A 224,975-nucleotide genomic window follows, 5' to 3' on the forward strand; every position below is an offset into this window, starting at 1 on the left:
GTAAAAATTCCTGCACCAATAAACGCTGACTGCTGAAGGCCCAATAATTACGAGGGATGACGATATGCGGGGTGCCGGCGAAATTCTGCGCGATGCTGTCGCCGTTTTGCCCTTCCTGAGTGAAGTCCAGTTCCTCAAGCATCGCCCGGGCCAATTGCCTGACCATCTGGCGCGGCTGATACACCGCCAGCGCGGCATTCTGCTCAACCAGTTGGGCCAGGCTTTCGAGCAACTGCAAATCGGCGGTCATTTTGTGGCGCAAGCCGGGCCGCTGCACTTTCACCACCACTGCTTCACCACTGAGCAAGCGCGCCCGGTACACCTGGGCCATGGAGGCAGCGGCAAGGGGTTGAGTGTCGAACTCGGCAAACACTTGGTCGAGCCCGCACCCCAAATCCTCCAGCACCTGGTCCTCCAGCCCGGCCCACGGCAAGGTTGACGCCTGACTGTGCAGGGCTTGCAGCTCATCGACCCACTCGGGTGGCAGGATGTCGCTGCGGCTGGCCAGTATCTGCCCGCACTTGATGAAGGTGGGCCCCAGCGCTTCCAGGGCCATGCGCACCCGCTGCGGGGTGCTGGCCGGCAGCGCCTCGCCGGGTTCGGCATTGACGTCAACCAGCAAACGGCCCAGGCCCAGTCGCAACAGCACGTCCTGGGCGCCGAAACGCACCAGGGTGGCGACAATCTGATGAAGCCTGCGGTGGTTTTTCAAAGCCGTCCACGTGGGTTCAAGCATGGTTACGCGTCCCTTTTCATGTAATGCCGATACCCGGCCTGACCTGGACTCGGACCGTCATGGTCGATGAACATTCGAATAATTAAAGCCGCGCTACGCTGGCAGGCAAGCAAACGCTGTGCGTGATGGCTCAAGACCAGTAGAATCGCGCTCTTTTTTCCAGGGCACTCGCCATGACCTCTCCGAACACACCGCATGAAGCCGAGTCCCAGACCAGCGAACTGGTCTTTGGTCTCGAAGCCCGTCCCAAGCCGTGGATCGCTTTTCTGGCAGCGCTGCAGCATCTGCTGGCAATTATTGTCCCGATCGTTACTCCCGGCCTGCTGATTTGCCAGGCGCTGGGCGTCTCGACCCGCGACACCAACATGATTGTGTCCATGTCGCTGGTGATCTCCGGGATCGCGACCTTTGTCCAGTGCAAGCGCTTCGGGCCGTTCGGCGCCGGACTGCTGATCGTCCAGGGCACCAGCTTCAACTTTGTCGGCCCGCTGATTGCGGGCGGCGCATTGATGGTCAAACAAGGCACCCCGGTTGAAGGGGTCATGGCGGCCATTTTTGGCGTGGTGATTGCCGGCTCGTTTGTCGAAATGGGCATTTCACGGGTACTGCCGTTTGTTAAACGCATGATCACCCCGCTGGTGACCGGCATCGTCGTGCTGATGATCGGCCTGACCCTGATTAAAGTCGGCCTGATCAGCATGGGTGGCGGCTTCACCGCGATGGGCAACGGTACCTTCGCCAATGGCGAAAACCTGATGCTGTCGGGCGTGGTGCTGGCAATTATCGTGATCCTCAACCGGATCCCGCTGGTGTGGATGCGCAGCTGTGCCATCGTCATCGCTTTGGCCGTGGGCTACGCGCTGGCGGGCTATCTCGGGCGACTGGATTTCACCGGCATGCACCAGGCCGAAATGTTCCAGGTGCCGGTACCGCTGCACTTTGGCCTGGGCTTCTCGTGGGCCTTGTTCATTCCGATGCTGGTGATTTATCTGGTGACCTCGCTGGAAGCCATTGGCGATGTGACCGCCACCAGCAAAGTGTCGCGCGAGCCGGTTGAAGGCCCGGTGTGGATGCAGCGCATCAAGGGCGGCGTGCTGGTCAACGGTGCCAACTCGCTGCTGGCGGGTATTTTCAATACATTCCCCAGCTCGATCTTTGCCCAGAACAACGGGGTGATTCAGCTGACCGGTATCGCCAGTCGCCATATTGGCGTGTGGATTGCCGGCATGCTGGTGCTGCTGGGGCTGTTCCCCAGCGTTGCCGGTGCCATTCAGGCGGTGCCGGAGCCAGTACTCGGCGGCGCTGCCATGGTGATGTTCGGCGCGGTTGCAGCCTCCGGCATCAATATCCTGGCCAGCACCACACTGGACCGTCGCGCACTGTTGATTATTGCGGTGTCGCTGGCGCTGGGTCTTGGTGTGTCGCAAGTCCCCGAGTTCCTGGCCCACATGCCCGCCGCCCTGCGCAACGTGCTGGAGTCCGGTGTAGCCACGGGGGGTATTTGCGCCCTGCTGCTGAACTGGTTCCTGCCCGAAACACCCAAGCAGTAACCCTCTTTACAGGCATCAACGGCAGGCGTGCCTTGCGCGCGCCTGCCTGGCCTTGAGCCGGACCTGTATCCAGTACTGACGACCCTTACCTGAAGAGGACGCAGACATGACTGAACCCGGAATCAACCATCAAAAGGCCCTTGATCGCTTTATCGGCGAACACCCCGAACTGGCGGCTCAGCTTGAGACGCTAAATCCATTGGCCGCCCGTGCGGTGGGCCAATCGATGAAGGAATATCGCCAGGAGCGTTTAAACGAAGCCTTCGAGGCCGAGGCTGAACGCCTGGGCTTTTTTGCCTGGGAACTGACGCTGCAATTGACCAGCGCCAGCGCCGAGGAGTTTGAGGCCCAACGTCTGGAGGTACACCGCGAGGTGGCACAAATGGCAGGTATGGACTGGGACGAGTATTGCGAGCTGCATGGCCTGTAGGAGCGAGCTTGCCTCGCGATGACAGCACACCGCTGGCGCGGATCAGCCGTCCCGCTGTGGCATCCAGATACTGGAACAGACCTTCTCCAGCAGCGCCTTGTTATGGCTGAACACAATCAGCCCCAACTCTCGGCGCTTGACCTCCTCCAGCAACACCTGCCAGACCTGCGCCTGAATATGGGGGTCAAGTTGCGCCGTCACCTCATCGGCAATCAGATAGCGCGTGCGCGGGTCCAGTGCTCTTAGCAAGGCGATACGCGCCAGCTCGCCTCCCGATAATTCATCCGGGCGGCGTTTGAGCCAGGCCGGACTTACCGCCAGACGTTCAAACCAGGCAGCATCCGGAGACCAGGCATCACGCAGGCTCTCGCCCGTGGTGCGATAGGGGTTGAAGGTCAGCTCGGGGTGTTGTGGCACCAGCTGGACCGGGCAGTAGCCCTTCTTCGAAAGCGATTTCCCGCCCACGGTGACACTGCCCGAAGTTGGCGTTTGCCATTGCGCCAGCACCCGGCCCAACGTGGTTTTACCATAGCCGCTGGGGGCGGAGATGCCTTGACGCTCACCCGCAGCGACCTGAAAAGACACCGAATCCCAGAGTCGACGACCCTCTTGCACAATGGTCAGCTGGCGTACTTCAAGCATAAGACTGACTCCCGATTTCAGGCACCCGTCGCGCAAGGAACTGCTGCTCGGGCAAAGCCGCCCAGAGCGACTGCAGCCAGGGGCTGCCACCGTTCTCTCGCAACTCCCGGGCGCTCAGGGTTTCGTGCAACTGGCCTTGGTGCAGCACCGCGATGGTGTCGGCAAAACGCGCGGCCAGGGCCAGGTCATGGGTCACCCACAACAGCCCGCGGCCCTGTCGGCAAAAGCTCTTGAGGTGGGTCAGCAACTGACACGCGTGCTCATCATCCAGCCACGAGGTGATCTCGTCCGCCAGAATGTAGCGTGCATGGGTCAGCGCCGCGCAACTGGCCAGAACCCGTTTGGCCATCCCGCCAGACAACTTGCGCGGAAACTCGTCCACCAGCCCCGGTTGCAGGTTGTATTGCTGCAGTTGGCGCGCCACATCACCCGGTTGCAGGATGACCCCGCTCAACTGCGCCGCCCTGCTCAACTGCGGGCCGACTTTAATCAGCGGATTCAGGGCACTCACGCCCTGGGGTACGTAGCACAGGGTTTTGCCGCGCTGATCGACCTTGCCCGCATCGCTCAGCACCTGGCCATCGAGCACGATATCGCCATGACAGCGCATATTGTCAGGCAGCAAACCCAGCGTGCTTTGCAGCAACAGGCTTTTGCCTTCGCCGCTGGAGCCCACGAGTGCCACCAGTTCACCGGGGTGAATCTCCAGGGATATATTGCTCAGCAGCGGATGCCAGGTTTTATGGCCCAGCCAGTGATAGTGGGCAATATCGATCGCAAACCGGTCGAATTTCAGCATCAGGTAATCCTTATCCAGAGCTGTTGCAGCGCTCGTGCAAATTGGTCGAATACCAGTACCAGACCCACCAGAATCAAACCCGGGAAGAACGCCATCCACCAGGCACCCGTGCTCAAGTACCGTAGCGCATCCGCCAGCAACAAGCCCAGTGACGGATCATGGGGCGCCAGACCAAAGCCCAGAAAGCTCAGCGCCGCCGAATGCAACACTGCGTGGGGAAACATCAGCAAGGTGCCGATGATCCACTGCGGCAGCAGTAACGGCAGCAAGTGATGGCGCCAGCGATAGAAGCTGCTGTTGCCCAGGCGATGGGAGAGCATGACAAAATCGGTCTCGCGTATTCGCAGGATTTCGGCACGCAGGATCAGGGCCAGTCGCGGCCAATGGGTCAAGGCCACTGCCAGGATCACCCCCTGTTTTCCGCCGCCCAGGGTGAAGCAAATCAACACCAGCAACAGCAGATGCGGCAATGCCAGCATGCTGTCGATCAGCCCGCGAATCAGGTAGTCCAGGGTTTTGTTCAGTGCACACAGGCTGGCGGCAAACATGGCCAGAAAACCGCTGCTAAAGGCAGCGGTCAAACCGATTTGCAGGCTGGTGGTCATGCCCTGGAAACACCGCAGCCACAAGTCCCGTCCCAGGCTGTCGGTGCCAAACCAGTACTCGGATGAGGGTGGCAGGCGCCGCGCCAGCAAATCCATCGGAACATCAACGCTGACTATCGACAGGCCATACGCAATCAAAAGCAGCAGCATCAACAGCGAGAGGCAGAGCCTGAACAAGGCACGATTAGGGTCGTAAGTCATGACTGGCGCGCCGCTCCGCGGTTGAGGCGCAGTAACAGCGCGTTGGCAATGCTGTTGCCGGTAAACACCAGCACCGCACAAAACATCACAATCCCCATCAGTAACGGAATATCACCGCGCAAGCCGGCATCGATAGTGGCCTGACCGAGGCCCGGATAAGCGAAGACCTTTTCAGCCAGTAACGAACCGCCAATCAATTCCCCCACCGAAGCAAATTGCAGACACAACGCGGGGGTGACGGCGTGGCGCAGAATATGAAAGTTGATCAGCGGCCAGCCTTGGTCGCCCTGGGCTTTGGCATAACGAATGAATTCACTGTTCATCACCTCTGCCACCCGGGAGCGGGTGTGCAGCGCAATATTGCCGACACCCAGAACCCCGAGGGCCAGCATGGGCAAAATCAAATGCCTGAGCTTGTCGCCCCAGGTAGCGGTTTCGGCGCTGCTGCCGGGGGTCCAGGCACAGCAGATCGGTGCCCAGTTGAGGGTGACGGCAAACAGTGACAGCAACAACAGGCCAATCCAGAAGGTCGGCAGAGACGCGAGCACATAGGACAGGGTCGAGATCAACCGGTCGGGCCAGCGATTCAAATAACGGCCGGCCGTCAGCCCCAAGGCCAGACCGACAATCCCGGAAAACAGCCACGCCGACAATAGCAGCGCGAATGAGGTGGCAAAGCGCTCGCCAATCACTTGCGACACCGGCGCGTTATAAAGCATCGAGTAGCCGAAGTCGCCTTGCAGGACCTGGCTGAACCAATGCAGGAAACGCTCCCACAAGGGCAGATCCAGCCCCCAGCGCGCCGCAATCAGCGGGTATTGCTCGGGCGGCACGTGCAACAGGTCGTTGCCGATATAGGCTCGGATCGGGTCAACCGGAGAAAAGCTGAGCAAGGTGAACGTACCTGCGGCCGTCACCAGCAGCAGGCACATCAAGCGCACAATATAGAGCGAGAATCCGCGGATCACTTGCAGGTCCACTTCCAGCCATCAAGGCTATTGAGCAGCGACCAGGAACCATGGATTTCCGGAGCGCCTTTGCCCAGGTCGATACATTCATCAGCCAAATACGTGTGCTGTACGTTCAGCAACCACGCCCAGGCTGCATCGCCTTTGACCCCGGCGCCGGTTTTGCCGTCCCACTCCACTTGCTGCCAGTACGGTACTGCCTGCTGCCAGGTCGGAGCATCCAGCGCCTGCTGCAAATGCTGATCGACTACAGGGTTCTTGTAATAGCCGGGGTTGTAGTACTCAACACCTGCGGCCTTGCTGCTGTAGTGATGGTAAAGCTCCATTGGGTCGAGGCTGCCCCAGCCAAACAGGGTCGGGTTGGCGTGCATGTTGCGCTCAACGGTTTCCCAGCTGCCGGACTTCAAGTCCACCTCGATACCGACGGGCTTGAGCATGGAGCGCACGGCCTGGGCCAGATCACGCCGGGTCGCATCGCCACTGGCGTACCACAGGGTGACTTTGGCCGGCAGGCCGTCCTTGGCACGAATGCCACTGGCGGTTTCAACCCATCCGGCTTCATCCAGGATCTGTTTGGCCTTGGCGATATCGCCATCCTTGAAGGCCGCCTCGGGGTTGTCCCAGGGTAAACCCTGGACCCCGGTGTAGGCAGGAATCCCATGCCCTTCCAGAATCTGGTCCGCCAGCAATTGCCGGTTGATTGCGTAGTTGATGGCCTTGCGGATTGCCACATCGGCCGTCACATCGTTACCGATGGGGTAGCCATGGGCATCTTTTTCGCCTGACCGGGTGGTAGGCAGCACAATGCCGCGGTTTTCAACACTGGGGCGCACCCACAGCTTCATGCCGGGCGTCGGGCTTACTGCCAGCGACGGCGCGATTCGCACGATACCCAGTTGCTTGCTTTGGGCGGCGGCAAACGAGCTGTCCTCATCGAGGAATACAAATACCAGCTTGTCGAAATCGTTTTTCTGCCCCGCGTAATACGGATTGGCCTCAACAATCAGTTGCTGCCCCGGCTGATAGCTGACCAACCGGTATGGCCCGGCACCTATCGGTTTTTGGGCGTAGGTTTTGGCGTCGTATTTGTCGGCCGAGACGATGCCCAGCGAGCCGAGCACATTGACGAAGGTACTTTGCGGCGCCTTCAACTCAATGCGCACCGTGAGCGGATCAACCGCCTGGGCCTTGAGGAAGTTGCCCATATCGACCTTGCCGCCGCTGGCCGCTGCATTGTTGTAGGTGTACGCCACATCCTTGGCCGTCAGGGGCGAGCCATCGGAGAATTTCAAATCGGGCTTGAGTTTCAGGGTCCAGGTTTTGCCATCGTCACTGGTCTGATAATCACTGAGCAAAAAACTGCTCCAGGACAAGTCCTCGTTTTGCTTGAGCAATGGGCTGTGCAACAGCAGATAACTGCCGTGACTCCAGCCCAGCATCGGGTCAAAGCCTTCAGTGGGTTCATCACCGATGGCCAGTTGCAGGGTACGGGCCTGCGCGGAGTAAACCGGCGCGGCCAGTACACTCAGCAAAGCGGTGACCACCAGGGTATTGCGCATCCATGCAGGCTTTGACATCTATCCTCCTGAAATTAAATAGCTTCGTCGGGGAATCCCAAAAAAACCATGCGCCAATTCTCGCGCCCAACAGTAATAGCACTCCGGTTTCAAATATCCAGCGGGGATATGACTTTTGAGGAGATTCTTCATACCGCTGCATTATCTTGTAACAACATAACAACCCCCCGCGACCAGGGCCTCAACATCCAGGCAACCTGCCGCAAGCTCAAGGGCGCGGCTGTGCTATACCAACTGGGTACGATTGTTCAGACATGGCATGCAGATTCCATTTACAGAGGTTCACATGTTTAAAGGATTAGCCGGTTCCCTCAAAGACAAAAACCTACACTCGATCAACGCCCTGCCGTCGAACAACATCGAACTGTTCGACTGCTACACCGGATTGATCCTGGGCCACCTGTATCACAACTTCCCACTGCCCCTGACCCTCACCGCCGAACGCTTTCTCGATTACAAAAACCTCGGCCCCAGCAACCGCGACGCCCTGGAAAAAGAAGAAACGCTGTTCCTGGCTACCGTCAAATGGCTGGCCGACGTCGGCTATATCCACTTCGACGGGATGTCGGGGGTTTCGTTTTTCGAAGTAGTGCTGACCAACAGCGGGTTGCTGATTTTGCGCGCGTTCCCTGAAGGCAAAGACACCGCCCCTACCATCGGTGAGAAGTTGTCGCACTGCACCAAGGACGAAAATACTGACGAACTGCGGGGCCTGGTGACAGAAGCACTGGGCCTGGGAAGCCGGATGATCAGCCCGATGACCCGCTCGGGGATTTGAACCAGTCGCATTGATCCGCATGCCACTGCAACGCTTCAACACTGGCCTTCGCTGAAGGCGAAGTTGGCGTAGCGAGTGGCAAGCCTTGGTATTGCATGTAGTAAGAATTGTGTAGTTGAGGGGCCAGTCGGATTAGCAGCGAATCAGGCTCGATTGCAATCAGATACAAATCGAACAGAGTATGAAGGTCAGCACGTAGCAACAAGCCGTTTGACACCACGTGAGTGTGTTCACCCTTATAAGGATGAATATGCGCAGCTTCTAACACCTCAGCCTGATCGCAGCCAGTGATCGCACATCTTGTGGCGTATGCCTCCAACAACTTCTTACGAAAAGCAGACTGTCCTCGACGGCGAACAATGCTGGCAACTACTCGCTGTCTAGCGTCATCAACATTTCGAGGATCGAACACACGTTGTTGCTCGGCTTCCACTTCGGCTTTTTCGAGTTCATGAGCCACCGGACCGGGCGCGGGAGGAAGCTCATCTATCATTTTAATAAGTCTGGACTTAATGGCTGTACCGATGTTTTTCTGCGGCTTTAGACCAACCACCCATTCAAGCTCTCGCTCTTCATAAATCGCAGAGATGTTTTGCATTCTGCGTTCAAAGGCACCCTCTTCGCGGCCAAAACGATTAGCAAGTTCACGATACACATGAGCTTTAACGAACTTTGTTGTCGCTACCTGTTGACGCAACATTTCGCCATAAGCTTGAACTGATGCCTTCAGTTCCTCATTGCTCCATCCGTCCGACATTGCTCCTATCCTTTTTGGTCCGCACCGAAGCACGCAAGGTAAGAGAATTTACCCGACCATGTAGGAAATAAATAATTTCTGTAGGAGAAATCCCAAACTAGAGCTGCCATCGAACCATTCAACAAAGTGCTCGACGGCCTCCCATAAAGAAAGTGCAAGCCCGCGCTCAGGCACTAGGCACAGGCCTCAACCACCCACTTCACTTTCGCCAGTGCCCCGCGCAATGCCCCCATCTCCACCGACGCCAGGGCCAGTCTGATTGCGTGGGGTACATGGGTTGAAATGGCAAAAGGCTGGGCGGTAGAGACCGATATCTGTTCGCGCAGCAATGCCGTGACGACCTGCTCTGCCCGGGCATCCTCGGCCAGGGGCAGCCACACAAAGTAGGAAAAGGGATGGCGCACACTGTGCAGTCCGGCCAATTGTTCGTCAGCAATGATCTGCCGGGCCTGTGCGTCCTGGCGCTTTTGTACTTCCAGGCGGCTTACCGTGCCGTCGTCGAGCCATGCACTGGCGATCGAGGTCATCACCCCCGGGGTGTTCCAGGCTGTGACCCTGATCATGCGCTCCAGTGCTGCAATGGTTTGCGCGGGCGCTGCGATGAAACCTACGCGTAAACCCGCAGCAACATTTTTCGACAGTCCGGATACGTACACCGTCCTTTCCGGTGCCAGCTCGGCCAAGGGGGACGGCGGGTTTTCTACAAGAAAGGCGTAAGCCGCATCTTCAATAATGTGCAGGTCATGCGCGCGCGCGATGGCTATCAGTTGCTGACGCTGCTCGAGGCTCATCACCCAGCCCAGCGGATTGTGCAGCGTCGGCATGCTGTAGATCGCACGCACCGACCGGCTGCGACAAAGCCTTTGCAGAGCATCAAGGTCCGGTCCGCTTTCTGTTACGGGAATCGCTAACACCTCAAGGTGTAGCGCCAGGGCCAAAGCCTTGAAGCCCGGGTAGGTCAACGCATCGACCGCAATCACATCGCCAGGTTGTAACAGCGACATCAAGGCCACGGTCAAGCCGTGCTGTGCGCCATTGACGATCAGTACCCGCTCGGCAGGTACGTTCAGGCCGCGCGTCAGCAAGTGGCGGGCGAATGAGGCCCGCTCGTGCAAGCGTCCGCCATGGGGCTGGTAGCGCAGCAGTGATTCCAGGTCGCCGGACAACGCCAACTGGCGCAAGGCGGTGCGTAACAGCTCGGCCTGGCCCGGTACAGAGGGGTAGTTGTAATTAAGGTCCAGCATTCCCGCCGTCACGTCGGGCTGGTCGATGCCGTGGCCGGGCGGCAACGATGTTTCTCTGACGAAAGTCCCGCGTCCGGTTTCTCCGCTGACCAGGCCCATGGCCTCAAGCTCTGCGTAAACCCGGCTGGCCGTGACCAGCGCCAGCCCTTCTGAGGCGGCCAGTTGCCGGTGGGTGGGCAAGCGAGTACCGGGGGCCAGGCGCGCACTGCGGATATCGGCGGCAAAGGTATCCACCAGTGACTTGTATCGAGAACGGGGCATCGGGACTTGTATCCATGACAATATTTTGATTGTCATCAATATTCGACCCTAGGATGCACTTTACGCAATCCCGCGATCAGCCTTGAGAATAAAACTCGATGGAACGTGCCTCCAACCTGCAACACCTGACAACGTCGAACAACCTGAGTGGCTGGCTCAACGGGTTTATCGGCGTGGTTATTTTCAGTGGATCGCTGCCTGCCACGCGGGTCGCGGTGCTGGAGTTTGATCCGGTGTTCCTGACCCTGGCCCGCGCTTCGATCGCCGGGGTGATTGCGTTGTGCGTGCTGCTGCTGTTGCAGGCAAAGCGTCCTGATCGAAGTCAGATTTTTCCATTACTGATCGTGGCCATGGGCGTTGTGGTGGGCTTTCCTTTGCTGACTGCGCTGGCGTTGCAGCATGTGACCTCTGCACATTCGATTGTGTTTCTCGGCATGTTGCCACTCTCCACGGCAGCGTTCGCGGTGTTGCGCGGGGGCGAACGTCCACGCCCGGCATTCTGGCTATTTTCAATCCTGGGCAGCGCGCTGGTGGTGGCATTTGCCGTGTCTCAGGGTCTGACAGCATCTCCCAGAGGCGACGTTCTGATGTTCCTGGCGGTCATCATTTGCGGCCTGGGGTATGCAGAAGGCGCAAAGCTGTCCAGGACACTGGGCGGCTGGCAGGTCATATCCTGGGCGCTGGTGCTATCGCTGCCGGTGATGGCAACCCTGGCGGTTTATTTTGCGCCCTCTTCGTTCGCCAACATCAGCACGCCAGCCTGGCTGGGACTGGCTTACGTCTCGCTGTTCAGCATGCTGATCGGTTTCGTTTTTTGGTACCGCGGACTTGCCCAGGGAGGCATTGCGGCCGTGGGCCAGCTTCAGCTGTTACAGCCCTTTTTTGGCTTGGCCCTGGCCGCCACCTTACTGCATGAGACCGTCAGCATCGGCATGTTCGCCGTAACCGGCGCAGTGATCCTGTGTGTGATAGCGGCGAAAAAATTCGCCAAATAACGATGCAAGGCACACACCTGAAGCCGCGCGGGCCCCACGCTCATGGGGCGTGGGGCCCGGTGGTTCAGGCGGTTTTCAGGGCGAACCGCGAAGCCGGGCGATTCAAGCCGTAGTGATCGCGCAAGGTGCTACCCGCGTATTCGGAGCGGAACAGGCCGCGCTGGCGCAGGATCGGCAGCACTTCATCAAGGAACACCTCAAAACCGTCAGGGAACGCCGGGGGCATCACGTTGAAGCCGTCGGCGGCGCCACTGCGAAACCACTGCTCGATCAGATCAGCAATCTGCACCGGCGTGCCTACCGGTACCCAGTGCCCTCGCGCACCGGCCAGGCGGTTGATCAACTGGCGCAGCGTCACGTGCTCGCGGTCAACAATATCGATGATCAGTTTGAAGCGACTGGACTGGCTTTCACGACTGTCGAAATTGATCAGGTGCCGCGGAAACGGAGCATCCAGATCTTGCCCCGACAGATCGACCCCCAGCATGCGGCGCAACTGGCCCAGCGAGATATGCGGCAGTACCAGTTCATTGAGCTCATCAAATTTGCGCTGGGCTTCAGCTTCGCTGCTGGCGATGTACGGGCTGATGCCCGGCAGGATTTTCAGCTGCCGCGGGTCGCGGCCCACCGCCCTGGCCCGGGCACGGATGTCGTTGGCGAACTCGGTCGCACTGTGCAACGTCTGGTGCGCGGTAAAAATCGCTTCGGCGTGGCGAGAAGCAAAATCACGTCCGTCCTCGGAAGAGCCCGCCTGCACCTGCACCGGCCGGCCCTGTGGCGAGCGCGGCGAGTTAAAGGGGCCTTTGACCTTGTAGTGGGCGCCCACATGGTTGATCGCATGCACCTTGCTGGTATCGGCAAACACCCCGGCCGTCTTGTCCAGCACCAGCGCATCGTCTTCCCAGCTGTCCCACAAATCGGCAGTTACTTGCACGAATTCTTCGGCCTGGGCGTAGCGATCCTGGGCCGAAGGATGCTGGTCGAGACCGAAATTGGCGGCCGCATCGGCCATGGAAGTGGTCACGATGTTCCAGCCGGCGCGGCCGTTGCTGATGTGGTCCAGCGCGCTGAACGCACGGGCCAGATTGTAGGGTTCACTATAGGTGGTGCTGGCCGTGGCGATCAGGCCGATGCGCTGGGTGACTGCGGCAATCGCCGCCAGCCAGGTGATGGGCTCGAACCGGATACGCAGGCCCTCACGGCCGCTTTCAGACAGTGACGGTGAGTCGGCAAAGAAAATGGCGTCGAGCTTTTCACGTTCAGCGCGTAACGCCAGTTGCTGGTAATAGCCGATATCCATCGAGTGTTGGGGCACCGATTGCGGGTGGCGCCAGGCGGCTTCGTGATGGCCGTTGGGGTAGATAAACAAATTGAGGCTGAGCTGGCGTTCGGACATTTTCCGTTCCCTGAAAAGAATAAACCTGACAAGACATGGGCCCGCGCGCGGCGTCAGGCAGCAACCCGCGGCGCAGTAAAAAGATCAGTGCAGTTCAGCGAAATCACTCAGCACATCGTCGCGCAGGGAGATAAAACGGCTGTCGCTGCGGTTGCGCGGGCGTGGCAGGTCGACGTCGAGAATGCGGCGGATGCGGCCCGGATTCGGTTGCATCACCACGACGCGATCGCCCAGGAAAACCGCCTCATCCACATCGTGGGTCACCAGGATCATGGTGATTTTTTCCTTGGCCCAAATGTTTTGCAGCTCGCCCTGCAGGCGCGCTCGGGTCAGGGCATCCAGGGCTCCCAGCGGTTCATCAAGCAGCAATACGCTGGGGCGATTGACCAGCCCGCGGGCAATTGCCACCCGTTGTGCCATGCCACCGGAGATCTGATGCGGGTAAGCGTCGATAAAATCCTGCAGGCCTACCAGTTCGATGTGCTCACGCACGGTGTCGCGTTTTTCAGCGCTGCTCAGCGGCGAGTTCTTCAGACCTACCGCGACGTTCTGCTCCACGTTGAGCCAAGGGAACAAGCGGTGGTCCTGGAACACGATGCCGCGCTCCAGACCCGTGCCTGCGATGGGCTTGCCATTGATCAGGATGCGGCCGTCATATTCCTCATCGAGCCCCAGAATCAGGCGCAGCAGCGTGGACTTGCCGCAGCCGCTGGCACCGACAATGCTGATGAACTCGCCGGGGGCGATGTCGAGCTGAATGTTGTCCAGCACTTGCAGCTGGGTCGTGCTGCCCGGGCGGGAGGCAAAACGCTTGCTGATGTTTTCCAGGGTCAGGCCGTTGTTGAGCATGCTGCAGTCCTTCTCAAAGTGTTAATCAACGGGGGGCAATGCCATACAGGCGCTGCATCCGCCGCTCGCATACCCGCGCCAGTGCATTGAGGCTCCAGCCCACCAGGCCAATCACCACCATGGCGAACAGCACCAGATCCATCATGAAATGCTCGCTGCCATCAATCAGCGTGTTGCCAATCCCCTCCCCCGACACCAGCAGGTATTCGGCGCCAATGGTCGCCAGCCAGGAATACACCAGCGCCAGGTACAGCCCGGTAAAGATCGACGGCAATGCGGCGGGCAACATGACCCCGATGATGGTTTGCCAGCGGGTAAAGCCGTATACCCGCGCCACTTCCAGCAAGTTAGGCGGCACGTTGCGCAAGCCATCGCAGGTATTGACCACCACCGGCACCAGCGCTGCCAGTGACAGAAACGCCACCTTGGCCACATCGCCCAGGCCGAACCACACCGAGATCAGCGGGATCCAGGCGAACAGCGAAATCTGTTTGAACGTGTTGAAACTGGGCCCGACCAAACGTTCGAAATGCCGCGACAGACCCAGCAGGCATCCCAGCACCAGGCCCAGGGTGGTGCCGATAAAAAAACCGCTGAGATTGCGTGCCAGGCTGGCGGAAATCGCGCGCCAGAACTTGTCCGAGGTGATCTGCTCCCAAGCCGTGACGGCGACTTTTTCCGGTGACACCAACAGCCCCGATTGGCTCCAGCCCTGATGGGATGCCAGCCACCAGATTGCGATGGCGGCAATCGGTAACACCCAGCCACGATAGCGACGGCTCCCCGGGCTCGCTGCAATGACCGCGCTCATGACTGCGCCCCCGCTGCCCCGGGGCGACCGCGATTAAGACGACGCTCCACATAATCAAACCCGCGATCGATGAACAGGCCGACCGCCCCCACGACCACCACGGCCGCCATTACCAGATCCAGTTGAAACAACTGACGGCCATACACGATCAGGTAGCCCAAGCCCTCACTGGAGGCAACCAGTTCCACTACCACCAGCGACAACCAAGCCTTGGTGAAACCCAGACGCAACCCGGTGAACAGCGTCGGGACCGCCGCCGGCAAGACAATCCCGACCACGCTTTGCCAGCGACTGAAACCATAGGCCCTGCCGACTTCCAGCAGCCCCTTGGGCGCCTGATGAAATGCCTGCAAGGTGCACAGGGTGATCGGCACTGTGGCCGCCTTGGCAATCAGCACGTATTTAAGGGGTTCGCCGATACCGAACACCAACAAGGCGAACGGCAGCCAGGCCAACACCGGGATCTGCACCAGCGCGTTAAAGGTAGGCAGCAGGTAATCCTCGACGGTGCGTGAAAGCCCCATGGCCGCTCCCAGCACCACACCGATCGAGGCGCCCAATGCAAACCCCAGGACCACTCGCTGCATGCTGGCCAGGGCATTGATCCACAGATCACCGGAAGCGATCAGGTCCGACAGGGTTTGATACACGTAGGCCGGGGGCGGCAGCACCTGCTCCGATAGCCAGCCGCGCTCAACGCCCAAATACCACAGGCCCAGCAACACCAGCGGCAATAGCCAGGGCTCGGAGTAACGACGTAGCCTGGCGAAGCCGTCAGAAGTACGCGCTACCTCGACCTTGCGCACGGGGCGAATCAGCGCCGGTGGCAGACGCTTGACGTTGTCCCTGGGGATGGCCGGAGCCGAGTACGGCTCCGGTCTGGCGGTCTGTGCCCTGGCCATGTGCCTAGCTCCCTTGCTGGCTGGTCGCGACTGCTACAGCATCACCGGCGGGCTGTTTGCCATCCGGGCCGTAGGGCGTCCAGTAGTGTTCAAGGCCCTTGTTCTTGAGGGCGGTCTGCAAATAACCGGGGGCGAACCACCCCTCGACACTCACTGGGCGGCGGATCAGTTTTTCCGCCTTGGCTTGATCAGCCACAGCCTGATAGCGACCAATCAGGAAGTTATCCACCAGAGGCGAGACTTTGTCCCGCAGGCTGCCAGCAGAAAAGTCGGCGCGCAGTGACTCCACCGGATCATTGCTTTTGGCCCACTCGGCGAACACCTGTTCGGCATGCCCCTCGTCTGAACTCCATTTCGCCGCGTCCACCAGGGTATCGACGACTTTTTGCACGTTCTGCGGGTGTTCCTTTTCATAGTCGCTACGCACCACCAGCGCCGTCTGGCGGGTGTAGCGCACATCCTGCGAAGGGTTGTCGTAGATGATGTCGATCAGGCCTTTATCCCGCAGTTTGAACAACTCGCGGCCACCAAAAGCCGCGTCCACGCCTTTGGACACCAGGGCCGCCTGGGTGCTGCCGGTATCGAGGTTGATCACCTTGATATCGCGCTCGGTCAGGCCACGCTCGGCCAGCAGGTTGATCGACACCAAGTGGCCGTTGGTGCCGCGGAACACCGCTACTTTTTTACCTTTGAGGTCATCGATGCTTTTGATGTCAGAGCCCTTGGGCACCGCCAGGTAAATGTTGGAGCGCACGCCCAGTGCTGCCAACAACCTGGTGTCCAGCCCGTTGGAGCGGCCGACGACTGCAGGCAGATCGCCCTGGTAGGCGAAATCCAGCTGCTGGTTGGACAAGGCTTCATTGACCGCAGGCCCTGCCCCTTTGAAGAAGAACCATTGCACCTCGGTGCCGCTGCCAGCGAAGGCTTTTTCCAGAAGTTGCTGGTTGCGCACAATGCCCAGGGACGAGCCACTGAACGTGACCGGGTCTCCACCACCGGCGGCGGCGACGCCAATGCGCAGCACATCGGCCTGGACCAGTGGCGCAACCAGCAGCACCGCCAGCGCGGCCGCAATACGCCCTTTGCGAAACACTTTTAATGTAGCCATGTGCAGGTCTTCCTTGGATCGATGAGGATTGGTCTGTCAGGCGGCGAGGTGTTTTTTGTCGGCTTCGGTTTTCGGCGAGCGGGTCTCGGGGGTGGGTTTGAGCGCCTGGCTCAAGCGGCCGTCAACACCGACCGGCACATCACCGTCAATGGTGGTACGGCGCACAATGCGCTGTGCATCCCCGTAATCGTTGATCGCAATGTGCTGAGTGGCGCGGTTATCCCAGATCACCACATCCCCTTCCTGCCAGCGCCAGCGCACGGTGTTGTCGACGTGGGTTATGCGGTCGTGAAACAGACGGACTAACTGTTTTGAATCATTGCTGCTGACGCCTTGAATCTGTTTAACAAAGTGCCCCAATAACAAACTTCTCTCGCCCGACTCCGGGTGCACGCGAACTAAAGGATGTTCAGTTTCGTAAACTTCGGCCGTGAACTGTTCGCGATAACGCTTGAGCCCCGACTCATCGGTATTACGTGCAGCGGCATAGTCATAAAGATTGGTGTGCAAGGCGCGCAAACCATCGGCCAGTTGTTTTAAAGAGTCAGGCAAGTCGGCATAGGCCGTTGCCGTATTGGCCCATACGGTGTCACCGCCATAAGGAGGAATTACTACACCGCGCAGGATGGAAATTTTCGGGTAATTGGCCACAAACGTCACATCGGTGTGCCAGGAGTTGGCCCGTGTTTCCTTGGCATCCAGGTGCAGGATGGCAGTACTTTGCTCGGCCGAACGCACAGTCGGGTGCGGTACCTGATTACCGAAACGTCTGGAAAATGCTTCATGCCCGGCGTCATCGAGATGCTGATCGCGAAAGAAAAGTACTTTGTATTTCAACAGTGCTTCATTAATAAACTCGAATGCTTGCGCACTGATATCGCCGCCCAGTTTTATGCCGTCCAATTGCGCACCAATTCGACCTGCGACGGGTTTTATTTGAATTGTCATAGCACCACTCCTGCCTTATGAACCGTTGTTGGCCAGATCATAAAGGCATAAAAGCAACACTGACTAATCACTATTTAATATAAAGATATGCGAATGACCCGCTAGAACCAAGCGACTATTAACAACACCAAATTGTTATATATGTCTGGTTTTAAGCTCATAACTTTTTATGAGGACGCTGGATGAAACGGGGGCAAGCCCGGACACGATCATCCAATGAGGCAAATGAACAAATAGTGGCGGGCAACATAGAAATGGCCCGATCTGATAGGCACACAATCCTGCGGGACTGCTGTGCCAATCTCATTGGGCCAAGGGCTTTTCCCTGAGGTGCAGCCCGATGACAGAAAAAGTCCAGCGACTGAGTGCCAAGGACAGAAGTACGCCCTATATCAATACGTCATAAGAACCTGTCGTTCGGTAAGAAATTACAATACAGCGCCGTTTACAACGACTGATCCCAGTTGGTCATCAGAAAGCTGAACACCGCAAACCCGACCAGAATAAGTGCAAATATGTGTTTTTTATTAATTTTGCTGACCTTGTCTTTCATGACGGCTCCTTGAGTGACGTTTTTTTTCATGCCACCCCAGCTTAATCCAAAAAAAAACAAATACAAAAACCTAGGAAACAGCTGCCTGAGCAGGCGGTTGTCGCCATTAACGGAAGGTTCAGGGCATTAGGGAATGAGCTTCGGGCGGTGAGTGCGTTACCCACTGACCAAAGGTGACCCGCCGCATGCGGCCTCGCCCACAATTAATCACGGTAAGCATGCAAACGAGCGCCTGACGGCGCGTCTGTTTGCGACCTTATGTGCCCGCAAAGCGCTACAGGGATCGGGCCGGTGTTTTAAGCTGGTATCATTCGAGAATTTACAAGCCAAGCAGAAAAACATGAATCGTCGGAAGAAAATCACCCAGCTATTAAAGGCTCATGCCAAAAAGGCCAGTGCCAAACTGGCACCGCAAAAAAAGGCTAAATACATCAGCAAGGCTGACCGCTTGAAGCTGGCTGCGCAAGACAGCCCTGACGCTGCTACTGACCTCCCTGCGCAAGCACCCGATGCTTGTTGAGGCTATCCAGGCATTAGAGACGAGGCTTTCAGTGAACCCTTTACGTTAGATTTTGTTCGTATCCGGGGTGACATCCGTCTCGACATGAAAGATAAAACCCCGAATCCCCAGCGGACCTGGAGGCGGAGCGCACCGACGGTGCAATCCCTCCCGCCCGCCAAGTTGTTATCTTGCATACCGCTGATCCGCAAAAATGAAACCTAACTGAGCTCCACATATAATTAGATTGTTAGACAATACAACATTCATATATCCACCCGTCAGATTAAACACTTGGAAAAAATTAAAAACTTGCCCTAAATTTTATATGTGCTTCTCTAGAGACGCTAACCCGAACCATCGTCTTCAAAGGATGAAGTGATGAATGCCTTACATAAAACCTCTCCCAGTCTTCTCTCAAAAACAGAGCAAGATTCAATCAATGATGTCACTCAGAAAATCACACAGCACAGTAACGAACTGCGTAAAAAATATCGCCTTCTAAGTTATCAAAACGTTATAGGCGCCAGCGTGATGACACTGTCCGTTACCGGCATGATCATCATGGGCACGTTGTACATCAAAGGTATCATACCCGCGTGGCTTTGTATTGTGACCAATGCATTATTGACGTCGCTCATACATGAACTTGAACACGATTTGATTCATCGCTTGTATTTCAGGAAACAACTTTTTGCGCACAACCTGATGATGCTGTTGTGCTGGATAACCCGCCCGGGGATGCCAAGCCCTTGGTTAAGGCGAGAGCTGCATTTTCACCACCATAAAGAGTCGGGCACGGATACCGATGTTGAAGCCTGGATCACAACCAGCGGCAGCAAGTGGGGCGCTAAAAGGTTCTTGAAACTCATCGATGGATTTGTATTCGGCATTGTGAATGCGTTGTTTGCGCCTACCTGGCGAGAAAAGGTCAGGCTGACCGTCAAGGTGCTGCGCTTGAACGCGCCCATGGGCCTGCTGTACTGGGGTTGCTGGTATGTGTTTTTGGGGTATCACCTCTACACATGGACCAGCTCCCTGATGGGCTTCAACTATCAGCCATCGCCAACAACATCAATGTTGATGACCGTGATAAATAGCGCAGTGGTCATTATTGTCGCGCCAAATATAATACGGCAGTTTTGCCTATTCTTTATTAGTTCGAACATACATTATTACGGTGATGTAATGCCACGTAATGCCTTGCAGCAAACTCAAGTCATGAACCATTGGTGGCTATGGCCATTCCAGTTATTTTGCTTCAATTTTGGCAGCACCCACTGCATTCATCACTTTGTGGTTAAAGACCCGTTTTATCTCCGTCAAATGACAGCGCCGTACGCCCATAAGGTATTAGCGGAAGCCGGCATCCGCTTTAATGACTTCGGCACTTATAAACGCTCAAACCGTTATACAATGACACAACCGAACACTTAAACAAACTGCGTTACCCATGTCTATTCCAGCCAGTGATAGAACAGGCCTGCCACACTAGTGAGCCGGGACACACCACTCGTTAAATCCTGCCCTTTTTACTCACGGTTTAAACGACGATACAACTCTAAATGGATGGAGTCTCAAGCATGGAAGCTACAGGGATATGTGCGAATAAATTCGACAGCATAAAGAATGCTTTTGAAGATATTTTTAAAGACCCACAGGAGCGAGGTGGGGCACTCTGCGTGAAGATTGGCGATGAGACTGTTGTGGATTTATGGGCAGGCTCATCGGATCTTGAGGGCAAAAAACCCTGGAATAAAGACACGTTGGTGAATACATTTTGCACCATCAAACCCTTCGCCGCAGTTGCTGCATTAATGCTGGTCGAGGAAGGGAAATTAGAGTTAGACATTCCGGTGGCTCATTACTGGCCTGAGTTTGCACAGGGCGGTAAAGATAAAATCACCTTGCGTCATGTGATGAGCCATACCTCCGGAATTCCAGCGTTTAGGCTCCCGGACCGCAACCCTGCGATGTATGACTGGGAGCAGATGATTAATGATCTGGCTGCTGAGCCTTTATGGTGGCAACCAGGAACTGATCTGGGTTATGGAACCACAACCTATGGCTGGATAATCGGGGAGCTGATTCGGCGAACTGACGGCCGCAACCCCTGCACCTTTATCCATGAAGAAATAACACAGCCCCATGGGCTAGAAGTTCATCTGGGCGTGGACCAACAAGATTATTACCGCATCGCCCATTTTGACGCGGCCAAGGGACGAACAGGCGACCCTTACTCCAAGCACCTGCGAGCAGTGGTCGCTGGTGATTCGCAAGACATTTCGACTCTGGCATTCACCAATCCGGGAATGTCGCCCAAGCGTTCATCTGACCCAAGATGGTGGGCCTTCAAGCACCCCGGGGCGTGCTCACATAGTACGGCAAGTGGTTTAGCCGGCTTTTACAGCGCACTACTGGCCGGGCGCTTCATCAGTACACAGATGCTGAATGAATTTACCAAAGAGCAAAGCAGCGGCATAGATCGCATCTGGAAGCGGCCAATGCGCTATGGCCTGGGTTGCATGATGGAACAGAAAGCCGATCCGAACGCATCACACTGCATGGGGCCAAACACTTTTGGCCATATCGGGCTTGGCGGTCCAATAGCCTTTGCAGACCCTGAGCGCGAGATCAGCTTCAGCTTTGTGACAACCACTTCAGGGGGACACACGATGATTGATCCACGCGCACAGCACCTTGCAGCCCTGGCCTACGCGGCAATCTGAACCATCGCAGGTCAACTTGGTGCAAAGCGATGCCAGCCCCGCAAGCAACCGGACAGTACCGCGACATGCGAAACCGACTCGATAGCAAACACCTCTGACGGGTGAATCCCTGCCCTGCAACCCGGTGTAGTGTGTTGTATTACCCATCACTACACCGGTCCTTCCACGCCTGCCTTCTCCCAGCGTCTGCCTGACGAAACGGCTGACAACCTCGCCCAAGCCACTGCCCCGTAGTAAATCCTTATGAGTCATCGAAGCCCTTCGCGACTACTCACAGCACATTAATAAGGAAAGGTAATGCGAAGAACCTGAAACGATTCGGGAAAGACGAGAGTCTGGGCAGAGATTTTCCCAAAACCCAGAAACGACAAAGCCCGCCAAAAGGCGGGCTCTGCGGTGTAGCAATATGGCGGAGGCGATGTCCGCCATATCAAGATCCACCAGAAACCTAAAACATCCACCACACCCTTATAATACGGCCTCATAAATCCTACTATCGTCTCAAGACATCCGCCAAGATTCACTACCCTCAAGCTCTCAATGGGGGGACAGATGGGGGAACAAAACACAGGAAGAACACATCATGGGCAAGCTGACCGTAAAGCAAATTGAAAACCTGACAACCTCAGGCACCTACGAGGATGGAGACGGCCTTCGTCTCCTGATCAAACCCAACGGAAAGAAGTATTGGGTGCTGCGCTTCCAGCTTTCAGGAAAACGTAGAGAAATGGGACTAGGCACCTATCCAGGAATCAGTCTCAAGGTAGCTCGACAAAAAACCAGCGATAAGCGACGGCTGTTGCAGGATGGCATTGATCCCTTGCAGGCTCGTGATGATGAACGCGCTGCACAGCAGGCTGCTGAGCACCAACGCATAAGGAAATCCCTAACGTTTCAGGACGTATCAAACGATTACATAGAAGCGCATCGTACTGGCTGGAAAAACGTAAAACATGCTCAGCAATGGACGAACACACTGGCAACTTACGCCGCTCCCGTCATCGGTAATCTCGCTACAAATCAGATCACCACCGAGCATATTCTAGAAATCCTTAAGCCCATCTGGGCCAGCAAAGCCGAAACAGCCAGTCGAGTACGTAACAGGATCGAACTGGTCCTCGATGCAGCCAAAGCGCGTGGGCTGCGGGACGGTGAAAACCCCGCACGCTGGCGTGGACACCTGGACAAACTGTTACCGCCAAGCGCCAAGGCTAAACGCACCCTGAACCACCCAGCATTGCCCTACTCGGAGTTGTCTCGCTTCATACCGGCGTTTAATAAGGTCGAAGGGCAATCCGCTAGCGCACTCAAAATGACCATCCTCACTGCCTGCCGAACCAGTGAAGTTCTTGCGGCCGACTGGAGTGAAATTGACTTGAAAGCCAAGCTATGGACGATTCCAGCAGCACGAATGAAAGCGTGCAAAATCCACACGGTGCCGTTATCAGATGCGCTGATTGCATTACTGGAAGGACTCCCACGAGTGAAAGGCAGTTCGTTACTGTTTCCAGGGGCACGTAAAGGTCGACCGATTAGCAACATGGCCATGTTGATGCTGCTACGCCGCATGGACCAAAAGGGCCTGGAAGATGGAGGCACGGGCTGGCGCGATAGCAATGACAAAGTCATTACTGCTCACGGATTTCGCAGCACCTTCAGGGATTGGGCTGCTGAATGTACGCACCATGCACGAGAGGTCTGCGAGATGGCTTTAGCTCACGTTGTCGCCAACGGTGCCGAGGCCGCCTACTGGCGCAGTGACTTACTGGAAAAGCGCCGTGCGCTAATGACTGAATGGGCCGACTTTGTAACCCTCAACGAGAATGGGTCAGCCATTCCTGAATAACCTCTGGCTCTAGGAGGCCGACATCGGTGCTGCCACTCGAAGCGATTCAATTGCAAAATAACTCAGTCCTACATCACTGCTATGACACCCCCACCATGGAGCTTCATACCATGTCATTGCAGTGCCCTCGCTGTAACTCACCCAAAATCGCTTCCTTACACCAAGCCATGAAAATTGCAGCGGCCATCGGTACGGTCGGCGGTGCAGCACGCGGCGTCAGTGCAGCACTTGCTGGCGGTCAGGCGGGTGCTACCGTCGGAGCTATTGCAGGCCCCTTCGGAGTTACCCTCGGAGCCGTTTCTGGCGCCATCCTCGGCGGGCTTGTTGGCGGCGCTGGCGGCTGTGCATTAGGCGCTCAAATCGGCGACAAACTTGATCGTCATATCCTGGCTCACAATCTGTGCCTGATCTGCGGGCATCGATTTAATTTACCCACCTAAACCGCACTCCCCTTCATCTCTCTTACTACCTCCGGAAGTGCCACGCATCGTGTGGCATCTATGCCGGCATGCACCCAAAGGAATCGCAATCATGGCTCATCAAATCGAACAAATGGCTTACGTCGGTGCGACCCCGTGGCACGGCCTCGGCCGTCATCTGACGAAAAAAAAGCCTATCGAAATATGGCAGCGTGAGGCTGGAATGGACTGGAAGATTCAGGAAAGCTCGGTTCACTTCAAGGCCGATAGTGTCGGCAACCTCGGCACCATTCATTCGTTTGCAGAACAGAAGGTGCTATTTCGCTCTGACACCAAAGCCCCACTGTCGGTGGTCTCACAACGCTATCAAGTGGTCCAACCCCGCGAAGTCTTGGAGTTTTACCGAGATCTGACCGAACGCTCGGGTTATGAGCTAGAAACTGCTGGAGTGCTAAAAGGTGGCCGCAAACTCTGGGCACTAGCGCGCACCGGTGAGTCAACCACGCTCAAAGGCAATGACGAGGTCAATGGTTACCTGCTGCTGGCCACCTCATGCGACGGCACGCTCGCCACCACCGCGACTCCGACCACCATTCGCGTGGTCTGCAATAACACGCTAACGATTGCTATCAACGGCTCTAGTCAAGCGATCAAGGTGCCACACAGCACGCGCTTCGATCCTCGCGCTGTCAAACAGCAACTGGGAATCACCGTCTCGCAATGGGACGACTTCATGTACAGCATGCGAACGCTCGCAGCCCGCCCTGTAAAAGACCATGAGGCCAAGACGTATTTACGCAGTGTGTTGTGTGAGGTGCAGACAGGTAAGCCTGAGCATGCGGGCCTCTCGAATGAACGCGCCTTAAGCAAAGTACTGAGCATGTATGAAGGGCATGGTCGAGGGGCACAGCTGGAAGCGGCGAAAGGTACGGCATGGGGTTTGCTCAACTCAGTCACCGAGTATGTCGATCACGAGCGCCGGGCACGCAGCAATGAATACCGCATAGACACGGCTTGGTTTGGCCGAGGTGCTGTCATCAAACAACGCGCACTCGACTCTGCTCTTCGATTGATAGCCTAACGCTGTTCTCCACCACTGCCGCTTGAGCACTCTCCGCTCAAGCAGCTTAATGCCTGAAGGAAATCGCGATGAACGTAATACGCTTTATCGGTTTACTTTTTCTGTTTTTCGGCATATTGGCCTGCTGTGTCTTGGCCGTTTTGCTCGCGTTCATCCTGGCGCGCTTTTGGCCACTGCTGATTGCTGTGCTGCTCGCATGCCTGGTATTTGAAATTATTGCACGCCAGGCCGGAATCGAGGTGCCCGTAGAATCAGCCTGAGCGCTCTGCAACGAGCGCTAACGGCAGCTACTTTGCGTAAAGCAGCTCATCCAGCCGATTCATAAGCTCGACGCGTTTTAGCGCATCAAGCTTATGGAATTTTATCAGTAACTCTGCCTCATCATCCTCAACGGCATAAAAAAACGCTGCGGGTACGTTGAGTACCTTACTCAAACGCTCGACAAAATCAGGAGCAGGAACCCGCTTTCCAAGCTCATAGCGATTCATGCGCGTACTCGCAGACATCTCATCCAAGCCAGCATCCAACCCCAACCGCTCCTGCGATAAGCCCATCTGCACGCGCGCCTGCTTTATGCGCTTTCCCAAGACTGACATTCACACGATCCACTTGGCAAAAAGGCATCGTGATTGTTTGTCCCTTGCCTGATACTACCGTTTTGGTAGTATTGAGATCCGCTACGTATCAGCGAGGCCTTTGAGATGAATCGGTTCGGTCAGAAATACCTCAAACCTTGGCTAATTTTTTTCCCCTGATAAGAAGGCTCCATAATGAAGCACCCGCTATTTACCTTAATTCCTCTTCTGATGATTCTCGGTAATGCCGCGCAGGCTCAAGACGATGTCACAGGCTGTTCTCTATTTCGGATAGATCAGTACTACGGCCTCAAGGAATGGGACTGCCGTGTTCCCAACAGTCCCGTCCGGATCAGCAACGTCTACACAGACCCGCAAGGCCAACAACGTGTTGAGAGCGTAAGCAGCCAACAAAATGCAATGTGTGATGATCAAGGCGTTTGCTCGAATAGCGGCAGCTTCGCAGGCAACGCACCTGCGGGCAGTTATCACTACACATTCGGGTGGTATTTGGGAGCCGACACGAAAGGCAACCCTGTTTCTTACAAAAGCGGAACAGGGCCTGGATTTGGTGGCAAACATACTGGGGCTCTTACTAACTCGCCACCTGACAAATCATCTCAGGCCTTACCTGACGTTGTCTGTATGCCGACGGCAAGTTTTAACTGTTCAATTGATGGCAAAGAAATAGAAAATGAAGACTTGCCTAAATATCTGCCCATTGTAAAAGAGCAAGATGTTAAAAAAGCAGGCGGTAATTGCCAAAGCACTCCCCTGTGCTACGACAAGAAGATGATCCTTCAGGGATTAAATAAAAAATACTTTAAAGCACTAAGCATACGACCACAAAAAATGTGGCCTATCCGGCCATTTATCTCATCGAAAACGGTTCACACTGATCAACCGCAATTGCTGACTTAACTGAAAACACCCATTTGATAATACATAGAGGCAACACTGATGACATTAACGACTGTAACAGGCACAGACGAAGCACAGATGGATGACTTATTGAGACGCAGGTCATCGTTTGAAGTTATCGGGCTGAGAGGTAATTTCAATGCAAGTATAAAACACTTGGAAATGCGCATCGAACACCTCGGACTAAAGTGTCGAGTGAAGGTCGATCTAAAAGGAGCCATCGCACAGGGTGGACTCTTGGGAACTCTGATCGGAGCAGCCTCACTACCTGTCGGGGTTGCCTTAGCCGCCGCAGCTACCGTTGCTAGTGCGGGCCATACGCTCGCCACCTACGACCCCGATTACGAAGTAATAAAAGACTACGTTAACAAAAAAATCAAAGTTGTATATAAAAAATAGCCGGCGCAGATCTTCGCCCTCCTGCATATTCCAGAGCTTAACAAATCAAGCATCAAGCTAGCTCACTGCAGTGGCTTTATAAAATACAGGTAATGGACATTCGAAATGCCTAACATCACCCTATCGAAAGCGATACTAATCGCAGGTCTTATTGGCGCGATATTTTGTGCTTACGAAGCTCTTACGAAAAACACCGTAGAAAACTTAGGCTCGAATAAAAAACTATCCAGTTCAGGGCTCCTTGAAAATTGGAGAAATGGGAATGTCATTTTATTGATAAGACACGAAGAGCGCTGCGACCGCTCAAACAACCCGTGCCTAGGTCCAGACAATGGAATCACAGTCCTTGGAAGCGAGAGAGCAAAAGAAGAAGGCACCCGCTTAAAATCCTATTTTGAACTAGACAACACAGATGTATTTACTAGCCCAACCACTAGAACAGTTCAAACATCCGACATTATGCTAGGCAAAGCAAGCCTACTATCCGAGAGAGAGGCCATATGCGGAAACGACATCATTGACAAGTTGCTAAAACACAAGATCATCAGCAGAAATCTTATAGTTGTGACTCACAACACCTGCATGAAAGATTTAATAAGATCCAGCGGACAACAGCATTCATGGAGACCCGAATACGGGAGCCTCCTATTTGCGATAACAAAAAACAAAAATGAAATACAGATTGTCGGCACGTTAAATGCTATCGACATCCCAAAATACCCATCGTCGATTTAAAAAAAAAAGCCACTCACAAAGAACCTTACAAAAATCCAATAGCTTCCTTCCGCCCACCCTGAGTTTAAGACAGTGAATATAAAATTAGTTGTACTCAAAGCAGCAGGCTGCTTGACGCTTGCACTTTCATTGAACGCCCAAGCCGAAGTTTACTACGGAAACCTATATACACCCATGCTACCAAATGAACAAGGCATAAACGATTTACCTTATGCCATTGCGTACGGAGGCCAAGAATCAGTACGGGTCAAAATTCCACCGCTGCACCTAGTATAGCATTCCAAGAAATATTACTCAGTGGAACGCACAACAGCAACGCAACGTCACCTTCAGCAACAACATCAGCGACAAATGCGTGCGAGGCACTTGCCGTGCACCCAATGGCTCAGGTATCTATGGCATGTACTGCAAAGTACCTTAGCTTTAGTCTCTACACTTACTACTACATCTATGACAGTGAGGATGGTTATCCGATTGCCTATCGCATGGATGGCGGACCAAATAAAAGGGGGACAAAGGTAATTTACGTTCAATCCCGCAAAAGACCTCAGGACTTCTTGCTTCATCACGACATCAGCAAAACGAGCGCAAAAGACACTATTGCCGCCTACTAACGGGATGTGAATGCAACGAGTGACTCGTCTGTCGATAGCGCGCCACGGATCGAAAATACGCCCATGACAAAACCTGCAAAAAAAAAACGATGTAAAGGAAGCCTGGTGCAACACGCGCGCAGACCATGAATGTACCATCAATGGCAAAAAGTTGCCCAATGCGGATCTCAAGCAGTGCCTGCAAGCCGTCTATGAATTAGAAGTACTCAATGCCGGCGGGCACTGCGAATATCCGTTTTATTATAATAGAAAGGTTAAGCCGGTCGGAATCAACCAATATAAAGGTACGGAGCTTACTGTGCCTTTATTTTTTATCTAACTCATAAATACAGCAAACATCTACGACCTATACAACCTATCATGCGGCTTAACTAGCTCCATTCGGCTCCGATGATGTGCAGCAATATGCATCAGAAAATTGAACCTGGCAACACACACAGCAAGAATGCATGTACGTTAACAGCAGGGCATTACCTAAAACCTACTTTGATCTGCTTAATCCCATTCGGGTACGTAGTCTCAAGTGCTTTCTTGCCTCTTGCAATGTGCGTAACTACCGTTGAGTCCTGTTTGCTAATCTGGCTTTCAGCTACATGCGCATTACCTTCAGTCATGTTCGCGGATTCCACTATTATTCAAAAATAGCTTGATGCCTTGCGGATCAAGGCCGTGATGACGTTGGGTGTAGCCGTTGGTAGAACGCTCAACTCGATTCAATATGCTGGTCCATCTGCCCCGCAAGCAAGGTAATAGGATAGTTCCCCGGACGTAGAACGTCTCGGCACTGGCTGGATACGGAGCTGTTAGTATGGCCACTGCACTTAAGAAAACAGTGAATGGTCTTCCCATCGAGCTGAGGAGATCTTTGTCCCGGATCGCGGGAAGGAGCTGTCGGAGAACGCTCAATTTACTATCGAGTCCGTAGTGAATGTCTTCTTAGCTAACCCTCACAGCGCGGTACAAAGAGGAATACGAACGGCCTTCTACGGCAATACTTCACAAAAGGGACAGATCTGTCTCGTTGGAGTGCGCATGAGATCCAAGTCGTGGCTAATGTGCTGAACATACAGCCCCGAAAAACACTAAACTGGAAGACACCTGCCGAAGCTCGGAGTGAGTATCTAGAATCAGTCAACAATCCAGTGTTGCGACGACTGGTTGAATTCGCCCAGTATGCGAGCCTTTTATTGCGACAGCGCCTCTGGCGTTATCGAATGCACCAAAGCATGAGTCGCCGAAAAAATTGCTGGGATAATGCGCCGATTGATCGTGTGTTTCGGAGACTGAAAACTGAACGGACAGCAATCACGGGCTACCGAACGGTCTAAGGGCCCAATGCGACATCAGTCTTTTTTTGATGCATCGGTACAACTGGATTCGGCCCGAGGGGCCGCAGTCAAAGACAATGACTTGACCGGACTAAAGGCAGTTTGCTGTACCACGTTTTTCTGCATATGCACCCGAAGCCATTTATGGACAAGGTTTGCATTGAGGTTGTGGGTTAAGGCGACATTGGCAATCGAGGGGCCAGCCTGCACACACTCGGCGATGACTTGGGCTTTAAAGGACTTGGAACAGGGACGGCATTCTTGTGGCATGGGCGTCGCTTAAAAAAGGCTAGATATGGTGTCCACTTGAATTGATCTGACCCCGAAATGTTGTACACCATCGCCTTAAGCGATGGCATTAGGAAGGTGTGATGCCCCGAGGGTCACAGCTTTTACAAATGGCAGATGCTTTCAGCTAATTTGAATTAAGGTCTATGGCTTGGGCACCACAAACTATGGATAACCTAACGTCATGTCCGGGGTCAGTTGACCACTACACTTCGAATCGAATCGTGGAATTGCACACCAGATGAATTGAAGCTTCTCAGTCGCTCAATGTCAGCGCCTTCTGAAATAATTATCAAGAATGTAATCGGTTCTGCGAGGCCTGCCGAAGCGAATAAATACGAGCGGCGTGAAACTGGCTGCCCAACATGTACAACAAGGAGCCACAAGGCTCTTTTTTGTTTACTGAATTCGCAGCCAGTTAATTTACCGATATTCGGATTTGCCATAGAGTTATTATGATCTCAACAAGCATTAAAATGTAAAAATAAACAGTAAAAACCACGCAATAAAAACCCACCAAATCTTCAAATTATTGCCGACTTATAAAACACGGAGATACAAAGCAGAGAAATAAAAACAAACCCATTTGAAATAGCAATACACAGGCTCTACCATATCTAATTTATTGTGAGCCAATTATAATAATTGCGCAATCGACTTTATTAGACAAGCCCCACTACTGCAAACTTTCCCTACAAATACCTCCTCCGACTCATCGCGAGTCAAAACTATGTAGCGAATAGCCGGAAGAAATCCGATTATTTACTATGTCGCTTTTTTTCTGGCTCCGCCTCCACTAATTTCTTAGCTTTCGGCTTTGCTGCAGATTTTGATTTTTCAGTGGGAATCTGCGATTTTTTGCTACCAAGGCTTCTCTTGAGCAGCTCTGCAAGGTCAATAACATCGGCCGTTTTTCGCTGTTCCTCATCCCGGGTATTAGTTTCTACGTTTTCAATCTTACCTTCACTGGCTTTAGTCTCGACCAATGCCATAATTTGCTCTTGAAAGGTATCTCGATACTTGTCTGGTTCCCAATCTGCTGCCATGTCCTCGACCAAACGTTTAGCCATTTTTAGTTCGCTTTTATTCAGTTTAGCTTCAGTTACATCCTTGTTAAGTTCAAGCGAATCAAGACTGCGCACTTCAGCTGGCCATCGTAGTAATACTAAAACGATTGCTGCATCCATAGGGATGACAGCTGCTAAATGCTGGCTTGTGCGAATAACTACTTTAGCCAAGGCTACCTTGCTCGTATCAACCAGCGCTTGACGTAACAACGCATAAACTTTTTCTCCTCGCTTATCAGGAGCCAGAAAATACGGCGTATCAATGTGTTGCAAGGGGATTTTTTTACTCTCAACAAAAGCAAAAATATCGATGGTTTGCGTCGAGCGCGGGTGAGCTTGCTTAATTTCGTCTTCGCTGATGACTACATATCGTCCTTTTTCAAACTGAACACCTTTGACGATGTTCTCCTTAGTAATCTCTTTTCCAGTGACCTTGTTGACCCGTTTGTAGCCAACAGGGTCCATACTGCGCTTGTCCAGCCAATCGAAATCGATACCTTGTTGAGAGGTGGCAGACACCAAAGCCACAGGAATGTGTACGAGTCCGAAACTGATTGCTCCCTTCCAAATTGCCCGAGGCATAGCGGTCATCCTTCATAGTGTGTCTGCGGATGACAACGGTTCAAAATCAAAGTTTCCCCTAAAAGATAGAAAGGCTTTGATTCAGATATCAGCCAGTAGGGAGGCGGCTGTGTCATTCATCCGAGCACGCACTTGTTTTCAACGGATTTTTGCACTCGCTTTTTCAGTCACTCCCACTGTGAGCGAAGCTTCACGAACTCGCAAATCCTGCTTCAAATGTCTTACGAATTCAGATATAGATCGGCCACGGTCAAGGCAGCCAATTGGAATACATCTTTACTGTCAGCAAGTCAGACATTCTGAGCATCCATCTAGACAAATTCTGATCAAAATCAATACAAATTCAGAGAAAAGTAAAACGTATACTATTGATTTTATGAGGTATTCCCCTTTTTTTTATATTGTCTATCTCTTTCGAAACCGGATACCACTCAAAATCCTCTGCAAGTTGTCCACAATCACGTGCGTTTTTTTAGCCCGGTCCTTTGTCATATATCAGGTGAGAGCCGCTCCGAAGCGAATTCTGGGTATAGCACAACTGGGCGCCGATCGTGCACATCAATCATCCCTCCGGTAGCATCAACCGTTATTATCACAATCCCCGGTGGCTCATCTGCTGTTACAACCGGTTCTACCAGTGCTAACCCGCAAAGAACAAGATATGCGGCTTTTCAAGTTTATGAAGAACGGCTGCTATTTTCTCATCTCCAGGTTCTTTGATCCACTCGTACCAACCATCCGCTGGAATCCAGCTCCGATGCTCAGGGAAAAGAACCTTGTAAAAACGCCCGCGAGCAGTGGTTTCTATGCGTGCGTTGAGAGGCTGCACAATCTTTAGCTTAAACCAGGAGATCTCACGCTTCCATCCCTATTGAACTGAGTGGATCTCAGGAGCGTCAGGTTCAGCGTGAATGACAGGAACGTCAGTGCTTGGAGCGATGTTGTAGCGCCTGAGGGAGTCTTATCGACTTTGGCGAAGAAATCTCCTTGCGGGTCGAGTTCTCGAACGTATTCATCCATCGCCCTGAACATCAAAACCCTGCCACACATACCCTTCTCCTTCCGTTAAAGTTTCGAAATTGCGCCGGTAGCTTCTGCAATCGTGGCTAGGGTTTCTTCCATTGCGGCGATCTGGTCTTGAAGCTTCATGAACGACATATGTAATACCCCATGCACGTCTACGGTTTGCCCACCACGTAGGGTGTTAACCTCAGATTCATCTACTGCTTGTAGGAGCATTACCGTTTCTTGTAGGACTCGAAGCTGGTTGAAAATCGTTGTTACAAGGGATTTGCTATCTTTGCTCATCGTTCAGTCCCACCACACTTCATGATTAAAACGCCTATGTGGCATATTGTAGTGGTCAAATGATTCCGGGCACCCATTTAGGTGAAAAATGCTCGCCAAATCGAGGTGTTATATGACTTAACAACGGCGTGTTTTTTCCGCTGAACTCAAACGCGAGGCTGCTGACTTCCTACTCCAGCAAACTTACAGTTTCATCGAAGCTACACGCTCGCTCGGAGTAGGCGAATCGGCTCTGCGCCGTTGGGTTGGACAGCTTCAGCTGGAACGCACAGGCGTCACCCTGTAGAGCAAGGCGTTGAACCCGTAGCAGTAAAAAATCCAAGAACTGGACGTTCGAATCGCTCGTCTTGAACGAGAGAACTCGATATTCAAAAAGGCTACAACGCTCTTGATGTCGGAAGACCTCGAGCATACGCGCTGATCCATCAGCTAAGTGCCCACGAACCCGTTGAAAGCTTGTGCGAGGTGTTCGAAGTCACCCGTTCGACTTACCACGCGCCCATCGCCTCAGGCGGCGATTTGCGGGCGTCGAGAGAGTTCGGTTACGTAGTCGGGTCAACGAGCTGTTTACCCAGGGACGATGCGCTGCTGGAAGCCTCCGTATTGTGTCGATGATGCAGGAAGATGGCGAACACATCGTGCATTTCAAGGTGCGTGGCTTGATGCGGGAGTTGGGGTTGGTCAGCAAGCAGCCCGGCTCACATCCCTACAAAAAAGCAACGGACGAGCGGGCTGAAACTCCAAATTTACTGAATCAATAGTCCTATTTCCCGAGTCAAACAAGATTTGGTGCGGTGATATCACCTATATCTGGGCGCAAGGAAAATGGCAGTGCCTGGCCGTGATTATGGATCACTATGCGCGTCGGATAGTGGGCTAAGCGTCATCAGGAAACCCGGATGATGACTTGGGTTTTCAAGGCTCTGGATATGGCCTAGGAGCAACGCGGGAAGCCTCAAGGGCTGCTGTTTCATTCGAATTAGGGTTCACAAAAGGAAGTCGTCACTTCCTCCAGCGTCTCTGGCGGTACCGCATCAAGCAGAGCATGAGTCGCCGGGGCAATTGCTACGACAACTCGCTGAGGGACCGTAAATTTCGCAGCTTCAAAACCGAGTGGATACCTTCAGTAGGTTATATGTCGGTTCAGCAGGCGCAACAGGACATCAGTCATTATTTGATGGCGGGCTTGCGCCCGCTTAGGCAGGAAAAAAACTTAGTGCAGTATCCGGGATAAGTTGTCCACTACATTCTGGAGTTGTCAAAATCTGGCCCTGATTCATCAAGGCCAAACCAGCTCATCTGCCATGCGGTAGCGTTCACCTTCGGGACAGTCCCTATCCTCCAAGGGGCCACGGCACCGAATACGTGCTGCAATACCCACGCAAATCAGACAACTCATCGAGATTCCCGTCCTTTCAATTTTACCCCGCTTACCTTAGCCAGTATGAACCCACTACTTGCTTTCCTGCGTGTGCCTGTCCTGCATTTGAACCGAAGACTTCGTCCCTTCGGTATTGTCCCTGGTGGTATTGTCGGAACTATCGAAACAGCCATGCAGAAGCAGCAGGCTGCACAAACCGAGGCAGGTATAGAGTTTTTTCATCATGAATCTCCTTGAAAATGGGGCTCATGCTGGGGCAGCCATTACACTGCCCCCGGAAGCCGGCGGACCTTTCATAGGTGGGTTTGCGTACTCGCGGTTGTTGAACGTGGTTTCCAGAATGGCGCGCAATGCATTGGCCTGTTCTTCGCTGTTCTCTGCATCATCGTCCGGGATATATTCGAAGCAGGGCGCGCAAGGCAATGGTTTAAGCTTTTTATCGCTTACCGGTAGGTCGTTCATCCCGTTCTCCTCGTACAGGTTTCCCTGTTATGCGCTGGGTTTGAGCACCACTTTGGTCCAACCCTCTTCACGTGCATCGAAGTGCTGGTACGCCTCAGGCCCTTCAGCCAGTTTCAGGCGGTGGGAAATGATTTGCGACGGATGCGCACGATCATGGTGGATCAGCTCGGCCAGGCGGCGGTTATAAACTTTGACATTGGCCTGCCCGGTGCGAATCTGCTGGCCCTTAAACCAAAAGGCACCGAAGTCAAAGGCCATCTTGCCCTCCTTCGCCAGCTCATTTTTTGCACCTGGATCCTGCGGAACGAATACGCCCACAACGCCGATCCCGCCAGTGGCTTTGGTTGAAGCGACGAGGTTATTCATGGTCAGGTGGTTAGCTTCATGACCGTGGCGATCGCAGCATTGGTAACCCACACACTCACAGCCGCGATCCGTGCCTTTGCCATGAGTAAGATTTAATATTTGATCGACTGCTTCCTTTTCGAGCGAGTTGATGGGCGTGGCGCCAATCTGGGCGGCCAGCTTCAAACGGTCTGGATGGTTATCGACCACAAACACTTGTGAGGCGCCCTTGATCATGGCCGACTGGGCTGCCATCAATCCCACCGGTCCGGCGCCGTAAATGGCGATGCTTTCTCCAGGAAGCAGGCCGGCCAACTCGGTCGCATGCCAACCCGTCGGGAAAATGTCAGAGAGCATGACGTAGTCCTCTTCACGCTCTTGCGCATCCTCGGGCAACACCAGGCAGTTGAAGTCGGCGTATGGCACCCGAAGCAGCTCAGCCTGCCCGCCTTGATAGGGTCCCATGTCGGCAAAACCATAGGCCGCACCGGCACTCCCTGGGTTAGCCGTCAGGCAAAAACCGGTCAGGCCTTTCTCACAATTTTCGCAAAAACCGCAGCCGATGTTGAACGGCAAGCAAACTCGGTCGCCTATCTTGACCCGATCAACCCCTACACCAACCTCAATTACCTCGCCCAGATTCTCATGGCCAAAAACTCTACCAGCTTCAAACGAAGTTCGGCCTTCGTACATGTGCAGGTCAGATCCGCAGATATTGGTGGTTGTTACGCGCACTAAAACATCGGTAGGCTTTTCGATTTTCGCGTCCGGTACATTTTGCACACTGACGTCACGAGGGCCGTTGTAAACGATGGCTTTCATTGCGTTCTCCCAAAGGCAAGACGAAAGGGAATTTTCGTCAGCACATGTTTTATTTGTCCGAAAGAGGAAGTCGTATGTTCAAGAAATCCAGTTCCAGTCTGACGGGCGGTAATTCTCAGACCAATTAAAAAAAGTTTGAATTTTTCTCCCGTACGTACCTCTTTCATCTAAACCATCAGAAGATTGATCGGAGGAGATGTGTTGAGTTATATGGACTGCGTTCAGTGGCCTGCCATGGTAGTGACAGTGATAGCGGCGTGGCTTATTGGCTCTCAACGCCCGGCGAGAAGAATGGCGGGGTTCTTCTGCTTCATATTGAGCAATATGCTTTGGGTTATATGGGGTGCTTACGCTGAGGCCTATGCATTGATCGTGCTGCAAATCTGCCTCTGCTCGATGAACCTGCGCGGGTTTAAGAAGAATTTTCAGAATCAGTAATAGCGATTCAACCGGAGGCCCGGTTACCGTGTTGATTTTTCCTGAATCCGCGAGCGTTCATGCCCAGCAAAATGCACTCGAGCACAATCAGACCGAAAGCATTTGTGTGCCACCCCCAAATGATCCATAGCGTATTGCTGAGGATAAAGCCCCAAAAGGCAATCATGCGTCGGCGCGGTCGTTGAGATCCGATGAACCAAGCCGAGATGACCGTCACGACCATGGCTGGCCACTGCACCCAGTCAATCAGGTCCACACATCACCCATTCCAATGGCTGGGTCCTGACCTCATGAAGGTTCAATTCCTTGGGGGCATTGGTAGGCATAGAGAAGCCAGGTATGTTATGTGCAGAAATCTCACCCCTTATCATTGATATTCCCTCAACCTTGCTAAGCGTCTACAGCAATCGACACTGCGCAATGGCGAAAGGTTTAAGTCAGCTCGATGTTCGGACTTAACCCAATCTCGACAAGGGGCGCCCGCACTTCAGTGCCACCACAATGCCAGTATTTACGTAAATATATTCTGAGCTAGCCTTTGGGTGTCCAAATCTTCAAGCACGTAGATCACATGGACACACTAACCAAGTGGTAATTGAGATAGCCTTTTCGACACGCCTGCCTAATTGCGGGGGTGAAGTGCAAAATCAATCCGGATGGCACCTTGTCTATCCCCGTGTTGGCGCATGGCGCTGACCAATTCACCATCGCCAACATCGATCGCGCCCAGTATCACGGAGAACAGGGAGTCACCCAGCTCATCCGTGAATATTGGAACAATTGGTGATGTACAGACAGTCTTCCCGGCTGTCGTCCACAGGGTAGAAATGCGAGGTCTTTTTATGCCTGATTTTATTGAAGCCACCGCGCGGGCCATCAAGATCGACTACCTTCAAGACACACTGTTCGGTGTAAATGCGCTTACCTGTGAATGCATGACGCAGGTGGCGCGTATCGCTTGCGGGTGGGAGTTGCGTCTGACTCCTCCATGGCCCTCTCAAATAAAGGATGCCCATACCATTGCGTTCGAATGGGAAGGTGTTGCCTGCCACGGCCTCATCAAGGACGTGCAACCATTGCCCGCAGGTGAACTGCTATTGGCAATTGAAATCCAGCCGTAACAACGAAAATGTCCTGCAGCACGCATGGACGATATGCCTCACACCGATGGATCGCACAGTGTTCGCATCATGGCTTGATGGATTTAGGTAAATGTCAATCGTCGAAGCGTTTGTGATTGTTCAAACTTTACGCCCTCTCCCACCCCCCACTGTGTCTGGGAAGGCCTATTCGCCAAGGCTTACCAGCTCAACCGCGAGGCTCCAGCAAGCCAGATAGCCGATCTTAAGTGCGAGGAGATTCCGGTCATGCCTGGGCTATGCTCCCCAACAATGCCCGGGTGGTGACTACCACTCTGCCGCTCAGGGTCTAAAGTCGATTGTGAAAAAGAGGGCGGGCATTTGATATAGCAGTCAGCCCAATAGCCGTCACACGCTCAATCGGAGTTTTTAGATGACTGTTTCCCAGACTGATTCACCGTCGCCAACGTCCCTGATGTTCGAGCCCAATCACCCCGTGCCGAATAACCCTGACCTCCCTGTACTCGTGTATACCCAGGTACTATCACCACAGTTCGTTGACTTGGCCACGCGCTTTGAGGAAATGTTCACCACTCAGGGCTGGCCGCCCAAGTGGCGCAGTCGGATTTATGACTATCACCACTACCATACCGAAGGGCATGAGGTGCTTGGTGTCGCTACAGGCCATGCACAACTGATGCTCGGTGGCTCCCACGGACATATTCTGGAGGTGGGCGCTGGCGATGTCCTGCTGCTACCCGTCGGGACCGGGCACCGCAATATCAGCGCCAGCGAAGACTTCCTGGTGGTAGGCGCTTACCCGCCTGGCCAGCATGCGGACATTTGTCGCGAAGCGCCCAGCCAGGCGCAGTTGGCTAGGATCAAACAACTACCGTTTCCTGATCAAAGTCCCGTAAAGGGTGATGACGGGACGTATCGCGGCCTTTGGATAGATCGCCGTACCGGCTAACCCTGCTCACCCGCCCCTGGCACGCTCACGCAAAAGCGGCAGCCATCGTAATGCAAAGCAGCAAGCCCAAAATACGGCATTGCGCATGGAAAAACTTGGTTCAAAGACATGAGGAAGCTGCGCAAGCAGTACAGCGATTTTGTCAAGCCGGACAACTTGGCGGCATTGCGCCTCAACATCTCAGCATGGCTTCGCAAATTGATAGGATTCGCACCACCCAGTGCCGTTGCGCGCAAGGTGCCATCGGTTTTCACCCGCTTGACGACCATGACGATCTCACCCATGTGCGCCATGATTTTTACCGCACGTCCAGGGTCGGCTTTCGCGGTTAGCCCTTGATCACCCCAACAACATTACCCGCCGGGTCCACCCAGGCTTCGTCGCACAAAGAGCTCCGTTGTACAAAGCAAATGGCGCGCACCTCGTCTTCCTGGCCTCCCGGCCCGCGGGCGAGCAGTCACTGCGTGAGTAATGCTAACAGCGGCATTGGGGTATTGTTCATAGGCTCAATAGCCTCAGGTCGAAGAAGATTGCGTAATCGGCGACTCCTTAAACATGACCCACCTGCCCCCATGGTGTTCCAGTAAAACAGGTAAAAATTTGAACGCGCGCAACGCTGGTCTTTCCAATCTGAACACGGTTAGGGCTGGCTTTAACCTTTCAATTTGAAAACACACAGCAGGATGGAACCTATGATGAATGACACTGCAAAGCCCCGGGCTGGCGCCTCACTTTCCCTGACCGCGCTCCTTGGCCTGCTCAGCGCGTGTGCCGGCAACACTTCACCCTCAAACGTCGAAGCACCCGGTAAGCCTGAAAACCCAAGCACCCAAACACTGGAAGCGGGCGCTGCCCTGTTGCAGTCGCGTCCACCAATAGACGCACTGAACGCCTACCTGGATGGTTTCCACTTCTACAACGGGCACCACGATGTGCAAATGGAAGCCCATCACTACTGCGCAATCCTCAACGAAGAGGTGATCCAGTGCGTGATCTATGACGGCAACCGCAAGGACGCCAAGCTGATGGGCGTGGAGTACATCATCAGCGAGCAACTGTTCAACAGCCTGCCCACGCCGGAGAAAGCGTTGTGGCACAGCCATGTGCATGAAGTGAAATCGGGTCAACTGGTTGCACCAGGGATTCCTGCGGTAGCCGAGTATGCCCTGATGGAAAAGCTGGTGCATACCTATGGCAAAACCTGGCACACCTGGCATACCGACCTCGACAAACGCCTGCCGTTGGGCGTGCCTCAGTTGATGATGGGGTTCACCGCCGACGGGCAGGCGGATGCGCACATGGTCGCTGAGCGGGACCAGCGGATGGGTATCGACAGCAGCCAGAAAAAGCAGGCGCGCGCAGACATCGCTGCGCCACCGATTGCACCAGGCGCCGATGCGTGGCGTCAGGGTGAAATCATTCAAATCGTCGACCCGACCGCAACGCCGCACGCCCATTGACAGTGCCTTACAGTCATTTCGATTGAACGATCATTTGCGCCGCCTTCTCTACCAAACACACGTGAATGGAGGATGTCATCATGATCGATTCAGGCACCGGAATGATGCGCGGCGAACGCTATGTCGTGCACAACCTGGAGCGAACCCACAACTTCGGCGGGTTCTTCCTTGATGGAAAGTACTACCTGGGCCCGGAATTGATGACGGCCGTCGGGTGGCTGGAGGGCCAGCAATTCTTGTACGACGAGCTGGATGCCATGGGCGAACCGGTTTTCCCCGACCGGGTGGCGGGCATCATCGAAAACCTGACCCTGGTATTGAATGATGGCGCCCGCCTCGAGCTGGAAGCCGTGCAAGTGCATGTGCCAAACGCACAGCCCGAGCACGCCTCCGTCGCCCGCCCCGTCAGCGGCCAACTGCACGGCAAAACGGTGGTAATCACCGGTGCGTCCAGCGGAATCGGGCGCGCGGCCGCGCATGCCTTCGCCAAGCAAGGAGCACGCTTGGTACTTGCAGCCCGGGACGCTACCGCGCTGGCCGAAGTCATCGAGGAATGTGCCCTGCGCGGCGCCGAGGCGATTGCCGTCCAGACCGACGTCACCCAATCCGACCCGATGAGGTCCTTGGCAGCGGAAGCCGCAGCGTTCGGCCACGGCCGTATCGACATATGGATCAACAATGCCGGCGTGGGTGCCGTGGGGAGCTTCGAAGACACGCCCTTGGAAGCCCACGAACAGGTGTTGCAGACAGACTTGCTCGGTTACCTGCGTGGCGCCTATGTGGCGTGGCCTTATTTCAAGGCGCAGAAGGCCGGCATCCTGATCAACACCCTGTCACTCGGGAGTTGGGTTGCCCAGCCGTATGCCGTCGCGTATTCGGCGAGCAAATACGGCCTGCGCGGCCTGAGTGAAGCATTGCGCGCCGAGCTGACCGGCCTGCCGGACATTCACGTGTGTGACATTTACCCGGCCGTGATGGACACGCCAGGCTTTCGAGATGGCGGTAACTTCACCGGCCACGCGCTGAAGCCCCCATCACCGGTTTATGACCCGCACCTGGTGGCCGACGCCATGGTTGCCTGCGCCCTTCAGCCGCGCAACAGCATCACCGTGGCCGCCGCCGCCACCGCTGCGAGGGTGGCTCACTTCCTGGTCCCAGGCTTTGCCCACATGTCGGGCTGGCTGACGCGCTTCGCGCTCGGTCGCAGCCCGCAGGCCGACACGTCCTCAGGCAACCTCTTTACGCCGTCAACGGGGCAGCGCCGAGTCGAGGGCGTCTGGCGGCAAAACAGCAAACCTGCACTGTATCTGCTCGTTGCCGTCGGCGCCGCGCTATTGCTGGGAGGTGTTGCCGTTGCGCGCCGCTATCAATCGAACCCTAAACGTCGCCCCTGACCGCGCCCACCCGAAGAGGTAACCAACATGTCTTACGACTACCAAGGTAACGCCAGCGTCATCACCGCCTCACGTCATCTGGGAATACAATCGGATGAACGCCTGAATGCGTCAGTCTTGATCCAATTGACCAGCAGCGGCAAATCCACGCTTGGGTATTTGAGCTTCGAGACCCCGCTCGACTGGCCCGGCAACCCCAACTTTGTCACGGTCAACTTGCCCGACGGCTCTTGCGTGAGCGGTGTAATTGCCGACATTGAACGGCCGAATGATGGCCCGGGTTGGGTAACGTTCACGGTAGATGACTGAGGTTTTTCGCCAACCGTGTGGCTCATCGAATTGTCGGACAATCTATTTGAATTTTTTTTGATGTCAAATATCTGAAGTTCATGAGCATAGGGAGACCTCATGAAAACCAACGAATTATTTACGATCAGCTACCAACTGTACGGTGAGCGCAAGTCGTTCATCCTGCGGGCACCACGCATGGATAACGTTGAGGCGTGGCATTGGGCCAGCTGCGACGCCGGCGTCGCGGTCATACCCAAATTTGCCCAGCAAAAAGTTAAACGTGTCTCTAAACCGATGGCAGAAAAATACGGCATCACTGACGTGCGCTGGAGTGGTGCGGCAGAGATCCAGTGGGCGGAGGATTTCACCCAATGACCAGTCAACTACTCAACCACACCGCCAGACAGACATGGGATGACGAGATGGCGAAAAACAAGGAGATGTTCTTCGAAGCCGATCGTCTGGACGCGCAGGCCTATAAAATCATCGACGCCGAAAGCGGCGATGCAGCCACATGGGCGCGCTTTACCGAAGCCAAGAAGGTCGCTGACGCGCAACGTACCACCGCGTATCGAGAGTGGATGCGCCTTAACCGCGCGAAGCGCTAATGAACGGCCAGCCATGCCGAAAACAAGGCTCGCGCCTCATCGTATTGTCACGCCCCTGACTCTGGGTCTTTCGAAGGCCCCCCAGGGGCAACGCCGCCCTGCTCGGTCTCGACTTCCCAGGGCGGTCGACATTCGGGTTTTCCGATTTGTCGTTTCGTTTGGCCGTTTCAGGACGTATTTTTTGCCCTGCATGGGTGCCAGGGCTTGGTTTTGAATGCTCGCTCATACCGCCTCCTCACTGATGTGCAACACAACCTTGCCGTGCACGTGTCCGTTGGCAAGGTAGTCCAGCGCGTATACGGCCTCTTCCAGTTCAAAGGTCTTGGCCACATACACTTGCACATTGCCCGCCGCGATCAGCCCGGAGATTTCGGTCAGTTCTCACCGCGCGGTTCGGCAGTGAACCGCGTGCCGGTCTTGCCTGCTGCCTGGGGATGGTGCGCATCGGGCATGGTCAGGGTCGAGACCAATCGCCCGCCCTCGCCAAGCACCTGCCCTGAACGCGCTTGGGTGTTGCCGCCGATCAAATCGATGACCAGGTCAAAGTCCTTGCAGATGTCCTCGAACCGTTCAGTCTTGTAATCAATGGCGCGGTCGACGCCCAGCTCGCGCAGGAACGGCAAGCTGTCAGTGGATGCGGTGGCATAGACTTCGGCGCCTTTGACCTTGGCAAATTGCACCGCGAAATGGCCGACGCCACCGGTGCCCCCATGGATCAGTACCTTCTGCCCCTGCTCGACCTGGCCATGCTCGACCAAGGCTTGCCAGGCGGTATGCCCGGCCAGCGGCACGCCGGCAGCGGACGGCCAATCGAGGCCTTCAGGGATCAGCGCCAGATGCTCGGCAGGCACCCGCGAGTACTCGGCAAAGCCCCACTGCACCGGCTGGTTATTGCCCCACATGCCCACGCCCTTGGCCAACAACACCGCGACCGAGCCCAGGTAGACCAGTAACAGCACGACGCCGACGCCGACGCCAAACAACCAGCGCCAGGCCACACGCCGTGGGAACTGTTGCAGCGGCCCGAACACCTGGCGCGACACCTGCTGGTCACTCAGGTCTTTGGGCAAGAAATGCGCGGTGTCGTGCAGCAACGGCTCAGTGCTCATCGGCCGCGCCCTCCTCTTCGATCTGCGCCAGGTAGCTGGTGCGCGGTCGCGTGCCGAGGGCTTCGAGCAGGCGGTAATGGCGTGGGTCCCGGCGCGCCTGGCTGACGGCGCTCGCCGGGTCGGCAATGTCGCCAAAACGGATGGCCTGGCTGGGGCACGTCTGTTGGCAGGCGGTGACCACGCCTGAGGTGTCGAAGTCGCCACCTTGCTGCTTGTCGTCAATCCGCGCACTGCTGATGCGCTGGATGCAGTAGGTACATTTTTCCATGACACCCCGGGCGCGCACCGTCACCTCGGGGTTGCGCTGGGCCTGGAGCGACGGCGCCGCATCGGCGCTGTAGTCCAGCCAATTGAAGCGGCGGACTTTGTACGGGCAATAGGAGGCACACGTGCGCGTGCCGATGCAACGGTTGTAGACCATCTCGTTCAGACCATCGCGACTGTGCACCGTGGCATTCACCGGGCAACCGGTTTCGCAGGGCGCCTGCTCGCAATGCATGCAAGGCAACGGCTGGAAGCGTGAGCGCGGGGTCTCCAGCGGGCCCTGGTAGTAATGGTCGATGCGAAGCCAGTGCAGGATGCGGCCTTGGGCGACCTGGTCGGCGCCGACCACCGCGATGTTGTTCTCGGCCTGGCAGGCGACGACACAGGCGTTGCAGCCAGTGCACAGGTCCAGGTCGATGACCATGCCCCATTGCGGGCCACTGTCGGCGGCCGGGCTGTAGAGCGACACCGGAATCGATTCGGTGGGCAGTCGCGGCGCATCGCGCGCGACCACGCGGATGAGCGGCTCGTCATTGCCTGGGAGTTGGTGATGGGTCTGCGTTGCGGCCAACCGATAATGCTCGCCCGTGGCACGCAGGGTCGCGCCGACGGACAGCTGTTCGAGCGGCCTGACGGCGTAGCCGAGGTGATTGCCGACACGCCCGACGTGGGTTCGGCCATAACCGGCGTACAAAGCGATGACCTCGTCGGCCTGCCCCGGCTCGATCCACACGGGCCCGCGCACAGTCTGGTCGGCCAGGGTTACTTCAACGCCGTCACCATTGCCAAGGCCCAACTGCTCCGCCTGGCGCGGCGAAAGCCCGATCACGTTGCTCCAGGTGAGGGTACTGATCGGCTTGGGCAATTCCTGCAGCCACCCGCAATTGGCGAAACGCCCGTCCCACACCGTCGGGTCCGGGCGGATGACCGCCTGCAGGCCGGCAATATCGGTCAACGCGGGCGTTGCCGCTGGCGCGGCGGTGACTTCTATGGGCGGCGCAGCCGGTTCGATCCAGCCGTCTGCCAAAGCCTGGCGCCATTGAGTCTCGGGGATAGGCGCCCACGTGGCGCGGACTAATTGGTGGGCATCAACCTCGGCGGCGTTGAGCAGCATGTCGACCACCTGATGCAGCGTACGGGTCGCGTACATCGGTTCGATCAGCGGCTGCACAATGCAGGCGCTGCCGTCTGCCGCGCGGGCGTCACTCCAGCCCTCCAGCGCATGGTTGAGTGGCAGGTGCCAGTGGCATTGCGCGGCGCTTTCGTCGTAATAGAGTCCGGCGTGCAGGCGGAACGGCACCTGCTCCAGGTCGGGCACAAGCTGTGAAGTCTGCAGCGGGTTGCAATCAAGCATGACCAAGTGGGTCACGCGCCCCGCTGCCAGTTCGCGATTCAGCTGGCCCAGCGGATCCCAGCGGCGTTCCTGCGCATAGCCCAGCAGGCTCGGCACCTGCCAGTCCGGATGGCCGAGACGCTGGTTCAGGTGCATGACCTGCGCCTGCAGCGCCTCGGGCGCTTGAGGGCTGACGCCGACGAACCCTCGGCCGGGATGCGCCTTGAGCGCGGCCGCGGCCGCGTCAACCCAATGCTGCTGCACCGCCGTCAAGCGCGGCGTGGCCGAAAGCGTTTCGCCCAAGGCTTGGCTCAAGGCCAACAACAGGTCAGGCAGGCGCGATGGCGCAATCGGCAGGCGCGCCGGTGAGGGTTGGAATGCTTTCAGCCACGAAGGCCAATGCGGCGCCCTCACCAGCGGCTGCCCGCCGCCGCCCCTCGGCCCAGCCGCGCTGCAACGACGTCTGACAGGGGCCGCTGCCCAATGGGTCATATTCCAGGCACACCAGCACCTCGGCCTGTTCCAAATGCACGCGTGCACTCAACGGCCGGACGAAGGCGCGTTCACTGCTGTGCAAGGCGGCGGTCTCGTTGAACGCTCCAGCGTGGTACAGCTGCAGTTGGGGCCAGCGTTCTTGCAGTTGATCAAGCTGTCGCCCGAGGGTCGGCGAACTGCTGGCGCCGCAGGCGATGTGCAGGCCTTTGCCGTGGACCCCATCCAGCGCCTGTTGCATGCCCGACAGCACCGCAAGCACATGCGACCAGCTGGTTTCGCGGCCTTTGAAGCGCGGCGCCTGGGAGCGGTCAGGGTCATAGAGTTGCAGGATCGCCGCCTGGGTGAACGCGTCACAGGTGCCGCCGGACATCGGGTGTTCGGGGTTACCTTCCAGCTTGATCGGGCGTCCGGCGACAGTCTTGCCCAGCACCGGCTGAGCGACGCCGCAGAAGGGTATGGCGGTGGCTACCAGGCGGCGACACCCGGTGTCAGTGAAACCGGTTGGTTAACCGCCGTAACGGCCTGTTCCGGGGTTTTGCCGCACGCGGCCAGCCCGGCCATGGCGAGGCTGGCCGCCATCAGTTGCAGGAAGCTTCGGCGGTCCATCAACGGTGCCGCTCCCGAAAACTCCGCTTCCATCAGCGCTTGGGTCTCGGGGGACGCCGCTAGGGCCTCAAGCCCGCGCCAATAGGCCTGGCCCTTGAGCCCGGCCAGTTGCCCGCGCAAGGCGGTGAAATCCAGTGGCGCGCTCAGCGGTGGCACGTCCCGCAGTCGGTCAGACCTCGGATTTCAATAGGGTGCGCTTTCATCAGCCGCTCACCCAGCGCGCGGCGATCCTCATCGGTACGCCATTGCATATTGGTCACCTGATCCACCGGCCGCAGGTGCGGTGCCGGGTCGCGGTGACAGGCCAGGCACTGGCCCATGTTCAGAGGTTGGGCTTTGAACATCAGTTGCATACGGTCGACCTGGCCGTGGCATTCGCTACAGCCAACACCAGCGTTTACATGCACGCCGTGATGGAAGTATACGTAGTCCGGCAGCTCGACCACGCGCTGCCAGTGCATCGGCTCATGCTCGCGCAGGCTCATGCGCAACGGCGCCAGCACGTCGGCGTTTTTCCAGACCTGGGAATGACAGCTCATACAGGTTTCGGTGGGCGGCAGGCTGGCGATAGCCGAGGACTGGACCGCGCTGTGGCAGTAGCGACAGTCAATCTTCAGCTCGCCCGCGTGGTGGGCATGACTGAAGGGCAAGGGCTGTTCAACCACCCAATTACGCCCGGTGCGGTAGTCGGTGCCCTCCAGGGTCAATGCCACAAGCAAGCCTCCCGAGAGGCCGACGATCAGCAGCAGCAGTCCCACGCGCAACCAAGTGTCGGCTGAGCGCCTGAAAATCTGCGTCATCGCCGGATTCTCATGTCCATGTCCTTACAGCTGTGGCTGCGTGGGTGCGCAGGAGTTCGTTATTTTTGTTATCGGCGCGGCCTGTCTAAGGCTTCGCGCGCCCCGGCAAGACACTCGCCAGCACTTGCTTGGCAGTTTGCACAATCACCCCGGCCTCATCCGGATCGCCCTGGAGCAGCGTGGAAGCAAATTTCTTCGCTTGTTCCAGCTTGATATGCGGTGGCAGCGGCGGCACGTTGGGGTCGGTCTTGAACTCGATCAACACCGGCACATCCGAGGCGAGCGCTTCCTCCCAGGCCGACGCGACGTCTTCTTCGCGCTCGACGAAAATGCCCTTGAGCCCCAGCGAGATCGCAAACAGGTGGTAAGGCACGTCGGGAATGTTCTGCGAGGCCTCGAACTTGGGGTCGCCTTCCATCACCCGTTGCTCCCAGGTGACCTGATTCAAGTCCTCGTTGTTGAAGACTGCGCAGATCCATTTCGGGCTCTGCCACTGCCCCCAGTATTTGGCGACGGTGATCAACTCGGCCATGTTGTTCATTTGCATCGCGCCATCGCCTACCAGCGCGATCACCGTTTGCTGCGGATGGGCGAATTTGGCCGCAATCGCATAGGGCACGGCGGCGCCCATCGACGCCAGGCCGCCGGACAGCGAACACTGCATGCCTCGGCGGATCTTCAGATCACGCGCATACCAGTTGGCGCAGGAGCCGGAGTCGCTGGTGATAATCGCGTGGTCGGGCAAGCGCGGCGAAAGTTCGTATACCACGCGCTGTGGGTTGATCGGCTTGGCCTTGGCCAGGGCGCGTTTCTCCAGAGTTTTCTCCCAGCTTGCGCGCCAGCCTTCGACCTTTTTGCGCCAGGTACGCGTGGTCTTGTGTTCCAGCAGCGGCAGCAGTGCGGATAGGGTTTCGGCCGCATCGCCGAGCAAGTTCACCTCCATCGGGTAGCGCAGGCTCAGCATGTCGGGTTGCAGGTCAATCTGCACGCCGCGCGCCTGGCCTTCCTTGGGCAGGAACTCGGCATAGGGAAAACCCGAGCCGATCATCAACAACGTGTCGCATTCGGTCATCAACTTGTAGCTGGGTTCGGTGCCGAGCAGGCCGATGCTGCCGGTCACCCACGGCAAGTCATCGGGCAACACCGCCTTGCCGAGCAAGGCCTTGGCGGCGCCTGCGCCCAATGCTTCGGCCACGGCGATCACCTGATCAGTCGCCGCTAGTGCCCCGGCGCCGACCAAAATTGCAACTTTTTTGCCGGCATTGAGTACGTCCGCCGCGCGCTGCAGGTCGGCGTCATAGGGCACGACCTTGGGTTTGCTGTAGCCCACTCCGGAATGCACCGTGCCATGGGCCCTGGCGGGCGGCTCGTAGGCAGCTTCCTGCAAGTCGTTGGGCAAAATGATCGCAGTGACCCGACGCTCGCCGACGGCGGTGCGTACCGCACGGTCAATCAGGTGGCGCACCTGCGACGGCACCGAGGCCTGTTGCACAAAGGCGCCGGCCACGTCCTTGAACATCGAGACCAGGTCCAGCTCTTGCTGGTAATGGCCGCCCAGCGCTGCCCGGGCCTGTTGCCCGACAATGGCCAGCACCGGCATGTGGTCCATACGCGCGTCATACAGTCCAGTGATCAAATGCGACGCACCCGGCCCAGAGGTGGCAATGCATACCCCAAGCTCGCCAGTAAATTTAGCGTGGGCCGAAGCCATGAACGCGGCCATTTCTTCGTGACGGGCCTGGATGAACTCGATCTTGCCGTTAGCGCGACTCAAGGCACCAAACACGCCGTTGATGCCGTCACCCGGATAACCAAAAATCCGCGTGACGCCCCACTGGGCAAGCCGTTCAACCAGAAAGTCACCTACTGTCGTTGTCATTGGAACCCTCGCTTAAAGCAGGTCGAATGAAAACCAGCGCAACACGTTGCGCCGGCCATGCGTCAGAGAATCGGCTTACCGCCCGTCACGCCGTAGCGTTCGCCGGAGATGTAACTGCCCTCGTCGGATGCCAGCAGCACATAAATCGGCGCCACTTCGACCGGTTGGCCTGGGCGACCCAGGGGCGTATTGCCACCGAAATTCTTCACTGACTCTTCAGGCATCGTCGACACGATCAGAGGTGTCCAGATAGGCCCCGGCGCGACGCTGTTGACGCGGATCCCGCGCTTGCCGAGCAACTGCGCCAGGCCTGCCGTGAAATTGGCGATGGCGCCCTTGGTGGTTGCGTAACACAACAGGGTCGGGTTGGGCGCATCGGAGTTGACCGAGCTGGTGTTAATGATCGAACTGCCCTCGGCCATATGGGGCAGCGCAGCCTTGCAGATCCGAAACATGGCGGTGACGTTGACGTCGAAAGTCTTCACCCATTCCTCGTCAGAAATTTCCTCCAGGGTTTCGTGGGTCATCTGAAAGGCTGCGTTGTTGACCAGAATGTCTATGCGGCCGAAGGCTTCTACCGTGTCATTCACGATGGCCGCGCAGTGCGGCTGGCGGCTCAAATCACCCGGCAAAAGCACGCACTGGCGGCCGGCCGCTTCGACCCAGCGCGCGGTTTCCTTAGCGTCCTCGTGCTCGTCCAGGTAGGAGATTGCTACGTCCGCACCTTCACGTGCGAAGGCAATGGCGACGGCTCGGCCGATGCCGCTGTCGGCGCCGGTGATCAAGGCTATTTTGTTCGCCAGACGGCCTGAACCCTTATAGGTTTTTTCACCACAATCGGGTTGCGGGTCCATCCGGTATTGCGCGCCGGGCACCGCTTGCTGTTGGGGTTTGAACGGTGGTTTTGGGTAGTTGCTCATCGGAGGTCCTCCTTCGTTTGCCTATTCTTGCGAGGACTGACAGCAGGTAATAGTTCAGACTAAATTGCAGAATCCGGATTAGCGTTGCGGTGGTGAGGTGCCACCCGTCGATCCGAGTAAACCTTCGACAGGATTTGCAACTCAACCGAACGGCGCGGATTGACCGAGTGACGTTAAAACGTTCTAGGCCAGGCCGTTAATAAGCTATATTCCGCCCTCTCTCCCATCCTCACCTCGTCTGAATCCAGACCGTGTGATCACGTTTTTTTAGCGCGCTATTAATCTAGGTTTACCCCATGAAATCTGCCCCACCGCGGTCCCTGAACGTTCCGCAACGCAAGGATCTGATGCCCAGCCACCTGGACTTTCCGGTCGTGGGTATCGGTGCGTCGGCGGGCGGGCTGCAAGCGGTGAAGGCATTTTTCGAACAAATGCCCAAAGACTGCGGCATGGCCTTCGTGGTGATTCTGCATCTGTCGCCCGACCATCAAAGCATGGCCGATAAAATCATCCAGGAATCGACGCGGATGCCGGTGTTGCAAGTCACCGCCACCACACCCATCGAAAAAAACCACGTCTACGTCATCTCCCCCGCACAACATTTGGCGATGAATGATGGCTATCTGGCGGTTTCGCCTTCGGTACGCGAAGGCGGCTCGCACATTGCAATCGACCTGTTTTTTCGCGACCTGGCGGACACCCACAAGGAGCGCGCATTTTGCGTGATCCTTTCCGGTACCGGCTCCGATGGCGCAGTGGGGTTATCGCGCATCAAGGAGCAAGGCGGCGTTACGCTGGTGCAAGCGCCGGAAGACGCCGAGTTCGACGGCATGCCCCTCGCGGCCATCGAAACGCAGATGGTCGACCTGGTGCTTCCCGTAGTGGAAATGCCGCAAAAACTTCTGGACCTGTGGCGCAATGCGCAGGCGATCATCCTGCCCACCGCGAATGACCCAGAGATACGTACCACGCCCCCGACCAGTGAACGCGACGCTGCGGTCGCCGAACAGTTGCTGTTGGACATTCTGATTCAATTACGGGCCAGTACCGGCCACGATTTCAAACATTACAAGCGTGCCACGGTGTTGCGTCGTATCGAGCGCCGGTTGCAGGTTAACGCCCAGCCTGACCTGGCGGCCTACTACAACTTTCTTCAAAGCCACCCCAACGAAACCAAGGCGTTGCTGGGCGATATGCTTATCGGCGTGACCAACTTCTTCCGCGATCGCGAGGCCTTTGAAGCGCTTGAGCGTGATGTGATTCCCAACCTGGTGAAATCTCTGGAGGACGCCGTGCCCCATCGGGAAGAGGTACGTATCTGGTCGGCCGGTTGCTCCACCGGTGAAGAAGCCTACAGCCTGGCAATGCTGATGGCCGAACAACTGGCGCTGGACGCCAGCGATGCGAAAATGCAGGTGTTTGCCACCGACATTGATGAGCGGGCGATCACCCACGGGCGCAACGGCGTGTACCCCGAAGCGATCATCACCGACGTACCGCCGACGCGCTTGCGCCAGTATTTTTCCAAAGAAAAAAACCAGCACTATCGGGTGCGCAAAGAGATTCGCGAAAAGGTACTGTTTGCAAAACACAGTCTGATGGCCGACCCGCCCTTCTCGCAGATCGACCTGATTGTGTGCCGTAACCTGCTGATCTACCTCGACCGTGAGGTACAGCGCGACATCCTGCAGATGTTCCATTTCGCCCTTCGCTCCGGCGGTTACCTGTTTTTGGGCTCTTCAGAGTCGGTTGAAGGCTGCCTGGACCTGTTTGTGCCGGTGGACAAGCGCAATCGCATCTTCCGTGTGCGCGCCGGTTCGACCGTGCTGCGCCGTACACCGACGATGCCACGCGGTGGCTACCTGCGCTCCAGCTCCGTGCCGGTTGTGACTGAAACCAAGAGCCCGTCCAAGGTCTCGTTTGCGCAGATTCACCTGCGCGCCCTGGAAAGAGCCGCGCCGCCGAGCGTCATTGTCGATATCAATGCCGAAATCCTGCACATCAGCGAAGGTGCCGGGCGCTTCTTGCGTTATGTCGCCGGGGAACTGACCCGCAACCTGCTGGCGCTGGTGCATCCGGACTTGCGCCTGGATATCCGCACAACCCTGTTTCAGGTGCAGCAGTCAGGCCTGCCCGTGACGTCGCGCAAAGTGCAGGTTGAGCATGGCGACGGCCAGTATCTGGTCGACATCACTGCCCTGCCCTACAGGGACGACGCCACCGAAAGCGACTATGTGCTGGTGATCTTCAAAGAGACCGAAGTTGACCCGCAACAAGCCGGCGAGATCAATGTCAACCACGCCGAAAACCAGATAATGACCAACCTGGAGCGCGAACTGCAGCGGACCAAGCTGCACCTGCAGGACACCATCGAGCAGTCGGAAGTCTCCAGCGAGGAACTTAAGGCCTCCAATGAAGAAATGCAGGCGGTCAACGAAGAGCTGCGCTCGGCCACCGAGGAGCTAGAAACCAGCAAGGAAGAGCTGCAGTCGATCAACGAAGAGTTGCTGACCGTCAACTACGAGCTCAAAACCAAAGTGGAAGAGACCGACAAGGTCAATGACTACCTGACCAACCTGATTGCCTCCACGGACATCGCCACAGTGTTTGTCGACCGCAATATGCGTATCCGCTGGTTTACACCCCGGGCAACCGACATCTTCAGCATGCTGCCGGTCGACACCGGTCGCTCGTTGATGGACATTACCCACCGTCTCAACTACCCGGAGATGGCTGCGGACGCGGCGAATGTTTTTGAATCGCTGAGCATGATCGAGCGCGAGATCAGCAGTAAAAACGACCGTTGGTACATCGCGCGCTCACTGCCTTATCGCTCAAGCGAAGACCATATCGATGGCACCGTACTGACCTTCATCGACATCACCAAGCGTCGACTCGCAGAGGAAGAACTCCGGCTGGGCGAGGAGCGCATGCGCCTGGTGGCCGAAAGCACCCATGACTTTGCAATCATCATTCTTGATGACGATGGCGCTATTATCGATTGGAACACCGGCGCGGAACTGATATTTGGCTACACCAAGGACGAAGTGCTGGGCGCTTATTACGACTTGATCTTTTCACCCGAGGACCGCACAGCTGGCGTCCCCGAGAACGAATTGCGCGCGGCACGTGAACATGGGCGTGGAGAGGACGAGCGCTGGCACGTGCGCCGGGACGGCAGTCGCTTTTATTGCAGCGGTGAAGTCACCCAACTCAAGAGCGACAGCCTGAAAGGCTACGTCAAGATTGCCCGCGATCTCACCGGCCATAAACGCATTCATGATGAGCAACATAAGCGGCTCATGGAAACCCAGACGAACAGCCATCTCAAGGACGAGTTTTTCGCTGTGATGTCCCACGAGCTGAAACACCCGTTGAACCTGATTCAACTGAATGCCGAGTTGCTGCGCCGCCTGCCTGCCACCAAAGCCACAGGGCCGGCGATGAAAGCGGTCAATACCATCTGCGAAGCGGTCTCCAGCCAGGCGCGCATTATTGACGACCTGCTGGATGTGGCAAGGGTGCGCACCGGCAAGCTAAAGCTGAAGATACAGCCTGTTGACCTGGCCAAGACACTTCAGGACATCCACAGCGTGGTGCTTAACGATGGCCACCGTTGTCAGATCACGCTGGATATCTCCTTGATACCGCAGAAAACGCTGGTCGTTGATGCCGATGCTACGCGGCTTGAGCAAGTGATTTGGAACTTGGTCAACAACGCACTGAAATTCACCCCGGACGATGGACGCGTTCAGTTAGTACTGCGCCGCGTAGATGGGCATGCGCAGCTGGACGTCATCGACAGTGGCATCGGCCTGACCGAAGAAAGCCTGGATAAGATTTTCGACCTGTTCAGCCAGGCGGAAAACCAGCACCAGACGCATCAGCGTGAAGGCCTCGGGATCGGACTGTCACTGGTACGCCAATTGGTTGAGGCTCAAGGTGGTCAGGTGAGCGTGCACTCCAAGGGGCTGGGCTTCGGCTGCGCATTCTCGGTGCTGTTGCCCCTGAGCGCGCAGCATGATGATTTGCGGCTCATCCCGCAGGCCTCAGATGAGGATAACCGTCTCGCTGGATTGAAAGTTCTCCTGGTCGATGACTCCCAAGACGTGCTGTTTGTGCTGCAGATGTTGCTTGAAATGGAAGGTGCCGACGTGAAGGCCTTCGGCGATTCACAGCTGGCGCTTGAAGCCGCTCTCACCGACCAGTACGACCTGATTATTTCGGACATAGGGATGCCGGGCATGAACGGACATGAATTGATGAGGAACCTTCGCAAGCTGGATCACCTGCAGGCGACGCCGTCCATTGCACTGACAGGTTATGGCGCCGCGAGCGATCAGGAAAAAGCTGTTGCCTCAGGCTTTAACCATCACGTCTGCAAGCCGGTGGCTCATGAGTCGTTAATCGAACTGATCAACAGTTTGCGCAGCGCGCAACAATGACGGGCAGGCACTCCAGGCCTGTTAGTTCCAACCTGTCGAAATAACAACAAAAATGCCCGCACATCATACGGGCAAACAGGCGTGTTGCCAGACCTGCAGGAGGAACAGGCGTACTGTTAAGAGCATAGGCACTTAACGCCAGTTTAAAATTTAGCTTAATCACCAGACGAGCGGGATTCTCTACATTGGGCGGTTTGCCAATGCCCTGTTTGGCATCATGACGATGATCATCACCGTGCCGACCGGAGTAAATGCCTGCACTCCACCGTTCTGACGGTGCACACGGCGGCGATATACCGTTGCACTGGATGGCCGCGGCTTCGGGCTGTTGTGTGCCGGCAGTAACGTCCTGACCTGCCTGCTGGCGCTGGTCATTTATGTCTGGATATGCAACTGCTGGTTGGGCTCGGTTTTGGAGGGGTCGTGTTTGATGGCGAAAATCTCCAGTTAGCAAGATATGGATCTGTTTGGAATCACCTGGGAGGTTCAAGTGCAAAGCAAAGGACTAGTTGCACCTGATCAACTCGCGGGAACAACGCCTGCCTTTTACGCTTCACTGCGCATAGGTGCTCGATGACCGAGCGCAAGACCGGCTGAAGACAAAAAGAGGATGACCCCTAATGTCTGATAACGAACGCTACGTCGTCAGTTTCATCGTCGATAACCAGCTAGGGAGGCGCACCCTGGGCTGCGACCGCGACAACCTTTCGCCCTGCGACGCGCAAGCAACTCTCAAGCAGACATTTCCCGAGCTGCGCGACGCCAGTCTGACCGACGTGCAGGTGCAAAAGCGCACGAAGCCCGATGAAGGCGACAACATACCAGGGCACTACCAGCAACCGTAAGATCATTCATCAAACTAAGCGAAGCGCTTAATAGTTGCTATCAATTTAATATCGCAGGCGCAGACGACTAAGAAAAACTTATACGAAGCGGTGATTAAATCGCACACGCGTATAAGTTTTTACCGACAACATGCCGTTCGTCGCCATAAAATAAAATTCACTAAACGTTTTTCATTCGGGCGATATCAGAATAGGTGTCCATTGTGGAAATGGGCAACTAACGAAGCGCTCACTTAGTATGGGAGAACGACCATGACTACCAGCAATAAAAACCCAGGCAACTTTGCCAATGATCGTGAGAAAGCATCCGAAGCTGGAAAAAAGGGTGGCCAATCGTCAGGCGGAAACTTCGCCAACGATCGGGAAAAAGCGTCTGAGGCTGGACGCAAAGGCGGCGAAAAGAGCCACGGTGGCGGGCGTAAATAATTGATACGTCCGAACAGGGGGGTTATGCCCCCCTGTTGCTGCATGGCTGGAAATGCGCCTGTTGGGTGGATGATTCCTCACCAACATCGCACGCTGCCTAACTACAAGCCTGCGCGCGATTCACTACTTAAGCCTTTAAGATGAAAGATTCGAGTACGTCGTGTACTTCATATTGAATAAAGTATAAAGAATTTTCAATATTCGCTCTCTCTGATTGTTTGTTGCTCGATCAGACCGAAGGGTCGATAATGTCACGCAGTACCGGCTGACCCAATTTTTTAAAGCGCTACTATCTAAGCATGAGCCCGGATATATGCATATGCGTGCACTGCGCAGAACAGCGTAGGCGCAAAGACTGAGAAGCTTTAGAACGCCAGCGCGTGCCCCTTCGGGATTACACAACGAGGCCAACGCAATCCCCCGACTTAAGACGCGGAGCGTTGGTTAACTTCGGCGGGTGTGCGCTTTGAAAAATGCACCACGTAGCCCATGCCGCTACCGTCCTCCTCTATTGCCTTCACCCACAGTTCGACCTCGTCGGCCGCTAGACCTAACGCATTGCCGACCTGACGATTACGTTTGCCGCTGTCGTTGTCGTCCATTGGGTAGCTTTCAATCGACCCACCTCCTCGTTGTATGCGTGATGGCACTTCGCAGTATGTGCGTTGTTTGAAAATGGATGCCGACAGGGCGCAAAGAGTTCGGTTTCTTTGCCTTCTCGCTTTTTGCAACAGGCCCGGATCACTGCGCCTGTTCCGACGCCGATGCACGTTGCGCTGCGCGTAATCGGCAGGCATCGCCGAATGCCTCGAAAATGGCCAAGTAGTCAGGGTTGGACGTGACCTGCCATTCCGGATGCCACTGGACCCCCTTGTGCAAAAGCTACGCTGTCCTCAACGGAAAGCCCTTCCACCAATCCATCTTCCGCGACCGCCTCGATGCGCAGGCCACCTCCCACACTGGCAATGCCTTGGCTGTGAACGGAATTGACGTCAATCACACCGGCCAATCCCAACCGGGCGAGTAAGCCACCCGGCTGCACAGTAATGGAATGCGCTCGATCATATTGCAGTTCAATCGGTTCATTGCTTGGCGGCTCGTGCTCGGCGCCGGCGGATCGAGCCGCTGATGCAGTGTGCCGCCATAGGCAACATTCATTTCCCGCAGACCGAGGCAAATTCCCAATACTGGCAAGCCAGCCTTAACTGCCGCGCGCCAGAGCGGCAGCGTCAGTTGATCGCGGGCGGGGTCGCACGGCATTCCCGGTGGACTGGGCGGCCCGCCGTAAAGATGCGGTTCGATATCTGACGGTGCGTTGGTAAACAGCAATCCATCCAGATGGTGAATGATCTCGGCGGGGTCAAGCATGTCCGCGAGGACTGGCAAAATCACGGGCAGCCCCTTGGCTGCGGCGCAGACCGCCTGCGAATACTTCGTGTCGTTAATCTGGACCGCGTGCTGACCGATTTGCCATGAGCAGGCGGTGACGCCGATGATAGGCAGGTGCGACATATCAACCTCGTGTTATCGCTAGAGTTGAGCCGAACGGATCGGCATTCATTTGCGGCCTGTAGTGCTGTGTGCAACCGCCGTGGGCAACTCGTGAGGCTGTCTAGGCCCCGCAACTTTCTTTGAGCAAAAGGTCAACAACGGCGTGTTCGCCGCGCAGCATCGACGATTGATCATTGAAGGCCCGCAGTTGGCGCTCGGCGCTGGTGCCGTCTCGCAGCAGCTGCCGTGCCTGGGCGAAAACACCTTGTTCGCCCAGCGCGTGGGCGGCGCCTCCAAACTGCTGTTCCGCGATCGTCAGCCAGCGCTCGAGGGATATCGCTTCAGTATCCGGCGCCAGCACAAAGCGCCCATGGGCGCCCCAGCGCCGAGCCTGGATGCGGTTTTCTTTGAGTAACCAGTGACGTTCGAGGCTAAATAGGCTACCGGGTGCCGGTAACAGGCAGGCATGTTTGACCATCACCCTGAACAGCCCGACCAAGACCAGTGCGTCGCTCAACCGTGGGCACGCGTCGGTCATGCGTAACTCCAGCGTCGGGTAATTTAAAGAGGGTCGGCAACCCCACCAGACATTCGCATCGCTTGCTACCGCGCCGATACGCTTCAATAACCCCAGGTAGTGCTCAAAACTTTGCTCATCCGGCAAGTATTCAGGGATACCCATGCGCGGCCACTCGTCACACACCACTTGCCGGTAACTGCAATAGCCACTGGGTTGACCCTGCCACAAGGGCGATGAAACGCTCAGGGCCAGCAGCATCGGCAACCAGGGCAATACCTCGTTCATCACCGCGATGCGGTCTACGCCCGCCGGGATCTCTGCGTGAACGTGCAGACCGCTGAGCACGCTACGCTGCGCAACGATCTGAAACTCATCGAACAACCGTTGAAAGTATGCCTGCGGGGTCGCCCGTTGCGCCTGCCAATCGGCCATTGGGTGCGCGCCGCTGCTGATAAAGCCCAGCCCGTGCTCGGCCAATGCCTGGTTCAGTTCCCGGCGCACGCGGCCAAGGTAGGTGGCAGCGTGTGCGGCATCGTCAAACACCGGCGATGCCACTTCGACCTGGCCTTGGAACATCTCATAGGAAAATCCCTCGCCAATGGCCTCGCGACACGCCGCCAACACCCGCGCCGACGGCTCGGCGAGCAGGCGTCGGCTGCGCAAATCAATGATGAAATACTCTTCTTCAATGCCAAAGCGCTGTATGTCCATGGCAGGTCAGCTCAGGCGCGTAACGGTCAGCGCCACTGCAGCGATGCGCTCGACGCGCTCGTAGCCGGGTTTTTCCAGTTCTTCGCCGAACACGTCGGGGTCCAGTTCGCGGTAGGTCCAGCCAAAGGCGTCGCTGGTCAACATGGCACGGGCGGCCTCAAGGAACGCATCGCGACCGTCGACCATCGCCACGCCGGTGTAGAGCAACAAGGTGCCGTCGCGCGCCAGGCGCGGCAGCGCTTCACGCAGGATGCGCAACGACAGCGCTTCACCCAGTTCGCCGCCGCCGTGGCGGTAGGCGCGCTGTTGACCGTCCTTCATATAGGGCGGGTTGGCGAGGATCAGGTCAAAGCAACCGTCGACGCTGTCGAGCACGTCGCTGTGGTACACGCTGACGTTCGGCGTCTCGGCCAATTCGGCGTTGACCGCGCTCAGGCGTAGCGCCCTGGGGTTGATGTCCACCGCCAGCACCTCAGCGTCATGGCGCGCACGCGCCACCAGCAAGGCACCGGCGCCCGAGCCGCAGCCGATGTCCACGGCGCGGTGGATCGGCGCAAAGCGCTCGCGCAGGCAGTCGTCAATGACTCCGGCAAAACGGTAGGTGTCGGGGCCGAAAAACACCGAGTCCGCGTCCTCGGTTGGAAACGCCGAATGCGCCAGCAGCAACGGGCCCAAGCTAGACCAGCGTACCGTGCTGCACCAACGCCCATGCGCCTTGACGACAATGCCGGTCTCTTGCAACTCACGCCATTCGGCGGTCTCGAACACCTGCGCATCAAAGGGGCGCGACCAGCCGAAAATCCCGCGCATGTCGCTTGCCGGCGCATTATCAAAACGGGCGATGACCCGTTGGTGAGTCAGCGGCGTGGGCGTAATAAAGCGATAGTCATCCGCCTGCAAGCGGCGGCCCAAGTGCAGCAGCGCCCGGTCGGCACGGGATTGGACCGATGAAATGGGCGGCGTAGAATATAGCAGCGGATCGGCCATGGGCGCATTCCTTGTCAATCAGCGCAGGCGTGCGCGCAGTTCAATAAAACGCCGAGTGGCGAACAAGCCAGCGGGGCGATGATGACGGTCAGGGCGCAGCCACGGTAACAACAGGGCTAACGGCTGCTCGCCGTTGTGTGACGCTAGTGCCACTTGGAGCGCATGAATTTCGGGGTCGTCGGGCGTGGTTGCATTCGCTTCTGGCGACACGGGCAGCGCCGGGCGTGGGCGCGGAATACGTTTTGCATCGCACCATTCCCCGGCGATCCAGTCGCGCAGCAATTGTTTTTCATAACCACTGAACACGCCGAACATGGCGGCCCCTGCGCCGTCGATCAGTTGCCAGAAACGGCTATCTTCAGGGGCTTGGTGCCGCTTGATCCAGCCCTTGTCCTGCAGGGCTTGCAGGAAACCGCGAACCTGCCCCGGTTGCGACAGCCATTGATTGACAGTCTTGCCTTCAAAGCGGCAGTAATCGGAATGCATGTGCTGGCCGAACGGGCGCTTGCGCTCAAGCATCGCGACCAGTTCGTGTTCCAGGGCAAACGCCTGAATGACGGCCGTGGAGCCCACGCCAAGGTCGTTCAGCTGGTAACCGCGGCGCACCCGTTGCCAATACACGGTCGCGTCCATACCTTGGGGCATCAACGCCAGAACCGCTTGGACCGCACGGCGGGCGTGGCCGCTGCTAGCGTTGTCGATGGTCACATGAAGGCTGAAATAATAGGGGTCGATGCCCAGCTCCGTGAGCTCGTAGGCGCAGATGAGCAGGTGCAGCGGCAGTTGTTCATAGCCTAGGTTATAGCCGACGATTTCCGGCATGTGCCCTTGGGCGCTGTGGCCCAGCGCCAACTGGATGGCGCCTTGGTGAAAGTGTTGATCTTGCCAGTCGAAATCGCCGTCGCAACCTTGCTCGGCCAACAGGCGCTGGTAAATCGCGACATGGTTCTGCGCCGACTCGCCGTCGCCGAGCTCTTCCAGGTAGGTGGTCAAAAGCCCGTCGTAGCGATAATCCGGCCAGTGCGCAAGCAGCCCGTAGAGCCAGGCACCGTCGACGTGTTTGGTCGGCGCCACGCATTGCAGGAAATACAGGGCGTGAGCTTTATTTTGAAAATAGCGGCGGTCGCCGCCTTGCTGTCGACCTTGCAGATACTGCGCGTATGCCTGGGCCACCGCGGTGCAATTGTGTTCAACCCACTCCATCAGTTGGTCAGGCGATGATGGCAACGGCGCATCGTCAGCGGGTCCGACGCGCTCCAGCTGTGCCTCCAGGAAATCTGCCGCCTGCTGTGAAGTTTTGGCATCCCAATCGGTAAGCAGACTGTGGTACTGGCTGCGCAAAGTACCCTCATGCTGCCACTGGCTGGACGCATTTTTCAGGGTTTGAAAGACAGTCATAAACGGCTCCTTGGGTGGCGGACCAGGCGCATCCTCCAGCGGCCCCCGGTAGGCAGGTACACGCTGAGTGCAACGGGACAAAACAGGAAGGCTATGCAACCGGGCAATGCAGGCATGGCAGGCTCCATCCGCAAATTTTTATTCGGGCCTACGCGACTGCGAAGGCCTGTTACAGGGCGCTTTTTTTTTGCGCCTCTATTACGAAAGAGCTGCACGCTGCGAAAAAATTCCATCGGCGTTCGCCCGCACCTGACCAAGTGATGGGTTGGCCCGCAACGCGTCCAACCGCCTCAAGGCTTCAAGCGTTTTTCGTCTTCAGGCCCTGGGGTAACCCGCGTGCCATTACCGTTGGAATCCGGGTTGCGCTCGCCTTCCCTGGAGACGCGCTCATCGTCGCTGAGCCCTTGGCCGAGGTCTTTTTCCGGAAGCTGTTCAGACGTGTCGTATTGAGGGGTGGTGGATGGTGTATTCATCGGCATAGCCTCCTCGGCTGAATCATAGGGGATGATTGAAATTTTTCCGTTGCGCTCCAGAATCGCGAATTTGATCTGGCTTATATCAACAATGCCCTGCCCGGATCGCGACGCTTCAAGAATGTCTTCTTCGTCCAGTCGCGCGTGCTTCAAGCGCTGGTGGAGCACGCGGCCCTGCTCGACCAAAATGGTCGGCCCGCCGTCGAGCAGGCGCGAAAAGCCCAGCGAACGCTGCTTGACCAATGAGAAACCGATGTCGATCGCGATCAGCGTGACAATCACCAGCACCGCATTGACCAACGAGAAATCATCGCCCAGCAATGCCTGTTGTGTGGCCTCGCCAATCACCATCAACAACACCAGGTCGAAGGTGGTGAGTTCCGCCAGGGAGCGCCGGCCGGCGATCTTGAACAGCACCATCAGCACCAGGTAAATCGCGGCTGCACGCAAGACCGAATCCATGGGCGCCTCTAGGGATAAATGAATTGAGAGAAGCGCACAGAAGCCCCGCCCGTCCGCGACACCCGGGTCGCAAAGCTGCCTACGCCGTCATTGCGCAGGGTCAGGTGCAACGTTGCCTGGCCGTCGTTATCGCTCATCAGCCACAGCTTCACGCCGTCGCCGGCGGCGCTGGCCTTGAGCGGCTGAGGCTGCAGCATTTCAATATTGAAACCGCGCAGCAGCTCGCCCTTGATCTCGACCTCAAGGGTTTCGCGCGCCCGGCCCTGCAGGTGAACCACCAGCCCGTCGGAGGAACCGTTGCGCAGGAAACGCTGGTACTCCACACGCAACTGCCCATCGGCACCGCGCACTTCAGCGGTACTCAGCGGCCCCTTGGAGAACAACCCAGCCAATGTCAGCCCCATCAACACTACCAGCGCATACCAGCCCAACCGCTCGAAGCGCCAGACCTTGCGCTGCAAGGCCATGTCTTCTTTTACCGGGTAGTGGCGGCTCTTCAGGTCGTCAGGTTTTGGGGCGTTCATGTCGGTCTTGCTCAACCCTTGCTGTGCTCGGGCGAAGACGGTCCCTTGGTGACGCCACGCGGGCCGGCAATGGCCCATATGGCTGCGCCTAAAAACGGCAACAGCACGACAACTGCCGTCCAGCCGACCTTGCTCCCTGACGCGTTATCGCTTCGCCAGACGCTGTTGATAATCCACAAATCGATCAGGATGAGCACGACGGCCAGGCCGATCCAAAAGTACGTGGTTTGCATGGTGCACCTCCAGGTTATGAATCTTTAGGTAGGGTTTACACCAGCAGGGTTCATTATTTTTTAAGCGCTGGCGGCCACACTAAGCAAAGCGGCAACAGTGCCATTATTTCCATACCGCTTACTCTCAAAAGTTATACGAAATGGTATTTTTTCTGATTCGATGTATAAATTCTATTGCGCTTTATGCCGTTTATCGGCATTTCGCAAATCTCTCAAAACGATTTCCAAAACGCGCTGATCGGAACAGATAACCGCTGTATTAATGAGCAACTAGCGAAACGCCAATTCAGTGTGGAAAAACATGGCGGCGGTCGCCAGTCGTAACTGATGCAAGGGGTGGCCCCGCTGCCCCTTCGTTTAAGCCAAAGGAAGACACCATGCGAGCTGCCATTGAACCGCAACGACACGCCCCCCACCGCACCGTCGTCAGTGAACCCCAGCCAGCTGGCAGTGCAAGGACGTCGCCGAAAACGCCGAATTGTTATGAGCGTGTGGAAACCACCGAGCACGCGGAAGCAACTGTCCGCGCTACACAGTCACCACCCGTCTGTGAGCGCGTTAGCTAACCACCGCGCACTTTCCAAAACGTGTTATTCCAATAAGGCATTCATACAACGGCCTAACCCTGAACATTCGTTCATACTGTCTCAGAGGTGCTTATGCCTTTACATGTCATCAACTTCACCGGCCCGGTCAACGCGTCGACCTGTAGCCAGCTCATCGAAAAGGCCTCCTTGGCTGTTCAGCAGAATGCGACCGGCTTGGTTGTTAACATCGCAACCATGGGCGGCGAATGCAGTTACGGTTTTACGATGTACAACTTTCTGCTCGCTCTGCCGATCCCGGTGAATACCCACAACCTGGGGACGGTAGAATCGATGGGCAATATCATCTTCCTGGCGGGCGAGCGCCGAACGGCGTGCGAACACAGCAAGTTTTTGTTCCACCCGTTTCATTGGCATGTGCAGGGCGCCGTCGACCATTCACGAATGTCCGAATACGCCATGAGCCTCGACTATGATTTGCAGCTGTACGCACGCATCGTTGCGCAGCGAACATCGCAAGCCGTGGAAAAGCTCGACACCGAACGGTACTTGATCGCCGCCCCGCGCATTCTTGATCCGCATCAGGCGCTGGCTAGCGGGCTTATCCATGCGATTGAGTTGCCTGTGATCCAGGCGGAACAGGTGTGCGCCTTTATTCATTCCTAGTCGGGTGACGTCGCGTTTTAGTGGTTGGTCTCGGGGGTTGGCCTTGTGACCCAACACAGCTAACCCAGCGTCCTGCCGGGCTAGTCACGCTCCAAAGCCTGCGTTGGGCCAACGTGGTTTAACGGGACGCCTGAGATCAAGATCAAGCAGGTCAAAAGCGCAGCAAGGCGGCCTGAGAGCCGACCTGAGTGGTCCGAGCAAAAACGGATCACAAGCGACACCTGATTGATCGTTCCCTCGCTGCGTGGGAACGATCAGATGTGACTGGTCACTCAAGCATTAATCGGTCAACTGTGGGAGCTGGCTTGCCTGCGATGCAGGCGACTCGGTCCTTCAGTTACACCCAATTGAACCGCACGAACGCCCACTATCCACCATCCGCTCTCTCGATCTAAAAAGAAGATCATTTCGCCCAACTGGATCGATTAAGTCATCGATATTTCAAAGATATACCGTTTGATACCAACGCTTTTTCGGCGGGTCACACAAGTATTGGTACGCGTTACCAAGGTTGGTACCAGGTTCGGCTCCCCTGCGGAATTGCCTATCAAAAGGAGCTACTCGATGAAGGACGCCCGTCATGCAATTCAACCCTACACCCGCACAACTAACCGCCTGCCGCCGTCTCGCAATGGAGCCGAACAAGAAACTCTTGACCCAGGCCAACACACTCAGCCGCGACGCGTTCGACCTCCTGGATCATCCTGATTTCGACAGTGAACGCTTTGATGAGTACCTGCAGCTGCGTCGTAAGTCCGAATCACTTTTTCGCGAAGCGATAGAACACCTCGGCGTGCTCAACAGAGAGTTCCCACCACCGTGTGCTTATTCAATGTCTGAGGGGGCGACAATCGTAACGGCTGAGAAGGAAACAGCGTGATGGACAACTCGCAGCGTGCTTGGGAACTGGCAATGGTGTTGATTGCCAACGGTAAAATCTCATTCGACCCCGCCTACCCGATGGGGTCGGTGAAGATCCTGGCAAAACACCTGCAAGCTCTGGAAGCAGCCTTGCAGGAGCAGCCGTTATTTCAACCCGGATTTTTACCCGAGCGCGGAACGTATGAGCAAGCCCGCCAACCGCAGACCGGCACTGGGTGGGGTTGATTGACCGCTGGGGACCGGCCTGCGCGTGGTTGAGGCAAGTGTTTCGGCTTGCCCATTTGCGCCGAAATGTCAGGTGGCCCACACCCTCTCACATCACTCCCGTGCTGTCTGCGCCAGCCGCTCGACGCGCTAATAAATAGAAGTTGGGCGCTCCCCGCACTCGGATAAGAGCGTTCCGAGCACATTCAAGGACCGAGGCAATGCATAAACTCAAGATCGCTACATTCAATGTCAACGGAATCGCGGCGCGTCTTCCCAATCTGCTGCAATGGCTTGCGAAAGAGCGCCCGGACATCGTCTGCCTGCAAGAGCTGAAGGCACAGGATCACGCGTTCCCTGCAAGCGACCTTGAAGCGGCGGGTTACGGCTCATTGCACCATGGCCAAGCCTCATGGAACGGCGTGGCGATTCTTGCGCGCGATTCCGAACCCCTCTTGATCCATAAAGGCCTGCCTGGGGCTGAAGACGATTCGCAGTCTCGGTACCTGGAAGCAGCGGTACATGGGGTCGTCGTCGGCTGCCTATACCTGCCCAATGGAAACCCGCAGCCAGGGCCCAAGTTTGAATACAAGTTCAAGTGGTTTGAGCAACTGATCGCGCACGCCGAAACACTGCAAGCCAGCAAACACCCTGTGGTCCTCGCGGGCGATTACAACGTGGTGCCCACCGACATTGATATCTACAACACGCGTTCCTGGCTCAAGGATGCGCTTCTTCAACCGCAAAGCCGCGAGTGCTACCAAAGACTCCTAGCCCAAGGCTGGATCGACTCGGTGAGGCACCTGTACCCGGAGGAGCGCGTGTATACGTTCTGGGATTATTTCCGTCAGCACTGGCAGAAGAATTCCGGCCTGCGCATTGACCATCTCCTGTTGAACCCGGTGCTCGCCCCTTTCCTTAAAAACGCGGGCGTGGATGCCTGGGTGCGGGGCGAAGCGCATGCCAGTGATCATGCGCCGACATGGATTGAAATCTCATCGCGAAAGACTCGATCCAAAAGGAACACGAAGCGCAACGCGGGCGACTCACACTCAACGACGCAGCCCTCCGACACGCTCGATGAATACAACCGAAAGCGTGATTTCAATGCAACCTCGGAACCGTCGGGCAGCGCAAAACCGCATAAATCTGCCCCGAAAAAGGCCCGTGAACCGGCTACGCTGCAGTTCTGCATCCAGAAGCACGATGCGACGCGCCTGCATTACGACTTTCGCCTGGAACTCGACGGCACACTGAAGAGTTGGGCGGTGCCCAAGGGCCCTTCGCTGGACCCGAAATCCAAACGCCTGGCCGTGCATGTTGAAGACCATCCTCTCGATTACGCAACATTTGAAGGCACGATCCCGGAGGGCCATTACGGTGCCGGTGACGTCATTGTGTGGGATCGCGGTATCTGGAAGCCGTTATCCGACCCCGCCGAGGCCTATGCCAAAGGCCGGCTGAAATTCGAGCTGCAGGGAGAAAAGCTCGGCGGCGCCTGGAACTTGGTCAAGGCGCATATCCCTGGCAAGCAGGAACAATGGTTTTTGATCAAGCATCAGGACGAATTTGCCCGACCAGAAAGTGAATACGACATCGTCAACACCGAACCCCATAGCGTGCTGAGCGAACGCACTATCGTGCAGAAGAAGTGCTCGGGAAAATCGGCTGATCCCAAACCTGTCGAAAAGGCCACCGCTGCGCGGAAGAAGCCTGGGCACACGCAACTGGTTAGTGCCCGATCCTCGACGCTCCCCGACAGTCTCAAGCCTGAACTGGCCACGCTGGTGGATTGCGCGCCGGAGGGCGATTGGCGCTACGAGATCAAATTCGACGGTTACCGCATCATGGCCAAAGTCGGTGATGGCAAGGTGCAGTTGTTTACCCGCAACGGTCACGACTGGACACACAAACTTCCTCGTCAGGCCGAAGCGATTGCCAGCCTCGCCCTGGAGTCCGCCTGGCTCGATGGCGAAATGGTTGTTGCCAATGCGCAGGGCGTCCCCGATTTCCAGGCACTCCAAAATGCATTTGAGCAGGGCCGTAGCGGCAACATTGTTTATTACCTTTTTGACCTGCCTTTTCTCAACGGCATGGATCTAAGGGAAGTCCCGTTAGAGCAGCGCCGCGAAGCGTTATCCAAGGTGTTGGAGCGCAGTGAGGACGAGGTACTCAAATTCTCGGACGACTTCGCCGAAACCCCGGCAGCGCTGCTGAACAGCGCTTGCCAAATGCAAATGGAAGGCCTCATCGGTAAACGCGTGGGCAGCCCGTACGTCTCACGTCGCAGCGGCGACTGGATTAAACTCAAATGTAAACGGCGGCAGGAATTTGTCATCGTCGGCTTTACCGACCCTAAGGGTTCACGCAGCAAATTCGGCGCCCTGTTATTGGGCCTGCATGACGCTGACAGCGGCGAGCTTAAATACTCAGGCAAAGTCGGCACCGGGTTCAACCAAGTGACACTGGCGACGATCTACGCACAACTGACGCCCCTTGAGACCAAAAAGCCTGCCGTCGTAAACCCGCCGACGGGCGCCGACGCCAAGGACGTTCATTGGCTCAAGCCATCTTTGCTGGCAGAAGTCGCTTTTGCCGAAATAACCCAGGAGGGTTCGGTCAGGCACGCCGTGTTCCAGGGATTGCGCAACGATAAACCCGCAAAATCGATCACCGAAGAGCGCCCGGCGGAAACCCCGCAGATCGAGAAAAAGCCCGACCGGAAAAAACCTCCTGCGGCGGCGGCCAAGGGTAAAGGCGGCGAAGAGGCCGCCACAAGGATCCGGCTCACGCACCCCCAACGCGTGATTGACCCTACGAGCAGCGCAACCAAGCGTGACTTGGCGGACTATTACATCGGTGTATCTGAATGGCTCTTGCCGCAGTTGCTCAACCGCCCGGTCGCGTTGGTGCGTGCGCCAGAAGGTATCGGCGGGGAACTGTTTTTCCAGAAAAACGCCGAGCGACTGGCAATCCCCGGAATCGAGATCATCGGTAAAGAAGAGACGGGCCACCCGGTGATGTTAATCAATAATATCGAGGCGCTGATAGGCGCGGTGCAGATGAGCACCATAGAGCTGCACACCTGGAACGCTGTCTCCAAGGACCTGCATCGCCCTGATCGATTTATTCTCGACCTCGACCCCGACCCTGCCCTGTCCTGGAAGAGCATGGTGGAGGCAACCCAACTGACACTCACGGTGCTGGACGAGTTAGGGCTCACATCATTCCTGAAAACCAGCGGCGGCAAGGGTATTCACATTGTCGTACCGTTGACGCCGAAGGCAGATTGGGACGCGGTAAAAAGCTTCAGCCACGCGGTTGTCAAACACATCGCCAATCTGCTTCCAGATCGATTCTCGGCCGTTTCCGGACCTGAAAACCGGGTAGGTCGAATCTTCATCGATTACCTGCGCAATGGCTTGGGCGCAACCACCATTTGCGCTTACTCGGCGCGGACGCGTGAGGGGCTGCCGGTATCAGTGCCGATTTTCCGCGAAGAGCTGAAAGAGATCAAAGGTGCCAACGTCTGGAACATTCAAAACATCCATCAACGCCTGGGAGCGCTGGGCGTTGATCCGTGGGCTGACATGCCTGGAACAAAGCAAACCATCACGGCCCAAATGCGTAAGCGCATAGGTCTCAAGTAGCACCCACATCAGGAGAGATGCAACGGATAACTTCCACATAACGCCGACTGAAAACGTTTGGGCCTTAAAGAAAGAGGGCACGGAGTGCGCGTCCAAAACGGCAACCACGAAGGCTGAAATAATAGAGCTCGCCGGTGAATTCCTTGATGGAAAAACAGTCTCGCTGAAGATTCATAAGGAATACGGTTCGATTCAGGAAGAGTGCACGTACTCTCGGCGTTCTGATCCGACGAAGAGCAAAGGCTAGTGCCACGAATTATTTTCTTCAGTTCAAGCATGATCACTTGAGTTTTCAGCAGGTGCTCGATCGTTCAAAAAGCACTGCATGGGTTTAAAGGCTGTGAACCTTAGCATTCAGAACCTTGGAGGGGGTGTATGCGTGTGCGCCCCTCTCCTATGATCAACTGAGAAAGCCCTCTGATTATCAAACGCTTCGCCGACGTTCAGACAATCGGTGCGTAACGGCCGGAGCAGAACCCAAGGCTCAACCAAACCTGATGTTTACGCCCAATTCTTCCTGAAGCCTCGAACGTTCATCCCCAGCAAAATGCACTCGAGTACGATCAGCCCAAATGCATTCGCGTGCCATCCCCAGGCCACCCATAACGCATTGCTCAGGATGAACGCCCAAAAGGCAACCCTGCGTCGGCGTCGCTGTTGAGACCCGATAAACCAGGCCGAGATGACCGTGACGACCATGGCAGGCCACTGTAGCCAATCAATCAGGTCCAAAACGTCAACCTGTTACGGGGCTGGGGCATGGAAGGCTCGACTCCGCCGTGGGCATTAGGCGGCATTAGGGAAGCCAGGTAGTCGCACGACACATGTAGTCCCGGCGTGCGTTGATGACCACCGGGTTGGTGGCCGTCCCGACGGTGCATGCGCCGGTCTTTCGAGGTCTGCAACCAGTGAACGTCCTCGCGGGCAGTCAGAAGCTGAAACCCGCCCGCCTTCAGAAGTCAGCACGGAGTCCGGGCATTCACGGAGAAGCCTTTCTCCGTTATGGGCAGGTATCACGATGCTTATCATTGCGTTCCTCAACCTTGCTAAGTCTCTTCAGCTATCGACATTCGGCCAAGGGCAAAGGTTTAAACCGAGAGACCTTTCATTCTTTCAACGAACGTATGCCAACCAAAACGAACAACTTCATGATTCAGCCTTTTTCACCCCTTAGTGCTTTTTGATGAAAGCCTGGCAAATGCTTCAATGCGTGCAGGGCAGCAGACAGCTGCACCTGATCACGCGAACCCGGGAACCACTCCCTGCGGCTGAATACACTCAGGCCTGACGGGGTAAGGAAAGCCCACGCAAAACAGACAGTCCCTGCGGGAATGCCATCGACATCGTCAGGGCCCAGGATCCCGGTCGTTGCCAACGCGAGGTCAGCTTTACTGTCCCGCAGCGCCCCCTGCGCCATCTCAAGGGCTACCTCACAGCTGGTCAGATTAAATGTCTCGATGGTATAGGCGCGTACCGACAAAAGCCGTTGCTTCGCTTCCGGTGAATACACGACGTACCCGCTTTCGATGCATGCACCTGCGCCTTGAATCTCCGAAAGAAGCGAGATTATTTTCCCCGCGGTACAGGATTCAGCGGTGGTGATTTGAAGACTATTCGCCTTCAAATATTCGAGTGTGGTGACAGGAATGCTCATGGCCATTTCCTCTAAATACTGCCCTTTTGACCTCTAATAAGGCGATTATTTCCAGTTTTGCAGACCGTGCTCTCCATCCTGTGCCGTCACGCCTGGACTGACTCATGCGTGATACATAAGGCCGGCAAGCGTAGGGCTTGGAAAATTGTAAAAAAGAATTTCACGGCCCCATTGCGGTCTATTGAATAACCACAACTGGAGTCTGCAATCATGAAATTTACTGAATTCTGCCAATCGCTTTCGAACCGGGCAGGTAGCCCTAAAACCTTTCTGGTGGCAGTCGCGCTGATTGTCGCCTGGGCTCTCACCGGGCCGCTTTTTCACTACAACGACACCTGGCAGCTGATCGTTAATACATCCACGACAATCGTCACGTTTTTAATGGTCTTTCTTATCCAAAACACTCAGAACCGGGATAACGACATCCTGCACTTGAAGCTTGATGAGCTGATCAGAGCCAACCAAGAAGCCCAAAATGCCACTTTAGCGTTGGATAAATTGGGATCCCGAGAATTGAGACAGTTACGCGATGAATATAGTGCACTTGGCCAGGGCAGCCAGCCCCATGCCTCGGACGATAAAACTGGACCTCAAGTCTCTGCATTAAGTCCCCAAGAATAATGATTTCAGACGGTCGCGAACTTAAAAGGGCTTCCCTGAGACATAGGACTCGCGGGAAGCCAATGGAGCCTGTCCGCTATATGTCAAACACATCGGGTTACTGGCGGGTAGAACGCATCTTGGATAGCTTGACCAGCGTCGCTACCCGGGAGCTCAGTGCATCCAACACAAATGGTTTAGTAAGAACCAGGGTACGTGGTTCCAAATGGGCCTTCTCCATCACTGCGCTTTCGGCGTACCCCGTGATAAATAGCACAGGCAGTCCTCGAAGACTCTTGCGCGCAATCCCAGCCATCTCCCGTCCATTCATTCCACCAGGTAAACCAATGTCTGAAACCAGCACATCGATACGCGTTTCAGATTGCAAGAGCTGCAACCCGGTAACGCCATCTGCTGCTTCTATAACATGATAGCCAAGGCCGCTCAGCAATTCGGCAACAAGCATACGTACTGAAGGTTCGTCGTCTACCACGAGCACCGTTTCGCCATTGCCAGGCAAAATAACGCTGTGCGCGGTATGCGTAATTTCCGTAGCAACCTCACCTTCGTACCGCGGCAGATAGAGACAGATCGTCGTACCTGCACCCTCTTCAGATTTGATATGAAGATCGCCTCCAGACTGTCGAGCGAAGCCATAGACCATCGATAAGCCCAGCCCCGTGCCTGTGCCCGCAGGCTTGGTGGTAAAGAACGGCTCAATGGCTTTCGCCGCTGTTTTCGGACTCATCCCGCTGCCATTATCAGAAACGCAGATATTAAGGTACCCGCCTGGCATCAAATGATAGTCAAGGTCCGCCGACCCGTCGTGTACGAGATTGCTGGTATGGATGTGGATTTCACCGCAATCCAAAAGCGCGTCACGGGCGTTTATGCATAGATTGAGCAGTGCATTTTCAAGCTGGGCAGGATCAATTAGCGCCGGCCACAAGTCCGAAGCAGTGCTGATCCGCAGTCGTATCTCAGGGCCCACAGACCTGGTAACCAGCTCTTCCATGCCTCTCACAAGCGCGTTTACATCGGTGGGGCTGGGCGACAATGTCTGACGTCGTGAAAACGCCAGTAACCTGTGGGTCAAGGAAGCCGCGCGTGTTACGGCGCCCTGTGCCACCGTGATGTATTTGTCCACATCCGCCAAACGGCCCTGGGCCATGCGTATCTGCACCAACTCAAGGCTTCCTGAAATACCCGCCAACAGGTTATTGAAGTCGTGAGCGATGCCACCGGTTAGCTGCCCTACTGCTTCCATTTTTTGCGAGTGGTGCATCGCACGCTCAGCCTCTTCGCGATCCTGGACGGCAGCTCGAATGCGTTCTTCCAAGGTCTGGTTCAGCTCCTTCACCGCTAACTCGGCTTCTTTTCTGGCGGTGACGTCGATGGACGACCCTATAAGTCCAATCACCTCTCCATGCTCGTTCAACAGCGGTGTTTTGACAGAGAGCCAAGTTGCTGGCGAACCGTCAGAATGACTGACGTTCTCTTCAATTTGCTCGGCGACTCCAGACTCCATGATCCGGCGATCAGTCTCCATGACAACCTGAGCCTGAGCTTTGTCATCCAAGTAATCCAGGTCGGTCTTTCCCAAATAAAAGTCTTGGGGCTTACCGATCAGCTGAGTGGTACCGTGATTGGCGACCAACATTCTGCCATGGCGGTCTTTCGCGTAGACCACGCCGGGTACGGCCTCTGCAAATGTACGCAACAGCGCAGCTATCTTGTCCCGCTCAGCTTCAGCGACACGACGCGTTTCGATATCAAGTAATATGCCTGGGAAACGCCGGGGCACGCCATTCGCGTCCATTTCAGCGTGACTATTAGCCTCGATCCATCGATATGTCCCGCTAGCTGATAAAACTCGGTACTCGCAACGATAAGCACCGCCTCTGGCTATTGCTTCGCCGATGGCAGCTTCGACTCTAATGACGTCGTCCGGGTGAATTGAGCCGGTCACAACCTTAAGAGGCAGCCCTTCCTGGCATTGTCGAGGGCACAGACCAAACGTGCGCGCAAATCGCTCATCCGCAGTGAATCTATCGCCGGGAATATCCCAGACCCATGTCCCCACAATCGCTCCCGCCTCCAGAGCAAGCTGAAGTCTTTCAGACGCCTCCTGAGAGCGGTGATCGAGTGGAGCATGTACTTTTATATCTGCCATTTCATTACACCGTGTTCACGATCTCTCCAACGACTGCCTGCTGCTTAAGCCGATACGAGGTATTCAGATAATGTCGCTGCGCAGGCGTGTATCGCACCCTCTAGGATCAACTCGTATCCATGGGTATTTTCAGTCGGTATGGCCAGACAACCCGCTCGGGCTGAGGTGCCGCTACTCATCACAGCGCTAGCGTCCGATGCGAAATCCACCAGCAGAGCGAGTTGGGGATCGTACCCGCAACGCATAGCCGCTTCGCTCAAGCCTGTTACGACGGCGCGCGTGTAGTAGCCCTTCTGATCCCCCGTATTGATGATCGGATCCACGCTAAGGCGGGTTGCGTATTCGTCCATTACCGGCCCGACTTCCAAAGCAATCGTGGTGTCACCTGGTAAAGATGCCGCAGCGTACATAGCTCCGGAGTTGCTTTCCTCCTCAAGCGTCGTGAAGACGAAATAGAGGTCACTGCGCAATTCCTCTCTACGCTTCTGCACCTGTGACATTGCTTGCAGAGCGGCAACAATAGGTGCTCTGTCATCCAAAAAATGCGCCGCAATGGCATCCTGTACGCGAAACGGCTTACGCCAATGACGACTTAAAGCCACTCTGTTTCCAGGACGTACTCCGTGGGCTCGCAAGGTTTCAACAGAGCAGCGTGTGATGACGTGCACATCATTCCAATGCACGTTTCCTGACAACACGTCAGCGCCTTGCGGGGCGTTTGTAGTGGCATGCATCGAACCGAAAGACAGAACACCGGGGATGGTTTCTAGATCCCCTAGAATGTCTACAGGACACATACCGAAATTTACTGGGTTGACACCGCCCAGAGCAGTGACTCTCAACGTGCCATCTTGATCAATGCGCTTGATGACCATGGCGATTTCATCCATGTGCACCATGACCTTTATCGCGCGTCTCGGTTCAGTTTCGTCCTGGTGGCCGCGAATCAACCCTATTACGTTTCCAGCAGGATCGACCCATTGCTCATCGCATCGCGAACGTAGCTCCTCTACGCAGGCTGCTCGAACTTCATCCTCCTGCCCGCCGGGCCCTCTGGCAAGGAGCAACTTCGTTAGAAGCTCGTTTTCGGGTGTCGAAGCGTTGTCGCTCGCCATGTTATTTTTTCGCATGCTTTCCGTACCGTATCTTCAATATTAACGGTCTAAAAGACGGACGGCGCTAAGGCGAGCCGCCCGTATCTCCTGGGCAACGGGAGCTTACTTTTTCGATTCCAGGGTGGCTGCCTGGTTGCCGCCCTGCTCCGCAATTTTGGAGAGCTTTACGTCGGTAGCCTTTTCTTCGGCGAGCGTGGCCGCCAGCAAATCTGCCGCTTCAGGCAGATTCAAGTGCTTGGCCATGGCAATTAAAGTGCCATAGCTGGCGATCTCGTAGTGCTCAACTTTCTGAGCAGCAGCAATTAAACCGGCATCAAGCACCGCACCTTTTTCAATTTCTTCCAGTAGCTCTTTGGACTCCTCCACCAGCCCCTCCATCGCCACGCACTTCATACGTTTCAGCTTTAAACCGGTCAACTCGACAAGCTGATCAATTCTTTCAATTTGCCCTTGGGTTTCCTCGAGGTGAGCAGTGAACGCTTCCGCTAATAGCGGGTTGGTAGCAGCGCGAGCCATACGCGGCAACGCCCGAGTGATTTGCTTTTCTGCGCTGTAGACGTCGGAAAGCTCATGGATAAATAGGTCTTTGACAGTTTTTCTAGCCATTTCAGAATCCTCACTTTCAAATGAACAAGAGTCGCTGAACGTCACACGCATTTTCGACATCGCGATGTTTGTGCCGTCTAGTGAAATGACCATGCCTTCAGGGGAGTGTTCCAATAAATTCAAACTCTCCTGATGAGATGACGGTTATCTATCCAAGTGTCGTATCGAGGAATATCATCACGGAAAACCCGAGCATCAAACCCAAGGTGGCGGGCGTTTCATGCCCGTTTCGATGAGTATCTGGAATGACTTTATGCCAAACCACAAAAATCATCGCGCCCGAGGGAAATGGGATAGCCAAAGCGAACCTAATGGATATTCCCAATCCCATTACCGCATCTATCGGCTCCATCAAGCCCGAGACCACACCGAGCAACGCAGATTTGTGACTGACCGATGAGTCGCAGGGCTAAAGCCATAGTAAGTCCTTCGAGGAACTCCTGAATGGCTATTGCTGCCGTCTAAGACATACCTACAGTTAAATCGCCGTGCGCAAAGCTGACACCTATTGCCATGCTTTCAGGCAAATTATGCAAGGTGATAGAAAGTACAAATAGCCAGACGCGATTAAAGCGCTGAGTTTTGGCCCCTTGCGACCGCTCTGAGAGTGCTCATGCAGGACAAAACGCTCAAAGGCCACAGCAAGCGCAGATCCTGTTGGACATCCACGTTCTCCATATGAAAACTCATAAGAGGACTACACCCAAAAATAAAGGGGTTAGGTGACGTATTGTATTGTCGAGCGAGCATCTAAAGCCAAGCTGCTGCATCCACTTTTCCTGTGCGTATATAGCGTACGACGGCCCCATCAAGCAGCCGCACAAGTCATTGTAATTCCCCCTACGCCGCCAAACGCATTACACATCAACGTCAATGAGGCCTTCTCTGCTGGCCCACTCTCAGGCATCGAGCTCTCAAAGGGCTCAGTCGCAATTGCTGATCATCCTTAACCAGATAACGCATCGCGTAGTGAACATGCGCACGGATCTCCTGATCATTACGATGGATGATACCGACCCCCAATCTCTCCTTGTACCTGTTCTTGCCCTGGTTACAGCTGTCGAAATAACCCATTCCCTTCGTAATACGCTCCCATAGCTCGCCAATCTGCCGAGCCTTAAAGATATCCCGACACACCTCAGAACCATTAAAGAAGAAAGCCGCGTGGATGTGATAGCCCCGATCTTGTCCCTGCTCAACGCTACAGATATAGCCGGTCTCATGATCAAAGATTGGATTGCGCTCACGCTCGGTGATTAATCTGTCCAGATCGTTAAAGACGCGCTCAACACGCTGCCTGGCTTGAGACGCTTGGTGGTAATACAGATTGACCCTGACCACAACAGTACGTGCATAACGATCCAGCACCGCATCCGTGTAATTAGCGACCCTGCCCTCCTGTTTCTTGGTCTGATAACGACGATCATCCTTCTTACGGCGATACCATTGCTCACGAGTCAATTGACGAACCCTATCGACCAGTAGATTCATGCTGCGGTGATGGTCCAGATAGGCCGTTCGCTCGTCATTCAGACAGACAGGACCGGCAGGGCTATGCTCCAGTCCGATATGTTGACATGCCTCCCAGAACGCATGCAGGTGCTCACTGTAACGGTATTCGCAGTGATCATCGAACAGGGCCATCATTTGCTGGATGCCATCGAAGTACCGGGAGAGCCTGGTTGGCATCATCCGCTCATCACCCGAACGTGTGTCTTTCAATCTGAATGCTGGAGTGTCGAAATGTTCGATGGATTTAACGAGCCGTTCGATCTGGATGGAGATTTCGGATTGAGAGAGATAGGTGTAGGCGTTGCAATAGTTCATGGCTGTGTACCTGGTGGTTGGTTGTTCCCATACCTGATACCGTCTGTGCATTTTTAAACCGGCTAACTACTAACTTGGTAAGCAGTGATTACAGGAACTCTACTTACCTGCTGCTCGTTTACTTCCTGATCGCTGATTACTTGCTTACTGCTCATTGGTTACCTTCTAGGTATTATTCACAAGACTACTACCTAGAAGGTATATAACTAGATGCAGCTTCAACTCGGGTCACCGCTACCGACCAGTCAGAGCAATGAGGGCCAATATTCACAAGCCTACCGAGGAATTTGCCAAACTACCTTCTGCGAGAGTTAGCTGAGAAACAGCGATGACACCCACCCGGCATAAACACAATGACTGACAGCGAGCCGGTCATGGTGTTTATGCCCGTTAGTGCACACCATTTATGCAATAAATCATTCAACTAGGTCACGCTCCTCGATCCTGGCCAGAATCCAATCGTGCACCTCTCCCTCAACCCAGCCAACGCTGCGTTCTCCCAGAGAGACTGGCTTCGGGAAGGCACCTTCGGCAATGTACTTATAGATGGTAGACCGGCCCAGACCGGTCGAATCGATAACATCTTTTAGGCGGATGATCCTCATGAACGGGGCTCCTCTGTTCGTTCAGAGGATTGGCAAGACTTGTAAAAAATGACCTATTTCTTCCCAGCCCTACGTTTGGGCTGAGTGAGCAACCCGAAGTCATAGCGATTTTCCAAGTAGACTTCAGACTCCGACTTCTGCGGTCGAAGACTGACTACGCCAGGCCTCTCCTCCTCCAACCAGACAAACTCTTTTGAGCCAACCGGGGATAATCTGGCCACCATGCTGATGACCTTGTACCCAAGATCATCAGCAGCGGGGAGCAGGCTCATATGGGCCGAAGCAAACTGAAGAAAGCTTGCCTGACCAAATCTGCTGCGAAACTCATGGGCGATATCATGGGTCAGCTTGTAGAAGTGTTCGATGATCTCAACCCATTCGGCATCAAGCCTATCTTGCTCTGATGTAGCACCCTCACCGACAACTTTCAGTACCGGCTTACGAAAATCAAGCTTGATCATTTCATAGAGTCCGTCATCCCACAGATGGGCACCCGGCAAAAGAGCCCGCCAGTGATGGGACAATAACAATGAAGCATACCGATACAGCATAATCTGGAGCACCGAATAAACACGCGGGCGCTGCCCAACCAGAAAACGAATGACGCTAATCGGCGTCACTGGTTCCGAATATTCAAACTGTCGTTCATACCTGATGACATCAATACGAAGATCATCCGCATGGGTATAGCTTTTATCCTCAGGATTCCAGGCCAGATGAACCATCACAGCGCAGTTCCCCTTCAGTTCAAAGCCGGGATGATTCAGATTTAAAAAATAGGTACTGCTCACCTTCGACTTCGCAAAAATTGAACTTGATACACCCGGCACATAACGACGAATTAACCCCAGATCCATCAGTCGTCGCAGGCGATGCTTTAAGCTGGCCTCGTCGAAACCGGTCAATTTCCGTAACTCCGGCCCTCCGAGCCCGCTGACCACACCACAATGATCCGCACGAGTAAGCAATGTGGCAAACAACAACCGATTACACGCACTCAATTGCTTGCTAGCGCCGGGCGGGGCAGGTCTGCCCGTCTTGGTCACTTTCTGCCTCTCTTTATCAGTGCTCGGCTGACAGCCAGGCACCTCCATCCCGATGTGCACGCCAGAAAATAGGCATTGCAGTAGTTCACCATGAACCCCGTACACCGATCCGCTGGCTTTCAGCGTCAGCACCACCAACGGAGAGAGCGAATAGGTGATTGCCGGCCTGCCTTTACCCTCCGGTGACCCGCGCTGTCGCAACACCATGCCCAATCGAACCAAATCCCCCAAGGCGTCGCTGACCAGCTTTTGAGACAAGCGAAATTGCACAGCGAGAGCTTTAACTTTGTAGCCCTCCGCATTGCCCGCTGCGCTCGCAGCTCCAGCCGCGAGCAGCTCAAAAACGAATCTTGTTTCTGGACTCGCACCTTCGAGCGACGCAGTAAATAGCTGAGAAAAAAGCTTCATAGGCTGGAGCACACATCATTAACTAACAGTTTTTATACCCTATAATAAATATCGTATTTGTACAATAACGTTACACATAACGCGACAGTAACATTATGATAACGTATAAAATGAATGCAGCACCTCGTGCTGTATCTCCCCCTAAAAAACGAATGGAATAACCCATGACCAAAGAGAGAAGTGAGCTGAAATGGTTATCCAGAGTTGGTGGTGAGTGGAGATGGGTGCAGCAATACATAAGCAGGCATGCGGACGCGAGCATGCGCGGCGGTACAGATCGCTTTGCTCGCCGCAAGGTGGAGGGTTACGACCAAGTGGTAGTGGATATCGCCGACTTTGAGCTGACTACCGAGGGTTTAAAGTTCGTAACACGTTTAAAGAATGCGCTGAGACAACACCGATATCGCTCAGCCAGCAACGGCAGAAAGCCATGTACCTTTTCGCTCCCAAACACGACTAGAGCGAGCCTGTCTCGTCGAGCCAAGGACAACAGGGTCACGGAAACAGAAGCCATCACCCGGCTCATCGACGATACCGAATGGGCAGTGAGAAAGCACAGCGAGCGAGAGAAGACGCTCAAGACAACCCTGACACTGGAACGTATGCGCTCAGAACTCACCATAGAGGCTCTCAAAGCCCAACTTGAAGGGACCATGAAGCATTTGGAGCGATCAACAGAGCTAGTCGTCATGTGGGAGCAAGCCATGGACAGCGAACAACCACCCTTTAACGGTGATAGGGTGAACGTAAAGCGAGAGATGGAAAAGCGACTGAAGAAAGTGAAGGCTGTGAACGCCATCATTGCCTTGAACCATGACCTGCCCAGCAGAGACTAAGCTGCAATGAGTGGCACAGACATAGACGGGCATGCATCTGGATGTATCGTCCCCCTCCTTTAGATTCACATGTGCTAGAAAGCGCTGTGCGCGCACTGGCAGCACCAAGACAGCAATCGACACAAGCGACGGTACTGGAGCCTGGCGCATTCGCCAGCACGGTAAAGCGCTAGATCCCGAGCCATCAAACGACACGGATAACTTTCCAAAATCCAAATGGAGGAACAAATGGGGGAACAAAATCATCAGATACGAAAAAGCCCCGTAAAAACGGGGCTTTTCAGTAGAAAATGGCGGAGGCGATGGGATTCGAACTCATGGACCTGTTACAGTCGACGGTTTTCAAGACCGTTGCCTTAAACCACTCGGCCACACCTCCTAACGTTGTTGCGGGCGCCATAATACCTGAATGAAACACGTTGTCAAACTCTCTTGATCCCTTGTTTCAGAGCCTCTGCTATGATCTTTGCAACTTAACATTTCCAGACACAGGAGTATCGCCATGCGCGAACAGGATTACTCAGTTAATAGCAACGTGCAGGCCGAACAGCTAGAGGTTAGCCGTGTCTTGCGTAACACTTACGGTCTGCTGGCTCTGACACTGGCTTTCAGCGGTGTGATGGCATACATCTCCCAGCAGATGCATGTCGGCTACCCAAACATTTTCGTTGTACTTGTCGGCTTTTACGGCCTGTTTTTCTTGACCAACAAGCTACGTGACTCGGCATGGGGCCTCGTGTCTGCCTTTGCCCTGACCGGCTTCATGGGTTTCCTGCTGGGCCCGATTCTCAACCGTTACCTGGGCATGCAGGGTGGCGCTGAAGTCGTTAGCTCTGCATTCGCCATGACGGCGCTGGTTTTCGGCGGTCTTTCGGCCTATGTGCTGATCACACGCAAGGACATGAGCTTCCTGGGTGGCTTCATCACTGCTGGCTTCTTTGTTCTGCTGGGCGCAACACTGGCGAGCTTCTTCTTCCAGATCAGCGGCCTGCAACTGGCTATCAGCGCCGGTTTCGTTCTGTTTTCTTCGGTCTGCATCTTGTTCCAGACCAGCGCCATCATTCAGGGCGGCGAGCGTAACTACATCATGGCGACCATTAGCCTGTATGTATCGATCTACAACCTGTTCATCAGCCTGCTGCAAATCTTCGGCATCATGAGCCGCGATGACTGATTAACAGCCGCTGCACATAAGCCCGCCTCGGCGGGCTTTTTATTGCCTGCAGCAAGCATCTTTAGGCGTCTGGCTTTATCATTGCGTCAGATTTGCCGACAGAGCACACCATGAAATTTGCCATCGCCCTATATTCAGCAGCCCATGCGCCCTCCTCCCGCCGAGCACTGCGTTTTGCCGAAGCAGTGTTGGCGGGCGGCCATGAAATTGTCCGGTTGTTTTTTTATCAAGACGGCGTCCACAGCGCTTCGAGCAACATCGTGACGCCTCAGGACGAACAAGACCTCCCACAGCAATGGGCGACCTTTGTCAGTAACAATCAACTCGATGGTGTGGTGTGCATTGCAGCAGCCCTGCGTCGCGGGGTGCTGAATGAGGATGAAGCTGCGCGATACCAACGCCCGGCGGTCAATTTACAAGCGCCGTGGGAGCTGTCTGGTCTGGGGCAGTTACATGATGCGATTCAATCGGCTGATCGACTGATCTGCTTCGGAGGCCATTGATATGCCTAAGTCGCTATTAATCATTAGCCGCCAGGCACCCTGGTCCGGCCTCAGCGCTAAAGAAGCACTGGATATCGTGCTGGCAGGCGGAGCATTCGACTTGCCGATCGGCCTGCTGTTTATGGATGACGGCGTATTTCAGCTTGTACCGGATCAAAAGGCCGTAGCCGTCCAGCAAAAGAACCTCACAGCCAATCTACAGGCCTTGTCCCTGTTCGGTGTAGAGGATCTGTTTGCTTGCAGCCACAGTTTGTCCGTTCGCGGCATCGCGCCCGCGGGGCTTGCCGTTGATGACGCACAGCCGCTGTCGGCAGAAGAAATCCGTACACTTCTTGACCGTTATGACCAAGTGATAACTCTCTGATGTCGACCTTACACGTTCTGAGTCATTCGCCTTTTTCAGACACACGCCTGGGTAGCTGCTTACGCATTCTGGGCAGCAGTGACGCATTGCTGCTCTGTGGCGATGCGGTATATGCCCTGCAGCAGCAAAGCAGCACACTTGAAGAAAAGACCGTCTTTGCTCTCGAAGAAGACCTGCAGGCGCGCAATATCGAGTGTCCGCAGTGGGCGACTCCGGTTGACTACCCGGCCTTCGTCGATCTGTCGATCCGGTACGACAAGGTCAATAGCTGGCTATGAACGCACTCACCCTCGACGGTAAAAATGTCCCGCTGGATAAAGACGGTTATCTGCTCGATCTGAACGATTGGTCTGTAGACGTCGCTCAGGCGCTGGCCGAGCAGGCAGGCATAGAACTAAGCCCCGAGCACTGGGAAATTCTTGATCTGCTGCGCGACTTTTATCAGGAGTTCCAGCTGTCTCCCGCGACCCGCCCGCTGATCAAATACACCGCACTCAAGCTGGGGGTTGATAAAGGCAACAGCCTGCATCTCAATCGCCTGTTCAATGGCACCCCCGCCAAACTCGCCGCCAAGCTGGCGGGCCTGCCAAAGCCGACTAACTGCCTATGAACACCCCAGCGCCACTTACTCTGGAAACACCTGCTGAACATCCTTTCGCGCAATTTGTACGCATCCTAGGCAAGGGCAAGCGCGGTGCCCGCAACCTGACTCGCGAAGAAGCCCGCGAGGCGATGGGCATGTTGCTCGATGAGAAGGCTGAGGACACACAACTGGGCGCCTTCCTGATGTTGTTGCGACACAAGGAAGAAAGCCCTGAAGAATTGGCCGGTTTCACCGAAGCAGTACGCGAGCGTCTGGCAGCCCCCGCAATCAAAGTCGATATCGACTGGCCGACGTACGCAGGCAAGAAGCGCCATTTACCCTGGTATCTGCTGGCGGCCAAATGCCTGTCCCAAAATGGCATACGTATATTTATGCATGGCGGCGGCGCCCATACCGCCGGCCGTCTATACAGTGAACAACTGCTCGATGAGCTGGCCATACCGTTGTGTCGCAACTGGCAAAGCGTTGAAATCGCTCTGGGCCGGGACAATCTGGCATTTATGCCGCTGCAGGACTGGGCGCCGCAATTGCAACGCATGATCGATCTGCGCAACACCCTTGGCTTGCGCTCACCGATTCACTCGCTGGCACGCATTCTAAATCCCCTGGGTGCGCGTTGCGGCCTGCAGAGCATCTTTCATCCGGGTTACCAAAGCGTGCATCGCGAAGCCAGCGGCCTGCTGGGTGACACCAGCATCGTGGTTAAAGGCGATGGCGGTGAAATCGAAATCAACCCGGACAGCCTGAGCCATCTTTACGGCACCACGGCAGGAGCGAACTGGGACGAAGAGTGGCCTGCCTTGTCTGCACAGCGCCACGTCAAACCGGCGACACTGGAGACTCAACATCTCAAGGCACTATGGCGTGGAGAGGTCGAAGACAGCTATCCGCAACTGGCTATGATATCGACCATGGCCCTTGCCTTGCGCGGGCTGGGAACACCCCGCGAACAAGCCTTCGAGCTGGCACAGCGTTATTGGGACAATCGCAACAAATCGATTTAACTGATGCTTGGCGCCCAAGTTTTGCGCTGTTTGTTCGAACTCAGCCCATTAGACTGAACTCCAACGCAAAATAGCCAAGGAGCCTCACATGGGCCTGTTGATCGAAGGACACTGGCATGACCAGTGGTACGAAAGCAGCAAGGACGGGGCGTTCCAACGCGAGCAGGCATTGCGCCGCAACTGGGTGACCATGGACGGCTCGCCCGGGCCGACGGGTAGCGGTGGCTTTGCAGCCCAGGCAGGCCGCTACCACCTGTACGTCTCCCTCGCCTGCCCCTGGGCCCACCGAACCTTGGTCACCCGCCAAATCAAAGGCCTTGAGTCGCTGATTGAGGTATCGGTGGTCAGTTGGCTGATGCTGGAAAACGGCTGGACCTTTGACAAGGCTTTTGGCTCCAGCGGAGACCGTCTCGACAACCTGAACTATTTGTATCAGCGCTACATCCTGGACACGCCCGATTACTCTGGCCGCGTCACCGTGCCCGTGCTCTGGGACAAGCAGCAACAGTGCATTGTCAGCAACGAGTCGGCCGATATCATCCGTATGTTCAACACTGCATTTGACGGCCTGACAGGCAACACCCTGGACTTGTATCCGCAGTCGCTGGCCGCACAGATAGATAGCTGGAATGAAAGGATTTACCCGGCACTGAACAACGGTGTCTACCGCGCTGGATTTGCCACTTCCCAATCGGCTTACGAACTGGCATTTAATGATGTATTTCGCGAACTTGACCAGCTGGAAGCGCACCTGACACAACATCGCTACCTGGCTGGCGAGTTTTTAACTGAGTCAGATATACGTCTATTCACCACACTGATCCGGTTTGATGCGGTGTACTACAGCCATTTCAAATGCAATGAGCGGCGTATTGCCGATTATCCGAATTTGTCCAACTGGCTACGCGAGCTCTACCAATGGCCTGGCGTTGCGCAAACCGTGGATTTCACCCACATCAAGGGACACTATTACGCCAGTCATCGCACGATCAATCCTACGGGCATCATCCCGAAAGGCCCGGCGCTGGACTTTACCCGCCCCCATGACCGTACCCGCTTGACAGGCAAGGGCATCCAGCAACGCTAAAACCTGCAAATCTGCTGGCCGCACAGGCTTGCGGCCAGTAGCATCGCGCGCACTGTTTACGAGAACGTCCCATGCTTATCCCATACGACCAGCTAGAACCTGACACCCTGACCCGCCTGATTGAAGACTTCGTGAGCCGCGAAGGAACGGACAATGGTGATGACACACCTCAGGAGACACGCGTGCTGCGAGTACGCCATGCCCTGAGCAAAGGCCAGGCCGTAATCTTCTTCGACCTCGAAAGCCAGCAGTGTCAGCTGATGCCCAAACACGCAGTGCCAAAAGAGTTTTTTGATTAACGATCACCGCTTGCCCTTTGTGCCCGCCTCTAGCCGGCGATGTGGGCCGGTATCGGCAAGGCTGCGGCCCAACAAAAAAGCAAATCGGCTTGAGCTACAACCTGCTGTGGCAGGAAAGACCTTCATGGACTCGAGAAGCGCGGGCCCAGCAAAATAATTGTCGCGCCAATCACGCACAATCCAAGTCCCAGCCAGTCGGATCCCAACGGCCGAATACGCTCCACCACTGCCAACCAGGCAATCGACGTCACAATGTAGATCCCGCCATAAGCCGCGTAGGCTCGCCCGGCATAGGTTGCCTCGACTTTGGTCAACAGCAGGGCAAACACCGCCAGACTCAAGACTGCAGGCACCACCCACCAGACACTCTTGCCCTGGCGCAGCCACATCCAGAACCCATAGCAGCCCGCTATCTCAAACAGGGCGGCCAAAAAAAACCAAACGTAATTAAGCATGTATGAACTCTCCCAATGCGCAGCGCGCAACCCTACGCGCCGGCCTTTGGCCGATCAAGGCTGAAGTGTTTTGAGAACCGAATGAATAAAAGTTGAATTTTCCACAGGCAGGACAAGTCGGACGTTATAAGCACTGCCTATTCATGCTTTTGAAACAGTGCCCTTAACAATCTGCAAGTTGGCAGAACACATCAATAAGGAAATGATCATGACCACGATTCTACTCATCATCCTGATTCTGCTGTTAGTCGGCGGATTGCCTGTGTTCCCCCACTCAAAAAGCTGGGGCTACGGGCCGTCAGGCATCATCGGCGTCATCCTTGTGGTGCTGCTGGTTTTGCTGTTACTCGGCAAGATATAGCCCTAAACGGGTGCACAACCCGCGCACAATAAAAAAGAGGCCCTAAGGCCTCTTTTTTATTGTGCATTCACTTACTTCGGATCTTCAACACCCGCGGTGTTATCCAGCAGGCTCTTAGTTGCCGTCTGCAGGAAGGATTCGAGTTTCTTTTTAAGCTCGGCCTCATCCGGCGAATCGGTTACAACCCTGGCTTCAGGATTGGTGCCCAGGTTGTACTGCCAAACCTTGGCCGGCATATCCTTGGGCTGAACCAGCAAGTGGTCGCCACTGATGATTGCCACTGTCTGGTCACTGCCGGACGGCTTGATCACACCCGTCCCCTTGTCGCCTTCAGGCAGAGTCAGCAGATCGCGACCCCAGCATTGCTGACGGAACTCGCCACCCAGACGGCCCATGATGGTAGGGACGATATCAACCTGTGTCCCCACGGTGTCATTGCGCGCGCCAAACTTCTCCTGGATGCCAGGCCCGATCAACAGCAATGGAACGTTGAAGCGCCCCAGGTCCATCTCGGATATCTGCTGTTCGTTACCGAAGCCGTGGTCGCCAACGACCACAAACAGCGTTTCCTTGAAGTACGGTTCTTTACGCGCTTTTTCAAAGAACTGACCCAGCGCCCAGTCCGAGTAACGCATCGCAGTCAAATGCTCGTTGAGCGATCCACGGTCAGTTACGGGCTCGACCGGCAATGGTGTCGGCAAGGCATACGGCGTGTGGTTGGACAGGGTTTGCAGCAAGGCATAGAACGGTTCTTTGCCTTCACGCTTTTTCAGCTCTTCCAGACCACGGTTGAACATGTCCTGATCGGAGACGCCCCAGGTCGGATCCGAGAACACCGGGTCAACAAAATCGTTACGCCCCACAAAAGTGGTCATACCCTGATTACTGAAGAAACCCGACTGGTTGTCCCAGGCAAAATCACCGTTGTAGACATAGACGTCGTCAAACTTGCGGGCACTGAGCAGCTCAGGCAAACCGGACAGCTTGTGGCTGCCTTCCGGGGTTTGCATCAGGTATTCGAAACCAGGCAGGTTCGGGAAACAGGCCATGGTTGCGAACATACCCTGATGGGTATGCGTGCCGTTGGAGAAGAAGCGCTCAAACAACAGGCCTTCTTTAGACAGATTGTCGAAGTACGGAGTGACATTGCCCGGACGACCCAGCGCACCCACCGAGTGCCCGGCGAAGCTTTCCATCAGGATCACGACAACGTTCTTGATCGGCAGGGTTTTTTCAGCCGGTGGCGTGGTATCGCGACGTACCGGCGCCGTGTCCGGATCGACCAGTTTGTCGTTTTCGGTCAACAGCATGTCGCGCACGGTCTGTTGGGCCACTGGCTCTTCCAGCGTGGCCTTCCAGATGTTGGTGCGTTCGTCGGAGAAGCGGCTTTTCGCAGCGGTAATCAGCGACAGAGAGCCGTTAAGACCCAGCTGGTTGGCAAAGTTGGAGTCGGTTGTGTAGGCATCGCCCCAGCGCAGCGGAGGACCTTGACGCAAGGTGCCGCGAGCAGCAACCACACATACCAGCAGTACCACCACAAAGACCGCGATACGGCCATACCACGGTGCCACGGCACGGGCTGTGCCGGCTACAGCAGAGGTAGTGCGCGAGGTGGTCAGTCGATCGGCACCGCGAAATGCAAAGTACAGAATGACCGTTCCAACAGCCCAGGCCAACAGGTAGCGCACCACCGGAAAACCGTACCAGAGCATGCTCATCACGGTTTTAGGGTCTTCCTTGACGTACTGGAACACCAGGCCGTTAAGACGCTGGTGGAACTCGCGGTAGAAGTCCATCTCCATCAGGCCCAAAAAGAGCGCCAGGCTGGAAGCGGCTGTCAGCCAGAAGCGCATCACACCGCGCATCGTCATGGCTTTAACACTGAGCATCGCCAGCAGTAGAGGAATGCTGAGATACACCACAATTCGCAGGTCAAATCGCAGACCGTTAGCGAACGCTTCGAGGAAGGTCGAAGCCGGGGTATCGAGGATCATTTCACGGTTGTAAACCAGCAGTGCCACCCGTAGCAGGGTGAACATCAACATCATGATCAAGGCGCAGAGCAGCGTAAACGCCAGATGCGATTTGACGGTCGGTTGCAACATACGCATTGCGGCGTGCTGTTGTTTTGGGGCGTCCGGGTTTGCCATGTCTTTTAAGGACCCATTTGTTCAAGTTAAAAAAGTAGTCAGCCGATATTTTGCTGGCGGATTGTCTTGAATAGATCGTGAAAATTCCGTGCAGAGCACATCTTGAAACATAAGAAAGGGCCTTTCGGCCCCTCTTGCTCAAGGTTCTGATGAAATTTCAGGGTGGTAGCCATGAGGCTCACAATGAAATATCAGCAGGCCCTGGAAGATACTCGATCGCTACCCGGCCTGCTCGCTGCCTGCAAAACATAGTGCGGCAAAGCGAAAACATCGATATGGATTTCAGACACGCCTGACCACGGTTCTCGCAGAGCAACACTTAACCCTGCTCGACAGGGTCGGTGGACTGCACAATGATCACATCGGATTTTTCTTTGAATGGAGGGCAACGGACGGTCACCCGCCCTTGACCGACAGACAAACCAGAGGTGCTTGGGTTACCGCCAGTTCAACTGCCCAACAACGAGGCGCATTCTACTTCGGGGAAGATGTCAGGTCGAACCCTGGCGCAGACAAACTGAGCAGGCCGCCACGTCATACAACCGTCGCAGCCCGCTGAGTGCAGCTCAAATCCGCACATTGCCCCGTGGCCCGGCGATGGCCCAAATGATCAGGCCCAGTACCGGCAGGAAAATGATCAGCAATACCCAGATGACTTTCGCCCCGGTTCCTGCACTGCTTTTGATCACATTGATGATGGCCCAGATATCCAGAACCAGGATGATCAGACCAACCAGACCGTTAAACGTGGAACCCATGGTGACGCTCCTGAGTGAGTAATTGTTCACATAGGATAGTCAGCCGTGGCGAGGGTTCCGGTTTTTTATTGCAGTGGCCCGGGTCAAACGTGGACAGCAACTTTCAAGGCATCCAGCGAAGGCGCTGCACTGATCCCTGCTTCGGCACACAGCTCCAGTACGCGAGGCACATCATTACCGTAAACCAGCACTACCTGGATCTCGTCATCCAGAGGCTGGCTGAGGTTCATCAGCACGTACCCTCCTTTCTCCGGATTCATGCTCCCCATCTGGATCTGGATACGGTTAAGCGCTGTCAGCGCCTCGGTTTTAGCCAGCTGCTTGGGCTTGATATTGAATGCAACACCCGGCCCGAACGACGCAACGATCTGGGCAAACAGATCCATATAGGTATCGGCCTGAAACAGAACCGTGTCCGGCAGACTGCCGATCACAACCCATTCGCCCAGCGAAATCGGGAAGCTGTCGTCGTAGTTAATGTCCGGATTGGCGGCCAGAAATGCCGCCGGATCTGCGTAAGCCTGGGCTGCTTCTGCGGCGATTGCGGCGATATCGTCGTCGCCCATGCACCCAGAGCTGATTTTGCTGATGAGTTCAACGAGAGCGGTTTTCATGGGCATGGCCTGTCACGAGGAAAATTGAGGGCGCGCAGGATATATCAAATGCGCGCCGCAGGGTCTGAAATCAACCCGACAGTTTTTCCAGCAGGGCCACAGCATCCGTGGCGCCCATGGTCCTGGCGGCATCCAGCGCCGTAATGCCATTGGCATCCTTGGCTTTTGGATCTGCGCCTTTGCTGATCAGGTAGTCGATGATCGCCACACGATTGAACATCGCCGCCATCATCAGCGCGGTACGGCCATCAAACGAAGCGCCTTCCACTTGAGCGCCAGCCTCGACCAGCGCTTTGACCATCTCCAGGTCGCCTTTAAAGGCGGCGCCTGCGATCGGGCTCTGACCGTTGTCGTTGCGGATCTCCGGATCGGCTTTGTGTTCGAGCAAGACCTTCACCGCTTCAACGTGCCCGTGATAACTGGCCAGCATCAACAAGGTGTCGCCCTTGTGATTGCGCAAATTGGGCGGCAAACCCTTGCTCAGCAAGGCCGCCAGCATGGCGGCATCACCCTCTCGGGCCTTGTTGAAAACCTGCTCGGCAAACTCGGCGGCCTCTTCCGGGGTCATCTGCCGATTTTTGTCTGCTGGCTTGTCGTCTGACATATGAAGCTCCACGTTCGTAACAAAGAGCACCAGTTTCCTGAGACAGCACCGTCATGTCATCCCTTTTTTGCTCAAGTGAGCCATAGCGACAATCAATCGGCGGCAAAGATTCCATATGAATGCAAAATTTAACGGTCCGATTGGGCAAAATGCAGGATGCACGATGGCCATTCATGCAGAATGCACGACCAGTGATTTCCAACAAAATTATAACTTGTTGATTTATAAGGATATTTTAAAAAAAATAATAGTGGCACAATCACTGCAATACCTACTCCATGCATGCCCTTCATGAGCTAATGGAGCTGAATCACATGAGCCTGATCCAAGACAAATTCGCATCGTTGTTCTCTAACCACAGCGTCACTGTCAAACCCCGCCCGGATGGCGGCGTGTTGTTGACCCTGTGTGACAGCGAAGGCAAACAGACACAGCGCTCAATTTCCTACGCGCAACTGCACACCGCAGAACAACTGACGTGGGTGATCAGCGCGATTCGACGTGACCTGGCCGGTACTGCCAGTGAACTACCGTCGATTTCGATGCTGCAAAGCCAGCATCGCTTTGCCCTGCCGACCTACCACTCCCGGTAGTCGTTGCACCTGCATAAACGCAGAATGCCAAAAAGCCAGCAGACGCTATCAACGCGGCGGCTGGCTTTTTTGTGCAACCGGGGCCCGCTCATCCTGCGGGATCGACCCTGGCAAAGCTGATCGACAGTTGCCCCTTAGTCTTCAAGGCGGGGGAAGCGGCTGGCGATGTCATTACCGGTGAAGTTGGCCACCGGGCCTTCAGGGCTGCTGAACAGGCGAACGGTCACAAAATGTGGATGTTCGCCCATGTCAAACCAGTGCGGCGTGCCCGCCGGGATGGAAATCAGGTCATTTTTTTCGCACAGGACTGCGTAAAGATAATCGCCAATATGCAAGGTAAACAGCCCACGCCCGGCAACGAAGAAACGCACGTCATCTTCGCTATAGCGATGCTCGTCAAGAAACCTGGCTCTCAACTCGGCTTTTTGCGGATGGTCGCGGTCGAGGCTGATCACATCGACAGTGGTATAGCCGCGCTCGGTCATCAATTGATCAATCTGCTCGCGATAGGCATCGATCACTTCTTCGTGGCTGGCACCCGCCCGGATCGGCGCGGCCGTTTGCCAGCGGTCAAAGTGAATGCCCTGCTCGGCCAGAGTCGCAGCAATGTCTTCAAGGTGCGTCAACACCTTGTGGGGTATTTCGGGGCTTGATACGTGATAAACGAACAGACTGCTCATGGGGCGTGGTTCCTCGGCATAGACATGCGCTTCGGGCTTTTTCAAGCCGTTCTGGCATCTCTTTCAAATCAGGCTGCAGGCTTCTTTGCGGTGAAGTCCGGGTCAAGGCTTATGCCCTGTCCTCTTGCAATCGAGTGGCAATGATAACGGCTGCCGCCAGCGCTGCGACGCTTGCCATACTAAAGGTGATGGTCGGGCCCAGTGTGTTCCAGCTGTAACCGGCATACAACGCACCGACTGCGCCGCCAATGCCCGCCAGGGTGGCATACAGCGCCTGCCCCTGCCCTTGCTGGCCCGGACCGAAACTGCGCTGCACAAAAGTCATGGCTGATGCATGAAAACTGCCGAAGGTGGCGGCGTGCAGCACTTGCGCCAGCAGCAGCACCCACAGGTACTCGGCAAAACAACCCAGCAGCAGCCAGCGCAAGGCGGCCAGCAGAAAACTGAACATCAATACCCGGCGCACCGAAAATCTTTGCAAGATGCGGCGCATGGCCAAAAACATCAGTACTTCGGCCACCACTCCCAGCGCCCATAGCAAGCCGATCACACCCCGGCTGTAGCCCAGGTCCTCAAGGTGCAAGGTGAGGAAGGTGTAATACGGCCCATGGCTCATTTGCATCAACGCGACACAGGCATAAAACGCCAGGACACCCGGGGTGCACAGCTGCTTTAAAAAGCCTCCGGCGATCAGTTTCCGGCCCTGTTGCGAGGGCTGGGCGTTTGGCACCCACAGGCTGAATAAAACAATCCCGGCCATGACGACGATCAGGGCGACCGGGTAGATATCCAGTCTGAGCCATTCAAACAGACGCCCCAGAATCACCACAGTGAGGATGAACCCGATCGACCCCCAGAGGCGTATCTGACTGTAACGCTCGGGCTGTTCGCGCAAATGAGCGAAGGTGATGACTTCAAATTGCGGCAACACGGCGTGCCAAAAGAATGCGTGCAACGCCATGACCAGCGCCAGCCAGGCATAACTCTTGCTGAAGAAAACCAGGCTGAAACTGAGCAGCGTGCAGAGCGCTCCCAGACGCACAATCAGCAGGCGCTGACCGGTGTAATCACCCAGCCAGCCCCATAGATTGGGGGCTACGCAGCGCATCAGCATCGGGATGGCCACCAGTTCGCCTATTCGCGCGCTGGAGAACCCGAGGTGATGAAAGTACAGTGCCAGAAAAGGTGCTGTCGCACCGAGCAAGGCGAAGTAAAAAAGATAGAACCCCGACAACCGCCAGTAAGGAAGTGGCGCCACCGTCATCAGACCATGGCGCTCAACAGTCCTTGCATTACAACTGGCCCAGCACAGGCGTGTTCACACGCACGTCGGCATTCTGCCCGCGGTGGCGCAGCAGGTGATCCATCAACACGATCGCCATCATCGCCTCGGCAATCGGCGTGGCACGGATGCCTACGCACGGGTCGTGGCGGCCCTTGGTGATGACATCGACCGGGTTGCCGTCCACATCGATCGAACGGCCCGGGGTAGTGATGCTGGATGTCGGCTTGAGCGCCAGATGGGCAACAATTGGCTGACCGCTGGAAATACCGCCCAAAATGCCGCCCGCGTTATTGCTGAGGAAGCCTTGTGGCGTCATCTCGTCGCGATGCTCGGTGCCGCGCTGGGCGACACTGGCGAAACCGGCTCCGATTTCAATGCCTTTGACTGCGTTGATGCTCATCAGCGCGTGGGCCAGTTCGGCATCCAGACGGTCAAAAATCGGCTCGCCCAGGCCCGGAATGACACCTTCGGCAACGACCGTAATTTTGGCACCCACCGAATCCTGATCGCGCCGCAGTTGATCCATGTAGGCCTCAAGCTCGGGCACTTTGTTGGGATCTGGGCTGAAGAAAGCGTTTTCTTCGACCGAGTCCCATGTCTTGAACGGGATTTCAATCGGGCCCAGTTGGCTCATGTAGCCACGAATCACAATGCCCTGGGTCGCCAGGTATTTTTTGGCAATCGCACCGGCCGCCACGCGCATGGCGGTTTCACGGGCCGAACTGCGGCCGCCGCCGCGGTAATCACGCTCGCCATATTTGTGGTGGTAGGTGTAGTCCGCGTGGGACGGGCGGAACAGATCCTTGATCGCCGAGTAGTCCTTGGACTTCTGGTCGGTATTGCGGATCAGCAGGCCGATGGCGCAACCGGTAGTCCGGCCTTCAAAAACGCCTGAGAGGATTTCGACTTCGTCGGCCTCCTGGCGCTGGGTGGTGTGACGGCTGGTGCCAGGCTTGCGTCGATCCAGATCGTGCTGCAGGTCTTCAATGGACAGCTCGAGCCCGGGCGGGCAGCCATCAACAATGGCGACCAACGCCGGGCCATGGCTTTCGCCAGCGGTGGTGACAGTGAACAGCTTGCCGAAGGTATTGCCGGACATGCAGGGCGCTCCGCGAAAATCAGCCGATTAAATTCAGCCTAGATAACTATGCGCGCCAGTATACGCAGGCTGCCCTTGTAGTTCATCCTCGAACCTTACTCATCCGGGTTTGTCCAACCGGCACATTAGACAATGATGGCGTGATGATGCTGCGAATACTCTTTTTAGCCCTGACCCTGTTCGGCACCCAGGCCCTGGCAGCCCCTCCCTCGAATGTTTTGCTGCGACCCATCGAGCTGGATACCGGCTCCGGTACCCTCTATGGTTCGCTGGTATTGCCAAAGAGCGACAAACCGGTGCCCGTGGTGCTGATCATTGCCGGCTCCGGCCCCACTGACCGCGATGGCAACAACACCATTGGCGGACGCAATGACAGCCTGAAAAAGCTGGCATGGCGCCTTGCCCAGAGCAATATCGCCAGTGTGCGCTTCGATAAGCGCGGGATTGCCCAAAGCCAGCCCGCCGGACCTGACGAAAGCAAACTGAGCCTGGACCAGTACGTCACCGACGCCGTGGCCTGGGGCGAAAAACTCAAGAGTGACCCGCGCTTCGGCAAAGTGTTTGTCCTGGGGCATAGCGAAGGTGCGCTGATCGCCAGTCTGGCCGCACCACGCATAGGCGCCGCCGGGGTGATCTCGATTGCTGGCACGGGCCGCCCGGTCGGCCAGTTGTTGCGCGAACAACTACAGCGCAATCACCTGCCACCGGCCATGCTCAAACGCAGCTTTGAGCTGATCAGCACCCTCGAAGCCGGACGTACCGATGACAATGTCCCCGCCGACCTCGAAGTGATTTTCCGTCCGAGCGTGCAGCCGTACATGATCAGCCTGCTGCGCTATAACCCGGCGACTGCATTCGCCGCGTTGAAGATGCCGGCCCTGATTATTCAGGGCACCCACGACATTCAGGTCGAGGTCAAGGATGCACGCCTGCTCAAGGCGGCCAAGCCGGATGCGGTGTTGACCCTTATCAACGGCATGAACCACGTGATGCGCATAGTGCCGATGGACATGAAACGTCAGGTCCAGTCGTACAACGACCCCAATCAGCGGCTGGCGGGAGAGTTGGGTGACAGAACTGTGCGCTTCATCACCAAAGTGAATGCTTCCCAGCCCTCCAGTCCTGGCACTAACGGCCGATAAGCCAGTGTCGACCGCCTAAATCTGGTCGACATACTGGGCTTGCACAGGACTCTGCCGTTATGAGCGACACCCCATCACCACCCGCCGGCTCCGAAGAGCCGGCATCGCTCGAGGCCTCTGTGCGGCCTTGGGCCGATGTGCAACCGGAGCACTTCAAAATGTTGCGCCTGGCGCCGCTGCAGACTGACCGCAGCACCGGCGCACGACCTTTACGCTTCGTGCAGTTCGGCTATGCCGAGCGCAATAACCAAGACCTCAGCCTGCTGCGCCTGGAGATCCTGCTGCCCGGGCAAAAGGTGCGCAAAGAACAGAACCAGCTCGACGTGTGGGTTGACCATGCCACCCGGCGAGTGAGCATCAGCCCAGAGCGCGGTGCACTGGTTGAACCCATGAATCGCGGAATCGGGCGCTTCCTGATGGCCCAGGCTATTGAGTGGGTGCAGAAAAAATGGGCGCGTTACCATTTTGAAAGCATGGCATTGCCCACCCGTGACGCCCTGAACGAAGACAGCCGCCTGCGCCGTGATCACTGCTTGCGCACGCAGGGCTTTGATGTGATCTATGAGGACGTGCTGCAGCGTCAGGCGCGGATCGAAAAAGTACTGGCTGGCGAGCTGTACAACACCTGGAACAGCGAAAAAATTCAGTTCGTGGAGATTCTCGAGGCCGCACAAATGCTCCAGCAAGCGGAGCAAAATCTGCAGGCACAAGAATTGAAGCTGCGTGAAAAAGAAGAACGGATCAGCAAATACCAGCGCGAAGACACCGGTCTGCGTTTCACCATCACCTGCCTGGTGGCCTTTGCGGTATTCCAGGCAGCGCTATTGATCTGGATTGCTACACATCGCTAGAAACTGTAGGCAGCCACAGCTTGTGGGAGCCTGGCTTGCCAGCGATAACGACGACACTGATGCAATCGCTGACAAGCCAGACGCCTACAGGTCCCGGGTTTAAACCCGAGCAGCAAACAACGCTTGATGTTCACGGCATTGCTCGGCCGTGAGCATGAATACACCGTGACCGCCGCGCTCAAATTCAAGCCAGGCAAAATCAACTTCCGGGTACAACGACTCGACGTGCACCTGGCTGTTGCCCACTTCAACAATCAACAAGCCTTTGTCCGTCAGATGATCGCCAGCCTCGGCCAGCATCCGGCGTACCAGATTCAGCCCGTCATCGCCGCAGGCCAGACCCAGCTCAGGCTCGTGCTGATATTCCGCCGGCATGTCGGCAAAATCTTCAGCATCCACATACGGCGGGTTTGACACGATGAGATCAAAGCGCTGGCCCGGCAAGCCGTCAAAGCCGTCGCCCTGAACGGTGTACACGCGCTCATCAACGCCATGGCGTTCAATGTTCTGGTTGGCCACTTCGAGCGCTTCGTACGATAGATCGGCCAGTACGACTTCGGCGTTCTGGAACTCATACGCACAGGCGATACCGATGCAGCCCGAACCGGTACACAGATCGAGAATGCGCGCAGGCTCGCTGCCCAGCCACGGCTCAAAGCGGTTTTCAATCAACTCACCAATCGGTGAGCGCGGAATCAATACGCGCTCGTCAACGATAAACGACATGCCGCAGAACCACGCCTCTCCCAACAGGTAGGCGGTCGGCACCCGCTCTTCAATCCGGCGCTTGAGCAAATGCTGCAGGTGTACCAGCTCATCGTCTTCGAGGCGGCAGTCGAGGTAGCTGTCAGCAATTTCCCAGGGCAGGTTCAATGCCCCCAATACCAACTGACGGGCTTCGTCCCAGGCATTGTCGGTACCATGACCAAAGAACAGCTCTTCCCCATGAAAGTGGCTAACGGCCCAGCGAATATGGTCGCGCAGAGTGCGCAGGCGGGAAGTGATCAACGGTCTTACTCCTCAAAATCGACCGACGATTCTAACAGCCAAATACCCATGCGGTTAAAGTTGTGCCGGGCGGTTACCCGGGATGCCGTTTTTGAAGACAGAAAAACGCCGGCAAAACATGAAATCACTCCATTTCGTACATTTTCTCGCTGCAGTGCCCGCCGCTGACTGCGCTGTAGGCCAAGAACCACGGGGCTTACACGACTAGCCATTCACATAAGCGCTCCGCCAGTGGAGAATGTCGCAAAAGCCCCACTCAAAGGAGCCCCCCGAATGTCCGCTTTAAAGACGATGTTTCAACTCACTGGCCGTGGTTATGCCGCAGCAACGCTGAGCAATGCGAGCCTGCTGATCATCGATGCGCAAAATGAATACCTGAGCGGGCCTCTGGCCTTGTCGGGAATGGAAGCTGCTACAGCCAACATCGCTCTTCTGCTCGATGCGGCCCGCAAGGCCAAACGTCCTGTGATCCATATCCGCCACCTGGGCACGGTCGGCGGCATGTTCGACCCCCAGGGCGAGCGCGGCGCCTTCATCAAGGGTCTTGAGCCTCAGGGCGATGAGCTGATCATTGAAAAACGCATGCCCAACGCCTTCAATGACACCGGCCTGCAAAAAGCCCTGGAAAACCTCGGCTCCCTGGATGTGATTGTCTGCGGCTTCATGAGCCACTCCAGCGTCAGCACTACGGTTCGCGCCGCCAAGGACTATGGCTTGCGCTGCACCCTGGTCGAAGATGCCTGCGCGACACGAGACCTGCCCACCCCGGATGGCATTATCAGCGCTGCGCAAGTACAGAAAACCGAGATGGCAATCATGAATGACAACTTTGCCACCCTGACCCTGACTAAACATCTGATTTGATCCAGCCTTGTACCTGACAGACGGGACGCCAGGCCGGCTGTCAGGACAAACCGCCCCAACACGCCCCCCCATTTCAGCGCACCTCAGGAACAACCTGTCCATGTTCCTGTCGAAGGGCCGATACCCTTTAAGGAAAGATCGGAATGAAGATCGCCGATGGTTTTGATGCGCGACGCTTGCGTCCCAAGGCACACAGCAACTGGCGCTCGCGTCTGGTGCTGACGTTTGCCGCCCTGCTGACGCTCTGCGGCGTGCTATTGCTACTGGCAGGCGCCAGCAGCCTGATTGGTCACCCAAGTGCTTTAGGCGAACTTAACGCCAGCCCTGCCGGGGCGATCGTGGTGCTGGTGTTCGGTCTACTGATCAGTTGGTTGGGGATTTGGCTGTGGCGCCGCCGCCGTCGTCAGATGCGCCAACCCTTTGGGTTGAACATGGCACCGCATCTGATGAAAAAACGCGACTGAAGCATATCCGCCGCCCGATTGTCGTCGACTTGGGTAAACTGGCCGCCCTTCGCGGAGGCTGACATGCAAGACGACGACTTTTCCCTGTTCAAAAACGAGACTCGCGGTGTAAAGCCGATCAAGCATGATCGGGCCGACACCGGCAAACCCAAATCCGATCGGGCACAACTGGCCAAACTGCGCCAGAACGCGACCGTGCGCAGCAATGCGACTATCATCGACGGTTTGTCCGACCAGTTTGTGATTGATGTCGGCCCCGAAGACCAGTTGAGCTGGGCGCGCGACGGCGTGCAGGAAAGCCAGATGCGTAAGCTCAAGCTCGGCCAGATCAGCTTCGAGGGCAGCCTGGACCTGCACGGCATGACCGTCGAAAAAGCCCGTGAAACCCTCTGGGAGTTCCTCAGTGAAGCCACACGCCTCGAAGTGCGCTGCGTACGCGTCACCCACGGTAAAGCCGTACGTCTGGACGGCAAGCGGCCGATGATCAAAAGTCACGTCAACACATGGCTGCGCCAGCACTCGCAAGTGCTGGGGTTCTGCTCCTGCCAGGCCAGACACGGTGGTGCCGGGGCGGTTTACGTCATGCTAAAGCGCACCATGATGGACGGTCGGGACGAGTAACCCCGTATCACCACACTTGCAGCGCCGTGCCAGCCCCCGTACCCTTACTCTTTGCGAAAAATCCCACAGGTAGATTAATGTCCCTGGAACAAAACTACACCGCGATCCTCGGTCAACTCGGCGAAGACGTTTCCCGTGAAGGCCTGCTGGATACGCCAAAGCGTGCCGCCAAAGCCATGCAGTATCTTTGCCGCGGCTATGAGCAAACCCTGGAAGAAGTCACCAACGGTGCCTTGTTCAGCTCTGACAACAGCGAAATGGTACTGGTCAAGGACATCGAGCTGTACTCGTTGTGCGAACACCACCTGCTGCCGTTCATCGGCAAGGCCCACGTCGCTTACATTCCGAGCGGCAAAGTGCTGGGCCTGTCGAAAGTGGCACGGATTGTCGACATGTACGCCCGTCGCCTGCAGATCCAGGAAAACCTGAGCCGGCAGATTGCCGATGCGGTGATGCAGGTTACCGGCGCGCTGGGCGTAGCCGTAGTGATTGAAGCCAAACACATGTGCATGATGATGCGCGGTGTCGAGAAACAGAACTCGTCGATGATCACGTCGGTGATGCTCGGTGAGTTCCGCGAAAACGCGGCTACCCGCAGCGAGTTTCTCAGCCTGATCAAGTAAGCACCCGCACCCGAAAAGACCGGCGTTGATCGCCGGTTTTTTTTCGCCTGCCGATTTCAGGTAAGCTGCGCCCCTTCCTTCTCGCCCATGAGGCTTTTACTGTGTTTATCAAAGCGCTTCGCGTAGGCCTGGGTCAGCTGATCATCGCTGGTGATTTCATTACCCGTCCCGGCAAAAAACAGCGCCCTGCGGCCGCACAGGCCCAGGTCGACCAGGCCGCCAAAAGCCTGACCCTGTATCAGTTCCATGCCTGCCCGTTCTGTGTAAAAACCCGCCGCACCCTGCGCCGCCTGAACGTACCGGTGGTACTGCGCGACGCCAAGAACAACGAACAGGATCGCCAGACGCTGCTGGAACAAGGCGGCAAGATCAAGGTGCCCTGCCTGCGCATCGAAGAAGACGGCAAGACCACCTGGATGTACGAGTCCAAAGTCATCATCGATTACCTGAACCAGCGGTTTGCCAACGTCTGATCGACCTCTGCAGCTCCCACAATAGGGGGAGTTGGCACACACAAAAAAACCGGCCCAGGGCCGGTTTTTTTGTACAGGGTTCACCTCAATCAAGCATCCCCACATGCCGCGGGTGGCTGGCCACCCGTTGCAACCAGGCCTGAATGCCCGGATAGCCGCTCAGATCAAAACCGCCCTGATCCGCCACATGGGTGTAGGCATACAGCGTCACGTCCGCAATTGAATACTGGTCGCCCACCAGATACGGGGTACGGGCCAGTTGCTGCTCCATCACGTCCAGCGCCTTGTAACCGCGCTTTTGCAGCTTGCGGTACTCCTCAAGGCGCTCTTGCGGCAACCCCAGGTAAAACTGGATAAACCGCGCCACTGCAATGTAAGGCTCATGGCTGTACTGCTCGAAGAACTGCCACTGCAGCACTTGCGTGCGCAACCGTGGCTCGCTCGGCAAGAACTCGCTGCCGTCTGCCAGGTAGTTGAGAATCGCGTTGGACTCCCAAAGGCACGTCCCGTCTTCCAGCTCCAGCACCGGGACTTTGCCGTTGGGATTTTTCGCAAGGAACTCCGGGGTTTCAGTTTCGCCCTTGAGAATATCCACCGCGAACCACTGATACTCAAGCCCCAGCAAATGCAGCATCAGCTTGATCTTGTAGCAGTTGCCCGAGTTGTAATCGCCATAAACCTTGAGCATCGCAACTCCCTTTAAGCCGCCTGAGCGGCCTGTGCTTGACGAATCACGTTAGCCAGACGCTTGAGACCTTCATGCAGGCGCTCCGGGTCGATGTGGCTGAAGTTCAGGCGCAGGCTGCCCACGTTCTGATCCGGGTTGGCGAAGAACGGCTCGCCCGGCATGAATGCAACGTTTTGCTCCAGTGCCGGCTTGAGCAAAGTACGGGTGTCAAACGGCTGCTTGAGGGTCAACCAGAAGAACAGCCCGCCCTGCGGCACGTGCCAGTCGGCCAGGTCCGAGAAATGCTCTTCCAGCGCCAGCTGAAAGCCATCGCGACGCACACGGTAGAAGTCCCGCAGCTCGGCCAGGTGGTTGCTCATCTTCTCGGTACCGATCCACTGCAAAGCCTGCCACTGGCCCACACGGTTGGTGTGCAAGTCCGCCGATTGCTTGAGGCGCAAGAGGTGCGGGAACAGGTCCGGGCTAGAAATCAGAAAGCCTACGCGCAGGCCCGGCAACAGGGTTTTGGACACGGTGCCGGTGTAGATCCAGCTGGCTTTTTTCAGGCGGCTGACAATCGGCGTGGCACTGCCGCCGTCGAAATTCAGTTCGCGGTACGGCTCGTCTTCGATCAGGGTCACACCGAACTCGTCCAGCAAGGCCGCCACGGCGTCACGCTTGGTTTCGCTGTAACGCACGGCTGACGGGTTCTGGAAAGTCGGGATCAAGTAGATGAACACCGGGCGATGCTGTTCCAGCTGCACGCGCAGCGCCGCCAGATCCGGGCCATCGGCTTGCAGCGGGAAGCTCAGGCACTCGGCGCCGAACAATTGGAAAATTTGCAGCGCCGCCAGATAGGTCGGCGCTTCGAGCATGATCTCGGTGCCCTTGTCGATGTACAGCTTGGCCGCCAGGTCGAGGGCCTGTTGCGAGCCGCTGAGTACCATCACCTGGCTGGCATCACAATCTACCCCCAGGGCGCGGGCTTCTGCTGCCAGCACTTCACGCAGGGCCGGCTCGCCTTCGCTCATGCCGTATTGGCCCATCGAGGCCGGCATGTCGGTCCAGTCGACTTTGGGCAGCATGGCCTCAGCCGGTAGACCACCTGCAAAAGACATGACTTCCGGACGTTGGGCCGCAGCCAGAATTTCACGAATCAAAGAACTTTTCAGGCGGGAAACACGTTCGGAGAAGGCCATACAGATCACCGGTAGCGGAAGTAATTGGAAATAAGTCAAACTGATTGACCGAAATTACGCCGCGAAGCCTAGATACGTCAATATGCTTGACCTTAAAAACCCAACCACTCAGCGCGCCGCCATGGAAGCCTTCTTCTTTGGCTATCAAGCATTTACCGCCAAAGCGGATGAAATGCTGGCCCGCCGCGGGTTGAGCCGGGTGCATCAGCGCATCGTTTTTTTTATCGCCCACTACCCCGGTGTAAGCGTCAAAGAACTGCTGATATTGCTGGGAGTGAGCAAGCAAGCGCTCAATACCCCGTTACGCCAGTTGATCGAGATGGACCTGGTACGCAGCGTTGCCCCCGAGACCGACAAGCGCAAACGGCTGCTGGAACTCACGGCTGACGGTGTCAGGTTTGAAAAAACCCTGCGCCGCGAGCAAGTCAAACTGCTGCAGCGGGTATTCGCCCAGGCCGGCGAAGACGCGGTCAATGGCTGGCTGACAATCAATCAGGCCCTGGGCCAAAGCCGCCAGGCCTGACAGCTGCCTGTCTGTAGGAGCGAGCTTGCTCGCGAGCTTTTCAAAACGATGACGCAGAGCTCGCTCCTACAGACCCTAGATTTCGAGCACAATCCTAAAAACATTATTTGCTTTTTTTGTATACAAAAGCATAATCCTCATCACACACGTTTCTGACTTAAAGGTCAGGAAAAGCATCTCCCGCCTCAAACAGCGCCCTTAAAAACAATAAAAGCCTGAGGACATCCCCGTGGACAGCCAAAAGTCAGAAGCACCCGCCCTGGATCTTTCACCGCCCTCCTCCCGGGGCTGGCTGGAACGTCTGTTCAAACTGTCGCTGCACGGCACCACGGTCAAAACCGAGCTGATCGCCGGGCTGACCACCTTCATCACCATGGCCTACATCATCTTTGTAAACCCCAACATCATGGCCGATGCGGGAATTGATCATGGTGCAGCCTTTGTCGCGACCTGCATCGCCGCTGCGCTGGGCAGCATGCTGATGGGGCTTTATGCCAACTGGCCGGTCGGCCTGGCGCCAGGCATGGGCCTGAATGCGTTCTTCACCTACACGGTGGTCGGCACCATGGGCTATAGCTGGGAAACCGCCCTTGGCGCGGTATTTGTTTCCGGCGTACTGTTTTTGATTTTGACCCTGTCACGGGTCCGCGAGTGGCTGCTCAACAGCATCCCTGCCAGCCTGCGCTACGCCATGGGGGCTGGCGTCGGCTTGTTCCTGGGGATCATCGGCCTGAAAACCTCGGGCATCATCGTCGACAGCCCCGCGACCCTGATCAAGCTCGGCTCACTGCGCGACCCCGCGCCGCTACTGGCTGCCGTATGCTTTCTGATGATCGCGATTCTCAGCTATCACCGGGTGTTCGGTGCCATCCTGATCAGCATCATCGCCGTCACCCTGGCGGGCTGGGGCCTGAACCTGGTGCACTACAACGGCATCATGTCGGCCCCTCCCAGCCTGGCACCGACCTGGATGGCGATGGACCTCAAGGGCGTGTTCAACGTCAGCATGATCAGCGTGGTCCTGGCCTTTCTGTTTGTGCACATGTTCGACACCGCCGGCACCTTGATGGGGGTGGCGCAGCGCGCCGGACTGGTGAAAGCTGATGGCAAAATCGAAAACCTGTCGCGTGCGCTCAAGGCTGACAGTGCGTCCAGCGTGTTTGGCGCAGTGGTCGGCGTCCCGCCCGTAACCAGTTACGTCGAAAGTGCCGCTGGCGTGGCTGCCGGCGGGCGGACCGGGCTCACCGCCGTGACCGTGGGCCTACTCTTTGTCGCCGCGATGTTCTTTGCCCCGCTGGCTGGCATGATTCCCACCTATGCCACTGCCGGAGCGCTGATCTACGTGGCAATGCTGATGATGGGCGGCATGGAGCACATCAACTGGAGCGAACCTACCGATTGCATCCCGGCGATTGTGACCATGATCATGATGCCCCTGACCTTCTCGGTGGCTGACGGTATCGCCCTTGGCTTTATCAGTTACGTTGCGCTCAAGGCCGGCACGGGCAAGTACCGCGAGATTTCCGTTAGCTTGTGGGTGCTCTGCGCCATTTTCATTGCCAAGTTTATTTACCTGTAAACCCGGCAGTATCAACCTGCCCCGCGCCGTGCGGGGCGTTGGCTTTATCAGTAGAAAGAGGGCATGTGATGAGTCTGGAAACCTGGCTGCTGTTCAGCAGCGCGGCGCTGGTGGTGATCCTGATCCCCGGGCCGTTGTCGTTATTGATGATCAGCAACAGTTTGAACTACGGCTTGCGCCGCTCGTACCCCGCCTTTCTGGGCGGCGTGATCGCATCGATCTGCCTGCTAAGCGCCTCGGCATTGGGGCTGGGCGCCTTGTTGCTGGCCTCGGAACAGTTGTTCAGCGCGCTCAAAATTGTCGGCGCGCTGTACCTGTTCTACCTCGCCTGGCAAAGCTGGAAGCAATCGCGGCAACCGGCCAGCGCGGTAAACGTGCCGGCTGGCGCACCAAAACCGCGCTTTCGCGCCCTGTTTGGGCGCGCATTCGTGCTGGGCGCCAGCAACCCGAAGGACATTCTGTTCTTTGCCGCATTCCTGCCACAGTTCCTCATCCCCGATCAGCCCTTCCTTGCGCAGCTACTGGTGATGATTGCCACCTGGACCGTGCTGGACTTGCTCTGCAAGCTGGCCTACGGCCTGGGCGCCCACGGCGCAGCAGGTTATCTACGCAGCGGCAAGGGCCAGAGCTGGTTCAACCGCGTCAGCGCCGGCCTGTTCGGCGTGGCAGGCACCGCGTCGTTACTGAGCCGCTAAAAGCCAGACACCTGTAGGAGCGAGCTGTTTAAACAGCTCGCGAGCAAGCTCGCTCCTACAGGGGTTGCAGCAAACGCCGGGCAAAAAAAAACCCGCTGTGCGAGCGGGCAAAAAACCACAGGGGCAATTCAAAAAACCTAACTCCCGCGATACGTCGAATAGCTGTACGGCGAAATCAGTAGCGGGACATGGTAGTGATCCTGCTCGGCACTGATCCCGAAACGCAGCACCACCACATCCAGAAATGCCGGCTCCGGCAATTGCACACCCCGTGCCCGGTAGTAATCACCGGCACTGAACTGCAACTGATAAACCCCAGAACGGTAGGTATCGCCCTCCAGCAACGGTGCGTCGCAACGCCCGTCGCTGTTGGTCACAGCCGTCGCGACCAACGTCAGCTGCGAACCTTCGACCCGATACAGTTCGACCTTGATCGAATTGCCCGGGCAACCGTGTGCGGCGTCCAAAACATGCGTAGTCAAACGTCCCATTGATTCTGCGACCTCCCGAGTCGGTGAATAAAAACTGGCCTTGCACCTGTTTGGCGCACCAAAAGATCCGTTGCAGCCCGGATTAAGACATTTATCAAAAAAATTGTACACAATTAAAAACGCAATCAAACCCGGACCGCCAGCTATAAGGGCCAAAGCCCGGATTCCTTAAAAACCGCAGCAGTTCTGGACTTCATATTCACAAGCTGACCAATCAGGCAAGTTTTTTGCAAGTACCTTTCCCGCACAAAGCATGGTAAAAATGCAAGAAAGCAGGGTTACAAAGATGTAACAAAGTTGTATACAATCAGACCATCACAGTGACGCCAGGTCTGGCCAATCGACTGTTAACATAAACAATAAGGAAGATTGAGTGAGCGCAGACTACCCACGCGACCTGATTGGTTACGGTCCCAACCCTCCCCATCCGCATTGGCCGGACAACGCCCGTATCGCCCTGTCTTTCGTACTCAACTACGAAGAAGGCGGCGAGCGCAACATCCTCCACGGCGACAAAGAATCTGAGGCCTTCCTCTCGGAAATGGTCTCGGCGCAGCCGCTGCAGGGTGAGCGCAACATGAGCATGGAATCCCTGTACGAATACGGCAGCCGTGCCGGCGTATGGCGTGTGCTCAAGCTGTTTCGCGAATTCGATATCCCGCTCACGGTGTTTGCCGTCGCCATGGCTGCTCAACGTCACCCTGACGTGATCCGGGCCATGGTTGCCGCCGGGCATGAGATTTGCAGCCACGGTTATCGCTGGATCGACTACCAGTACATGGATGAAGCCCTCGAGCGCGAACACATGCTCGAAGCGATCCGCATCCTCACCGAAATCAGCGGCGAACGCCCGCTGGGCTGGTACACCGGCCGCACCGGCCCCAATACCCGGCGGCTGGTGATGGAAGAAGGCGGCTTTCTGTATGACTCGGACACCTACGACGATGACCTGCCCTACTGGGAACCGAACAACCCCACCGGCAAGCCGCACCTGGTAATCCCTTACACCCTGGACACCAATGACATGCGCTTCACCCAGGTGCAGGGTTTCAACACCGGTGAGCAATTTTTCCAGTACCTCAAGGACGCTTTCGATGTGCTGTACGCCGAAGGCGCAGAGTCGCCGAAAATGCTATCGATCGGCCTGCATTGCCGCCTCATTGGCCGCCCTGCGCGTCTCGCCGCCCTCAAGCGCTTCGTTGAATACGCCAAGGGCCACGAGCAGGTCTGGTTCACCCGCCGCGTGGACATCGCCCGGCACTGGCACGCCACCCACCCTTTTGTTGCAGAGACCGGCCAATGAGCACCTTCAAAACTCTCAAGCCTTCAACCCTGAGTCGTGAAGCCTTCGTGGCGGCCTTTGCCGATATTTACGAGCACTCGCCCTGGGTCGCCGAAAAGGCTTACGACCTGGGTCTGGACAGCAGCGTTGACCAGATCGAAACCCTGCACCAGCGCATGAGTGACATTTTGTTGAGCGCCGATCACGCCAGTCAGCTGGCACTGATCAATGCTCACCCGGACCTGGCGGGCAAAGCTGCCGTACAGGGCCAACTGACCGAAGCCAGCACCCATGAACAGGCTGGCGCCGGTATTCACCAATGCACGGAAGAAGAGTTTCAGCGCTTCACCGAGCTGAACGAGGCCTATAAAGCCAAGTTCAAGTTTCCCTTCATCATGGCGGTAAAAGGCAGCGACCGGCACCAGATCCTCGCCGCGTTCGAGACCCGCATCCACAACCCGGCAGACGTCGAGTTCAAATGTGCGTTGGCGCAAATCAACAAAATAGCCCTGTTCCGATTACTCCAGCTCTAAGCCGAGCCGGCACCTGCCGGTCACGCATCTCCAGCCACTTATTTAAAGGCAGACCAGAAGAATGAAAGCTTACGCCGTACCTTTCGAGAAGTTCGTCAACCTGGCCGATGCCCGTCTGGGCACCAAGATTATCTCGGTGACCGATGACTGGTTCGCTGACGCCAACCGCATGTTCCAGCCGACCCCGGCCGTATGGAAGGAGGGCGTTTTCGATGACAACGGCAAGTGGATGGACGGCTGGGAGTCCCGCCGCAAGCGCTTCGAAGGCTATGACAGCGCGGTGATCCGCCTGGGCGTACCCGGCTCGATCAAAGGCGTGGACATCGACACTTCATTCTTCACCGGCAACTTCCCGCCGTCTGCCTCCCTTGAAGCCTGCTTTCTGGCCCAGGGCGAGCCCAACGAAAACACCCAGTGGGTTGAAGTGCTGTCCGCGGTCGAACTGCAAGGCAACAGCCACCACTACCACGAAATCAGCAATGACCAGGCCTTCAGCCACTTGCGTTTCAACATCTACCCGGACGGCGGCGTAGCCCGTCTTCGCGTGTACGGCGTGCCGTTCCGTGACTGGTCGGCCGTTGGCGACAATGAACAGGTCGACCTTGCCGCAGCCCTGAACGGTGGCCGTGCCCTGGCCTGCTCCGACGAACACTTCGGCCGCATGAGCAACATCCTCAACCCGGGCCGCGGTATCAATATGGGCGACGGCTGGGAAACCGCACGCCGCCGTACCCCGGGTAACGACTGGGTGATCGTGGCGCTGGGGCATGCCGGCGAGATCGAAAAAATCATCGTCGACACCCTGCACTTCAAGGGCAACTACCCGGACACCTGCTCGATTCAGGGCGCGTTCGTCAAAGGCGGCACTGACAGCCAGATCGAAACCCAATCGCTGTTCTGGCGTGAACTGCTGCCTGCACAGAAGATGGAAATGCACGCCGAGCACAGCTTCAGCGAGCAGATCAAAGCCCTGGGCCCGATCACTCACATTCGCCTCAACCTGTTCCCGGACGGTGGTGTAAGCCGCCTGCGTATCCTGGGCAAGGTCGCTAAATAAGGAATAACCCCGTCGCCGGTCAACCGGCTCCCACAGGCATTTGCCAATGCGGGAGCCGGCTTGCCAGCGACAACAACAGATCCAACACCACAGAATCCGGAAAAGAAGACAGACCATGCGCACATTGCAGATTGAACCGCTGACCAAAGAAGCCTTCGCCCCCTTCGGTGACGTTATTGAAACCGACGGCAGCGACCACTTCATGATCAACAACGGTTCGACCATGCGCTTTCATCGTCTGGCCGAAGTCGAAACCGCGCAGCCGGAAGACAAGGCCATCATCAGCATTTTCCGCGCCGATGCGCAGGACATGCCGCTGACCGTGTGCATGCTGGAGCGCCATCCGTTGGGCAGTCAGGCTTTCATCCCGCTGCTCGGCAACCCCTTTCTGATCGTGGTCGCGCCACTTGGCGATGAACCTGTATCAGGCTTGGTCCGCGCCTTTGTCAGTAATGGCAGGCAGGGCATTAATTACCATCGCGGCGTTTGGCACCATCCGGTGCTGACGATCGAAAAGCGGGATGACTTCCTGGTGGTTGATCGCAGTGGCACAGGCAATAACTGCGATGAGCATTTCTTCAAAGAGGATGAGCGATTGATCCTCGCCCCCCACCAATAAGAGAAGGTCTGATCACTCACGCAAGAGTGACAGGCAAGAGGTAGAGACTGTGGAAGCACATCTGATGGAATGGCTGAATCTGAGCGTACGCTGGATTCATATGATTACCGGTGTGGCCTGGATCGGCGCGTCGTTTTATTTTGTCTGGCTGGAAAACAACCTCAACCGCAACAACCCAAAAGAGGGGCTGGCCGGCGACTTGTGGGCCATCCACGGCGGCGGCATTTACCACCTCGAAAAATACAAGCTGGCCCCCCTACCATGCCGGACAACCTGCACTGGTTTAAATGGGAGGCCTATTTCACCTGGATGTCGGGCATCGCCCTGCTGTGCCTGGTGTTCTACTTCAACCCGGCACTTTACCTGATCGCTCCCGGCAGCAGCCTGAGCGGCCCGCAAGCGGTGGCCATCGGCATTGGTTCATTGATTGCCGGCTGGTTCATTTACGACTTTCTGTGCGATTCGGCCCTGGGCAAACGCCCGGCGCTGCTCGGCCTGATCCTGTTCGTACTGCTGGTAGCTGCCGCATTCGGCCTGAGCAAGGTGTTCAGCGGCCGAGGCGCCTATCTGCATGTGGGCGCCATTATCGGCACCATCATGGTCGGTAACGTGTTTCGCATCATCATGCCGGCCCAGCGGGCTCTGGTGGCCGCGATCAAGGAAGGCCGTACGCCCGATCCGGCCCTGCCGGCCAAAGGCCTGCTGCGTTCGCGTCACAACAACTACTTCACCTTGCCGGTGCTGTTCATCATGATCAGCAACCACTTCCCCAGCACCTACGGCAGTGCCTACAACTGGTTGATCCTGGCCGGGATTGCGGTGCTGGCAGTATTGGTACGCCATTACTTCAACACCCGCCATAACAGCCACAAATTTGCCTGGACCTTGCCGGTCGCGGCCCTGGGCATGATCTGCCTGGCATACGTCACCGGGCCCAAGCCGGCGCCTTCTGCCCCCGACGTGGCCAAGGTGATCAAGTATCAGCCCATCCCTGAAACCGCAGTCAGCGGCGCCAAACCCGATACCGCGCCGGCGCCTGTCACTGCGCCTGCTGCTGCGCCAGCACCGGTGGCCAGCGTCGATTTCGACAAGGTGCATGCCGTGATTCAGGAGCGCTGCGCGGTCTGTCATTCGGCCACACCCACCAGCCCGCTGTTTAGCGCGGCCCCCGGGGGCGTGATGTTCGACACCGCACAGCAAATCAAATTGATGGCTCCGCGGATTCAAGCCCAGGCCGTCGCCAGCCAGATCATGCCACTGGGCAACATCACCCAGATGACCCAGCAGGAACGTGATCTTATCGGCGCCTGGATCAACACCGGCGCCCAAACCAACTGACGCACACGCTCTGTGGCCGCAGCCCTGGCGCGGCCACAGAAACACACCACTAGCTCACAACAATAAAAATGACCGAGGTGTTGCATGTCCGATTTAACCGAACCGCGCATACCCGCCATAACCGCTCCGCCTCCCCTGGCGCGGTTGCCGTTGTTGCAATTGATTCTGGTCGGCTTGCAGCACGTGCTGCTGATGTATGGCGGCGCCGTTGCCGTACCGCTGATCATCGGTCAGGCCGCCGGCCTGAGCCGGGAAGAGATCGCCTTCCTGATCAACGCCGACCTGCTGGTCGCGGGGATTGCCACCATCGTCCAGTCGATGGGTATCGGGCCCATGGGCATCCGCATGCCCGTGATGATGGGTGCCAGCTTCGCTGCGGTCGGCAGCATGGTGGCTATGGCCGGAATGCCGGGGATCGGCATGACCGGCATCTTCGGCGCGACCATTGCCGCCGGTTTTTTCGGGATGATCATCGCGCCCTTCATGTCCAAGGTGGTGCGCTTCTTCCCGCCGCTGGTGACCGGCACCGTGATTACCTCCATTGGCCTGTCACTGTTCCCCGTCGCAGTGAACTGGGCGGGCGGTGGCAGTGCTGCCACGCAGTTCGGCTCGCCGATGTACCTGGCCATTGCCGCGTTGGTACTGGCAACCATCTTGCTGATCAACCGTTTCATGCGCGGCTTCTGGGTCAATATTTCAGTGCTGATCGGTATGGCTCTGGGCTATGTATTGTCCGGTGCACTGGGCATGGTTGACCTCAACGGCATCGGCCTGGCGCCGTGGTTCCAGATCGTCACCCCGCTGCACTTCGGCATGCCCGAATTTCATCTGGCGCCGATTCTTTCCATGTGCCTGGTGGTGGTGATCATTTTTGTCGAGTCCACCGGGATGTTTCTGGCGCTGGGCAAGATTACCGGTCAGGATGTGACCCCGCGCATGCTGCGCCGCGGCTTGCTGTGTGATGCCGGGGCTTCCTTTATCGCGGGATTTTTCAACACCTTTACCCACTCCTCCTTCGCCCAGAACATTGGCCTAGTGCAAATGACCGGCGTACGTTGCCGCTCGGTCACCATCATGGCGGGGGTGTTTCTGATAACCCTGAGCCTGCTGCCCAAGGCGGCGTATCTGGTGGCCTCGATTCCGCCCGCCGTGCTGGGCGGTGCAGCCATCGCCATGTTCGGCATGGTGGCGGCCACGGGGATCAAAATCCTTCAGGAAGCGGATATTTCTGACCGGCGCAATCAATTGCTGGTGGCCGTGAGTATCGGCATGGGCCTGATTCCGGTGGTGCGTCCGGAGTTCTTCGCCCACCTGCCACTGTGGATGGGCCCCATCACCCACAGCGGCATCGCCATGGCCGCCGTCAGCGCGGTCAGCCTGAACCTGATGTTCAATGTACTGGGCGGTGCCGAGCGCGCCGCCATGAGCGGGCACGTGCATCAGCATTGATGCACCCATCTGCCTGTCTGTAGGAGCGAGCTTTTAACGCAGCAACGAAAAGCTCGCGAGCAAGCTCGCTCCTACAGGCCGTCGGCGCATCGGTATTAAAAATAATAAAAAAGGGAATTACCCATGAACTGCAAACACTGGGGCATCACGCTCGCGGGTGGGTTTCTGGCTGCCGGCCAGGCCATGGCCGGTGATCTGTTTGTATGGCAAACCAACAGCCTGACGTATCTGTACGGCAAGAATTTCGCGATCAACCCTTCGATCCAGCAAACCCTCACCTTTGAACATGCCGATAAATGGAAATACGGCGACAACTTCCTGTTTGTCGACCGTATTTTCTACAACGGCAAACCTGATCCCAACAAAGGTCCGCACACTTACTACGGCGAGTTCAGCCCGCGGTTATCGTTCGGCAAGATATTCGATCACAAACTCGAGTTCGGTCCGGTCACGGATGTGCTGCTAGCCATGACCTACGAGTACGGCGAAGGTGAAAGCGAGGCTTACCTGATAGGTCCGGGCTTTGATCTGGCGGTGCCCGGCTTCAATTACTTCACCCTGAACTTCTATCGCCGTCACACCGAAGGGCCGCGCCCGGGCACCGGTACCTGGCAGATCACCCCGTCGTTTTCCTACACTCTGCCGATCGGCCCCTCCAATCTGCTGATCGATGGCTACATGGACTGGGTAGTGGACAACGACCGCAACTCGCGTGGCACTTACCACGCCAACCTGCACTTCAATCCACAGATCAAGTACGACCTGGGCAAAGCTCTCAATCTGGGTGAAAAACAGTGGTATGTCGGCATCGAATACAGCTACTGGAAAGACAAGTACGGCATCGATAGCAGCAGCCGTCTGGACACCAATCAGAACACTGCCAGCGCCCTGGTTAAAGTCCACTTCTAGATCAAGCATCTGCGGTGCCCTGTGATTGCCCGACATGCGCAATCACAGGGCGCTTGAGTACCGGCCCCGGAGCCCGTATCCTGCGCGCCCGCTCACGGGTGAGCGTTGTTTAAAGCTGACTTCAAAGCCAACTTAGTACAGTTAAACCAAGGGTTTACGGCCGGCAGGCCGCTCTATTCACTCAACGGTCAGACGACAGTAGAGGGATTTATTCTGGCCGCCAAACCGCCGTGGCCCGGCACTTGCTTTACGTATCAAAGTTGACCAGAAGGGCAAGTTTAAAACAGAGGAATCAAGGCGCCGAAACAGAGCGTCACGTTCTTATCAATGCAGATTTTTTAATTTTTGGAGCAACCGAATGAAGCGCACTTTGACCAGCCTGATGCTTGCGGGGAGCATGCTTGGCGGGGCACCGGCAGTTGCCGGCGACCTGTTGCAATGGCAAACCAACAGCCTGACTTACTTGTATGGCAAGGACTTCCAGGTCAACCCGAAAATTCAACAGACCCTGACCTTCGAGCACGCTGACAGCTGGAAGTACGGTGACAACTTCTTCTTCCTCGACCGTATCTTTTACAACGGCAAAGAGGACGGCAACGTAGGCCCGAACACTTACTACGGCGAGTTCACCCCGCGTTTGTCGATGGGCAAGATTTTCGACCAGAAGTTTGAATTCGGCCCGATCAAAGACGTACTGCTGGCCATGACCTACGAGTTTGGCGAAGGCGATACCGAGGCCTACCTGATCGGCCCGGGTTTCGACCTGAACGTGCCAGGCTTTGACTACTTCCAGCTGAACTTCTACCAGCGCTTCCCTGAAGGCAGCCGTGCCGGCAGAGGCGTCTGGCAGATCACGCCGGTGTGGTCCTACACCCTGCCCCTGGGCAATTCCGATGTGCTGATCGACGGCTACATGGACTGGGTGGTCGACAACGACCAGAACTCGCGCGGCACCTACCACGCCAACCTGCACTTCAACCCGCAGATCAAATATGACCTGGGCAAGGCATTGAGCTGGGGCGCCAAACAGCTGTACGTCGGTGTTGAATACGACTACTGGAAAAACAAATACGGCATCGAAGACAGCGGCGCGTTCAAAACCAATCAGGACACCGCGAGCCTGTTGGTCAAGTACCACTTCTGATCCCGGGTAACCGGCCGCATCACTGCGGCCGGGGCGCCACCAGCAACCCGCGCAGCATCAGGTCCAGGCTGTCCAGAGACGCCGCCAGACGCTGTGGCGGGTTGTCGGCCCCGGCAATCCAGAACGACAGGTCCATCAACCCACCCTGAATCAACCGTGCCAGGGCTTCGGGATCGGTGGGCTGAATCACCCGGGTATCCATCAAGCCTTGCAACATCGCTGCCATCGACGCGCTGCAGTCCGACTGACTGCTCTGCAAGTATTGCGACCCCAGCACCGACGGCGCATCGCGCAGCATGATCCGCTGCACCTCAACCTGCAGTGCCATCTCCAGAAACATGCGACAGCGCCCTTTAAAACCTTCCCACGGGCTCGCCGCCTGCTCAAACACCTCGGCCAGTTGCACATCCAGCTCAGCATCGACTTGCTGCACCACAGCCTGCAACAAACCCTTCTTGTCGCCAAAATGGTGATACAGCGCACCCCGGGTCAGCCCCACCGATGCTGTCAGTTCATCCATCGACGTCTGGGCATAACCGACCGAGCCAAACGCCTGGCGCGCGGCATCGAGCAGCTTGCCACGGGTTTGTTCAATCATTTGCGACCGCACTTTGGGCGCCATGCCTGTCCCCTTTTTTCAGATACGGCGCGTAGGTTAATTGACATACGGTGCGTATGCGTATATTTCTGCATACGCCGCGTATGTGACGCGGTCAGATGACAGTTGCGGAGCTTGTATGGCCAACCCTTATCGCGAGATTTTCAGCGCCCCCGGCACCAAAGCTTTCAGCGGTGCGGGCCTGCTCGCACGCATGCCGATCTCCATGGTCGGGATCGGCATCATCACCATGCTCGCGCAATTGCGCGACTCGTACTGGCTGGCCGGTGCCGTCGCCGCAACCTTTGCCTTGTCCATGGCATTGCTGGCACCGCAGATCTCGCGCTGGGTCGATCAATATGGCCAGGGCCGCGTGCTGCCCGGCATTACCGCTATCGGTGTGTGCGCCTTGCTGGGGTTGCTGTTGTGCAGTCATTTCGCTGCGCCGGACTGGACCCTCTTCGTCTTCGCCGCGCTGGCCGGCTGCATTCCCAGCATGTCAGCGATGGTGCGTGCACGCTGGACCAAGCTGTATCGCGGCTCGCCCAAATTGCACACCGCGTTCTCGTTCGAGTCGGTGCTCGATGAAGTGAGTTTTATCATCGGCCCGCCGATTTCCGTAGGGCTGAGCGTGGCGCTGTTCCCCCAGGCGGGTCCTTTGGCAGCCGCCATCTTCCTGGCGGTGGGCGTGACTGCATTCGTGCTGCAACGCAAAACCGAGCCGCCCGTACACCCGCGCAATGCCGACAACAGCGGCACCGTCTTGCGTCAGGGTGCAGTGGTGATTTTGCTGCTGGCCCTGCTGGGGCTGGGAACGATTGTGGGCACAGTGGATGTCGTCAGCGTCGCCTTCGCCCAGCAGCAAGGCCAACCCGCGGCCGCGAGTATCGTGCTGTCGGTTTATGCGCTGGGATCGTGCATCGTCGGGCTGGTATTCGGCACGCTCAAGCTGAACATGCCGCTGCCCAAGCTGTTCCTGCTGGGAGCGCTGGCCACCGCATTGACCATGGTGCCGCTGATGTGGGCCAACAGCATCGCCACCCTGGCCGCCGCCATGTTCATCGCCGGACTGTTCTTCGCACCGACCCTGATTACCGCCATGGGCCTGGTGGAAAACATTGTTCCGCCGGCCAAGCTCACCGAAGGGTTGACCTGGATGATCACCGGCCTGGGCATGGGCGTTGCCCTGGGCGCTGTGCTCGGCGGCTGGGTCATTGATGCTTACGGTGCACAGGCCGGGTTTGGCGTATCGCTGGCGGCGGGCGGGGTGATGCTGCTGTTTGCTGTTCTGGGTTATCGACTTCTGCAAAGCAGCACTACGCCCCGCGCTACCTATGCCTAACCTTTGATGGCGCGCCAGACCTTGCTCACGCCCGCCACCACGGCCAGCACCACTGCGCCGGCAATGATGCCGGCCACGGCATTGAGCAGGGTCGGCACGATGGCCGAGACCACGCCCAGCCACTGAGCGCTGCTTGCAGCCACACCTTCAACCCAGTGATGTGCTGCAGGAACGCCATGGGTGAGGATGCCGCCACCGACCATAAACATGGCCGCCGTGCCGATCACCGACAGGCTCTTCATCATGTAAGGGGCCGCAATCAACACCCCGCGTCCGAGGCTGCGCTGAAAACCTGACCACGCACCGTCACCGGTTTTCTGGCTCAGGTACAGGCCAGCATCATCCAGTTTGACGATGCCGCCCACCAGGCCATAAACCCCCACCGTCATCACAATGGCGATACCGCTGAGCACGACGACCTGCTGCAGCAACGGCGACTCGGACACGATCCCCAGGGTGATGGCGATAATCTCGGCCGACAGAATAAAGTCGGTACGCACCGCCCCCTTGACCTTGTCTTTCTCGAAGGCCACCAGGTCGACTTCAGCATCGGCCACCGCCTCTTGCAACGCTTGGCGCTCGCCCTGGTCTTCGGCCTTGCTGTGCATAAACGGATGGGCGAGTTTCTCAAAGCCCTCAAAACACAGGTAAGCACCCCCCAACATCAACAGCGGCGTCACTGCCCACGGCGCAAAGGCACTGATGGCTAGCGCCGCGGGCACCAGAATCAGCTTGTTGCGAAACGAGCCCTTGGCGACTGCCCACACCACCGGCAACTCCCGGTCAGCCCGAACCCCCGAGACCTGCTGCGCATTGAGCGCCAGATCATCGCCCAGCACCCCGGCGGTCTTTTTGGCGGCCACTTTGGTCATCAGCGCGACGTCATCAAGCACTGCGGCGATGTCGTCGAGCAACACCAGTAAACTACTGCCTGCCATGGGCAAACTTCCCTTGCGTATTGAATGGTGCCAAGCATAGCGCGTACCAGCGCTCAGGCTGCAATCTTGAGCCGCCTGCAAGCCCGGTGCTACCATGCCCGACCGCCCAACCAGGCAAGGAAATATCGGGTTTATGAGCAGTATCCGCGAGCGTAATAAAGAGCTGATTTTGCGTGCCGCCAGCGAAGAGTTCGCTGACAAGGGTTTCGCCGCCAGCAAAACCAGCGACATCGCGGCCAAGGCAGGCTTGCCCAAGCCCAATGTCTACTACTACTTCAAATCCAAGGAGAACCTCTACCGCGAGGTTCTCGAAAGCATTATCGACCCGATTCTGCGCGCTTCGACCCCGTTCAATGCCGACGGCGAACCCAATGCCGTGTTGAGCAACTACATCCGTTCCAAAATCATGATTTCCCGCGACCTGCCCTTTGCCTCCAAAGTATTCGCCAGCGAAATCATGCACGGCGCCCCGCACCTGAGCGAACAGCAGGTGCAATTGCTCAACGCCCAGGCCAAACACAACATCGACTGCATCCAGACCTGGATCGACCGTGGCCAGATTGCGCCGATCGACCCGCATCACCTGATGTTCAGTATCTGGGCCGCGACCCAGACCTACGCCGACTTCGACTGGCAGATCTCGGCCATCACCGGCAAAGCCAAACTGCAAGACAGCGACTACGAAGCCGCCACCCAGACCATCATCCGCCTGGTACTGAAGGGCTGCGCCCCGGACTGACTCCCCGCCCTGTAGGAGCGAGCTTGCCTCGCGAGCTTTTAAAACAGATCGCGAGGCAAGCTCGCTCCTACAACAAGCTTCAAGCCAATCGCGGACTACACCGCCACCCCCGCATCCGCCCGCAAGCCCTGGGCCTCTATCGCACTGATCGCACATTGTTCGTCAATGTCCGAAGTGTCGCCGCTGATGCCCATGGCACCAATGACCTGCCCCTGAGCATCGCGAATCAACACCCCGCCCGGTGCAGGCACGATGTCACTCTGGCCCATCCCGTTGAGTGCGGCGAAAAACGCCGGGCGCTGCTGTGCGTCCAGTGCCAGCAAGCGTGAGCCCTTGCCCAGCGCAATCGCGCCCCACGCCTTGCCAATCGCAATGCTGGGCCGCAGCAGGCTGGCACCGTCTTCACGCTGCAGCGCCAGCAAATGCCCGCCGCTGTCCAGAACCGCCACCGTCAATGGGGCCGCGCTTGTCTGGCGCCCTGCGTTCAAGGCCTGGGCCGTCAGGGCTAAAGCGACTTTCAAGGTTAAAGCACTCATGGTTGCCGTCCTTCTCTTGTTATAGGAAAGCCATTCGCGCGCCATTTCAGGCGCGCTCAATACAAACAATAGAACACAATAAATAATTTATTTGTATACAATTTTTTAAATTAAAAACCCTAAATCATTAGCCTTGCCGCCCTGACACAAGGGGTATCAGCCATTGCACACTGATTCTACAAAAGCCATTGACCTGCAGACCGGAGGATGAATACACTCGCCAAACAGCCACTTGTATACAATTACAAAACGTAAGAGGCACAAAACGATGAGCAAAATGAGAGCAATCGAAGCCGCCGTTCTGGTGATGCGTCGCGAAGGTGTCGATACCGCATTCGGTATCCCGGGCGCGGCGATCAATCCGCTGTACTCGGCCCTGCAAAAGGTCGGTGGCATCGATCACGTCCTTGCTCGCCACGTCGAAGGGGCCTCGCACATGGCTGAGGGTTACACCCGCACCAAAGCCGGCAACATCGGCGTGTGCATCGGCACGTCCGGCCCCGCCGGGACCGACATGGTCACCGGCCTGTACAGCGCCTCTGCCGACTCGATCCCGATTCTGTGCATCACCGGCCAGGCACCAAGGGCACGCATGCATAAAGAAGACTTCCAGGCCGTCGACATCACCAGCATCGTCAAGCCTGTGACCAAGTGGGCAACCACAGTCATGGAGCCGGGCCAGGTGCCTTATGCCTTCCAGAAAGCCTTTTACGAAATGCGCTCAGGACGCCCCGGCCCGGTGCTGATCGACCTGCCGTTTGATGTGCAAATGGCTGAAATCGAATTCGATATCGATGCCTACGAACCGATGCCGCTGTCCAGACCGACCGCGACCCGGGTCCAGGCCGAAAAAGCCTTGCACCTGCTCAACCAGGCCGAGCGTCCGCTGCTGGTCAGTGGTGGCGGCGTGATCAACGCTGATGCCAGCGATCTGCTGGTGGAGTTCGCCGAACTGACCGGTATCCCGGTGATTCCCACCCTGATGGGCTGGGGCACGATCGCTGACGATCACCCGCTGATGGTGGGCATGGTCGGGCTGCAAACCTCCCATCGCTATGGCAACGCCACCCTGCTCAAATCCGACCTGGTGCTGGGCATCGGCAACCGCTGGGCCAACCGTCACACCGGCTCGATCGACGTGTACACCGAAGGCCGCACATTTATCCACGTCGACATTGAACCGACCCAGATTGGCCGGGTATTTACCCCCGACCTGGGCATCGTTTCCGACGCCGGCGCTGCGCTCAAGGTGTTCCTTGAAGTGGCCCGGGAATGGAAAGCCGCCGGCACCCTGAAGAACCGCAGCGCCTGGCTGCAAGACTGTCAGCAGCGCAAAGCCACCCTGCACCGCAAGACCCACTTCGACAACGTGCCGGTCAAACCGCAACGGGTGTACGAAGAGATGAACCAGGTGTTCGGCAAAGACACCTGCTACGTGAGCACCATCGGTTTATCGCAGATCGCCGGTGCGCAATTCCTCCATGTGTACAAACCGCGTCACTGGATCAACTGCGGCCAGGCAGGCCCGCTGGGCTGGACCATTCCGGCAGCACTGGGAGTGGTCAAGGCCGATCCGCAACGCAATGTCGTGGCCCTGTCCGGCGACTACGACTTTCAGTTCATGATCGAAGAGCTGGCCGTCGGCGCCCAGTTCAATTTGCCGTACATCCATGTGGTGGTGAACAACTCCTACCTGGGGCTGATACGCCAGGCACAGCGCGGCTTCGAAATGGACTACTGCGTGCAGCTGTCTTTCGACAACCTCAATGCACCTGAGCTCAACGGCTATGGCGTCGACCATGTCGCCGTCGCCGAGGGTCTGGGCTGCAAGGCGCTGCGGGTATTTGAACCCAATCAAATCCAGCCGGCACTGCGCAAGGCCCAAGAGCTGATCAAGGAGTTCCGCGTACCGGTGGTGGTGGAAATCATTCTGGAGCGTGTGACCAACATTTCGATGGGCACCGAAATCAACGCGGTCAATGAGTTTGAAGACCTGGCGCTGGTCGGCAACGACGCGCCGACCGCCATTTCGATGCTTGATTGACTGACTGCGCCCCTCTCACGTCAGGGAGGGGCAAACCCTTTTCACAGGAGTTCACCATGCCGCGTTTTGCCGCCAACCTGTCCATGCTGTTCACCGAACAGGATTTCCTTGTCCGTTTTCAAGCGGCTGCCAATGCTGGTTTCCACGGCGTTGAATACCTGTTTCCTTACGACTACAGCTCGGCCGAGATCAAGGCCCAGCTCGACGCCAACAAGTTGACCCAGGTGCTGTTCAACCTGCCGGCCGGTGACTGGGCCAAGGGTGAGCGCGGCATTGCCTGCCTCCCTGACCGGGTCGCCGAGTTCCGCGCCGGGGTCGACCTGGCCATCGCTTACGCACAAGTACTGGGCAACGACCAGATCAACTGCCTGGCCGGGATCCGCCCCCAGGGCGTGGCAGAGGCCGAGGTTGAAAAAACCCTGGTCAGCAACCTCAAGTACGCGGCCGACAAGCTGCAGGCGGTGGGTATCAAGCTGGTGATGGAGTCGATCAACACCCTCGACATCCCGGGTTTCTACCTGAACAACACCAAGCAGGCACTGGCCATTCAGGACAAGGTCGGCAGTGCCAACCTGTTCCTGCAATACGACATCTACCACATGCAAATCATGGAAGGTGACCTGGCCCGCACGATGCAATCGCACCTGGCGCAGATCAACCATATCCAGCTGGCCGACAACCCGGGGCGCCACGAGCCCGGCACCGGCGAGATCAATTATCGCTACCTGTTCGACCACCTGGACCGTATTGGCTATCAAGGCTGGGTGGGTTGCGAATACAAGCCGCTGACCAGCACCGAAGCCGGTCTGGCGTGGCTCAAAACCCACAACGCGGTTTAACGGAATGCAAAACTTGTAGTCGCTGCCAAAGGCTGCGATCGAGCGCGGAGCGGTCGTGCTTTAAAAGCGAAGGTCCTGCGGCCCTTATCGCAGCCTGCGGCAGCGACTACAGACCAGGCACCCAATAACAACAAGAGGATTTGTCATGGCTAAAATCGGATTTATCGGCACCGGCATCATGGGCTCCCCCATGGCCAGCAACCTGCAAAAGGCCGGGCACAGCCTGTTCCTGTCGACCCACCACGGCGCGGCGCCTGCCGACCTGGTGGCCGCTGGCGCGATTGCCTTGGCCAGCCCGCGAGAAGTTGCCCAAGAGGCCGAGTTCATCATCGTCATGGTCCCGGACACCCCGCAGGTCGAAGACGTGCTGTTCAGTGAGGACGGCATCGCTGGCGGCCTGAGCCCGAACAAAGTGGTGATCGACATGAGCTCGATCTCCCCCACCGCCACCAAGGCCTTCGCTGCAAAGATCAATGCCAAGGGCGCGCAATACCTCGACGCCCCGGTCTCCGGTGGTGAAGTCGGGGCCAAGGCCGGCACCTTGAGCATCATGGTCGGCGGCGATGAAACCACCTACGCCCGCGCCCTGGCGCTGCTGCAAAGCATGGGCAAAAACATCACCCTGGTCGGCGGCAACGGCGACGGTCAAACCGCCAAAGTGGCGAACCAGATCATCGTCGCGCTGAACATTCAGGCGGTGGCTGAAGCACTGGTGTTTGCGGCCAAAAACGGCGCTGACCCGGCCAAGGTTCGTGAAGCGCTGATGGGCGGTTTTGCCTCCTCGAAGATCCTCGAAGTGCATGGCGAGCGCATGATCAAAGGCACTTTCGATCCGGGATTCCGCATCAGCCTGCACCAGAAAGACCTCAACCTGGCACTGGCCGGAGCCCGCGAACTGGGGATCAACCTGCCCAATACCGCCAATGCGCAACAAGTGTTCAGCACCTGCGCCGCCCTGGGTGGCAGTAACTGGGATCACTCGGCACTGATCAAAGGCCTGGAACACATGGCCAACTTTTCGATCCGCGACAAATAACCCTGAACCACGGTAGTCGCTGACCAGGCACGAAGGCTGCGATGCGGGCCGCAGGACCGCGCCTGGCGGTTAAAGGGCGGTTCACGGTAGCGGTTAGTTAGCGGTTAACCGCTAAGAGCTAAGAGCTGACCGCTAAGAGCTCGCAGCCTTCGTTCCTCGTCAGCGACTACCCGCACGCGCGCGTGCCACGGAACTCATCATGAGCTCACCCGCTCTCAGTCCCGCTTGCCCAGACTGGGCCACCGCCCTGTGCGCGGGCTTCAGCCAGATCTTCTTGCAGCGCCACCCGCTGTGCGGAGTCTTGTGCTTGCTGGCGATTTTGATCAGCGCACCGGGCCTGCTCAGTGGCGCGTTGCTGGGAGGAGTCAGCGGACTCTTGACCGCCCAGCGCCGCGGCTACCCCAAGGCCGAACGCCAGGCAGGCCTCTACAGTTACAACGGCATTCTGCTGGGGATGTTGCTCAGCCATCAGCTGCAGTGGTCAGCCCTCCTGCCGCTGCTGATCATCGCCAGTGCCGGCTTGAGTACCATGCTGATTCACCAGTGGCTAAAACGTACGGCAGACGGGCAAAGTCTGTTGGCCTACACCGCGCCCTTTGTCGGCATGGGCTGGGTTGTGCTGCATCTCAACACGACTGCGGCGCGGCCCCTGAACCCCGACACGCTAATGAATAGCCTGACGCTGCTTCAGGCCGTATTCAAAGGCGTCGGTCAGGTCATGTTGCTGCCGCATCCCTTGGCCGGGCTGCTGATTGTGACCGGCTTGTGGCTGAGCAGCTGGCGTACCGCAGCCTGGGCACTGACGGGGTCGCTGGCAGGTCTTTTATTCAGTCTGTATCAACAGGAAACGAGCGCGGCGCTCAGCGGGCTTGCCGGCTACAACCCGGTACTGGCCGCCCTGGCGCTGAGCCAGCAGCGACGTCGGACCTGGCTGCCATTGATCGGCATCGTCGTCACTCTGGTGCTGACACCCGGCTTTATTGCCCTGGGGCTGCCACTGTTAACCGCACCGTTTATTCTCGCCTGCTGGCTGGTGCATGCCAGTGTGCGGGTACTCAGACCCGCCGCGCCGGAATCCGAAGAGCAATGCAGGTTGCGCATTGAGCGTTAATCCTTGAACCTTCCGTCATTTGGGGCTCGAGCAACCTACATGAATAACAAGGATTGGCGTCAACGCCTGTACGTCATGGTCTTTCAGGCCGACACGCCGGCCGGCCGGCGCTTTGATACCACACTGCTGCTGATCATCCTGTGCAGCCTGGTGGTGGTGGTGCTGGACAGTATCGACAGCATTCACCGTGACTACGCCGACCTGCTGGCCTACATCGAGTGGGGTTTCACTTTTGTGTTTGCGGTGGAGTACGGCCTGCGCCTGTATTGCTCCCCCAAACCCCTGCGTTACGCCTTCAGCTTCTATGGGCTGGTGGACTTGCTGGCGATCGTGCCTGGCATCCTGGCGATTTATTACAGCGACGCGCAGTACCTGCTGATTATCCGCATCATCCGCATGCTGCGCATCTTCCGGGTGCTCAAACTGGTGCCGTATCTGAGCCAGGCCAATTACCTGCTCTCGGCCCTGCGGGGCAGCAAACAGAAAATCATCGTATTTCTGGTCGGCGTATCGACGCTGGTCACCGTGTTCGGCACCTTGATGTATGTCGTTGAAGGCCCGGAAAACGGCTTTACCAGTATCCCGGTGAGTATCTACTGGGCGATCGTGACGCTGACCACTGTGGGCTACGGTGACATCGTGCCGCAAACGGTGCTCGGACGAATCATTTCGGCCATGGTCATGATCACGGGTTACTCGATCATCGCCGTGCCCACCGGTATCTTTACCGCCGAGCTGGCCAACGCCATGCGCGGCGAGCAACTGGAGCACGACTGCCCTGCATGCAAGAAACAACGTCACGAACAGTCCGCCTCATTTTGTTCGCGCTGTGGCAACGCACTCTTTACTAAAAATGCATAACCAAAGCACTTTTAAATCTTTTAAGGACTATACGCCAGCGACTATAGTCGCTGGCAATTTGCCCCTATTGCTCCCTATAACAAGGAATGCGCAGTGAAAAAACTTTTTAGTGCATCAATCCTGGCCGCCGGCCTGGCCCTTGGCAGCATTGCTCATGCAGCCACCCCGCCGCCGTTGCTAAACGTGTCCTACGACGTAATGCGCGACTTCTACAAGGACTACAACGCCGCCTTCCAGAAACACTGGGAGGCCGAGCATGGCAACAAGCTCAATGTGCAAATGTCCTTCGGCGGTTCGAGCAAACAGGCCCGATCGGTGATTGATGGCCTGCCGGCTGACGTGATAACCATGAACATGGCCACCGACATCAACGCCCTGGCGGACAACGGCCAACTGGTCCCGCAAAACTGGGTCACCCGCCTGCCGGACAACAGCGCACCCTTCACTTCCGCCACCGTGTTTATCGTGCGCAAGGGCAACCCCAAAGCCCTGAAAGACTGGCCGGACCTGCTCAAGGACGGCGTGCAAGTGATAGTACCCAACCCGAAAACCTCGGGTAACGGGCGCTACACCTTCCTCTCGGCCTGGGGCTACGTGCTGAAAAACGGCGGCGATGAAACCAAGGCCAAAGAGTTCGTCGGCAAACTGTTCAAGCAAGCCCCTGTGCTGGACACCGGCGGCCGTGCAGCCACCACCACCTTTATGACCAACCAGATCGGCGACGTACTGGTGACCTTCGAAAACGAAGCTGAAATGATTGCCCGTGAATTTGGTCGCGACCAGTTCGAAGTGATCTACCCGAGCGTATCGGCCGAAGCCGAGCCACCAGTGACCGTCGTCGACAAGGTGGTGGACAAAAAAGGCACCCGCGCAACGGCCGAAGAGTACCTGAAGTACCTGTGGTCGCCAGAAGGCCAGGAAATTGCGGCTAAAAACTACCTGCGTCCACGGGACAAGGCAGTACTGGCCAAGTACGACGACCGTTTCCCGAAAGTCGATTTCCTGTCGGTTGAAAAAACCTTCGGCGACTGGCGCGACGTGCAGAAAAAGTACTTCAACGACGGCGGCGTGTTCGACCAGATCTACAACGGTCAATAACCCCCACCCACTCCAGCAGGAGCAATCTTGTCTGTAGGAGCGAGCTTGCTCGCGAGCTCTTAGTTACTGCGTTGAAAAAGCTCGCGAGCAAGCTCGCTCCTACAGGCGGGTTCGCGCCCATACCACAGCTGTACAAAAACACAGTAAAAACAGTTGCCCTTCAGCCATTCTCTGCCATGCTGTGCACCTTCTGCGCGGCATGATGAATGAGTGGAGCTATGCGGCTGTTTCTGTGTGAAAAACCTTCCCAGGCCAAAGATATTGCTGCCGTGCTCGGTGCCAGCCGACGCGGTGATGGCTGCTGGGTGGGCCCCGCTGTCACCGTTACCTGGTGCATTGGCCACTTGCTCGAAACCGCCCCGCCCGATGCCTACGACGAGCGCTACAAGCGCTGGGTGCTGGCTGACCTGCCGATCATTCCCGAAAAGTGGAAAATGCGCGTCAAACCCAAAACCGCCAGCCAGTTCAAGGCCGTCAAGCGCCTGCTCGGTGAAGCCAGCGAACTGGTGATCGCCACCGACGCCGATCGCGAAGGCGAAATGATCGCCCGTGAACTGGTCGAACACTGCCGCTACCGCGGGCCGATCCAGCGCTTGTGGCTGTCAGCCCTGGATGACGCGTCCATTCGTAAGGCCCTGGCTGCCCTCAAGCCGGGCAGCGAGACCTTCAACCTCTACCATTCGGCCCTGGGCCGCTCGCGGGCCGACTGGCTGATCGGGATGAACATGAGCCGCCTGTTCACCCTGCTCGGGCGCCAGTCCGGCTATCAGGGCGTACTGCCGGTGGGCCGGGTACAAACCCCGACCCTGCGCCTGGTGGTCGACCGCGATCGCAGCATCAGCGACTTTGTGCCCGTGGCGTACTGGGCCATAGACGTGCAGCTCAAACACGACTGCCAGCTGTTTACTGCGCAGTGGCGGGCCGATCCCGACACCTGCGACGATCAGGATCGCTGCCTCAATCAGGCCCATGCACAACAGGCCGCCAACGCCATCAACAGCGCCGGCAGTGCCCGGGTGAGCAAGCTGCGTACCGAACGCATGCGTGAAGTCGCACCACTGCCATTCGACCTCGGCACGCTGCAAGAAGTGTGTTCGAAAAAGCTCGGCCTCGGCGCCCAGGAAACCCTGGACATCGCCCAGGCGCTGTACGAAACCTACAAGGTCGTCACCTACCCGCGCAGCGACTGTGGCTACCTGCCGCAAAGCCAGCACAGCGAAGCAGCATCTATTCTGGCGGCCCTGCAGCAAGCCGACCCGTCACTGGCACCGCTGGCCGGACACCTCGACCCGCAACGCCGCTCCCGGGCCTGGAACGACGCCAAAGTCAGTGCCCACCACGGCATCATTCCCACGGCGGCGGCGAAAAATCTGGAACGCCTGACAGGCAAGCACCGGGCGGTGTATACCCTGATTCGCGCACGCTATCTGGCGCAGTTCCTGCCCAACCACGAATACGACCGCACCCAGGCTGACTTCGATTGCGCCGGCCAGGCCCTGCGCGCCGTGGGCAAGCAAATTGTCGAACCCGGCTGGAAACGCGCCCTGCCCGAAGCCCTCGCGCCGGCCAAGGGCCGCGAAGCCCCCGCCCCGCAACCCTTGCCGATCCTGCGCGAGGGCCTGGACTGCGCGATTGCCAACGTCCACCTCAAAGACCTGTGGACCCAGCCACCCAAGCCTTTCACCGAAGGCGACCTGATCAAGGCGATGAAAAACGTCGCCAAACTGGTGCAGGACCCGCTGCTCAAACAAAAGCTCAAGGACACCACCGGCATCGGCACCGAGGCCACCCGCGCCGGGATCATTCAGGGCCTGCTGGATCGTGGCTACCTGATCAAGAACGGCAAGGCGCTGGCCGCCACTGCACCGGCCTTCAGCCTGATCGACGCGGTGCCCCGCGCCATCGCCGACCCCGGCACCACGGCCATCTGGGAGCAAGCGCTGGACATGGTGCAAAGCGGCGAGATGACCCTGGAAACCTTCGTCGCCAAGCAGGCGGCGTGGATGAGCAAACATATCGCCCGCTGCAGTGGCATGACCATGACCATCAGCGGCCCCGCCAGCCCGGCGGGCACTGCCCCGGCGTGGAAGAAAAAGCGTAAGGGGCCGCCCGCCAAGGCAAAGCCAAAACGGGCGGTAAAAGCTAAAAGCACTTGAGCCAGAGGCTGTCGGTCAAAGCGTCAGGGAGCCGTTAATACAGGTCACTGCGGCGCCGCCGACCCAGATATCGTCGCCGACTTTCTCAATCGATACTCGCCCTTCGCGGCCCATGGCCGTGCCCTGGCTGGCCACATAGCGCGACGGGGCAATACCCTCGGCAATCAACCATTGCGCCAGCCCGGCATTGAGGCTGCCAGTCACCGGATCTTCGGACATGCCGTCGCCAGCAACGAAGGCTCGCACTTCAAATTGCGCCTGCGTGCCATCGCGCTCGGGGTTCCACGGGGCGACTACGCCGACCACCCGATTGTGCAACTGTGAAAAGTCCGGCTTCAGCGCCAGCACCTGTTCGCGGTCACGCAGCAGCAACGCCAGCCAGCCGGGACCATTATCGATCCAGCGCGCCTGCACCACCGCCTGGGTTTCGATCCCCAGGCCCTTGCAGATCCCTTGCAAGAGTTCGTCATCCAGGGCTTCGTCGCGCAGCAGAGGCGGTGCCGTGAAAGCGAGCTGGCCATTCTGACGACGGACCCGGATCAGGCCCACGGCGCATTCCTGGATGATTTCTTCACCCCGCGGCTTGCCGCCGGCTTCCAGCCAGGCATGGCAACTGCCCAGGGTCGGGTGCCCGGCGAAGGGCAGCTCCCGCAGGGTGGTGAAAATTCGCAGGCGGTAATCGGCCTCCGGGTTTTGTGGTTTGAGGACGAACGTGGTTTCACTGAGGTTGGTCCAGCGCGCGAAGTCAGCCATTTGCTGATCGGTCAGACTGTCTGCGTTCAACACCACTGCTACCGGGTTACCTTTGAGGGCAACCGTGCTGAAAACATCCACTTGTTTGAATTCAAATTGGCTCACTGCGACCTCCTGTTTTCGAGTAAACCGCAGCCTAACATGGCCCCCCGCCCTGTAGGAGCGAGCTTGCTGGCGAGCTTTTACACGCCGCAACACAAAGCTCGCCAGCAAGCTCGCTCCTGCAGGGTCAATGGCAAACCCGTATCATCGCTGCAGATCTAACTCAGGAGCACAGCATGACTGCACGTACCTTCCTCATCACCGGTGCCAGCAAAGGCATCGGCCGCGCGCTGGCCACCTTTCTCGCACAGGCCGGGCACAACGTGGTGGGCATCGCCCGCAATGCCGATGATCCAACCTTTCCCGGCACCCTGGTGGCGCTGGACCTGGCTGACCGCGAACGCAGCGCACAGGTGCTCAAGGAACTGAGCGAACGCTTTGCGTTTGACGGGCTGGTCAATAACGTCGGGCTGGTTCGCCCTCAGGCATTGGGGGAGATCGATCTGGATGCGTTTGATGACGTGATGCGGGTCAACCTGCATTCGGCGTTGCAAGCCACCCAGGCGTTGCTGCCTGGCATGCGTGCCCGGGGCTGGGGCCGGATTGTAAATATTTCCAGCCTGACGGTGCTGGGTATCGCTCAACGAACCGCCTATGCCGCCGCTAAAGCCGCACTGGTCAGCTTCACCCGCTCCTGGGCGCTGGAACTGGCACAAACCGGGATTACCGTGAACGCCGTCGCCCCCGGCCCCACCGAAACCGAACTGTTCCGCGCCAATAACCCGCCGGGCTCGGCAGGCGAAGCCCGCTATCTGGCCGGGGTGCCGATGGCACGTCTGGGACAGCCCGAGGAAATCGCCTCGGCGATTGCTTTCCTGCTTTCAGAGAACAGCGGCTTCATCACCGGCCAGACCCTGTTTGTCGATGGCGGCGCATCGGTCGGCAAGGCAGCGTTCTAAACCGCGGGCGGGCAAGCACATGGCGCTTGCCCGCCACGGACCGGTTTACACCAGGTCCGTACCGTCACGTTTGGCCTTGCGCATATCGCGGTACACGCTGATACAAAGGGTGATCATCACGCCCGCCGCGATCAGCGGCCAGATCAAGACATAAAGGGTTAACGCGTAGCTGGACATGGGGAGTCTCCTTGTTCAATCACGGGTGTGTCGGATGCTTGGGGGTCAGCGTTGTGGAAGGCCACCACGCGCTCATTGATGCAGTCAAAATCAAAGCGTTGGTTGGACATCAAACTCACCAGCACACACACCACGGTGCTGATGCCATAGGCGGTGAGCGAGCTGAGCAGTACCGGGTAATCGCGCAAAAAGCCGAAGGCAAAGGGTGCAAGCACCAGGAAGGCAAGCCCGCCCAGAGTGAAGCCGACTTTGCGGCCGAAGAACCCGAAGGCCATCAAACCTATGACGACCCCGCCACCGACCGATGCAAACAACTCGAAGAACAGTGCAACCACGCCTTGCAGCTCGAGCAGCTCGAAGCGCGCCACCAGGAACATGACAAAACCGGCAATGGCTGCACTGGTAAACGCGGCATTGGTAATGCGCCCCCAGTACAGGCTGGCGATAACCGGAAACACGATGGCGCCCCACAGTGCGCCGACAAAAATCAGCATGGTCAGGATGTCCAGCTTGAGGCTGGCGAAAACCACCGCGAGCATCGTCGCCACCACCATGGTCATGCGCCCGACGAACAGCATGGTCTTGGGATCGGGTTTGCCCTTGGCCAGGTTTTTGCCATACACGTCAGTCATCACCAGCGCCGACAAGGCCGACAGATCCGAATCGGCGGTCGAGGACAACGAGCCGATCACCATGATAAAAAACAGCCCGACAGCAAACGGCGGCAAATAGGTCGAGGCCATTTGCGGGATCAGGTTGTTAAGGTCCCCGTCCACCGGTTGCACCCCAGCCAGCAATGCCAAAAAGCCCAGCATGCCAAGGCCGATGACAATCGAGGCATAGCCGATGGTGGCCGTGACAAAGGTCGACTTCATCAGGTCTTCACGCACCGCAAACAGACGCTGGGCGATGGTCTGGTTGCCAATGGCGTACGCCAGCACCGCGACAAAATACGGTGCACCCTGTTCCAGAATCGCGGTTTTCGAGTAAAAGCTCGCCTGTTCGGCGGAAATGTTCGGCATGCCCTGGGCAAATAATTCCGGCCCCCCGAGCTGGAAGAAAATAATCGGAATAATCACCACGGCCGCGAAGATCATGGCAATCAGCTGACCGAAATCCGTCAGTACCGAAGAGCGAAAACCCGACCAGATGGTGTAGCCCAGTATCCCGCAGCCAGCGATCAAGACCCCGTGGATAAAGCTCAACGGCGACAGCACGGCCACCAGCGCGCCGGCAGCGGTGAAGTTGACCATCAGGCTGATCATGCTCCCGACAATGTTGGAGCCCGCCAGGATCATCTGGCTGGAGCGCCCGTGCCGGGCGTGCATGATTTCCGCCAGGGTATGGGCCTTGGGTGCCAGCTCGCGAAAACGCCGGCCGAAGGGGTAGATAAACAGAATCATCAACGCCCCCCAGAAGCCGTAATGCAGAGCGCCCGAAAGACCGAACTTGTAGCCGGAGCTGGCAGCGGCATAGAACGACGCCGCCCAGATCCAGGTGGCGGTCATGCTGGCAGCGGCCATGCCGAAGCCAATCGAGTTATTGGAGACCATATAGCCGTCGACGTTTTCGTCCTTGCGTCCAACGCGCAACGACACCAGAAAGGTCAGGCCATAGAAACAGAACAGAAGCAGCAACACGGTGGGGGTGGAAAGTTGAAACATTCCTTTCTCCTTTTTATGTGCGCCACAGTCGTCACAGTCGCAACGAAAGGCCAATAAAGGCAGGCGCAAAACAACCCGGGTTTCCTGACAGGCAGGCAGCGACGGACAGCGGTCCGCTGGGGTGTTTTCATGAAGGCTGACAAGGGACGGGACGCAAAGGGCGACCCAGGTCCGAAGGTAAAGCGTGCGCCAGCACGTTGAACCTTGTGCTTGCAGCAATGGCCGGCAGTTGCCGGAAGATGAGTCGGTATCAAAGGCACAAGGCCCGACACGAACAGCCAAGGACTATACAGCCTTGGGGCGGGGATTGCTGGTTGCAGTCCCACGAACACAAACGGCGACCTGAGGGTCGCCGTTTTTTAAATCACTTGAACTGCCGGCTCAACCCAGGCGGAACACCACTGGTGTCGGTCTCCTCCCACGGGCCGTTGGGGCTGACTGCACGGCTCCAGCCATTGTCCCAACGATAGTAGGCGCGCTGGCGGTAGAAGATATTGGTCTGGTCATCCAGTACATAGACACCCATGCGCGCATCCCAATGGCTAGGGCCTCCGGGTGGTGGCGCGAAGGTGGCCGAGGTCCGTGGCACAGGCTTGGGCGGCTTGGGGATGGGCATTTGCGGCAGCGGCTGGCCCGAAGGCTGCGTCGACGGCTGGGGTACCGGCGCTGACGGCGTTGACGGTTCATAAGGCTGATGAACCGCACAGGCGCTGAGGCCTAAAACCAGACTGAGTACAGTGATACGTACAAGGACGGCCATGGAGAATTCTCTTGTCGTTGATTGCCCCGTAGGAGCGAGCTTGCTCGCGAGCTTTTCGTTGCCGCTTTGAAAGGCTCGCGAGCAGACTCGCTCCTACAGGTTCCCGGTTATTTGTCCGGGCTGTCGATGGTCAGCTGTTGCAGCTCCCGGGTGCTGCTGGACAGCGGTTTGCCACGCCCTACCCACTCACCGGCGGTTGGCTGACCGGCGCGGGAAATGCGTGCCATCAGTTGGACTTCAGGAAAGTTGGACAGTTTCAATTGCGCCATCATTGCGTCGGTATCGCCCAGTTCAACGGTGATCGGCAGGTCGGCCACGGTTACGCGCTTGACCGCCAACGGTGCCGGTGGCCCCGATACGGCGCGGGCAAAGATGAACACGCTGTCACCCGGCAAGACCTGGGCCTTGATTGCATCAGCCAGATCGACACTGACCTTGATCGAGGCCTGGGCCTTGGCCACAGGGGCCTCTTCGACTTTGCCACCGCTGGCCAGCAACTGCTGGCGGGCACGTTCGATGCCACCTTCAAGCGCTTCACGGGACTTGTCGCCCTCCGGCAACTCGTTCAGCAGGCGCTGCCAGTAGGTGATGGCCTCCTGGTAACGCTTGCCTTCAAAGGCCGCGATGCCCAGCAGGCCGAGGCTGGTGACTTCTTTCGGATCGGCCTTCAGGGCTTCGTCGGTCAGCGCCTGGGTCTTGTCGCTCCACTGCTTGTCATCGGCAAAGTACTGCGCCTGGGCCCACTGGCCCAGCAACTCCGGCTGACGGCCAGCCAGGCCCACGGTGCGCTCGAACATCTTCGCCGCGTCGCCCGGACGGTTTTGCGCCATATAGGCACGCCCCAGGAAATACAAACCCTCGGCCGAGTCCGGCTGCGCCACCGCCGCTCGCTCCAGACGCGCGACCATTTCTTCAAGGGATTGCGGCGGCTGAGAAAACTCGGTGGTCAGCTCGACCTTGTCGCTGGAGCCGTAATGCAGATACAGGCCCAGACCCAATACCGGAACCATGATCGCCGCCAGCAAGGGCAACGCTTTACCCAGGCTGGAAACCCGCGCCGGGGCCACGCCTTCGGTATCTGCCAACAATTCGCGGGCGGCTTCGGCGCGCCCGGTTTCAAGCTGCTCAGGGCTCAAGACCCCTTCCTCAAGCTGCTCCTGCAACTCGGCCAGGCGTTCCTGATACAACGCAACATTGAGCGCGGTACGGTCTTCCTCACGCTGGGCACGGCGCCCGCGCAGTACCGGAATCAATAAAAAACTGAGGGCAATGAGCAGCATCAAGCCTGCTGCGAGCCAGAAATCAATCATCTTTGGTTTTATCCAGCAAAGTGTCGAGGCGCTGACGCTCCTCGACGGAAAGTGTGTCCGAGCCTGCAGCCTGCGGGGTACGGCGACGGCGTCCGACAATCACGCCGATCAGCACCAGGCCGCCAAGCAACAAGGCGAACGGGCCAAACCAGAGCACGGCGGTCTTGCTGGTCAGGGCCGGCTTGTAGAGCACGAAATCGCCATAGCGCGCGACCATGAAATCGAGGATCTGCTGATTGTCCTTGCCCTCGCCCAGCATGCGGTAGATCTCGCGCCGCAGATCAGTGGCGATCGGTGCATTGGAATCGGCAATGTCCTGATTCTGGCACTTGGGGCAGCGCAGTTCCTGGGTCAGCTCGCGAAAACGCGCGCGTTCGGCGTCATTGGCAAACTCATAGGTATCGATAGCCGCGTGGGCCACGTCACTCAGGGCCAGGCCCAGAGTGACTGCTGCTAACCAGCGCTTCATGGCCTGGCCTCATCGACCAGCGCCTGATAGCGGCTGGCCAGTTGTTCGCGCCACACGGTTTCATCGATCACGCCGACAAACTTGTGGCGAATGATGCCCTTGCTGTCGATCAGGAAGGTCTCTGGCGCACCGTATACGCCGAGGTTCAGGCCCAGCGAGCCGTCTGCATCGTTGACATCCAGTTGGTAGGGATTGTGAAAATCCTTGAGCCATTTTTTCGCGTCGGCATTCACGTCCTTGTAGTTGACGCCGTAAATCACCACGCCCTGCTCGGCCAGTTTGGTCAGCACCGGGTGCTCGACCCGGCACGAAATGCACCAGGTGGCCCACACGTTGACCAGCGCAGGTTTGCCCTTGAGGTCGGCCTCGGTCAGGGTCTTGTCTCCCTCCACCGAAGGCAGGCTGAACGCCGGGAACGGTTTGTCGATCATTGCCGAGGGCAGCTCGGTGGGATCCAGGTACAGGCCTTTATAGAGAAACCACGCCATGCCCAGGAACACGGCCAGCGGAACCAGCATCAACCAGCGCTTCATACGGTGGCTCCTGTCATGCCCAATGCGTCACGCACGCGGCTTTTAACCTTGACCCGATAACGCCGGTCCATGGCGGCCAGCAAACCGCCCAGACCGGTGAGCAGGCCGCCGAACCAGATCCAGCGCACGAACGGTTTGACATGTACCCTCACGGCCCATGCACCGTTATCCAGCGGTTCACCCAGTGCCACGTAGAGGTCACGGGTAAAACCGGCGTCGATCCCGGCTTCGGTCATCATTGAGTTCTGTACCGTGTACAGGCGTTTTTCCGGGTGCAGCACGCTGACTTCCTTGCCGTTCCGGACCACCCGCACGGTGCCTTTGTCTGATGTGAAGTTAGGGCCCTGATAATGCTTGGCACCTTCAAAAATGAAGTGATAACCACCCAGCTCCATCGACTCGCCCGGCGCCAGGCGCAAATCGCGCTCGGCACTGTTCTGGCTCGACAGCACCACGCCCAGGGCACAGACCGCGATCCCCAGGTGGGCAAGTTGCATGCCCCAGTAGCTGCGGGTCAGGCTGCGCATGCCTTTGATCAGGCCTTTGTGACGGGTTTTGTCACCAATGTCGCGCACCCCGGCCAGCAGCACCCAGGCTGCCAGCATAAAGGTGGTGAGTACCGCCCAGTTGAAGTCGCCATAGGCCAGGCCGGCAATCGCTGCCAATGCCGCGCTGCCCAGCAGGACCGGGGTCAGCATGCTCAACAGCCATTTGACCGGGGTGTCTTTCCAGCGCACCAGCATGCCGACTGCCATTACCACCATCAGCAAGCCCATCAGCGGAATGAACATGGCGTTGAAATACGGCGGGCCGACCGACATCTTGGCGCCACTGATGGCGTCCAGAATCAGCGGATACAAGGTGCCCAGCAGAATCATCGATGCAGCCACCACCAGCACCAGGTTGTTGCCCAGCAGCAAGGTTTCGCGTGACCACAGCTTGAAACTGACGTGGCTTTTAACCACCGGTGCGCGCAGGGCAAACAGGGTCAACGAACCGCCCACTACAAACAGCAGGAAAATCAGGATGAACACCCCGCGCTCGGGGTCGGAGGCGAACGCGTGAACCGACGTCAGTACGCCGGACCGCACCAGGAACGTCCCCAGCAGGCTCAACGAAAAGGCGGCAATCGCCAGCAACACGGTCCAGCTTTTGAACACACCGCGTTTTTCGGTCACGGCCAGCGAGTGAATCAGCGCAGTGCCCACCAGCCACGGCATGAACGAGGCATTTTCAACCGGGTCCCAGAACCACCAGCCGCCCCAGCCAAGTTCGTAGTAAGCCCACCACGAACCCAGGGTGATACCGATACCGAGAAAAGCCCAGGCAACGATGGTCCACGGGCGCGACCAGCGTGCCCAGGCCGCATCCAGCCGACCGCCAAGCAAGGCGGCAATAGCGAAGGCAAAGGCCACCGAGAAACCGACATAGCCCATGTACAGCATCGGCGGGTGAACGATCAGACCGATGTCTTGCAGCAGCGGGTTAAGGTCATTGCCGTTAGCAGGAATTTGCGGAAGCAGACGTACGAACGGGTTCGAAGTCATGATCAGGAAGAGCAGGAAGCCGATGCTGATCATGCCCATGATGGCGAGTACCCGCGCGAGCATCACTTGCGGCAACTGGCGCGAGAAGATCGACACGGCAAAGGTCCAGCCGCCCAGGATCATCGCCCACAACAGCAACGAACCTTCGTGGGCGCCCCACACGGCGCTGAACTTGTAGTACCAGGGCAGCGCACTGTTGGAGTTGCTGGCTACGTACGCCACCGAGAAGTCATCGCTCATAAAGGCATAGGTCAGGCAGCCGAACGAAAACAGCAAGAAGGCAAACTGACCCCAGGCGGCAGGTTGCGCCAGGCTCATCCACAACTTGTCGCCGCGCCAGGCACCCAGCAGCGGCACGATGGCCTGCACGATGGCAAAGCACAGGGCCAGAATCATGGCCAGCTGGCCTAATTCCGGAATAAACAGTCCAAACGTCATCACTTAACCCTCTTTAGCCGGTACAGGCGCGGACTGGCCACTCTCATTCAGCGCCTTGGTCACTTCGGGCGGCATGTATTTTTCATCGTGTTTAGCCAGCACTTCGTCAGCTACGACCACACCCTGGGCGTTGAGCTTGCCCAGGGCGACGATGCCTTGTCCTTCGCGGAACAGATCCGGCAGGATGCCGCGGTAAGTGATGGTCACGGACTTATTGAAATCGGTGACGACGAACTGCACGTCCAGCGAGTCGCCCGAGCGTTTCAGCGAACCGGCTTCGACCATGCCACCGGCACGGATGCGGGTATCCAGTGGCGCTTCGCCATTGGCGATCTGGGTCGGGGTATAGAACAGGTTGATGTTCTGCTGCAGGGCACTCAAGGCAAGGGCAACGGCAATGCCCACCCCCACCAGAATTGCCAGGATGATGATCAAACGTTTTTTGCGCAGCGGATTCACTTCGAGTTCTCCCGGCGCAGACGTCGCGCCTCATGTTGCAGATAACGCCGGCGCGCCGCAATCGGCAGCGCCACGTTCAACGCCAGCACTGCCAGGCAAATGCCATAGGCCGACCAGACATACACAGCGTGATGGCCCATGGCGATAAAGTCGCCGAAAGACGCAAAACTCATCGCCCACCCTCCAGCGCTTTCAATACCTGGGCCTTGACCCAGCTACTGCGGGCCTCGCGTTTGAGTACTTCGAGACGCATGCGCAGCAACAGCACGGCGCCAAAGAAGCAATAAAAGCCCAGCACCATCAAGAGCAATGGCAGCCACATCTCCATCGGCATGGCCGGTTTTTCGGTCAGAGTGAAGGTCGCGCCCTGGTGCAGGGTGTTCCACCACTCGACCGAGTATTTGATGATCGGGATATTGATCACGCCGACAATGGCCAGTACCGCGCAGGCCTTGGCCGCACTGTCGCGATTGGTGATGGCATTGCCCAGGGCTATCAGCCCGAAGTACAGAAACAACAGGATCAGCATCGAAGTCAGGCGTGCATCCCACACCCACCACGAGCCCCAGGTCGGCTTGCCCCAGATCGCACCGGTGATCAGCGCCACGGCGGTCATCCAGGCACCGATGGGGGCGGCGCATTGCAGGGCCACGTCGGCAATTTTCATCTTCCAGACCAGGCCAACCACGCCGCACACCGCCAGCATCACGTAGCAGGACTGCGCCAGCATCGCCGCCGGCACATGGATATAAATGATCCGGAAGCTATTGCCCTGCTGGTAGTCGGGCGGCGCAAACGCCAGGCCCCAGACGACCCCGCAGGTAATCAGCACTGCGGCGCCAATGCTTAACCAGGGCAGCAGGCGCCCGCTGATGGCATAGAACCATTTGGGCGAGCCGAGTTTGTGAAACCAAGTCCAGTTCATCACGCTGTTTCCATCACGGTGCTTGGACACGCCCGGTACGGGTCGTTATCAAAGCCAGGGTCTTTACTGGCCCTGTAGGGCCAGACCTCATTATTCGCCAACGCTGATTTTCAGGCCGGCAGCTATAGCAAAAGGTGTCAGGGTTACTGCCAGGGCGGTCAGACTGGCAAGCCAGAGCAGATAACCCGTTGCAGGCATACCTTGCAAGGCCGCCTGCAACGCGCCGCTGCCGAGAATCAGCACCGGGATATATAAAGGCAGAATCAACAGGGCCAGCAGCAGGCCGCCACGCTTGAGACCCACGGTCAGTGCCGCGCCGACAGCCCCGAGCAGGCTCAGGACCGGCGTACCCAGCAACAGGGACAGCAACAGCACCGGCAGGCAAGCCACCGGCAACCCCAGCATCAAGGCCAGCAGCGGCGACAGGATTACCAGTGCCAGGCCGGAAAACGCCCAGTGTGCCAGCACTTTGGCCAACACCAGTAGAGGCAGGGGGTGCGACGAAAGGACCCACTGCTCCAGCGATCCGTCCTCGAAATCACTGCGGAAAAGCCCGTCCAGCGAGAGCAAAACCGATAACAGGGCCGCCACCCAGAGCAAGCCGGGAGACAAGGTTTGTAACAACTGAGTCTCGGGTCCGACCGCCAACGGGAACATGGCGATCACAATCGCGAAGAACACCAACGGGTTGGCAAGCTCTGCCGGACGGCGAAACAGCAAACGCGCTTCACGTGCTACCAGGGTCGCAAATACACTCATACAGCCCACTGCCCCAGGTCGATATTGCGGTAACCGGCCGGCATCCGGGTCAAGGTGTGATGGGTGGTAAGCACCACCATGCCACCGCGTTCACAGTGGCGGGCCAGATGTTCTTCGAACTCGGCCACACCCTGTTTATCGAGTGCGGTAAACGGCTCATCGAGAATCCACAACGGCGCACTGTCCAGATGCAGCCGGGCCAGCGCCACGCGGCGCTGCTGACCGGCCGACAAGGTGTGGCACGGCACATCTTCAAAACCTTTGAGCCCCACCGCCGCCAGCGCTGCCCAGATGGCGTCACGCGAGGCCGGGCGATGCAGGGCGCAAAGCCAGCTGAGGTTCTCTTCTGCGGTGAGTAAATCCTTGATCCCGGCAGCGTGGCCGATCCAAAGCAGTTGGCTGGCCAATTGCGCTCGCTGCTCGTTCAGCGGCAGGCCATTGAGCCGCACTTCACCCGCCGTCGGCTGCATCAGGCCCGCCAACAAACGCAACAGGCTGGTTTTGCCGCTACCGTTGGGGCCACTGATTTGTAGCATGTCGCTGCTGGCCAGTCGCAGTTCGAGATTCTCGAACAGCATCCGCCAGTCGCGCTCACAGCCGAGTGCTACGGCTTCTAAAAGAGGGCTGGTCACGTAATTGAGGCCTTCACGGTTCAAGTCGGCTGAGGCGCGGCCGTTAAAAAGATGCAGGATAAATGCATTGGCGACCTGTTTCAGAGAGCTGGGTCAAACAATCGCGATATTTTCACGCGCTCTGAACGACGGGGCCGCATTATACATGCCATGCCTTACTCCAAAGATGCCAATTTCGACAGGCTGTAACGATGAAAGGCGACATGACAATTCCACCCGTCCTGCCCGCTGCGCCGACCGGCGTACGTCCTGGCGTTGCGGGCGGTGAAACGCTCAAATTGCTGCAGCCTCTGGCAGGCCTGATCGGCCCCGGCCAAAGTGCGCAGGCGCAAGTGTTATCCCTTAAACAGGGGGATGCGGCCTTCCAGTTGCTACTCCGGCTGACCCTCGATAGCGGGCGCCAGACTAACGTGCAAGTCAGCAGTGCCCAACCCCTGCCCCTGGGCACCTTTCTGGCTGTGACCCAGCCGGCCCCCGGCAGTCTGGCGATCAGCCTGCAGCAAGCCCTGAGCAGCGGCGTGGCCAGCCTCACCCGCCTTGATCCGCAACAGTTGCCGGCAGGCACGCTGCTGCAAGGCAAAGTGTTGAGCAGCCAGGTGCTGGCACAGACCGCTGGCCAGCCCTCGGTCTATCGCTCACTGGTCACGTTGCTCAACAGTGCCTTGAGCGCCAGCACCCTGACTCTGGATAGCCCGCAACCCTTGCGCGTCGGCAGTTTGCTGAGTGCCCGGGTGCAGGATGCACAGACCCTGAACTTCGTCCCCCTGAGCGGTCGCCAGGATCAACTGGCAGTGGCGCAACAACTGGCCCTGCAGCAGAGCCGCCAGGCGTCACTGGAAGGTCTGCTCAACGCCCTGCAAAGACTCCCGGCCAGCAACAGCATGCCCGACGAATTGCGCGCCTCCATCGACAAGCTGCTGGCCGGCTTGCCCACGCCAGCACAACTGGGCAACCCCGCAACATTAGGAACGGCCTTACTCAACAGCGGCGCTTTTTTGGAGGCCAGGCTGCTGAACGGCCAGACCCAGGCGTTGCCTGCGGACATGAAAGCTACATTGCTGCGCCTGATTGCACAGATCCTGCCCGGCTTGCCGGCCAACACCGGTTTCAACCCCGGCATGGCCGCGAGCACCCAGGCCCAGGCCATGCCGAACTTTGTACGCAATGCGCTGGGGATGCTCGGCCAGGTCAGCGCCAAACCCCAGACAGGCGGCTTTCCCCTGCCCCAGCGTGGTCTGCCCGGTGGCGAAGGCGAAGACAGCCTGGAAAACCTTTTAAAGCTTGCAGCGGCAGCCATTTCGCGGCTGCAAAGTCATCAACTGTCCAGCCTGGAGCAAAGTGGACGTACCGCGGATGGCAATCTGCTGACCACCTGGCAATTGGAAATACCCATGCGCAACGCCCACGACATAGTGCCGCTGCAGATCAAATTCCAGCGTGAAGAACCGAGCGAGCGAGAACCCCAGGACACCGCCGAAAGCCGCGGAGTCAAAGATCAGCTGTGGCGGGTAGAACTGGCCTTCGACCTGACGCCGCTGGGGCCCTTGCATGTGCAGGCGCAATTGCTACGCGGCAACCTGTCGGGCCAGCTCTGGGCGCAACGGGCTTGCACCGCAGAGCTGATCGCCAGCCAGTTGGGCGTATTACGCCAGCGCCTGAACGATGCCGGGCTAAGCGTGACCGATCTCGATTGCCACCAGGGCATCCCGCCGCAAGGTGGCCACACCCCACTGGAACAACGCTGGGTCGACGAAACCGCATGAACAGACAACCCGAGCCGCGCCAGGCGATTGCACTCAAGTACGACGGCAAACAAGCGCCCACCCTCACCGCCAAAGGTGACGATGAACTGGCCGAAGCCATTCTCAAACTGGCCCGCGAGTACGAAGTACCGATTTATGAAAATGCCGAGCTGGTGAAGGTATTGGCGCGCATGGAGCTGGGGGACAGCATCCCGCAGGAGTTGTACCGGACACTGGCGCAAATCATCGCCTTTGCCTGGCAGCTCAAAGGCAAGTTCCCGGAGGGGTTTGATCCCGATGCCGGGCCGGTGGAGCGGGATATAACCCCGCCAAAATAAGCCAGGTCACAAGGCCCCCCATGCAGGAAGTTGCAACCACACTTGTAGGAGCGAGCTTGTCTCGCGAGCTTTTAAACGAAACACCAAGAGCTCGCGAGCAAGCTCGCTCCTACAGGGTTGTGCAGTGCACAGATGCGGGGGACAAGGCAGATCGCAGCCCTCACCCTCCGCGCCGCAAGGCACACCATGCAGGAGGTGCAGTCGTGTGGGGGTTAGCCTTTGTGCATTTTGCTCATCAACTCGGCCTCGGCCTGGGTCAGGCCGCAGGACTGGGTCAATTCGTCAACGCTGGCGCCCATGCCCACCAGACGCGCGGCCTGGTTGAACGACAGGCTGGTGGGATCGCGCTGTTCAAGTTGAGTCAGTTTCTCGGGCAACGGCGCAACCACGGCACGCAGTTCGTGCAGATCTTCTCCCATCTGCACATTGCCGTTCTGGTAGGTGTCCAGGCGCCGTGTCAGTTCCCTGAGGCGCCGGTCACGCAGTTCGTCCGCCCTCGCCTGCTGCGCGGCACTCGCGCGCTGGCGGCGGATGTGGGTCACTAACACCCACAATGTCGCAGCCCAAAGCAAGCCCAGGACGATTACCGCCGCCTCAAGGATCAATCAGATGTTCTCCAGGTCCGACCATTCTTCTTCGGTCATCATCTTGTCCAGCTCAACCAGAATCAGCAGTTCGCCGTTCTTGTTGCACACGCCCTGGATGAATTTGGCCGATTCGTCGTTGCCTACATTAGGCGCCGTTTCGATTTCCGACTGACGCAGGTAAACCACTTCCGCCACGCTGTCGACCAGAATCCCGACCACTTGCTTGTCGGCTTCAATGATGACGATGCGCGAGTTGTCGGTGATCTCTGCGTTATGCAAGCCAAAACGCTGACGCGTGTCGATCACGGTTACCACATTGCCGCGCAGGTTAATGATGCCCAGCACGTAGGACGGCGCACCGGGAACCGGAGCGATTTCGGTGTAACGCAGCACTTCCTGCACCTGCATCACGTTGATGCCGTAGGTCTCGTTGTCCAGCTTGAAGGTGACCCATTGCAGGATCGGATCTTCGCTGCTCTGTTGTGCCGCTGCCTTGCTCATATCCAAACCCCTGAAGAATGACCGCTGATGCGGTGTGTACTGTCTGACCGCGGCCAAAGCCCCGGTGGTTTATTTGTCGGTTGTCCCGGCACTGGCCGTGTGCCTGGCCGCACCGCTGCTAATCAGCTCGGCCAGTTGCTCTACATCCAGCAGCGCACACATGTGCTCAATCACCGTGCCCGCCAGCCACGGGCGTTGCCCGCGCTTGGTGCGCCATTTGATCTGGTTGGGGTCCAGGCGCAGCGAGCGGCTGACTTGATGCACGGCCAGCCCCCAGTCGTAACCCTGGACCGAAATGACGTATTGCAGGCCCTCGCGAAAATCATCGCGATAGCGGTCGGGCATCACCCAGCGCGCGGTGTCCAGTACGTTGAGGTTGCCGCTCTGGCTAGGCAGGATGCCCAGAAACCAGTCAGGCTGACCAAACAGCGGGGTCAATTCCCGACCTTGCAGTGAGTAAATCGAACCCAGGCACACCAGCGGCACTGCCAGCGTCAATCCGGCCACGTCAAACAGCAGACATTCGAAGGGCTCGTCGGCCCATGCCGGGCGACCGTCGTTGTGCACCGGTAATTGAGCCGCCGCTCGCGGCCGATGAACCTCCACCAGAGGATGGACGAACGACTCGGCTGCAACGCCCACATCGGCCAGCGTTACCGGCATGGCGAGCGTCAGCGCTTGAGCACGCGCATCACGCACCTGCTCTTCAAGCGCAGCGCCGGCAAACTCGTCCAGTTCCGGGGCTGGCGGCTCAACCTGCAGCAACGCTTCAGTGGCATCGAACAGCAAGTCGTCGAGATAGGATTGCAAAGCCAATTGCGGTCCGTGAGAAAGCGCTGTCGGCTGTGTCATAAAGTGCCCCACTCAACTGTCTCGCGACCGAGACCTTGAGACGTTATCGGCCGTGCCCGTCGAGTACTTGAATGCACGCTCACCTCAAACCGCCTGTGGCGCAAGCTGGCGGGTCAATACATGTTTGAGCAATGCCCGGTAGGCGATCACCCCACGGCTTTTTTCGTCAAACTGCGAGGGTGTCTGCCCTGCCCGGCTGGCATCACGCAGGCGCGTGTCGACCGGGACAAAGCCCTGCCACAGGGTGTCGGGATACACATCGCGCAACACCCGCAGGGTGCTCATGGAGGCTTGAGTGCGGCGGTCGAACAATGTCGGCACGATGCAGAACGGCAGCTCCTGCTGGCGCGAGCGGTTGATCATGCGCAGGGTATGGACCATGCGCTCCAGGCCCTTGAGCGCCAGATGCTCGGTTTGCACCGGGATGATCAGCTGCTGGCTGGCCGCCAATGCATTGACCATCAGCACCCCCAGAATCGGCGGGCTGTCGATGATGGCGTAGTCATAGTCCTGCCACAGTTGCGCCAGGCTACGGGCGATCACCAGGCCCAGACCACTCTGCCCCGGCGCCTGACGCTCCAGGGTTGCCAGCGCAGTGGTCGCTGGCAACAAGGCAATGTTCGGGTGACTGGTGGGCAGCAGCAATTGCGCAGCCAGGCCTTGGGGCACCTGGCCCTGGTGCAGAAACAAGTCGTACACGCTGTGCTCAAGGGCATCGGGGTCATAACCGAAATAGCTGGTCATGGAACCGTGCGGGTCGAGGTCGACCACTACCACGCGCTTGCCCGCCTCAGCCAGCAAACCGGCCAGAGCGATGGATGTGGTGGTCTTGCCGACTCCACCTTTTTGATTGGCTACTGCCCAGACTCTCATTTTGTTGTTCCTCCCGGCTGCGAACGTGCCGGCCGAGAATTGACATGCACTTATAGGGGCGGCGACGGGGAATTGACGGCATTCCCTGGAACCAGCGGCTTTGTTTGAGGCGGTGCAGTTTGTGTGCCAGCCCGCTTCAGGGCGGCATCGGGTGTTGCGTGAGCAGTCCCCACGCCGGTCAGGCTGCGCCGTACTTCCAGGTTGCGCGATACCACCAGCACCACCCGGCGATTGAGCGCGCGCCCCTCTGGCGTGGCGTTGTTGGCCACCGGCTGAAATTCGCCGTAGCCCACCGATGCCATGCGTGCAGGGTTGACGCCCTGCATCGCCAGCATGCGCACGATGCTCGACGAACGCGCCGAGGACAGCTCCCAGTTGGTCGGGTACTGCGCAGTCCGGATGGGCAAATCGTCGGTAAAGCCCTCGACGTGAATCGGGTTGTCGAACGGCTTGAGGATCGCTGCCACCTTGTCGATGATGTTGAACGCCACATTGCTGGGCATGGCGTCGCCGCTGCCAAACAACAGGCTGGAGTTGAGTTCGATCTCGACCCACAGTTCGTTGCCGCGCACCGTCAATTGCCTGGAAGCGATCAGGTCGCCGAAGGCGGTGGTGATGTCATCGGCAATGGTTTTGAGCGGATCATCAGGAATCTGCCCCAGACCGGCGTCGGTGTGCTCGCTGTCTTTGATCAACGGTTCTGCCGGCGTGGTCGTCAGTGGGCGCTCATCGCCCACGGGGATTGGCTTGACGCTGCGCTCGCTGTCATTGAAGGCCCCGACCAGGGCCTGGGAAATCACCTTGTACTTGCCTTCGTTGATCGACGAAATCGAGTACATGACCACAAAAAAAGCAAACAGCAGAGTAATGAAATCCGCGTAGGACACCAGCCAGCGTTCATGATTGACGTGCTCATCAGCGGAGCGGCGACGGCGACTCATAGTTAACCCACAAAGCCCTGGAGCTTGAGTTCGATGGAGCGCGGGTTTTCGCCTTCGGCAATCGACAGGATGCCTTCGAGCATCATCTCGCGATACAGCGACTGGCGCAGGGCAATTGCCTTGAGCTTGCTGGCAATGGGCAGCAGCACCAGGTTGGCACTGGCGACCCCGTAAATGGTGGCCACAAACGCCACTGCAATACCGCTGCCCAACTGAGCCGGATCAGCCAGATTGCCCATCACGTGGATCAGGCCCATCACCGCACCGATGATGCCGATGGTCGGCGCATACCCGCCCATGCTTTCAAAAACTTTGGCGGCCTCGATATCGCGGCTTTCGCGGGTCATGTAATCGACCTCCAGCACACTGCGGATCGCTTCAGGCTCTACACCGTCGACCAGCAATTGCAGGCCTTTGCGTGAATAGCTGTCAGGCTCGGCATCGGCCACGCTTTCGAGGCCCAGCAGCCCCTCCTTGCGGGCCGTAAGGCTCCAGTTGACGACCCGGTCAATGCCGGCAGCCATATCGATGCGCGGCGGAAACAGAATCCAGACCACATCTTTCATCGCCCGCTTGAAGGCAGTCACGGGCGACTGCAGCATCGCCGCGCCTACCGTGCCACCCAACACAATCAATGCCGCCGGGCCATTGGCCAGAGCCCCCAGATGCCCACCTTCCAGGTAGTTGCCGCCGATGATTGCGACGAAGGCCATGATGATGCCGATCAGGCTGAGCACGTCCATCAGTGACAGGCCTCGACCAGGTAGCGGCCGACATCGTCAAGGCTGTACACCCCATCGGCCAGGCCAGCTTTGACGATGGCCATGGGCATGCCGTAGATCACGCAGCTGGCTTCGTCCTGCGCCCACACCGTACTGCCGCCCTGCTTGAGCAGACGTGCACCTTCACGGCCATCGGCGCCCATGCCGGTCAAGACCACCGCCAAAACTTTGTCACCATAGGCCTTGGCCGCAGAACCGAAGGTGATATCAACGCAGGGTTTGTAGTTCAGGCGTTCATCGCCCGGGAGAATTCTCACCGTGCCACGCCCATCGATCATCATCTGCTTGCCGCCGGGGGCTAGCAGCGCCAGGCCAGGACGCAGCATATCGCCGTCTTCGGCTTCCTTGACGCTGATCCGGCACAGCTTGTCCAGACGTTCGGCAAAGGCTTTGGTAAAGGCCGCCGGCATGTGCTGGACCAGCACGATCGGGGCCGGAAAATTACCCGGCAACTGGGTCAGGACCCGCTGCAAGGCCACCGGGCCGCCCGTTGAGGTGCCGATAGCCACCAGCTTGTAGGCCTTGCGCTTTGGCGCAGGCGATGCCGCTGCCGGCGCAGCACGACTGGCCACCGGCGTGGTACGCACCGGGGCTGGCGTGGCGCCAGGCACTGCCAAACCGCCCGGGGCCGGACGGCTGGCAACAGGCGCCGGCATGGCCGCTGGTGGAGCACTGTAGCTGGACAGGCGACGGTTACTGCGCGAAATGCTGTGAACCTTTTCGCACAGCAACTGCTTGACCTTCTCGGGGTTGCGCGAGATGTCTTCAAAATTTTTCGGCAGGAAATCCACGGCCCCGGCGTCCAGCGCATCGAGGGTCACGCGGGCGCCTTCATGGGTCAGCGAAGAGAACATCAACACCGGCGTCGGGCAGCGCTGCATGATATGACGCACCGCCGTAATGCCGTCCATCAACGGCATTTCGTAGTCCATGGTGATCACATCGGGCTTGAGCGCCAGCGTCTGATCAATGGCCTCTCTGCCATTGGTGGCGGTACCGATCACCTGAATGGTTGGATCGGCCGACAGAATTTCCGAGACGCGGCGGCGGAAAAAACCGGAATCATCCACCACCAGGACCTTGACTACCATAAACACTCCGTTAGGCGGTACGAGGTGCACCGCCGGTGCCACCAGAATCAAATACGCCGCGAAGCGTAGTGCTTGAGCATGCTCGGGACATCCAGGATCAGGGCAATGCGGCCGTCACCGGTGATGGTGGCGCCCGACATGCCAGGCGTGCCCTGGAGCATTTTGCCCAACGGCTTGATTACCACTTCTTCCTGACCGACCAGTTGATCGACCACAAAGCCAATGCGCTGGGTGCCCACCGAGAGAATCACCACATGCCCTTCGCGCTGCTCTTCATGGGCCGCAGAGGCCACCAGCCAGCGCTTGAGGTAGAACAATGGCAATGCCTTGTCACGCACGATGACCACTTCCTGGCCATCGACCACATTGGTACGCGACAGGTCGAGGTGGAAGATTTCGTTGACGTTGACCAGCGGGAACGCGAACGCCTGATTGCCCAGCATGACCATCAGGGTCGGCATGATCGCCAGGGTCAGCGGTACCTTGATCACGATTTTCGAACCGCGCCCCAGGGTCGACTCAATGCTCAGCGAGCCATTGAGCTGGGCGATCTTGGTTTTCACCACGTCCATGCCCACGCCACGCCCGGACACATCGGAGATCTCGGTTTTGGTCGAGAAGCCAGGAGCAAAAATCAGGTTGAAGCAATCGTTCTCGCTCAGGCGATCGGCAGCGTCCTTGTCCATCAAGCCTTTTTTTACCGCAATGGCGCGCAACACGTTGGCGTCCATCCCTTTGCCGTCATCAGAGATCGACAGCAGGATATGGTCGCCTTCCTGCTCGGCGGACAGAATCACCCGGCCGCAGCGCGATTTACCGGCAGCTTCACGCTCTTCAGGGGTTTCACAACCGTGGTCGACCGCGTTGCGCACCAAGTGCACCAGCGGATCGGCCAGGGCCTCGACCAGGTTTTTGTCGAGGTCGGTTTCTTCGCCCACCAGCTCCAGGCTGATTTCTTTTTTCAACTGTCGCGCCAGATCCCGAACCAGACGCGGGAAGCGGCCGAACACTTTCTTGATCGGCTGCATGCGGGTCTTCATGACCGCGGTCTGCAGATCGGCAGTCACCACGTCAAGATTGGACAACGCCTTGGCCATCGCTTCGTCGTGGCTGTTGAGGCCCAGGCGCACCAGACGGTTACGTACCAGCACCAATTCGCCGACCATGTTCATGATGTCGTCCAGCCGCGCAGTATCAACCCGCACAGTGGTTTCGGCTTCAGAGGCCACCGGCTTTTCTGCGCTGGCCGCCAGTGCCCGGGGCGCCACGGCACGGGGAGCCTCGGGCGCACTGGCTACCGGAGCCGGCGCCTGGGCGGCTGCAACCGCTGCAACCGCAGGGCTCTGGGCAGAAAACTGGCCTTTGCCGTGCAACTCATCGAGCAGTGCTTCAAATTCGTGATCGCTGATGTGATCCGGGCTGACAGGCTCGTCAACCTGGTCAGGTGCCGCCACCAACGCATCGGTATTGAATGAACCTTTGCCATGCAACTGATCAAGCAAGGCTTCGAATTCGTCGTCGGTGATCTCATTGCTCACCGCCTCCGGCACCACAGGGACCGGCTCTGGCGCGACACTGGCAACCGCATCGGCGCGGAACTGGCCCTTGCCGTGTAACTGGTCGAGCAGCGACTCGAATTCGGCATCGCTGATTTCATCGCTGGCGGTTGGCGCTACAGGTGCCGGTGCGGGCTCGGCTGCAGCAGCCTTGACCGCATTGAGTGAGTCCAGCAGCATTTCAAATTCGTCATCGGTGATATCGCTGTTGTCGCTGGCCACCGATTCGGCAACCGCAGCCGGTGCGGCAACCGTCTGCACTGAAGCAGGCTCGGCCAGGCGCGCCAGGGCAGCCAGCAACTCAGGGCTTGCCGGCGTAATCGGGCTACGCTCGCGCACCTGGGTAAACATGCTGTTAACCGCATCCAGGGCTTCAAGAACCACGTCCATCAACTCCGAATCGACGCCACGCTCACCCTTGCGCAGGATGTCGAAAACGTTCTCGGCGATGTGGCAGCACTCCACCAACTCATGGAGCTGCAGGAAGCCGGCGCCCCCTTTTACAGTGTGAAAACCGCGAAAAATTGCATTGAGCAGGTCCGCGTCATCCGGTCGGCTTTCAAGCTCGACCAGCTGTTCGGACAGCAGCTCTAGAATCTCGCCGGCTTCAACCAGGAAATCCTGAAGGATTTCTTCATCGGCGCCGAAGCTCATGTACGTGCTCCTTGAAGTAGGACCTTTCGACGCCGGGACGGGTAACCCTTCCCGAGCGCCTACACAGTGCCTAGAAACCTAAACTGGAAAGCAAATCGTCAACATCATCCTGGCCGGACACGACATCATCACGTTTATCGGCATGAATCTGCGGACCTTCACCCTTAGTCAGGTTTTTTTGCGAATTATTTTCTGCGAGCAGTGCAGCACGGTCATGTTCGATCCCTGCAAAGCGATCGACCTGACTGGCCATCAGCACCAGCTTGAGCAAATTGCTTTCCACATCGGTCACCAGTTGCGTGACACGCTTGATCACCTGACCGGTGAGGTCCTGGTAATCCTGGGCGAGCAAAATGTCAGTGAGGTTGGCGGACACAACGTTGTTATCGGCTTCGCTGCGCGTCAAAAAGCTGTCAACCCGACGCGCCAGCTCGCGAAACTCCTCGGCGCCGACTTCTCGGCGCATAAAGCGCCCCCAGTCTGCGCTCAGGGCCTTGGCCTCGTTGCCCAGTCCATTGACCAGCGGTGTGCTGTTTTCTACCAGATCCATGGTTCGATTGGCCGCAGCTTCGGTCAGCTTCACAACATAAGCCAAACGTTCGGCGGCATCGGTGATCTGCGACACTTCTTCAGCGCGCGGCATGTTCGGATCGATGTGGAAGTTGACAATCGAGCTGTGCAACTCACGGGTCAGCTTGCCGACCTCCTGGTACAGGCCGCGATCGCGCGCCTGGTTCAGCTCATGAATCAGTTGCACCGCATCGCCAAACTTGCCCTTCTCAAGGCTGTCGACCAATTCGCGAGCATGCTTTTTCAGGGTCGACTCAAACTCGCCCTGTGTCGCTTCTTGATGCTCCATAGCGCCCCCCGGGAAACCGTTCAACCGATTCGATCAAAGATTTTTTCGATCTTGTCTTTGAGTGCGATGGCAGTGAACGGCTTGACCACATAGCCGTTGACCCCGGCCTGGGCCGCCTCGATGATTTGTTCGCGCTTGGCTTCAGCGGTCACCATCAGTACGGGCAGGTGCTTGAGTTTTTCGTCGGCACGCACATGGCGCAACAGCTCGATACCGGTCATGCCCGGCATGTTCCAGTCCGTCACCAGAAAGTCGATGTTGCCCAGGTTAAGGATCGGCAACGCCGTGATGCCGTCGTCCGCCTCCACCGTGTTGGTGAATCCGAGGTCACGCAACAGATTTTTAATGATCCGGCGCATCGTTGAGAAATCATCAACGATGAGGATCTTCATGTTCTTGTCCAATTCGACCTCCAAGCAGTCTTAAACGCGTTCCGTCTCTGGAAGCGCCATTCAATCAATCCGGTTTCGCACACGCCATGAATCAACGGTGGGAGCGGACTTGCGCGCGATGCAGGCAACGCGGCCTGCCTGACACACCGCGTCGCTCCCATCGCGGGCAAACCCGCTCCCACCGTAAATCAGCGTTTTCCCGCTAGTTTCAGTTCGCCCGCCACTGGCTCAGGCGCGCCCGCAATCGGGCTGCGCACTGGCTGTGCAACTGGCTGACGCGCGATTCGCTAACCCCCAGCACCTCGCCGATCTCCTTGAGGTTCAGCTCCTCGTCGTAATACAACGCCAGGACCAGACGCTCGCGCTCCGGCAACAGGCTGATCGCATCGGCCAATGCCGCCTGGAAACGCTCATCTTCCAGGTCGCGCGAGGGTTCAAGGTGAGCACTCGCGCCATCCTCATGCAGCCCTTCGTGTTCGCCGTCCTGCAACAGATCGTCGAAGCTGAACAGGCGACTGCCCAGGGTGTCATTCAAAATGGCGTAATAATCGTCGAGGCTTAACTGAAGTTCGGCCGCAACCTCGTGATCTTTAGCGTCACAGCCGGTTTTTGCTTCAATTACCCGAATTGCATCACTGACCATGCGCGTATTGCGGTGCACCGAGCGCGGAGCCCAATCGCCCTTGCGCACCTCATCGAGCATCGCGCCGCGGATGCGGATACCGGCATAGGTCTCGAAGCTCGCGCCCTTGGTGGCGTCGTATTTGGTCGACACTTCGAGCAGGCCAATCATCCCGGCCTGGATCAGATCGTCCACCTGTACGCTGGCGGGCAAACGCGCTAACAGGTGATAGGCGATACGCTTGACCAACGGTGCGTAGCGTTCGATCAGCTCATACTGGCTGTCACGCGACGACTTGCTGTACATGCGATAGCCGCTGGCGGTCATCAGTGCCGTCCCCCGCCTGCCTGTTGAACCAGACGCTCGACAAAGAATTCCAGGTGGCCCCGGGGATTGGCCGGCAGCGGCCAGGTGTCGACTTTCTGGGCGATGGCCTTGAACGCCAGCGAGCACTTGGAACGCGGAAATGCTTCATACACGGCACGCTGTTTTTGCACGGCCTTGCGCACACACTCGTCGTAGGGCACTGCGCCCACGTATTGCAGGGCAACATCCAGAAAACGGTCGGTAACCTTGGTCAATTTAGCGAACAGGTTGCGACCTTCCTGGGGGCTCTGGGCCATGTTGGCCAGCACCCGGAAACGGTTCATCCCGAAATCGCGGTTCAGCAGCTTGATCAGCGCGTAGGCATCGGTGATCGAGGTCGGTTCGTCACACACCACCAGCAGTACTTCCTGGGCTGCGCGCACGAAACTCACCACTGAGTCGCCGATCCCGGCAGCGGTGTCGATCACCAGCACATCGAGGTTATCGCCCAGGTCACTGAAGGCCTGTATCAGGCCGGCATGCTGGGCCGGGCTCAGGTTGACCATGCTCTGGGTGCCCGAGGCGGCCGGCACGATGCGGATTCCGCCGGGGCCCTGGAGCAGTACGTCGCGCAGCTCGCAACGACCCTCGACCACATCGGCCAGAGTGAACTTGGGGGTCAGTCCGAGCAGGACATCGACGTTCGCCAAACCCAGGTCGGCGTCCATCAACATGACGCGCCGGCCCATTTCTGCCAGCGCGATGGACAAGTTGACTGACACGTTAGTTTTACCGACGCCACCCTTGCCGCCGGTCACTGCGATCACCTGTACGGGATGCATGCTGCCCATGATCATTTTTTACCTTGTCTTTCTTAGACGCGGCTACAAAGCTGGCTGCGCGTGCCCACTGGCACAACACCTTGCAGACCATCGATGTAGGTACATTGGTACAAAATCTTGACTACCTCAGCCGACCTGTTTGGGAGGGCTTTGATAGATATCAGCGAACATATCGGCCATGGCCTCTTCGCTGGGTTCTTCCTGCATTTGCACACTCACCGCCCGGCTCACCAATTGGTGACGACGCGGCAAGTGAAGATCATCGGGGATCCGCGGACCATCCGTGAGATAGGCCACCGGCAGCCCGTGGCTGATCGCCAGGCTCAGTACCTCCCCCAGACTCGCCGTTTCATCCAGCTTGGTCAGAATGCAACCGGCCAGCCCGCACCGTTTGTAACTGAGGTAGGCCGCCGCCAACACCTGCTTCTGGCTGGTGGTAGCCAGTACCAGATAATTGCGCGCCTTGATGCCACGCCCTGCAAGACTTTCAAGTTGCAGGCGCAGCGCCGGGTCGCTGGCTTGCAAGCCGGCGGTATCAACCAGCACCACGCGCTTGCGCACCAACGGCTCAAGGGTCTGGCCCAACGACTGGCCAGGCGCCACGTGAGTCACGGGTACATTGAGAATGCGGCCCAAGGTTTTGAGTTGCTCCTGGGCACCGATCCGGAAGCTGTCCATGCTCACCAATGCAATATTCTGCGCGCCGTACTTGAGGACATAACGCGCTGCCAGCTTGGCCAGGGTCGTGGTTTTACCCATCCCTGCCGGGCCAACCATCGCAATCACACCGCCCTCTTCCAGCGGTTCAAGCTCAGGGGTGGCGATCATCCGTGCCAGGTGGGCCAGCAACATCCGCCACGCCTGACGCGGCTCTTCGATTTCAGCCACTTGTGCCAACAGGTCCCGCGACAGCGGCCCGGACAAGCCGATACGCTGTAAACGACGCCATAAATTCGCTTGTGCAGGCCGCGAGACTTGCATCTGGTTCCAGGCCAGCGAGCCCAACTGCACTTCGAGCAACTCACGCAGTACATTGAGTTCCGAGCGCATGTTGTCGAAGGCACGCTGGTCCATCGATGGCGCGGCCACCGGTGCCGGACGCGCAGGCTCCTGCAGTGCCTGCTCGGTCAAGGGTTCAGCGGCGGTCAGCGGCAGGCCGGCAAACAGCTGGCGGCTGACATCGGCATCGCCCTCAACGCGCAAACTCAACTCGGCCCGGGCCGAGACAATGCTGGACTGGGTCTTGCGCAGCTCTTCTTCCAGCTCGATATTCGGTACACGGGGTGCCAGCGCAGACAGCTTGTAGTCCAGCGCGGCAGTCAGTTCCACGCCCCCGGCGATACGGCGGTTACCGATAATGGCGGCGTCGGCCCCCAATTCATCACGAATCAGCTTCATGGCCTGACGCATGTCGGCGGCGAAAAATCGCTTCACTTGCATAAATCAAACCCTCAGCCGTTAGGGCCTACTGTCGCAACAATCGTGACTTGCTTGTTATCAGGGATTTCCTGGTACGCGAGCACATGCAGGTTAGGCACCGCCAGGCGTCCAAACCGCGAAAGCATCGCGCGTACCGGGCCTGCCACCAGCAAGATCACCGGGTTGCCTTGCATCTCCTGACGCTGGGCGGCGTCGATCAGCGAGCGCTGGAGTTTTTCAGCCATGCTCGGCTCCAGCAACACGCCCTCTTCCTGGCCTTGTCCGGCCTTTTGCAAACTATTGAGCAATATTTGTTCCAACCTTGGTTCCAAGGTGATCACAGGCAGCTCAGACTCAACGCCTACAATGCTTTGCACGATTGCGCGGGACAGCGCGACGCGCACGGCTGCAACCAAAGCGGCAGTATCTTGACTCTTGTGGGCATTGTTCGCGACGGCTTCGGCAATGCTGCGAATGTCGCGCACCGGCACCTGCTCTGCCAACAAGGCCTGCAACACTTTGAGCAACTGCGACAGGCTCAAAATCCCCGGCACCAACTCTTCGGCCAGCTTGGGCGAGGCCTTGGCCAGCAACTGCATCAACTGCTGCACTTCTTCATGACCGATCAACTCATGGGAGTGCTTGTACAGAATCTGGTTCAGGTGAGTGGCCACCACAGTGCTGGCATCCACTACGGTATAGCCCAGCGATTGCGCCTGACTGCGCTGGCTGACTTCGATCCACACGGCTTCCAGACCAAAGGCCGGGTCTTTGGTGGTGATCCCGTTGAGCGTGCCGAATACCTGCCCCGGGTTGATCGCCAGCTCGCGATCGGGGTAGATCTCGGCCTCGGCCAGAATCACCCCCATCAAGGTCAGGCGGTAGGCGCTGGGGGCCAGATCGAGGTTGTCGCGGATGTGCACGGTGGGCATCAGAAAGCCCAGGTCCTGAGACAGCTTTTTACGCACGCCCTTGATCCGTGCCAGCAACTGCCCACCCTGATTGCGGTCCACCAGCGGAATCAGGCGGTAACCGACCTCCAGCCCGATCATGTCGATGGGCGTTACGTCATCCCAGCCCAGCTCCTTGCTCTCCTGGGCGCGGGCCGGCGAAGGCAGCAGCTCTTGTTGGCGCTGCACTTCTTGCAGGGCCTGGACCTTGACCACGTTCTGTTTTTTCCACATCAGGTACGCCACGCCCCCCGCAACGGCGGCCAGGCTCAGGAACGAGAAGTGCGGCATGCCCGGCACAATCCCCATGACCGCCATTAAACCGGCCGACACCGCCAGCGCCTTGGGCGAGGCAAACATCTGCCGATTGATCTGCTTGCCCATGTCTTCGGAGCCGGAAGCACGGGTCACCATGATCGCAGCTGCAGTGGACAGCAAAAGCGATGGCAACTGCGCCACCAAACCGTCACCGATGGTGAGCAAGGCATACACCTTGCCGGCCTCGCTGAAGGTCATGCCGTGCTGGAAGATACCGACGGCCATGCCGCCGATCAGGTTGATGAACAGAATCAGCAAACCGGCGATGGCGTCACCGCGCACGAACTTGCTGGCGCCGTCCATAGAACCGTAGAACTCGGCTTCCTGGGCCACTTCCTGACGACGCTGCTTGGCCTGTGGCTGATCGATCAGGCCGGCATTGAGGTCGGCGTCGATCGCCATTTGCTTGCCGGGCATGGCATCCAGGGTGAAACGGGCACTCACCTCGGAAATACGCCCGGCGCCCTTGGTCACCACGACGAAGTTGATGATCATCAAAATCGCGAACACGACGATACCGACCACGTAGTTGCCGCCGATCACCACCTCACCGAAAGCCTGAATCACCTTGCCCGCGGCGCCGTGACCTTCCTGGCCGTGAAGCATCACCACCCGGGTCGATGCCACGTTGAGCGCCAGGCGCATTAACGTGGCAACCAGCAAAATGGTGGGGAACACTGCAAAGTCCAGCGGTCGCAGGGCGTACACGCACACCAGCAACACCACAATCGACAGCGCAATGTTGAAGGTAAAAAACACGTCCAGCAGGAAGGCCGGAATTGGCAACATCATCATTGCCAGCATCACCAGCAGCAACAACGGCACGCCCAACTGTCCATGACCCAAACCGGCCAGACCGTTGCGTGCGGTGTTGATTAACTGAGAGCGATCCAATGACATTGCGACAAACCTTTAGCAAACTTTTGACGCCAGATGCGCCGTAAAGCCAGCTTGTGCAAGAAACCTTCCAACTTAGGCAAATGGCCATGCCTATATTTCAGAGCTGCCGGGCGGCAGTCATATATGCATAACCCTGTAGGAGCGAGCTTGCTCGCGAGCTGTTTGTCTGCAGATTGAAAAGCTCGCTCCTACGGTCAAACGTGGCGCCGCAAATCAGTTCCACCACCACTCCCCCAGATCAATCACCAGGCACGCGCTGCTGCTGGACCGGAACACCACATCCAGCTTGCGATTGGGTTCATAGCGCTCGGATCCGCGACCGCCGATTAAAATTGCACCGCAACGCCCGTCGCGTATGTGCGAGGGCTCTTCCCACACCGGGACGCTGTCCAACTGCAGCTGGCGTATCAGCTTGTAGAGGATAAAACTGCGCACGCAGCGGCCATTGATGCCTTCGAAACTCAACGACTTGCGTAAAAAAGACAAAATCGAATCACGCTCTTTGTAGCAGCGCTCCATGATTGCGCCGTAGTACTGCTCCCTTCCGAGACCATGCGGCACAGTCGGCAACGAGATCACCGCCAGCAAGTTCGAACCCTCGGTGCTGAAACCGACAATATGGCGCCCTTTCAATTGATCCAGCCAGAAAATCGCAAAAGTGCCGTCCAGAGCAGGAAACTTCGGAAACAGCCCTTCGAGATCGACGTGAGCAATGTCACGCGAATCGCTAAGTGCATAGGTTCTGATCGAACTTTCAGGAATAAGGGTTAACTCGATCGGCATCGCACTCTCCATGGCCTGCACGCGAATAAATGAAAAACTCGCAACTCCAAGTTAAGCAGGTTTACGCCAAGCCTCTACCGACAATGGATGACAGGCATCCATCAGCACGCTACTGATCACGCCGTAAATCCGCCGGGATCGGCAAATCCTTCAGAGGATCCGGACGCTTGCCACGGCCCGCCTGGTATTGACGTATCTGGTACACATAAGCCAACACCTGGGCCACGGCTAGATACAACCCGGCCGGGATTTCCTGCTCCAGCTCCGTGGAGTGGTAAATCGAGCGCGCCAGCGCCGGGGATTCAAGCAGCAAAATATTATGTTTGGCACCAATCTCGCGAATCTTGAGCGCCAGAAAATCGCTGCCCTTGGCCAGCAGCATCGGCGCTGCGCCTTTCTCAGGGTCGTATTTCAGCGCTACGGCATAGTGCGTCGGGTTGGTGATGATGACGTCCGCATCCGGGATGGCGCTCATCATGCGCCGCTGGCTCATTTCCCGTTGCAGCTGGCGAATCCGTTGCTTGACCTCCGGCCGCCCTTCCTGATCCTTGTGTTCGTCACGCACTTCTTGCTTGGTCATCAGCAGCTTTTTGTGGCTTTCCCACAGCTGCACCGGTACGTCCACCGCCGCAATCAGAATCAACCCGCAGGCCATCCACAAGGCGCTCCAGGCAACCACTTGCAGGCTGTGAATCACCGCCAGCTCCAAAGGCTCATGGGCAATGCGCAGCAAATCGTCAATGTCGGACTGCAGCACCAGCAAGGCAACGATCAGGATGATGAAGAACTTGGCCAGCGCTTTGAGCAGCTCGACCAGTGCCTTGGCCGAGAACATGCGCTTGATCCCGGCAGCCGGGTTCATGCGGCTGAACTTGGGCGCCAGGCTGCCGGCAGCGAACAGCCAGCCGCCCAGTGCGATGGGCCCGACCAGGGCGGCGATCAACAAGGTAACCAGTACCGGCTGCACGGCCAGCAGGGCAACCTTGCCCGAGTGCAGCAAAGCCAGCCCCATGGCGTCGGGGTTGAGCAGCGCCTCGCGACTGATGCTGAAGTTGTAGCGCATCAGATCCATCATGTCCCGTGCCAGCGCGCCGCCAAAAATCAGCAACCCGATAGAGCCCGCCAGCATGATGGCCAGGGTATTCAGCTCTTTGGAGCGTGCGATCTCTCCCTTTTCCCTGGAGTCTTTCTTTCGTTTCTCCGTGGGGTCTTCTGTTTTATCGGCACCGCTCTCGCTTTCTGCCATGGCTATCGCGCCTGTGCCAGCTCACGTAAAAACTGCAAGGCCTCGGAGGCCAGCGGTTGATACTGATTGAGAATATCCGCCAGGCCGATCCACAGGATCACCATGCCCAGCACCAGAGTCAGCGGAAAACCGATCGAGAAGATATTGAGTTGCGGCGCCGCCCGGGTCATCACACCAAAGGCGATGTTGACCACCAGCAACGCAGTAATGGCAGGCAGCACCAGCAACAATGCGGCACCCAGCACCCAGCCCAGCTTGTTGGCGATTTCCCAGTAGTGATTGGTCAACAAGCCACCGCCCACCGGCAAGGTCGTGAAGCTCTCAGTAAGCACCTCGAAGACCACCAGATGGCCGTTCATGGACAGAAACAACAAGGTCACGAGCATGGTGAAGAACTGCCCGATGACCGCCACATTGACCCCGTTGGCCGGGTCGACCATAGATGCGAAGCCCATGCCCATCTGGATCGCGACAATTTGCCCGGCCACCACGAACGCCTGAAAAAACAGCTGCAGCGAGAAGCCCAGCAACGCACCGATGATGATTTGCTCGGCAATCAGCATCAGGCCACTGAGGTCCAGCGGGTTGACGGCCGGTAATGGCGGCAAGCTGGGCATGATTGCCAGGGTGATCGCCAATGACAGAAACAGCTTGATGCGCTTGGGCACCAGGGTCGTACCGATGATCGGCATGGTGGTCAGCAACGCACCTACCCGGAACAGCGGCAGCATAAAACTGGCGACCCAGGTACTGATCTGCGCGTCGGTCAGGGCGAGCAGCGACATTTAGCCGATCAACTGCGGAATGCTGCCGTACAACTGCAGGATGTATTCCATAAAGGTTTGCACCAGCCAGGGACCGGCGACGATCAAGGTCACCAGCATCACCAGCAATCGCGGGAGAAAACTCAGGGTTTGCTCGTTGATCTGGGTGGCTGCCTGGAACATGGCCACCAACAGCCCGACCAACAAACTGGGAACGACCAGCACCGCGACCATCACCGTGGTCAGCCACAGCGCGCTGCGAAACAGATCAACCGCGACTTCTGGGGTCATTGCGCATTACTCCCGGTCATGGGGTCAAACTCCGCCGAAACTGCTGGCCAGGGTGCCGATAATCAACGCCCAGCCATCCACCAGTACAAACAGCATGATTTTGAACGGCAGCGAAATGATCAGCGGCGACAGCATCATCATGCCCATGGCCATCAGCACACTGGCCACCACCAGGTCGATGATCAAAAACGGGATAAAAATCATGAAGCCGATCTGGAACGCGGTTTTCAACTCAGAGGTCACGAACGCCGGTACCAGAATGGTCAAGGGCGCGGCATCCGGAGTGGCGATGTCGGTACGCTTGGACAGGCGCATAAACAGTTCGAGGTCGCTGGAGCGGGTCTGCGCCAGCATAAAGTCCTTGATCGGGACTTCAGCCTTGAGAATGGCGTCCTGGGCCGAGAGTTTTTCTGCCAGATAAGGCTGCAAGGCGTCCTGATTCACCCGGTCAAACACTGGCGCCATGATGAACATGGTCAGGAACAGCGCCATTCCGGTGAGAATCTGGTTTGACGGCGTTTGTTGCAGCCCCAGCGCCTGACGCAGGATCGAAAACACAATGATGATCCGCGTGAAGCTGGTCATCAGCATGACGAACGCCGGGATAAAGCTCAGCGCGGTCATGATCAGCAAAATCTGCAGGCTGACCGAGTACTCTTGCTGGCCGTTGGCCCCGGTGCCCAAGGTGATCGCCGGAATCGACAACGGGTCGGCCCCGAACGCCACAGGCGCAAGCAATGCCAACAACAGCGCGACGACTAAACGCATTACGGCTTGTCCTTTTGCTGACCCAGTACTTCCATCAATCGCCGGGCAAATTCAGGGGTTGCCGACTGCGAGGTACTTGGCACCTGGACCGGCTCCTTGAGCACGTGCAAAGGGGTGATACGACCGGGTGTAAGACCGAGCAGAATCTGTTCATTGCCCACCTGCACCAGCACCAGCCGGTCACGCGCACCCAGGGCCCGCGAGCTGATCAACTCAATCAGTTGCCCCTGACGCGGCCCGGTTTGCTGTACCCGACGCAGCAGCCAGGCCAGGGCAAAAATCAGCCCCAGCACCAACAACAAGCCCAGCACCAATTGCGTCAACTGCCCGCCGACGCCACTGCTGACCATGGGCGCGGCGACTACCGTGGCGCTTGCCGGCGGTTCGGCCGCCAGCACGCTCAGGGGTAAAGCCAGTAACCCGCAAAGAACCCGCTTCACTTAACGCAGCTTCTTGATGCGTTCGCTTGGACTGATCACGTCAGTCAGGCGGATGCCGAATTTTTCGTTGACCACCACCACTTCGCCATGGGCAATCAGGGTGCCGTTGACCAGCACATCCAGTGGCTCACCAGCCAGACGGTCAAGCTCGATGACCGAGCCCTGGTTGAGCTGCAACAGGTTGCGGATGTTGATGTCGGTGCTGCCCACTTCCATGGAGATGGACACCGGAATATCCAGAATCACATCCAGATTGGGGCCATCCAGGGTGACCGGCTCATTACTGCGCGGCACGCTGCCGAACTCTTCCATTGGCAAACGGTTGGAGGCCGGCTTGGTAGCCGCATCGGCCGCCAGCAGCGCGTCGATATCCGCCTGCCCGACGTCACCGGTTTCTTCCAGGGCAGCGGCCCATTCATCAGCCAGGGCCTGGTCTGCAGCACTTGTATCGTGTTCGTTAGCCATCGGGGTGACCTCGCATTCATTAACACAGCTATTGGGGGTGGATCGGCGCCTAGCGCCGTCCGATGGGCTCAATCACTTGCAAGGCCAGATTGCCTTTGTGCGAGCCCAGCTTGACCTTGAACGCAGGGACGCCATTGGCGCGCATCACCAGTTCGTCTTGTAACTCGATAGGGATCACATCCCCCGGCTGCATGTGCAATATGTCGCGCAGACGCAATTGACGGCGGGCAACGGTGGCGCTCAGCGGCACGCTGACATCCAGCACGTCTTCGCGCAAAGCCTTGCTCCAGCGCTCGTCCTGATCGTCGAGATCGGACTGAAACCCGGCGTCGAGCATCTCGCGCACCGGCTCGATCATCGAGTACGGCATGGTGACGTGCAGATCGCCGCCACCGCCGTCGAGTTCGATGTGAAAGGTTGACACCACAATGGCTTCGCTGGGCCCGACGATATTGGCCATGGCAGGGTTCACTTCCGAGTTGATGTACTCGAAATTGACTTCCATGATCGCCTGCCAGGCTTCCTTCAAATCGATGAAGGCCTGCTCCAGCACCATGCGCACTACCCGTAATTCGGTAGGGGTGAATTCACGGCCCTCGATCTTGGCGTGACGGCCGTCACCGCCGAAGAAGTTGTCTACCAGCTTGAACACCAGCTTGGCGTCGAGGATAAACAGCGCGGTGCCGCGCAATGGCTTGATCTTGACCAGGTTCAGACTGGTGGGTACGTACAGCGAGTGCACGTATTCACCGAACTTCATGACCTGCACCCCGCCCACCGCTACGTCTGCCGAGCGGCGCAGCATGTTGAACATGCTGATACGGGTGTAACGGGCGAAACGTTCGTTGATCATTTCCAGGGTCGGCATGCGCCCCCGGACAATCCGGTCCTGACTGGTCAGGTCGTAACTTTTGACACTGCCGGGTTCGGCAGCTGCTTCGGCCTGTACCAGGCCATCATCGACACCATGCAACAGCGCGTCGATCTCATCCTGGGACAGCAGGTCTTGCACGGCCATGTCGTGATCCTACTGCAATACAAAGTTAGTAAAGAGCACCTGATCGACAACCACTTTTCCGAGTTCTTTTTGCGCTACTTCCTGCACGGCGGCAGTGGCTTTCTGACGAAGTATTTCTTGGCCGACCGGCGTCGCCAGATCATCAAAGGTTTGCCCGGAGAACAGCATCACCAGATTGTTGCGGATCACTGGCATGTGCACCTTGAGTGCATTGAGGTCATTCAGGTCGCGTGCTTGCAAGGTCATGCTCACTTGCATATAGCGCTGGCGACCGTTGGCGTTGTAATTGACCACGAAGGCCGGCGCCATGGGTTCATAAATCGCCGGGAGCTTGATGTTTGCGTCAACGACAGGCGCCGCCTCACTCTTGGGGCTGCTCACGAAATACCAGGTGGCCCCCACAGACAGGCCGATCGCCAGCAGCACCGCCACGGCAATCAGGATAATCAGCTTTAAATTGCCTTTCTCGGCAGGGTCCTTCACTACGTCGCTCGTCGCCATGCCAATAATCCGTCGCTTTTCGGTTTTCACAGATGCTCGGGTAGGCAGAGCAAGTGTTATGCCAGAAGTGTCGGGATGCCGCAGAACGATGGTTTGCCGCGAACTTTCCAGGCTGCTCGGCATTACTCGCGTAATGCCTTAAAATAGCCGGTTGCCGAAAGAACCGTTATGGCCATAGCCATGAAGGGCTTTCATCCTTTTACAAATAAGTGTGTTGAAGATGAACAAGCCTTTCATTTCTCTGTGCCCTGAAATTACTCGGGCGCACGCGCTGACGCTGATGGATTGGTTGGAGGATGAGCGCGTTACCTGCTATCTGAGCGATTCGCGTCATGTCTCCCGCTCCATCGGGCAAGCCATCGATCGGACTCAATTGCCGATCCTGACCCATCTATTCAACCGGGGCGGCCGATTCTTCATGGCCTATGACCGGCATGACGCTCCGGTGGGCTTTGTCCGTCTAATCAAGACCGGCCCCAATTGCGAAATAGTCCTGGTCATCGGAGACAGCGACAAATGGGGCCGAAACCTTGGCGCCCGCACAATCCGCGAAGGCATGAAACTGGCCTTCCTCGACATGCGGGCCGAGAAGCTCATCGCCAAGATCCACCCCGACAACGCGCGCTCGCTGAAAGCCTTTGTGCGCAGCGGCTTTGTGCTTGAGAGCGAAACGCCGACATTGAAGTCGTTTTCCATGACCGCGGGGCGCTATCGCCAGTTCTTGCGCGAAGGTGCCGTTGGCGACTCCACCAGGATTTACATCACTGAAATCGACAAGGCCAGGCTCGAGAGTCTGATCGCGCTCGAGCAATCACCGGCCATTGTTGAACTCGAACATGAACTTGAGCGAGCCATTGTCGTCAAGCCGCAGCAAGTGGCGAGCAATGTCGTCACGATGAACTCCAGGGCCTTGCTGCAACTGGACGACGAAGAGATCGAAGTGGCCTTGGTCTACCCGGAAGATGCAGACAGCAACGCGGGGAAACACTCGGTGTATTCCGACATCGGCGCCGCCATTCTGGGCTATCAGGAGGGGGATGCCATCGACTGGCGAATTGCTGATCGGACCCGCCGGATTGAGATAAGGAAAGTGCTTTACCAGCCGGAGGCTGCGGGCCATTTCCACCTGTAATTGCGACTATTGCTCAGTGTTCGCCCATCAGGCGCGAGGACCCCGAAAGACGGGCCCTCGCTTTGCGCGCATGAGCGGCCCATGGGATAGCGTAAGCCGGTTGCCAAAGGCAGGGGGCGGCAGGACAGACCTGACCGCCCCCTGCGTCCGTTTTAATGCTCTAAATCCAGAGCCCGCTCGCTCCTACACAGGCAAAGGCAAGACAGTGGCGGGGTTTTACGCGTAGTAATCTACGGCGCTGGAGCCGATAACCACACTCGGCGCTACGGCCTCTGTGGCAGCCATTACCCGCTCATCCTCACCGGCGCCATCAAGCCGTTGACCACCGGAACGGCTTTGGGCCTGTTGTTCCTGGCCCTGGCCCTGCCAGTTGCGTGACTGATCAGACACGTTAACGTCGACCTGCCCCATGCCCTGCTGGGCGAACATTTCACGCAAGCGGTGCATCTGGCTGTCCAGTGCCTCGCGCACTCCGGCGTGAGCACTGACAAAGTTGACCTGCGCCGCCTGGTCGGGCGATAGGTTCACCCGGATATCCAGGCGCCCCAATTCAGCAGGCTCCAGCTGGATATCCGCCGATTTCAGGTTGGCGCTGGACAGGTACATCACCCGATTGACCACTTCTTCAGTCCAGCCACTCTGGTGCATGGCCAACGGCTGGTTGACCGGCAGTGCATTGGCGGTTTTTGGCACCGCCGCCTGGGTGAGTGCGGCCAGGCGACTGGCGAAGTCATCCACACGGGTATCGCTGGATGCGCTTTTCAGATCTTTGAGGCCATCATCGACCAGCCCCTTGAACGCTTCCTCACCGCCCTCGCCGAAAGCTGAGCCGTCGGTTTTCGGATCGAGCAGCATGGCAACAGCACCGGCTTGCCCCGCAACTGTAGAAGGCGAACTTTCCAGAGAGGCGTTTTTGCCCGGCGCATGACTGCCGGCCGAGACATGCCCGCCCTGCTCCATTGCCAGGCGTACAGCAGGCATGTCGTCGAGGGGGTCGGCTTCTGGATCGAAACCGTCATCAGCCACCGGTGGAGGCTGAAGCTGTGCCTGTGCGGCGGCAGCCAGTTGCGCAGACTGAATGTCGAGCGGTACCGGCTGTGCCGGTTCTACCGGCACCGAAGCTTCAGCCGCAGGCGCTGGCACTGCAGCCACAGGTGCCTCTTTGCTCACCTCGCCAGCACCCTCGTCCTGATCGGCACTGTCGGCACTACCGGGTTTGCCACCAGGCAAGGGTTTGCCGCTATCGGCAACGGCTGACGGCTTTTGCGGGACCTTATCGCTGCCCTGATCATGCTTGGCAACCGCCCCTGGTGACTGCTCGCGCATACCGCTGGCGGGCCTGGTTTCAGTCACTTTGGCATACACCCGGGAAAAGTGTACAGCCCCGGATTTAGCGGGTTCTGCAGCGGTCTGGGGGATTTTGGCCGCAGGGGTTTTGGACGCAGCAGCGCCAGGGGTCTGAAGAAAGGGATTGGCGGCGAGTGGCATTGACAGGTCTCCACTGTACGGCTGGCGTAGGTACAGGTGGATCAGTCAGAGCAAGGTTCGGGCCAGCTTTGGCAGAATCAGCCAGAGGCAAAATTGGACGAGCCGAAACGCTGGCGCTCGGCACGATAGAGTCGACGCACCATCTGGTATTCATCGTCGATTTTGATCACCAGCTCCTCGATACCGGCCAGCTGCTTCTTTTGCGCCCGCTCTTCGAGCAGACCGCAAAGATGCGCCAAACGAATGGCGCCCATGTTACTGCTGCTGCCTTTGAAGCTGTGGGCGACCAGGGTCAGGTCGCAGGCTTCGTGAGTACTGTGCAGCTGGCCGAGACGCTCCTCGGAGTCCGAGAGAAAGGTATCGAGCAGGTCCGCAAACCCGCCTTCCATTACATCGCGCAGCGCACTGACTACTTTTGGATCCATATGTATATCGGACACTTGCTCACTCCTTGATCAAGAATGCTCGGATTATGCCAGAGCCTCCCATGAAAACTCTACGGTCGCACTGCGACCATCGCCTGACCAACGTGCTGCTGGGCACAGTTGTCGTACCAGACTCACACCACGCCCCGACAAACGGTCTAGATCAAGCGGTCTAGACAGCACCTTTGCAACATCAAAGCCTTCGCCACTGTCATCAACCTGCAACATTAGCCGTCCGCCCTGATGAACCGGTTCGATTTGCAGTTGCACCCGCACAAAGCCGCTCTGGAGCGCGTCCAGACGCTCATTACGGAGCCGGTAATAGTGGGTATAGCCGTGAATATCACGTTTGAGCCGTGAATCGAGGCCCAGAACCCCGTGCTCCAGTGCGTTGCTGTACAGCTCGGACAGCACCGCATGAATGACGGCACCCTGGGGGCGCAGGCCGTGAACCTCCATCAGTAATTGCAACAGGTAGGGCAGCGGATTGAATTGCCGGAGTGTGGACGCGCGAAACTCAAAGCTGGCCGACCAGTCCAGCGGGCTGCACTGGCCACTGTCGGAATAGAGCATGGCAGGCACTTGCGGACGCTGCGCCAGCTGCGAGGTGATCTGCACCATGCTCACATCATCCCGGGCGCAGCCCTGAAAGTCGTACAGCGCCCGCTCGACCTCGGCAATCAGCTGTTGCGGCTGGTGATTGGCATCCAGCACCTGCAGCAAGCGCTCCACCCCGAACAGTTGCTCATCCGGGCCACTGGTATCTACCACCCCGTCGCTCAGTAAAAACAGCTGATCGCCGGGCAGCATCGGCCAGACCTGGGTGCCATGATCAAATACACCAGCACGCAGCACCCCCAAAGGCAGGTGCTGTGAGGACAATGCCGTGCGCCGCCCCGTGGCCTGTGTTTGCAGATAGCCATCCGGCATCCCGCCGTTCCAGACTTCGACACTGCGCCGCTGCGCACTGACACACAGCACAGTGGCGCAGCAGAACATGTCGACAGGCAGGATGCGTTTGAGCTTGGCATTCATTTCGCGGAGCATTTCGCCCAGCCCGTACCCCTTGGCCGTCATGCTGTAAAACACTTCCGCCAACGGCATCGCCCCGATCGCAGCCGGCAGGCCGTGCCCGGTAAAGTCGGCCAGCAGCAAGTGGGTATCGCCGGTCGGGGTGTAGGCCGCCAGCAACAAATCACCATTGAACAGGGCATAGGGCGATTGCAGATAACGGATATTCGGCGCGCTCAGACAGCCCGCATGCGCCACCCGGTCAAACACCGCCTTGGCCACCCGCTGCTCGTTGAGCAAGTAATCGTTGTGCCTGGCAATCAGGTCGCGCTGCTGCAGGACGGTCTCTTGCAGGCGCCGCATCCGGTCCATCACGGTGATTTTCGCCGCCAGCAGCAAGGGGTTGTAAGGCTTGCTCAGCACATCGTCGCCGCCCGCCTCCAGACTGCGGGCCAGGGCATCGGCCTGATTCAGGGAAGTGAGAAAAATGATCGGCACCAGCACCTCGCCGGCCAACGCCTTGATCTGCCGGGCGGCTTCGAAACCGTCCATCACGGGCATCAAACCATCCATCAGCACCAGTTGTGGACGCTGGAGGGCAAACAGCGCTACGGCTTCAGCGCCATTGGCGGCGAGCAGCACGTTATGCCCCTGACGCTGCACAATGCTCGACAACAGCAGGCGGTCAGCGGTGCTGTCTTCGGCAATCAACACCGTCAGGGGAGTGTTCACGTGATATCGAACAGCTTGTCGAAGTTAGAGATGTTGAAAATTTTAAGCACATCCGGGTTGCTGTTGATGACCCGGATCTCGGAGTTATCGCCGCCGGCATGGTCACGCAGCAACAGCAGCATGCCCAGCGCCGAGCTGTCGACATAGGTGGCCTCCTTGAGGTCCACCACGCATTCAGTATCAGGGCCGAGTTTTTCGTAGGCGTCACGAAATTCTTGATGCTTGGCAAAGTCGAACCGGCCTTTGATCGCGATCGTCAGCTTACGGCTATCTGCGGAGAGTTCAGACGTCACTGCCATGGGGATGCTCCCGTGTCGGGTTGATCCGAAAACTATAGTCGTGCCGAACAAACTCTGTAGGCGCGAGCTTGCTTGCGAGCAGGCTCACTCCTACAGGAGGGGGGTCAGTAAGGGCTGTTACGCGGTAAACGCTGGGACAGTTCGTCCATCAGTTTTTGCTCGCGCTTGTCTTCCAGCTGACGGGCTTCTTCGGCGTAACGCTGGACCAGCTTGCGCAGCCCTTCCACCCGGGCATACGCCTGCTGCCAGGTTTCGCGGGCCTTGTCGAGATTGTTCTGATGCCACACCAGGCTCTGGCGCTGCTGGCCGACCGCAGTTTCAAGCTGGTTGAGAAAGTACTGATAGTTGCGCAACCATTGCCCGGTCACGCCCTGGCTGCCGCGCTCGACCCATTGCGCCTGATACTCCCCACGGAAGTTTTCCAGGTCGCCGAGCTTGCTGTTGGCCAGATTGACCTGCCCCTGAAAATGGCCAAGGCGCTGAGCGGCAGCCTTTTCGGTCTTTTCGGCCATGTCCACCACCGGCGCCAGACGCGCCGCCCTTCCATCACTGGCCATGGTCGATTAACCGCCCGCGGCCGGAGCGAAGATCGTCCCCAGATGGCCAGCACTTTCACCCAGGCTGATGTTGTCGTTCAGGCCCTGGCGCAGGTACGCCACCATCGCCGGCTGCAAGGCAATCGCAGTATCGGTTTCCCGATCGCCGCCCGGCACGTAAGCCCCCACGCTGATCAAGTCCCGGGCCTGCTGGAAGCGCGACCACAGCTGCTTGAACTGCTGCGCGCGACGCATGTGTTCTTCGGTCACCACCGACGGCATCACCCGGCTGATGGACGCTTCAATATCAATTGCAGGGTAATGGCCTTCTTCGGCCAGACGCCGGGACAACACGATGTGCCCGTCGAGCACCCCCCGCGCCGAGTCGGCAATCGGGTCCTGCTGGTCATCGCCTTCGGACAACACGGTGTAAAACGCAGTGATCGAGCCACCACCGGCTTCGGCGTTACCCGCACGCTCCACCAGCTTGGGCAATTTGGCAAACACCGAGGGCGGATAGCCCTTGGTTGCCGGCGGCTCGCCAATGGCCAGGGCAATCTCGCGCTGGGCCTGGGCGAATCGCGTCAACGAGTCCATCAACAGCAGCACGTTCTTGCCCTTGTCGCGAAAGTATTCAGCGATTCGCGTGCAGTACATGGCTGCGCGCAGACGCATCAGCGGCGCATCGTCAGCCGGGGAGGCAACCACCACCGAACGCTTGAGGCCCTCTTCGCCGAGGATGTGCTCGATGAATTCCTTCACTTCGCGGCCCCGCTCGCCGATCAGCCCGACCACGATGATGTCGGCCTCGGTAAAGCGGGTCATCATGCCCAGCAGCACACTCTTGCCCACCCCGGTACCGGCGAACAGGCCCAGACGCTGGCCACGGCCCACCGTCAATAAACCGTTGATACTGCGAATGCCGACGTCCAGCGGCACGCTGATGGGATCACGCTTGAGCGGGTTGATGGTCGGGCCGTCCATCGGCACCCAGTCTTCGGCTTTCATCCCGCCCTTGCCGTCCAGCGCCCGCCCGGCACCGTCGAGGACGCGACCGAGCATGCTCATGCCCATCGGCAAGCGTCCGTTATCGGCCAGCGGCACCACGCGGGCGCCCGGGGCGATTCCGGCAACACTGCCCACCGGCATCAAAAAAATCTTGCTGCCCGAAAAGCCCATGACCTCGGCTTCGACTTGCACCGGGTGAAAACTGTCATCGTTGATCACCAGACAGCGGCTGCCCATGGCGGCGCGCAGGCCTTCGGCTTCCAGAGTCAGGCCGACCATGCGCAGCAGGCGGCCTTCGACTACGGGCTGCGCGGGCAACGATACCGCCGGGGCATAGGCACTCAGACGTTTGCCGAAGCTGGTACGTCTAAGGCGCATCTGGCAAGTCCAGATCAATATCGATATCTGCCGCAGCCGGATGCAATGCCTGCTCGTGCAACTGATCGAACAACTGGTCCATGGCCAGTTTTATCCGGGTTTCAATGCTGGCATCAATGCGGCTATGTTCGGTTTCGATGCGGCAGCCACCCGGTTGCAGGCTCTCGTCTTCGAGGATTTTCCAGTGCTCGTCATGGCGCTCGCGCAGGGCTTTGACCTGGTCAAAATCCTGCGGATTGATAAACAGGCGGATGTTTTCAGCGCCCATCGGCAGAAGCTTCAGGCCCTCGCGCAATACCTGTTCGATCTGCCTGGAATCGGTTTTCAGTTCGCGCTGGATCACTTGGCGAGTCATGTGCTCAACCAGGCCGACCATGGCTTTTTCCAGCTGCTGGTCCTGCTCGGCAAGCGGCGCCAGCAAACTGCTCATCAAACGCTCAAGACTGGCCACCCTGGCGTTCAGGGCAACCTCGGCTTCCTGGCGAACCTTGAGCTGAGTGCTGTGAAAGCCTTCCTTTTCACCCGTGGCAAAGCCTTCGTTATAGGCCTCCTGACGGATGCTTTCGAGCTCTTCAAGGGTCAGCGGCTGGACTTCGTCGAGGGGCACCTCCTGCATCTCGACCGGCGGTTCCTCGACCACCTCGGGTTCAACTTCAAGCGGCTCGCGCCACGGGTCAAAGCTGGGCAGGCCCCATACGTCGAAGGCACCCACATCCTTGGCGCGAATCACATCTCCGGGGGACTCACCATTACTCACTTAGATCATCTCTTCGCCGCCCTTCCCGCCGAGAACGATTTCTCCGGCTTCGGCCATACGGCGGGCAATGGTGAGGATTTCTTTCTGTGCGGTTTCGACATCGCTGACCCGCACCGGGCCTTTGGCTTCCAGGTCGTCGCGCAGCAATTCGGCAGCTCGCTTGGACATGTTCTTGAAGATTTTTTCCTGCACGTTCTCGTCGGAGCCCTTGAGCGCCAGCACCAGCACGTCCGATGACACTTCGCGCAGCAGCGCCTGAATGCCCCGGTCATCGACATCCGCCAGGTTGTTGAAGACAAACATAAGGTCTTCGATCTGCCCGGAGAGGTCTTCGTCGATGTCGCGAATGGAGTCCATCAGTTGAGATTCCATCGAGCTGTCGAGAAAGTTCATGATGTCGGCCGCCCGCTTGATGCCGCCCAGAGAGGTGCGCGCAGCATTGGAGTTGCCGGAGAACTGCTTTTCGAGGATCTGGTTCAGTTCTTTAAGTGCGGCCGGCTGCACGGTGTTGAGCGAGGAAACGCGCAGGATGATGTCCAGCCGCGCCTTTTGATCAAAGTGGCCAAGCACCTCACCCGCCTGATCGGGGTCGAGATAGGCGACCACGATGGCTTGAATCTGCGGGTGTTCGAAGCGGATCACATCCGCCACGGCGCGGGGTTCCATCCACTTCAGGCTGTCAAGGCCGCTGGTGTTGCCGCCCAGCAGGATGCGGTCTATCAGGCCGTTAGCCTTGTCTTCGCCCAGGGCCGAGGTGAGCATTTTGCGGATGTAGCTGTCCGAGCCGACCCCCAGGCTGGTCTGGTCGCCGACGATTTCAACGAACTCACTCATGACCTGTTCGACCTGCTCGCGGTGCACGTTGCGCATTTGCGCCATCGCCACACCCACCCGCTGGACTTCTTTGGGCCCCATGTGACGCAGTACCTGGGCCGCGTCAGATTCGCCAAGGGACAGCAGCAGAATCGCGGCCTTGTCGACCCGGGTCAGCTTGGGGTTGGCAGCAGCTCGATTATCACTCATCAGCGTTGATCCACTCTTTCACCACCTGAGCCACACGGCCCGGGTCTTCTGCCACCAGACTCTTGATTGCGTTCAACTGCGCGTCATAGCCTTCGCTCGGGCTCGGCAACATGATGCTCTGCGGGCCCCCGAGGCTGACCCGGTCGTTGGCCAGTTCGCCATCCAGGCCGCCCATTTCGGCATCGCTGCCAATACCCGCTACCTGCTTATTGCGACCATGGCCGGTGATGTTGTTAAGCACCGGACGCAGCACCCCGAATACCAGCAGCAGAATGAACAGCACGCCCAGCACTTGCTTGAGCACATCCCAGAACCAGGGCTGGGAGTAGAACGGAATATCGGCCACCACTTCAGCGCGCTCGGTGGAGAACGGCACGTTGATCACACTGACGCTGTCGCCACGGCTGGCATCAAAACCGACTGCGTCCTGCACCAGACGGGTAAAGCGCGCCAGTTGATCGCTGGTCCACGGCACCTGGGTGGTTTCGCCGTTGGCCGGGTTAACGCTGACCTTGTCGTCGATCACCACCGCCACGGACAGGCGATTGACCTTGCCCTGCTGCTGCTTGGTGTGGCTGATGGAGCGGTCCAGTTCAAAGTTGCGGGTCGATTGCGAGCGCTTGTCTGCCGGGTACGGGGCCAGCATCGGCTGGCCGGTAGCCGGGTCCATGATTTGCTGACCGTTGGCATCCAGCAGCGGGTTACCGGGCGCAATCATGCCCGCACCGCCAGCGCCGCCCTGAGCGGTTTTCTGTGGCGCCGAGGCCGGGCTCGGCGGCTGATTGCTCAATGCCCCGGGAACGCCTTGCGGGCCAGTGCTGGCGGTGCGCTGCTCGCTGGTCGATTGCTCGCTGCGCAGGGCCGGTTGATCCGGGTTGAACTGTTCGGACGTGGACTCGACTGCGCTGAAATCAACATCGGCAGACACTTCAGCCTTGTAGCGATCATTGCCCAGCACTGGCTGCAGGATGTTATGCACCCGTTGAGTGAGCATGCTTTCCATGCGGCGGCTGTAGTCAAACTGCTTGCCGGCCATGGTCAGCTCGGAATTTTGCGCCTGATCCGACAGCAAATTGCCTTTTTGGTCGACCACCGTGATCTGCGACTTGTTCAGTTCCGGAACGCTGGTGGCCACCAGATTGATAATGGCCTGCACCTGGCCCGGCTCCAGCGAACGACCGCCGTACAGCTCGACCAGTACCGAGGCGCTGGGCTTGCGCTCATCGCGCACGAACACCGAACTCTTGGGGATCGCCAGGTGCACGCGGGCGCCCTTGACGTTGTTGAGGCTGGAAATGGTGCGCGCCAGTTCGCCTTCCAGACCACGGCGATAACGCGTGGCTTCCATGAACTGGCTAGTGCCCAGGCCCTGGTCTTTATCGAGGATCTCAAAGCCGATATTGCTGTCGGTGGGGGTAACACCTGCGGCAGCCAGTTTGAGCCGCGCGCGTGAGACGTCATCGGCCTTGACCAGCAAGGCGCCAGAATTCGGTTCAACGGTGTAGGCAATGTCGGCGGAGGCCAGGGTTTCCATGACCTGCTTGGCATCCATCCCGGCCAGGCTGCCGTACAGCGGCCGGTAATCGGGTTGCTGCGACCACAGAACCACGGCAAAACCAATCGCCACACTCGCGGCCAGGCCAACCATAAGGCCGACCTGACGCAGCATGGTCATCTCGGCCAGGTTGTCCAGAAAAGACAGGCCGAACAGCGGCGACTTGCCGCCAGACGGGCCTGGATTGGCCGGAACGTTATCCGGGAGTGCATCAGCCATGACTTAATATCGTCCCTAAACCGGCATCTGCATGATGTCCTGGTACGCCTGAACCAACTTGTTACGCACCTGGGTCAACGCCTGGAAAGAGACAGTGGCTTTTTGCGATGCAATCATCACGTCAGTCAGGTCAACTCCGGTCTTGCCAATTTCGAACGCGTTGGACAATTGGCTCGACGCCTGTTGCGTATCACTGACCTTATTGATCGCATTGCCGAGCATGTCGGAGAAGCTGCCGGCACCCGCTTCAGGAACGGCTTGCACAGCCGATTTCGGTTGGGCCATGGCGTCCATTTGCATGGCCCGCATGTCCAACATCAATCGATTAAATTCAATACCTTGGCTCATGGACGAATGCCTCCGACGACCCGCAATTTTTTGACACTTTTCCAACTCATGCAGAGGTGTAGCAACAAGAGTGCCAGCTCTTTGTCGTTTCCTGACAATTAACGCTACCAATCGTCGCAGACAGAAATTCCCGTAGTCGCTGACGAGGCACGAGGCTGCGATGGCGTTGTGATGGCTTCGCGGCCGCTGCGCATCCGATCGCAGCCTCGTGCCTCGTCAGTGACTACAGCAACCGCACCGGTTACGTGGCCGCAAACAGGCAGGCCTCGACATCCATGCCGGCGTCGCGCATCTGCGCCAGCTTGTAGCGCAGCGTGCGCGGGCTGATGCCCAGGCGTTCGGCAGCCTCCTTGCGGCGACCGCGCTCGTTGCGCAGGGTGTCGATGATCATTTCGAATTCACGACGGCGCAGGTCATCGCCCAGTGCTCCGGTAAGGGCATCAAGCGGCAACGATTCGACCGATACCGGCAATGGCGCGCACGCCACCGGGCCGGCCAGACAGAAGTCCGGCGCCTCGATCAGTCCGCCCTGCTGCAGAATCAGCGCCCGCTGAATCGCGTTATCCAGCTCCCGCACATTGCCCGGCCAGGCGTAGGCCGTCAGACATGCCATGGCCTGCGGCGAAAAGCGCACCGCGGTGTGCTTCATTTTGTTGATGTACTTGGCCAGCAAGCGCTCGGCCAGCGGCAGAATATCGGCGGTGCGCTCGCGCAAAGGCTGCCAGGCCAGCGGAAACACCGAGAGCCGGTAGAACAAGTCTTCGCGAAAGCGCCCCGCCGCCACTTCGCCCGCCAGGTCACGGTTGGTGGTAGCGACCACCCGGATATCCAGCACAATCGGCTTGCGCCCGCCGACCCGCTCCACTTCCCGCTCTTGCAAAACCCGCAGCAATTTGGCCTGCAAGCCCAGGGGCATCTCGCTGATTTCGTCGAGCAACAAAGTACCGCCGTCCGCCTGCTCAAACTTGCCCGCCTGCGCCGCAATCGCACCCGTGAACGAGCCCTTCTCATGGCCGAACAAGGTGGCTTCGAGCATGTTGTCGGGGATCGCCGCGCAGTTGATCGCCACGAACGGCTGACTGCTGCGGTGCGAGTGCTGGTGAATGTATCGCGCGAGCACTTCTTTACCGGTGCCGGATTCGCCCGAGATCAGTACTGTCGAATCGCTGCGGGCCACGCGTGCAGCCAGTTCCAGCAACTGTGTGCTAGCCGGCTCAACCGCCACCGGCCCTTCGCTGTCAGCCACCCCCAGACACCCCAGTGCATGCCGGGCTACCAGATCCAGCAGCGCCTTGGGTTCAAACGGTTTCACCAGATAGTCCACCGCGCCCTGGCGCATGGCCTCCACGGCGCGCTCTACGGCGCCATGGGCCGTCATCAGCAACACCGGCAATTGCGGCTGGCTTGCACGCAACCGGCCAAGCAATTGATGACCGTCCATGCCGGGCATATTGACGTCACTGACCACCAGGCTGAATGACTCGCCAGCAACCGCTTGCAGCGCCTCTTCGGCCGAAGCCACCGCACGAAAACCGTGGCCGGCCAGCAGCAGGGTGTCAGCCAGCGCTTCGCGCAGGGCATGATCATCTTCGACCAGTAGAACCTTGATTCGCATCGCCATCAGTTTTCCTGCGCCTCGCCTGGAATCAGCGGCAAGCTAAGCACGGCACAAGTGCCGCGCCCCGGCCGCGAATGTAAGAGCATCTGCCCCTGGTGTGCACGCACCACGGCATTGACCACCGCCAGCCCAAGGCCCGTGCCGGTGGCCTTGGTGGTGAAAAACGGCTCGCCCAGGCGCTCAAGCACCTTGGGCTCAATGCCACTGCCGCTGTCACTGACACACAGGCGCAGGGTGTTGCCACGGGCATACAGATGAACCTTGAGCCGCACCCGTGGCGTGCCGGCCTGCAGGGCGTTTTCGATCAAATTGAGCAACGCACCGACCAGGGTGTCGCGATTGCACAGCACCTGGCCGCCATACGCGTCGCACTGCCAGCGCATCGACACGCCCTGAACATGGGTCTGTGCGGCGGCCTGCAGGGCCTGCATCAGGGCATTGGGGCTGACGCGATCCGTCAGTGGCAGTTCGCCACGAGCAAACACCAGCATGTCGCGCACCTGGTGTTCCAGCTCATGCAGCCGCTCCTTGAGGCGCCCGGCAAAACGCTGCTGGGTGTCGACGGGAAGCACTTGCTCAGTCAGATGACTGGCGTAGATCAGTGCTGCCGACAGTGGCGTTCGGATCTGATGAGCAAGAGAAGCGACCATGCGTCCCAATGAAGACAAGCGCTCGTGACGGGCGAGCTGATCTTGCAGGCGCCGGGTTTCTGTCAGGTCGTTGAGCAATACCAGTTGGCCGGGCTCGGCATCCAGCGAGCGGGTGGCAATCGACAGACGCCGCCCGTCTTTAAGCGACACCTCATGGCCGTCATCTTCGCGGGGAGCGAAGCAGCGGGCGATTACATGGCGCCATAGCTCGCCCTCCAGAGGCAAGCCAAGCAACTCGCTGGCAGCAGGGTTGGCCTCGCGCACCCGGCCGCGATCATCAATGACGATGACCCCGCCAGGCAACAGATCAAGGAGGTTTTGCAGGCGGTTGGCCAGCCGTTCTTTCTCGGCCAGCTCCGCCATGCGCTGGGCGCTGACAAACGCCAGCTCGCCTTTAAGCTCGCAGACCCGGGCTTCGAGCAGGCTGTAGGAGTCGCTCAACTGGGTCGACATTTGATTGAACTGCGAGAACGCCTGCGCCAGCTGCGCCGGGGTGGAGGGAGCAGTCCCCAGCGACATGGCTTGCCCTGCGAGATCAGGGCCAGAGGGCTGTTGGGCAATGTGCGGCATGGGAGGTTCTCGCTTGGCTGACCGTCATAAAACGGTTCGTTAACCCAAGCGGTGCAATACCCGTGCCTAAAGAAGCGGCCTAAACCGGTGCAGGTGCAAGCGTGCTGACGACGACTGTTCCGGGCACGCAGGAGCTAGCGAGCACGCTCGCTCCTACAAAGTCAGGGGATCCGGGAAGTGAAAGCAGGCGTCAATCTTCCGCCTGCTCTTCCCCGTCGCGACGGCTCATGCCGTATTTGCGCATTTTCTCGACCAGGGTGGTTCGGCGAATGCGCAGGCGTTCGGCCGCGCGGGCCACGATGCCGTTGGCGTCGTCCAGCGCCTGCTGGATCAGCCCTTGCTCCAGCCCGCCGAGGTAGTCCTTGAGGTCCAGGCCTTCGGGCGGCAGCATCGCAGCAACGCTGAAGTCCGGTGCGTTGTTGTTGATCGCCACACGCTCTTCCATATCGCTGAACAAGGTGTCGGACAACTGCTCGTCGTCGTCATCCACGTAGCGAAATTTCTTCGGCAACTCAGCAACGCCAATCACGCCGTACGGATGCATGATCGCCATGCGCTCGACCATGTTGGCCAACTCGCGGACGTTGCCCGGCCATGCGTGGCGACACAGCGACATGATGGCGCCGGAATTGAAGCGGATCGAGCCACGCTTTTCGTGCTCCATGCGCGAAATCAGCTCGTTCATCAGCAGCGGAATATCTTCGACCCGCTCACGCAGGGGCGCCATTTCGATCGGAAACACATTGAGGCGGTAGTACAGGTCTTCGCGGAAAGCGCCGACCTCAATCATGCTCTCAAGGTTCTTGTGGGTGGCGGCGATGATCCGCACGTCAGCGCTCTGGGTCTTGTTGCTGCCCACCCGTTCAAAGGTACGCTCCTGCAACACGCGCAGCAGTTTGACCTGCATCGGCAGCGGCATATCGCCGATCTCGTCGAGAAACAGCGTGCCGCCATTGGCCAGTTCAAAACGCCCGGCGCGGCTGGTGATGGCGCCGGTGAAGGCGCCCTTCTCATGGCCGAACAGCTCGCTTTCGAGCAGTTCTGCAGGAATCGCCCCACAGTTAACCGGCACAAATGGCGCATCGCGGCGCTTGGAATGGTAATGCAGGTTACGCGCAACCACTTCCTTACCGGTCCCGGACTCGCCCAGGATCAGCACGCTGGCGTCGGTATCGGCCACTTGCTGCATCATTTGACGCACATGCTGGATGGCCCGGCTGGTGCCCACCAGGCTGCGGAACAAGTTGGGTTCGCGATGACGGCCACGCTCGCGGGCCTGGTCATACATCTCGCGATAGACCTGGGCACGGTGCAGGGAATCAAGCAGTTTGCTGTAGCTGGGGGGCATTTCGAGGCTGGATAAAACGCGGCGACGCTGGTCTTCCGGCAGGTCGACTGCAGAAATTTCACCTAAAAGCATGATCGGCAGGAACTCATCCCATCCGGCCAGTGTCCTAAGCAAGCTTGAAACACCGCCGGCGAGGCTTACAGCGCCTACCAGCACACAGATCACTTCGCGACTGGATGATAAAGAGCTAACCGCCTGCTCCCATTCCTGGCTTGAGCTGGCTAAATTTTCTTCACCGAGAAAATTTAAAATCACCGCCAAGTCGCGGCGGCGGACGCTATCGTCATCGATCAGCAGAATTTTGGTTTCACGCCACATGCAATAGCAACTTCCCTAGTCAACTCATTGCCCCGGATGACAGGGCAGATGCCGTCGCCCTATCTGTTGGATATCTAAGACGACTGAAAACAGAATACAGCACTAGTTAAGTCAAAAAGAAATACAAGTCAAATTTATGGCGCGGAAAGTGTCAATTAACCATATGTTTCTTATGCCTTAACGGAACAGATGGTAAACCTTTGAGGCATTTTTTGCTTGATTGATCTGAGACATTTGCTCGACAAGCAATTGACGCTCATCGGTCGCCGCTTCCAGCAACATCCGATAGACCACCAGCAACCCTTCCAGATTCTCGCGCAACACGGCCTCATCCACCGGCGCCTCATCCAGCACACTCTCGACACACACCCGGCAGGCCGAATCCAGCTGGCCGATGGCATCCCAATTGCGTTCAGCCAGGGCATCGATCAGCGCTTCACGGGTTTCTTGAATTCGTTGCAGTTGGCTCATGACGCACTCCTCAGGCCTTCAATTTTATTGTGGTGCGATCTCGTCCCAACCACTTTTAACCGTGATCAGCAGGCGGGCCACTTCGTCGATGATTTCAGGATCGTTTTGCGCATTGGCCTGAGTCAAACGAATGGTCATGTACTCGTACAGACTGTCCTGGCGCTGAAACGCGACCTTGTCTTCAGCCTTTGATTCATCCATGCCCTGACGCAGGCCCGTGATGATGTCGATAGCCTTGGTGATCAACACCACCTTCTGCGGGATATCACCACGGCTCATCGCGCCTTTGGCCTGAGCCATGCGTTCCAGACCGCCTTCCATCAGCATTTGAATCAGCCGATGGGGGCTGGCCTCAGAGATTTGGGCGTGGGAATTGACCTTCTGGTACTGACGAAGGGCGCGCATCGGGTTCATGTTGCTACCTCATTACGGTGACAGGCAAAAATGGCCAGGACTTGATCTTTATGTCGACTGTCACGGCTAAAACTTTAGTGATCTGACTGCGTCAAATCAGCTGGATTTAGGGTTATTCAGCGAGTTCAGGGTGGTCATGATGCTGGAGCTGCTGGCGTTGATCTTCGCGATCAAGGTGTCCATGGCGGTGTACTTGGAGGTCAGGGAGGTTTTCATGCTATCCATGCGCCGGTCCAGATCCGCCTGCTGAGTGGTCAGATCGGTCAGCTTGGTATTCAAGTCAGCCGCGCGGGTCGTCAGCAGCCCGGCAGTCCCCACATAGCTATCGGTAGCCTTGGTCATGCGCGAGATCAAACCGGTGTCACCGGCAAACACCTTGGCAATCTCGGTCGCCCCGTTAGGCTGCGCCACGGCGGCGTTCCACTTGGTGTCGTCGAGGGTCAGCAAGCCGGTTTTCTGGTCGGTACTGATGCCCATTTGCGCCAGGTTGCCGATGGAAGAGCCGCTGGTGTTTTGCAGCAACTCGCTGCGAATACCGTTAACCAGTTGACGCATCGACGAGTCACCGGTCAGGGCACCAGAGGTGGTGGTCGCCGCATCACCGGTAGCAGTCACCTTGGTCTGCGTATTGATGCTAGTCATCAGCGCGTTGTAGGCAGTCACAAACGACTGAACCGAGGTTTTCAAGGTCGTGGTGTTAGAAGCCACTGTAATGGTCGAAGGTTTGGTATCCAACAGTTCAAGGCTGACACCACTGATTGCAGCTGTCACTTTATTGCTCGTCGACTCCATGGCAATGCCATCGATGGTGTATTCAGCATTCACTGGCGGCTTACCGGCGTCATAGCCCGTCGCCAGCTCTGAATCACCGCTGATGGTGATGTCGGAACCCTTGCCGGTGGTCTGCGAACTGATCACCAGACGCGAGCCGTTGGCGTCCGTCAGGACGTTGGCGCTAATGCCTTTGGATTGCAGCTGAGTGTTGATCGCATCGCGGGTCTGCTGCATGGTCGCGCCCGCCGGGATCTTCACGTCGTAGCTGCTATCAGACTGCGAGAGAGTCAGGGTTTGATCTTTTTCGCTGGCGTTCACAACCGCCGAGCTGCCCTCAAACACCTTGCTGGTGATTTTTGAAGCCGTCGCCAGTTGCGTGACATTAAGCGCATAGGTACCACTGGCAGCCTTGTCGCCCAGGGTAACTTTGGAAATCTTTTCGTCGGACGACGTCGCCGCCAGACCGTTGAAACTGGACACGCTGTTGAGCTTGGCGATTGCCGTTCGATAGGATTCGATCGAAGCCTTCACGGTCCCCACCGCCGACAGTTGAGTGGTGGTCGTTGTTTGAAGCTTGGTGATTTGGGCTTGCTTGGGTGCTTTTTCAGCATCGACCAGGGCTTTTACAATACCAACCGTATCGAATCCCGATCCCACACCTGTAATGGTTGAACTGGCCATCTTTATTCTCCTTATCCGGTGGCTGCCGCTTTATTGGCGAACACTTTATTGACAAAGAATGCCGAAGCCACAGACAGCTTCACATTTCATGCCACCTTCAAGCGCTGGCGTTAAAAAGCAGGCTATTAGGGTCTGCCAGATTTTGCGCGAGCTTAAGAGCCACCTCTGAAGGCAACTGGCGAATCACTTCACCGCTTTGCGTGGCGATGACTTTGACCACCATGATGCCGGTGGTGTCATCAATCGAAAAATCCAGCTGGCGCTGAGTAGACTGCGCAAACTCACGCAAATCATTGACTGCTTTTTCCACCTCGACACGCTCAGGCGGTTTGCCGGGCAGTGCGCTGTCGTCAGTGCTGGCCCTGGGGGTTGCAACAGGCGCAGGCATTGAGCTGGAAGGCCCGACGGCGGCTGGGTAGGCGGAATTCAGTTTGATGCTCATGTCCATGTCATCACCTCACCTCTGAAAAAACAAAAGGGCGCATAAACGCGCCCTTCCGTTATCAACCAAGCGCTGAAATTACTGAAGCAGTTTCATCACAGCCGATGGCAGCTGGTTAGCCTGGGACAGGATCGCGGTGGACGCCTGTTGCATGGTTTGTTGTTTGGTCAACTGAGCAGCTTCCGATGCAAAGTCAGTGTCCTGAACACGACCCAGAGCAGCGGTCGAGTTTTCGGAGATGCTTTGCAGGTTAGCTACGGTGCTGTCGAAACGGTTTTGCACGGCACCCAGAGCGGCACGTTGGGTGTCGATCTGCTCGATCGCGCCAGACAGCGCCTGGATAGTTTTTTGTGCAGAGCTAGCATCCAGAATGCTCAGGTCAGCAACGCTGGATTCCTGGCTGATGGCTTTCGTAACACCCAAATCGGGTGCGTTACCGACAGCCGCGGCAGCGTCAAGACCCAACTCTTTAAGACCCGACGTGGTGCTGCCGTTGCCAATTTTGATGTCCTTGGTGGAGAACAGGCTCAGCGTGCCGTCATCCTTGAGGCTGGCGGTTACGCCGGTGCTTGCACTGTTGATGGACGAAACAACGTCAGTCATTGTGGAGCCAGCAGCGAATTTGATGTCGGTGCCATTCAAATTGATCGAAGAAGCGGCGGCAAGTTTAGGCGCGTTAGTACCTGCTGTCAGACCTACCTTGGCCAGCGCACCTGCACCACTTGCGCCATCACCGTTTTCTAGCTTGATGGCCTGACCATCAGTAGACGTCAACACCAAACGACCGTCAACGTTTGAAGCAGTGACGCCAGCAGTACTTACGGCTGTCACCGCAGTGATAGCAGTAACAACTTTATCCACATCATCGTCACCAGCGACAAGCGTCACCTCGACACCGTTGATTTTAAAAGCAGCAGCAGTACCTAAGTTAGTAGCTGCCTGGCCCGTTACAGAAGCCGACAACGAAGTCTTGGTACCCGCAACAGTCGCTTCGCTGGAAGTACCCTTCAACGATGTAGCACTGATATCGCTCATACCAAACGAAATAGTCTGGTTGGCATCAGCACCCACTTGGAAAGATTGGTTCTGGAACGAACCATCCAGAATGTTACGACCACCGAAGGTCGTAGTTTGGGCAATACGGGTCAGTTCACCGGTTTTTGCCGTGAATTCTTGCTGCAGCGCTGCACGGTCGTCGTTACTTTTGTCACCGTTCGACGCTTGCAAGGCCAGCTCACGCAGACGTTGCAGAATGTTGGTCGACTCTTGCATCGCGCCTTCAGCGGTCTGGGCAATCGAGCTGGCGTTGTTGGCGTTGGCAATCGCTACGGTCATGCCTTTGGTCTGCGAGGTCAGACGGTTGGCCATCTGCAGGCCAGCGGCGTCGTCTTTGGCGCTGTTGATTTTCAGGCCGGAAGACAAACGGGTCATCGAGGTGCTCAGCGCATCGCCGGCTTTGTTCAGGTTTTTCTGAACGGTCAGGGACGTTACGTTGGTATTTACTGATAAAGCCATGACGAAATCCTCATTAGATGAATACTGCGGCTTCCGGCCCTGGCAACCGCCGGGTGTGGCCTAGAGAACCTTCGTAATAGTTATCGTCGTGAATGCAGGTTGCTTGAGGGGTTTTTTGTTTTTTTTTACTGGCCGGGGGCCATCCCTTGTGTTTCAAGGGCTTACATAGCTCCATGACCGGCCAATTTCCCTGTGGGAGCTGGCTTGCCAGCGATGGCTTCAGCTCAAGACCGCATCGCTGGCAAGCCAGCTCCTACAAAGGGGTCGCCACAACGCAAAACGCCCATGGCTTTTGGCCATGGGCGTTTTTTGGTTCAAGCGTCAGTTCAAGGGCGATAGATGATCGCCGAACCCCACGACAGGCCTACGCCGAAGCCGCTCAGGGCTACGCGCTTCCAGGTCGGGGCATCCATCACGTGCCTTTCCAGCAATAATGGAATGCTCGATGACACGGTGTTACCGGTCTCGACCATGTCCTTGATGAATTTCTCCGGCTCGCCTTCAAAGCGGCGAGCAACCGCGTCAACGATCGCCGCACTGCCCTGGTGGATGCAGAAGGCATCGATGTCCTGGGAGGTCAGCCCGGACTCGTCCATCAATTCGTGCAGGTGCGCCGGCACTTTGAGCAACGCGAAGTTGAAAACCTGACGTCCGTTCATGAAGAACACGCCATCGCTGACTTTCAAGTGCGGGGCACCCGAACCGTCGGTGCCGAATTTGGCTTTGCCCAGCTGCCAGGGAGCGTCTTCGCCCATCCAGGTAGCGGTGGCCGCGTCGCCAAAGAGCATGGTGGTGTTGCGGTCTTCCGGGTCGACGATTTTCGAATACGGGTCGGCGGTGATCAGCAGGCCGTTTTTCAGGCCCGTGGCTTCCATGAAGCCTTTCATCGCGTAGATGCCGTAGACATAGCCCGAGCAGCCCAGGGAAATATCAAAGGCCGCTACGTGGGTCGGCAGGCCAAGCTTGTCCTGGACGATGGCAGCGGTGTGCGGCAAACCTTCCGCGTCACCGTTTTGAGTCACGACGATCAGCGCGTCAATGGATTCGCGCTTGAGCTGCGGGTTGTTGGCAAATAGTGCGTTGACTGCCTCGACACACAGGTCCGAGGTTTCCTGGTCAGCATCTTTGCGCGGCAAAAATGCCGAGCCAATCTTGCCCAGAATGAAGTCTTCGTCCTTGGAGAACTTCGCGCCCTGGGCGTAGTTGTCTACACCGTCTGCAGGCACGTAACTGGCGATGCTTTTAATGCCAATCATTGTGGCTTCCCAATACTGAATAGCTGGAGATCACCCGCTCGCACAATCGAGGGGCGCTGACAATAAAAGGGCTTAAACGCGCAAAAGCGGCGAATGTGGGTGCATGAAAATAGACAAAACAGCCTGAAAAAGGCTCTGCACCCGCCCGTACGTTTCACACGATACAGTGAAGATGCGCGTTGTGACTCATAGGTCACTTGATTTGATGCGGTTTTTTACAAAACGTTTCGGGCAGAGCCAGGATTATGTGGGAGCCGGCTTGCCGGCGATAGCATCACCCTACCCCTTCAGACAGACCGGTTTTACCGGTATCGCTGGCAAGCCAGCTCCCACAGGTTTGCTGCAAATTCTGCATTACAGCTGATTGAACAGGCTCAACTGCGAGATTTTGACGAATGCCAGCTGCGAGGCTTCGAGCATGGCTTTCTGGAATGCCAGGTCGATCGAGGCGCCGGCCATGTCGGTGTTGCCAATGGCGGCAGTGGTGGAGTCGTTGGCCAGGCCCATGCTGATGTTTTCATCGGTCTGGATGTCCACCGCCTGCAAGCGCGCACCAATGGAACCCCGGGCAGTGTCGACCCCGGCGCTGGCGTTTTTCAAATTGCCTATCGCCGAGTTGATGGCGTCTTTCTGGGTTTGCTGGGCCACCGGGTCCTTGTCACTGGGGATCACCAGTGCCTTGCGCAACTGGCTAATGGTGTCCAGCGCACTTTGGCTCTGATGGTTGTTGCTGTTGACCACAAACTGGTCGCCCGCAGCGCGCGCACCGGTGAAATCAAAGGTGACGCCCATGGCCGTGATCGAGTCGCCCGTCATCGTGCCGCTGGCAATCGACTTGCTGCTGGCCGTCACTGGCTGGGTGTAGATTTCATATTGCGTATCGCTGGTGAACTTGATGACCGCGCCACTGCTCGGGAAGCTGTCGCTGTAGGCCTTGGCATCAGCCACGACGGTACCGGTGATCTGCGCCGTCGAGGTGTTGCTCGGGGTGCGCGAGGCATTGAAGGTGTCAGGCTTGGCTTCAAGGCTAAAAGAGTGCCCCGCCACTGCCGCATCCTGATCGACTGCAGGAATGTCCTTGAGGTCCAGGTTGATGTCGAACGATACGCCGCGCAGGCTGATGCTGTGGGCACCCTCCTTGGTGGAATCGAAGACGCCATTGCCAGGCACTTCAGCGGTCACGTCATTGCCCAGGGCGTCGGTCAGCTTGTACTGGGTGCTGCTGGTGAATGCCAGCGTGTAGGGCTGACCATCGACAAAGCTTTTATTGAATACCGGGCTTGAAGTGATCAAACCGGCCGACAGCGAAACCTTGCCATTGTCGGGGATGACCGCGCCGGTGGCGTCTACCACCGGCAGTGCCGTGACCTGTGTACGCCCGGTATTGACCGAGTTCTCCATAAAGCTCTTGGCCGTGTCGCTGCCGGCCAGGCTCAGGGTGTCCGAGACCTTGAGGTTGAGCTGGGTGTCGTCACCCTGATAGCTGTACGTCCCGTCGTTGTTGCGGGTATAGGGCGGGGTGTCGGTTTTCGAACCGGAGAACATGTAGTTGCCCGCGGCGTCCTTGCTGTTGAGCAAGCTGAACACCTGGTCTTCGATACTGCCCAGTACGTTGGCGATGGTAGCGCGATCGGCATCGCCCTTGCCGCTGCCAGCCCCCAGCGCTAGCTCGCTGGCCTTTTGCAACGCGGTGTTGATGCTGTCGAGGATGGCTTCCTGGCTGCCCAGCGTGGCCTTGATGCTGTTCATGTTGGTGGTGTACTGACCCAGCATGTCTTTTTGCTGCTGCAATTGCAGCAGGCGCGCAGCACCGACCGGATCATCCGCCGCAGTCTGGATGCGCACGCCGGAGTCGATCTGGCCCTGGGTCTTGATCACCGACGAGAAATTGTTCTGGTAGGTGGCGCTGGTCGACTCAAAAAACTGGGAAGTAGAGATACGCATCGTCGAGGACTCCCTTAAAGACTGTTGATCAGCGTGCTGAAGGTTTCTTGCGCCGCTTTGATGATCTGCGACGATGCGGTGTAGTACTGCTGGAACTTGACCAGGTTGGAGGCTTCTTCATCGAGGTTGACCTGGGACACCGAGCTGCGGGTCTGCGTGGCATACGCCAGCGCTGCGGTGTTGGCCGTACCGTCGACGGCGGCCTGGCTGGCCTTGCCGCCCACTTTGGAAACCAGCTGGGTGTACGAGGAAGCCATGCTGACGCCGCCGGTACCGTCTTTGCCGACGCCGACCGTGGCTTTGGTCTGCAGGCCCAGCAACAGGTTGGCGTTAGTGTTGTCTGCCTTGCCGTCCTTGTTGAACTTGATGTCGAAGCTGTCGCCCTTGGCCGGCGACCCGCTGATGGTGGTGTCAAAGCCTATGGTTTTGGCCGTGCCATCGGCGTTTGTCACCGGCAAGCCCGCCGCATCCAGCACTGGCAGGTTGATGGTGACCTTGTTGTCCTGGCCCGGCACGATGCTGCCCTTGGCGATCTCCTCGCCTTTTTCGTTCAGCACGCGGTAGCCCTGGGCCCCTCCCGCTGCGTCGTCAAACGCAATACGCACCGGCATTACGCCTTCAATCTGCGACTGCGTCTGGCCCAGGTCTGCGCCACCGTAGATATCCAGCACCGAGGACAGGCTTGGCGTGCTCAAGGTCCCCGTACCACTGTTGGAGCCGCCCTTCCCCGCCACCAGCGGTGCGGCGAACGCCAATTTACCGGCATCGCCCATCTGCACCCCGATATTGCTGGCGCCGTTACGGGTCGGGCTGACTTTGAATTGATCGCCTTTGCTCAAGGCGCCACCGCTAAGGTCCATGGTGAAACCATCGATCACTGCAGCAGGCTTTTGATCCAGATTGAAGGCGCCCATGCTGGTGCCGTCCGAGCGTTTGACCGTGTAGTCCTTGTCGCTGGTGAACGTCACCTGATAGTCGTAAGCGGTCAACGCCCCACTGTCAGTGATGTTGACGTTCAGGTTGCCCGAGCCCGCACTGTTGCCGGTCGCGGCCAGGCTGCGCTGGCTGATGGCCTGGGCACTGTTGATGCTGTTGAACATCGACGAGCCAAACTCGCCATTGGCATCCAGGCCCTGCCCCAGCTGCTTGTTGATCGCGTCGGCGACCACAATCGCGGTGCGCCCCAAATCGTTGATTGCCGGGGCCAGCACGTCATCGCGATAGCGCAGCAGGCCGCCGATCTTGCCGCCGGTAATGACCGAAGTGACATCGGAGCTGGACTGCGCGTAGTTGATCTGAATGCTGAACTGGCTTTTATCGACTTTGCCCGGCACCGCCGACAAAGTATTGGACGTGTTGCCCTGCACCAACGCCTGCCCTGTGCCCAGGGTCACGTCATAAACGTTGTCGTGTTCCTGGACCGTGACCCCAACCAATTCATTAAGGGTGCGCACCGCTTCGTTGCGCGCATCCAGCAAGTTGTTCGGCGTGTTGCCGGCAGTGGTGGCCTGGGCGATTTGCTTGTTGAGCGAGGCAATGGTGGCGGTGTGCTGGTTGACCATCGAGGTCAGGGTGTCCAGCTGGGTGTTGATGCCTTCGTTCTGCTGGTTGAGCTGGCTCGAGATCGAGTTGAAACGGTTACTCAGGGCTTGCGCATTGGTCAGCAATAACTGGCGGGCCGACATGTCGCCGGGAGCGCCGGCCGCGGTTTGCAAAGATGAAAAGAAACTGCTGAGCACGGCCGAGATGCCGGTGCTTTTATCTGACAGCAGTTTGTCCACCGAGCCGATCTGATCGAGATAGGACTGGGCATCACCGTTGAGCGAGGTGGTGGTTTGCAACTGGGCGTCGAGATAGGAGTTGTACACCCGGCGCACGTCAGCCAGGGTGGTGCCGGTGCCGATAAACACCCCGCCCACTTGCTGCGAGCCGGCGCTGCTCTGCACGATTTGCTGGCGCGAGTAGCCCGAGGTGTTGGCGTTGGCAATGTTGTTGCCTACGGTCGCCAATGCCCCTTGGCTCGCGTTCAGCCCCGACATCCCGATGTTGATCAAACTCGCCATGGTTCAAACCTTATATGTGCGTGGAAGAACCCGTCGAGACGTAGCTCTGGTAGGTCTTCATTTGCTTGGCAATCTGCGAAATCTTGCTCGCGTACTCAGGGTCGGTCGCATAACCGGCCTTCTGCAACTCACGAACAAACTGCTCTGGTTTATCGGCTGCGTTCAGCACTTCTTTATAACGATTGTTGCTTTGCAGCAGCGTGACCAGGTCGTGGAAGCTGTCCTGATAGGAATCGTAAGAACGGAAGTCCGCCGTCTCCTTGACCATCTGCCCGCCCTTGAACTCACTGGTGATGGCCCGCGCCTGCGGCCCCTGCCAGCTGCCTGTGGCCTTGATGCCGAACAGGTTGTGGCTGCTGCTGCCATCCTGCTGGCGCATCACCGATTTGCCCCAGCCGGTTTCCAGCGCCGCCTGCGCCACCAGATACAGCGGATCGACGCCGATGCGGTCGGCCGCCTGCTGCGCCATCGGCAACATGGTGGCGACAAAGGCGTCCGGTGATTCGAAGGCCTGTTTGGCCGGTGCCAGTGGCGGTTGCGCCACGGCCCGTCCATAAAACTGCATCCGCCCTTGCACACCGCCTGCGCTGAGCATGGGGTGACGGCTGCCCTTGATCACGGCATCCATCGATGTGCTGGTGCGACCGGGGACGGTCCCGGTATTGAGGGTTGAGCGGGCCGGATCGGCCGAGGGCACAATCCCGGCCAGCAAGCGGTCGGTCAGTTTGTTCGGCAATGCCAGGCGACGCTGATTGAGCATTGCCACATCATTTTTATGCCCGCCTTCCACGGCAGTGGTGGCCACCCGCGAGGCCCACAACGGGCGCTGGCCGCTGGAGCGTACAAACGGGCTGGCCGCCGCCGGGGTGACCGGGGCAGGTGTTTTCACTTCAGCGCTCAAGGCAGCCGTAGCGGCCTCCCCCGGCACTGCGGGTTTGTTCTTCGACATCTGGCGCATCAACACGTCAGCCAGACCGATGCCGCCGCCCTGACGGGACAAGGTCACCGACAGTTGCTGGTCGTACATTTCCTGATACTGCTTGGCCGCGGGGGTGTTGAGCGGGTTGTCCTTGCCCAGCACTTCGTTCGCCGAGCGCATGGACTTGAGCATTTCGTTGAGGAACAGCGACTCGAATTCCTGCGCCACCTTGCGCATGTTGCCGTCACTTTCACGGTCGCCGACCTTCAGGTTGTTCAGACGATTGAGGTCGGTAAACGCCCCCGAATCGCTGCCGCTGACCAGACCGCTCTTACGCATATCCATGACGGCGGCCTCAGATCACGATCAGGTCGGCTTGCAAGGCGCCGGCCTGTTTCAGCGCTTCGAGAATCGCCATCAAGTCGCCGGGGGCCGCGCCCACCTGATTCACCGCACGCACAATCTCGTCCAGCGTGGTGCCCGGGCCGAACTTGAACATCGGCTTGGCTTCTTGCTGCGCATTGAGCCGTGAACGCGGCACGACAGCGGTCTGGCCGTTGGACAGCGGGCCCGGCTGGCTGACGATAGGGTCTTCGGTGATGGTCACGGTCAGGCTGCCGTGGGTCACGGCCGCAGGCGAAACCTTGACGTTCTGGCCGATCACTATGGTGCCGGTGCGCGAGTTGATGATGACCTTGGCCACCGCCTGTCCCGGATCGACTTCGAGGTTTTCCAGGATCGACAGGTAGTCGACACGCTGGCTGGGGTCCAGTGGCGCAGTAACCCGCACCGAGCCGCCATCAATTGCCTGGGCGACGCCGGGGCCGAGCAAGTCGTTGATCTTGTCGACCACGCGCTTGGCGGTGGTGAAGTCGGAGCGATTGAGGTTCAGGGTCAGGCTGTTGCCCTGATTGAAACCGCTCGGCACCGCACGCTCTACCGACGCACCACCGGGAATGCGCCCGGCAGAAGGAACGTTGACGGTGATCTTCGAACCATCACGGCCTTCGGCATCGAATCCGCCCACCACCAGGTTGCCCTGGGCGACTGCGTAAACGTTGCCATCGATACCCTTGAGCGGTGTAAGCAGCAGCGTGCCGCCGCGCAGGCTTTTGGAGTTGCCGATGGAGGAAACGGTGATGTCGATCACCTGCCCCGGCTTGGCAAACGCGGGCAAGTCGGCACTGATGGACACGGCAGCAACGTTTTTCAGCTGCACGTTACCCGAGCCAGGCGGCACCTTGATCCCGAACTGCGAGAGCATGTTGTTGAACGTCTGCAGGGTGAACGGGGTTTGGGTGGTCTGGTCGCCTGTGCCATTGAGCCCGACCACCAGGCCATAACCAATCAATTGGTTGGAGCGCACGCCTGAAATGCTGGCGATGTCCTTCAACCGCTCGGCGTGAACGCCCAGGGTGGTCGACATCAGCAGTACGGCTGCCAGCAAATGCTTGAGATGGGCGGTCATCACTAAATGGACTCTTTTTAGAAAGGAAACAGCGGGCTAAGGAAGAAGCGGTCAAACCAGCCCGGCTGACTGGCATCGGCAAACGAGCCGGTACCCGAGTAGGTAATGCGCGCATCGGCCACGCGGGTCGAGGACACGGTGTTATCGGTGCTGATGTCATCGGCCCGCACCAGGCCGGCAATGCGCACCAGTTCATCGCCGGTGTTGAGGGTCATCCACTTCTCGCCGCGTACCGCGATGATGCCGTTGGGCAATACATCGGCCACGGTCACCGTGACCGAACCGGTGAGGCTGTTGCCCTGCCCGGCCTTGCTGTCGCCCTTGGTCGCGCGGCTGCCGCTGTAACCGGCATTGAGGCTCAGATCACCACTGCCCAGCGGGTTATTAGTGGTCAGGCCGCCGCCAAACAATGAGGTCAGACCGATGCTGGTGTTGCTGTTTTTGCCGATTGCCGAGTTGGCGTTTTTGCTCGCCTGAGTTTTCTCGTTCAGGGTAATGGTGATGATGTCACCAATGCGAAAGGCCTTGCGGTCGCTATACAGGTTCTGTTCAAAGCCTGCCTGGTAAATCGAGCCGTTGTTGGCCGCTGCCGGCAGCGGAGTACGCGGCAGGACAGGGGCGTAATACGGGTCGTTGGGCCGTGGTGGCGGGCTGACGCATCCCGCCACGAAGGTGACGGCGCCCAATGCCAGAACTGAACAAAAACGTTTCATGACTGCTCCTGCGTAATTACAGATTTTGCGTAACAAACGACAACATCTGGTCGGCGGTGGAGATCACTTTGGAGTTCATCTCGTAGGCGCGCTGGGTGGTGATCATGTTGACCATTTCTTCCACGGTGCTGACGTTCGAGGTTTCCAGCGTGCTTTGCATCGTGGTGCCAAAACCGTTGAGGCCCGGGGTACCGATTTGCGGCGCGCCACTGGACGCGGTTTCCAGGAACAGGTTGCCGCCCTGGGACTGCAAACCGGCCGGGTTGATGAAGTCAGCGGTCTGTACGTTACCGATCACTTGCGCGGCCGGGTTGCCGGCAATCGTCACCGACACGGTGCCGTCCTGGCCAACGGTGAACGTCTGGGCATCGGCCGGCACCACAATCGCCGGCTCCAGGGCAAAGCCGCTGGCGGTGACGATCTGGCCGTTGGCGTCCAGGTGAAAGGTACCGTCGCGGCTGTAGGCCGTGGTGCCGTCCGGCTGCATGATCTGGAAAAATCCACGGCCATTGATCGCCATGTCCAGCGGCTGGTCGGTGGTTTGCAAGCTGCCTGCCGTGAAGTTCTTTTGCGTGCCGACGATGCGCACCCCGGTGCCTACCTGCAGGCCCGACGGCAGTTCGCTGTCCTGGGTCGACTGGGCGCCAGGCTGGCGTTTGATCTGGTACAGCAAGTCCTGAAATTCGGCACGATCACGTTTGAAACCGGTGGTCGAGACGTTGGCCAGGTTGTTGGAAATGGTGGTCAGGTTGGTGTCTTGTGCAGCCAAACCTGTTTTTGCAACCCACAGTGCCGGAAGCATGGTGCTCTCCTCGCGCGCCGTTCAGGGCGCTGCGTTTAAGTAATTGGCCGAGTTAGCTCATTGCCAGGACGCGGGTCATGGCCTGGTCGTCTTCTTTGGCGGTGTTCATCATTTTGATATGCAGTTCGAACTGCTTGGACAGGGCCAGCACCGAGGTCATTTCGTCGACGGCATTGACGTTGCTCGCCTCCAGAAACCCCGAGACCACACGCACGTTGGCGTCGGCCTGGGCCGGCTTGCCGTCGTTGGTGTGGATCATGCCGTCCAGGCCCTTGCTCATGGTTTTGAGGTCCGGCTGGACCAGCTTGATGCGGTCCACTTGCGCCATCACCCGCGGGCCTTCGCCCATGGCACGGATGGAGATGGTGCCGTCTTCACCGACTTCGATTTTTTGCTCCGGCGGCACGGCAATCGGCCCGCCATTGCCCATGACCGGCATGCCATTGCCAGCACGCAGAATGCCCAGGGCATCCACATTCATGCTCGCGGTACGCACATAGGCTTCACTGCCGTCGGGAGATTGCACGGCCATCCAGCCATCACCGGCCACGGCCACATCCAGGTCGCGCCCGGTTTCAATCATGGCGCCAGGGCTGAAATCGGTGGCAGGGCGCTCGGTCAGCGCATAGGCACGGGCTGGAAAGCTGTCACCAAACACCGGCATCGAGCGGGCCTGCTCCAGGTCCCGTTGAAAACCGTTGGTCGAGATGTTCGCCAGATTGTTGGCATGAGCCTTCTGCGCCAGTGCGTTCTGGCTGGCGCCGGTCATTGCCACATAAAGGTACTTGTCCACAGTCTTTCCTCTGTCTGACGGACGCTTGCCGCCCACCGCTGTACTGCAGAGCATCTAGCAATTTGCGCACCAACTTTTTTTTGACGCGGGTAATGGCCGCGCAGCGGGGCCTGGAGGCTTGTGTGGAGGCGGGAAAGGAAAGATTGAAGACGTAAAAACGGCGCTATTGTGCCGGTAGCGGCAAGGCATGGCCTGTGCTGTCAAATGCGCCGCTGTTGCCGGCAAGCCGGCTCCTGCAGGGATGGTGCAATTCACACACATCATGTGGGAGCCGGCTTGCCGGCGATTGGGTCTAAGCCGGCTTGATAATGTCGTACTCGCGCAGTTTGTTGGCGATGGTGGTGTGGGAGACCCCCAGCCGCTTGCCCAATAACCGGCTGCTCGGATGCTCGGAATACAGTTGCTCCAGCACCGCCTTTTCGAAACGCCCGACGATCTGCTCCAACCCGCCTTCCAGCGAAAACTCGCCCAGCGGCTGGCGCACGCCGTAGTCCGGCAGGCGGATATGCTCGGCCTTGACCACTCCGCCATCGCACAAAGAAACCGCCTGAAACAATACGTTTTCCAATTGCCGTACGTTGCCCGGCCAGTGGTAGTGGCTCAAGCGGCTCAGGGCCGCAGGCGCCAGACGCGGCAACGGACAACCGATTTGCCGGCTGGCCTGATCCAGGAAATGCTCGATCAAAGGCTCCAGCCCGTCCAGACAATCGCGCAAGGGCGGAATGTGCAGCGACAGCACGTTAAGCCGGTGGTAAAGGTCCTGGCGGAACTCGCCGCGAGCACACAACTCGGACAAGTCGACCTGGGTGGCGCACATCACCCGCACATCGAGGTACACCTCTTCATCACTGCCTACACGCCGAAAGCAGCCGTCCTGCAAGAAGCGCAGCAACTTGACCTGCAGACGCGGGCTCATCTCTCCGACGCCATCGAGAAATAGCGTACCGCCCGATGTCAACTCCAGCAGGCCGAGCTTGCCTTCGGCCCGTGCGCCCTCAAAGGCACCGGGGCCATAACCGAACAATTCGGTTTCAGCCATCGATTCAGGCAGACCGGCGCAGTTGAGCGCCATCAGCGGCGATTGTCCGCGCGGGCTGGCCAGGTGGCAGGCGCGGGCCAGCAGCTCCTTGCCGGTGCCGGTTTCCCCTTCTATTAATAGAGGAGCATCGAGCGGTGCCATGCGCCGCGCCTCACGCACCACCGCAGCCATGACTTTAGAGCTTTGGAAGATGCTGTCGAAACCGCGCAGTTCCTGTTTGCGCACGTTGTAGATCTGCTCGCCTACGCGGTCAGCACGATGCAGGGTCAGGACCGCGCCGGCCATGGCCTCGCTGTCATCGTGCTCCAGCTGCAACGGGGCGATATCGGCCAGAAACACATCGCCTTTAATCTTGACCCGCAGGCCGTTGATCCGCGACTTGTTGGCGCGCACCAGCTCGGGCAGGTCAAAATCTTCGGCGTAGCGCGACAGGGCAATCCCCGGCACTTCATCCACCCGCACTCCCAGCAACTGGGCAGCGGCACGGTTGGCGGCCACGATGCTGCCGGCCATATCGATGGACAACACCGGAAACTCCAGAGCCCCAAGCAAGGCATTGAGTTCCATGTGCCTGCGCTCGCTGGGCATCAAGCCCACACGCTTGACCCCGAAGACCCCGGCGATGGTTTCGAACTTCGGACGCAGCGCCTGGAACTGCAGGTTGATCAGGTTCGGGCAGTACAGATAGATCGCGTTGCCCTGGTCGCCCCCCACTTCGCCGCGCTTGACGTTAATGCCGTAGGCAACCAGCAGGTTAAGGATGTCGCGAAGGATGCCAATCCGGTTTTGGCAGTGAACTTTGATACGCATGGGGCAAGGCTCGGGGCAAATAAGGTGGCAGGGGCCAATGGTGGAAGCCGGCTTGCTGGCCAATAGCGCGAATGCATCGCCAGGCCGGTTCCCACAGGGGTAAAGATTGACCAACCGATCATTTCATCGTCACGATTATTTGACAGTTTTGCCGCCACATACTCAGGAGTGGCGGCTCAAGCACACAATCGTAACGAATACTTTACGAATCAGCCGCATCATCCCAGTATTGCTGGCTTTAGGCTAGGGGCATGAAAAATTCAAATGGGGTATCACTAGGGCATCGCAACAAACCGAATAATAAAAACGATTTCATTGCGGAGAGCCCCATGAAGCAAACGAAATACGTCGCCCGCGAGCCGGATGCCAACGGTTTTATCGACTACACGCCTGAAGAACACGGGGTGTGGAATACATTGATTACCCGCCAGCTGAAACTGCTGGAAGGCCGTGCCTGCCCCGAATACATGGAAGGCATCGAAAAACTCGGCCTGCCCCACGACCGCATTCCACAACTGAGCGAAATTAACCAGATATTGGCCGCCACCACCGGCTGGCAAGTTGCCCGCGTTCCTGCGCTCATTCCGTTTCAGACCTTCTTTGAATTGCTCGCCAACAAGCAATTCCCGGTAGCGACCTTTATTCGCACCCCTGAAGAGCTGGATTACCTGCAAGAGCCGGATATTTTCCACGAGATTTTTGGCCACTGCCCGCTGCTGACCAACCCCTGGTTCGCCGAGTTCACCCACACCTACGGCAAGCTCGGCCTGCAGGCATCCAAGGAGCAGCGCGTGTATCTGGCCCGCCTGTACTGGATGACCATCGAGTTCGGGCTGGTCGACACCCCGCAAGGCAAGCGCATTTACGGCGGCGGAATTCTCTCATCGCCCAAAGAAACGGTTTACAGCTTGTCGGCAGAGCCTGAACATCAGGCCTTCGATCCGCTGGAAGCCATGCGCACGCCGTATCGCATCGACATTCTGCAGCCGCTGTATTTTGTCCTGCCGGACTTGAAGCGACTGTTTGATCTGGCCCACGAGGACATCATGGGCATGGTCGAAAAAGGCATGACCATGGGCTTGCACGCGCCCAAGTTCCCGCCGAGGCCTAAAGCGGCTTGACCGGCCTTTTTGAACATTTCTTTTACACAAGAAGAACAACTGACTTCAGGAATACACCATGAACACACTGAACCAAGCCCACTGCGAAGCCTGCCGCGCCGATGCTCCACAAGTCAGCGATGAAGAGTTGCCGATCCTGATCAAACAGATCCCGGACTGGAATATCGAAGTTCGCGACGGCGTCATGCAACTGGAAAAGGTTTTTCTGTTCAAGAACTTCAAATTTGCCCTGGCCTTTACCAACGCCGTGGGTGAAATCGCTGAAGCCGAAGGTCATCACCCGGGCCTGCTCACCGAGTGGGGCAAAGTGACCGTGACCTGGTGGAGCCACTCGATCAAAGGCCTGCACCGCAATGATTTCATCATGGCCGCACGCACTGACGACGTGGCGAAAACCGCTGAGGGCCGCAAGTAATGCACTTCGCAGGCATTGGTCGGGTCCCCGGCGACCCGATTCTGGGGTTGATGGACGCCTACAACCAGGACCCCAACCCGAACAAGTTCGACCTGGGCGTGGGTGTCTATAAAGATGCCAATGGCCTGACGCCGATCCTGGAATCGGTGAAAAAGGCGGAACAGCGCCTGGTGGACCAGCAGCAAACCAAAACCTATATCGGCGGCCATGGTGACAGCCGTTTCGGCCAACTGATCAGCGAGCTGGTGTTGGGTGCCGAGTCGCCGTTACTGGCAGCCGGGCGTGCAGGTGCCACCCAGACGCCAGGCGGTACCGGTGCCCTGCGCCTGAGCGCAGACTTTATCGCGCAATGCCTGCCGGGCCGCGGAATCTGGCTGAGCGATCCGACCTGGCCGATACACGAAACCATCTTTGCCGCCGCGGGCCTGAAAATCAGCCATTACCCGTATGTGGGCAACGACAACAAGCTGGACGTTGCCGCCATGCTTGCCGCGCTTGAGCAGGCACCCAATGGCGACGTGGTGCTGCTGCACGCCTGCTGCCACAACCCGACCGGGTTTGACCTGTCGCGAGCTGACTGGCTGCAAGTACTGGAAGTGGTGCGCCGGCGCGAACTGTTGCCGCTGATCGACTTTGCTTATCAAGGGTTCGGCGACGGGCTGGAAGACGATGCATGGTCTACCCGCCTGTTCGTAAGCGAATTGCCGGAAGTACTGATCACCAGCTCCTGCTCGAAAAACTTCGGCCTGTATCGTGAGCGCGTTGGCGCCTTGATCGTGTGCGCCCACGATGCCGAAAAGCTGACTGATATACGCAGCCAGCTGGCTTATCTGGCCCGCAATCTCTGGTCCAACCCGCCGGACCATGGCGCGGCGGTAGTGGCGACCATTCTGGGCGATGCAAAGCTCAAACAGCAGTGGGCCGCAGAAGTAGAGGCCATGCGCAGCCGTATCGCGCAATTGCGCAGCGGGCTGGTTGAGGCATTAACCCCGTTCGGTCTGGCGGAGCACTTTGCCCACATCAATGCGCAACGCGGGATGTTTTCTTACACCGGCCTGACGGCCGAGCAAGTGCAATTGCTGCGTGAAAAGCACAGCGTGTACATGGTCGGCTCAGGACGCGCCAACATGGCCGGGGTCGATGGCACACGCCTGGGCCTGCTGGCCAAGGCCATTGCGCAGGTGTGTACCCGCTAGCCCCACTCACTGTAGGAGCGAGCTTGCTCGCGAGCTCTTCGTTGCCGCGTTGAAAAGCTCGCTCCTACAGTTTCTGGCCGGGACAACGAAAAAATGAAAAGTTCGACATAATCCCCGCCAGACCCAATAAAAAGACAAATTGTCACACTTCGTCCTGTATCCTTAGCAAGCTACTTAAACACACCTTGCGAGGAGCGCGACGATGCACGAAATCCCAAACCTCCCCTTCCCAAGCCTGCAAGAAACTCAGCAGCCAATCCCGGAACACACCAGTGGCGAAAACCCCGCACTGGAAGAGGCCTCTGAAAGCCTCATGGCCGACAGCGAAGACTGACGGCTTCATCAGTCGGTGTGAAAAAGCATTGGTTTTTTCACACCGACTGACACAATCGCTCCACCCCCCTCCCAGGAATACAGCGTGACCGATACCTTCAGCGAAACCCAAGCCAGCGTTTTGATCGGCACCGCCGAGAAAATGATCGTCCTGTGGGAGCGCCTTACCCCAGAGAAGCAAGCCACCTTGCTCAAACGTTTTGGCACCAAGGAAAACGCCCTGGCCGCCTTGATCGCGACACAACTGGTTGCGCCGCTATAATCAATCCGCACCCAACCGCACCCCCGCAGGACCCCTACCCCATGCCTGAAACACAGCGTCCAATGGCGATCACGCTACAAGTGGTTTCCATCGTTCTGTTTACCTTTATCGGCTATATGAACATCGGCATTCCGCTGGCTGTCTTGCCCGGATACGTACACAACCACCTGGGCTACGGCACGGTCATCGCCGGCCTGGTGATCAGCGTGCAATATCTGGCCACGCTGCTGAGCCGTCCTTATGCCAGCCGCATCATCGACAATCGCGGCAGCAAGCGCGCCGTAATGTATGGCCTGGCAGGCTGCGGCCTGAGTGGCGTGCTGATGCTCGCATCCACCTGGACCGCGGCCATGCCGGCGCTGAGCCTGACCTGCCTGCTGATCGGCCGGCTGGTGCTGGGCAGCGCTGAAAGCCTGGTGGGTTCCGGCTCCATCGGCTGGGGCATTGGCCGGGTCGGGGCGCAAAACACTGCCAAGGTGATTTCCTGGAATGGCATCGCCAGTTATGGCGCCATCGCCATCGGCGCCCCGCTGGGCGTGCTGATGGTCAGCCACTGGGGCATGTGGAGCATGGGCGCAAGCATTATTGCCCTGGCTACAATCGGCCTGCTACTGGCCTGGCCCAAACGGGCAGCGCCGATTGTCAGCGGCGTGCGCCTGCCGTTCCTGCATGTGCTGGGCCGCGTCTTGCCCCATGGCGCGGGTCTGGCGCTGGGTTCGATCGGCTTTGGCACCATCGCTACCTTCATCACCCTGTACTACGCGACCAATCACTGGGAAAACGCCGTACTGTGCCTGAGCCTGTTTGGCGCCAGCTTTATCGGTGCGCGACTGCTGTTCGGCAACCTGATCAACCGCATTGGCGGCTTTCGGGTGGCGATTGCTTGCCTGAGCGTCGAGACCCTGGGGCTGTTGTTGCTATGGCTGGCGCCCAACCCTGAGCTGGCACTGGCAGGCGCAGCACTCAGTGGTTTCGGCTTCTCGCTGGTATTCCCGGCACTGGGGGTTGAAGCGGTCAATCTAGTGCCGGCCTCCAGCCGTGGCGCGGCAGTGGGCGCCTACTCGCTGTTTATCGACCTGTCACTGGGCATTACCGGCCCTCTGGTGGGTGCCGTGGCTGCAGGCTTTGGCTTTGCCTCGATCTTTTTGTTCGCGGCAATGGCGGCGTTCAGCGGGTTGTTGCTGAGTGTTTATCTGTATCGCCAGGCCAAGCGTTTAAGGCCCGCGTAAAGACTGCAGGCGCTCGCTCCTGCATAGATACAGGTGGTGTCAGAAATCTACCTTGCCGCGCCCGGCCTTGATGCTGCCACGCTTGGTCTTGGACTCCAGACGCCGTTTTTTCGAGCCTAAAGTCGGCTTGGTGGGACGGCGTTTTTTCTCGACTTTGGTGGCGCTGATGATCAATTCCACCAAACGCTCCAGTGCATCTGCCCGGTTCTGTTCCTGAGTGCGGTATTGCTGGGCCTTGATGATCAGCACGCCATCAGTGGTGATCCGGCTGTCACGCAATGCCAGCAGGCGCTCCTTATAGAACGGCGGCAAGGACGAGTTGGCAATGTCGAAGCGCAAGTGCATGGCGCTCGAGACTTTATTGACGTTCTGCCCGCCTGCGCCTTGAGCACGAATGGCTGTGAGTTCGATTTCGTTGTCGGGAATATGAACGTTGTTGGAAATCACCAGCATCAAAAATAGGTCCGTCTTCAGGGCCTGCAGGATACCCCACAAACCACAAACCCGGCGCAATGGCCGGGCTTGTGGGGTGTATCGCTCAGCTTATTTGGCAGCTGAACTGCAAGCCGCAGTCGTTGCCTGCAACGCGCGCTTGTTCTTGATCAGGTAGCACAGCCACATAAAGGCTACCCACACCGGAATCGCATACACCGAAACGCGAATGCCGGGGATCAGCAACATGATCACCAGAATGAACGCTACGAACGCCAGGCAGATGTAGTTGCCGTATGGATACCACAGTGCCTTGAACAGCGGCGTTTGCGCAGTCTTGTCCATGTGCTGGCGGAACTTGAAGTGCGAGAAGCTGATCATCGCCCAGTTGATCACCAGCGTGGCCACTACCAGCGACATCAACAGCTCCAGCGCGTCGTGGGGCATCAGGTAGTTGAGCAGAACCGCAATCACCGTTACCGCAGCCGAGGCCAGAATCGAGTTGACCGGCACGCCGCGCTTGTCGATTTTAGACAGCACTTTCGGGGCATCGCCCTGCTGCGCCATGCCCAACAACATGCGGCTGTTGCAGTAGGTGCCGCTGTTGTAAACCGACAATGCCGCGGTCAGCACCACAAAGTTGAGGATGTGCGCAGCGGTGTTGCTGCCCAGCATCGAGAACACTTGCACGAACGGGCTGCTGCTGTAGCTGTCGCCACCGGCATTCAGGGTTTCCAGCAGCGAGTCCCATGGGGTCAGGGACAGCAGAACCACCAGGGCGCCGATGTAGAAAATCAGGATGCGGTAGATCACCTGATTGATCGCCTTGGGGATTACGGTACGCGGCTTGTCGGCTTCTGCGGCGGTAAAACCGAGCATTTCCAGGCCGCCGAAGGAGAACATGATAAAGGCCATGGCCATTACCAGACCGGTGATGCCGTGGGGGAAGAATCCGCCGTGCTCCCACAGGTTGCTCACCGATGCCTGAGGACCACCGCTGCCGCTGACCAGCAAATAGCTGCCCAGCGCGATCATGCCGACAATGGCCACCACCTTGATGATCGCGAACCAGAACTCGGCCTCGCCAAACACTTTGACGTTGGTCAGGTTGATGACGTTGATCAGGACGAAGAAGGCAGCCGCCGACGCCCAGGTCGGGATCTCGGGCCACCAGTAGTGTACATACTTGCCGACCGCAGTCAGCTCCGACATGCCCACCAGGATATACAGCACCCAGCAGTTCCAGCCCGACATGAAGCCGGCGAAACCGCCCCAGTACTTATGGGCAAAGTGGCTGAAAGAACCGGCAACCGGTTCTTCGACGATCATTTCGCCAAGCTGGCGCATGATCATGAAGGCAATAAAGCCGCAGATCGCATACCCCAGAATCATTGACGGGCCGGCCGATTTCAGTACCCCGGCAGAACCGAGAAACAGGCCGGTACCAATCGCGCCACCAAGGGCAATCAGCTGGATATGACGATTTTTCAGGCCGCGTTTAAGCTCGCCCGAATGCGAGGTTTGTCCACTCATTGAAAGGGTCCCACACAAGGTTTGATGTGATTCAGTGCGTTGTAACGTGAGCACCAGAGGCAGTGATCGAAAGGTCTACAACACAAATCAAACCCCAGCGCAGACGCCAGGAATCCAAGGTTGTTTCACGAGTCATGCGTCACCTGTTTGTTTTTATCTGTGACGGAATCGAACCCGCAACGCTTGTGGCATTGCGGAATTAACAAGGCGGGTTAGCCTCGAAGTTTTGGCCCATCGGCCTATCGCCGGTGAAGCGCAAAATGCGCGGGTACGCAATTGGGTCACAGTTAAAACGCGGCGCATTGTACACCCGCACGTAGGCAAGATCCCATCACACCGCTCTTGGCAACACTAAACAAGCCAGCTTTTTGCCGAAAATGGGGCGAACGGTGTTTTTTACGGAAAGTTTTCGTTACACCAAGCCTGATTTAGCAACGCCGCGCCCATAACCCTTTGAATTTGTGGCATTCACTTTACGAGGCGTAACGAAATCTTTCCATTTTAAAACCATTATCTGCAGGCGCATCTTTGCCTTGCGATTGCAAAGGTCAAAAGATCGCGAGACAAGCTCGCTCCTACAGAATCCTCGGTTTATTGCGGGCATAAAAAAACGCCAACCCGAAGGATTGGCGTTTTTTGTACCGCGTTAAACGTTAACGCTTACTGCGGCTTGCGACGACCGAAGCCTGGACGCTGACCCGAGCCGGCCGGTGCGCCACGGCGCTTGCCCGACGGTGCATCGTCGACCAGCTTGGGGCCCGAACGGGTTGGCTTGGGCTTGCCAGGGCGCTTGTTCATTTCGCTCGGACGCTCTGCAACCGGAGCACCGCGACCCGCAGGTACACGGTCGGTGCGACCGGCCGGCTTGCGCGCAGGACGGGCAGCTTCATCACGGGCAGGACGCGCCGGGCGCTCGCCTTCGATGTGCGGCTGACGCGCTGGACGCGGTGCCAGTGGTGCACCTTCAGCTGGACGCAGGGTGCGGGCAACGCGATCGGTGCGCGCGACAGGACGCGACGATTTGCGCTGCATACGCTCAAGCTTGTCTTTGCTCTTGGCGTTCATCTGCGGCATGGCAACCGGCGTGAGGCCCACTTCAGCACTGAGGATATCAACCTCGAACTGGCTCATTTCGCGCCAGCGACCCATCGGCAGGTCGGAGTTGAGGAACACCGGACCGAAACGCACGCGCTTCAGGCGGCTGACCACCAGGCCCTGGGATTCCCACAGACGACGCACTTCACGGTTACGGCCTTCCATCACTACGCAGTGGTACCAATGGTTGAAGCCTTCGCCGCCCGGAGCCTGCTTGATGTCGGTAAAGCGCGCCGGGCCGTCTTCCAGCACAACGCCGGCCTTGAGGCGCTCGATCATCTCGTCATCCACTTCGCCACGTACACGTACCGCGTATTCACGGTCCATCTCGTAGGAAGGGTGCATCAGGCGGTTAGCCAGTTCACCGTCAGTGGTGAACATCAGCAAGCCGGTGGTGTTGATGTCCAGTCGACCGATGTTGATCCAGCGGCCTTCTTTGGGACGCGGCAGTTTGTCGAACACGGTCGGACGGCCTTCAGGGTCGTCACGGGTGCAGATTTCGCCGTCGGGCTTGTTGTACATGATCACGCGGCGAACCGATTCGGCTGCTTCTTCACGCTTGATCACTTTGCCATCGATGGAAATGGCGTCATGCAGGTCTACACGCAGACCCAGGGTTGCATCCTTGCCATTGACCTTGATCCGGCCCTGGCTGATCCAACTCTCTACGTCGCGACGCGAACCCACGCCAATACGGGCGAGAACTTTTTGCAGTTTTTCGCCTGCTGGGCCAATTTCCTGGCTGTCTTTAGGGTCTAGATCACTCATCTGGGCACCTCCCGGTGTGTCAACTCAGGCCAAGCCTGAGGTGTTGAAAATGGGGTCTCTCGGCTCGAGCGAGCGTTTGAGGGTCGCGAATCATACGCTGATGTGGCGCAATACGCATCAAAGCCTGGCCATGAACTGTCAGTCTTATTTCTTTTTCCGCCGACCGGTGGCCTCCAGGGCCAACAACCGCAGGGCCGACTCGGCCAGCACGATGCGTTTATCGTCCTTGTCGAGCTTCTTCCAGGCCCTGATTTCACGCTTGGTACGACCGCAGCCAATGCAGATATCGTCGTTGAACTTACAAATATCGATGCAGGGGTCTTTGGTTGAACTCATAAAAAGGCCTCGTGATTGGCCCTGCAGGAGCGAGCTTGCTCGCGATCTTTTAAAAGATCAAAAGATCGCGAGCAAGCTCGCTCCTACAGGGGGGGGGCTTCAATCTTCCTGTTCGCGGCGCTCTTGTTCGATGGCTTCGGCCAGGGCCCGGGCCTCGAGTTCTTCGTCACTCAGGGTTGACCGCGCTTCCAGTGCCGCCACAGCAGCGCGCAACCGTTCACGTGCCAACTCGGCGGCGCTGAGCCTCGGCTCTGGCGTTAGCGCTGGCGCTGGCTCTGGCTCTGGCTCTGGCCGGGATTCAAGCACTTCAACTGCAACCTGGGTTTCTTCGACGGGAGCGCCGTCGCGAAGCAGGTCATCAAAATCAGTTTTAAGACCCTCCTCCATGGTGTCCAGTTCCACCAGCAAGGTGCGGAAGCTGGTCTCATCCTTGGGCTCCTCAGGCTCGGCGCTTTCGTCGGCCAGGGCCTGCAGATGTGCTGGCACCGGGGCGTCGTCAAAGTCGAGGATTGGGTCAGGCTCCAGTTCGCGCAGCTCCGCCAGGGGTGGCAAATCGTCCAGATTCCGCAGATTGAAGTGATCGAGAAAGCCCTTGGTGGTGGCGAACATGGCAGGCTTGCCCGGCACGTCACGATAGCCCACCACGCGGATCCATTCGCGTTCAAGCAAGGTTTTGACGATATGGCTGTTCACCGCCACGCCACGCACATCTTCAATTTCACCACGGGTGATCGGCTGGCGATAGGCAATCAGTGCCATGGTTTCGAGCATGGCCCGCGAATAGCGCTGGGGGCGCTCTTCCCATAGGCGTCCGACCCACGGCGAGAACTTTTCGCGAATCTGCAGGCGATAGCCAGACGCGACTTCCTTAAGCTCAAAAGCCCGTCCGTCGCAGGATTTTCGCAGTAACTCCAGGGCCTTCCTGAACACTGGCGGCTCTGGACGCTCGCCCTCTTCAAACAGTTCAAACAGTCGCTCAAGGCTTTGCGGCTTTCCCGAGGCCAACAAAAAGGCCTCGAGCAAGGGGGCCAGCTCGCGGGGTTCAGTCAAATTCATGGTTTCAGCTCTTTATTCGGCTCTCGCCCGCACATGGATTGCCGCAAAGGGTTCATTCTGTACCAACTCGACCAGCGACTCTTTTACCAGTTCAAGAATGGCCATAAAGGTTACAACCACACCCAGACGGCCTTCTTCGGCAGTAAACAGCTCGACAAAGGGTACAAAGCCGCCGCCCTTGAGGCGCTCCAGCACGTCGCTCATCCGCTCGCGGGTCGACAGGGCTTCCCGGCTGACCTGGTGGTTTTCAAACATGTCGGTGCGGCGCAACACTTCTGCCATCGACATCAGCAGCTCTTCAAGCGCCACATCGGGCACCCGCTTGCGCGCCCGTGCTTCGGGGGCATCGAGTTTTGGCACGATCACATCACGCCCTACCCGGCTCAAGCCATCCAGACCTTCAGCTGCCGCCTTGAACCGCTCGTACTGCTGCAAGCGACGGATCAGTTCGGCCCGTGGGTCGCCCTCATCTTCCTCGATCTCGGGCGAGCGCGGCAGGAGCATACGCGACTTGATTTCGGCCAGCATCGCAGCCATGACCAGGTATTCGGCAGCCAGTTCCAGGCGCACGGTTTTCATCAGTTCGACATAGCCCATGTACTGGCGGGTAATTTCCGCCACCGGGATATCGAGAATATTGATGTTCTGCTTGCGGATCAGGTACAGCAGCAGGTCAAGCGGACCTTCAAAGGCATCGAGAAATACCTCCAGCGCATCCGGCGGGATATACAGGTCCAGCGGCATTTCGATAACGGCCTGGCCATATACCATGGCAAACGGCAGTTCCTGCTGGGCACCGGCCTGAGCGTCAACGCCTTCTAGGGTTTCGACGTCAGACATCAGGCCTCGACCATAAACGGGGTTGGATCGCCGCAACCCACACGTACGACGTCGGGCTCGAGGTCGATCAGACTAATAACGGTCGACGCTTTGTTGCCGCCGAATCCGCCGTCGATGATCAGGTCGACCTGTTTCTCCAGGGCATCGCGAATTTCGTATGGATCTTCCATCGGCTCTTTTTCACCCGGCAAAATCAGGGTCACGCTCATCAATGGTTCGCCCAGCTCCTCAAGCAGCGCTAGGGCAATCGGGTGGCTGGGCACCCGCACCCCAATAGTCCGGCGCTTGGGGTGCAGCAGCAGCCGCGGCACGTCACGGGTGGCGTTCAGAATAAAGGTGTAGGGCCCCGGTGTATGGGCCTTGAGCAACCGGAAAACACCGGTTTCAACCTTGGCAAACAAACCCAGCTGCGACAGGTCGCAGCACATCAGGGTGAAGTTGTGTTTGTCGTCCAGATTACGCAGGCGCTTGATGCGCTCGATGGCGTGCTTGTCGCCCATCTGACAGCCAAGGGCATAGGACGAATCGGTGGGGTAAATCACGACCCCACCCTTTTTGATGATGTCTACGGCCTGTTTGATCAGCCGCGGTTGCGGGTTTTCCGGATGTATCTGGAAAAATTGGCTCACAGAGTTTCCCTGTTCAGACGTTGGCAGCGGGCTGGTCATATTTGAATCGACGCCATAATGGCGGCAAGTCTTCAGGAATCGGGCGATATTCGCCGATCTCCGACCAGCCTCCAGGGCCATGAAAATCACTGCCGGCGCTGACCAGCAGACCGAACTCACGCGCCAGGATCGCCAGGCTGCCAACTTGCTCTGCCGGCTGATGCCCGTTGACCACTTCAATCGCGTGACCCCCGGCTTGAATATAGTCGCCAATCAGGCGACGGCGCTTGCTGCGGGTAAAATCGTAGTGCGAGGGATGCGCCAGGCTCACCCAGGCACCGGCTGCACGCAAGGTGGCGACAGTGTCTTCAAGGGTCGGCCAGTGCAGTTTGACGTCGCCCAATTTGCCGGCACCCAGCCATTTGCGAAACGCCTCGGCACGATCCTTGACGAAGCCGGCCTGGACCAGAAAATCGGCAAAGTGCGGGCGGGCCGGGGCGTTACCGCTGTCACCCAGGGCCTGCTGTATGGCCCGCGCGCCCTCAAGCGCACCGGGCATGCCTTTGAGCTCAAGCTTGCGGCTGATCTCCTGGGCCCGCAGCCAGCGGCCATCATGGAGTTTGGCAATGGCCTCAACCAACGCCGGGGCATTGACATCAAAACCGTAGCCCAGCACATGAATCGTCGCCCCGCCCCAAGTGCACGACAGTTCAACGCCATTGATCAGCGTCATGTTCAGCGCCAGCGCCGCTTCACGGGCTTCATCGAGACCTTCAAGTGTGTCGTGATCGGTCAGGGCCAGGACTCGCACACCTTTCTCGAACGCACGCGCAACCAGTACCGCCGGCGCCAGGGCGCCATCAGAAGCTGTGCTATGGCAATGCAAGTCAATTTCCACGGGGATTTAATAACCTCTAGCTGACGCTTTCGCTGTCATTGATGTTTGTTATTATGCCGCTACATCCTGCTTCTGGCTGCCACTGTGAAACAATTCATCGACTTCATCCCGCTGTTACTGTTTTTCATCGTCTACAAAATCGAGCCACGTATCGTCGAAATCGCCGGGCACAGCCTGTCTGTGGGCGGTATCTACAGCGCTACGGCGATGCTCATCATCAGTTCACTGGTGGTGTACGGCATTCTGTTCATCAAGCAGCGCAAACTCGAAAAGAGCCAATGGCTGACCCTGATCGCCTGCCTGGTGTTTGGCAGCCTGACCCTGGCGTTCCACAGCGAAACATTCCTTAAATGGAAAGCGCCTGTAGTGAACTGGCTGTTTGCACTGGCTTTTGCCGGTAGCCACTTTATCGGCGACAAGCTGTTGATCAAACGCATCATGGGCCATGCACTGACCCTCCCCGATGCAGTGTGGACCCGCCTGAACCTGGCCTGGATCGGGTTCTTTCTGTTCTGCGGCGCAGCCAACCTGTTCGTTGCGTTCACCTATCAAAGCATCTGGGTCGACTTCAAAGTATTCGGCAGCCTGGGCATGACCTTGCTGTTCCTGGTAGCCCAGGGCATTTATCTGTCGCGCCACCTGCATGACACCGATGCTGCAACAACCCACTCAAAATCCGAGGACTGACATGCTCTACGCAATTATTGCTACCGACGTCGCCAACTCACTCGATGCCCGCCTGGCTGCACGCCCGGCCCACCTTGAACGCCTGACTCAACTCCAGGATGCAGGCCGCATCGTGCTGGCGGGGCCGCACCCGGCCATCGACAGCAATGATCCAGGCGCAGCCGGTTTTAGCGGCAGCCTGGTCGTGGCCCAATTCGACTCCCTTGGTGCTGCCCAGGCCTGGGCCGACGCTGATCCTTACGTCGCAGCCGGCGTTTACGCCAATGTGATCGTCAAGCCGTTCAAACAAGTACTGCCGTAACCCCTACGGCGCTTGCGGTATCTTCGCCAGTGACCGGCGTAAATGGCGTCGGCACTGGCTAAATCGAGTAAGTCATGAGCGACCTGTTACTGATAGATGATGACCAGGAGCTGTGCGAGCTTCTGAGCAGCTGGTTGAGCCAGGAAGGCTTCCAGGTCCGCGCTTGCCACGACGGTCTGAGCGCCCGCAAGGCGTTGAGTGAATCGAGCCCCGATGCCGTAGTGCTGGATGTGATGCTGCCCGACGGCAGCGGCCTGGAACTGCTCAAGCAACTGCGCCACGACCACCCCGAATTGCCGGTGCTGATGCTGTCAGCCCGCGGCGAACCTCTGGACCGTATTCTGGGGCTCGAACTGGGCGCCGATGACTACCTTGCCAAACCCTGCGACCCCCGCGAGCTGACAGCCCGTCTGCGGGCCGTACTGCGACGCAGCCACCCGACCGCGGTATCCACTCAGATGGAACTGGGAGACCTGTGCTTCAGCCCGATGCGCGGCGTGGCCACGATCGACCAGCACGACATTACCCTGACAGTGTCCGAAAGCCGTTTGCTTGAGGCCTTGTTGCGCCAGCCGGGAGAACCGCTGGACAAGCAGGAACTGGCGCAGATTGCCCTGGGCCGCAAACTGACCCTGTACGACCGCAGCCTGGACATGCATGTCAGCAACCTGCGTAAAAAGATCGGCCCCCACCCTGATGGCCGCCCGCGCATCGTTGCGTTGCGCAGCCGGGGTTACTTCTATAGCGCCTGAAGATGCACGTTTCTCTGTGGGTGCCAGCTTCCCCACAAGGCTGTTATGTAAACCCGCAGCAATACCCTCTTTACTTAAGCTTTACCCTCGACTGACAGCGGTTGACCTTGATCTCCCTAAACTAAGCACATCCGGATTCACCGGAACAGTAATGAAGGAGACACACCATGCGTAAGACTCTAATTGCTTTGATGTTTGCTGCTGCCCTGCCAACCGTCGCAATGGCCATGCCTGGTGGCGACGGCCCAATGGGTCCACGTCACGGCGCTGAGCACGGTCGCGGCGATGCCCCTTACAGCCAACTGGACCTGAGCCGCGAACAGCGCCAGCAGATCGGCAAGCTGATGGGCCAGCAAATGCATGACCGCAAGCAACTGGTCGAAAAGTATTTGGAAAAACTGCCGGCTGCCGATCAGCAAGCGTTTAAAGACGAGATGAAAGCCAAGCACGATAAAACCCAAAGCGAGATCCGGGCCGTGCTCAAGCCTGACCAGCAGAAGACCTTCGACGAGATGCAAAAGAAACGTGCCGAGCGTCAGGCAGAGTGGAAACAGTTCAAAGAGTGGAAAGCGCAACAGGCTCCAAAAGCGCAATAATTCGCGCACCCACCAAGCCCAACGGCCCCCGGTCGTTGGGCTTTGCTCGTTTTGATCAATTACTTGCGAGGAATTACCGTGCGATCACTGTTTTGGCGCATTCTCGCCAGCTTCTGGCTGGCGATTGCCTTGGTCGCAGGCCTGTCGATCCTGCTGGGGCACATGCTCAATCAGGACGCCTGGATTCTCAGCCGGCACCCCGGCATCGCCAATCTGGCGCAACAATGGACCGAGCGCTACGAAACCCAGGGCGCCGATTCCGCGCAAGAATTCCTCGAACAGCGCAAACGCCGCTATCACATTGACGTACAAGTGCTCAACGAGAGTGGCGACCCCGTGGTACGCGGTACGTTTCCGCGGCGGGCCGCCGCGTGGGAAGCGCGCCAGCACCCCGGTGAAGAACAACTGCCGTGGCGCCGCCTGACCGTCGAGTACACCAGCCCGAAAACCGCTGAAACCTACTTGCTGATTTATCGCATCCCCCATCCTGAACTGGATGCATGGCATCGCCAAAGTCTGATCTGGCCGCTCAGTGCGCTGGGAATTGCTCTGGTAGTCCTGACACTGTTCAGCTTGCTGGTCACCCTGTCGATCACCCGCCCGCTGAGCCGCCTGCGCGGGGCAGTGCATGACCTGGGGCAAACCACCTACCAGCAAAACAGCCTGGCGCGACTGGCTTCGCGCCGGGATGAGTTCGGCGTGCTGGCCACCGACTTCAACCGCATGGGCGCTCGCTTGCAAAGCCTGATTGGCAGTCAGCGTCAGTTACTGCGCGACGTGTCTCACGAATTGCGCTCGCCGCTGGCTCGTCTGCGCATCGCCCTGGCACTGGCAGAACGCGCCGGCCCAGAAGAACGCGAAAAACTCTGGCCGCGCCTGACCCGCGAGTGCGATCGCCTGGAGTCACTGATCAGCGAGATCCTGGCCCTGGCGCGGGTTGATGCCGACCAGGCAAGCGCCGAGCCTGTCGAGCTCAACGGGTTGCTCAAAGCAGTGCAAAAAGACGCCTCGCTGGCAGCTCCCGAACAAACAGTGCAGCTCAATGCACAACCCGGCTTAAGCCTTAGCGGCTGGCCGACGATGATCGAACGCGCCGTCGACAACCTGCTGCGCAATGCGCAACGCTTCAACCCGCCCGGGAGCCCGATTGAGCTCAAAGCCGCTCGCGAAGGTGAGCACATTAGCCTGAGTGTCCGCGATCATGGCCCAGGCGTACCTGAAGAGTACCTGGCACAACTGGGCGAGCCGTTCTTCCGGGCGCCCGGCCAGACGGCAGCCGGGCACGGCCTGGGGCTGGCCATTGCGCGTCGGGCGGCAGAACGTCACGGCGGCAGGCTGGTGCTGAACAATCATCCGCAGGGGGGATTTGTTGCCACGCTAGAGTTGCCACTGGAGCCCAACGGCACGCTTTAAACCGGCGAATAAATAGACTGCAGGAGCGAGCTTGCTCGCTCCAACGGGAAAACTACATCGTCGTTATACAGACCACGCTTGCACAAACTCAGCCGTATCCACTTTCGGTGCGGCGCGCAGTTCATTCTGCGGGGTGCCCAGGTACAGGAACGCAACCACCTGCTCACCCTCTGACAAGCCCAGCCCTTTGGCCACATGCGGTGCATATGACAACTCGCCGGTACGCCATACCGCACCGATACCCTGGGCGTAGGCCGCGAGCTCAATGGCATGGGCCGCGCAACCTGCGGTGATCAACTGCTCTGCCTTGGGCACTTTAAAGTGATCCTGCAGGCGGGCCACCACCACGACCACCAATGGCGCGCGCAATGGCATGGCCCGGGCTTTGTCCAATGCCGCTTGAGTCACCTCGCCCCCCTGGGCCTGTACGGCCCCGGCAAGGATTTCACCCAGCTGATGGCGTGCGTCGCCTTCAACCGTCAAAAACCGGTAAGGCCGCAACTGGCCATGATCCGGCGCACGCAAGGCCGCCGCAAACAGTACTTCACGTTGCTCAGCCGTGGGTGCGGGATCGAGCAGGCGCGGGGCAGAAACACGGTTGAGCAAAGCGTCGAGAGCCTCCATTGGCCACCTCCTGAAGAAAATGTGCAGCTATTCTAACGGTATCTACCCAAGGGCTGGCGGTTTACATACCCCGCCCCACAGGTAGAATGGCGCCCCTCTTTCATCCCGAGCTGACTTCATGGCGTTGCCGACCTTACGCATCATCGGTTTCATTATCGGCATCTTCCTGATTACGCTCGCGATCAGCATGGCCGTGCCGATGCTGACACTGGTGATTTTTGACCACATGGGCGATCTGCCGTCCTTTCTGTGGGCCAGCCTGATCACCTTTCTGGCCGGGTTGGCGCTGGTCATTCCCGGACGCCCGGAGCAAGTTCATCTGCGCCCCCGCGATATGTATCTGCTGACCGTGTCCAGCTGGGTGGTGGTGTGCATATTTGCCGCCCTGCCATTTTTGCTGACCCAGCACATCAGTTACACCGACTCGTTTTTCGAAAGCATGTCCGGCATCACTGCGACCGGTTCAACGGTGCTCAGCGGCCTGGACACTATGTCCCCGGGTATTTTGATGTGGCGCTCGATGCTGCACTGGCTCGGCGGCATCGGCTTTATCGGCATGGCGGTAGCGATCTTGCCGCTGTTGCGGATCGGCGGCATGCGCCTGTTCCAGACCGAATCGTCAGACCGCTCCGAAAAAGTCATGCCGCGTTCGCACATGGTGGCCCGCCTGATTGTGGCCACTTATGTGGGTATCACCATTCTGGGCAGCCTGGCCTTTTGGTGGGCCGGAATGAGCGTGTTCGATGCGATCAACCATGCCATGTCGGCCATTTCCACCGGCGGTTTTTCAACGTCTGACCAGTCGCTGGCCAAGTGGTCGCAACCTGCGGTGCACTGGGTTGCTATCGTGGTCATGATCATGGGCAGCCTGCCCTTTACCTTGTATGTCGCTACTTTGCGTGGCCATCGCAAGGCCCTGATCAAGGATCAGCAGGTGCAAGGCTTGCTCGGCCTGCTGCTGGTTACCTGGCTGGTGCTCAGCGCCTGGCTGTGGTGGACCACCAACATGCCGTGGTGGGATGCCTTTCGCCACGTAGCGCTGAACGTAACCTCGGTGGTCACGACCACAGGGTTTGCTCTGGGTGACTACAGCCTGTGGGGCAATTTCTCGCTGATGCTGTTTTTCTATCTCGGTTTCATTGGTGGCTGCTCGGGCTCAACCGCAGGCGGGATCAAGATTTTCCGCTTTCAGGTTGCCTACATCCTGCTCAAGGCCAACCTTAACCAACTGATCCACCCGCGCGCAGTGATCAAACAAAAATACAACGGCCACCGCCTCGACGAAGAAATCGTGCGCTCGATCCTGACGTTTTCGTTCTTCTTTGCCATCACCATTTGCGTGATTGCACTGGCCCTGTCGTTGCTGGGGCTGGACTGGATGACCGCCCTCACCGGCGCCGCCAGTACGGTATCCGGTGTAGGCCCGGGGCTGGGCGAAACCATCGGCCCGTCCGGCAACTTCGCCAGCCTGCCGGACGCGGCCAAGTGGATCCTGTCGCTGGGCATGTTGCTCGGGCGCCTGGAGATCATTACCGTGTTTGTACTGTGCATCCCGGCATTCTGGCGGCACTGAAAGATGAACCGGCATACCCTGTAGGAGCGAGCTGCTGGATACGCATGATAAGAGCTCGCTCCTACAGACAACTTACAGAGACCAGATCGCCATGGGCCAGATCCTGTCACTGCGTTACTACCGCCAAGACGTGATTGCCCATAGTCATGAGCACCCGCAGGTGGTGATCAGCCTGTCCGGGAAGCTTGATTTCGAGGTGGATGGCCGCGCCAGCCGACTGCACCGCCAACATCTGATGGTGATCCCGGCAGGCACCCATCACACCTGCGAAAGCGCGCAAGGCAGCCAATGCCTGGTGCTCGATGTGCCCGACCAGGGCTGGCTTGGCCAATCGCTCGGCCAGCACGCCGATGCCAGCCGCCGCCTGCTCGACAGCGCCGCACGCTTGTCCCTCGCCCCCAATCAACTGCAACTGGTGGACTGGCTCGCCACCAGCCCGGTCAGTGACCCGTTGATCGCACGTCAAGGCGCCATTCTGCTGCTGGCCAGCTTGAACACTCTGGCACCTGACCTGCCGCAGTCCAAAGGCCTGCCGTTCGCGGCACTGAATGCCTACATCGACCAACACGCGGCCTACGCGCTTCAGGTCGCAGATCTGGCACGGATCGCCGGTTTGTCCTGCGCGCGCCTGCACAGTCGCTTTGTCACTGAGTGCGGGCAGACGCCGATGGATTACATCCGCCAGCGCCGCTTGCACAGCGCACTGAACCTGCTGCGCCGCAGCACACTGGCAATTGGTGAAGTTGCCAGTCGTGTGGGCTATACCTCGCAAAGCGCTTTTGCTGCGGCCATGCTCCGCGAGTTCGGGGCCTCGCCTTCAGTGCTGCGGCGCGAGTCTGGCGACAACTGACGCCAGTCCCGCGACAGACAGACCTGCGCCCAGCGCTTTAGACTGCACGCCTTGCCTGTATCGATTTAAGGATTGCAATGACTCCGCGTACTGCCCTGGGCGCCCTGCATATTGGTGCATTGATGTTCGGCCTGACCGGCGTGCTTGGTAAGCTCGCCGCCGTATCGGCCCCGATTATCGTGTTCGGCCGGGCAGGTTTCGCTGTGCTTGCCCTCGCCTGCTTTGCCGGGCTGGCCAAAAACACCGTTTGGTACAAGCTGTCACTGCGTGATGTGCGCAATCTGCTACTCAGCGGCTTGCTGCTGGCCGGGCACTGGGTCAGTTTTTTCATCTCGGTAAAGATTTCCGGGGTAGCGATCGCAACGCTGGGCTTTGCCAGCTTTCCGGCATTTACCGTGATTCTCGAAGGGCTGCTCTTTCGCGAGCGGATCCGGCTAAACGAAATCATCCTGGTGCTATTGGTCAGCGCAGGACTGATCCTCGTCACCCCGACCTTTGATCTGGCCAGCCAGGCCACCGAAGGATTGCTCTGGGCGATTGCCTCGGGCCTGCTGTTTTCGCTGCTGTCACTCAACAACCGGGCCAATTCGGGACGCATACCTGCGGTGCAGGCGGCAATGTGGCAAAACGCTGTGGTTGCCCTGTGCCTGCTGCCCTTCGCTGGGCCCGGCCTGACTGATGTGCGGCCACTGGACTGGTTGTGGATCGGCCTGCTGGGTGTGTTCTGCACCGGCGTGGCCCATAGCTTGTTTGTCGCCAGCCTGGCAGTGATCAAGGCCCGGACCGCCGCCGTGGTCTTCGCTCTGGAACCGGTGTATGGCATCACCCTGGCCTGGGTGCTGTTTCACGAGACGCCGACCTTGCGCATGTTGCTGGGCGCAGTGCTGATTATCGTCGCCATTGTGGTGTCGAGCCGCATGGCCAGCGGGCCAGCACCGGGCAAGTCAGAACTGGGGGCGGGGGCTCACTGAACCCGGTCGTTGTGCCCAAGGTCGCGCTGCGGATCGATTTGATCGCGTACCCGTTGCTTGAGCACTTTGGCCTCAGGAAAACCGCCATCAGCCTTGCGCTCCCAGATCTGCACGCCGTCGCAGGTAATGCGGAATATCCCGCCGGTGCCCGGCTGCAGCGCAACCTGCGCCAGATCATCGGCAAATGTGCTGAGCAACTCCTGGGCCAGCCATGCCGCACGAAGCAACCACTGGCACTGCGTGCAATAGGCAATAACAATTTCCGGCTTGCTGTCTGACATGTTCTCGGACTCCTGAAGTAAAAGGCGCCGCTATAATAGCCGCCTTTGTCGCTTGCCCAGAGATTCATGATGCGCCGTCTGCTGAGTTGCCTGCTTCTGTGTTTATGCCCGCTGGTGCTGTTTGCCGCCGAAAAACCGCACCCCAAGATCGGTCTGGTGCTGTCCGGAGGGGCGGCCCGTGGCCTCGCCCACGTTGGCGTGCTCAAGGCGCTAGAAGAACAGGGCATTCACATCGATGCCATCGCAGGCACCAGCATGGGTGCAGTGATCGGCGGCCTGTATGCCTCGGGCTACAAGATCGACGAACTGGAAAAGCTTGCACTGGGGATCGACTGGCAAGAGGCCCTGTCCGATGCACCGGCCCGGGAAGACATCCCGTTCAGGCGCAAGCAGGATGACCGCGATTTCCTGGTCAAACAGAAACTCAGCTTTCGCGACGATGGCAGCCTTGGGCTGCCATTAGGCGTGATTCAGGGGCAAAACCTGTCGCTGCTGCTCGAAAGCCTGCTGGCCCACAGCAGCGACGTCCGTGATTTCGACAAACTGCCAATCCCCTTCCGGGCTGTCGCTACCGACATCGTCAATGGCGAGAAAGTGGTATTTCGCAAAGGTCACTTGCCTCAGGTGATCCGCGCCAGCATGTCGATTCCGGCCGTGTTTGCCCCCGTAGAAATTAACGGTCAACTGCTGGTCGACGGCGGCATGGTCGATAACATCCCGGTGGACGTGGCCCGCGAAATGGGGGTGGACATGGTCATTGTGGTGGATATCGGCACCCCGTTGCGCGGTCGCAAACAGCTCAACACCGTGTTCGACATCCTCAACCAGTCCATCACCCTGATGACCCGCAGCAACTCCGAGGTGCAGCTTGCATCCCTGACGCCGGACGACATTCTCATTCAACCCGCGCTGGCCAGTTTTGGCGTGACCGATTTTGGTCGCTCGCAAGACATCATCAATGCAGGCTATCGCGCCACACAGATCCTCGAAAAACGCCTGGCCAGCTTGCGCCAGCCGGTAGACCAGCAACTCGATGCCGCCCGCTCACCTGAAGAGCGCACCCCGGTGATTACTGCGATCAAGATTGAGAATGACTCGAAAATAGATGACTCGGTGATTCGCTATTACATTCGCCAGCCGGTGGGTGAACCGCTGGATCTGGGCCGTCTGCAACGGGACATGGGCACGCTGTACGGCCTGGACTATTTCGAACAGGTGCAATACCGCGTGGTGCACAAAGGCCACGACCGCACGCTGGTGATCAGTGCCCGAGGCAAACGCAGCGGCACGGATTACCTGCGGTTGGGGCTCAACCTTTCGGATGATATGCGCGGCGACAGCGCGTTCAACATCGGTGCCAGCTATCGGGTCAACGGCATCAACCGGCTGGGTGCCGAGTGGCTGACGCGGGTACAAATCGGCGATCAGCAAGAGTTGTACAGCGAGTTCTATCAGCCACTGGATGCCGGCTCACGATACTTTTTGGCGCCGTATATCAACGCCCAGTCGCAGAACGTGGAGTCGATCCTCGATAACGATCCAATCGCCGAATATCGCCTTGAACGCTATGGTTTTGGCTTGAATTTTGGTCGTCAGATCGGCAATAGCGGTGAGATTCGTCTTGGCGTTGGCGAGGCCTGGGGCGAAGCCAATGTGCGAATTGGCGAACGCGACTTGCCGAGCACCAGCTTCAATGAAGGCTTTTATGACCTGAAATACTCGTTCGATTCGCTGGATAACGTGTACTTCCCCCATGAAGGTGAGGACATCAGCCTGAGCGTGCGCCAATTTGAGCCGGGGATTGGTTCGGATGAGCGTTATCGCCAGTGGGAGTTTCATCTGGACAAGGCGTTGAGCTCCGGGCCGAACACCTGGATTCTGGGCGGGCGCTACGGCCGCACGCTGGACAAGGCCAACGTGGTGACATCGAGCTTCTTGCTGGGTGGTGCACGACAGTTGTCGGGCTTCAGGGAAGATGCGATTTCGGGGCAAAACGTCAGTCTGATGCGCGCGGTTTACTACCGCCGCCTCACTCCACGCTCGTACTTGCCGTTTGATTTCCCGCTGTATGCCGGCGCATCACTGGAACGCGGGCGGGCCTGGAACAACGACAATGAATTCGACAGCGGCTACATCAATGCTGCGAGTATTTTCATCGGCTTCGACACACCGCTGGGCCCGCTGAACTTCAGCTATGGCTTTAACGATGATGATCAAAAGGCGCTGTATCTGAATCTGGGCCAGACGTTCTAAATGTCTGAGTACTAATCCTGTAGGAGCGAGCTTGCTCGCGAGCCTCTAGAGCTCGCGAGCAAGCTCGCTCCTACAGGGTGGTGATCATTGTTTTTCGAGGTTATCCAGGATGCGCTGGTGCACTCGCATGCAGATGCGCTGCTCTTCTTCGTCAACGCCTACAAACAGTTCCTGACGCAACGCAGTGGCAATGGCTTCGATCTGTGCGATCAACGGCCGGGCGGTATCACTCAATACGATCTTTTTGGCTCGCCGGTCTTCCGCGACTGCGTGACGCTGCACCAGCCCTTGGGCTTCAAGGCTATCAAGCAAGCGGGCCAGGGTCGGACCTTCAACTCCGACGCTCTGGGCCAGCTCGCGCTGGGTTGGCACGCCTTCAAAACGTGCCAGGTGCAGCAGTACCAGCCAGCGCGCTTGCGATAAACCAAGGCCTGCAAGTCGACGATCCAGCTCGGCACGCCAGCCACGGGACATTTGGGCCAACTGCATGCCGAAACGGTGTTGATCGGTTAAAGGCATAAAAAACTCAATGGTTAGACTGAAAAATAGTGAAATTGATTGTTAGCCAGCTAAGCATGACGTTTGCTCATAGGCAAGGCCTGTATGTCAATCAATTCGTTTCATATCAATAACCAGCGCTACATTTCGAACTCGGCTTGCAGTGCTGCCCGCACGCAATACAGTACGCCTTCAGGTACCCGGCCTTTAAATTGTTCGGCAATACTGGCCACGCTCGGCAGCTCGCCCTCTCCATCCAGGAACGCGTCCTGCACTTCGCCCAACAAGTCCTCGGGCAAGTCCAGAGCTTGCTCCAGGGACAACTCTTGACGACCGATCGCTTCAGCCAGCATGGTGTACACGTTCTTTTCAGAACACTGCAACTGCCCGGAAATCTGCAGCGGGGTCATACCGGCACGGGCCAGGCTGATCAGCTCGTGGCGGATATCGGCCACCACTTTCGGGGTTTCGACCTGCCCGCCCAGGACCTCGAGGAAAGCCTCGCCGTAGCGCTCCAGCTTGCGCGCACCCACGCCACTGACCGTTGCCATCTCGGACAACGAGGTGGGCTGGCTGCGCAACATTTCGAGCAGGGTCGAGTCGGGGAAGATGACGTAAGGCGGCACGCCGTGCTCTTCGGCCAGTTTGCGGCGCAAGGCACGCAGGGCTTCCCACTGCTCGCGCTCTTCGCCACGGACCAATTGGCTGGCCGGGCTGGCAGAGCTGCTTTTGACCGTGGTTTGCGGCTTGAGCTCGCGCCGCAGTTCCAGCGTCACTTCGCCACGCAGCAACGGCCGGCAACTGTCGCTTAAGCGCAAGCCGCCGTAGCCTTCGATATCAATATCGGCCAGACCACGCGCCACCAATTGACGGAACAATGTGCGCCACTCACCTTCAGCCCGGGCTTTGCCCACACCGAATACAGATAAATGCTGATGCCCCATGCTGCGGATTTTTTCGTTTTCCCGGCCTAGCAACACATCGATCAAGTGACCGGTGCCATAGCGCTGGCCTGTGCGATAAATCGCCGACAACGCCTGGCGCGCTGGCTCGGTGGCATCCCAGGTTTGCACGCCATCCACACAGTTGTCGCAATGCCCACAGGGTTGCGGCATGTCTTCGTCAAAATACGCGAGCAACGTCTGACGACGGCAGCGGGTCTCTTCACACAAAGACAGCATGGCATCCAGCTTGTGGTGCTCCAGGCGTTTGTGCCGCTCGTCTCCCTCGGAGTTTTGCAGCATTTGCTTGAGCATCACCACGTCTTGCAGGCCGTAGGCCATCCACGCATCGGCCGGCAAGCCATCACGCCCTGCCCGGCCGGTTTCCTGGTAATAAGCCTCAAGGGACTTGGGCAAATCCAGATGCGCGACAAACCGCACGTTGGATTTATCAATGCCCATGCCGAATGCGATGGTCGCCACCATGATCAGCCCTTCCTCATTGAGGAAGCGTTTCTGGTTGGCCGCACGCGTTTCACTCGCCAGGCCGGCGTGATACGGCAATGCCGGGAAGCCCTGAGCACACAGGAACTGCGCCACTTCATCGACTTTTTTGCGCGACAGGCAATAGACGATGCCAGCGTCGCTGCGACGCTCGGAAAGGAAGGCCAGCAACTGCTTGCGCGGCTGTTCCTTGGGCACGATGCGGTAAAAAATGTTCGGCCGGTCGAAGCTCGACAAAAAACGCTCGGCGTTCTGCAAGTGCAGGCGGGTGACGATTTCTTCGCGGGTACGCTTGTCTGCCGTGGCCGTCAGGGCAATCCGCGGCACATTAGGGAATACTTCGGCCAGCTGGCCCAGTTGCAGGTATTCGGGGCGGAAGTCGTGGCCCCACTGGGATACGCAATGCGCTTCGTCGATCGCGAACAGTGCGATATCCAGGCTCTGCAAAAAAGCCATCATGCGTGGCTGTACCAGGCGTTCAGGTGCCAGGTACAGCATTTTGATTTCGCCGCGCTTGATCCGGTTCGCCAGGTCGCGCTGTTGCTCGGCACTGAGCGTTGAGTTCAAGGCCGCAGCCGCCACCCCAAGCTCTTCAAGGGTTGCTACCTGATCGTCCATCAACGCGATTAAGGGCGAGACCACCACGGCCAGGCCATCGCGCAGCAGTGCAGGCACCTGGAAGCACAAGGACTTGCCGCCGCCGGTAGGCATCAGGACCAAAGCGTCGCCACCACTGGCCACGCGCTCAATAATCTCACCCTGACGACCACGGAAACTGTCGTAGCCGAAGATGTCTTTGAGTACGCGTTGAGCCTGTTCGAGCATAAAAACTCCAGAAATCGCCGAAACACCCCTGCACAAGCGGTATCCGGCGCGGCCTCAAGCTCGTTCGAAAGCTCGGGCGCAGGGCGCTGGACCCGCTGCATTCACTGCAGGGCATCACAAAACGCGGCAGTATACCCGAGCACTCTCCCCCGCAGGGCGCTGTGATTGCATGACCGATCACCGGGAAGTGAGGCCAAATGTGCCCTGCGACTGGCTTGGGCGCTCAAGAAAGCCTAGAATTCGTTATTGTTTATTTTCTAGGTAGTCCTTCAATGTCCTTCGCTGAGCAACTAACCCGCCTGCAAGTCTTCCTCGACGCCGACGAGCTGCATGACGAGGCGCTGGACTACGTGGCCACCCACGGTTTTCTGACAGCCCTTTCCATCTGCTCTGAAGCAGTACCTGAGCGTGAATGGATTGATGCCATCTTCTCGGAAGAGGCGCCTCACTACAAAGACGACGCCCAGCGTGCAGAGATCGAAGCCACTCTGATTCAACTCAAGGCCCACATCGCTCGCCAACTGGCTTCCGACGAAGAATTCGAACTGCCTTGCGATCTGGATCTGGGCGATGACCCGGATGATTCCGATCTGCGTGGCTGGTGTATCGGCTTCATGGAAGGCGTGTTTACCCGCGAATCTGCGTGGTTCGAAACCGCCGAAGAAGAAGTCAGTGAAATGCTGCTGCCGATCATGGTCGGTTCCGGCCTGTTTGATGATCAGCCAGAATTTGCAGACATCGCCCAGGACGCCAACCTGATGGACGACATGATCGTTCAGATCCCGGAAGCACTGACCGCTCTGTACCTGTTGTGCAACGCGCCAGACGAAAAGCCGGCGATCCTCAAGCCTCGCCACCACTGATAAAGTGATTCAGCCCCCTGCCAGCAACCGTTCGCGGTTGCTGCGCTACGCACTGTTTGCCATCGGCTGGCTGAGCGTAGCGCTGGGAGTTATTGGTATCTTCCTGCCGGTGTTACCCACCACCCCCTTCCTGTTATTGGCTGCCGCTTGCTTTGCGCGTAGCTCACCGCGTTTTTATCAATGGCTGGTCGAGCACCCGAGGCTCGGGCCATGGATCCGCGACTATCTTGATGGCAACGGCATACCGCTCAAGGGCAAGGTCTACGCCATTGGCCTGATGTGGCTGAGTATTGGCCTGTCCTGCTACCTGGTGCCGCTGCCTTGGGCCCGGGGCTTCATGTTGACCAGCGCCGTGCTGGTGAGCATTTACATCCTGCGCCAGAAAACCCTCGAAAAACCCTGAGACACATCCAACACCTGTAGGAGCGAGCTTGCTCGCGAGCTATTGCCGTTTTGACAGAACAGATCGCGCCTACAGTTTTTTATACGGTTTTATCGCCGTGGTTGCGCTGGTAGGTATCCGCGCCCATCGCCTCGATCTGGCCTTCAATCAGTGCTTCGAACGGGCGCAGTAAAGGCGCAAAAGAGGTCGGCGCCTCCAGGATCTCCAACGCTTGCACGATCGCTTCCAGAGTCGACAACGCCCCCGGGCCGGGCGCCTTGCGCAACCGGTAGCGCGACACAGCGCCTTCAGGCAGCGTGGCCCTGGGCAACTGCGCCAGCAGCGGGTTCAGATGCAGCAGCTTGCGCGCCTTGCGCCACGTACCGTCCGGAACCACCAGCAGCCATGGCAGGCTTTCGTCAGATGGTTCGCCAGTGTCGATCAGTTGTGCGTCTTCTCCCGGGAACAACAACCGCGCCTGATACCCCGGAGGATTGAGCAAAGTGGCCAAATCCTCAAAGACCTCCCCCACCCGCAGCTCAGCGTTAAGCAGACCAAGATCCGCCAAGCGCGCAGTATTGAGCGCATGGCCGACCTCGCTCGGATGCTGTAACAGCAACACCCGGGTGCGACTGTCCAGCTGCGGGATCAAGGCGCACAGGCAATGGGTTTGCGGGCGCAGGCAGCGAGAGCATTGGGCTCGGGACATGACAGTTAAATCTCGTTCAAGGTTGATTAAGCTGGGCTTTGAGCAGGTCGCGGAATGTTTGAATCAACGGCTCGCGACTGCGACCACGGCGCACGATCATCGAGAATGGCGCCTGATAACCAAAGGTCGCCGGCAACAGCACGCGCAAATCCCCCTTCTCCACCCAAGGCTCGGCGTAGTGCTCCGGCAAATAGCCAATGTAGGCGCCCGATAACACCAGAATCAGCTGCGCCTCCATGCTGTCGACTGTCGCTGCACTGTGCTTGAAGCCATGACGTGCCAGCTCGGCCTGGCTCCAGTAACCGCGTCCGACCATGCGCTGCTGAGTGATCACCGGCTCCGGAATACGTCGCTCAGTAAACAAGGGATGCCGCGTGCTGCAATACAGCCAGTGCTGCTCGCGATACAGCGGCTGATAGACCAGACCGCTCATGCGCGTAGAGAACGCCCCGATGGCCAGATCCAGACGATTGTCCTGCACGCCGAGCTGTAATTCATACGGGCTCATCACGGACAGGTGCAAATGCACCGCCGGGTGTTCCTGGCTGTAGTCACCAATTGCCTGGGCAAAAGGCAGCGCTTTATCACTGACTGTGGAATCAATCACGCCCAGATTCAGGGTGCCGCGCAACTCGCCCTTGAGCGCTGCGGCATATTGCTCAAACCCCTCCAGTTCACCCAGCAGGCGCAATGTTTCCTGATGAAACAACTCGCCCTTGCTGGTGAGGCTGAACCCGCCCCGGCCGCGATGGCACAGCACCAGCCCCAGATTGGATTCGAGCTGGCTCATGTAAGTACTGATGGCCGAGGTCGACAGGTTGAGTGCCTGCTGGGCATTGGCAAACCCCTGGTGCCTGACCACGCTGGTAAAAATTCGTAATAGTTTTAGATCAGGTAAAGCGCTGGCCATAAAGACTCACATGATTAGGCGGAACAAAAAACACATTCAACCTGAGGAAGCTGGCGTGCCAGCGCCTCAACCCGGGCTCTCGTGTACACCAGATTGCAAGCCAGGCCCCACATCGGCCCGGCAGGATTCACGCGGCAAATTCTACCCCGAGCCCCAGCATTAGTTTAGAAAAACATGAACTAAGTATTTGCCCCTAGGGATTCTTTCAGCCCCCCTCCTTTCGCAGAATCGGCCGCCATACCCATAACAAACAACGAGGCCTCTGCCGTGGACAAAATTCTTCATCAACCACTGGGCGGCAACGAAATGCCGCGCTTTGGCGGCATAGCCACCATGTTGCGCCTGCCCCACCTGGAGTCGGCCAAAGGGCTGGACGTCGCATTTATCGGCGTACCACTGGATATCGGCACCTCGCTGCGCCCCGGCACCCGTTTCGGACCTCGCGAAATCCGCGCTGAATCGGTAATGATCCGCCCCTACAACATGGCTACCGGCGCCGCACCGTTCGACTCGCTATCGGTGGCTGATATCGGTGATGTGGCAATCAACACCTTCAACTTGCTGGATTCGGTGCGCATCATCGAAGAAGCATACGACGACATCCTTGAGCACGATGTCATCCCCCTGACCATGGGCGGCGATCACACCATCACCCTGCCTATCCTGCGGGCCATTCATAAAAAGCACGGCAAGGTAGGCCTGGTCCACATCGACGCCCACGCCGACGTGAACGACCACATGTTCGGCGAGAAAATCGCCCACGGCACCACCTTCCGCCGCGCCGTGGAAGAAGGTCTGCTGGACTGTGACCGCGTGGTACAGATCGGCCTGCGGGCACAGGGTTACACCGCAGAAGACTTCAACTGGTGCCGCACCCAGGGCTTTCGCGTAGTACAGGCCGAAGAATGCTGGCACAAGTCGCTGGCCCCCCTGATGGCCGAAGTCCGGGAAAAAGTCGGCAACGGTCCGGTGTACCTCAGCTTTGACATCGATGGTATCGACCCTGCCTGGGCACCCGGCACCGGCACCCCGGAAATCGGCGGTCTGACCACTATTCAGGCAATTGAGATCATTCGCGGCTGCCAGGGCCTCGACCTGGTTGGCGGTGATCTGGTAGAAGTCTCGCCGCCTTACGACACCACCGGCAATACCTCGCTCCTGGGCGCCAACCTGCTCTACGAAATGCTCTGCGTACTTCCCGGCGTTGTGCACCGCTGAGACTTGACCATGAGCGAACGTGATGAGGTTTTGCGTGCCGCGGCAAATCTGGTGTCGGCATTCGCGCGTAATGATCGTGAAGCCTATTTCGGCGCGTTCAGCACCGACGCCAGCTTTGTGTTTTATACCTTGCCCCGCCCCCTGCTGACTCGCGACGCCTATCAGGCCTTGTGGGACAGCTGGCGCCGGGAGGAAGGATTCGAGGTGCTCTCATGCATCTCGAGCAACGCCTTTGTCAGCCTGCAAGGTGACGTGGCGGTGTTTGTGCATGACGTGGCCACCGAGCTGCGCATGCAAGGGGAGCAATTTTTTAGCCAGGAACGCGAGACCATCGTCTTCAAGAGACAGGGATCTCGCACACAAGAACAACAAGGCCTGTGGCTGGCCTGTCATGAACATTTATCCGCTATGCCGGAAGGGCTGCCGCCCCCTTAGCCAATGTGACCGGAACTGATCATGAATAATAAAAACAAGCAGAATAATGTGCGTCAAATAGAAACCCACGGCGTCGAACAGATTCCGGACAATGAACGCAGCGCCAGGCCCGGCGATTTGTTTCGCTTGATCTTCGGCGGCGCCAACACCTTTGCCACCGCCGTGCTTGGCAGTTTCCCCGTGCTGTTCGGTTTGTCGTTTCAGGCAGGCGCCTGGGCAATTGTGCTCGGCGTATTGCTGGGTTCGCTGATTCTGGCGCCCATGGGCTTGTTCGGCCCGCTCAATGGCACCAGCAATGCTGTGTCTTCCGGTGCGCATTTCGGTGTGCACGGGCGGATTGTCGGCTCGTTCCTGTCCCTGCTGACGGCCATTGCCTTCTTCTCATTGTCAGTGTGGAGCTCCGGGGATGCGTTGATCGGCGGCGCCAAACGCATGATCGGCATTCCGGAAACCGACCTTAGCCTGGGCCTGGCCTACGGTGTGTTCGCGGTGCTGGTGCTGACGGTATGCATCTACGGCTTTCGCTTTATGTTGTGGGTCAACCGCATTGCAGTGTGGGCGGCCAGCCTGTTGTTCCTGCTGGGCGTCTTCGCTTTTGCCCCGGCATTCGACAGCCAGTTCGCCGGCAGTATCGCGCTCGGCCAGAGCGGTTTTTGGGCAGCCTTTATCGGCGCCGCGCTGGTGGCCATGAGCAACCCGATTTCCTTCGGTGCATTCCTCGGAGACTGGTCACGCTACATCCCTCGCACCACACCCAAGCGTCGCATCATGCTGGCGGTGATTGCCGCGCAGATTGCTACCCTGATCCCGTTTCTGTTTGGCCTGGCCACGGCAACCATTGTGGCGAGCAAAGCGCCGGACTATATCGCCGCCAACAATTATGTCGGCGGCCTGCTGGCCGTTTCTCCAAGCTGGTTTTTCCTGCCAGTGTGCCTGATCGCGCTGATCGGCGGCATGTCGACCGGAACTACTTCGCTGTATGGCACCGGCCTGGACCTGTCCAGCGTGTTCCCACGAGTGCTGTCACGGGTAAAAGCGACATTGCTGATCGGCGTGATGTCGATTGCCTTCATCTTTATCGGACGCTTCGCTGCCAACCTGGTGCAAAGCGTATCGACCTTTGCCGTGCTGATCATCACCTGCACCACCCCGTGGATGGTGATCATGATCATAGGCCTGATCAAACGTCGCGGCTTCTATTGCCCGGATGACTTGCAAGTGTTCACCCGCTCAGAAAGCGGGGGCCGCTACTGGTTCACCCATGGCTGGAACTGGCGCGGTCTGGGCGCCTGGATTCCCAGTGCGCTGGTGGGCTTGTGCTTCGTCAACCTGCCGGGCCAGTTCGTCGGACCGCTGGGCAATCTGGCCGAAGGCATTGATATCAGCCTGCCGGTAACCCTGGGCCTTGCGTCGCTGGTGTACCTGGCCCTGCTCAGCCTCTTCCCCGAACCGTCTTGCGTGTTCGGCCCCCTCAATCCACGCAGCACCCCAAAGACAGCAGCCGTAAAAGCGGCGATGCCACAAATCGCCTGACAGCCTCATAAAAAAAATAATTGGAGACTCGCCATCATGGCTTTAGATCTACTGGTCGTCCTGATCTACGCAGCGGCAATGCTTGTGTTGGGTTACTACGGCATGCGCAAGGCAAAAACCCACGAAGACTATCTGGTTGCCGGGCGCAACCTGGGCCCGACCCTGTACATGGGCACCATGGCTGCGACCGTACTCGGCGGCGCCTCCACTGTCGGCACGGTGCGCCTGGGCTATGTACACGGGATTTCCGGTTTCTGGCTGTGCGCCGCACTGGGCTGCGGAATCATTGCGCTCAACCTGTTTCTCGCCAAGCCGCTGCTCAAGCTGAAAATTTTCACCGTGACCCAGGTGCTGGAAAAGCGTTACAACCCGATGGCCCGCCAGGCCAGCGCAGTGATCATGCTGGCCTACGCGCTGATGATTGGCGTGACCTCGATTCTTGCCATCGGCACCGTTCTTGAGGTGCTGTTTGACCTGCCGTTCTGGGTTTCGGTGCTGCTGGGCGGTGGCGTTGTGGTGGTGTATTCCACCATTGGCGGCATGTGGTCGTTGACCCTGACGGACATCGTGCAGTTCGTGATCAAGACCGTCGGCCTGATGTTTGTCCTGCTGCCGATTTGTCTTTACCGCGTCGGCGGCTGGGATGAACTGGTCAGCAAGTTGCCCGCCTCGAACTTCAGCTTCACCAGTATCGGCTGGGACACGATCGTCACCTACTTCATGATTTACTTCTTCGGCATCCTGATCGGTCAGGACATCTGGCAACGGGTGTTTACCGCAAAAACCGCCAAAGTGGCCAAGTATGCCGGTACCTTCGCCGGCTTCTATTGCATCCTTTATGGCCTGACCTGCGCCCTGATCGGCATGGCTGCTCACGTACTGATCCCGGACCTGGACAACGTGAACAATGCGTTCGCTGCCATCGTCAAGGTTTCGCTGCCGGACGGCATTCGCGGGCTGGTGATTGCTGCCGCACTGGCGGCCATGATGTCGACTGCCAGCGCAGGCTTGCTGGCCGCCTCCACGGTACTGACCGAAGACCTGCTGCCCAAGTTGCGCGGTGGCAAGCAGTCGAGCCTGAATATCAATCGTCTGTTCACCATGCTGACCGGGTTTGCGGTGCTGGCCATTGCTCTGGTGGTCAACGATGTGATCAGCGCTCTAACCCTGGCCTACAACCTGCTGGTTGGCGGCATGCTGGTGCCATTGATCGGGGCGATTTTCTGGAAGCGCGCCACCACAGCCGGCGCAATCTCCAGCATGAGCCTGGGTTTTGTCACCGCACTGGTTTTTATGTTCAAGGATGGTCTGGAAGCCAACACGCCGATCTATTACAGCCTGGGTGTGGCTCTGCTCAGCTTTGTGGTGGTCAGCCTGCTGGATCGACGCCCGGCCACATTGGCCAGCGCCATCTGATAGATGGTTTTCTTCAGGGGGTACGTCGGGCGTACCCCTTTTTTTACTGCAGCACCTTGGCTGCCTCGCAACCAAGGATCAGTACAACGCATGACCGGCGGCCAGCAGCCTGATCGCTGGCTTAGCGGCGACGCTGTGGCCGACGACGAGGATCCTCGACCGGGATCGGTACGGGTTGCAGTGGCGGCTCGATCAGACCGAGCGCTACACCGACGTCATGAAGCCATGTTTGCAGTTTGTCTTTCATATATCCCCCTTGGGGTCACTCTGGCGACGGGAATTCTGTTGTCGCTTCGCACTGATAATAGTCCTAAGTCCTACAAGATGCTTGCTTAAGGTCAATGAACTTTAGGCTAATCCCGCACATTTCTGCTTTAAGCAGTCGCCTGCAATTTCGTCGAAACTGCAGCGTTCAACGGCCTGCGTGCCTGCTGAAGCTCGATCCACGCATTCAGGTTGGCGCCCGTCATGCCTTTTCGCCACATCAACCATGTTGTGGTGCTGGCAAAAGGTTGTTTCAAGGGGTGTACGCCTACATTTTCGTGCCCCGGCAAGCTGGCCAGCATCGACGCCGGCATCAACGCCACACCTGATCCTGCGACTACGCACGCCAACATGCCCTGATAGGATTCAATTTCCATCACCCGCCCCATCGCTGCACGGTCACTTGCATACCAGGCCTCAAGGCGCGCCCGATACGAACACCCCTGACGAAAAGCAAATACCTCGTGCCCCTGCACATCCCGGGCCCGGGTAATGGGCGGGTGATCCAGATCGCTGATCAGTACCAGGGTCTCTTCGCAATACTCGATACCGTCCAGCCCGGCCAGTTCCAGCGGGCCATCTACCAACGCGGCATCCAGACGCCCGGTCAGCAAGCCTTCAAGCAATTCGCCGCTGGGGGCCGACTGCACGTGCAAATTCACGGCCGGGTAGGTGCGGTGGTAGTGCGCCAGCAAATTCGGCAAATGAGTCGCTGCCGTGCTGTACATCGTACCCAGGGTAAATTTGCCGCAAGGAACACCACCCTGTACGGCACTCAGCGCTTCATCATGCAGGGCAAACAGGCGCGCGGCGTAATCGAGCAGTACCTTGCCAGCGGGGGACAATTGCAGGCGCTGACGCTCGCGCATAAACAGTTCGACACCCATCTGCTCTTCCAGCTGCTTGAGCCGTGTCGACAGATTGGAGGGAACCCGGTGCAGGCGCTCAGCCGCACGGGTGATCGAACCTTCTTCGGCCACTGCCTGAAAAATCCGTAATTGGCTGAACTCCACGACATTCTCCAAAACAGAACAAGTAGGTCACTATTATTCATTTTTAAGGAAAGTCAATGTCCTCTAGCCTGACGGTCAATGATTTCACTTAAGGAAACAGCAGCATGCCCCCCTTCATCCGCCTGCTAGCCAGCTTCATCGCGCTCATCATGGCCATGGGTATTGGCCGCTTCTCCCTGACCCCACAATTGCCGCATTTGATCAGTGAAGGCCAGATAGATCTGACCGGTGCCGGCCTGATCGCGGCCGCCAACTATCTGGGGTATCTGATCGGCGCACTGGACGCCATCCGCGCCAGGCGCCCGGGCCAGGTACGGGGCCGCCTTCACGGCGGACTATGGC

Annotated in this window: 233 protein-coding genes, 1 tRNA gene and 8 pseudogenes (2 of these 242 only partly in view); 99 read left to right on the top strand and 143 right to left on the bottom strand. The window is 57.9% G+C overall.

Annotated features, from left to right (window positions below; translation table 11 throughout):
* A protein-coding gene (locus tag AOC04_RS11830) for an ABC1 kinase family protein (RefSeq protein ID WP_060693577.1) crosses the window boundary here: on the bottom strand, positions 1-736 show its 5' end (the start). Its footprint begins 905 nt before the window's first position; the window shows 736 of its 1,641 coding nt (coding positions 1-736); the start codon lies at positions 734-736; its stop codon lies off the left edge, out of view.
* Positions 737-909: 173 nt separating this feature from the next.
* Here AOC04_RS11830 and AOC04_RS11835 point away from each other — a divergent pair, with 173 nt between their 5' ends.
* Together AOC04_RS11835 and AOC04_RS11840 are read left to right on the top strand one after the other, a co-directional pair.
* A complete protein-coding gene (locus AOC04_RS11835; RefSeq protein WP_060693579.1) occupies positions 910-2,286 on the top strand; it encodes a nucleobase:cation symporter-2 family protein in 1,377 nt (458 codons plus the stop codon).
* A gap of 106 nt (positions 2,287-2,392) precedes the next feature.
* Positions 2,393-2,716 (top strand): DUF6388 family protein, encoded by a 324-nt coding sequence (locus AOC04_RS11840; RefSeq protein WP_060693581.1) that lies wholly within the window; start codon positions 2,393-2,395, stop codon positions 2,714-2,716.
* 42 nt (positions 2,717-2,758) lie between these two features.
* Here AOC04_RS11840 and AOC04_RS11845 read toward each other — a convergent pair whose 3' ends face one another.
* The 5 genes from AOC04_RS11845 to AOC04_RS11865 are packed head-to-tail and all read right to left on the bottom strand — an operon-like array spanning position 2,759 to position 7,508.
* Positions 2,759-3,358 (bottom strand): ATP-binding cassette domain-containing protein, encoded by a 600-nt coding sequence (locus AOC04_RS11845; protein ID WP_060693582.1) that lies wholly within the window; start codon positions 3,356-3,358, stop codon positions 2,759-2,761.
* The gene (locus tag AOC04_RS11850) at positions 3,351-4,157 is read right to left on the bottom strand and encodes an ATP-binding cassette domain-containing protein (protein ID WP_060693584.1); all 807 of its coding nucleotides are present in this window, start codon (positions 4,155-4,157) and stop codon (positions 3,351-3,353) included. The genes AOC04_RS11845 and AOC04_RS11850 overlap by 8 nt, the downstream gene beginning before the upstream one ends.
* Positions 4,157-4,963 carry an ABC transporter permease gene (locus tag AOC04_RS11855; protein WP_003442088.1) on the bottom strand — a complete coding sequence of 269 codons (807 nt, stop codon included), beginning with the start codon at positions 4,961-4,963 and terminating at the stop codon, positions 4,157-4,159. The genes AOC04_RS11850 and AOC04_RS11855 overlap by 1 nt, the downstream gene beginning before the upstream one ends.
* Entirely contained in the window at positions 4,960-5,943 is a 984-nt protein-coding gene (locus AOC04_RS11860) for an ABC transporter permease (protein ID WP_060693586.1), read from the bottom strand. Before AOC04_RS11860 ends, AOC04_RS11855 begins: the two co-directional genes overlap by 4 nt.
* Entirely contained in the window at positions 5,928-7,508 is a 1,581-nt protein-coding gene (locus AOC04_RS11865) for an ABC transporter substrate-binding protein (RefSeq protein ID WP_060693588.1), read from the bottom strand. The genes AOC04_RS11860 and AOC04_RS11865 overlap by 16 nt, the downstream gene beginning before the upstream one ends.
* A gap of 286 nt (positions 7,509-7,794) precedes the next feature.
* On the opposite strand from AOC04_RS11865, the gene AOC04_RS11870 reads away from it, so the two are divergent.
* Positions 7,795-8,286, top strand: coding sequence for a hypothetical protein (locus AOC04_RS11870; protein ID WP_060693590.1), 492 nt, complete (start codon positions 7,795-7,797; stop codon positions 8,284-8,286).
* On the opposite strand, the gene AOC04_RS11875 is transcribed toward AOC04_RS11870, so the two are convergent.
* Both AOC04_RS11875 and AOC04_RS11880 read right to left on the bottom strand, forming a co-directional pair.
* A complete protein-coding gene (locus AOC04_RS11875) occupies positions 8,258-9,043 on the bottom strand; it encodes an HNH endonuclease (RefSeq protein WP_060693592.1) in 786 nt (261 codons plus the stop codon). The genes AOC04_RS11870 and AOC04_RS11875 overlap by 29 nt on opposite strands.
* A gap of 173 nt (positions 9,044-9,216) precedes the next feature.
* Complete coding sequence (locus AOC04_RS11880) at positions 9,217-10,548, bottom strand: aminotransferase-like domain-containing protein (RefSeq protein WP_060693595.1); 1,332 nt, start codon at positions 10,546-10,548, stop codon at positions 9,217-9,219.
* Between the two features lie 98 nt (positions 10,549-10,646).
* On the opposite strand from AOC04_RS11880, the gene AOC04_RS11885 reads away from it, so the two are divergent.
* Entirely contained in the window at positions 10,647-11,543 is an 897-nt protein-coding gene (locus tag AOC04_RS11885; RefSeq protein WP_060693597.1) for a DMT family transporter, read from the top strand.
* Positions 11,544-11,607: 64 nt separating this feature from the next.
* Here AOC04_RS11885 and AOC04_RS11890 read toward each other — a convergent pair whose 3' ends face one another.
* The 6 genes from AOC04_RS11890 to AOC04_RS11915 all read right to left on the bottom strand — a co-directional run bounded on the left by AOC04_RS11890 (position 11,608) and on the right by AOC04_RS11915 (position 17,557).
* A complete protein-coding gene (locus AOC04_RS11890) occupies positions 11,608-12,939 on the bottom strand; it encodes an LLM class flavin-dependent oxidoreductase (RefSeq protein ID WP_060693599.1) in 1,332 nt (443 codons plus the stop codon).
* An 84-nt stretch (positions 12,940-13,023) separates the two neighbouring features.
* Positions 13,024-13,788: an ABC transporter ATP-binding protein gene (locus AOC04_RS11895; RefSeq protein WP_060693601.1), complete on the bottom strand. Its 765-nt coding sequence runs from the start codon at positions 13,786-13,788 to the stop codon at positions 13,024-13,026.
* A 25-nt stretch (positions 13,789-13,813) separates the two neighbouring features.
* Positions 13,814-14,599: an ABC transporter permease gene (locus AOC04_RS11900; RefSeq protein ID WP_060693603.1), complete on the bottom strand. Its 786-nt coding sequence runs from the start codon at positions 14,597-14,599 to the stop codon at positions 13,814-13,816.
* Positions 14,596-15,501 (bottom strand): ABC transporter permease, encoded by a 906-nt coding sequence (locus tag AOC04_RS11905; protein WP_060693605.1) that lies wholly within the window; start codon positions 15,499-15,501, stop codon positions 14,596-14,598. The genes AOC04_RS11900 and AOC04_RS11905 overlap by 4 nt, the downstream gene beginning before the upstream one ends.
* Positions 15,502-15,505: 4 nt before the next feature.
* On the bottom strand, positions 15,506-16,609 hold the full coding sequence (locus AOC04_RS11910; RefSeq protein WP_060693607.1) for an ABC transporter substrate-binding protein: 1,104 nt from the start codon (positions 16,607-16,609) through the stop codon (positions 15,506-15,508).
* Positions 16,610-16,645: 36 nt separating this feature from the next.
* Entirely contained in the window at positions 16,646-17,557 is a 912-nt protein-coding gene (locus AOC04_RS11915) for a TauD/TfdA dioxygenase family protein (protein WP_060693609.1), read from the bottom strand.
* Positions 17,558-18,342: 785 nt separating this feature from the next.
* Here AOC04_RS11915 and AOC04_RS24465 point away from each other — a divergent pair.
* The 7 genes from AOC04_RS24465 (at position 18,343) to AOC04_RS11950 (ending at position 24,944) form a co-directional block, all read left to right on the top strand.
* Positions 18,343-18,630, top strand: a complete 288-nt coding sequence (locus AOC04_RS24465) for a DUF2986 domain-containing protein (protein ID WP_418054948.1) — start codon at positions 18,343-18,345, stop codon at positions 18,628-18,630.
* Positions 18,631-18,990: 360 nt separating this feature from the next.
* On the top strand, positions 18,991-20,046 hold the full coding sequence (locus AOC04_RS11925) for a fatty acid desaturase (protein ID WP_060693611.1): 1,056 nt from the start codon (positions 18,991-18,993) through the stop codon (positions 20,044-20,046).
* Between the two features lie 146 nt (positions 20,047-20,192).
* Positions 20,193-21,338, top strand: coding sequence for a serine hydrolase domain-containing protein (locus tag AOC04_RS11930; protein ID WP_060693613.1), 1,146 nt, complete (start codon positions 20,193-20,195; stop codon positions 21,336-21,338).
* 583 nt (positions 21,339-21,921) lie between these two features.
* Positions 21,922-23,184 (top strand): tyrosine-type recombinase/integrase, encoded by a 1,263-nt coding sequence (locus AOC04_RS11935; RefSeq protein ID WP_060693615.1) that lies wholly within the window; start codon positions 21,922-21,924, stop codon positions 23,182-23,184.
* A gap of 110 nt (positions 23,185-23,294) precedes the next feature.
* Positions 23,295-23,624, top strand: coding sequence for a hypothetical protein (locus AOC04_RS11940; RefSeq protein ID WP_060693617.1), 330 nt, complete (start codon positions 23,295-23,297; stop codon positions 23,622-23,624).
* A 91-nt stretch (positions 23,625-23,715) separates the two neighbouring features.
* Positions 23,716-24,684, top strand: coding sequence for a DUF932 domain-containing protein (locus AOC04_RS11945; protein ID WP_060693619.1), 969 nt, complete (start codon positions 23,716-23,718; stop codon positions 24,682-24,684).
* A 68-nt stretch (positions 24,685-24,752) separates the two neighbouring features.
* Positions 24,753-24,944: a hypothetical protein gene (locus tag AOC04_RS11950; protein WP_060693621.1), complete on the top strand. Its 192-nt coding sequence runs from the start codon at positions 24,753-24,755 to the stop codon at positions 24,942-24,944.
* A gap of 27 nt (positions 24,945-24,971) precedes the next feature.
* Here the strand turns inward: AOC04_RS11950 and AOC04_RS11955 are convergent, their stop codons facing one another.
* A complete protein-coding gene (locus AOC04_RS11955) occupies positions 24,972-25,280 on the bottom strand; it encodes a helix-turn-helix domain-containing protein (protein WP_060693623.1) in 309 nt (102 codons plus the stop codon).
* A 174-nt stretch (positions 25,281-25,454) separates the two neighbouring features.
* On the opposite strand from AOC04_RS11955, the gene AOC04_RS23805 reads away from it, so the two are divergent.
* The 5 genes and pseudogenes from AOC04_RS23805 to AOC04_RS24470 all read left to right on the top strand — a co-directional run.
* Entirely contained in the window at positions 25,455-26,180 is a 726-nt protein-coding gene (locus AOC04_RS23805) for a hypothetical protein (protein WP_073514932.1), read from the top strand.
* Between the two features lie 39 nt (positions 26,181-26,219).
* Positions 26,220-26,579, top strand: a complete 360-nt coding sequence (locus AOC04_RS11960) for a hypothetical protein (RefSeq protein ID WP_060693625.1) — start codon at positions 26,220-26,222, stop codon at positions 26,577-26,579.
* Positions 26,580-26,684: 105 nt separating this feature from the next.
* Positions 26,685-27,314 carry a lipopolysaccharide core heptose(II)-phosphate phosphatase PmrG gene (gene pmrG / locus AOC04_RS11965; protein ID WP_060693627.1) on the top strand — a complete coding sequence of 210 codons (630 nt, stop codon included), beginning with the start codon at positions 26,685-26,687 and terminating at the stop codon, positions 27,312-27,314.
* A 1,305-nt stretch (positions 27,315-28,619) separates the two neighbouring features.
* Positions 28,620-29,070 (top strand): annotated as a pseudogene (locus AOC04_RS24200) (transposase); the annotation flags it as partial.
* 21 nt (positions 29,071-29,091) lie between these two features.
* Positions 29,092-29,312, top strand: a pseudogene (locus tag AOC04_RS24470) (IS3 family transposase); the annotation flags it as partial.
* Here AOC04_RS24470 and AOC04_RS24475 read toward each other — a convergent pair.
* The 4 genes from AOC04_RS24475 to AOC04_RS11985 form a co-directional block, all read right to left on the bottom strand.
* Positions 29,272-29,526 carry a transposase gene (locus tag AOC04_RS24475; RefSeq protein WP_073514931.1) on the bottom strand — a complete coding sequence of 85 codons (255 nt, stop codon included), beginning with the start codon at positions 29,524-29,526 and terminating at the stop codon, positions 29,272-29,274. The pseudogene AOC04_RS24470 and the gene AOC04_RS24475 sit on opposite strands and share 41 nt — an antisense overlap.
* Before the next feature lie 776 nt (positions 29,527-30,302).
* The gene (ku, locus tag AOC04_RS11975) at positions 30,303-31,193 is read right to left on the bottom strand and encodes a non-homologous end joining protein Ku (protein ID WP_060693629.1); all 891 of its coding nucleotides are present in this window, start codon (positions 31,191-31,193) and stop codon (positions 30,303-30,305) included.
* Positions 31,194-31,833: 640 nt separating this feature from the next.
* Positions 31,834-32,022, bottom strand: coding sequence for an SOS response-associated peptidase family protein (locus AOC04_RS24210; protein WP_237178870.1), 189 nt, complete (start codon positions 32,020-32,022; stop codon positions 31,834-31,836).
* A 236-nt stretch (positions 32,023-32,258) separates the two neighbouring features.
* The gene (locus tag AOC04_RS11985; RefSeq protein ID WP_060693631.1) at positions 32,259-32,501 is read right to left on the bottom strand and encodes a hypothetical protein; all 243 of its coding nucleotides are present in this window, start codon (positions 32,499-32,501) and stop codon (positions 32,259-32,261) included.
* Positions 32,502-32,622: 121 nt separating this feature from the next.
* Here AOC04_RS11985 and AOC04_RS24045 point away from each other — a divergent pair.
* Positions 32,623-33,776 (top strand): annotated as a pseudogene (locus AOC04_RS24045) (IS3 family transposase); the annotation flags it as partial.
* 352 nt (positions 33,777-34,128) lie between these two features.
* On the opposite strand, the gene AOC04_RS12000 reads toward AOC04_RS24045, so the two are convergent.
* A complete protein-coding gene (locus tag AOC04_RS12000; RefSeq protein ID WP_060693636.1) occupies positions 34,129-34,344 on the bottom strand; it encodes a hypothetical protein in 216 nt (71 codons plus the stop codon).
* A gap of 27 nt (positions 34,345-34,371) precedes the next feature.
* Complete coding sequence (locus AOC04_RS12005) at positions 34,372-35,511, bottom strand: glutathione-independent formaldehyde dehydrogenase (RefSeq protein WP_060693638.1); 1,140 nt, start codon at positions 35,509-35,511, stop codon at positions 34,372-34,374.
* Between the two features lie 210 nt (positions 35,512-35,721).
* On the opposite strand from AOC04_RS12005, the gene AOC04_RS24215 reads away from it, so the two are divergent.
* Entirely contained in the window at positions 35,722-35,949 is a 228-nt protein-coding gene (locus AOC04_RS24215; RefSeq protein ID WP_060693640.1) for a hypothetical protein, read from the top strand.
* 7 nt (positions 35,950-35,956) lie between these two features.
* Here AOC04_RS24215 and AOC04_RS24220 read toward each other — a convergent pair whose 3' ends face one another.
* Positions 35,957-36,205 carry a hypothetical protein gene (locus AOC04_RS24220; protein ID WP_060693642.1) on the bottom strand — a complete coding sequence of 83 codons (249 nt, stop codon included), beginning with the start codon at positions 36,203-36,205 and terminating at the stop codon, positions 35,957-35,959.
* 586 nt (positions 36,206-36,791) lie between these two features.
* On the opposite strand from AOC04_RS24220, the gene AOC04_RS12025 reads away from it, so the two are divergent.
* Together AOC04_RS12025 and AOC04_RS12030 are read left to right on the top strand one after the other, a co-directional pair.
* Positions 36,792-37,070: a hypothetical protein gene (locus tag AOC04_RS12025; protein ID WP_060693643.1), complete on the top strand. Its 279-nt coding sequence runs from the start codon at positions 36,792-36,794 to the stop codon at positions 37,068-37,070.
* A 391-nt stretch (positions 37,071-37,461) separates the two neighbouring features.
* On the top strand, positions 37,462-37,998 hold the full coding sequence (locus AOC04_RS12030) for a cupin (protein ID WP_060693645.1): 537 nt from the start codon (positions 37,462-37,464) through the stop codon (positions 37,996-37,998).
* Here AOC04_RS12030 and AOC04_RS24225 read toward each other — a convergent pair.
* Positions 37,995-38,291 carry a hypothetical protein gene (locus AOC04_RS24225; protein ID WP_060693647.1) on the bottom strand — a complete coding sequence of 99 codons (297 nt, stop codon included), beginning with the start codon at positions 38,289-38,291 and terminating at the stop codon, positions 37,995-37,997. The genes AOC04_RS12030 and AOC04_RS24225 overlap by 4 nt on opposite strands.
* 402 nt (positions 38,292-38,693) lie before the next feature.
* On the opposite strand from AOC04_RS24225, the gene AOC04_RS12040 reads away from it, so the two are divergent.
* The 5 genes from AOC04_RS12040 to AOC04_RS12060 all read left to right on the top strand — a co-directional run bounded on the left by AOC04_RS12040 (position 38,694) and on the right by AOC04_RS12060 (position 41,751).
* Positions 38,694-39,458, top strand: coding sequence for an OBAP family protein (locus AOC04_RS12040; RefSeq protein WP_060696938.1), 765 nt, complete (start codon positions 38,694-38,696; stop codon positions 39,456-39,458).
* 80 nt (positions 39,459-39,538) lie between these two features.
* Positions 39,539-40,852: an SDR family oxidoreductase gene (locus AOC04_RS12045; protein WP_060693649.1), complete on the top strand. Its 1,314-nt coding sequence runs from the start codon at positions 39,539-39,541 to the stop codon at positions 40,850-40,852.
* A gap of 27 nt (positions 40,853-40,879) precedes the next feature.
* On the top strand, positions 40,880-41,161 hold the full coding sequence (locus tag AOC04_RS12050) for a hypothetical protein (protein WP_060693651.1): 282 nt from the start codon (positions 40,880-40,882) through the stop codon (positions 41,159-41,161).
* A gap of 99 nt (positions 41,162-41,260) precedes the next feature.
* Positions 41,261-41,518: a DUF6555 family protein gene (locus tag AOC04_RS12055; RefSeq protein ID WP_060693653.1), complete on the top strand. Its 258-nt coding sequence runs from the start codon at positions 41,261-41,263 to the stop codon at positions 41,516-41,518.
* Positions 41,515-41,751, top strand: a complete 237-nt coding sequence (locus AOC04_RS12060; protein WP_060693655.1) for a hypothetical protein — start codon at positions 41,515-41,517, stop codon at positions 41,749-41,751. The genes AOC04_RS12055 and AOC04_RS12060 overlap by 4 nt, the downstream gene beginning before the upstream one ends.
* Before the next feature lie 222 nt (positions 41,752-41,973).
* Here AOC04_RS12060 and AOC04_RS24310 read toward each other — a convergent pair whose 3' ends face one another.
* The 8 genes from AOC04_RS24310 to AOC04_RS12085 all read right to left on the bottom strand — a co-directional run bounded on the left by AOC04_RS24310 (position 41,974) and on the right by AOC04_RS12085 (position 49,157).
* Positions 41,974-42,093 carry a zinc-binding dehydrogenase gene (locus AOC04_RS24310; RefSeq protein ID WP_162232789.1) on the bottom strand — a complete coding sequence of 40 codons (120 nt, stop codon included), beginning with the start codon at positions 42,091-42,093 and terminating at the stop codon, positions 41,974-41,976.
* A gap of 32 nt (positions 42,094-42,125) precedes the next feature.
* Positions 42,126-42,860, bottom strand: coding sequence for an NADP-dependent oxidoreductase (locus AOC04_RS24050; protein ID WP_250635725.1), 735 nt, complete (start codon positions 42,858-42,860; stop codon positions 42,126-42,128).
* Entirely contained in the window at positions 42,850-44,760 is a 1,911-nt protein-coding gene (locus AOC04_RS12070; RefSeq protein ID WP_237178871.1) for a 4Fe-4S dicluster domain-containing protein, read from the bottom strand. The genes AOC04_RS24050 and AOC04_RS12070 overlap by 11 nt, the downstream gene beginning before the upstream one ends.
* Positions 44,761-44,785: 25 nt before the next feature.
* Positions 44,786-45,382, bottom strand: a complete 597-nt coding sequence (locus AOC04_RS24230; protein ID WP_237178872.1) for a molybdopterin-binding domain-containing protein — start codon at positions 45,380-45,382, stop codon at positions 44,786-44,788.
* Between the two features lie 35 nt (positions 45,383-45,417).
* Positions 45,418-45,714 (bottom strand): TAT-variant-translocated molybdopterin oxidoreductase, encoded by a 297-nt coding sequence (locus tag AOC04_RS24235; protein ID WP_237178873.1) that lies wholly within the window; start codon positions 45,712-45,714, stop codon positions 45,418-45,420.
* Complete coding sequence (locus AOC04_RS12075; RefSeq protein WP_060693658.1) at positions 45,702-46,358, bottom strand: cytochrome c3 family protein; 657 nt, start codon at positions 46,356-46,358, stop codon at positions 45,702-45,704. The genes AOC04_RS24235 and AOC04_RS12075 overlap by 13 nt, the downstream gene beginning before the upstream one ends.
* Before the next feature lie 85 nt (positions 46,359-46,443).
* Entirely contained in the window at positions 46,444-48,237 is a 1,794-nt protein-coding gene (locus AOC04_RS12080) for a thiamine pyrophosphate-requiring protein (RefSeq protein ID WP_060693660.1), read from the bottom strand.
* A 62-nt stretch (positions 48,238-48,299) separates the two neighbouring features.
* Positions 48,300-49,157, bottom strand: coding sequence for an SDR family oxidoreductase (locus AOC04_RS12085; protein WP_060693662.1), 858 nt, complete (start codon positions 49,155-49,157; stop codon positions 48,300-48,302).
* 296 nt (positions 49,158-49,453) lie between these two features.
* On the opposite strand from AOC04_RS12085, the gene AOC04_RS12090 reads away from it, so the two are divergent.
* From AOC04_RS12090 to AOC04_RS12100, 3 genes and pseudogenes are all read left to right on the top strand, one after another.
* Positions 49,454-53,602, top strand: coding sequence for a CheR family methyltransferase (locus tag AOC04_RS12090; protein ID WP_060693664.1), 4,149 nt, complete (start codon positions 49,454-49,456; stop codon positions 53,600-53,602).
* Between the two features lie 620 nt (positions 53,603-54,222).
* Positions 54,223-54,447, top strand: coding sequence for a hypothetical protein (locus AOC04_RS12095; RefSeq protein WP_060693666.1), 225 nt, complete (start codon positions 54,223-54,225; stop codon positions 54,445-54,447).
* 276 nt (positions 54,448-54,723) lie between these two features.
* Positions 54,724-54,873 (top strand): annotated as a pseudogene (locus tag AOC04_RS12100) (con-10 family general stress protein); the annotation flags it as partial.
* Positions 54,874-55,298: 425 nt separating this feature from the next.
* On the opposite strand, the gene AOC04_RS12105 reads toward AOC04_RS12100, so the two are convergent.
* The 8 genes and pseudogenes from AOC04_RS12105 to AOC04_RS12140 form a co-directional block, all read right to left on the bottom strand.
* On the bottom strand, positions 55,299-55,475 hold the full coding sequence (locus AOC04_RS12105) for a hypothetical protein (RefSeq protein ID WP_237178874.1): 177 nt from the start codon (positions 55,473-55,475) through the stop codon (positions 55,299-55,301).
* Between the two features lie 139 nt (positions 55,476-55,614).
* Positions 55,615-56,385: pseudogene (locus AOC04_RS12110) on the bottom strand (gamma-glutamyl-gamma-aminobutyrate hydrolase family protein).
* A 100-nt stretch (positions 56,386-56,485) separates the two neighbouring features.
* Positions 56,486-57,595 (bottom strand): carboxylate-amine ligase, encoded by a 1,110-nt coding sequence (locus tag AOC04_RS12115; RefSeq protein WP_060693670.1) that lies wholly within the window; start codon positions 57,593-57,595, stop codon positions 56,486-56,488.
* 6 nt (positions 57,596-57,601) lie between these two features.
* On the bottom strand, positions 57,602-58,582 hold the full coding sequence (locus AOC04_RS12120; protein WP_082363706.1) for a methyltransferase: 981 nt from the start codon (positions 58,580-58,582) through the stop codon (positions 57,602-57,604).
* Between the two features lie 18 nt (positions 58,583-58,600).
* Positions 58,601-59,980, bottom strand: coding sequence for an iron-containing redox enzyme family protein (locus AOC04_RS12125; RefSeq protein ID WP_060693672.1), 1,380 nt, complete (start codon positions 59,978-59,980; stop codon positions 58,601-58,603).
* 290 nt (positions 59,981-60,270) lie between these two features.
* Positions 60,271-60,915: a DUF421 domain-containing protein gene (locus AOC04_RS12130; RefSeq protein ID WP_257719948.1), complete on the bottom strand. Its 645-nt coding sequence runs from the start codon at positions 60,913-60,915 to the stop codon at positions 60,271-60,273.
* Positions 60,916-60,923: 8 nt separating this feature from the next.
* A complete protein-coding gene (locus tag AOC04_RS12135; protein ID WP_060693674.1) occupies positions 60,924-61,439 on the bottom strand; it encodes a hypothetical protein in 516 nt (171 codons plus the stop codon).
* A gap of 11 nt (positions 61,440-61,450) precedes the next feature.
* Complete coding sequence (locus AOC04_RS12140; RefSeq protein ID WP_060693677.1) at positions 61,451-61,672, bottom strand: PLD nuclease N-terminal domain-containing protein; 222 nt, start codon at positions 61,670-61,672, stop codon at positions 61,451-61,453.
* Between the two features lie 659 nt (positions 61,673-62,331).
* On the opposite strand from AOC04_RS12140, the gene AOC04_RS12145 reads away from it, so the two are divergent.
* From AOC04_RS12145 to AOC04_RS23520, 5 genes are all read left to right on the top strand, one after another.
* Positions 62,332-62,883, top strand: a complete 552-nt coding sequence (locus AOC04_RS12145; RefSeq protein ID WP_060693680.1) for an ATP-dependent Clp protease proteolytic subunit — start codon at positions 62,332-62,334, stop codon at positions 62,881-62,883.
* Between the two features lie 580 nt (positions 62,884-63,463).
* On the top strand, positions 63,464-63,763 hold the full coding sequence (locus tag AOC04_RS12150; RefSeq protein WP_060693682.1) for a hypothetical protein: 300 nt from the start codon (positions 63,464-63,466) through the stop codon (positions 63,761-63,763).
* Positions 63,763-63,990 (top strand): hypothetical protein, encoded by a 228-nt coding sequence (locus AOC04_RS12155; protein ID WP_171970584.1) that lies wholly within the window; start codon positions 63,763-63,765, stop codon positions 63,988-63,990. Before AOC04_RS12150 ends, AOC04_RS12155 begins: the two co-directional genes overlap by 1 nt.
* A gap of 200 nt (positions 63,991-64,190) precedes the next feature.
* Positions 64,191-67,619 (top strand): DNA ligase D, encoded by a 3,429-nt coding sequence (gene ligD, locus AOC04_RS12160; RefSeq protein ID WP_060693685.1) that lies wholly within the window; start codon positions 64,191-64,193, stop codon positions 67,617-67,619.
* Between the two features lie 37 nt (positions 67,620-67,656).
* Positions 67,657-67,866 carry a DUF2188 domain-containing protein gene (locus AOC04_RS23520; protein WP_418054949.1) on the top strand — a complete coding sequence of 70 codons (210 nt, stop codon included), beginning with the start codon at positions 67,657-67,659 and terminating at the stop codon, positions 67,864-67,866.
* A gap of 254 nt (positions 67,867-68,120) precedes the next feature.
* Here the strand turns inward: AOC04_RS23520 and AOC04_RS24240 are convergent, their stop codons facing one another.
* Both AOC04_RS24240 and AOC04_RS12170 read right to left on the bottom strand, forming a co-directional pair.
* Positions 68,121-68,351, bottom strand: coding sequence for a hypothetical protein (locus tag AOC04_RS24240; RefSeq protein WP_125863053.1), 231 nt, complete (start codon positions 68,349-68,351; stop codon positions 68,121-68,123).
* A 421-nt stretch (positions 68,352-68,772) separates the two neighbouring features.
* The gene (locus AOC04_RS12170) at positions 68,773-69,273 is read right to left on the bottom strand and encodes a CinA family protein (protein WP_060693688.1); all 501 of its coding nucleotides are present in this window, start codon (positions 69,271-69,273) and stop codon (positions 68,773-68,775) included.
* A gap of 210 nt (positions 69,274-69,483) precedes the next feature.
* On the opposite strand from AOC04_RS12170, the gene AOC04_RS12175 reads away from it, so the two are divergent.
* A complete protein-coding gene (locus AOC04_RS12175; RefSeq protein ID WP_060693690.1) occupies positions 69,484-69,894 on the top strand; it encodes a low affinity iron permease family protein in 411 nt (136 codons plus the stop codon).
* 97 nt (positions 69,895-69,991) lie between these two features.
* On the opposite strand, the gene AOC04_RS12180 is transcribed toward AOC04_RS12175, so the two are convergent.
* The 7 genes and pseudogenes from AOC04_RS12180 to AOC04_RS12210 all read right to left on the bottom strand — a co-directional run bounded on the left by AOC04_RS12180 (position 69,992) and on the right by AOC04_RS12210 (position 77,653).
* Positions 69,992-72,046 (bottom strand): hybrid sensor histidine kinase/response regulator, encoded by a 2,055-nt coding sequence (locus AOC04_RS12180; protein ID WP_060693692.1) that lies wholly within the window; start codon positions 72,044-72,046, stop codon positions 69,992-69,994.
* A 44-nt stretch (positions 72,047-72,090) separates the two neighbouring features.
* Positions 72,091-73,176 carry a zinc-binding metallopeptidase family protein gene (locus AOC04_RS12185; RefSeq protein WP_237178875.1) on the bottom strand — a complete coding sequence of 362 codons (1,086 nt, stop codon included), beginning with the start codon at positions 73,174-73,176 and terminating at the stop codon, positions 72,091-72,093.
* Between the two features lie 87 nt (positions 73,177-73,263).
* Complete coding sequence (locus AOC04_RS12190) at positions 73,264-73,767, bottom strand: YciE/YciF ferroxidase family protein (protein WP_060696943.1); 504 nt, start codon at positions 73,765-73,767, stop codon at positions 73,264-73,266.
* 148 nt (positions 73,768-73,915) lie between these two features.
* Positions 73,916-74,434 (bottom strand): annotated as a pseudogene (locus AOC04_RS24245) (ZIP family metal transporter); the annotation flags it as partial.
* Between the two features lie 203 nt (positions 74,435-74,637).
* Positions 74,638-75,594, bottom strand: a complete 957-nt coding sequence (locus AOC04_RS12200; protein ID WP_060693697.1) for a YagK/YfjJ domain-containing protein — start codon at positions 75,592-75,594, stop codon at positions 74,638-74,640.
* Positions 75,595-76,010: 416 nt separating this feature from the next.
* Entirely contained in the window at positions 76,011-76,199 is a 189-nt protein-coding gene (locus tag AOC04_RS12205) for a helix-turn-helix transcriptional regulator (RefSeq protein WP_060693699.1), read from the bottom strand.
* Positions 76,200-76,252: 53 nt separating this feature from the next.
* Positions 76,253-77,653, bottom strand: coding sequence for a hypothetical protein (locus AOC04_RS12210; RefSeq protein WP_060693701.1), 1,401 nt, complete (start codon positions 77,651-77,653; stop codon positions 76,253-76,255).
* A gap of 164 nt (positions 77,654-77,817) precedes the next feature.
* Here AOC04_RS12210 and AOC04_RS12215 point away from each other — a divergent pair, with 164 nt between their 5' ends.
* Positions 77,818-78,489, top strand: coding sequence for a hypothetical protein (locus AOC04_RS12215; RefSeq protein WP_060693703.1), 672 nt, complete (start codon positions 77,818-77,820; stop codon positions 78,487-78,489).
* 291 nt (positions 78,490-78,780) lie between these two features.
* On the opposite strand, the gene AOC04_RS12220 is transcribed toward AOC04_RS12215, so the two are convergent.
* Positions 78,781-78,868: transfer RNA gene (locus AOC04_RS12220), tRNA-Ser, on the bottom strand.
* 123 nt (positions 78,869-78,991) lie between these two features.
* On the opposite strand from AOC04_RS12220, the gene AOC04_RS12225 reads away from it, so the two are divergent.
* The 8 genes from AOC04_RS12225 to AOC04_RS12260 all read left to right on the top strand — a co-directional run bounded on the left by AOC04_RS12225 (position 78,992) and on the right by AOC04_RS12260 (position 83,524).
* On the top strand, positions 78,992-79,663 hold the full coding sequence (locus tag AOC04_RS12225; protein ID WP_060693705.1) for a Bax inhibitor-1/YccA family protein: 672 nt from the start codon (positions 78,992-78,994) through the stop codon (positions 79,661-79,663).
* Between the two features lie 110 nt (positions 79,664-79,773).
* Positions 79,774-80,166: a sulfurtransferase complex subunit TusD gene (gene tusD, locus AOC04_RS12230; protein WP_060693707.1), complete on the top strand. Its 393-nt coding sequence runs from the start codon at positions 79,774-79,776 to the stop codon at positions 80,164-80,166.
* A gap of 1 nt (position 80,167) precedes the next feature.
* On the top strand, positions 80,168-80,530 hold the full coding sequence (gene tusC, locus AOC04_RS12235; RefSeq protein ID WP_060693709.1) for a sulfurtransferase complex subunit TusC: 363 nt from the start codon (positions 80,168-80,170) through the stop codon (positions 80,528-80,530).
* Positions 80,530-80,808 (top strand): sulfurtransferase complex subunit TusB, encoded by a 279-nt coding sequence (gene tusB, locus AOC04_RS12240; RefSeq protein WP_060693711.1) that lies wholly within the window; start codon positions 80,530-80,532, stop codon positions 80,806-80,808. Before tusC ends, tusB begins: the two co-directional genes overlap by 1 nt.
* Entirely contained in the window at positions 80,805-81,140 is a 336-nt protein-coding gene (locus tag AOC04_RS12245) for a TusE/DsrC/DsvC family sulfur relay protein (RefSeq protein ID WP_060693713.1), read from the top strand. Before tusB ends, AOC04_RS12245 begins: the two co-directional genes overlap by 4 nt.
* Entirely contained in the window at positions 81,137-82,138 is a 1,002-nt protein-coding gene (locus AOC04_RS12250) for a glycosyl transferase family protein (RefSeq protein ID WP_060693716.1), read from the top strand. Before AOC04_RS12245 ends, AOC04_RS12250 begins: the two co-directional genes overlap by 4 nt.
* Positions 82,139-82,226: 88 nt before the next feature.
* Entirely contained in the window at positions 82,227-83,225 is a 999-nt protein-coding gene (locus AOC04_RS12255; RefSeq protein ID WP_060693718.1) for a glutathione S-transferase family protein, read from the top strand.
* A gap of 71 nt (positions 83,226-83,296) precedes the next feature.
* On the top strand, positions 83,297-83,524 hold the full coding sequence (locus AOC04_RS12260) for a YheU family protein (protein WP_003442050.1): 228 nt from the start codon (positions 83,297-83,299) through the stop codon (positions 83,522-83,524).
* A gap of 122 nt (positions 83,525-83,646) precedes the next feature.
* Here the strand turns inward: AOC04_RS12260 and AOC04_RS12265 are convergent, their stop codons facing one another.
* The gene (locus AOC04_RS12265; protein ID WP_060693720.1) at positions 83,647-83,979 is read right to left on the bottom strand and encodes a YnfA family protein; all 333 of its coding nucleotides are present in this window, start codon (positions 83,977-83,979) and stop codon (positions 83,647-83,649) included.
* A 202-nt stretch (positions 83,980-84,181) separates the two neighbouring features.
* Between AOC04_RS12265 and AOC04_RS23530 the strand changes: the two genes are divergently transcribed.
* Positions 84,182-84,340 (top strand): DUF3309 family protein, encoded by a 159-nt coding sequence (locus AOC04_RS23530; RefSeq protein ID WP_171970583.1) that lies wholly within the window; start codon positions 84,182-84,184, stop codon positions 84,338-84,340.
* 71 nt (positions 84,341-84,411) lie between these two features.
* On the opposite strand, the gene AOC04_RS12270 is transcribed toward AOC04_RS23530, so the two are convergent.
* From AOC04_RS12270 to AOC04_RS12285, 4 genes are all read right to left on the bottom strand, one after another.
* The gene (locus AOC04_RS12270) at positions 84,412-86,490 is read right to left on the bottom strand and encodes an LTA synthase family protein (protein ID WP_060693721.1); all 2,079 of its coding nucleotides are present in this window, start codon (positions 86,488-86,490) and stop codon (positions 84,412-84,414) included.
* A 566-nt stretch (positions 86,491-87,056) separates the two neighbouring features.
* Positions 87,057-87,248, bottom strand: coding sequence for a PLDc N-terminal domain-containing protein (locus AOC04_RS12275; RefSeq protein ID WP_060693723.1), 192 nt, complete (start codon positions 87,246-87,248; stop codon positions 87,057-87,059).
* 83 nt (positions 87,249-87,331) lie between these two features.
* Positions 87,332-87,862 (bottom strand): hypothetical protein, encoded by a 531-nt coding sequence (locus AOC04_RS12280; protein ID WP_060693725.1) that lies wholly within the window; start codon positions 87,860-87,862, stop codon positions 87,332-87,334.
* A 70-nt stretch (positions 87,863-87,932) separates the two neighbouring features.
* Entirely contained in the window at positions 87,933-88,466 is a 534-nt protein-coding gene (locus AOC04_RS12285) for an ankyrin repeat domain-containing protein (protein ID WP_060693727.1), read from the bottom strand.
* A gap of 314 nt (positions 88,467-88,780) precedes the next feature.
* On the opposite strand from AOC04_RS12285, the gene AOC04_RS12290 reads away from it, so the two are divergent.
* Positions 88,781-89,059: a DUF3509 domain-containing protein gene (locus AOC04_RS12290; RefSeq protein ID WP_060693729.1), complete on the top strand. Its 279-nt coding sequence runs from the start codon at positions 88,781-88,783 to the stop codon at positions 89,057-89,059.
* Positions 89,060-89,193: 134 nt separating this feature from the next.
* Here the strand turns inward: AOC04_RS12290 and AOC04_RS12295 are convergent, their stop codons facing one another.
* From AOC04_RS12295 to aroC, 3 genes are all read right to left on the bottom strand, one after another.
* Complete coding sequence (locus AOC04_RS12295; RefSeq protein ID WP_060693731.1) at positions 89,194-89,739, bottom strand: 1,2-dihydroxy-3-keto-5-methylthiopentene dioxygenase; 546 nt, start codon at positions 89,737-89,739, stop codon at positions 89,194-89,196.
* A gap of 109 nt (positions 89,740-89,848) precedes the next feature.
* Positions 89,849-91,003 (bottom strand): MFS transporter, encoded by a 1,155-nt coding sequence (locus AOC04_RS12300; RefSeq protein WP_060693733.1) that lies wholly within the window; start codon positions 91,001-91,003, stop codon positions 89,849-89,851.
* 28 nt (positions 91,004-91,031) lie between these two features.
* Positions 91,032-92,123 carry a chorismate synthase gene (aroC, locus tag AOC04_RS12305; RefSeq protein ID WP_060693735.1) on the bottom strand — a complete coding sequence of 364 codons (1,092 nt, stop codon included), beginning with the start codon at positions 92,121-92,123 and terminating at the stop codon, positions 91,032-91,034.
* Between the two features lie 143 nt (positions 92,124-92,266).
* Between aroC and AOC04_RS12310 the strand changes: the two genes are divergently transcribed.
* Both AOC04_RS12310 and AOC04_RS12315 read left to right on the top strand, forming a co-directional pair.
* Entirely contained in the window at positions 92,267-93,265 is a 999-nt protein-coding gene (locus AOC04_RS12310) for an alpha/beta hydrolase (protein ID WP_060693737.1), read from the top strand.
* A gap of 59 nt (positions 93,266-93,324) precedes the next feature.
* A complete protein-coding gene (locus AOC04_RS12315) occupies positions 93,325-94,116 on the top strand; it encodes a hypothetical protein (protein ID WP_060693739.1) in 792 nt (263 codons plus the stop codon).
* Between the two features lie 99 nt (positions 94,117-94,215).
* On the opposite strand, the gene prmB is transcribed toward AOC04_RS12315, so the two are convergent.
* The gene (prmB, locus tag AOC04_RS12320; protein WP_060693740.1) at positions 94,216-95,124 is read right to left on the bottom strand and encodes a 50S ribosomal protein L3 N(5)-glutamine methyltransferase; all 909 of its coding nucleotides are present in this window, start codon (positions 95,122-95,124) and stop codon (positions 94,216-94,218) included.
* Between the two features lie 273 nt (positions 95,125-95,397).
* Between prmB and AOC04_RS12325 the strand changes: the two genes are divergently transcribed.
* The 5 genes from AOC04_RS12325 (at position 95,398) to AOC04_RS12345 (ending at position 98,169) form a co-directional block, all read left to right on the top strand.
* Positions 95,398-95,988 (top strand): cysteine hydrolase family protein, encoded by a 591-nt coding sequence (locus tag AOC04_RS12325; RefSeq protein ID WP_060693742.1) that lies wholly within the window; start codon positions 95,398-95,400, stop codon positions 95,986-95,988.
* A gap of 143 nt (positions 95,989-96,131) precedes the next feature.
* Positions 96,132-96,452 (top strand): hypothetical protein, encoded by a 321-nt coding sequence (locus tag AOC04_RS12330; RefSeq protein WP_060693744.1) that lies wholly within the window; start codon positions 96,132-96,134, stop codon positions 96,450-96,452.
* Between the two features lie 63 nt (positions 96,453-96,515).
* Positions 96,516-97,073 (top strand): Smr/MutS family protein, encoded by a 558-nt coding sequence (locus AOC04_RS12335; RefSeq protein ID WP_060693746.1) that lies wholly within the window; start codon positions 96,516-96,518, stop codon positions 97,071-97,073.
* A 77-nt stretch (positions 97,074-97,150) separates the two neighbouring features.
* Positions 97,151-97,696: a GTP cyclohydrolase I FolE gene (gene folE / locus AOC04_RS12340; RefSeq protein WP_003442011.1), complete on the top strand. Its 546-nt coding sequence runs from the start codon at positions 97,151-97,153 to the stop codon at positions 97,694-97,696.
* Positions 97,697-97,797: 101 nt separating this feature from the next.
* A complete protein-coding gene (locus AOC04_RS12345) occupies positions 97,798-98,169 on the top strand; it encodes a glutathione S-transferase N-terminal domain-containing protein (RefSeq protein ID WP_060693748.1) in 372 nt (123 codons plus the stop codon).
* Positions 98,170-98,254: 85 nt separating this feature from the next.
* Here the strand turns inward: AOC04_RS12345 and AOC04_RS12350 are convergent, their stop codons facing one another.
* Both AOC04_RS12350 and AOC04_RS12355 read right to left on the bottom strand, forming a co-directional pair.
* A complete protein-coding gene (locus AOC04_RS12350; protein WP_060693750.1) occupies positions 98,255-98,857 on the bottom strand; it encodes a glutathione S-transferase family protein in 603 nt (200 codons plus the stop codon).
* A gap of 11 nt (positions 98,858-98,868) precedes the next feature.
* The gene (locus tag AOC04_RS12355) at positions 98,869-100,035 is read right to left on the bottom strand and encodes an aminotransferase-like domain-containing protein (protein WP_060693751.1); all 1,167 of its coding nucleotides are present in this window, start codon (positions 100,033-100,035) and stop codon (positions 98,869-98,871) included.
* An 82-nt stretch (positions 100,036-100,117) separates the two neighbouring features.
* Between AOC04_RS12355 and AOC04_RS12360 the strand changes: the two genes are divergently transcribed.
* The 3 genes from AOC04_RS12360 (at position 100,118) to AOC04_RS12370 (ending at position 102,832) form a co-directional block, all read left to right on the top strand.
* Positions 100,118-100,558: a MarR family winged helix-turn-helix transcriptional regulator gene (locus tag AOC04_RS12360; RefSeq protein ID WP_060693753.1), complete on the top strand. Its 441-nt coding sequence runs from the start codon at positions 100,118-100,120 to the stop codon at positions 100,556-100,558.
* Between the two features lie 229 nt (positions 100,559-100,787).
* Positions 100,788-102,137, top strand: coding sequence for an NCS2 family permease (locus AOC04_RS12365; RefSeq protein ID WP_060693755.1), 1,350 nt, complete (start codon positions 100,788-100,790; stop codon positions 102,135-102,137).
* Positions 102,138-102,205: 68 nt separating this feature from the next.
* On the top strand, positions 102,206-102,832 hold the full coding sequence (locus tag AOC04_RS12370) for a LysE family translocator (RefSeq protein WP_060693758.1): 627 nt from the start codon (positions 102,206-102,208) through the stop codon (positions 102,830-102,832).
* Positions 102,833-102,969: 137 nt separating this feature from the next.
* Here AOC04_RS12370 and uraH read toward each other — a convergent pair whose 3' ends face one another.
* A complete protein-coding gene (uraH, locus tag AOC04_RS12375; RefSeq protein WP_060693759.1) occupies positions 102,970-103,323 on the bottom strand; it encodes a hydroxyisourate hydrolase in 354 nt (117 codons plus the stop codon).
* 373 nt (positions 103,324-103,696) lie between these two features.
* On the opposite strand from uraH, the gene puuE reads away from it, so the two are divergent.
* The 9 genes and pseudogenes from puuE to AOC04_RS12415 all read left to right on the top strand — a co-directional run bounded on the left by puuE (position 103,697) and on the right by AOC04_RS12415 (position 111,654).
* Complete coding sequence (gene puuE / locus AOC04_RS12380) at positions 103,697-104,626, top strand: allantoinase PuuE (RefSeq protein WP_060693760.1); 930 nt, start codon at positions 103,697-103,699, stop codon at positions 104,624-104,626.
* The gene (uraD, locus tag AOC04_RS12385) at positions 104,623-105,138 is read left to right on the top strand and encodes a 2-oxo-4-hydroxy-4-carboxy-5-ureidoimidazoline decarboxylase (protein WP_003441971.1); all 516 of its coding nucleotides are present in this window, start codon (positions 104,623-104,625) and stop codon (positions 105,136-105,138) included. Before puuE ends, uraD begins: the two co-directional genes overlap by 4 nt.
* 61 nt (positions 105,139-105,199) lie before the next feature.
* Positions 105,200-106,195 (top strand): allantoicase, encoded by a 996-nt coding sequence (gene alc, locus AOC04_RS12390; RefSeq protein ID WP_003441968.1) that lies wholly within the window; start codon positions 105,200-105,202, stop codon positions 106,193-106,195.
* A 115-nt stretch (positions 106,196-106,310) separates the two neighbouring features.
* Complete coding sequence (locus AOC04_RS12395; RefSeq protein ID WP_003441966.1) at positions 106,311-106,814, top strand: ureidoglycolate lyase; 504 nt, start codon at positions 106,311-106,313, stop codon at positions 106,812-106,814.
* Between the two features lie 100 nt (positions 106,815-106,914).
* Positions 106,915-107,681 (top strand): annotated as a pseudogene (locus AOC04_RS24480) (urate hydroxylase PuuD); the annotation flags it as partial.
* Positions 107,682-107,891: 210 nt separating this feature from the next.
* Positions 107,892-108,152 (top strand): annotated as a pseudogene (locus AOC04_RS24485) (urate hydroxylase PuuD); the annotation flags it as partial.
* A gap of 84 nt (positions 108,153-108,236) precedes the next feature.
* Positions 108,237-109,601: a nucleobase:cation symporter-2 family protein gene (locus AOC04_RS12405; protein ID WP_060693763.1), complete on the top strand. Its 1,365-nt coding sequence runs from the start codon at positions 108,237-108,239 to the stop codon at positions 109,599-109,601.
* Between the two features lie 123 nt (positions 109,602-109,724).
* The gene (locus tag AOC04_RS12410) at positions 109,725-110,510 is read left to right on the top strand and encodes an outer membrane protein OmpK (protein ID WP_060693765.1); all 786 of its coding nucleotides are present in this window, start codon (positions 109,725-109,727) and stop codon (positions 110,508-110,510) included.
* A 358-nt stretch (positions 110,511-110,868) separates the two neighbouring features.
* Positions 110,869-111,654 carry an outer membrane protein OmpK gene (locus AOC04_RS12415; RefSeq protein ID WP_060693767.1) on the top strand — a complete coding sequence of 262 codons (786 nt, stop codon included), beginning with the start codon at positions 110,869-110,871 and terminating at the stop codon, positions 111,652-111,654.
* Positions 111,655-111,673: 19 nt separating this feature from the next.
* On the opposite strand, the gene AOC04_RS12420 is transcribed toward AOC04_RS12415, so the two are convergent.
* Complete coding sequence (locus tag AOC04_RS12420) at positions 111,674-112,276, bottom strand: TetR/AcrR family transcriptional regulator (RefSeq protein ID WP_060693768.1); 603 nt, start codon at positions 112,274-112,276, stop codon at positions 111,674-111,676.
* Between the two features lie 115 nt (positions 112,277-112,391).
* Here AOC04_RS12420 and AOC04_RS12425 point away from each other — a divergent pair, with 115 nt between their 5' ends.
* Positions 112,392-113,594, top strand: coding sequence for an MFS transporter (locus AOC04_RS12425; protein WP_060693770.1), 1,203 nt, complete (start codon positions 112,392-112,394; stop codon positions 113,592-113,594).
* Here AOC04_RS12425 and AOC04_RS12430 read toward each other — a convergent pair.
* Positions 113,591-114,532: a DUF808 domain-containing protein gene (locus AOC04_RS12430; RefSeq protein WP_060693772.1), complete on the bottom strand. Its 942-nt coding sequence runs from the start codon at positions 114,530-114,532 to the stop codon at positions 113,591-113,593. The genes AOC04_RS12425 and AOC04_RS12430 overlap by 4 nt on opposite strands.
* A 133-nt stretch (positions 114,533-114,665) precedes the next feature.
* Between AOC04_RS12430 and AOC04_RS12435 the strand changes: the two genes are divergently transcribed.
* Entirely contained in the window at positions 114,666-115,271 is a 606-nt protein-coding gene (locus AOC04_RS12435) for a TetR/AcrR family transcriptional regulator (protein ID WP_060693774.1), read from the top strand.
* A gap of 95 nt (positions 115,272-115,366) precedes the next feature.
* Here the strand turns inward: AOC04_RS12435 and AOC04_RS12440 are convergent, their stop codons facing one another.
* Complete coding sequence (locus tag AOC04_RS12440) at positions 115,367-115,807, bottom strand: GlcG/HbpS family heme-binding protein (RefSeq protein WP_060693777.1); 441 nt, start codon at positions 115,805-115,807, stop codon at positions 115,367-115,369.
* Between the two features lie 268 nt (positions 115,808-116,075).
* On the opposite strand from AOC04_RS12440, the gene gcl reads away from it, so the two are divergent.
* The 7 genes from gcl to AOC04_RS12475 all read left to right on the top strand — a co-directional run bounded on the left by gcl (position 116,076) and on the right by AOC04_RS12475 (position 124,952).
* The gene (gene gcl, locus AOC04_RS12445; RefSeq protein WP_060693779.1) at positions 116,076-117,851 is read left to right on the top strand and encodes a glyoxylate carboligase; all 1,776 of its coding nucleotides are present in this window, start codon (positions 116,076-116,078) and stop codon (positions 117,849-117,851) included.
* Between the two features lie 56 nt (positions 117,852-117,907).
* The gene (gene hyi, locus AOC04_RS12450) at positions 117,908-118,690 is read left to right on the top strand and encodes a hydroxypyruvate isomerase (protein WP_060693781.1); all 783 of its coding nucleotides are present in this window, start codon (positions 117,908-117,910) and stop codon (positions 118,688-118,690) included.
* Positions 118,691-118,835: 145 nt separating this feature from the next.
* Positions 118,836-119,726: a 2-hydroxy-3-oxopropionate reductase gene (locus tag AOC04_RS12455; protein ID WP_060693783.1), complete on the top strand. Its 891-nt coding sequence runs from the start codon at positions 118,836-118,838 to the stop codon at positions 119,724-119,726.
* A 199-nt stretch (positions 119,727-119,925) separates the two neighbouring features.
* Positions 119,926-120,837: an urea transporter gene (locus tag AOC04_RS12460; protein WP_060693785.1), complete on the top strand. Its 912-nt coding sequence runs from the start codon at positions 119,926-119,928 to the stop codon at positions 120,835-120,837.
* Between the two features lie 39 nt (positions 120,838-120,876).
* Entirely contained in the window at positions 120,877-121,698 is an 822-nt protein-coding gene (locus AOC04_RS12465; protein ID WP_060693787.1) for an ion transporter, read from the top strand.
* A 93-nt stretch (positions 121,699-121,791) separates the two neighbouring features.
* Positions 121,792-122,796, top strand: a complete 1,005-nt coding sequence (locus tag AOC04_RS12470; RefSeq protein WP_060693789.1) for a sulfate ABC transporter substrate-binding protein — start codon at positions 121,792-121,794, stop codon at positions 122,794-122,796.
* 218 nt (positions 122,797-123,014) lie between these two features.
* The gene (locus tag AOC04_RS12475; protein WP_060693791.1) at positions 123,015-124,952 is read left to right on the top strand and encodes a DNA topoisomerase III; all 1,938 of its coding nucleotides are present in this window, start codon (positions 123,015-123,017) and stop codon (positions 124,950-124,952) included.
* Between the two features lie 15 nt (positions 124,953-124,967).
* Here the strand turns inward: AOC04_RS12475 and AOC04_RS12480 are convergent, their stop codons facing one another.
* The gene (locus AOC04_RS12480; RefSeq protein ID WP_060693794.1) at positions 124,968-125,810 is read right to left on the bottom strand and encodes a PhzF family phenazine biosynthesis protein; all 843 of its coding nucleotides are present in this window, start codon (positions 125,808-125,810) and stop codon (positions 124,968-124,970) included.
* A 173-nt stretch (positions 125,811-125,983) separates the two neighbouring features.
* Between AOC04_RS12480 and AOC04_RS12485 the strand changes: the two genes are divergently transcribed.
* Positions 125,984-126,706, top strand: coding sequence for an SDR family oxidoreductase (locus AOC04_RS12485; RefSeq protein ID WP_060693796.1), 723 nt, complete (start codon positions 125,984-125,986; stop codon positions 126,704-126,706).
* 45 nt (positions 126,707-126,751) lie between these two features.
* On the opposite strand, the gene AOC04_RS24250 is transcribed toward AOC04_RS12485, so the two are convergent.
* From AOC04_RS24250 to ccmA, 12 genes are all read right to left on the bottom strand, one after another.
* The gene (locus AOC04_RS24250) at positions 126,752-126,883 is read right to left on the bottom strand and encodes a putative transporter small subunit (protein WP_216299878.1); all 132 of its coding nucleotides are present in this window, start codon (positions 126,881-126,883) and stop codon (positions 126,752-126,754) included.
* Entirely contained in the window at positions 126,865-128,547 is a 1,683-nt protein-coding gene (locus AOC04_RS12490) for a sodium:solute symporter family protein (RefSeq protein WP_060693798.1), read from the bottom strand. Before AOC04_RS12490 ends, AOC04_RS24250 begins: the two co-directional genes overlap by 19 nt.
* A gap of 364 nt (positions 128,548-128,911) precedes the next feature.
* Positions 128,912-129,307 carry a hypothetical protein gene (locus AOC04_RS12495; protein WP_060693800.1) on the bottom strand — a complete coding sequence of 132 codons (396 nt, stop codon included), beginning with the start codon at positions 129,305-129,307 and terminating at the stop codon, positions 128,912-128,914.
* Between the two features lie 107 nt (positions 129,308-129,414).
* Positions 129,415-130,617: a c-type cytochrome biogenesis protein CcmI gene (gene ccmI / locus AOC04_RS12500; RefSeq protein WP_060693801.1), complete on the bottom strand. Its 1,203-nt coding sequence runs from the start codon at positions 130,615-130,617 to the stop codon at positions 129,415-129,417.
* Positions 130,610-131,086: a cytochrome c-type biogenesis protein gene (locus AOC04_RS12505; protein ID WP_060693803.1), complete on the bottom strand. Its 477-nt coding sequence runs from the start codon at positions 131,084-131,086 to the stop codon at positions 130,610-130,612. Before AOC04_RS12505 ends, ccmI begins: the two co-directional genes overlap by 8 nt.
* Complete coding sequence (locus AOC04_RS12510; RefSeq protein ID WP_060693804.1) at positions 131,083-131,619, bottom strand: DsbE family thiol:disulfide interchange protein; 537 nt, start codon at positions 131,617-131,619, stop codon at positions 131,083-131,085. Before AOC04_RS12510 ends, AOC04_RS12505 begins: the two co-directional genes overlap by 4 nt.
* Entirely contained in the window at positions 131,616-133,604 is a 1,989-nt protein-coding gene (locus tag AOC04_RS12515) for a heme lyase CcmF/NrfE family subunit (RefSeq protein ID WP_060693806.1), read from the bottom strand. The genes AOC04_RS12510 and AOC04_RS12515 overlap by 4 nt, the downstream gene beginning before the upstream one ends.
* 3 nt (positions 133,605-133,607) lie before the next feature.
* Complete coding sequence (gene ccmE / locus AOC04_RS12520) at positions 133,608-134,063, bottom strand: cytochrome c maturation protein CcmE (protein ID WP_060693808.1); 456 nt, start codon at positions 134,061-134,063, stop codon at positions 133,608-133,610.
* Entirely contained in the window at positions 134,060-134,236 is a 177-nt protein-coding gene (gene ccmD / locus AOC04_RS12525) for a heme exporter protein CcmD (protein ID WP_060693810.1), read from the bottom strand. Before ccmD ends, ccmE begins: the two co-directional genes overlap by 4 nt.
* On the bottom strand, positions 134,233-134,991 hold the full coding sequence (locus tag AOC04_RS12530; protein ID WP_171970582.1) for a heme ABC transporter permease: 759 nt from the start codon (positions 134,989-134,991) through the stop codon (positions 134,233-134,235). Before AOC04_RS12530 ends, ccmD begins: the two co-directional genes overlap by 4 nt.
* Positions 134,992-135,078: 87 nt before the next feature.
* Positions 135,079-135,747 carry a heme exporter protein CcmB gene (gene ccmB / locus AOC04_RS12535; protein ID WP_003441898.1) on the bottom strand — a complete coding sequence of 223 codons (669 nt, stop codon included), beginning with the start codon at positions 135,745-135,747 and terminating at the stop codon, positions 135,079-135,081.
* Positions 135,744-136,325: a cytochrome c biogenesis heme-transporting ATPase CcmA gene (gene ccmA / locus AOC04_RS12540; protein ID WP_237178950.1), complete on the bottom strand. Its 582-nt coding sequence runs from the start codon at positions 136,323-136,325 to the stop codon at positions 135,744-135,746. The genes ccmB and ccmA overlap by 4 nt, the downstream gene beginning before the upstream one ends.
* Before the next feature lie 245 nt (positions 136,326-136,570).
* On the opposite strand from ccmA, the gene fliK reads away from it, so the two are divergent.
* A complete protein-coding gene (gene fliK / locus AOC04_RS12545; RefSeq protein ID WP_060693814.1) occupies positions 136,571-138,142 on the top strand; it encodes a flagellar hook-length control protein FliK in 1,572 nt (523 codons plus the stop codon).
* Positions 138,139-138,459, top strand: a complete 321-nt coding sequence (locus tag AOC04_RS12550) for an EscU/YscU/HrcU family type III secretion system export apparatus switch protein (RefSeq protein ID WP_060693816.1) — start codon at positions 138,139-138,141, stop codon at positions 138,457-138,459. Before fliK ends, AOC04_RS12550 begins: the two co-directional genes overlap by 4 nt.
* Before the next feature lie 212 nt (positions 138,460-138,671).
* On the opposite strand, the gene AOC04_RS12555 is transcribed toward AOC04_RS12550, so the two are convergent.
* The 23 genes from AOC04_RS12555 to fliL all read right to left on the bottom strand — a co-directional run bounded on the left by AOC04_RS12555 (position 138,672) and on the right by fliL (position 159,180).
* On the bottom strand, positions 138,672-139,064 hold the full coding sequence (locus tag AOC04_RS12555; protein ID WP_060693819.1) for a DUF2802 domain-containing protein: 393 nt from the start codon (positions 139,062-139,064) through the stop codon (positions 138,672-138,674).
* Positions 139,065-139,547: a chemotaxis protein CheW gene (locus AOC04_RS12560; protein ID WP_060693821.1), complete on the bottom strand. Its 483-nt coding sequence runs from the start codon at positions 139,545-139,547 to the stop codon at positions 139,065-139,067.
* Positions 139,548-139,616: 69 nt separating this feature from the next.
* On the bottom strand, positions 139,617-140,399 hold the full coding sequence (locus AOC04_RS12565; RefSeq protein WP_060693823.1) for a CheW domain-containing protein: 783 nt from the start codon (positions 140,397-140,399) through the stop codon (positions 139,617-139,619).
* Between the two features lie 84 nt (positions 140,400-140,483).
* On the bottom strand, positions 140,484-141,272 hold the full coding sequence (locus AOC04_RS12570) for a ParA family protein (protein WP_060693824.1): 789 nt from the start codon (positions 141,270-141,272) through the stop codon (positions 140,484-140,486).
* A 50-nt stretch (positions 141,273-141,322) separates the two neighbouring features.
* A complete protein-coding gene (gene motD, locus AOC04_RS12575; protein ID WP_060693826.1) occupies positions 141,323-142,213 on the bottom strand; it encodes a flagellar motor protein MotD in 891 nt (296 codons plus the stop codon).
* Between the two features lie 2 nt (positions 142,214-142,215).
* Positions 142,216-142,956, bottom strand: coding sequence for a flagellar motor protein (locus AOC04_RS12580; RefSeq protein WP_060693828.1), 741 nt, complete (start codon positions 142,954-142,956; stop codon positions 142,216-142,218).
* Positions 142,956-144,086, bottom strand: a complete 1,131-nt coding sequence (locus tag AOC04_RS12585) for a protein-glutamate methylesterase/protein-glutamine glutaminase (RefSeq protein ID WP_060693830.1) — start codon at positions 144,084-144,086, stop codon at positions 142,956-142,958. Before AOC04_RS12585 ends, AOC04_RS12580 begins: the two co-directional genes overlap by 1 nt.
* A gap of 47 nt (positions 144,087-144,133) precedes the next feature.
* Positions 144,134-146,296 (bottom strand): chemotaxis protein CheA, encoded by a 2,163-nt coding sequence (locus AOC04_RS12590; RefSeq protein ID WP_060693832.1) that lies wholly within the window; start codon positions 146,294-146,296, stop codon positions 144,134-144,136.
* Positions 146,297-146,366: 70 nt separating this feature from the next.
* Positions 146,367-147,155: a protein phosphatase CheZ gene (locus AOC04_RS12595; RefSeq protein ID WP_060693835.1), complete on the bottom strand. Its 789-nt coding sequence runs from the start codon at positions 147,153-147,155 to the stop codon at positions 146,367-146,369.
* Between the two features lie 20 nt (positions 147,156-147,175).
* Positions 147,176-147,547 carry a chemotaxis response regulator CheY gene (locus AOC04_RS12600; RefSeq protein WP_162232793.1) on the bottom strand — a complete coding sequence of 124 codons (372 nt, stop codon included), beginning with the start codon at positions 147,545-147,547 and terminating at the stop codon, positions 147,176-147,178.
* 208 nt (positions 147,548-147,755) lie between these two features.
* Positions 147,756-148,499: an RNA polymerase sigma factor FliA gene (gene fliA / locus AOC04_RS12605; protein WP_237178951.1), complete on the bottom strand. Its 744-nt coding sequence runs from the start codon at positions 148,497-148,499 to the stop codon at positions 147,756-147,758.
* A complete protein-coding gene (fleN, locus tag AOC04_RS12610) occupies positions 148,496-149,326 on the bottom strand; it encodes a flagellar synthesis regulator FleN (protein ID WP_060696945.1) in 831 nt (276 codons plus the stop codon). Before fleN ends, fliA begins: the two co-directional genes overlap by 4 nt.
* A gap of 117 nt (positions 149,327-149,443) precedes the next feature.
* The gene (gene flhF, locus AOC04_RS12615) at positions 149,444-150,757 is read right to left on the bottom strand and encodes a flagellar biosynthesis protein FlhF (RefSeq protein WP_060693841.1); all 1,314 of its coding nucleotides are present in this window, start codon (positions 150,755-150,757) and stop codon (positions 149,444-149,446) included.
* Between the two features lie 11 nt (positions 150,758-150,768).
* Positions 150,769-152,898, bottom strand: coding sequence for a flagellar biosynthesis protein FlhA (gene flhA / locus AOC04_RS12620; protein WP_060696946.1), 2,130 nt, complete (start codon positions 152,896-152,898; stop codon positions 150,769-150,771).
* A 219-nt stretch (positions 152,899-153,117) separates the two neighbouring features.
* A complete protein-coding gene (locus AOC04_RS12625) occupies positions 153,118-153,687 on the bottom strand; it encodes a hypothetical protein (protein WP_060693843.1) in 570 nt (189 codons plus the stop codon).
* 109 nt (positions 153,688-153,796) lie between these two features.
* On the bottom strand, positions 153,797-154,933 hold the full coding sequence (gene flhB / locus AOC04_RS12630) for a flagellar biosynthesis protein FlhB (protein WP_060693845.1): 1,137 nt from the start codon (positions 154,931-154,933) through the stop codon (positions 153,797-153,799).
* Between the two features lie 2 nt (positions 154,934-154,935).
* The gene (gene fliR, locus AOC04_RS12635; protein WP_060693846.1) at positions 154,936-155,718 is read right to left on the bottom strand and encodes a flagellar biosynthetic protein FliR; all 783 of its coding nucleotides are present in this window, start codon (positions 155,716-155,718) and stop codon (positions 154,936-154,938) included.
* Positions 155,719-155,988, bottom strand: a complete 270-nt coding sequence (gene fliQ / locus AOC04_RS12640) for a flagellar biosynthesis protein FliQ (RefSeq protein WP_003441876.1) — start codon at positions 155,986-155,988, stop codon at positions 155,719-155,721.
* 24 nt (positions 155,989-156,012) lie between these two features.
* A complete protein-coding gene (gene fliP / locus AOC04_RS12645) occupies positions 156,013-156,756 on the bottom strand; it encodes a flagellar type III secretion system pore protein FliP (RefSeq protein WP_060693848.1) in 744 nt (247 codons plus the stop codon).
* Entirely contained in the window at positions 156,756-157,196 is a 441-nt protein-coding gene (gene fliO / locus AOC04_RS12650; protein WP_060693851.1) for a flagellar biosynthetic protein FliO, read from the bottom strand. The genes fliP and fliO overlap by 1 nt, the downstream gene beginning before the upstream one ends.
* Positions 157,197-157,661, bottom strand: a complete 465-nt coding sequence (gene fliN / locus AOC04_RS12655; protein WP_060693852.1) for a flagellar motor switch protein FliN — start codon at positions 157,659-157,661, stop codon at positions 157,197-157,199.
* Positions 157,662-157,710: 49 nt separating this feature from the next.
* Positions 157,711-158,679: a flagellar motor switch protein FliM gene (fliM, locus tag AOC04_RS12660; RefSeq protein WP_060693854.1), complete on the bottom strand. Its 969-nt coding sequence runs from the start codon at positions 158,677-158,679 to the stop codon at positions 157,711-157,713.
* A gap of 9 nt (positions 158,680-158,688) precedes the next feature.
* On the bottom strand, positions 158,689-159,180 hold the full coding sequence (gene fliL, locus AOC04_RS12665) for a flagellar basal body-associated protein FliL (protein ID WP_060693857.1): 492 nt from the start codon (positions 159,178-159,180) through the stop codon (positions 158,689-158,691).
* A 220-nt stretch (positions 159,181-159,400) separates the two neighbouring features.
* Between fliL and AOC04_RS12670 the strand changes: the two genes are divergently transcribed.
* Positions 159,401-160,312 (top strand): bifunctional GNAT family N-acetyltransferase/nucleoside diphosphate kinase regulator, encoded by a 912-nt coding sequence (locus AOC04_RS12670; RefSeq protein WP_060693859.1) that lies wholly within the window; start codon positions 159,401-159,403, stop codon positions 160,310-160,312.
* A gap of 216 nt (positions 160,313-160,528) precedes the next feature.
* On the opposite strand, the gene AOC04_RS12675 is transcribed toward AOC04_RS12670, so the two are convergent.
* From AOC04_RS12675 to AOC04_RS12805, 27 genes are all read right to left on the bottom strand, one after another.
* Positions 160,529-161,800 carry a flagellar hook-length control protein FliK gene (locus AOC04_RS12675; RefSeq protein ID WP_060693860.1) on the bottom strand — a complete coding sequence of 424 codons (1,272 nt, stop codon included), beginning with the start codon at positions 161,798-161,800 and terminating at the stop codon, positions 160,529-160,531.
* 77 nt (positions 161,801-161,877) lie between these two features.
* The gene (locus AOC04_RS12680) at positions 161,878-162,240 is read right to left on the bottom strand and encodes an Hpt domain-containing protein (RefSeq protein WP_060693862.1); all 363 of its coding nucleotides are present in this window, start codon (positions 162,238-162,240) and stop codon (positions 161,878-161,880) included.
* Positions 162,241-162,270: 30 nt separating this feature from the next.
* Entirely contained in the window at positions 162,271-163,968 is a 1,698-nt protein-coding gene (locus AOC04_RS12685) for an ATP-binding SpoIIE family protein phosphatase (RefSeq protein WP_060693864.1), read from the bottom strand.
* Positions 163,965-164,267, bottom strand: coding sequence for an STAS domain-containing protein (locus AOC04_RS12690; RefSeq protein ID WP_060693866.1), 303 nt, complete (start codon positions 164,265-164,267; stop codon positions 163,965-163,967). Before AOC04_RS12690 ends, AOC04_RS12685 begins: the two co-directional genes overlap by 4 nt.
* A gap of 104 nt (positions 164,268-164,371) precedes the next feature.
* The gene (fliJ, locus tag AOC04_RS12695; RefSeq protein WP_060693868.1) at positions 164,372-164,824 is read right to left on the bottom strand and encodes a flagellar export protein FliJ; all 453 of its coding nucleotides are present in this window, start codon (positions 164,822-164,824) and stop codon (positions 164,372-164,374) included.
* 6 nt (positions 164,825-164,830) lie between these two features.
* Positions 164,831-166,189 carry a flagellar protein export ATPase FliI gene (fliI, locus tag AOC04_RS12700; protein ID WP_060693870.1) on the bottom strand — a complete coding sequence of 453 codons (1,359 nt, stop codon included), beginning with the start codon at positions 166,187-166,189 and terminating at the stop codon, positions 164,831-164,833.
* Positions 166,179-166,946 carry a flagellar assembly protein FliH gene (fliH, locus tag AOC04_RS12705; protein ID WP_060693872.1) on the bottom strand — a complete coding sequence of 256 codons (768 nt, stop codon included), beginning with the start codon at positions 166,944-166,946 and terminating at the stop codon, positions 166,179-166,181. The genes fliI and fliH overlap by 11 nt, the downstream gene beginning before the upstream one ends.
* Positions 166,947-167,969 carry a flagellar motor switch protein FliG gene (gene fliG / locus AOC04_RS12710; RefSeq protein ID WP_060693874.1) on the bottom strand — a complete coding sequence of 341 codons (1,023 nt, stop codon included), beginning with the start codon at positions 167,967-167,969 and terminating at the stop codon, positions 166,947-166,949.
* The gene (gene fliF, locus AOC04_RS12715; protein ID WP_060693876.1) at positions 167,962-169,743 is read right to left on the bottom strand and encodes a flagellar basal-body MS-ring/collar protein FliF; all 1,782 of its coding nucleotides are present in this window, start codon (positions 169,741-169,743) and stop codon (positions 167,962-167,964) included. The genes fliG and fliF overlap by 8 nt, the downstream gene beginning before the upstream one ends.
* 15 nt (positions 169,744-169,758) lie before the next feature.
* Entirely contained in the window at positions 169,759-170,091 is a 333-nt protein-coding gene (fliE, locus tag AOC04_RS12720; protein ID WP_060693878.1) for a flagellar hook-basal body complex protein FliE, read from the bottom strand.
* 241 nt (positions 170,092-170,332) lie between these two features.
* Positions 170,333-171,706, bottom strand: coding sequence for a sigma-54-dependent transcriptional regulator (locus AOC04_RS12725; protein WP_060696947.1), 1,374 nt, complete (start codon positions 171,704-171,706; stop codon positions 170,333-170,335).
* A 5-nt stretch (positions 171,707-171,711) separates the two neighbouring features.
* Entirely contained in the window at positions 171,712-172,878 is a 1,167-nt protein-coding gene (locus tag AOC04_RS12730) for a sensor histidine kinase (protein ID WP_060696948.1), read from the bottom strand.
* A gap of 241 nt (positions 172,879-173,119) precedes the next feature.
* Complete coding sequence (locus AOC04_RS12735) at positions 173,120-174,595, bottom strand: sigma-54 dependent transcriptional regulator (protein WP_060693880.1); 1,476 nt, start codon at positions 174,593-174,595, stop codon at positions 173,120-173,122.
* Positions 174,596-174,772: 177 nt separating this feature from the next.
* Entirely contained in the window at positions 174,773-175,066 is a 294-nt protein-coding gene (gene fliT / locus AOC04_RS12740; protein ID WP_060693882.1) for a flagellar protein FliT, read from the bottom strand.
* Between the two features lie 24 nt (positions 175,067-175,090).
* Complete coding sequence (gene fliS, locus AOC04_RS12745; protein ID WP_060693884.1) at positions 175,091-175,480, bottom strand: flagellar export chaperone FliS; 390 nt, start codon at positions 175,478-175,480, stop codon at positions 175,091-175,093.
* A 96-nt stretch (positions 175,481-175,576) separates the two neighbouring features.
* On the bottom strand, positions 175,577-176,935 hold the full coding sequence (fliD, locus tag AOC04_RS12750) for a flagellar filament capping protein FliD (RefSeq protein ID WP_060693885.1): 1,359 nt from the start codon (positions 176,933-176,935) through the stop codon (positions 175,577-175,579).
* Positions 176,936-177,032: 97 nt separating this feature from the next.
* Positions 177,033-177,383: a flagellar protein FlaG gene (locus tag AOC04_RS12755; protein ID WP_060693887.1), complete on the bottom strand. Its 351-nt coding sequence runs from the start codon at positions 177,381-177,383 to the stop codon at positions 177,033-177,035.
* A gap of 72 nt (positions 177,384-177,455) precedes the next feature.
* The gene (locus AOC04_RS12760; protein ID WP_060693889.1) at positions 177,456-178,892 is read right to left on the bottom strand and encodes a flagellin N-terminal helical domain-containing protein; all 1,437 of its coding nucleotides are present in this window, start codon (positions 178,890-178,892) and stop codon (positions 177,456-177,458) included.
* A gap of 326 nt (positions 178,893-179,218) precedes the next feature.
* A complete protein-coding gene (locus AOC04_RS12765; protein ID WP_060693891.1) occupies positions 179,219-180,148 on the bottom strand; it encodes a ketoacyl-ACP synthase III in 930 nt (309 codons plus the stop codon).
* A 354-nt stretch (positions 180,149-180,502) separates the two neighbouring features.
* Positions 180,503-182,092, bottom strand: coding sequence for a flagellar hook-associated protein 3 (locus tag AOC04_RS12770; RefSeq protein WP_060693893.1), 1,590 nt, complete (start codon positions 182,090-182,092; stop codon positions 180,503-180,505).
* A gap of 14 nt (positions 182,093-182,106) precedes the next feature.
* Entirely contained in the window at positions 182,107-184,155 is a 2,049-nt protein-coding gene (flgK, locus tag AOC04_RS12775; protein WP_060693896.1) for a flagellar hook-associated protein FlgK, read from the bottom strand.
* Between the two features lie 10 nt (positions 184,156-184,165).
* Complete coding sequence (gene flgJ / locus AOC04_RS12780; RefSeq protein ID WP_060693898.1) at positions 184,166-185,419, bottom strand: flagellar assembly peptidoglycan hydrolase FlgJ; 1,254 nt, start codon at positions 185,417-185,419, stop codon at positions 184,166-184,168.
* Positions 185,420-185,429: 10 nt separating this feature from the next.
* Entirely contained in the window at positions 185,430-186,542 is a 1,113-nt protein-coding gene (locus tag AOC04_RS12785) for a flagellar basal body P-ring protein FlgI (RefSeq protein ID WP_060693901.1), read from the bottom strand.
* 17 nt (positions 186,543-186,559) lie between these two features.
* The gene (gene flgH / locus AOC04_RS12790; protein WP_060693903.1) at positions 186,560-187,255 is read right to left on the bottom strand and encodes a flagellar basal body L-ring protein FlgH; all 696 of its coding nucleotides are present in this window, start codon (positions 187,253-187,255) and stop codon (positions 186,560-186,562) included.
* A gap of 16 nt (positions 187,256-187,271) precedes the next feature.
* Positions 187,272-188,057, bottom strand: a complete 786-nt coding sequence (gene flgG, locus AOC04_RS12795; RefSeq protein WP_060693905.1) for a flagellar basal-body rod protein FlgG — start codon at positions 188,055-188,057, stop codon at positions 187,272-187,274.
* A 52-nt stretch (positions 188,058-188,109) separates the two neighbouring features.
* Positions 188,110-188,850, bottom strand: a complete 741-nt coding sequence (locus AOC04_RS12800) for a flagellar basal body rod protein FlgF (RefSeq protein WP_060693907.1) — start codon at positions 188,848-188,850, stop codon at positions 188,110-188,112.
* 292 nt (positions 188,851-189,142) lie between these two features.
* Positions 189,143-190,699, bottom strand: a complete 1,557-nt coding sequence (locus AOC04_RS12805; protein ID WP_060693909.1) for a sigma-54-dependent transcriptional regulator — start codon at positions 190,697-190,699, stop codon at positions 189,143-189,145.
* A 329-nt stretch (positions 190,700-191,028) separates the two neighbouring features.
* On the opposite strand from AOC04_RS12805, the gene phhA reads away from it, so the two are divergent.
* The 6 genes from phhA (at position 191,029) to AOC04_RS12825 (ending at position 195,255) form a co-directional block, all read left to right on the top strand.
* On the top strand, positions 191,029-191,820 hold the full coding sequence (phhA, locus tag AOC04_RS12810; protein WP_060693911.1) for a phenylalanine 4-monooxygenase: 792 nt from the start codon (positions 191,029-191,031) through the stop codon (positions 191,818-191,820).
* A gap of 58 nt (positions 191,821-191,878) precedes the next feature.
* Positions 191,879-192,235, top strand: coding sequence for a 4a-hydroxytetrahydrobiopterin dehydratase (locus AOC04_RS12815; RefSeq protein ID WP_060693914.1), 357 nt, complete (start codon positions 191,879-191,881; stop codon positions 192,233-192,235).
* Complete coding sequence (locus AOC04_RS12820; RefSeq protein ID WP_060693917.1) at positions 192,235-193,431, top strand: amino acid aminotransferase; 1,197 nt, start codon at positions 192,235-192,237, stop codon at positions 193,429-193,431. The genes AOC04_RS12815 and AOC04_RS12820 overlap by 1 nt, the downstream gene beginning before the upstream one ends.
* A 202-nt stretch (positions 193,432-193,633) precedes the next feature.
* The gene (locus tag AOC04_RS24335; RefSeq protein WP_257719949.1) at positions 193,634-193,765 is read left to right on the top strand and encodes a hypothetical protein; all 132 of its coding nucleotides are present in this window, start codon (positions 193,634-193,636) and stop codon (positions 193,763-193,765) included.
* 84 nt (positions 193,766-193,849) lie between these two features.
* Positions 193,850-194,026 (top strand): hypothetical protein, encoded by a 177-nt coding sequence (locus tag AOC04_RS23975; protein ID WP_003441776.1) that lies wholly within the window; start codon positions 193,850-193,852, stop codon positions 194,024-194,026.
* A 41-nt stretch (positions 194,027-194,067) separates the two neighbouring features.
* Positions 194,068-195,255, top strand: coding sequence for an MFS transporter (locus AOC04_RS12825; protein WP_060693922.1), 1,188 nt, complete (start codon positions 194,068-194,070; stop codon positions 195,253-195,255).
* 39 nt (positions 195,256-195,294) lie between these two features.
* Here the strand turns inward: AOC04_RS12825 and arfB are convergent, their stop codons facing one another.
* The 8 genes from arfB to AOC04_RS12865 all read right to left on the bottom strand — a co-directional run bounded on the left by arfB (position 195,295) and on the right by AOC04_RS12865 (position 202,821).
* Entirely contained in the window at positions 195,295-195,708 is a 414-nt protein-coding gene (gene arfB, locus AOC04_RS12830; protein WP_060693924.1) for an alternative ribosome rescue aminoacyl-tRNA hydrolase ArfB, read from the bottom strand.
* A 90-nt stretch (positions 195,709-195,798) separates the two neighbouring features.
* Positions 195,799-197,220: an amino acid permease gene (locus tag AOC04_RS12835; protein WP_060693926.1), complete on the bottom strand. Its 1,422-nt coding sequence runs from the start codon at positions 197,218-197,220 to the stop codon at positions 195,799-195,801.
* A gap of 660 nt (positions 197,221-197,880) precedes the next feature.
* A complete protein-coding gene (gene rluB / locus AOC04_RS12840; RefSeq protein WP_060693928.1) occupies positions 197,881-199,083 on the bottom strand; it encodes a 23S rRNA pseudouridine(2605) synthase RluB in 1,203 nt (400 codons plus the stop codon).
* Positions 199,084-199,227: 144 nt separating this feature from the next.
* Positions 199,228-199,419, bottom strand: a complete 192-nt coding sequence (locus tag AOC04_RS12845; protein WP_060693930.1) for a DUF1289 domain-containing protein — start codon at positions 199,417-199,419, stop codon at positions 199,228-199,230.
* Positions 199,420-199,518: 99 nt separating this feature from the next.
* The gene (scpB, locus tag AOC04_RS12850) at positions 199,519-200,475 is read right to left on the bottom strand and encodes an SMC-Scp complex subunit ScpB (protein ID WP_060693932.1); all 957 of its coding nucleotides are present in this window, start codon (positions 200,473-200,475) and stop codon (positions 199,519-199,521) included.
* 12 nt (positions 200,476-200,487) lie between these two features.
* Positions 200,488-201,186, bottom strand: coding sequence for a segregation and condensation protein A (locus AOC04_RS12855; protein ID WP_167344890.1), 699 nt, complete (start codon positions 201,184-201,186; stop codon positions 200,488-200,490).
* A 128-nt stretch (positions 201,187-201,314) separates the two neighbouring features.
* The gene (locus AOC04_RS12860; RefSeq protein ID WP_060696949.1) at positions 201,315-201,944 is read right to left on the bottom strand and encodes an L-threonylcarbamoyladenylate synthase; all 630 of its coding nucleotides are present in this window, start codon (positions 201,942-201,944) and stop codon (positions 201,315-201,317) included.
* Between the two features lie 13 nt (positions 201,945-201,957).
* Positions 201,958-202,821, bottom strand: a complete 864-nt coding sequence (locus tag AOC04_RS12865; RefSeq protein WP_060693936.1) for a PHP domain-containing protein — start codon at positions 202,819-202,821, stop codon at positions 201,958-201,960.
* An 84-nt stretch (positions 202,822-202,905) separates the two neighbouring features.
* On the opposite strand from AOC04_RS12865, the gene AOC04_RS12870 reads away from it, so the two are divergent.
* From AOC04_RS12870 to AOC04_RS12890, 5 genes are all read left to right on the top strand, one after another.
* A complete protein-coding gene (locus tag AOC04_RS12870; RefSeq protein ID WP_060693937.1) occupies positions 202,906-203,508 on the top strand; it encodes a septation protein A in 603 nt (200 codons plus the stop codon).
* Position 203,509: 1 nt separating this feature from the next.
* The gene (locus tag AOC04_RS12875) at positions 203,510-203,809 is read left to right on the top strand and encodes a YciI family protein (RefSeq protein WP_060693939.1); all 300 of its coding nucleotides are present in this window, start codon (positions 203,510-203,512) and stop codon (positions 203,807-203,809) included.
* Positions 203,810-203,883: 74 nt separating this feature from the next.
* A complete protein-coding gene (locus AOC04_RS12880) occupies positions 203,884-204,561 on the top strand; it encodes a response regulator transcription factor (RefSeq protein ID WP_060693941.1) in 678 nt (225 codons plus the stop codon).
* Between the two features lie 167 nt (positions 204,562-204,728).
* On the top strand, positions 204,729-205,157 hold the full coding sequence (locus tag AOC04_RS12885; protein ID WP_060693943.1) for a Spy/CpxP family protein refolding chaperone: 429 nt from the start codon (positions 204,729-204,731) through the stop codon (positions 205,155-205,157).
* 78 nt (positions 205,158-205,235) lie between these two features.
* Positions 205,236-206,570: a sensor histidine kinase gene (locus AOC04_RS12890; protein ID WP_060693945.1), complete on the top strand. Its 1,335-nt coding sequence runs from the start codon at positions 205,236-205,238 to the stop codon at positions 206,568-206,570.
* A 63-nt stretch (positions 206,571-206,633) separates the two neighbouring features.
* Here the strand turns inward: AOC04_RS12890 and AOC04_RS12895 are convergent, their stop codons facing one another.
* The gene (locus AOC04_RS12895) at positions 206,634-207,194 is read right to left on the bottom strand and encodes an NAD(P)H nitroreductase (protein ID WP_060693947.1); all 561 of its coding nucleotides are present in this window, start codon (positions 207,192-207,194) and stop codon (positions 206,634-206,636) included.
* 118 nt (positions 207,195-207,312) lie between these two features.
* Between AOC04_RS12895 and AOC04_RS12900 the strand changes: the two genes are divergently transcribed.
* The 3 genes from AOC04_RS12900 to AOC04_RS12910 all read left to right on the top strand — a co-directional run bounded on the left by AOC04_RS12900 (position 207,313) and on the right by AOC04_RS12910 (position 210,588).
* On the top strand, positions 207,313-208,767 hold the full coding sequence (locus AOC04_RS12900) for a TrkH family potassium uptake protein (protein ID WP_060693949.1): 1,455 nt from the start codon (positions 207,313-207,315) through the stop codon (positions 208,765-208,767).
* Between the two features lie 91 nt (positions 208,768-208,858).
* Positions 208,859-209,617, top strand: a complete 759-nt coding sequence (locus AOC04_RS12905) for a helix-turn-helix transcriptional regulator (protein WP_060693951.1) — start codon at positions 208,859-208,861, stop codon at positions 209,615-209,617.
* 77 nt (positions 209,618-209,694) lie between these two features.
* Entirely contained in the window at positions 209,695-210,588 is an 894-nt protein-coding gene (locus tag AOC04_RS12910) for a DMT family transporter (protein ID WP_060693953.1), read from the top strand.
* On the opposite strand, the gene AOC04_RS12915 is transcribed toward AOC04_RS12910, so the two are convergent.
* Positions 210,582-210,869: an Rdx family protein gene (locus AOC04_RS12915; RefSeq protein WP_060693954.1), complete on the bottom strand. Its 288-nt coding sequence runs from the start codon at positions 210,867-210,869 to the stop codon at positions 210,582-210,584. The genes AOC04_RS12910 and AOC04_RS12915 overlap by 7 nt on opposite strands.
* A 69-nt stretch (positions 210,870-210,938) precedes the next feature.
* On the opposite strand from AOC04_RS12915, the gene AOC04_RS12920 reads away from it, so the two are divergent.
* Positions 210,939-213,122: a patatin-like phospholipase family protein gene (locus tag AOC04_RS12920; RefSeq protein WP_060693956.1), complete on the top strand. Its 2,184-nt coding sequence runs from the start codon at positions 210,939-210,941 to the stop codon at positions 213,120-213,122.
* Between the two features lie 84 nt (positions 213,123-213,206).
* Here the strand turns inward: AOC04_RS12920 and AOC04_RS12925 are convergent, their stop codons facing one another.
* Positions 213,207-213,641: a MarR family transcriptional regulator gene (locus tag AOC04_RS12925; RefSeq protein ID WP_060693957.1), complete on the bottom strand. Its 435-nt coding sequence runs from the start codon at positions 213,639-213,641 to the stop codon at positions 213,207-213,209.
* Between the two features lie 119 nt (positions 213,642-213,760).
* Complete coding sequence (gene recQ / locus AOC04_RS12930) at positions 213,761-215,890, bottom strand: DNA helicase RecQ (RefSeq protein WP_060693959.1); 2,130 nt, start codon at positions 215,888-215,890, stop codon at positions 213,761-213,763.
* 272 nt (positions 215,891-216,162) lie between these two features.
* On the opposite strand from recQ, the gene AOC04_RS12935 reads away from it, so the two are divergent.
* Both AOC04_RS12935 and AOC04_RS12940 read left to right on the top strand, forming a co-directional pair.
* On the top strand, positions 216,163-216,753 hold the full coding sequence (locus AOC04_RS12935) for a UPF0149 family protein (RefSeq protein WP_060693961.1): 591 nt from the start codon (positions 216,163-216,165) through the stop codon (positions 216,751-216,753).
* Positions 216,754-216,757: 4 nt separating this feature from the next.
* Complete coding sequence (locus AOC04_RS12940) at positions 216,758-217,156, top strand: YbaN family protein (RefSeq protein WP_171970580.1); 399 nt, start codon at positions 216,758-216,760, stop codon at positions 217,154-217,156.
* A gap of 79 nt (positions 217,157-217,235) precedes the next feature.
* On the opposite strand, the gene AOC04_RS12945 is transcribed toward AOC04_RS12940, so the two are convergent.
* Both AOC04_RS12945 and AOC04_RS12950 read right to left on the bottom strand, forming a co-directional pair.
* Complete coding sequence (locus tag AOC04_RS12945; RefSeq protein ID WP_060693962.1) at positions 217,236-217,844, bottom strand: tRNA-uridine aminocarboxypropyltransferase; 609 nt, start codon at positions 217,842-217,844, stop codon at positions 217,236-217,238.
* Between the two features lie 16 nt (positions 217,845-217,860).
* A complete protein-coding gene (locus tag AOC04_RS12950; RefSeq protein WP_060693964.1) occupies positions 217,861-218,754 on the bottom strand; it encodes a LysR family transcriptional regulator in 894 nt (297 codons plus the stop codon).
* Positions 218,755-219,021: 267 nt separating this feature from the next.
* Here AOC04_RS12950 and speB point away from each other — a divergent pair, with 267 nt between their 5' ends.
* From speB to AOC04_RS12970, 4 genes are read left to right on the top strand one after another with little or no spacing between them, the layout of a single operon-like run.
* Positions 219,022-219,972 (top strand): agmatinase, encoded by a 951-nt coding sequence (gene speB, locus AOC04_RS12955; protein WP_060693966.1) that lies wholly within the window; start codon positions 219,022-219,024, stop codon positions 219,970-219,972.
* Between the two features lie 9 nt (positions 219,973-219,981).
* Positions 219,982-220,407 carry a YybH family protein gene (locus AOC04_RS12960; RefSeq protein WP_060693968.1) on the top strand — a complete coding sequence of 142 codons (426 nt, stop codon included), beginning with the start codon at positions 219,982-219,984 and terminating at the stop codon, positions 220,405-220,407.
* Between the two features lie 21 nt (positions 220,408-220,428).
* Positions 220,429-221,940, top strand: coding sequence for a purine-cytosine permease family protein (locus AOC04_RS12965; protein WP_060693970.1), 1,512 nt, complete (start codon positions 220,429-220,431; stop codon positions 221,938-221,940).
* A gap of 36 nt (positions 221,941-221,976) precedes the next feature.
* The gene (locus AOC04_RS12970; protein WP_060693971.1) at positions 221,977-223,356 is read left to right on the top strand and encodes a sodium:solute symporter family protein; all 1,380 of its coding nucleotides are present in this window, start codon (positions 221,977-221,979) and stop codon (positions 223,354-223,356) included.
* A gap of 121 nt (positions 223,357-223,477) precedes the next feature.
* Here AOC04_RS12970 and AOC04_RS24340 read toward each other — a convergent pair whose 3' ends face one another.
* Together AOC04_RS24340 and ptrR are read right to left on the bottom strand one after the other, a co-directional pair.
* A complete protein-coding gene (locus tag AOC04_RS24340) occupies positions 223,478-223,603 on the bottom strand; it encodes a PA1414 family protein (protein WP_003441703.1) in 126 nt (41 codons plus the stop codon).
* A 127-nt stretch (positions 223,604-223,730) separates the two neighbouring features.
* The gene (gene ptrR / locus AOC04_RS12975) at positions 223,731-224,633 is read right to left on the bottom strand and encodes a putrescine utilization regulator PtrR (RefSeq protein ID WP_060693973.1); all 903 of its coding nucleotides are present in this window, start codon (positions 224,631-224,633) and stop codon (positions 223,731-223,733) included.
* A 104-nt stretch (positions 224,634-224,737) separates the two neighbouring features.
* Here ptrR and AOC04_RS12980 point away from each other — a divergent pair, with 104 nt between their 5' ends.
* On the top strand, positions 224,738-224,975 hold the beginning of the coding sequence (locus AOC04_RS12980) for an MFS transporter (protein ID WP_060693976.1). It continues 944 nt past the right edge of the window; 238 of the gene's 1,182 nt are visible here — the first part of the coding sequence; it begins with the start codon at positions 224,738-224,740; its stop codon lies beyond the right edge, outside the window.

The organism is Pseudomonas versuta (assembly GCF_001294575.1).
Lineage (GTDB): Bacteria > Pseudomonadota > Gammaproteobacteria > Pseudomonadales > Pseudomonadaceae > Aquipseudomonas > Aquipseudomonas versuta.

Excerpts from the sequence above, each read along its gene's own strand:
- AOC04_RS11835 (WP_060693579.1), top strand. The coding sequence starts at position 910 with ATGACCTCTCCGAACACACCGCATGAAGCCGAGTCCCAGACCAGCGAA.
- AOC04_RS11840 (WP_060693581.1), top strand. The coding sequence starts at position 2,393 with ATGACTGAACCCGGAATCAACCATCAAAAGGCCCTTGATCGCTTTATC.
- AOC04_RS11845 (WP_060693582.1), bottom strand. The coding sequence starts at position 3,358 with ATGCTTGAAGTACGCCAGCTGACCATTGTGCAAGAGGGTCGTCGACTC.
- AOC04_RS11850 (WP_060693584.1), bottom strand. The coding sequence starts at position 4,157 with ATGCTGAAATTCGACCGGTTTGCGATCGATATTGCCCACTATCACTGG.
- AOC04_RS11855 (WP_003442088.1), bottom strand. The coding sequence starts at position 4,963 with ATGACTTACGACCCTAATCGTGCCTTGTTCAGGCTCTGCCTCTCGCTG.
- AOC04_RS11865 (WP_060693588.1), bottom strand. The coding sequence starts at position 7,508 with ATGTCAAAGCCTGCATGGATGCGCAATACCCTGGTGGTCACCGCTTTG.
- AOC04_RS11870 (WP_060693590.1), top strand. The coding sequence starts at position 7,795 with ATGTTTAAAGGATTAGCCGGTTCCCTCAAAGACAAAAACCTACACTCG.
- AOC04_RS11875 (WP_060693592.1), bottom strand. The coding sequence starts at position 9,043 with ATGTCGGACGGATGGAGCAATGAGGAACTGAAGGCATCAGTTCAAGCT.
- AOC04_RS11880 (WP_060693595.1), bottom strand. The coding sequence starts at position 10,548 with ATGCCCCGTTCTCGATACAAGTCACTGGTGGATACCTTTGCCGCCGAT.
- AOC04_RS11885 (WP_060693597.1), top strand. The coding sequence starts at position 10,647 with ATGGAACGTGCCTCCAACCTGCAACACCTGACAACGTCGAACAACCTG.
- AOC04_RS11890 (WP_060693599.1), bottom strand. The coding sequence starts at position 12,939 with ATGTCCGAACGCCAGCTCAGCCTCAATTTGTTTATCTACCCCAACGGC.
- AOC04_RS11895 (WP_060693601.1), bottom strand. The coding sequence starts at position 13,788 with ATGCTCAACAACGGCCTGACCCTGGAAAACATCAGCAAGCGTTTTGCC.
- AOC04_RS11900 (WP_060693603.1), bottom strand. The coding sequence starts at position 14,599 with ATGAGCGCGGTCATTGCAGCGAGCCCGGGGAGCCGTCGCTATCGTGGC.
- AOC04_RS11905 (WP_060693605.1), bottom strand. The coding sequence starts at position 15,501 with ATGGCCAGGGCACAGACCGCCAGACCGGAGCCGTACTCGGCTCCGGCC.
- AOC04_RS11910 (WP_060693607.1), bottom strand. The coding sequence starts at position 16,609 with ATGGCTACATTAAAAGTGTTTCGCAAAGGGCGTATTGCGGCCGCGCTG.
- AOC04_RS11915 (WP_060693609.1), bottom strand. The coding sequence starts at position 17,557 with ATGACAATTCAAATAAAACCCGTCGCAGGTCGAATTGGTGCGCAATTG.
- AOC04_RS11925 (WP_060693611.1), top strand. The coding sequence starts at position 18,991 with ATGAATGCCTTACATAAAACCTCTCCCAGTCTTCTCTCAAAAACAGAG.
- AOC04_RS11930 (WP_060693613.1), top strand. The coding sequence starts at position 20,193 with ATGGAAGCTACAGGGATATGTGCGAATAAATTCGACAGCATAAAGAAT.
- AOC04_RS11935 (WP_060693615.1), top strand. The coding sequence starts at position 21,922 with ATGGGCAAGCTGACCGTAAAGCAAATTGAAAACCTGACAACCTCAGGC.
- AOC04_RS11940 (WP_060693617.1), top strand. The coding sequence starts at position 23,295 with ATGTCATTGCAGTGCCCTCGCTGTAACTCACCCAAAATCGCTTCCTTA.
- AOC04_RS11945 (WP_060693619.1), top strand. The coding sequence starts at position 23,716 with ATGGCTCATCAAATCGAACAAATGGCTTACGTCGGTGCGACCCCGTGG.
- AOC04_RS11950 (WP_060693621.1), top strand. The coding sequence starts at position 24,753 with ATGAACGTAATACGCTTTATCGGTTTACTTTTTCTGTTTTTCGGCATA.
- AOC04_RS11955 (WP_060693623.1), bottom strand. The coding sequence starts at position 25,280 with ATGTCAGTCTTGGGAAAGCGCATAAAGCAGGCGCGCGTGCAGATGGGC.
- AOC04_RS23805 (WP_073514932.1), top strand. The coding sequence starts at position 25,455 with ATGAAGCACCCGCTATTTACCTTAATTCCTCTTCTGATGATTCTCGGT.
- AOC04_RS11960 (WP_060693625.1), top strand. The coding sequence starts at position 26,220 with ATGACATTAACGACTGTAACAGGCACAGACGAAGCACAGATGGATGAC.
- pmrG (WP_060693627.1), top strand. The coding sequence starts at position 26,685 with ATGCCTAACATCACCCTATCGAAAGCGATACTAATCGCAGGTCTTATT.
- AOC04_RS24475 (WP_073514931.1), bottom strand. The coding sequence starts at position 29,526 with ATGCCACAAGAATGCCGTCCCTGTTCCAAGTCCTTTAAAGCCCAAGTC.
- ku (WP_060693629.1), bottom strand. The coding sequence starts at position 31,193 with ATGCCTCGGGCAATTTGGAAGGGAGCAATCAGTTTCGGACTCGTACAC.
- AOC04_RS11985 (WP_060693631.1), bottom strand. The coding sequence starts at position 32,501 with ATGAGCAAAGATAGCAAATCCCTTGTAACAACGATTTTCAACCAGCTT.
- AOC04_RS12000 (WP_060693636.1), bottom strand. The coding sequence starts at position 34,344 with ATGAACGACCTACCGGTAAGCGATAAAAAGCTTAAACCATTGCCTTGC.
- AOC04_RS12005 (WP_060693638.1), bottom strand. The coding sequence starts at position 35,511 with ATGAAAGCCATCGTTTACAACGGCCCTCGTGACGTCAGTGTGCAAAAT.
- AOC04_RS24215 (WP_060693640.1), top strand. The coding sequence starts at position 35,722 with ATGGACTGCGTTCAGTGGCCTGCCATGGTAGTGACAGTGATAGCGGCG.
- AOC04_RS12025 (WP_060693643.1), top strand. The coding sequence starts at position 36,792 with ATGCCTGATTTTATTGAAGCCACCGCGCGGGCCATCAAGATCGACTAC.
- AOC04_RS12030 (WP_060693645.1), top strand. The coding sequence starts at position 37,462 with ATGACTGTTTCCCAGACTGATTCACCGTCGCCAACGTCCCTGATGTTC.
- AOC04_RS24225 (WP_060693647.1), bottom strand. The coding sequence starts at position 38,291 with ATGGCGCACATGGGTGAGATCGTCATGGTCGTCAAGCGGGTGAAAACC.
- AOC04_RS12040 (WP_060696938.1), top strand. The coding sequence starts at position 38,694 with ATGAATGACACTGCAAAGCCCCGGGCTGGCGCCTCACTTTCCCTGACC.
- AOC04_RS12045 (WP_060693649.1), top strand. The coding sequence starts at position 39,539 with ATGATCGATTCAGGCACCGGAATGATGCGCGGCGAACGCTATGTCGTG.
- AOC04_RS12050 (WP_060693651.1), top strand. The coding sequence starts at position 40,880 with ATGTCTTACGACTACCAAGGTAACGCCAGCGTCATCACCGCCTCACGT.
- AOC04_RS12055 (WP_060693653.1), top strand. The coding sequence starts at position 41,261 with ATGAAAACCAACGAATTATTTACGATCAGCTACCAACTGTACGGTGAG.
- AOC04_RS12060 (WP_060693655.1), top strand. The coding sequence starts at position 41,515 with ATGACCAGTCAACTACTCAACCACACCGCCAGACAGACATGGGATGAC.
- AOC04_RS24050 (WP_250635725.1), bottom strand. The coding sequence starts at position 42,860 with ATGAGCACTGAGCCGTTGCTGCACGACACCGCGCATTTCTTGCCCAAA.
- AOC04_RS12075 (WP_060693658.1), bottom strand. The coding sequence starts at position 46,358 with ATGACGCAGATTTTCAGGCGCTCAGCCGACACTTGGTTGCGCGTGGGA.
- AOC04_RS12080 (WP_060693660.1), bottom strand. The coding sequence starts at position 48,237 with ATGACAACGACAGTAGGTGACTTTCTGGTTGAACGGCTTGCCCAGTGG.
- AOC04_RS12085 (WP_060693662.1), bottom strand. The coding sequence starts at position 49,157 with ATGAGCAACTACCCAAAACCACCGTTCAAACCCCAACAGCAAGCGGTG.
- AOC04_RS12090 (WP_060693664.1), top strand. The coding sequence starts at position 49,454 with ATGAAATCTGCCCCACCGCGGTCCCTGAACGTTCCGCAACGCAAGGAT.
- AOC04_RS12095 (WP_060693666.1), top strand. The coding sequence starts at position 54,223 with ATGTCTGATAACGAACGCTACGTCGTCAGTTTCATCGTCGATAACCAG.
- AOC04_RS12105 (WP_237178874.1), bottom strand. The coding sequence starts at position 55,475 with ATGGACGACAACGACAGCGGCAAACGTAATCGTCAGGTCGGCAATGCG.
- AOC04_RS12115 (WP_060693670.1), bottom strand. The coding sequence starts at position 57,595 with ATGGACATACAGCGCTTTGGCATTGAAGAAGAGTATTTCATCATTGAT.
- AOC04_RS12120 (WP_082363706.1), bottom strand. The coding sequence starts at position 58,582 with ATGGCCGATCCGCTGCTATATTCTACGCCGCCCATTTCATCGGTCCAA.
- AOC04_RS12125 (WP_060693672.1), bottom strand. The coding sequence starts at position 59,980 with ATGACTGTCTTTCAAACCCTGAAAAATGCGTCCAGCCAGTGGCAGCAT.
- AOC04_RS12130 (WP_257719948.1), bottom strand. The coding sequence starts at position 60,915 with ATGGATTCGGTCTTGCGTGCAGCCGCGATTTACCTGGTGCTGATGGTG.
- AOC04_RS12135 (WP_060693674.1), bottom strand. The coding sequence starts at position 61,439 with ATGAACGCCCCAAAACCTGACGACCTGAAGAGCCGCCACTACCCGGTA.
- AOC04_RS12140 (WP_060693677.1), bottom strand. The coding sequence starts at position 61,672 with ATGCAAACCACGTACTTTTGGATCGGCCTGGCCGTCGTGCTCATCCTG.
- AOC04_RS12145 (WP_060693680.1), top strand. The coding sequence starts at position 62,332 with ATGCCTTTACATGTCATCAACTTCACCGGCCCGGTCAACGCGTCGACC.
- AOC04_RS12150 (WP_060693682.1), top strand. The coding sequence starts at position 63,464 with ATGCAATTCAACCCTACACCCGCACAACTAACCGCCTGCCGCCGTCTC.
- AOC04_RS12155 (WP_171970584.1), top strand. The coding sequence starts at position 63,763 with ATGGACAACTCGCAGCGTGCTTGGGAACTGGCAATGGTGTTGATTGCC.
- ligD (WP_060693685.1), top strand. The coding sequence starts at position 64,191 with ATGCATAAACTCAAGATCGCTACATTCAATGTCAACGGAATCGCGGCG.
- AOC04_RS12170 (WP_060693688.1), bottom strand. The coding sequence starts at position 69,273 with ATGAGCATTCCTGTCACCACACTCGAATATTTGAAGGCGAATAGTCTT.
- AOC04_RS12175 (WP_060693690.1), top strand. The coding sequence starts at position 69,484 with ATGAAATTTACTGAATTCTGCCAATCGCTTTCGAACCGGGCAGGTAGC.
- AOC04_RS12180 (WP_060693692.1), bottom strand. The coding sequence starts at position 72,046 with ATGGCAGATATAAAAGTACATGCTCCACTCGATCACCGCTCTCAGGAG.
- AOC04_RS12185 (WP_237178875.1), bottom strand. The coding sequence starts at position 73,176 with ATGCGAAAAAATAACATGGCGAGCGACAACGCTTCGACACCCGAAAAC.
- AOC04_RS12190 (WP_060696943.1), bottom strand. The coding sequence starts at position 73,767 with ATGGCTAGAAAAACTGTCAAAGACCTATTTATCCATGAGCTTTCCGAC.
- AOC04_RS12200 (WP_060693697.1), bottom strand. The coding sequence starts at position 75,594 with ATGAACTATTGCAACGCCTACACCTATCTCTCTCAATCCGAAATCTCC.
- AOC04_RS12205 (WP_060693699.1), bottom strand. The coding sequence starts at position 76,199 with ATGAGGATCATCCGCCTAAAAGATGTTATCGATTCGACCGGTCTGGGC.
- AOC04_RS12210 (WP_060693701.1), bottom strand. The coding sequence starts at position 77,653 with ATGAAGCTTTTTTCTCAGCTATTTACTGCGTCGCTCGAAGGTGCGAGT.
- AOC04_RS12215 (WP_060693703.1), top strand. The coding sequence starts at position 77,818 with ATGACCAAAGAGAGAAGTGAGCTGAAATGGTTATCCAGAGTTGGTGGT.
- AOC04_RS12225 (WP_060693705.1), top strand. The coding sequence starts at position 78,992 with ATGCGCGAACAGGATTACTCAGTTAATAGCAACGTGCAGGCCGAACAG.
- tusD (WP_060693707.1), top strand. The coding sequence starts at position 79,774 with ATGAAATTTGCCATCGCCCTATATTCAGCAGCCCATGCGCCCTCCTCC.
- tusC (WP_060693709.1), top strand. The coding sequence starts at position 80,168 with ATGCCTAAGTCGCTATTAATCATTAGCCGCCAGGCACCCTGGTCCGGC.
- tusB (WP_060693711.1), top strand. The coding sequence starts at position 80,530 with ATGTCGACCTTACACGTTCTGAGTCATTCGCCTTTTTCAGACACACGC.
- AOC04_RS12245 (WP_060693713.1), top strand. The coding sequence starts at position 80,805 with ATGAACGCACTCACCCTCGACGGTAAAAATGTCCCGCTGGATAAAGAC.
- AOC04_RS12250 (WP_060693716.1), top strand. The coding sequence starts at position 81,137 with ATGAACACCCCAGCGCCACTTACTCTGGAAACACCTGCTGAACATCCT.
- AOC04_RS12255 (WP_060693718.1), top strand. The coding sequence starts at position 82,227 with ATGGGCCTGTTGATCGAAGGACACTGGCATGACCAGTGGTACGAAAGC.
- AOC04_RS12260 (WP_003442050.1), top strand. The coding sequence starts at position 83,297 with ATGCTTATCCCATACGACCAGCTAGAACCTGACACCCTGACCCGCCTG.
- AOC04_RS12265 (WP_060693720.1), bottom strand. The coding sequence starts at position 83,979 with ATGCTTAATTACGTTTGGTTTTTTTTGGCCGCCCTGTTTGAGATAGCG.
- AOC04_RS23530 (WP_171970583.1), top strand. The coding sequence starts at position 84,182 with ATGATCATGACCACGATTCTACTCATCATCCTGATTCTGCTGTTAGTC.
- AOC04_RS12270 (WP_060693721.1), bottom strand. The coding sequence starts at position 86,490 with ATGGCAAACCCGGACGCCCCAAAACAACAGCACGCCGCAATGCGTATG.
- AOC04_RS12275 (WP_060693723.1), bottom strand. The coding sequence starts at position 87,248 with ATGGGTTCCACGTTTAACGGTCTGGTTGGTCTGATCATCCTGGTTCTG.
- AOC04_RS12280 (WP_060693725.1), bottom strand. The coding sequence starts at position 87,862 with ATGAAAACCGCTCTCGTTGAACTCATCAGCAAAATCAGCTCTGGGTGC.
- AOC04_RS12285 (WP_060693727.1), bottom strand. The coding sequence starts at position 88,466 with ATGTCAGACGACAAGCCAGCAGACAAAAATCGGCAGATGACCCCGGAA.
- AOC04_RS12290 (WP_060693729.1), top strand. The coding sequence starts at position 88,781 with ATGAGCCTGATCCAAGACAAATTCGCATCGTTGTTCTCTAACCACAGC.
- AOC04_RS12295 (WP_060693731.1), bottom strand. The coding sequence starts at position 89,739 with ATGAGCAGTCTGTTCGTTTATCACGTATCAAGCCCCGAAATACCCCAC.
- AOC04_RS12300 (WP_060693733.1), bottom strand. The coding sequence starts at position 91,003 with ATGACGGTGGCGCCACTTCCTTACTGGCGGTTGTCGGGGTTCTATCTT.
- aroC (WP_060693735.1), bottom strand. The coding sequence starts at position 92,123 with ATGTCCGGCAATACCTTCGGCAAGCTGTTCACTGTCACCACCGCTGGC.
- AOC04_RS12310 (WP_060693737.1), top strand. The coding sequence starts at position 92,267 with ATGATGCTGCGAATACTCTTTTTAGCCCTGACCCTGTTCGGCACCCAG.
- AOC04_RS12315 (WP_060693739.1), top strand. The coding sequence starts at position 93,325 with ATGAGCGACACCCCATCACCACCCGCCGGCTCCGAAGAGCCGGCATCG.
- AOC04_RS12325 (WP_060693742.1), top strand. The coding sequence starts at position 95,398 with ATGTCCGCTTTAAAGACGATGTTTCAACTCACTGGCCGTGGTTATGCC.
- AOC04_RS12330 (WP_060693744.1), top strand. The coding sequence starts at position 96,132 with ATGAAGATCGCCGATGGTTTTGATGCGCGACGCTTGCGTCCCAAGGCA.
- AOC04_RS12335 (WP_060693746.1), top strand. The coding sequence starts at position 96,516 with ATGCAAGACGACGACTTTTCCCTGTTCAAAAACGAGACTCGCGGTGTA.
- folE (WP_003442011.1), top strand. The coding sequence starts at position 97,151 with ATGTCCCTGGAACAAAACTACACCGCGATCCTCGGTCAACTCGGCGAA.
- AOC04_RS12350 (WP_060693750.1), bottom strand. The coding sequence starts at position 98,857 with ATGCTCAAGGTTTATGGCGATTACAACTCGGGCAACTGCTACAAGATC.
- AOC04_RS12355 (WP_060693751.1), bottom strand. The coding sequence starts at position 100,035 with ATGGCCTTCTCCGAACGTGTTTCCCGCCTGAAAAGTTCTTTGATTCGT.
- AOC04_RS12360 (WP_060693753.1), top strand. The coding sequence starts at position 100,118 with ATGCTTGACCTTAAAAACCCAACCACTCAGCGCGCCGCCATGGAAGCC.
- AOC04_RS12370 (WP_060693758.1), top strand. The coding sequence starts at position 102,206 with ATGAGTCTGGAAACCTGGCTGCTGTTCAGCAGCGCGGCGCTGGTGGTG.
- uraH (WP_060693759.1), bottom strand. The coding sequence starts at position 103,323 with ATGGGACGTTTGACTACGCATGTTTTGGACGCCGCACACGGTTGCCCG.
- uraD (WP_003441971.1), top strand. The coding sequence starts at position 104,623 with ATGAGCACCTTCAAAACTCTCAAGCCTTCAACCCTGAGTCGTGAAGCC.
- alc (WP_003441968.1), top strand. The coding sequence starts at position 105,200 with ATGAAAGCTTACGCCGTACCTTTCGAGAAGTTCGTCAACCTGGCCGAT.
- AOC04_RS12395 (WP_003441966.1), top strand. The coding sequence starts at position 106,311 with ATGCGCACATTGCAGATTGAACCGCTGACCAAAGAAGCCTTCGCCCCC.
- AOC04_RS12405 (WP_060693763.1), top strand. The coding sequence starts at position 108,237 with ATGTCCGATTTAACCGAACCGCGCATACCCGCCATAACCGCTCCGCCT.
- AOC04_RS12410 (WP_060693765.1), top strand. The coding sequence starts at position 109,725 with ATGAACTGCAAACACTGGGGCATCACGCTCGCGGGTGGGTTTCTGGCT.
- AOC04_RS12415 (WP_060693767.1), top strand. The coding sequence starts at position 110,869 with ATGAAGCGCACTTTGACCAGCCTGATGCTTGCGGGGAGCATGCTTGGC.
- AOC04_RS12420 (WP_060693768.1), bottom strand. The coding sequence starts at position 112,276 with ATGGCGCCCAAAGTGCGGTCGCAAATGATTGAACAAACCCGTGGCAAG.
- AOC04_RS12425 (WP_060693770.1), top strand. The coding sequence starts at position 112,392 with ATGGCCAACCCTTATCGCGAGATTTTCAGCGCCCCCGGCACCAAAGCT.
- AOC04_RS12430 (WP_060693772.1), bottom strand. The coding sequence starts at position 114,532 with ATGGCAGGCAGTAGTTTACTGGTGTTGCTCGACGACATCGCCGCAGTG.
- AOC04_RS12435 (WP_060693774.1), top strand. The coding sequence starts at position 114,666 with ATGAGCAGTATCCGCGAGCGTAATAAAGAGCTGATTTTGCGTGCCGCC.
- AOC04_RS12440 (WP_060693777.1), bottom strand. The coding sequence starts at position 115,807 with ATGAGTGCTTTAACCTTGAAAGTCGCTTTAGCCCTGACGGCCCAGGCC.
- gcl (WP_060693779.1), top strand. The coding sequence starts at position 116,076 with ATGAGCAAAATGAGAGCAATCGAAGCCGCCGTTCTGGTGATGCGTCGC.
- hyi (WP_060693781.1), top strand. The coding sequence starts at position 117,908 with ATGCCGCGTTTTGCCGCCAACCTGTCCATGCTGTTCACCGAACAGGAT.
- AOC04_RS12455 (WP_060693783.1), top strand. The coding sequence starts at position 118,836 with ATGGCTAAAATCGGATTTATCGGCACCGGCATCATGGGCTCCCCCATG.
- AOC04_RS12460 (WP_060693785.1), top strand. The coding sequence starts at position 119,926 with ATGAGCTCACCCGCTCTCAGTCCCGCTTGCCCAGACTGGGCCACCGCC.
- AOC04_RS12465 (WP_060693787.1), top strand. The coding sequence starts at position 120,877 with ATGAATAACAAGGATTGGCGTCAACGCCTGTACGTCATGGTCTTTCAG.
- AOC04_RS12475 (WP_060693791.1), top strand. The coding sequence starts at position 123,015 with ATGCGGCTGTTTCTGTGTGAAAAACCTTCCCAGGCCAAAGATATTGCT.
- AOC04_RS12485 (WP_060693796.1), top strand. The coding sequence starts at position 125,984 with ATGACTGCACGTACCTTCCTCATCACCGGTGCCAGCAAAGGCATCGGC.
- AOC04_RS24250 (WP_216299878.1), bottom strand. The coding sequence starts at position 126,883 with ATGTCCAGCTACGCGTTAACCCTTTATGTCTTGATCTGGCCGCTGATC.
- AOC04_RS12490 (WP_060693798.1), bottom strand. The coding sequence starts at position 128,547 with ATGTTTCAACTTTCCACCCCCACCGTGTTGCTGCTTCTGTTCTGTTTC.
- AOC04_RS12495 (WP_060693800.1), bottom strand. The coding sequence starts at position 129,307 with ATGGCCGTCCTTGTACGTATCACTGTACTCAGTCTGGTTTTAGGCCTC.
- ccmI (WP_060693801.1), bottom strand. The coding sequence starts at position 130,617 with ATGATTGATTTCTGGCTCGCAGCAGGCTTGATGCTGCTCATTGCCCTC.
- AOC04_RS12505 (WP_060693803.1), bottom strand. The coding sequence starts at position 131,086 with ATGAAGCGCTGGTTAGCAGCAGTCACTCTGGGCCTGGCCCTGAGTGAC.
- AOC04_RS12510 (WP_060693804.1), bottom strand. The coding sequence starts at position 131,619 with ATGAAGCGCTGGTTGATGCTGGTTCCGCTGGCCGTGTTCCTGGGCATG.
- AOC04_RS12515 (WP_060693806.1), bottom strand. The coding sequence starts at position 133,604 with ATGACGTTTGGACTGTTTATTCCGGAATTAGGCCAGCTGGCCATGATT.
- ccmD (WP_060693810.1), bottom strand. The coding sequence starts at position 134,236 with ATGAGTTTTGCGTCTTTCGGCGACTTTATCGCCATGGGCCATCACGCT.
- ccmB (WP_003441898.1), bottom strand. The coding sequence starts at position 135,747 with ATGAGTGTATTTGCGACCCTGGTAGCACGTGAAGCGCGTTTGCTGTTT.
- ccmA (WP_237178950.1), bottom strand. The coding sequence starts at position 136,325 with ATGCTGTTCGAGAATCTCGAACTGCGACTGGCCAGCAGCGACATGCTA.
- fliK (WP_060693814.1), top strand. The coding sequence starts at position 136,571 with ATGAAAGGCGACATGACAATTCCACCCGTCCTGCCCGCTGCGCCGACC.
- AOC04_RS12550 (WP_060693816.1), top strand. The coding sequence starts at position 138,139 with ATGAACAGACAACCCGAGCCGCGCCAGGCGATTGCACTCAAGTACGAC.
- AOC04_RS12560 (WP_060693821.1), bottom strand. The coding sequence starts at position 139,547 with ATGAGCAAGGCAGCGGCACAACAGAGCAGCGAAGATCCGATCCTGCAA.
- AOC04_RS12565 (WP_060693823.1), bottom strand. The coding sequence starts at position 140,399 with ATGACACAGCCGACAGCGCTTTCTCACGGACCGCAATTGGCTTTGCAA.
- AOC04_RS12570 (WP_060693824.1), bottom strand. The coding sequence starts at position 141,272 with ATGAGAGTCTGGGCAGTAGCCAATCAAAAAGGTGGAGTCGGCAAGACC.
- motD (WP_060693826.1), bottom strand. The coding sequence starts at position 142,213 with ATGAGTCGCCGTCGCCGCTCCGCTGATGAGCACGTCAATCATGAACGC.
- AOC04_RS12580 (WP_060693828.1), bottom strand. The coding sequence starts at position 142,956 with ATGGACGTGCTCAGCCTGATCGGCATCATCATGGCCTTCGTCGCAATC.
- AOC04_RS12585 (WP_060693830.1), bottom strand. The coding sequence starts at position 144,086 with ATGGTAGTCAAGGTCCTGGTGGTGGATGATTCCGGTTTTTTCCGCCGC.
- AOC04_RS12590 (WP_060693832.1), bottom strand. The coding sequence starts at position 146,296 with ATGAGCTTCGGCGCCGATGAAGAAATCCTTCAGGATTTCCTGGTTGAA.
- AOC04_RS12595 (WP_060693835.1), bottom strand. The coding sequence starts at position 147,155 with ATGGAGCATCAAGAAGCGACACAGGGCGAGTTTGAGTCGACCCTGAAA.
- AOC04_RS12600 (WP_162232793.1), bottom strand. The coding sequence starts at position 147,547 with ATGAAGATCCTCATCGTTGATGATTTCTCAACGATGCGCCGGATCATT.
- fleN (WP_060696945.1), bottom strand. The coding sequence starts at position 149,326 with ATGGGCAGCATGCATCCCGTACAGGTGATCGCAGTGACCGGCGGCAAG.
- flhF (WP_060693841.1), bottom strand. The coding sequence starts at position 150,757 with ATGCAAGTGAAGCGATTTTTCGCCGCCGACATGCGTCAGGCCATGAAG.
- AOC04_RS12625 (WP_060693843.1), bottom strand. The coding sequence starts at position 153,687 with ATGCCGATCGAGTTAACCCTTATTCCTGAAAGTTCGATCAGAACCTAT.
- flhB (WP_060693845.1), bottom strand. The coding sequence starts at position 154,933 with ATGGCAGAAAGCGAGAGCGGTGCCGATAAAACAGAAGACCCCACGGAG.
- fliR (WP_060693846.1), bottom strand. The coding sequence starts at position 155,718 with ATGTCGCTGCTCGCCCTGACCGACGCGCAGATCAGTACCTGGGTCGCC.
- fliQ (WP_003441876.1), bottom strand. The coding sequence starts at position 155,988 with ATGACCCCAGAAGTCGCGGTTGATCTGTTTCGCAGCGCGCTGTGGCTG.
- fliP (WP_060693848.1), bottom strand. The coding sequence starts at position 156,756 with ATGCGTTTAGTCGTCGCGCTGTTGTTGGCATTGCTTGCGCCTGTGGCG.
- fliN (WP_060693852.1), bottom strand. The coding sequence starts at position 157,661 with ATGGCTAACGAACACGATACAAGTGCTGCAGACCAGGCCCTGGCTGAT.
- fliM (WP_060693854.1), bottom strand. The coding sequence starts at position 158,679 with ATGGCCGTGCAAGACCTGCTGTCCCAGGATGAGATCGACGCGCTGTTG.
- fliL (WP_060693857.1), bottom strand. The coding sequence starts at position 159,180 with ATGGCGACGAGCGACGTAGTGAAGGACCCTGCCGAGAAAGGCAATTTA.
- AOC04_RS12670 (WP_060693859.1), top strand. The coding sequence starts at position 159,401 with ATGAACAAGCCTTTCATTTCTCTGTGCCCTGAAATTACTCGGGCGCAC.
- AOC04_RS12675 (WP_060693860.1), bottom strand. The coding sequence starts at position 161,800 with ATGCCACTCGCCGCCAATCCCTTTCTTCAGACCCCTGGCGCTGCTGCG.
- AOC04_RS12690 (WP_060693866.1), bottom strand. The coding sequence starts at position 164,267 with ATGGCAGTGACGTCTGAACTCTCCGCAGATAGCCGTAAGCTGACGATC.
- fliJ (WP_060693868.1), bottom strand. The coding sequence starts at position 164,824 with ATGGCCAGTGATGGAAGGGCGGCGCGTCTGGCGCCGGTGGTGGACATG.
- fliI (WP_060693870.1), bottom strand. The coding sequence starts at position 166,189 with ATGCGCCTTAGACGTACCAGCTTCGGCAAACGTCTGAGTGCCTATGCC.
- fliG (WP_060693874.1), bottom strand. The coding sequence starts at position 167,969 with ATGAGTGATAATCGAGCTGCTGCCAACCCCAAGCTGACCCGGGTCGAC.
- fliF (WP_060693876.1), bottom strand. The coding sequence starts at position 169,743 with ATGGCTGATGCACTCCCGGATAACGTTCCGGCCAATCCAGGCCCGTCT.
- fliE (WP_060693878.1), bottom strand. The coding sequence starts at position 170,091 with ATGAGCCAAGGTATTGAATTTAATCGATTGATGTTGGACATGCGGGCC.
- AOC04_RS12725 (WP_060696947.1), bottom strand. The coding sequence starts at position 171,706 with ATGCGAATCAAGGTTCTACTGGTCGAAGATGATCATGCCCTGCGCGAA.
- AOC04_RS12730 (WP_060696948.1), bottom strand. The coding sequence starts at position 172,878 with ATGTCGCTGGGGACTGCTCCCTCCACCCCGGCGCAGCTGGCGCAGGCG.
- AOC04_RS12735 (WP_060693880.1), bottom strand. The coding sequence starts at position 174,595 with ATGTGGCGTGAAACCAAAATTCTGCTGATCGATGACGATAGCGTCCGC.
- fliT (WP_060693882.1), bottom strand. The coding sequence starts at position 175,066 with ATGAGCCAACTGCAACGAATTCAAGAAACCCGTGAAGCGCTGATCGAT.
- fliS (WP_060693884.1), bottom strand. The coding sequence starts at position 175,480 with ATGAACCCGATGCGCGCCCTTCGTCAGTACCAGAAGGTCAATTCCCAC.
- fliD (WP_060693885.1), bottom strand. The coding sequence starts at position 176,935 with ATGGCCAGTTCAACCATTACAGGTGTGGGATCGGGATTCGATACGGTT.
- AOC04_RS12755 (WP_060693887.1), bottom strand. The coding sequence starts at position 177,383 with ATGGACATGAGCATCAAACTGAATTCCGCCTACCCAGCCGCCGTCGGG.
- AOC04_RS12760 (WP_060693889.1), bottom strand. The coding sequence starts at position 178,892 with ATGGCTTTATCAGTAAATACCAACGTAACGTCCCTGACCGTTCAGAAA.
- AOC04_RS12765 (WP_060693891.1), bottom strand. The coding sequence starts at position 180,148 with ATGATTGGCATTAAAAGCATCGCCAGTTACGTGCCTGCAGACGGTGTA.
- AOC04_RS12770 (WP_060693893.1), bottom strand. The coding sequence starts at position 182,092 with ATGCGTATCTCTACTTCCCAGTTTTTTGAGTCGACCAGCGCCACCTAC.
- flgK (WP_060693896.1), bottom strand. The coding sequence starts at position 184,155 with ATGGCGAGTTTGATCAACATCGGGATGTCGGGGCTGAACGCGAGCCAA.
- flgJ (WP_060693898.1), bottom strand. The coding sequence starts at position 185,419 with ATGGATATGCGTAAGAGCGGTCTGGTCAGCGGCAGCGATTCGGGGGCG.
- AOC04_RS12785 (WP_060693901.1), bottom strand. The coding sequence starts at position 186,542 with ATGACCGCCCATCTCAAGCATTTGCTGGCAGCCGTACTGCTGATGTCG.
- flgH (WP_060693903.1), bottom strand. The coding sequence starts at position 187,255 with ATGAAACGTTTTTGTTCAGTTCTGGCATTGGGCGCCGTCACCTTCGTG.
- flgG (WP_060693905.1), bottom strand. The coding sequence starts at position 188,057 with ATGCTTCCGGCACTGTGGGTTGCAAAAACAGGTTTGGCTGCACAAGAC.
- AOC04_RS12805 (WP_060693909.1), bottom strand. The coding sequence starts at position 190,699 with ATGCGTATCAAAGTTCACTGCCAAAACCGGATTGGCATCCTTCGCGAC.
- phhA (WP_060693911.1), top strand. The coding sequence starts at position 191,029 with ATGAAGCAAACGAAATACGTCGCCCGCGAGCCGGATGCCAACGGTTTT.
- AOC04_RS12815 (WP_060693914.1), top strand. The coding sequence starts at position 191,879 with ATGAACACACTGAACCAAGCCCACTGCGAAGCCTGCCGCGCCGATGCT.
- AOC04_RS12820 (WP_060693917.1), top strand. The coding sequence starts at position 192,235 with ATGCACTTCGCAGGCATTGGTCGGGTCCCCGGCGACCCGATTCTGGGG.
- AOC04_RS24335 (WP_257719949.1), top strand. The coding sequence starts at position 193,634 with ATGCACGAAATCCCAAACCTCCCCTTCCCAAGCCTGCAAGAAACTCAG.
- AOC04_RS12825 (WP_060693922.1), top strand. The coding sequence starts at position 194,068 with ATGCCTGAAACACAGCGTCCAATGGCGATCACGCTACAAGTGGTTTCC.
- arfB (WP_060693924.1), bottom strand. The coding sequence starts at position 195,708 with ATGCTGGTGATTTCCAACAACGTTCATATTCCCGACAACGAAATCGAA.
- AOC04_RS12835 (WP_060693926.1), bottom strand. The coding sequence starts at position 197,220 with ATGAGTGGACAAACCTCGCATTCGGGCGAGCTTAAACGCGGCCTGAAA.
- rluB (WP_060693928.1), bottom strand. The coding sequence starts at position 199,083 with ATGAGTGATCTAGACCCTAAAGACAGCCAGGAAATTGGCCCAGCAGGC.
- AOC04_RS12845 (WP_060693930.1), bottom strand. The coding sequence starts at position 199,419 with ATGAGTTCAACCAAAGACCCCTGCATCGATATTTGTAAGTTCAACGAC.
- scpB (WP_060693932.1), bottom strand. The coding sequence starts at position 200,475 with ATGAATTTGACTGAACCCCGCGAGCTGGCCCCCTTGCTCGAGGCCTTT.
- AOC04_RS12875 (WP_060693939.1), top strand. The coding sequence starts at position 203,510 with ATGCTCTACGCAATTATTGCTACCGACGTCGCCAACTCACTCGATGCC.
- AOC04_RS12880 (WP_060693941.1), top strand. The coding sequence starts at position 203,884 with ATGAGCGACCTGTTACTGATAGATGATGACCAGGAGCTGTGCGAGCTT.
- AOC04_RS12885 (WP_060693943.1), top strand. The coding sequence starts at position 204,729 with ATGCGTAAGACTCTAATTGCTTTGATGTTTGCTGCTGCCCTGCCAACC.
- AOC04_RS12895 (WP_060693947.1), bottom strand. The coding sequence starts at position 207,194 with ATGGAGGCTCTCGACGCTTTGCTCAACCGTGTTTCTGCCCCGCGCCTG.
- AOC04_RS12900 (WP_060693949.1), top strand. The coding sequence starts at position 207,313 with ATGGCGTTGCCGACCTTACGCATCATCGGTTTCATTATCGGCATCTTC.
- AOC04_RS12905 (WP_060693951.1), top strand. The coding sequence starts at position 208,859 with ATGGGCCAGATCCTGTCACTGCGTTACTACCGCCAAGACGTGATTGCC.
- AOC04_RS12910 (WP_060693953.1), top strand. The coding sequence starts at position 209,695 with ATGACTCCGCGTACTGCCCTGGGCGCCCTGCATATTGGTGCATTGATG.
- AOC04_RS12915 (WP_060693954.1), bottom strand. The coding sequence starts at position 210,869 with ATGTCAGACAGCAAGCCGGAAATTGTTATTGCCTATTGCACGCAGTGC.
- AOC04_RS12920 (WP_060693956.1), top strand. The coding sequence starts at position 210,939 with ATGCGCCGTCTGCTGAGTTGCCTGCTTCTGTGTTTATGCCCGCTGGTG.
- AOC04_RS12925 (WP_060693957.1), bottom strand. The coding sequence starts at position 213,641 with ATGCCTTTAACCGATCAACACCGTTTCGGCATGCAGTTGGCCCAAATG.
- recQ (WP_060693959.1), bottom strand. The coding sequence starts at position 215,890 with ATGCTCGAACAGGCTCAACGCGTACTCAAAGACATCTTCGGCTACGAC.
- AOC04_RS12935 (WP_060693961.1), top strand. The coding sequence starts at position 216,163 with ATGTCCTTCGCTGAGCAACTAACCCGCCTGCAAGTCTTCCTCGACGCC.
- AOC04_RS12945 (WP_060693962.1), bottom strand. The coding sequence starts at position 217,844 with ATGTCCCGAGCCCAATGCTCTCGCTGCCTGCGCCCGCAAACCCATTGC.
- AOC04_RS12950 (WP_060693964.1), bottom strand. The coding sequence starts at position 218,754 with ATGGCCAGCGCTTTACCTGATCTAAAACTATTACGAATTTTTACCAGC.
- AOC04_RS12960 (WP_060693968.1), top strand. The coding sequence starts at position 219,982 with ATGAGCGAACGTGATGAGGTTTTGCGTGCCGCGGCAAATCTGGTGTCG.
- AOC04_RS12965 (WP_060693970.1), top strand. The coding sequence starts at position 220,429 with ATGAATAATAAAAACAAGCAGAATAATGTGCGTCAAATAGAAACCCAC.
- AOC04_RS12970 (WP_060693971.1), top strand. The coding sequence starts at position 221,977 with ATGGCTTTAGATCTACTGGTCGTCCTGATCTACGCAGCGGCAATGCTT.
- AOC04_RS24340 (WP_003441703.1), bottom strand. The coding sequence starts at position 223,603 with ATGAAAGACAAACTGCAAACATGGCTTCATGACGTCGGTGTAGCGCTC.